The sequence below is a fragment of the Erwinia sp. MMLR14_017 genome, assembly GCF_033657285.1.
GTDB lineage: Bacteria > Pseudomonadota > Gammaproteobacteria > Enterobacterales > Enterobacteriaceae > Erwinia.
The window spans coordinates 1-230,686 of the sequence record NZ_JAWVWP010000003.1 but is presented as its reverse complement, the minus strand read 5'-3'; the positions used below and the strand labels follow the sequence as shown (position 1 = coordinate 230,686).

203 protein-coding genes, 1 tRNA gene, 4 pseudogenes and 1 riboswitch (1 of these 209 cut by a window edge) are annotated in these 230,686 nt (G+C 53.8%); of the genes and pseudogenes, 86 read left to right on the top strand and 122 right to left on the bottom strand.

Going from position 1 to position 230,686, the window contains the following annotated elements:
• Positions 1 to 206, bottom strand: the 5' end (the start) of a protein-coding gene (locus tag SD961_RS06590) for a type IV pilus twitching motility protein PilT (protein ID WP_318789596.1). The gene continues 820 nt to the left of window position 1, outside the view; the window shows 206 of its 1,026 coding nt (coding positions 1-206); the start codon lies at positions 204 to 206; the stop codon falls past the left edge of the window.
• A 14-nt stretch (positions 207 to 220) separates the two neighbouring features.
• Here SD961_RS06590 and SD961_RS06585 point away from each other — a divergent pair, with 14 nt between their 5' ends.
• The 6 genes from SD961_RS06585 (at position 221) to SD961_RS06560 (ending at position 4,336) form a co-directional block, all read left to right on the top strand.
• Positions 221 to 928 (top strand): YggS family pyridoxal phosphate-dependent enzyme, encoded by a 708-nt coding sequence (locus SD961_RS06585; RefSeq protein ID WP_318789595.1) that lies wholly within the window; start codon positions 221 to 223, stop codon positions 926 to 928.
• 8 nt (positions 929 to 936) lie between these two features.
• Positions 937 to 1,491 carry a YggT family protein gene (locus tag SD961_RS06580; protein WP_318789594.1) on the top strand — a complete coding sequence of 185 codons (555 nt, stop codon included), beginning with the start codon at positions 937 to 939 and terminating at the stop codon, positions 1,489 to 1,491.
• 22 nt (positions 1,492 to 1,513) lie between these two features.
• Positions 1,514 to 2,107: an RdgB/HAM1 family non-canonical purine NTP pyrophosphatase gene (gene rdgB / locus SD961_RS06575; RefSeq protein ID WP_318789593.1), complete on the top strand. Its 594-nt coding sequence runs from the start codon at positions 1,514 to 1,516 to the stop codon at positions 2,105 to 2,107.
• Positions 2,100 to 3,239, top strand: coding sequence for a radical SAM family heme chaperone HemW (hemW, locus tag SD961_RS06570; protein WP_318789592.1), 1,140 nt, complete (start codon positions 2,100 to 2,102; stop codon positions 3,237 to 3,239). Before rdgB ends, hemW begins: the two co-directional genes overlap by 8 nt.
• Positions 3,240 to 3,563: 324 nt before the next feature.
• Entirely contained in the window at positions 3,564 to 3,992 is a 429-nt protein-coding gene (locus tag SD961_RS06565) for a hypothetical protein (protein WP_318789591.1), read from the top strand.
• Positions 3,993 to 3,997: 5 nt separating this feature from the next.
• Positions 3,998 to 4,336, top strand: coding sequence for a hypothetical protein (locus SD961_RS06560; protein WP_318789590.1), 339 nt, complete (start codon positions 3,998 to 4,000; stop codon positions 4,334 to 4,336).
• 389 nt (positions 4,337 to 4,725) lie between these two features.
• On the opposite strand, the gene SD961_RS06555 is transcribed toward SD961_RS06560, so the two are convergent.
• From SD961_RS06555 to trmB, 3 genes are all read right to left on the bottom strand, one after another.
• On the bottom strand, positions 4,726 to 5,439 hold the full coding sequence (locus SD961_RS06555; protein ID WP_318789589.1) for a DUF2884 domain-containing protein: 714 nt from the start codon (positions 5,437 to 5,439) through the stop codon (positions 4,726 to 4,728).
• An 87-nt stretch (positions 5,440 to 5,526) separates the two neighbouring features.
• The gene (locus SD961_RS06550; protein WP_318789588.1) at positions 5,527 to 5,853 is read right to left on the bottom strand and encodes a YggL family protein; all 327 of its coding nucleotides are present in this window, start codon (positions 5,851 to 5,853) and stop codon (positions 5,527 to 5,529) included.
• Positions 5,853 to 6,572, bottom strand: coding sequence for a tRNA (guanosine(46)-N7)-methyltransferase TrmB (gene trmB, locus SD961_RS06545; protein WP_318789587.1), 720 nt, complete (start codon positions 6,570 to 6,572; stop codon positions 5,853 to 5,855). The genes SD961_RS06550 and trmB overlap by 1 nt, the downstream gene beginning before the upstream one ends.
• A 151-nt stretch (positions 6,573 to 6,723) precedes the next feature.
• On the opposite strand from trmB, the gene mutY reads away from it, so the two are divergent.
• Genes mutY through mltC form a run of 3 tightly spaced genes read left to right on the top strand, consistent with a single transcriptional unit; the run spans position 6,724 to position 9,215 of the window.
• Positions 6,724 to 7,812, top strand: a complete 1,089-nt coding sequence (gene mutY, locus SD961_RS06540; protein WP_318789586.1) for an A/G-specific adenine glycosylase — start codon at positions 6,724 to 6,726, stop codon at positions 7,810 to 7,812.
• The gene (locus SD961_RS06535; protein WP_306210659.1) at positions 7,812 to 8,084 is read left to right on the top strand and encodes an oxidative damage protection protein; all 273 of its coding nucleotides are present in this window, start codon (positions 7,812 to 7,814) and stop codon (positions 8,082 to 8,084) included. Before mutY ends, SD961_RS06535 begins: the two co-directional genes overlap by 1 nt.
• Before the next feature lie 51 nt (positions 8,085 to 8,135).
• Complete coding sequence (mltC, locus tag SD961_RS06530; RefSeq protein ID WP_318789585.1) at positions 8,136 to 9,215, top strand: membrane-bound lytic murein transglycosylase MltC; 1,080 nt, start codon at positions 8,136 to 8,138, stop codon at positions 9,213 to 9,215.
• Positions 9,216 to 9,387: 172 nt separating this feature from the next.
• On the opposite strand, the gene SD961_RS06525 is transcribed toward mltC, so the two are convergent.
• Together SD961_RS06525 and SD961_RS06520 are read right to left on the bottom strand one after the other, a co-directional pair.
• Positions 9,388 to 10,215, bottom strand: coding sequence for a phosphoenolpyruvate hydrolase family protein (locus tag SD961_RS06525; RefSeq protein WP_318789584.1), 828 nt, complete (start codon positions 10,213 to 10,215; stop codon positions 9,388 to 9,390).
• A 2-nt stretch (positions 10,216 to 10,217) separates the two neighbouring features.
• Positions 10,218 to 11,438, bottom strand: coding sequence for a Tm-1-like ATP-binding domain-containing protein (locus SD961_RS06520; protein ID WP_318789771.1), 1,221 nt, complete (start codon positions 11,436 to 11,438; stop codon positions 10,218 to 10,220).
• A 313-nt stretch (positions 11,439 to 11,751) separates the two neighbouring features.
• Here SD961_RS06520 and SD961_RS06515 point away from each other — a divergent pair, with 313 nt between their 5' ends.
• The gene (locus tag SD961_RS06515; protein ID WP_318789583.1) at positions 11,752 to 12,369 is read left to right on the top strand and encodes a TetR/AcrR family transcriptional regulator; all 618 of its coding nucleotides are present in this window, start codon (positions 11,752 to 11,754) and stop codon (positions 12,367 to 12,369) included.
• A gap of 35 nt (positions 12,370 to 12,404) precedes the next feature.
• Here SD961_RS06515 and SD961_RS06510 read toward each other — a convergent pair whose 3' ends face one another.
• A complete protein-coding gene (locus SD961_RS06510; protein WP_318789582.1) occupies positions 12,405 to 14,555 on the bottom strand; it encodes an ornithine decarboxylase in 2,151 nt (716 codons plus the stop codon).
• Positions 14,556 to 15,160: 605 nt separating this feature from the next.
• On the opposite strand from SD961_RS06510, the gene SD961_RS06505 reads away from it, so the two are divergent.
• A tRNA-Phe gene (locus SD961_RS06505) sits at positions 15,161 to 15,236 on the top strand.
• A 159-nt stretch (positions 15,237 to 15,395) separates the two neighbouring features.
• Positions 15,396 to 15,584: an Arm DNA-binding domain-containing protein gene (locus tag SD961_RS21695; RefSeq protein ID WP_412916660.1), complete on the top strand. Its 189-nt coding sequence runs from the start codon at positions 15,396 to 15,398 to the stop codon at positions 15,582 to 15,584.
• A 459-nt stretch (positions 15,585 to 16,043) separates the two neighbouring features.
• Here SD961_RS21695 and SD961_RS06500 read toward each other — a convergent pair whose 3' ends face one another.
• The 24 genes from SD961_RS06500 to SD961_RS06385 form a co-directional block, all read right to left on the bottom strand.
• Positions 16,044 to 16,514, bottom strand: a complete 471-nt coding sequence (locus SD961_RS06500) for a hypothetical protein (RefSeq protein WP_318789581.1) — start codon at positions 16,512 to 16,514, stop codon at positions 16,044 to 16,046.
• A gap of 38 nt (positions 16,515 to 16,552) precedes the next feature.
• The gene (gene tssE / locus SD961_RS06495) at positions 16,553 to 17,008 is read right to left on the bottom strand and encodes a type VI secretion system baseplate subunit TssE (protein ID WP_318789580.1); all 456 of its coding nucleotides are present in this window, start codon (positions 17,006 to 17,008) and stop codon (positions 16,553 to 16,555) included.
• On the bottom strand, positions 17,008 to 17,553 hold the full coding sequence (gene tssJ, locus SD961_RS06490) for a type VI secretion system lipoprotein TssJ (protein ID WP_318789579.1): 546 nt from the start codon (positions 17,551 to 17,553) through the stop codon (positions 17,008 to 17,010). Before tssJ ends, tssE begins: the two co-directional genes overlap by 1 nt.
• The gene (gene tssG, locus SD961_RS06485; protein ID WP_318789578.1) at positions 17,531 to 18,616 is read right to left on the bottom strand and encodes a type VI secretion system baseplate subunit TssG; all 1,086 of its coding nucleotides are present in this window, start codon (positions 18,614 to 18,616) and stop codon (positions 17,531 to 17,533) included. The genes tssJ and tssG overlap by 23 nt, the downstream gene beginning before the upstream one ends.
• Positions 18,580 to 20,334: a type VI secretion system baseplate subunit TssF gene (gene tssF, locus SD961_RS06480; protein ID WP_318789577.1), complete on the bottom strand. Its 1,755-nt coding sequence runs from the start codon at positions 20,332 to 20,334 to the stop codon at positions 18,580 to 18,582. The genes tssG and tssF overlap by 37 nt, the downstream gene beginning before the upstream one ends.
• 89 nt (positions 20,335 to 20,423) lie before the next feature.
• Positions 20,424 to 20,852, bottom strand: a complete 429-nt coding sequence (locus SD961_RS06475; RefSeq protein WP_318789576.1) for a hypothetical protein — start codon at positions 20,850 to 20,852, stop codon at positions 20,424 to 20,426.
• Positions 20,853 to 20,875: 23 nt separating this feature from the next.
• Positions 20,876 to 21,286, bottom strand: a complete 411-nt coding sequence (locus SD961_RS06470) for a hypothetical protein (protein WP_318789575.1) — start codon at positions 21,284 to 21,286, stop codon at positions 20,876 to 20,878.
• Positions 21,279 to 22,703, bottom strand: a complete 1,425-nt coding sequence (locus tag SD961_RS06465) for a PAAR domain-containing protein (protein ID WP_318789574.1) — start codon at positions 22,701 to 22,703, stop codon at positions 21,279 to 21,281. The genes SD961_RS06470 and SD961_RS06465 overlap by 8 nt, the downstream gene beginning before the upstream one ends.
• A gap of 29 nt (positions 22,704 to 22,732) precedes the next feature.
• Positions 22,733 to 24,334, bottom strand: a complete 1,602-nt coding sequence (gene tssA, locus SD961_RS06460; protein ID WP_318789573.1) for a type VI secretion system protein TssA — start codon at positions 24,332 to 24,334, stop codon at positions 22,733 to 22,735.
• Positions 24,334 to 27,810: an ImcF-related family protein gene (locus SD961_RS06455; protein ID WP_318789572.1), complete on the bottom strand. Its 3,477-nt coding sequence runs from the start codon at positions 27,808 to 27,810 to the stop codon at positions 24,334 to 24,336. The genes tssA and SD961_RS06455 overlap by 1 nt, the downstream gene beginning before the upstream one ends.
• Positions 27,807 to 29,015, bottom strand: coding sequence for a hypothetical protein (locus SD961_RS06450; RefSeq protein WP_318789571.1), 1,209 nt, complete (start codon positions 29,013 to 29,015; stop codon positions 27,807 to 27,809). Before SD961_RS06450 ends, SD961_RS06455 begins: the two co-directional genes overlap by 4 nt.
• A 31-nt stretch (positions 29,016 to 29,046) precedes the next feature.
• On the bottom strand, positions 29,047 to 29,793 hold the full coding sequence (locus SD961_RS06445; RefSeq protein ID WP_318789570.1) for a hypothetical protein: 747 nt from the start codon (positions 29,791 to 29,793) through the stop codon (positions 29,047 to 29,049).
• A 233-nt stretch (positions 29,794 to 30,026) separates the two neighbouring features.
• Positions 30,027 to 30,500 carry a hypothetical protein gene (locus tag SD961_RS06440; RefSeq protein WP_318789569.1) on the bottom strand — a complete coding sequence of 158 codons (474 nt, stop codon included), beginning with the start codon at positions 30,498 to 30,500 and terminating at the stop codon, positions 30,027 to 30,029.
• 3 nt (positions 30,501 to 30,503) lie between these two features.
• Positions 30,504 to 32,579 (bottom strand): kinase, encoded by a 2,076-nt coding sequence (locus SD961_RS06435; protein ID WP_318789568.1) that lies wholly within the window; start codon positions 32,577 to 32,579, stop codon positions 30,504 to 30,506.
• 11 nt (positions 32,580 to 32,590) lie between these two features.
• Positions 32,591 to 34,942 carry a type VI secretion system tip protein VgrG gene (locus tag SD961_RS06430; protein WP_318789567.1) on the bottom strand — a complete coding sequence of 784 codons (2,352 nt, stop codon included), beginning with the start codon at positions 34,940 to 34,942 and terminating at the stop codon, positions 32,591 to 32,593.
• The gene (gene tssH, locus SD961_RS06425) at positions 34,939 to 37,593 is read right to left on the bottom strand and encodes a type VI secretion system ATPase TssH (RefSeq protein WP_318789566.1); all 2,655 of its coding nucleotides are present in this window, start codon (positions 37,591 to 37,593) and stop codon (positions 34,939 to 34,941) included. Before tssH ends, SD961_RS06430 begins: the two co-directional genes overlap by 4 nt.
• A gap of 177 nt (positions 37,594 to 37,770) precedes the next feature.
• The gene (locus SD961_RS06420; protein ID WP_318789565.1) at positions 37,771 to 38,262 is read right to left on the bottom strand and encodes an Hcp family type VI secretion system effector; all 492 of its coding nucleotides are present in this window, start codon (positions 38,260 to 38,262) and stop codon (positions 37,771 to 37,773) included.
• Between the two features lie 3 nt (positions 38,263 to 38,265).
• Positions 38,266 to 39,981, bottom strand: a complete 1,716-nt coding sequence (locus SD961_RS06415; RefSeq protein WP_318789564.1) for an OmpA family protein — start codon at positions 39,979 to 39,981, stop codon at positions 38,266 to 38,268.
• The gene (gene tssL, locus SD961_RS06410) at positions 39,978 to 40,667 is read right to left on the bottom strand and encodes a type VI secretion system protein TssL, short form (protein ID WP_318789563.1); all 690 of its coding nucleotides are present in this window, start codon (positions 40,665 to 40,667) and stop codon (positions 39,978 to 39,980) included. Before tssL ends, SD961_RS06415 begins: the two co-directional genes overlap by 4 nt.
• On the bottom strand, positions 40,664 to 42,004 hold the full coding sequence (gene tssK, locus SD961_RS06405) for a type VI secretion system baseplate subunit TssK (protein WP_318789562.1): 1,341 nt from the start codon (positions 42,002 to 42,004) through the stop codon (positions 40,664 to 40,666). The genes tssL and tssK overlap by 4 nt, the downstream gene beginning before the upstream one ends.
• Positions 42,005 to 42,021: 17 nt before the next feature.
• Positions 42,022 to 43,563: a type VI secretion system contractile sheath large subunit gene (tssC, locus tag SD961_RS06400; protein WP_318789561.1), complete on the bottom strand. Its 1,542-nt coding sequence runs from the start codon at positions 43,561 to 43,563 to the stop codon at positions 42,022 to 42,024.
• Positions 43,564 to 43,601: 38 nt separating this feature from the next.
• Positions 43,602 to 44,099, bottom strand: a complete 498-nt coding sequence (gene tssB, locus SD961_RS06395) for a type VI secretion system contractile sheath small subunit (protein WP_318789560.1) — start codon at positions 44,097 to 44,099, stop codon at positions 43,602 to 43,604.
• 659 nt (positions 44,100 to 44,758) lie between these two features.
• Positions 44,759 to 45,847 (bottom strand): tartrate dehydrogenase, encoded by a 1,089-nt coding sequence (locus tag SD961_RS06390; protein WP_318789559.1) that lies wholly within the window; start codon positions 45,845 to 45,847, stop codon positions 44,759 to 44,761.
• An 18-nt stretch (positions 45,848 to 45,865) separates the two neighbouring features.
• Positions 45,866 to 47,176: an MFS transporter gene (locus SD961_RS06385; protein WP_318789558.1), complete on the bottom strand. Its 1,311-nt coding sequence runs from the start codon at positions 47,174 to 47,176 to the stop codon at positions 45,866 to 45,868.
• Between the two features lie 127 nt (positions 47,177 to 47,303).
• On the opposite strand from SD961_RS06385, the gene SD961_RS06380 reads away from it, so the two are divergent.
• The 4 genes from SD961_RS06380 (at position 47,304) to SD961_RS06365 (ending at position 50,833) form a co-directional block, all read left to right on the top strand.
• On the top strand, positions 47,304 to 48,212 hold the full coding sequence (locus tag SD961_RS06380; RefSeq protein ID WP_318789557.1) for a LysR family transcriptional regulator: 909 nt from the start codon (positions 47,304 to 47,306) through the stop codon (positions 48,210 to 48,212).
• 242 nt (positions 48,213 to 48,454) lie between these two features.
• Entirely contained in the window at positions 48,455 to 48,796 is a 342-nt protein-coding gene (locus tag SD961_RS06375) for a hypothetical protein (RefSeq protein ID WP_318789556.1), read from the top strand.
• 553 nt (positions 48,797 to 49,349) lie between these two features.
• Positions 49,350 to 49,613 (top strand): hypothetical protein, encoded by a 264-nt coding sequence (locus tag SD961_RS06370; protein ID WP_318789555.1) that lies wholly within the window; start codon positions 49,350 to 49,352, stop codon positions 49,611 to 49,613.
• Positions 49,614 to 49,753: 140 nt separating this feature from the next.
• On the top strand, positions 49,754 to 50,833 hold the full coding sequence (locus tag SD961_RS06365; RefSeq protein WP_318789554.1) for a tartrate dehydrogenase: 1,080 nt from the start codon (positions 49,754 to 49,756) through the stop codon (positions 50,831 to 50,833).
• Positions 50,834 to 50,844: 11 nt separating this feature from the next.
• Here SD961_RS06365 and SD961_RS06360 read toward each other — a convergent pair whose 3' ends face one another.
• Positions 50,845 to 51,783: a LysR family transcriptional regulator gene (locus SD961_RS06360; RefSeq protein ID WP_318789553.1), complete on the bottom strand. Its 939-nt coding sequence runs from the start codon at positions 51,781 to 51,783 to the stop codon at positions 50,845 to 50,847.
• Positions 51,784 to 51,925: 142 nt separating this feature from the next.
• Here SD961_RS06360 and dctA point away from each other — a divergent pair, with 142 nt between their 5' ends.
• Positions 51,926 to 53,245, top strand: a complete 1,320-nt coding sequence (dctA, locus tag SD961_RS06355) for a C4-dicarboxylate transporter DctA (protein WP_318789552.1) — start codon at positions 51,926 to 51,928, stop codon at positions 53,243 to 53,245.
• A 29-nt stretch (positions 53,246 to 53,274) separates the two neighbouring features.
• Positions 53,275 to 54,438: a mandelate racemase/muconate lactonizing enzyme family protein gene (locus SD961_RS06350; RefSeq protein WP_318789551.1), complete on the top strand. Its 1,164-nt coding sequence runs from the start codon at positions 53,275 to 53,277 to the stop codon at positions 54,436 to 54,438.
• A 36-nt stretch (positions 54,439 to 54,474) separates the two neighbouring features.
• Here SD961_RS06350 and SD961_RS06345 read toward each other — a convergent pair whose 3' ends face one another.
• Positions 54,475 to 55,575 carry an NADH:flavin oxidoreductase/NADH oxidase gene (locus tag SD961_RS06345; protein WP_318789550.1) on the bottom strand — a complete coding sequence of 367 codons (1,101 nt, stop codon included), beginning with the start codon at positions 55,573 to 55,575 and terminating at the stop codon, positions 54,475 to 54,477.
• 260 nt (positions 55,576 to 55,835) lie between these two features.
• On the opposite strand from SD961_RS06345, the gene mrdA reads away from it, so the two are divergent.
• The 6 genes from mrdA to SD961_RS06315 all read left to right on the top strand — a co-directional run bounded on the left by mrdA (position 55,836) and on the right by SD961_RS06315 (position 65,451).
• Positions 55,836 to 57,731 (top strand): penicillin-binding protein 2, encoded by a 1,896-nt coding sequence (mrdA, locus tag SD961_RS06340; protein ID WP_318789549.1) that lies wholly within the window; start codon positions 55,836 to 55,838, stop codon positions 57,729 to 57,731.
• Between the two features lie 379 nt (positions 57,732 to 58,110).
• Positions 58,111 to 59,382 (top strand): MFS transporter, encoded by a 1,272-nt coding sequence (locus tag SD961_RS06335; protein WP_412916657.1) that lies wholly within the window; start codon positions 58,111 to 58,113, stop codon positions 59,380 to 59,382.
• 48 nt (positions 59,383 to 59,430) lie between these two features.
• Positions 59,431 to 60,141: a GntR family transcriptional regulator gene (locus SD961_RS06330; RefSeq protein WP_318789548.1), complete on the top strand. Its 711-nt coding sequence runs from the start codon at positions 59,431 to 59,433 to the stop codon at positions 60,139 to 60,141.
• A gap of 24 nt (positions 60,142 to 60,165) precedes the next feature.
• Positions 60,166 to 61,965 (top strand): alkaline phosphatase family protein, encoded by a 1,800-nt coding sequence (locus SD961_RS06325; RefSeq protein WP_318789547.1) that lies wholly within the window; start codon positions 60,166 to 60,168, stop codon positions 61,963 to 61,965.
• 11 nt (positions 61,966 to 61,976) lie between these two features.
• Positions 61,977 to 63,110: a mandelate racemase/muconate lactonizing enzyme family protein gene (locus SD961_RS06320; RefSeq protein ID WP_318789546.1), complete on the top strand. Its 1,134-nt coding sequence runs from the start codon at positions 61,977 to 61,979 to the stop codon at positions 63,108 to 63,110.
• Positions 63,111 to 63,309: 199 nt separating this feature from the next.
• Positions 63,310 to 65,451 (top strand): putative bifunctional diguanylate cyclase/phosphodiesterase, encoded by a 2,142-nt coding sequence (locus tag SD961_RS06315; protein WP_318789545.1) that lies wholly within the window; start codon positions 63,310 to 63,312, stop codon positions 65,449 to 65,451.
• Positions 65,452 to 65,564: 113 nt separating this feature from the next.
• Here SD961_RS06315 and SD961_RS06310 read toward each other — a convergent pair whose 3' ends face one another.
• From SD961_RS06310 to SD961_RS06290, 5 genes are all read right to left on the bottom strand, one after another.
• A complete protein-coding gene (locus SD961_RS06310; protein WP_318789544.1) occupies positions 65,565 to 66,344 on the bottom strand; it encodes a heme ABC transporter ATP-binding protein in 780 nt (259 codons plus the stop codon).
• Between the two features lie 87 nt (positions 66,345 to 66,431).
• Complete coding sequence (locus SD961_RS06305) at positions 66,432 to 67,433, bottom strand: iron ABC transporter permease (RefSeq protein WP_318789543.1); 1,002 nt, start codon at positions 67,431 to 67,433, stop codon at positions 66,432 to 66,434.
• A complete protein-coding gene (locus SD961_RS06300; RefSeq protein ID WP_318789542.1) occupies positions 67,430 to 68,248 on the bottom strand; it encodes a hemin ABC transporter substrate-binding protein in 819 nt (272 codons plus the stop codon). Before SD961_RS06300 ends, SD961_RS06305 begins: the two co-directional genes overlap by 4 nt.
• Positions 68,245 to 69,276: a hemin-degrading factor gene (locus SD961_RS06295; RefSeq protein WP_318789769.1), complete on the bottom strand. Its 1,032-nt coding sequence runs from the start codon at positions 69,274 to 69,276 to the stop codon at positions 68,245 to 68,247. Before SD961_RS06295 ends, SD961_RS06300 begins: the two co-directional genes overlap by 4 nt.
• A 62-nt stretch (positions 69,277 to 69,338) precedes the next feature.
• The gene (locus SD961_RS06290) at positions 69,339 to 71,726 is read right to left on the bottom strand and encodes a TonB-dependent receptor domain-containing protein (protein ID WP_318789541.1); all 2,388 of its coding nucleotides are present in this window, start codon (positions 71,724 to 71,726) and stop codon (positions 69,339 to 69,341) included.
• A 265-nt stretch (positions 71,727 to 71,991) separates the two neighbouring features.
• Between SD961_RS06290 and SD961_RS06285 the strand changes: the two genes are divergently transcribed.
• Entirely contained in the window at positions 71,992 to 72,273 is a 282-nt protein-coding gene (locus SD961_RS06285) for a SelT/SelW/SelH family protein (RefSeq protein WP_318789768.1), read from the top strand.
• Positions 72,274 to 72,381: 108 nt separating this feature from the next.
• Here SD961_RS06285 and SD961_RS06280 read toward each other — a convergent pair whose 3' ends face one another.
• A complete protein-coding gene (locus tag SD961_RS06280; protein ID WP_318789540.1) occupies positions 72,382 to 73,569 on the bottom strand; it encodes an MFS transporter in 1,188 nt (395 codons plus the stop codon).
• A 110-nt stretch (positions 73,570 to 73,679) separates the two neighbouring features.
• On the opposite strand from SD961_RS06280, the gene SD961_RS06275 reads away from it, so the two are divergent.
• Entirely contained in the window at positions 73,680 to 74,654 is a 975-nt protein-coding gene (locus SD961_RS06275; protein WP_318789539.1) for an AraC family transcriptional regulator, read from the top strand.
• A 75-nt stretch (positions 74,655 to 74,729) separates the two neighbouring features.
• Here SD961_RS06275 and yghX read toward each other — a convergent pair whose 3' ends face one another.
• From yghX to SD961_RS06260, 3 genes are all read right to left on the bottom strand, one after another.
• Entirely contained in the window at positions 74,730 to 75,617 is an 888-nt protein-coding gene (gene yghX / locus SD961_RS06270; protein WP_318789538.1) for a YghX family hydrolase, read from the bottom strand.
• 141 nt (positions 75,618 to 75,758) lie between these two features.
• A complete protein-coding gene (locus SD961_RS06265) occupies positions 75,759 to 76,088 on the bottom strand; it encodes a helix-turn-helix domain-containing protein (RefSeq protein ID WP_318789537.1) in 330 nt (109 codons plus the stop codon).
• Positions 76,072 to 76,467: a type II toxin-antitoxin system RelE/ParE family toxin gene (locus SD961_RS06260; protein WP_318789536.1), complete on the bottom strand. Its 396-nt coding sequence runs from the start codon at positions 76,465 to 76,467 to the stop codon at positions 76,072 to 76,074. Before SD961_RS06260 ends, SD961_RS06265 begins: the two co-directional genes overlap by 17 nt.
• Before the next feature lie 282 nt (positions 76,468 to 76,749).
• Here SD961_RS06260 and SD961_RS06255 point away from each other — a divergent pair, with 282 nt between their 5' ends.
• The 8 genes from SD961_RS06255 (at position 76,750) to SD961_RS06220 (ending at position 85,630) form a co-directional block, all read left to right on the top strand.
• A complete protein-coding gene (locus tag SD961_RS06255; protein ID WP_318789767.1) occupies positions 76,750 to 77,796 on the top strand; it encodes a dipeptidase in 1,047 nt (348 codons plus the stop codon).
• Between the two features lie 182 nt (positions 77,797 to 77,978).
• Positions 77,979 to 78,050: a pyrroloquinoline quinone precursor peptide PqqA gene (pqqA, locus tag SD961_RS06250; RefSeq protein WP_071822147.1), complete on the top strand. Its 72-nt coding sequence runs from the start codon at positions 77,979 to 77,981 to the stop codon at positions 78,048 to 78,050.
• A 55-nt stretch (positions 78,051 to 78,105) separates the two neighbouring features.
• Entirely contained in the window at positions 78,106 to 79,017 is a 912-nt protein-coding gene (gene pqqB, locus SD961_RS06245) for a pyrroloquinoline quinone biosynthesis protein PqqB (RefSeq protein WP_318789535.1), read from the top strand.
• A 10-nt stretch (positions 79,018 to 79,027) separates the two neighbouring features.
• Positions 79,028 to 79,795, top strand: coding sequence for a pyrroloquinoline-quinone synthase PqqC (pqqC, locus tag SD961_RS06240; RefSeq protein ID WP_318789534.1), 768 nt, complete (start codon positions 79,028 to 79,030; stop codon positions 79,793 to 79,795).
• Positions 79,795 to 80,079 carry a pyrroloquinoline quinone biosynthesis peptide chaperone PqqD gene (pqqD, locus tag SD961_RS06235; protein ID WP_412916659.1) on the top strand — a complete coding sequence of 95 codons (285 nt, stop codon included), beginning with the start codon at positions 79,795 to 79,797 and terminating at the stop codon, positions 80,077 to 80,079. The genes pqqC and pqqD overlap by 1 nt, the downstream gene beginning before the upstream one ends.
• Entirely contained in the window at positions 80,066 to 81,205 is a 1,140-nt protein-coding gene (gene pqqE / locus SD961_RS06230; protein ID WP_318789533.1) for a pyrroloquinoline quinone biosynthesis protein PqqE, read from the top strand. The genes pqqD and pqqE overlap by 14 nt, the downstream gene beginning before the upstream one ends.
• 2 nt (positions 81,206 to 81,207) lie before the next feature.
• Positions 81,208 to 83,808 carry a pyrroloquinoline quinone biosynthesis protein PqqF gene (gene pqqF, locus SD961_RS06225; RefSeq protein ID WP_318789532.1) on the top strand — a complete coding sequence of 867 codons (2,601 nt, stop codon included), beginning with the start codon at positions 81,208 to 81,210 and terminating at the stop codon, positions 83,806 to 83,808.
• Between the two features lie 166 nt (positions 83,809 to 83,974).
• Entirely contained in the window at positions 83,975 to 85,630 is a 1,656-nt protein-coding gene (locus tag SD961_RS06220; RefSeq protein WP_318789531.1) for a methyl-accepting chemotaxis protein, read from the top strand.
• Between the two features lie 98 nt (positions 85,631 to 85,728).
• Here the strand turns inward: SD961_RS06220 and SD961_RS06215 are convergent, their stop codons facing one another.
• Entirely contained in the window at positions 85,729 to 86,664 is a 936-nt protein-coding gene (locus SD961_RS06215) for a LysR family transcriptional regulator (protein WP_318789530.1), read from the bottom strand.
• 95 nt (positions 86,665 to 86,759) lie between these two features.
• Here SD961_RS06215 and SD961_RS06210 point away from each other — a divergent pair, with 95 nt between their 5' ends.
• The gene (locus SD961_RS06210; protein ID WP_318789529.1) at positions 86,760 to 87,965 is read left to right on the top strand and encodes an MFS transporter; all 1,206 of its coding nucleotides are present in this window, start codon (positions 86,760 to 86,762) and stop codon (positions 87,963 to 87,965) included.
• Between the two features lie 82 nt (positions 87,966 to 88,047).
• On the opposite strand, the gene SD961_RS06205 is transcribed toward SD961_RS06210, so the two are convergent.
• Positions 88,048 to 88,263 (bottom strand): helix-turn-helix transcriptional regulator, encoded by a 216-nt coding sequence (locus tag SD961_RS06205; protein ID WP_318789528.1) that lies wholly within the window; start codon positions 88,261 to 88,263, stop codon positions 88,048 to 88,050.
• Positions 88,264 to 88,389: 126 nt separating this feature from the next.
• On the opposite strand from SD961_RS06205, the gene SD961_RS06200 reads away from it, so the two are divergent.
• The gene (locus SD961_RS06200; protein ID WP_318789527.1) at positions 88,390 to 88,608 is read left to right on the top strand and encodes a helix-turn-helix transcriptional regulator; all 219 of its coding nucleotides are present in this window, start codon (positions 88,390 to 88,392) and stop codon (positions 88,606 to 88,608) included.
• 193 nt (positions 88,609 to 88,801) lie between these two features.
• Here the strand turns inward: SD961_RS06200 and SD961_RS06195 are convergent, their stop codons facing one another.
• The 6 genes from SD961_RS06195 to SD961_RS06170 all read right to left on the bottom strand — a co-directional run bounded on the left by SD961_RS06195 (position 88,802) and on the right by SD961_RS06170 (position 93,083).
• Positions 88,802 to 89,107 (bottom strand): hypothetical protein, encoded by a 306-nt coding sequence (locus SD961_RS06195; protein ID WP_318789526.1) that lies wholly within the window; start codon positions 89,105 to 89,107, stop codon positions 88,802 to 88,804.
• Positions 89,108 to 89,117: 10 nt separating this feature from the next.
• Positions 89,118 to 90,383: a PTS sugar transporter subunit IIC gene (locus tag SD961_RS06190; protein WP_318789525.1), complete on the bottom strand. Its 1,266-nt coding sequence runs from the start codon at positions 90,381 to 90,383 to the stop codon at positions 89,118 to 89,120.
• Between the two features lie 48 nt (positions 90,384 to 90,431).
• Positions 90,432 to 90,731 (bottom strand): PTS sugar transporter subunit IIB, encoded by a 300-nt coding sequence (locus SD961_RS06185; protein ID WP_318789524.1) that lies wholly within the window; start codon positions 90,729 to 90,731, stop codon positions 90,432 to 90,434.
• Positions 90,732 to 90,880: 149 nt separating this feature from the next.
• Positions 90,881 to 91,324: a PTS sugar transporter subunit IIA gene (locus SD961_RS06180; RefSeq protein ID WP_318789523.1), complete on the bottom strand. Its 444-nt coding sequence runs from the start codon at positions 91,322 to 91,324 to the stop codon at positions 90,881 to 90,883.
• 231 nt (positions 91,325 to 91,555) lie between these two features.
• Positions 91,556 to 92,149: an AAA family ATPase gene (locus SD961_RS06175; protein ID WP_318789522.1), complete on the bottom strand. Its 594-nt coding sequence runs from the start codon at positions 92,147 to 92,149 to the stop codon at positions 91,556 to 91,558.
• Complete coding sequence (locus SD961_RS06170; protein ID WP_318789521.1) at positions 92,142 to 93,083, bottom strand: tagatose-bisphosphate aldolase; 942 nt, start codon at positions 93,081 to 93,083, stop codon at positions 92,142 to 92,144. The genes SD961_RS06175 and SD961_RS06170 overlap by 8 nt, the downstream gene beginning before the upstream one ends.
• A 265-nt stretch (positions 93,084 to 93,348) precedes the next feature.
• On the opposite strand from SD961_RS06170, the gene SD961_RS06165 reads away from it, so the two are divergent.
• The gene (locus SD961_RS06165; RefSeq protein WP_318789520.1) at positions 93,349 to 94,251 is read left to right on the top strand and encodes a sugar-binding transcriptional regulator; all 903 of its coding nucleotides are present in this window, start codon (positions 93,349 to 93,351) and stop codon (positions 94,249 to 94,251) included.
• Between the two features lie 285 nt (positions 94,252 to 94,536).
• The gene (ftnA, locus tag SD961_RS06160; RefSeq protein WP_318789519.1) at positions 94,537 to 95,046 is read left to right on the top strand and encodes a non-heme ferritin; all 510 of its coding nucleotides are present in this window, start codon (positions 94,537 to 94,539) and stop codon (positions 95,044 to 95,046) included.
• A 162-nt stretch (positions 95,047 to 95,208) separates the two neighbouring features.
• On the opposite strand, the gene SD961_RS06155 is transcribed toward ftnA, so the two are convergent.
• From SD961_RS06155 to SD961_RS06135, 5 genes are all read right to left on the bottom strand, one after another.
• Entirely contained in the window at positions 95,209 to 96,510 is a 1,302-nt protein-coding gene (locus SD961_RS06155) for a c-type cytochrome (RefSeq protein ID WP_318789518.1), read from the bottom strand.
• A gap of 14 nt (positions 96,511 to 96,524) precedes the next feature.
• Positions 96,525 to 98,303 (bottom strand): GMC family oxidoreductase, encoded by a 1,779-nt coding sequence (locus SD961_RS06150; protein WP_318789516.1) that lies wholly within the window; start codon positions 98,301 to 98,303, stop codon positions 96,525 to 96,527.
• Between the two features lie 2 nt (positions 98,304 to 98,305).
• Complete coding sequence (locus SD961_RS06145) at positions 98,306 to 99,034, bottom strand: gluconate 2-dehydrogenase subunit 3 family protein (RefSeq protein ID WP_318789515.1); 729 nt, start codon at positions 99,032 to 99,034, stop codon at positions 98,306 to 98,308.
• 360 nt (positions 99,035 to 99,394) lie between these two features.
• Positions 99,395 to 99,895, bottom strand: a complete 501-nt coding sequence (locus SD961_RS06140) for a GNAT family N-acetyltransferase (protein WP_318789514.1) — start codon at positions 99,893 to 99,895, stop codon at positions 99,395 to 99,397.
• A gap of 65 nt (positions 99,896 to 99,960) precedes the next feature.
• Positions 99,961 to 100,911: a LysR family transcriptional regulator gene (locus SD961_RS06135; protein WP_318789513.1), complete on the bottom strand. Its 951-nt coding sequence runs from the start codon at positions 100,909 to 100,911 to the stop codon at positions 99,961 to 99,963.
• 270 nt (positions 100,912 to 101,181) lie between these two features.
• Between SD961_RS06135 and SD961_RS06130 the strand changes: the two genes are divergently transcribed.
• The 3 genes from SD961_RS06130 to abgT all read left to right on the top strand — a co-directional run bounded on the left by SD961_RS06130 (position 101,182) and on the right by abgT (position 105,563).
• Positions 101,182 to 102,498 carry an amidohydrolase gene (locus SD961_RS06130; protein ID WP_318789512.1) on the top strand — a complete coding sequence of 439 codons (1,317 nt, stop codon included), beginning with the start codon at positions 101,182 to 101,184 and terminating at the stop codon, positions 102,496 to 102,498.
• Positions 102,498 to 103,946 carry a M20 family metallopeptidase gene (locus tag SD961_RS06125; RefSeq protein ID WP_318789511.1) on the top strand — a complete coding sequence of 483 codons (1,449 nt, stop codon included), beginning with the start codon at positions 102,498 to 102,500 and terminating at the stop codon, positions 103,944 to 103,946. The genes SD961_RS06130 and SD961_RS06125 overlap by 1 nt, the downstream gene beginning before the upstream one ends.
• Positions 103,947 to 104,033: 87 nt before the next feature.
• The gene (abgT, locus tag SD961_RS06120) at positions 104,034 to 105,563 is read left to right on the top strand and encodes a p-aminobenzoyl-glutamate transporter (RefSeq protein WP_318789510.1); all 1,530 of its coding nucleotides are present in this window, start codon (positions 104,034 to 104,036) and stop codon (positions 105,561 to 105,563) included.
• A gap of 34 nt (positions 105,564 to 105,597) precedes the next feature.
• Here abgT and SD961_RS06115 read toward each other — a convergent pair whose 3' ends face one another.
• A complete protein-coding gene (locus tag SD961_RS06115; RefSeq protein WP_318789509.1) occupies positions 105,598 to 106,869 on the bottom strand; it encodes a phosphatase PAP2 family protein in 1,272 nt (423 codons plus the stop codon).
• 400 nt (positions 106,870 to 107,269) lie between these two features.
• On the opposite strand from SD961_RS06115, the gene SD961_RS06110 reads away from it, so the two are divergent.
• Positions 107,270 to 108,208: a LysR family transcriptional regulator gene (locus SD961_RS06110; protein ID WP_318789508.1), complete on the top strand. Its 939-nt coding sequence runs from the start codon at positions 107,270 to 107,272 to the stop codon at positions 108,206 to 108,208.
• Here SD961_RS06110 and mdcH read toward each other — a convergent pair.
• From mdcH to mdcA, 8 genes are all read right to left on the bottom strand, one after another.
• On the bottom strand, positions 108,183 to 109,088 hold the full coding sequence (gene mdcH, locus SD961_RS06105; protein WP_318789507.1) for a malonate decarboxylase subunit epsilon: 906 nt from the start codon (positions 109,086 to 109,088) through the stop codon (positions 108,183 to 108,185). The genes SD961_RS06110 and mdcH overlap by 26 nt on opposite strands.
• A 130-nt stretch (positions 109,089 to 109,218) precedes the next feature.
• Positions 109,219 to 109,833 (bottom strand): malonate decarboxylase holo-ACP synthase, encoded by a 615-nt coding sequence (locus SD961_RS06100; RefSeq protein WP_318789506.1) that lies wholly within the window; start codon positions 109,831 to 109,833, stop codon positions 109,219 to 109,221.
• A gap of 1 nt (position 109,834) precedes the next feature.
• A complete protein-coding gene (locus SD961_RS06095; protein WP_318789505.1) occupies positions 109,835 to 110,794 on the bottom strand; it encodes an AEC family transporter in 960 nt (319 codons plus the stop codon).
• A gap of 133 nt (positions 110,795 to 110,927) precedes the next feature.
• Positions 110,928 to 111,728: a biotin-independent malonate decarboxylase subunit gamma gene (gene mdcE / locus SD961_RS06090; RefSeq protein ID WP_318789503.1), complete on the bottom strand. Its 801-nt coding sequence runs from the start codon at positions 111,726 to 111,728 to the stop codon at positions 110,928 to 110,930.
• Positions 111,728 to 112,561 carry a biotin-independent malonate decarboxylase subunit beta gene (locus SD961_RS06085; protein WP_318789502.1) on the bottom strand — a complete coding sequence of 278 codons (834 nt, stop codon included), beginning with the start codon at positions 112,559 to 112,561 and terminating at the stop codon, positions 111,728 to 111,730. Before SD961_RS06085 ends, mdcE begins: the two co-directional genes overlap by 1 nt.
• Positions 112,554 to 112,853: a malonate decarboxylase acyl carrier protein gene (gene mdcC / locus SD961_RS06080; RefSeq protein WP_318789501.1), complete on the bottom strand. Its 300-nt coding sequence runs from the start codon at positions 112,851 to 112,853 to the stop codon at positions 112,554 to 112,556. The genes SD961_RS06085 and mdcC overlap by 8 nt, the downstream gene beginning before the upstream one ends.
• Positions 112,854 to 112,862: 9 nt before the next feature.
• On the bottom strand, positions 112,863 to 113,723 hold the full coding sequence (locus tag SD961_RS06075; protein WP_318789500.1) for a triphosphoribosyl-dephospho-CoA synthase: 861 nt from the start codon (positions 113,721 to 113,723) through the stop codon (positions 112,863 to 112,865).
• Positions 113,723 to 115,378, bottom strand: coding sequence for a malonate decarboxylase subunit alpha (gene mdcA / locus SD961_RS06070; RefSeq protein WP_318789499.1), 1,656 nt, complete (start codon positions 115,376 to 115,378; stop codon positions 113,723 to 113,725). The genes SD961_RS06075 and mdcA overlap by 1 nt, the downstream gene beginning before the upstream one ends.
• Before the next feature lie 389 nt (positions 115,379 to 115,767).
• Between mdcA and SD961_RS06065 the strand changes: the two genes are divergently transcribed.
• Positions 115,768 to 116,013 carry an antitermination protein gene (locus SD961_RS06065; protein ID WP_318789498.1) on the top strand — a complete coding sequence of 82 codons (246 nt, stop codon included), beginning with the start codon at positions 115,768 to 115,770 and terminating at the stop codon, positions 116,011 to 116,013.
• Positions 116,014 to 116,091: 78 nt separating this feature from the next.
• On the opposite strand, the gene SD961_RS06060 is transcribed toward SD961_RS06065, so the two are convergent.
• The 5 genes from SD961_RS06060 to SD961_RS06040 all read right to left on the bottom strand — a co-directional run bounded on the left by SD961_RS06060 (position 116,092) and on the right by SD961_RS06040 (position 118,005).
• Positions 116,092 to 116,487, bottom strand: a complete 396-nt coding sequence (locus tag SD961_RS06060) for a hypothetical protein (protein ID WP_318789784.1) — start codon at positions 116,485 to 116,487, stop codon at positions 116,092 to 116,094.
• Positions 116,465 to 116,617 carry a hypothetical protein gene (locus SD961_RS06055; RefSeq protein ID WP_318789497.1) on the bottom strand — a complete coding sequence of 51 codons (153 nt, stop codon included), beginning with the start codon at positions 116,615 to 116,617 and terminating at the stop codon, positions 116,465 to 116,467. Before SD961_RS06055 ends, SD961_RS06060 begins: the two co-directional genes overlap by 23 nt.
• A 77-nt stretch (positions 116,618 to 116,694) precedes the next feature.
• Positions 116,695 to 117,123, bottom strand: a complete 429-nt coding sequence (locus SD961_RS06050) for a hypothetical protein (RefSeq protein WP_318789496.1) — start codon at positions 117,121 to 117,123, stop codon at positions 116,695 to 116,697.
• Positions 117,101 to 117,517 carry a polymorphic toxin type 44 domain-containing protein gene (locus SD961_RS06045; RefSeq protein ID WP_318789494.1) on the bottom strand — a complete coding sequence of 139 codons (417 nt, stop codon included), beginning with the start codon at positions 117,515 to 117,517 and terminating at the stop codon, positions 117,101 to 117,103. The genes SD961_RS06050 and SD961_RS06045 overlap by 23 nt, the downstream gene beginning before the upstream one ends.
• Positions 117,514 to 118,005, bottom strand: coding sequence for an Hcp family type VI secretion system effector (locus tag SD961_RS06040; RefSeq protein WP_318789493.1), 492 nt, complete (start codon positions 118,003 to 118,005; stop codon positions 117,514 to 117,516). The genes SD961_RS06045 and SD961_RS06040 overlap by 4 nt, the downstream gene beginning before the upstream one ends.
• A 290-nt stretch (positions 118,006 to 118,295) precedes the next feature.
• On the opposite strand from SD961_RS06040, the gene SD961_RS06035 reads away from it, so the two are divergent.
• The 3 genes from SD961_RS06035 (at position 118,296) to SD961_RS06025 (ending at position 120,819) form a co-directional block, all read left to right on the top strand.
• On the top strand, positions 118,296 to 118,604 hold the full coding sequence (locus SD961_RS06035; RefSeq protein ID WP_318789492.1) for a putative holin: 309 nt from the start codon (positions 118,296 to 118,298) through the stop codon (positions 118,602 to 118,604).
• 141 nt (positions 118,605 to 118,745) lie between these two features.
• Positions 118,746 to 119,405 carry a phosphate/phosphite/phosphonate ABC transporter substrate-binding protein gene (locus tag SD961_RS06030; protein WP_318789491.1) on the top strand — a complete coding sequence of 220 codons (660 nt, stop codon included), beginning with the start codon at positions 118,746 to 118,748 and terminating at the stop codon, positions 119,403 to 119,405.
• 217 nt (positions 119,406 to 119,622) lie between these two features.
• The gene (locus SD961_RS06025; RefSeq protein WP_318789490.1) at positions 119,623 to 120,819 is read left to right on the top strand and encodes a serine hydrolase domain-containing protein; all 1,197 of its coding nucleotides are present in this window, start codon (positions 119,623 to 119,625) and stop codon (positions 120,817 to 120,819) included.
• A 110-nt stretch (positions 120,820 to 120,929) separates the two neighbouring features.
• On the opposite strand, the gene SD961_RS06020 is transcribed toward SD961_RS06025, so the two are convergent.
• The 5 genes from SD961_RS06020 to SD961_RS06000 all read right to left on the bottom strand — a co-directional run bounded on the left by SD961_RS06020 (position 120,930) and on the right by SD961_RS06000 (position 125,590).
• Complete coding sequence (locus SD961_RS06020; protein WP_318789489.1) at positions 120,930 to 121,640, bottom strand: proteasome-type protease; 711 nt, start codon at positions 121,638 to 121,640, stop codon at positions 120,930 to 120,932.
• A 19-nt stretch (positions 121,641 to 121,659) separates the two neighbouring features.
• Positions 121,660 to 122,457 (bottom strand): transglutaminase family protein, encoded by a 798-nt coding sequence (locus SD961_RS06015; protein ID WP_318789488.1) that lies wholly within the window; start codon positions 122,455 to 122,457, stop codon positions 121,660 to 121,662.
• Positions 122,454 to 123,383, bottom strand: a complete 930-nt coding sequence (locus SD961_RS06010) for an alpha-E domain-containing protein (RefSeq protein ID WP_318789487.1) — start codon at positions 123,381 to 123,383, stop codon at positions 122,454 to 122,456. Before SD961_RS06010 ends, SD961_RS06015 begins: the two co-directional genes overlap by 4 nt.
• Positions 123,377 to 124,813: a circularly permuted type 2 ATP-grasp protein gene (locus tag SD961_RS06005; RefSeq protein WP_318789486.1), complete on the bottom strand. Its 1,437-nt coding sequence runs from the start codon at positions 124,811 to 124,813 to the stop codon at positions 123,377 to 123,379. The genes SD961_RS06010 and SD961_RS06005 overlap by 7 nt, the downstream gene beginning before the upstream one ends.
• A gap of 189 nt (positions 124,814 to 125,002) precedes the next feature.
• Positions 125,003 to 125,590, bottom strand: a complete 588-nt coding sequence (locus SD961_RS06000) for a hypothetical protein (RefSeq protein ID WP_318789485.1) — start codon at positions 125,588 to 125,590, stop codon at positions 125,003 to 125,005.
• 290 nt (positions 125,591 to 125,880) lie between these two features.
• Here SD961_RS06000 and SD961_RS05995 point away from each other — a divergent pair, with 290 nt between their 5' ends.
• Positions 125,881 to 126,363 carry a YlaC family protein gene (locus tag SD961_RS05995; RefSeq protein WP_318789484.1) on the top strand — a complete coding sequence of 161 codons (483 nt, stop codon included), beginning with the start codon at positions 125,881 to 125,883 and terminating at the stop codon, positions 126,361 to 126,363.
• Between the two features lie 90 nt (positions 126,364 to 126,453).
• Here the strand turns inward: SD961_RS05995 and SD961_RS05990 are convergent, their stop codons facing one another.
• Both SD961_RS05990 and SD961_RS05985 read right to left on the bottom strand, forming a co-directional pair.
• Positions 126,454 to 127,863 carry a PLP-dependent aminotransferase family protein gene (locus SD961_RS05990; RefSeq protein WP_318789483.1) on the bottom strand — a complete coding sequence of 470 codons (1,410 nt, stop codon included), beginning with the start codon at positions 127,861 to 127,863 and terminating at the stop codon, positions 126,454 to 126,456.
• Between the two features lie 57 nt (positions 127,864 to 127,920).
• Positions 127,921 to 130,047 carry a putative bifunctional diguanylate cyclase/phosphodiesterase gene (locus tag SD961_RS05985; RefSeq protein WP_318789482.1) on the bottom strand — a complete coding sequence of 709 codons (2,127 nt, stop codon included), beginning with the start codon at positions 130,045 to 130,047 and terminating at the stop codon, positions 127,921 to 127,923.
• 545 nt (positions 130,048 to 130,592) lie between these two features.
• Here SD961_RS05985 and SD961_RS05980 point away from each other — a divergent pair.
• From SD961_RS05980 to SD961_RS05955, 6 genes are all read left to right on the top strand, one after another.
• Positions 130,593 to 131,159, top strand: coding sequence for a spore coat protein U domain-containing protein (locus tag SD961_RS05980; protein WP_318789481.1), 567 nt, complete (start codon positions 130,593 to 130,595; stop codon positions 131,157 to 131,159).
• Positions 131,160 to 131,196: 37 nt separating this feature from the next.
• Positions 131,197 to 131,712 (top strand): spore coat U domain-containing protein, encoded by a 516-nt coding sequence (locus SD961_RS05975; protein WP_412916656.1) that lies wholly within the window; start codon positions 131,197 to 131,199, stop codon positions 131,710 to 131,712.
• Positions 131,713 to 131,738: 26 nt separating this feature from the next.
• Positions 131,739 to 132,458: a molecular chaperone gene (locus SD961_RS05970; RefSeq protein ID WP_318789480.1), complete on the top strand. Its 720-nt coding sequence runs from the start codon at positions 131,739 to 131,741 to the stop codon at positions 132,456 to 132,458.
• A 3-nt stretch (positions 132,459 to 132,461) separates the two neighbouring features.
• The gene (locus SD961_RS05965; protein ID WP_318789479.1) at positions 132,462 to 134,885 is read left to right on the top strand and encodes a fimbria/pilus outer membrane usher protein; all 2,424 of its coding nucleotides are present in this window, start codon (positions 132,462 to 132,464) and stop codon (positions 134,883 to 134,885) included.
• Positions 134,882 to 135,868 (top strand): spore coat U domain-containing protein, encoded by a 987-nt coding sequence (locus SD961_RS05960; protein ID WP_318789478.1) that lies wholly within the window; start codon positions 134,882 to 134,884, stop codon positions 135,866 to 135,868. Before SD961_RS05965 ends, SD961_RS05960 begins: the two co-directional genes overlap by 4 nt.
• Positions 135,869 to 136,081: 213 nt before the next feature.
• A complete protein-coding gene (locus tag SD961_RS05955; protein ID WP_318789477.1) occupies positions 136,082 to 137,401 on the top strand; it encodes an MFS transporter in 1,320 nt (439 codons plus the stop codon).
• 50 nt (positions 137,402 to 137,451) lie between these two features.
• Here the strand turns inward: SD961_RS05955 and exbD are convergent, their stop codons facing one another.
• Together exbD and exbB are read right to left on the bottom strand one after the other, a co-directional pair.
• A complete protein-coding gene (gene exbD / locus SD961_RS05950; protein ID WP_318789476.1) occupies positions 137,452 to 137,874 on the bottom strand; it encodes a TonB system transport protein ExbD in 423 nt (140 codons plus the stop codon).
• Between the two features lie 5 nt (positions 137,875 to 137,879).
• On the bottom strand, positions 137,880 to 138,608 hold the full coding sequence (exbB, locus tag SD961_RS05945) for a tol-pal system-associated acyl-CoA thioesterase (RefSeq protein ID WP_318789475.1): 729 nt from the start codon (positions 138,606 to 138,608) through the stop codon (positions 137,880 to 137,882).
• Positions 138,609 to 138,855: 247 nt separating this feature from the next.
• Between exbB and metC the strand changes: the two genes are divergently transcribed.
• The gene (metC, locus tag SD961_RS05940) at positions 138,856 to 140,055 is read left to right on the top strand and encodes a cystathionine beta-lyase (protein WP_318789474.1); all 1,200 of its coding nucleotides are present in this window, start codon (positions 138,856 to 138,858) and stop codon (positions 140,053 to 140,055) included.
• A gap of 98 nt (positions 140,056 to 140,153) precedes the next feature.
• Entirely contained in the window at positions 140,154 to 140,810 is a 657-nt protein-coding gene (locus tag SD961_RS05935; RefSeq protein ID WP_318789473.1) for a DedA family protein, read from the top strand.
• A gap of 27 nt (positions 140,811 to 140,837) precedes the next feature.
• Here the strand turns inward: SD961_RS05935 and SD961_RS05930 are convergent, their stop codons facing one another.
• Positions 140,838 to 141,731: an AraC family transcriptional regulator gene (locus SD961_RS05930; RefSeq protein ID WP_318789472.1), complete on the bottom strand. Its 894-nt coding sequence runs from the start codon at positions 141,729 to 141,731 to the stop codon at positions 140,838 to 140,840.
• A 252-nt stretch (positions 141,732 to 141,983) separates the two neighbouring features.
• Between SD961_RS05930 and dkgA the strand changes: the two genes are divergently transcribed.
• Positions 141,984 to 142,808, top strand: coding sequence for a 2,5-didehydrogluconate reductase DkgA (dkgA, locus tag SD961_RS05925; protein ID WP_318789471.1), 825 nt, complete (start codon positions 141,984 to 141,986; stop codon positions 142,806 to 142,808).
• 98 nt (positions 142,809 to 142,906) lie between these two features.
• Here the strand turns inward: dkgA and ftsP are convergent, their stop codons facing one another.
• The 4 genes from ftsP to SD961_RS05905 all read right to left on the bottom strand — a co-directional run bounded on the left by ftsP (position 142,907) and on the right by SD961_RS05905 (position 148,590).
• The gene (gene ftsP, locus SD961_RS05920; protein ID WP_318789470.1) at positions 142,907 to 144,325 is read right to left on the bottom strand and encodes a cell division protein FtsP; all 1,419 of its coding nucleotides are present in this window, start codon (positions 144,323 to 144,325) and stop codon (positions 142,907 to 142,909) included.
• Positions 144,326 to 144,425: 100 nt separating this feature from the next.
• Complete coding sequence (locus tag SD961_RS05915; protein ID WP_318789469.1) at positions 144,426 to 145,163, bottom strand: 1-acylglycerol-3-phosphate O-acyltransferase; 738 nt, start codon at positions 145,161 to 145,163, stop codon at positions 144,426 to 144,428.
• Positions 145,164 to 145,339: 176 nt separating this feature from the next.
• On the bottom strand, positions 145,340 to 147,613 hold the full coding sequence (parC, locus tag SD961_RS05910) for a DNA topoisomerase IV subunit A (protein ID WP_318789468.1): 2,274 nt from the start codon (positions 147,611 to 147,613) through the stop codon (positions 145,340 to 145,342).
• Positions 147,614 to 147,822: 209 nt separating this feature from the next.
• The gene (locus SD961_RS05905; RefSeq protein ID WP_318789467.1) at positions 147,823 to 148,590 is read right to left on the bottom strand and encodes a transporter substrate-binding domain-containing protein; all 768 of its coding nucleotides are present in this window, start codon (positions 148,588 to 148,590) and stop codon (positions 147,823 to 147,825) included.
• A 153-nt stretch (positions 148,591 to 148,743) separates the two neighbouring features.
• On the opposite strand from SD961_RS05905, the gene SD961_RS05900 reads away from it, so the two are divergent.
• Positions 148,744 to 149,325, top strand: a complete 582-nt coding sequence (locus SD961_RS05900; RefSeq protein ID WP_318789466.1) for an NAD(P)H-dependent oxidoreductase — start codon at positions 148,744 to 148,746, stop codon at positions 149,323 to 149,325.
• Between the two features lie 33 nt (positions 149,326 to 149,358).
• On the top strand, positions 149,359 to 149,667 hold the full coding sequence (locus tag SD961_RS05895) for a putative quinol monooxygenase (protein ID WP_318789465.1): 309 nt from the start codon (positions 149,359 to 149,361) through the stop codon (positions 149,665 to 149,667).
• A 93-nt stretch (positions 149,668 to 149,760) separates the two neighbouring features.
• Here SD961_RS05895 and SD961_RS05890 read toward each other — a convergent pair whose 3' ends face one another.
• The 8 genes from SD961_RS05890 to nudF all read right to left on the bottom strand — a co-directional run bounded on the left by SD961_RS05890 (position 149,761) and on the right by nudF (position 156,898).
• Positions 149,761 to 150,660, bottom strand: a complete 900-nt coding sequence (locus SD961_RS05890) for a LysR family transcriptional regulator (protein WP_318789464.1) — start codon at positions 150,658 to 150,660, stop codon at positions 149,761 to 149,763.
• Between the two features lie 203 nt (positions 150,661 to 150,863).
• A complete protein-coding gene (locus SD961_RS05885) occupies positions 150,864 to 151,973 on the bottom strand; it encodes an S-(hydroxymethyl)glutathione dehydrogenase/class III alcohol dehydrogenase (protein ID WP_318789764.1) in 1,110 nt (369 codons plus the stop codon).
• A 101-nt stretch (positions 151,974 to 152,074) separates the two neighbouring features.
• Positions 152,075 to 152,347 carry a metal/formaldehyde-sensitive transcriptional repressor gene (locus SD961_RS05880; RefSeq protein WP_318789463.1) on the bottom strand — a complete coding sequence of 91 codons (273 nt, stop codon included), beginning with the start codon at positions 152,345 to 152,347 and terminating at the stop codon, positions 152,075 to 152,077.
• A 100-nt stretch (positions 152,348 to 152,447) separates the two neighbouring features.
• The gene (gene parE, locus SD961_RS05875; RefSeq protein WP_318789462.1) at positions 152,448 to 154,343 is read right to left on the bottom strand and encodes a DNA topoisomerase IV subunit B; all 1,896 of its coding nucleotides are present in this window, start codon (positions 154,341 to 154,343) and stop codon (positions 152,448 to 152,450) included.
• A 53-nt stretch (positions 154,344 to 154,396) separates the two neighbouring features.
• Positions 154,397 to 154,978, bottom strand: a complete 582-nt coding sequence (gene yqiA, locus SD961_RS05870) for an esterase YqiA (RefSeq protein WP_318789461.1) — start codon at positions 154,976 to 154,978, stop codon at positions 154,397 to 154,399.
• Positions 154,979 to 154,980: 2 nt separating this feature from the next.
• Entirely contained in the window at positions 154,981 to 155,808 is an 828-nt protein-coding gene (gene cpdA / locus SD961_RS05865; RefSeq protein WP_318789460.1) for a 3',5'-cyclic-AMP phosphodiesterase, read from the bottom strand.
• Positions 155,809 to 155,840: 32 nt separating this feature from the next.
• Positions 155,841 to 156,266 carry a DUF1249 family protein gene (locus tag SD961_RS05860; RefSeq protein ID WP_306210441.1) on the bottom strand — a complete coding sequence of 142 codons (426 nt, stop codon included), beginning with the start codon at positions 156,264 to 156,266 and terminating at the stop codon, positions 155,841 to 155,843.
• Positions 156,263 to 156,898: an ADP-ribose diphosphatase gene (gene nudF, locus SD961_RS05855; protein ID WP_318789459.1), complete on the bottom strand. Its 636-nt coding sequence runs from the start codon at positions 156,896 to 156,898 to the stop codon at positions 156,263 to 156,265. Before nudF ends, SD961_RS05860 begins: the two co-directional genes overlap by 4 nt.
• Before the next feature lie 213 nt (positions 156,899 to 157,111).
• On the opposite strand from nudF, the gene tolC reads away from it, so the two are divergent.
• From tolC to SD961_RS05840, 3 genes are all read left to right on the top strand, one after another.
• Positions 157,112 to 158,581, top strand: coding sequence for an outer membrane channel protein TolC (gene tolC / locus SD961_RS05850; protein ID WP_318789458.1), 1,470 nt, complete (start codon positions 157,112 to 157,114; stop codon positions 158,579 to 158,581).
• Between the two features lie 143 nt (positions 158,582 to 158,724).
• Positions 158,725 to 159,390 (top strand): DUF1190 family protein, encoded by a 666-nt coding sequence (locus SD961_RS05845; RefSeq protein ID WP_318789457.1) that lies wholly within the window; start codon positions 158,725 to 158,727, stop codon positions 159,388 to 159,390.
• A gap of 5 nt (positions 159,391 to 159,395) precedes the next feature.
• Positions 159,396 to 160,556, top strand: a complete 1,161-nt coding sequence (locus SD961_RS05840; protein WP_318789456.1) for a glutathionylspermidine synthase family protein — start codon at positions 159,396 to 159,398, stop codon at positions 160,554 to 160,556.
• Positions 160,557 to 160,741: 185 nt separating this feature from the next.
• On the opposite strand, the gene ygiD is transcribed toward SD961_RS05840, so the two are convergent.
• The gene (gene ygiD, locus SD961_RS05835) at positions 160,742 to 161,527 is read right to left on the bottom strand and encodes a 4,5-DOPA dioxygenase extradiol (RefSeq protein ID WP_318789455.1); all 786 of its coding nucleotides are present in this window, start codon (positions 161,525 to 161,527) and stop codon (positions 160,742 to 160,744) included.
• A gap of 196 nt (positions 161,528 to 161,723) precedes the next feature.
• Here ygiD and zupT point away from each other — a divergent pair, with 196 nt between their 5' ends.
• Complete coding sequence (zupT, locus tag SD961_RS05830) at positions 161,724 to 162,491, top strand: zinc transporter ZupT (RefSeq protein WP_318789454.1); 768 nt, start codon at positions 161,724 to 161,726, stop codon at positions 162,489 to 162,491.
• A gap of 50 nt (positions 162,492 to 162,541) precedes the next feature.
• On the opposite strand, the gene ribB is transcribed toward zupT, so the two are convergent.
• Positions 162,542 to 163,198 carry a 3,4-dihydroxy-2-butanone-4-phosphate synthase gene (gene ribB, locus SD961_RS05825; protein WP_318789453.1) on the bottom strand — a complete coding sequence of 219 codons (657 nt, stop codon included), beginning with the start codon at positions 163,196 to 163,198 and terminating at the stop codon, positions 162,542 to 162,544.
• A 108-nt stretch (positions 163,199 to 163,306) separates the two neighbouring features.
• A riboswitch (FMN riboswitch) is annotated at positions 163,307 to 163,457 on the bottom strand.
• 147 nt (positions 163,458 to 163,604) lie between these two features.
• Between ribB and ubiK the strand changes: the two genes are divergently transcribed.
• Positions 163,605 to 164,033: a ubiquinone biosynthesis accessory factor UbiK gene (ubiK, locus tag SD961_RS05820; RefSeq protein ID WP_318789452.1), complete on the top strand. Its 429-nt coding sequence runs from the start codon at positions 163,605 to 163,607 to the stop codon at positions 164,031 to 164,033.
• A gap of 72 nt (positions 164,034 to 164,105) precedes the next feature.
• Here the strand turns inward: ubiK and hldE are convergent, their stop codons facing one another.
• The 3 genes from hldE to SD961_RS05805 form a co-directional block, all read right to left on the bottom strand.
• Positions 164,106 to 165,533: a bifunctional D-glycero-beta-D-manno-heptose-7-phosphate kinase/D-glycero-beta-D-manno-heptose 1-phosphate adenylyltransferase HldE gene (hldE, locus tag SD961_RS05815; protein WP_318789451.1), complete on the bottom strand. Its 1,428-nt coding sequence runs from the start codon at positions 165,531 to 165,533 to the stop codon at positions 164,106 to 164,108.
• 161 nt (positions 165,534 to 165,694) lie between these two features.
• Positions 165,695 to 168,529 (bottom strand): bifunctional [glutamate--ammonia ligase]-adenylyl-L-tyrosine phosphorylase/[glutamate--ammonia-ligase] adenylyltransferase, encoded by a 2,835-nt coding sequence (gene glnE, locus SD961_RS05810; RefSeq protein WP_318789450.1) that lies wholly within the window; start codon positions 168,527 to 168,529, stop codon positions 165,695 to 165,697.
• A gap of 68 nt (positions 168,530 to 168,597) precedes the next feature.
• Positions 168,598 to 169,905, bottom strand: coding sequence for an inorganic triphosphatase (locus SD961_RS05805; protein WP_318789448.1), 1,308 nt, complete (start codon positions 169,903 to 169,905; stop codon positions 168,598 to 168,600).
• 279 nt (positions 169,906 to 170,184) lie between these two features.
• On the opposite strand from SD961_RS05805, the gene SD961_RS05800 reads away from it, so the two are divergent.
• Positions 170,185 to 170,805 (top strand): TIGR04211 family SH3 domain-containing protein, encoded by a 621-nt coding sequence (locus SD961_RS05800; protein WP_318789447.1) that lies wholly within the window; start codon positions 170,185 to 170,187, stop codon positions 170,803 to 170,805.
• A 137-nt stretch (positions 170,806 to 170,942) separates the two neighbouring features.
• A complete protein-coding gene (locus SD961_RS05795) occupies positions 170,943 to 172,169 on the top strand; it encodes a multifunctional CCA addition/repair protein (RefSeq protein ID WP_318789446.1) in 1,227 nt (408 codons plus the stop codon).
• 53 nt (positions 172,170 to 172,222) lie between these two features.
• Here the strand turns inward: SD961_RS05795 and bacA are convergent, their stop codons facing one another.
• Both bacA and folB read right to left on the bottom strand, forming a co-directional pair.
• On the bottom strand, positions 172,223 to 173,041 hold the full coding sequence (gene bacA / locus SD961_RS05790; protein WP_318789763.1) for an undecaprenyl-diphosphate phosphatase: 819 nt from the start codon (positions 173,039 to 173,041) through the stop codon (positions 172,223 to 172,225).
• Between the two features lie 143 nt (positions 173,042 to 173,184).
• Positions 173,185 to 173,544 carry a bifunctional dihydroneopterin aldolase/7,8-dihydroneopterin epimerase gene (folB, locus tag SD961_RS05785; protein ID WP_318789445.1) on the bottom strand — a complete coding sequence of 120 codons (360 nt, stop codon included), beginning with the start codon at positions 173,542 to 173,544 and terminating at the stop codon, positions 173,185 to 173,187.
• Positions 173,545 to 173,651: 107 nt separating this feature from the next.
• Between folB and plsY the strand changes: the two genes are divergently transcribed.
• Positions 173,652 to 174,266, top strand: a complete 615-nt coding sequence (gene plsY / locus SD961_RS05780) for a glycerol-3-phosphate 1-O-acyltransferase PlsY (protein ID WP_318789444.1) — start codon at positions 173,652 to 173,654, stop codon at positions 174,264 to 174,266.
• An 84-nt stretch (positions 174,267 to 174,350) separates the two neighbouring features.
• Here the strand turns inward: plsY and tsaD are convergent, their stop codons facing one another.
• On the bottom strand, positions 174,351 to 175,376 hold the full coding sequence (tsaD, locus tag SD961_RS05775) for a tRNA (adenosine(37)-N6)-threonylcarbamoyltransferase complex transferase subunit TsaD (protein WP_318789443.1): 1,026 nt from the start codon (positions 175,374 to 175,376) through the stop codon (positions 174,351 to 174,353).
• A 303-nt stretch (positions 175,377 to 175,679) separates the two neighbouring features.
• Between tsaD and rpsU the strand changes: the two genes are divergently transcribed.
• The 3 genes from rpsU (at position 175,680) to rpoD (ending at position 179,864) form a co-directional block, all read left to right on the top strand.
• Entirely contained in the window at positions 175,680 to 175,895 is a 216-nt protein-coding gene (rpsU, locus tag SD961_RS05770; RefSeq protein ID WP_001144069.1) for a 30S ribosomal protein S21, read from the top strand.
• A gap of 112 nt (positions 175,896 to 176,007) precedes the next feature.
• Positions 176,008 to 177,768 carry a DNA primase gene (gene dnaG / locus SD961_RS05765; protein ID WP_318789442.1) on the top strand — a complete coding sequence of 587 codons (1,761 nt, stop codon included), beginning with the start codon at positions 176,008 to 176,010 and terminating at the stop codon, positions 177,766 to 177,768.
• Between the two features lie 254 nt (positions 177,769 to 178,022).
• Positions 178,023 to 179,864 carry an RNA polymerase sigma factor RpoD gene (gene rpoD, locus SD961_RS05760; protein ID WP_318789441.1) on the top strand — a complete coding sequence of 614 codons (1,842 nt, stop codon included), beginning with the start codon at positions 178,023 to 178,025 and terminating at the stop codon, positions 179,862 to 179,864.
• A 62-nt stretch (positions 179,865 to 179,926) separates the two neighbouring features.
• On the opposite strand, the pseudogene SD961_RS05755 reads toward rpoD, so the two are convergent.
• Positions 179,927 to 180,235 (bottom strand): annotated as a pseudogene (locus SD961_RS05755) (transposase); the annotation flags it as partial.
• A gap of 195 nt (positions 180,236 to 180,430) precedes the next feature.
• Here SD961_RS05755 and SD961_RS05750 point away from each other — a divergent pair.
• Entirely contained in the window at positions 180,431 to 181,933 is a 1,503-nt protein-coding gene (locus SD961_RS05750) for an 8-oxoguanine deaminase (protein WP_318789440.1), read from the top strand.
• A 928-nt stretch (positions 181,934 to 182,861) separates the two neighbouring features.
• Here SD961_RS05750 and mug read toward each other — a convergent pair.
• Positions 182,862 to 183,389: a G/U mismatch-specific DNA glycosylase gene (gene mug, locus SD961_RS05745; protein ID WP_318789439.1), complete on the bottom strand. Its 528-nt coding sequence runs from the start codon at positions 183,387 to 183,389 to the stop codon at positions 182,862 to 182,864.
• Between the two features lie 156 nt (positions 183,390 to 183,545).
• Positions 183,546 to 184,469: a LysR substrate-binding domain-containing protein gene (locus SD961_RS05740; RefSeq protein ID WP_318789438.1), complete on the bottom strand. Its 924-nt coding sequence runs from the start codon at positions 184,467 to 184,469 to the stop codon at positions 183,546 to 183,548.
• A 138-nt stretch (positions 184,470 to 184,607) separates the two neighbouring features.
• Here SD961_RS05740 and SD961_RS05735 point away from each other — a divergent pair, with 138 nt between their 5' ends.
• A complete protein-coding gene (locus SD961_RS05735) occupies positions 184,608 to 184,997 on the top strand; it encodes a tautomerase family protein (RefSeq protein ID WP_318789437.1) in 390 nt (129 codons plus the stop codon).
• Between the two features lie 163 nt (positions 184,998 to 185,160).
• Here SD961_RS05735 and SD961_RS05730 read toward each other — a convergent pair whose 3' ends face one another.
• On the bottom strand, positions 185,161 to 186,312 hold the full coding sequence (locus SD961_RS05730) for a porin (protein ID WP_318789436.1): 1,152 nt from the start codon (positions 186,310 to 186,312) through the stop codon (positions 185,161 to 185,163).
• 332 nt (positions 186,313 to 186,644) lie between these two features.
• Here SD961_RS05730 and SD961_RS05725 point away from each other — a divergent pair, with 332 nt between their 5' ends.
• From SD961_RS05725 to fucO, 5 genes are all read left to right on the top strand, one after another.
• Entirely contained in the window at positions 186,645 to 188,375 is a 1,731-nt protein-coding gene (locus SD961_RS05725) for a glycerol-3-phosphate dehydrogenase/oxidase (RefSeq protein ID WP_318789435.1), read from the top strand.
• 452 nt (positions 188,376 to 188,827) lie between these two features.
• A complete protein-coding gene (opgB, locus tag SD961_RS05720; RefSeq protein ID WP_318789434.1) occupies positions 188,828 to 191,125 on the top strand; it encodes a phosphatidylglycerol--membrane-oligosaccharide glycerophosphotransferase in 2,298 nt (765 codons plus the stop codon).
• Between the two features lie 107 nt (positions 191,126 to 191,232).
• Entirely contained in the window at positions 191,233 to 192,804 is a 1,572-nt protein-coding gene (locus SD961_RS05715; RefSeq protein WP_318789433.1) for a methyl-accepting chemotaxis protein, read from the top strand.
• A 142-nt stretch (positions 192,805 to 192,946) separates the two neighbouring features.
• On the top strand, positions 192,947 to 194,140 hold the full coding sequence (gene ampH, locus SD961_RS05710) for a D-alanyl-D-alanine-carboxypeptidase/endopeptidase AmpH (RefSeq protein WP_318789432.1): 1,194 nt from the start codon (positions 192,947 to 192,949) through the stop codon (positions 194,138 to 194,140).
• Between the two features lie 267 nt (positions 194,141 to 194,407).
• Entirely contained in the window at positions 194,408 to 195,559 is a 1,152-nt protein-coding gene (fucO, locus tag SD961_RS05705; RefSeq protein WP_318789431.1) for a lactaldehyde reductase, read from the top strand.
• 42 nt (positions 195,560 to 195,601) lie between these two features.
• On the opposite strand, the gene SD961_RS05700 is transcribed toward fucO, so the two are convergent.
• From SD961_RS05700 to aroD, 3 genes are all read right to left on the bottom strand, one after another.
• Complete coding sequence (locus SD961_RS05700; protein WP_318789430.1) at positions 195,602 to 195,742, bottom strand: hypothetical protein; 141 nt, start codon at positions 195,740 to 195,742, stop codon at positions 195,602 to 195,604.
• 35 nt (positions 195,743 to 195,777) lie between these two features.
• Positions 195,778 to 196,539, bottom strand: coding sequence for a gluconate 5-dehydrogenase (gene idnO / locus SD961_RS05695; protein WP_318789429.1), 762 nt, complete (start codon positions 196,537 to 196,539; stop codon positions 195,778 to 195,780).
• 90 nt (positions 196,540 to 196,629) lie between these two features.
• On the bottom strand, positions 196,630 to 197,520 hold the full coding sequence (gene aroD / locus SD961_RS05690) for a type I 3-dehydroquinate dehydratase (RefSeq protein WP_318789762.1): 891 nt from the start codon (positions 197,518 to 197,520) through the stop codon (positions 196,630 to 196,632).
• A gap of 359 nt (positions 197,521 to 197,879) precedes the next feature.
• Here aroD and SD961_RS05685 point away from each other — a divergent pair, with 359 nt between their 5' ends.
• Entirely contained in the window at positions 197,880 to 199,952 is a 2,073-nt protein-coding gene (locus SD961_RS05685) for an FUSC family protein (protein WP_318789428.1), read from the top strand.
• Positions 199,953 to 200,327: 375 nt separating this feature from the next.
• On the opposite strand, the gene SD961_RS05680 is transcribed toward SD961_RS05685, so the two are convergent.
• Positions 200,328 to 201,524 (bottom strand): hypothetical protein, encoded by a 1,197-nt coding sequence (locus SD961_RS05680; RefSeq protein ID WP_318789427.1) that lies wholly within the window; start codon positions 201,522 to 201,524, stop codon positions 200,328 to 200,330.
• Between the two features lie 512 nt (positions 201,525 to 202,036).
• Between SD961_RS05680 and SD961_RS05675 the strand changes: the two genes are divergently transcribed.
• The 3 genes from SD961_RS05675 to symE all read left to right on the top strand — a co-directional run bounded on the left by SD961_RS05675 (position 202,037) and on the right by symE (position 204,203).
• Positions 202,037 to 203,050, top strand: a complete 1,014-nt coding sequence (locus SD961_RS05675; RefSeq protein ID WP_318789426.1) for an HNH endonuclease domain-containing protein — start codon at positions 202,037 to 202,039, stop codon at positions 203,048 to 203,050.
• On the top strand, positions 203,050 to 203,637 hold the full coding sequence (locus tag SD961_RS05670) for a class I SAM-dependent methyltransferase (RefSeq protein ID WP_318789425.1): 588 nt from the start codon (positions 203,050 to 203,052) through the stop codon (positions 203,635 to 203,637). The genes SD961_RS05675 and SD961_RS05670 overlap by 1 nt, the downstream gene beginning before the upstream one ends.
• Positions 203,638 to 203,861: 224 nt before the next feature.
• Positions 203,862 to 204,203 carry an endoribonuclease SymE gene (gene symE / locus SD961_RS05665; RefSeq protein WP_318789424.1) on the top strand — a complete coding sequence of 114 codons (342 nt, stop codon included), beginning with the start codon at positions 203,862 to 203,864 and terminating at the stop codon, positions 204,201 to 204,203.
• A gap of 875 nt (positions 204,204 to 205,078) precedes the next feature.
• Here the strand turns inward: symE and SD961_RS05660 are convergent.
• Together SD961_RS05660 and SD961_RS05655 are read right to left on the bottom strand one after the other, a co-directional pair.
• Positions 205,079 to 205,498 (bottom strand): helix-turn-helix domain-containing protein, encoded by a 420-nt coding sequence (locus SD961_RS05660; protein WP_318789423.1) that lies wholly within the window; start codon positions 205,496 to 205,498, stop codon positions 205,079 to 205,081.
• Entirely contained in the window at positions 205,495 to 205,806 is a 312-nt protein-coding gene (locus SD961_RS05655; RefSeq protein WP_318789422.1) for a type II toxin-antitoxin system HigB family toxin, read from the bottom strand. Before SD961_RS05655 ends, SD961_RS05660 begins: the two co-directional genes overlap by 4 nt.
• A gap of 238 nt (positions 205,807 to 206,044) precedes the next feature.
• Here SD961_RS05655 and SD961_RS05650 point away from each other — a divergent pair.
• A pseudogene (locus SD961_RS05650) lies at positions 206,045 to 206,533 on the top strand (Hcp family type VI secretion system effector).
• 13 nt (positions 206,534 to 206,546) lie between these two features.
• Here the strand turns inward: SD961_RS05650 and SD961_RS05645 are convergent.
• The 5 genes and pseudogenes from SD961_RS05645 to SD961_RS05625 form a co-directional block, all read right to left on the bottom strand.
• Positions 206,547 to 206,804, bottom strand: a complete 258-nt coding sequence (locus SD961_RS05645) for a hypothetical protein (RefSeq protein WP_318789421.1) — start codon at positions 206,802 to 206,804, stop codon at positions 206,547 to 206,549.
• A 181-nt stretch (positions 206,805 to 206,985) separates the two neighbouring features.
• Positions 206,986 to 207,312 carry a tlde1 domain-containing protein gene (locus SD961_RS21690; protein WP_412916655.1) on the bottom strand — a complete coding sequence of 109 codons (327 nt, stop codon included), beginning with the start codon at positions 207,310 to 207,312 and terminating at the stop codon, positions 206,986 to 206,988.
• Positions 207,313 to 207,474: 162 nt separating this feature from the next.
• A pseudogene (locus SD961_RS05635) lies at positions 207,475 to 207,910 on the bottom strand (MBL fold metallo-hydrolase); the annotation flags it as partial.
• A 260-nt stretch (positions 207,911 to 208,170) separates the two neighbouring features.
• The gene (locus SD961_RS05630) at positions 208,171 to 208,524 is read right to left on the bottom strand and encodes a hypothetical protein (RefSeq protein ID WP_318789420.1); all 354 of its coding nucleotides are present in this window, start codon (positions 208,522 to 208,524) and stop codon (positions 208,171 to 208,173) included.
• 1,437 nt (positions 208,525 to 209,961) lie between these two features.
• A complete protein-coding gene (locus SD961_RS05625; protein ID WP_318789419.1) occupies positions 209,962 to 210,213 on the bottom strand; it encodes a TraR/DksA C4-type zinc finger protein in 252 nt (83 codons plus the stop codon).
• 778 nt (positions 210,214 to 210,991) lie between these two features.
• Between SD961_RS05625 and SD961_RS05620 the strand changes: the two genes are divergently transcribed.
• On the top strand, positions 210,992 to 211,255 hold the full coding sequence (locus tag SD961_RS05620) for a hypothetical protein (RefSeq protein WP_318789418.1): 264 nt from the start codon (positions 210,992 to 210,994) through the stop codon (positions 211,253 to 211,255).
• 186 nt (positions 211,256 to 211,441) lie between these two features.
• Here the strand turns inward: SD961_RS05620 and SD961_RS05615 are convergent, their stop codons facing one another.
• Both SD961_RS05615 and SD961_RS05610 read right to left on the bottom strand, forming a co-directional pair.
• Positions 211,442 to 211,918: a fimbria/pilus periplasmic chaperone gene (locus tag SD961_RS05615; RefSeq protein ID WP_318789417.1), complete on the bottom strand. Its 477-nt coding sequence runs from the start codon at positions 211,916 to 211,918 to the stop codon at positions 211,442 to 211,444.
• Positions 211,919 to 211,961: 43 nt separating this feature from the next.
• Positions 211,962 to 212,228 carry a hypothetical protein gene (locus SD961_RS05610; protein WP_318789416.1) on the bottom strand — a complete coding sequence of 89 codons (267 nt, stop codon included), beginning with the start codon at positions 212,226 to 212,228 and terminating at the stop codon, positions 211,962 to 211,964.
• Between the two features lie 332 nt (positions 212,229 to 212,560).
• Between SD961_RS05610 and SD961_RS05605 the strand changes: the two genes are divergently transcribed.
• Positions 212,561 to 212,908: a hypothetical protein gene (locus SD961_RS05605; RefSeq protein ID WP_318789415.1), complete on the top strand. Its 348-nt coding sequence runs from the start codon at positions 212,561 to 212,563 to the stop codon at positions 212,906 to 212,908.
• 1,014 nt (positions 212,909 to 213,922) lie between these two features.
• Positions 213,923 to 214,126: an Hha/YmoA family nucleoid-associated regulatory protein gene (locus SD961_RS05600; protein WP_318789414.1), complete on the top strand. Its 204-nt coding sequence runs from the start codon at positions 213,923 to 213,925 to the stop codon at positions 214,124 to 214,126.
• A gap of 106 nt (positions 214,127 to 214,232) precedes the next feature.
• Here the strand turns inward: SD961_RS05600 and SD961_RS05595 are convergent, their stop codons facing one another.
• Together SD961_RS05595 and SD961_RS05590 are read right to left on the bottom strand one after the other, a co-directional pair.
• Positions 214,233 to 218,354, bottom strand: a complete 4,122-nt coding sequence (locus SD961_RS05595) for a S6 family peptidase (RefSeq protein ID WP_318789761.1) — start codon at positions 218,352 to 218,354, stop codon at positions 214,233 to 214,235.
• 750 nt (positions 218,355 to 219,104) lie between these two features.
• Positions 219,105 to 219,341: a DUF333 domain-containing protein gene (locus tag SD961_RS05590; RefSeq protein ID WP_318789413.1), complete on the bottom strand. Its 237-nt coding sequence runs from the start codon at positions 219,339 to 219,341 to the stop codon at positions 219,105 to 219,107.
• Between the two features lie 613 nt (positions 219,342 to 219,954).
• On the opposite strand from SD961_RS05590, the gene SD961_RS05585 reads away from it, so the two are divergent.
• Both SD961_RS05585 and SD961_RS05580 read left to right on the top strand, forming a co-directional pair.
• Entirely contained in the window at positions 219,955 to 222,858 is a 2,904-nt protein-coding gene (locus SD961_RS05585) for an autotransporter outer membrane beta-barrel domain-containing protein (protein WP_318789412.1), read from the top strand.
• Positions 222,859 to 222,906: 48 nt separating this feature from the next.
• The gene (locus SD961_RS05580) at positions 222,907 to 223,221 is read left to right on the top strand and encodes a NirD/YgiW/YdeI family stress tolerance protein (RefSeq protein WP_318789411.1); all 315 of its coding nucleotides are present in this window, start codon (positions 222,907 to 222,909) and stop codon (positions 223,219 to 223,221) included.
• 108 nt (positions 223,222 to 223,329) lie between these two features.
• Here SD961_RS05580 and SD961_RS05575 read toward each other — a convergent pair whose 3' ends face one another.
• The 4 genes and pseudogenes from SD961_RS05575 to SD961_RS05560 form a co-directional block, all read right to left on the bottom strand.
• A complete protein-coding gene (locus SD961_RS05575) occupies positions 223,330 to 224,574 on the bottom strand; it encodes an HlyD family type I secretion periplasmic adaptor subunit (protein WP_318789410.1) in 1,245 nt (414 codons plus the stop codon).
• A complete protein-coding gene (locus SD961_RS05570; RefSeq protein WP_318789409.1) occupies positions 224,571 to 226,844 on the bottom strand; it encodes a type I secretion system permease/ATPase in 2,274 nt (757 codons plus the stop codon). The genes SD961_RS05575 and SD961_RS05570 overlap by 4 nt, the downstream gene beginning before the upstream one ends.
• 91 nt (positions 226,845 to 226,935) lie before the next feature.
• Entirely contained in the window at positions 226,936 to 228,150 is a 1,215-nt protein-coding gene (locus SD961_RS05565; protein WP_318789408.1) for a TolC family protein, read from the bottom strand.
• 399 nt (positions 228,151 to 228,549) lie between these two features.
• Positions 228,550 to 230,686, bottom strand: a pseudogene (locus SD961_RS05560) (hypothetical protein); the annotation flags it as partial.

The window sequence follows — 230,686 nt, the reverse complement described above, 5'->3', positions numbered from 1 at the left end:
TGGCCCGCCAGGTCAAACTGCCTCATCCGGGAGGCGGTAAGCCACCTTTTTGCCCAGGCTTCCAGCTGTGCGGAAGTCACGGGCGTGGCATCCGGCATCGGCTCCAGCCTGCCGCAACGCCGCCAGAACGGAGAATGACCACTGCAAAGGTGCAGATCCCCCGCGTTATGCTTTACACTAAGGGCCACCATCTCTTCAATATTCATAATATTCCCTGACTATGACCTCGATTCAGCACAACTTACAGCAAGTCCGCGAGCGGATCTCAGCGGCCGCCGCACAGTGCGGGCGCGATCCGGCAGAAATTACCCTGCTTGCAGTCAGCAAGACCAAACCTGCGAGCGCGGTCGAAGAAGCCGTTGCCGCTGGCCAGCGCTGTTTTGGTGAGAACTACGTGCAGGAAGGTGTCGACAAAATTAAAGCGTCAGGAAATTCCGCCCTCGACTGGCACTTTATTGGCCCGCTGCAATCCAACAAGAGTCGCCTGGTTGCTGAACATTTTAGCTGGTGTCACACCGTAGACCGGCTGAAGATTGCCGTCCGTCTTAACGAGCAGCGTCCGGAAGCGTTGCCGCCGCTGAACGTACTGATTCAGATAAACATCAGTGACGAAAACAGTAAATCTGGCATCATGCTGGAGGCGCTGAGCGAGCTGGCAAAGGAGATTTCACTTCTGCCTCGTTTAACGCTGCGTGGTCTGATGGCTATTCCCGCGCCTGAAAGTGACTATGCGCGGCAGTTAGCCGTCTGTAGCCAGATGGCAGAAGCGTTTAACGAACTGAAAAAAAAATATCCCTCTGTCGACACGCTTTCTCTGGGAATGAGTGACGATATGGATGCCGCGATAGCGGCAGGCAGTACAATGGTGCGCATTGGCACCGCAATTTTTGGCGCGCGTGATTACAGCGCCGCTCACAACAATAACTGAGGAACCCCATGCTGACGTTGACTTTTCTGGTCAAGACCCTGATCGACCTCTACGTAATGGTACTGCTGTTACGTATCTGGATGCAGTGGTCGCGCTGTGATTTCTATAATCCACTGTCACAATTTATCGTAAAAATTACTCAGCCGGTGCTCAAACCGCTGCGGCGGATCCTCCCTTCCATTGGCCCGGTCGATACTGCGCCGCTGCTGCTGGCGTTTGTGCTGACTACGTTGAAATACCCGATTTTACTGTTAATCCAGGTGGGCGCCTTCTCCGTGGACCCGATGAACCTGCTGGTTGGCCTGCTCTCGCTGGTCAAATCCGTTGGTTATCTGGTGTTCTGGGTGATCATTATCCGCTCACTGATGAGCTGGATCAGCCAGGGCCGCGGCCCGATAGACCATGTGTTAATCCAGCTGACCGAACCGCTGATGGCCCCCATCCGCCGTATACTGCCCGCTATGGGCGGGATCGATTTCTCCGCGATGGTGGTGATCCTGATCCTCTATATGTTGAACTACCTGGGCATGGATCTGTTCCCTGGCCTCTGGTATCTGCTGTAATTTGAAAAACTTTGGACCTGATATGCAAAAAGTTGTGCTCGCCACCGGGAATCCCGGCAAAGTTCGTGAAATGGCCGATTTGCTGGCCACCTTTGGCCTCGACATTGTGGCGCAAACGGAACTGGGCGTGGAGTCAGCCGAAGAGACCGGCCTGACATTTATTGAAAACGCGATCCTGAAAGCGCGTCACGCTGCGGCGGTAACCGGCTTGCCGGCAATTGCCGATGACTCCGGGCTGGCGGTAGATGCGCTGGGCGGCGCGCCGGGGATCTACTCCGCACGCTACGCGGGCGAAGAGGCCAGCGACCAGCAGAATCTGCTTAAGCTGCTCGCAGCGCTGGAAAACGTGCCGGACGGCGCTCGTCAGGCTGAATTCCACTGCGTGCTGGTCTATCTGCGTCATGCTGAGGACCCCACCCCGTTGGTATTCCATGGCAGCTGGCAGGGTGAAATTACCCGTGCTGCTGCGGGCGTTGGCGGCTTTGGTTACGATCCGATTTTCTTTGTTCCGGCACTGGGCAAAACGGCAGCGGAGCTGACCAAAGCGGAGAAGCATGCCGTTTCCCATCGGGGTAAAGCGATGACGCTGCTGCTGGAAGCGATGCGTAATGCGTAAGCTGCCTCCGTTAAGTCTCTATATTCATATTCCCTGGTGCGTGCAGAAGTGCCCCTACTGCGACTTCAACTCCCACGCGCTGAAAGGCGAAGTGCCGCACGAGGAGTATGTGCGGCATTTGCTGGCGGACCTGGACGCTGACCTGCCGCTGGCCGCAGGACGTGAAGTCAGCACCATTTTCATCGGCGGCGGTACGCCAAGTCTGTTAAGCAGTGAAGCGATGCAGATGTTGCTGGATGGCGTTCGTGCTCGTTTGCCGCTCTCCCCGACCGCTGAAATCACCATGGAAGCCAACCCCGGCACCGTGGAAGCGGACCGCTTCAGCGGCTACCAGCGTGCCGGTATCAACCGTATCTCGATAGGGGTGCAGAGCTTCAGCGAGAAGAAACTGGCGCGTCTGGGACGCATTCACGGGCCGGAAGAAGCCAGGCGTGCAGCCGGGCTTGCCACTGACCTGAACCTGCGCAGCTTTAATCTGGATTTGATGCACGGGCTGCCGGATCAGTCGCTGGAAGAGGCGCTGGATGACCTGCGCCAGGCCATTGCGCTGGATCCGCCGCATCTCTCCTGGTATCAGCTTACTATTGAGCCGAACACGCTGTTTGCCTCTCGTCCGCCGGTTCTGCCGGATGACGATGCGCTGTGGGATATTTTCGAGCAGGGTGACCAGTTGCTGACAGCGGCAGGCTACGTGCAGTACGAAACCTCTGCCTACGCAAAACCCGGCTACCGCTGCGAACATAATCTTAACTACTGGCGCTTCGGAGACTATCTGGGCATTGGCTGCGGTGCGCACGGTAAGCTGACGCAGGCTGACGGGCGGATTATCCGCACCAGCAAAACGCGCCATCCTCGTGGGTTTATGGCAGGAAATTATCTGGATCGCCGCCATGAAGTCAGCGACAGTGAAAAGCCGTTCGAATTCTTTATGAACCGTTTCCGCCTGCTGGAAGCCGCGCCGCGCGAAGAGTTTCAGCTTTATACCGGTCTTACGGAAAGCGTTATCCGGCCGCAGATCGAAGAAGCACTCAGCCAGGGCTATTTGATCGAAACAGCGGAAAGCTGGCAGGTAACAGAGAAAGGCAAACTGTTTTTGAATTCGCTGCTGGAGCTGTTCCTGGCCGAAGAGTGATAAGTTGGGTACAATCTGCCCACGTGAAAGCGCCTTAAAGTTATCTTAAGGCGTTTATTACTTTAAAGCACCAAAACAGCTTTGATGTAATTAGTGCAATAAAGCTTACTCTCATGATTGTCGTCCTTGAAAGCTGTTCACCTTCTTTAGTACATTTTGATATATTTTCCAAACAAACAATCGAGCCAGTACTTACACGCCTGAAGGCATTACTGGGTACGGGAAACAAAGCATGATATAACTGAAACAAAATTTTTTCGCACTGCCATCATAATAGAGTAGAATGCCAGACAGTGTATAACCATTGATAATTGGATTATAATAATGAGTGATGAAGATAAATCCATTAATAATGCTGCTGATAACTATATCAAAAAGCATGCTTTAAAAGTTGAAATTGCCCTCAAAGAGATCACTCCTCAATTATTTTCAGAGTTTTTAATTGAGCGAGGTGCTTCACAAATTTGCCTTTCTTGTGGTTCAGTTGATTTGGTGGTACCAGAGTCCACTGACCTGGTCATGGAAGGAGATAAATTCATTCCTTACGCCTCTCCGGACGAGAATGAAATTGCAGAGTTTGGAGCTGAGAATTTCGTTAACTATGTTACCTATTCGAAAATTGATGCTGATCGCACTCTAACTTATTCTAATATGCAATACTCTGTACATTGTATGAACTGCGGCTTTATTATTCATTACAAAGCTGCTAATGCCATTAAATGGTATGCTGATAAAAAAGCAGTAAAAGGATAAACACAATGGAAGTCAAGGATGAAAAGGTCGTTTCACTATTTCCAGCTTCCGGTAATAGTGACAAAAAAGGCGGAGATGGTGGTGGAACTATGAATGATCTCATTAAAAGAGTAGAGAAGCTCGAAGCAGATACTCATCAGATCAAGCTTGATCTGGCCATTCTTACAACCCGCTCAGAAAATTTCGTCACTAAAGCGGATCTGACACATCAGCTGTCGCTTACTGAAAGTCGCATAAGTGGGAAAATCGATAGTATTAACAACCGAATCATCTGGACGCACCTTGTTCCTGCACTTGTAGGAATTATTTTATGGTTTGTAAAAGTGGCCATCTTAAAGATTTAAGTAAGCGTATGAAATTCATCACCCCTTGCATTTTTAAGTATTTTCTTACTAATACATCACTATTTATCAATATTACTGAATTTTATTAACAAATAAGGTATGTCATTTTATTTAATAATTTTTAGATGTAAGTTATTAAAGAATGATTTTTTGTTGTAATCATATTACTAATACTGGCAAAAAAATAACATAAACTTAAAGACAGATAAATAAAATTACACTATAGCAAAGTTAAATTTACGCGTTAGCATCTTTAAAAAGATGCTCTATATTAGAAAGCCCATCAAAAGTTAATAATTATATCGGTGTTTTATTACTGTAACTCGTTACTTTTTCCTATATATAAAGAGTGAATAACTTATAAAAGGCCGGATATCCGGCCTTTTCACTTATTTCAGTCCGGCAATCATCGCCTTGCGCTGCTCTTCCAGCGTGGTCACGCGGTTACAGACTTCATGTCCAAAATTCTGGAAATCCTGCTCCTGATTTTTCCATTCGGCCTGAATAGATTGCTGCAAGCCGCCCAGATTCCCCATGATTGCCTGCAAAGGATTGCTGCCGTTGCCGGCCTGCTTGCTGCCCATCTCGTTCAGGCTGTCCTGCACCACACCGCCCATCGCGTTCTGCACCAGACGCTCGCCGTCCTGGCGAACCTGGTCGATGGCCTGATGGTGGAACGTCAGTCCGTCGTCGCGATGTTCAATAATGCGGTTCATCTGCTGCTTAAGCTGCGTGTCAAGCGAGGTCAGGCGGTTACGCACGTTACTATCCTGGCCCAGTTTTTCTACGATCACTTTATCCAGCGCCACGCGGCCTTTCTCCAGACGCTGACGCGCGCCCTGATCGATCCAGGGCAAATCACGTCGTAGCGCAGTCTGATAATCAATGGCTTTCTGCCGCGTTGCAGTATCCACCGTCGCGGCTTTTCCGTTGCGCTGCACATCTCCCGTCGGCGTGATAGTCAGATTGCCGCTGGCACCGACAACCTGCACGCTTTGCGGAGAGAGCACGATATCATCCTGAGGTTTCACGCTACATTGATAGTCTGCCTGAGCCTGGCCCGCAGCCAGTAACAACGCACCTACCATCATCGCTTTACGCATTTGCATTCTCCTGAAAGTGAAAAGGCCACGCATGCGTGGCCCCAAAATCGTTTCCCACATCCTTCGGGATGTTAAGCGGGATACTACTTAGTCCCACCAGACATCGAAAAGTTCGGTCACCTGAATGTTATTCAGCTTGCGATCTTCCAGCCACTTGCGCACCAGCTCACGATGCTCGTCAGTGCATTTACCGGTCTGCTGCAGGCAGATCAACCCTTCCCACTGCAGGTAGCCGCTGCCGTCAAACGCCAGGCCGTTAGGATCGATCACTTCTTCAATCAGTGCATCAACGGTTTTGTCGATGGTTTCTTCGTTGGTGCCTTCCGGGAAGCCGAAGCCGATGGAAAAGCCTAATTCCTGAAACTCATCGATATGCATTTTTTTACGCAAACGACGACTGCGTTGGGTAGCCATTATTTAATCCTCTCAAACATCAGATCCCAAACACCGTGACCAAGACGCTGGCCACGCTGTTCAAATTTCGTTAACGGACGCGACTCGGGACGCGGCACGTAATTTTGCGTTTCGGACTGGTTTTTATAGCCCGCGATGCTGCTCATCACTTCCAGCATATGTTCGGCGTAGGCTTCCCAGTCGGTAGCCATATGGAACACGCCGCCCAGCTTCAGCTTGCGCATCACCAGTTCGGCAAAGGGCACCTGAACGATACGGCGCTTGTTGTGACGCGCTTTATGCCACGGGTCCGGGAAGAAGAGCTGCACCATGCGCAGCGAATTATCCGGGATCATCTTATCCAGCACGTCGACGGCATCGTGGCACATCACGCGGAGATTCTCCACACCAGCCTCATGCGCGCTGCTCAGGCAGGCGCCCACGCCCGGCGAGTGTACTTCAATTCCCAGGAAGTTTTGCTGGGGATTGCTTTCAGCCATGGTCACCAGCGAGGCCCCCATGCCGAAGCCGATTTCCAGCACCACAGGGGCTTCACGCCCAAACAGGCCCACCAGGTCCACCGCCTCAGGCTGATATTCCACGCCCATCACTGGCCAGTAATTATCCAGCGCGTGCTGCTGGCCTTTTGTCAGGCGGCCCTGACGACGAACGAAGCTGCGAATACGGCGCATCGGGCGACCGTTTTCATCAAACTCCGGAGAAATGACATCATTCTTCATGTTTCTGCCTGCTGCTCTGGAATCTCTGGAAAGGGGGCATTATGCAAAGTTACAGCGGTTAAGCAAGCTCCGGCAACTTCCGGTTTACAGCATAGTTGGTCTGTGCTGGAATCCCAGCCTGATTTTTTATTCTCCAGGATATTTCTTTACCATGATGCAAGCGCCGCAGTTCTCCCGGCAGGTACTGGACTGGTATCAACGCTTTGGCCGCAAAACGCTGCCCTGGCAGCTGGAAAAAACGCCCTATAAAGTCTGGCTTTCGGAAGTGATGCTGCAACAGACGCAGGTGGCGACCGTGATCCCCTACTTCGAGCGTTTTATGGCGCGTTTCCCCACGGTTACCGATCTGGCAGCTGCTCCGCTGGATGAAGTCCTGCATCTCTGGACCGGGCTGGGGTACTACGCCCGCGCGCGCAATCTGCACAAAGCCGCTAAAATGGTGGCCGATAAGCATAACGGGGTCTTTCCGCAGACTTTTGCCGAAGTAGCCGATTTGCCAGGGGTTGGCCGCTCAACCGCTGGCGCCATTCTCTCTCTTTCGCTGGGACAGCATTACCCTATTCTCGACGGCAACGTTAAGCGTGTGCTGGCTCGCTGTTATGCCGTTGGAGGCTGGCCGGGTAAGAAAGACGTTGAGAAACGTCTCTGGCAGATCAGTGAAGAGGTCACGCCTGCGGAGGGCGTCAGCCAGTTTAATCAGGCCATGATGGATCTGGGCGCCATTGTCTGCACCCGCTCCCGCCCCAAATGCGAGATCTGCCCGTTAAATCTGGCCTGCCTGGCATATGCCAACGGGAGCTGGGAAAACTATCCGGGTAAGAAGCCGAAACAGACGCTGCCAGAGCGTACTGGCTGGCTGCTGATGATGCAGCAGGGTCAGGAAGTGTGGCTGGAGCAGCGTCCGCCAGTAGGCCTCTGGGGTGGGCTGTTTTGCTTCCCGCAGTTTGCTACTCAGCCGGAGCTGGAACAGTGGTTGAGTGAAAAACGCATCGATAGCGCCGCTTTGCAGCAGGGTATCGCGTTTCGCCATACCTTCAGCCATTTCCACCTGGATATTGTTCCGATGTGGCTGGAACTGCCTCCGGCAGGCGCGGCAATGGATGAAGGCGCTGGTCTCTGGTATAACTTAGCGCAACCACAGTCCGTTGGGCTGGCCGCTCCGGTGGAACGCCTGTTACAACAACTGCGTCAGCCACAACAGAAAGCGCTGAACATCCGCGCCACAGAAGAGGAAGAGTAATGAGCCGAATGATTTTTTGCACGTTTCTGCAGCGTGACGCCGAAGGGCAGGATTTCCAGCTCTATCCTGGCGAAACAGGCAAGCGTATTTATAATGAAATCTCTAAAGAAGCCTGGTCGCAATGGATGAGCAAGCAGACCATGCTGATCAATGAGAAGAAACTCAGCATGATGAACCCGGAAGATCGTAAGCAGCTTGAGCAGGAGATGATTAAGTTCCTGTTCGAAGGGCATGACGTCCATATCGAAGGTTACACCCCGCCAGAAGAATAATCGTTGGGCCTCACAGATGAGGCCCTCTCAATGTGGGCGAAGCACGACAAGATGAATAAGAAACTGATAGGTTTGCTGGTAATAGCGCCGCTGCTGATTTCCTGCTCAGGCAATAAAAAACCGGCTTTCCACGAAGAGTGGGTCAAGGACACCAACGGCTTCGATATTCTGATGGGACAGTTTGCCCATAACATCGAGAATATCTGGGGCATTAACGAAGTGCTGATCGCCGGTCCCAAAGATTATGTGAAGTACAGCGATCAATATTACACGCGCAGCCACATTAACTTTGAGTCAGGTTCGATCACCATCGAGACCATCGCCGGAACCGATCCGATGGCCAGCCTGCGTCAGGCCATTATTACCACGCTGCTGATCGGCGAAGACCCGGGTAACGTTGATCTCTATTCCGATGCGAACGATATCAAGCTTGGCACCGAGCCGCTGCTGTATGGTCAGGTTCTGGATAACACCGGACAGCCGATCCGCTGGCAGGGTCGTGCAGCCAGCTTCGCAGATTACCTGATCCAGAATAAACTTCAGCGCCGCAATGTCGGTCTGCACGTGATCTGGTCAGTCACTATCCCGATGGTACCAAACCATCTGGATAAGCGTGCGCATAAATATCTGCCGATGGTACGCGAAGCCGCTGCGAAATATAACGTCGATCAGTCGCTGATCCTGGCGATTATGCAGATTGAATCGAGCTTCAACCCCTATGCAGTGAGTCATGCCGATGCGCTGGGGCTGATGCAGGTGGTGCAGCACACCGCCGGTGTGGACGTATTCCGCATGAAAGGGAAATGGGGCAAACCGAGCCGCAGCTATCTGCTGGATCCGGAGAATAATATAGACGCCGGTACGGCTTATCTGTCGATCCTGCAGAGCAACTATCTGGCCGGTATCAGCAACCCGACTTCACGCCGTTACGCGGTGATTACCGCCTATAACGGGGGAGCTGGCAGTGTACTCAAGGTTTTCTCCAGCGATAAGACTCGGGCGTTCAATACGATTAACAACCTCTCTCCTGCAGAGGTCTATCAGACGCTGACCTCTAACCATCCGTCGGCTGAATCCCGCCGCTATCTCTACAAAGTGAACAGCGCGCAGAAGAGCTATCACCTCTACTAAGTGCTTTATCTACCGGATGAGGTCTTCTTCATCCGGTAACGCTTCATGCCTGCCTCGCATGCCGCACAGCAATAATGTCGGTTGCCATCAAGATAAAATTCTTTGGATTAACTTGCGGTCATCTCTGCTGGCAGCCCGGAACAGGCTGCCATTTTCAGGAAAGGCCAGAGTATCAGCGGGTGATATTTTTGAACTGGCGGGTGGTATCGGTGAGTGCGGTCTCGGTCGGCAGGCGCTCCATTGAGCTGGCGCCGTAGAAACCATCACATTGCGGGCAGTTATCCAGAATATATTGCGCATCCTGCGGGCTGGAGATCGGGCCGCCGTGGCAGAGCACAATCACCTCTTTACGCACCGCTTTTGCCGCCGCCGCCCACTGATTAATCAGCGGCACACAGTCAGATAATTTCAGAGCGGTTTCAGCGCCGATATTGCCACCGGTAGTCAGCCCCATATGTGGCACAATGATATCGGCGCCAGCTTTGGTCATCGCAATGGCATCCGCCTCGTTGAAGACGTAGGGGGTAGTCAGCAGCCCTTTCTGATGCGCCAGGGCGATCATCTCGACTTCCAGACCATATCCCATTCCCGTCTCTTCGAGATTAGCGCGGAAGTTGCCATCAATCAGCCCGACTGTGGGAAAGTTCTGCACTCCCGAAAAGCCCATGGCCTGCAGATCGTCCAGAAATTTGTCGAACTGGCAGAAAGGATCGGTACCGTTCACGCCAGCTAACACAGGCGTATTTTTCACTACCGGCAGCACTTCTTTCGCCATATCTACCACAATCTCATTGGCGTTGCCGTAGGCCAGCAGGCCCGCCAGCGACCCACGCCCTGCCATGCGGTAGCGGCCTGAATTGTAGATCACGATCAGATCGATCCCGCCCGCTTCTTCACATTTTGCGGAGAGCCCTGTTCCGGCGCCTCCTCCGATGATCGGTTCGCGGCGCGCGATCATCGCGTTAAATTTTGTCAGTATCTCCTGACGGGTAAAAGCCATTCTCAGCACTCCTGCTCTGTAAGCTGGCGAAACTGCCTGACCGCAGCCTGCGCAAATTGAGGATCGTTGATATTGTAAGGGAGACGGCGAATGAAGCGGCGCGCCGTCTGATTAAGATGCGCCTCAAGAGTGGTAATGAACGCATTATCCGCTTCCGGTGACCAGAAAACCTGGTCGGGCGCATCGAGTGCCGAGAATCCCCCTTCCGGGATCAGGAAGGCCACTTTCCCTTCACACCGGTTCAGTTTTTCCGCTATCCATTTCGCCATTTTGACGTTCTCCTCCACCGTGGTACGCATCAGCGTTACCTGCGCATTGTGGTGATAAAAGAGTCGGTCGGCATATTTTTGCGGCACGCTCTCAGCATGGCCGAAATTGACCATATCCAGCGCCCCACAGGAGATAACACAAGGTATGCCAGAGGCCGCCATCGCGTCGAAACGCGTCTCATCGCAGGCCAGTACGCCATCAAACAGCAGATCGCACACTTCCGTAGTGGTGAGATCCAGCAGGCCGGCGAGCATTTTGCTGCCAGCGAGTTTTTCCATCGCCATGCCGCCGCTGCCTGTGGCATGAAAAACCAGGCAATCGTAGTCGGTCTCCAGCGCGGCGCTCACCTGCTGGATGCAGGGCGTTGTCACGCCAAACATTGTCAGCCCCAGCGCAGGCTTATCGTCCGCACTGCGTTCCGGCTTCCAGAGCACGGCTCCCGCTATCTGATGCGCAGCATTCCCCAGGACCTGACGGGAGATGCGGTTCAGCCCGGCCACATCCGTGACGGAATAAAGCAGGCTGATATCACTGGCGCCCACGTAACCGGAGACGTCGCCCGAAGCCATGGTGGAGACCATCACTTTGGGGATGCCCACTGGCAGAGCCTGCATTGCTGGTGTGATCAGCGCGGTGCCGCACGATCCCCCCAGGCCGATTACGCCTGCTAAATCGGGACGATTGCTGAGGAAAATCTTAAATGCCAGCGCCATCGCGTCGATAGCTTTACCCCGGTCGCCGCAAAACACGGCCTCACGACCCTCGGGGTGGAAATCAGCGATCAATTCTGGCGGGAAATCTGCGCCTGAAGCACCGCTAACTGGTTGAGTAGACAGGTCAACTGTCAGAACATCCGCGCCCGTTCTGGCCACGCACTCTCTGACGTAAAACAGTTCCCTTCCTTTAGTATCCGCTGTCGCAACAGCGTAGATATACCCTGTACTTGTACCCATAGCCATAACAACACCCTGTTATTAGACGAAATAAAGACTTGATAAATCAGTAGTAAAAACGTAAATAACGTATAAGGACGCGTTTCCTTTAACGTTATTGGATAACAGTATCACCTTCATTATTGATAAATCAATTGAATGGAATACGCGTCTCACTGAGAAATTGACTATGCTTGATGATGGAATTTGGTAACCAGATTCGAACTGGGTTAACAACGGTAACCCTGTTCTTCATCAGACAATCGCTTGTACAACAAGCAGATTTAACCGGACAAATGAGGTTATTGTGGAGCAAAGGGATTCCGCTGGGGTTATGACATTAACCGCTACAAGAGCAAGAACACGTCGTTTACTGATCGAGACCGCCATGAAAATGTTCGACAGCGGCGCGTTTCCATCCATTACCGAAGTGGCTCAGGAGGCACAGCTTTCCAGAGCCACAGCCTATCGCTACTTCCCGACGCAGAGCGCGCTGGTTTCCGCCATTGTGACGGAGACGTTAAGCCCGATCAAAAGCTGGCGCCCTGCTAAAGAAGATGCCAGCGAACGCATTAATGAACTGCTGAGTTTTGCCTTCCCGCGCATGCTGGAGCATGAAGGTACGCTTCGCGCTGCGCTGCATCTCTCGCTGACGCAGTGGGCGCACTCCCGCTCTAATGAACGCCCGGAGAAAGAGAAGCTGGTCAGAGGCAACCGTAAAGCGCTATTACAGCACGTTGTGGAGCCGCTGAATCAGGAGATGTCGCCAGAAAGGGTAGAGCGTGTGGTGCAGTCGCTGTCGCTGGTTTACGGCTCGGAGATTTTTCTGGTGATGAAGGATATCTGGGGCTGTTCCAATGACCAGTTGCAGGATATAGGCAAATGGATTGCTAAAGCGATAGTGCGTCAGGCGCGTGAAGATGAAAAGCTTTCAGCCGCAGACGCCGGGTAGTCTCTGAAAAAGGGGCCGCGTGCGGCCCCCATTGCTTACTCGTTAATCATATAGCCATAGAGCCGTTTAACGCCCTGCTCATCCGCCTCGGCATACACGCCCTGCAACTCAGGCGAGAAGCCCGGCAGCAAATTAAGCCCCTCTTCCAGCGCCAGGAAGTAGCGCTGCACCGCACCGCCCCAGGCTTCGCCAGGCACCACGCACAGCACGCCCGGAGGGTAAGGCAACGCGCCTTCAGCAGCGATGCGTCCTTCCGCCTTAGCAATGGGCACCAGCTCGACGTTGCCGCGTATAAACTCAATGTTAGCATCCTGCGGGTTCATCACTACTTTCGGCAGGCTCTCCTGACGGAACATCGCTTTCTGCAAATCTTTCACGCCGTAGCTGACGTAGAGCTGATGCATCTCCAGACAAAGGCGGCGCAGCCTGTAGCCTGCATAGCGCTTCGCATTTTTGCGGTAAATGGTAGGCAGCACGTCAGACAATAACGCATCCTCTTTCACATGCTGTTCAAACTGCGCCAGCTTGCCGACCAGATACGCCATTTTTTCCACGCTCTCTGCCGGCGTCAGCAAAAACAGAATGGAGTTGAGGTCGCATTTTTCTGGCACCACGCCATTTTCACGCAGGTAGTTAGCCAGAATCGTCGCCGGGATACCAAAAGAGGCGTACTCTCCGCCAGAAGCATCAATACCTGGTGTGGTCAGCAGTAGCTTGCAGGGATCGATCAGGTACTGATCTTTTTCATAGCCCTCGAAACCGTGCCAGTCTGCCCGCGGTGCAAAGCTGAAATAGCGGGGATCCGAAGCGATGGTTTCGGTTTTCGCTTCCTGCCAGGGCTTGCCATCCACCTCATCAGGAATAAAGGGCTTAATCATTTCGCATCGGGCCAGAATGGCTTTGCGGGCATCAATTCCCAGCGTCACGCACTCGTGCCACAAGCGGCGGCCCGCTTCTCCCTGATGCATTTTGGCGTTAACGTCCAGCGCGGCAAACAGCGGATAAAAGGGGCTGGTTGAGGCGTGCAACATAAAGGCATTGTTCAGGCGCTTGTGGCTGCAAAAGCGCTGCTGCCCGCGAATATGGTTATCTTTTTTGTGGATCTGCGAAGTCTGCGAGAAGCCAGCCTGCTGCTTGTGCACCGACTGCGTAACAAAAATGCCCGGGTCGCTCTCCTTCAGCTCCAGAAGCAGTGGAGAACAGGCTTCCATCACCGGAATAAACTGCTCATAGCCAACCCACGCCGAGTCAAACAGGATGTAGTCGCAAAGATGGCCAATGCTGTCAATCACCTTACGGGCGTTATAAACCGTGCCGTCGTAAGTGCCAAGCTGGATCACCGCCAGGCGGAAGGGCCGTGCTTCATCAGCCCGCTCCGGCGCAACTTGTTTAATTTCATTACGCACATACTCTTCATCAAAGCAGCGGGCATCAATGCCGCCGATAAAGCCAAACGGGTTGCGGGCCGTTTCCAGATAAACCGGCGTGGCCCCCGCCTGGATAAGTGCGCCATGATGGTTAGATTTGTGATTATTGCGGTCGAAAAGCACCAGATCGCCGCGCGTCAACAGCGCATTTGTTACCACTTTGTTGGCGCTGGAAGTGCCGTTCAGCACGAAATAGGTTTTATCCGCGTTAAACACTTTGGCGGCAAATTTCTGGGCATGCTTGGCCGAGCCTTCATGGATCAGCAGATCGCCGAGCTTCACGTCAGCATTGCACATATCTGCACGAAAAACGTTTTCACCAAAGAAATCAAAAAACTGTCGCCCGGCAGGGTGCTTTTTGAAAAACGCCCCGCCCTGATGGCCCGGACAGGCAAACGTGCTGTTGTCCATCGCTACATATTTGGTCAGGGTATTGAAAAACGGCGGCAGGAGTTCGCTCTGGTATTCCGCCGCGGCAGCTTCCAGCTTGATAGCATCATCCCCGTTGCCGGTCAGCAGCCCGACATTCTCTGGCAACTCCAGCTCTTGCGCCTGTTCAGGATAATCCAGCGAAATAAAGACCGGCAGATTAAAGCCGGTATGCCGCAGCAGCGCCAGCATACCGGATCTGGAGTCGGCAACCGAGACAACCACCGCTGCCACGTCGGTAAAATCGGTTTTCTCCAGCGTAACGACTTCGCGTCCGGTCTGGAGGTGAATAGCCACAGTGGTGCTGGCTGCAATTTTCAGTGGTGTCATAACACAAATCCTTAAGCGGCAAGGATGAGTGGGTGCCATCAGGCACAGCAATGGGAAACGGCAACAGCCCTCGCCCGGCGAAAGGTGTCTGGAGGATAAAGAGCCAGAGATGCAGGCTTCAACCGATAGACATCAGTAAAATCAGATCGCGTCTGTTTTTACGCATGGCCATGAGTTAAGCGTATGAAAACCTCATCGGACGGTGCGACTCTTTTTTGACAGAATGTGACAGGCGGATCGGCAGACGCGCGGCATCGGGAGATGTCGGGAACAGTTGCTGGAGAGCAGCAGTGAACCTTGCATAGCGGCGGCCTCAAGAAGCAGATGACGGTATTCATCAGTAAGGCCGCAATCATGGCATTTTTTATTTTGCGGTTCAATGGGCTGATGCATCATCCAAAGTGCATCCGATTCCGCCCCCGGTATGTGGCATTATACAGCCGCCCTGCTTGCTTTGCCGTAGAAGGTATCCAGTATAAAATAAGTCCGCCTGCATAAGAACTTGCTACTTTTTCGCCGGGTTGATGGAAAAGAGTGCAACCAGCGCGTTTTTGGCTATAAAGACATTGACGCTCCGCAGCCAGTAAGGTTTAATGCGCCCCGTTGCCCGGATAGCTCAGTCGGTAGAGCAGGGGATTGAAAATCCCCGTGTCCTTGGTTCGATTCCGAGTCCGGGCACCATTTCCACTTCTCTTCACCCCTCCCAAAGCCTGAAAAAATCATTTTCTATCAGAGTCATAGATCTTTTTCCAACATTCCAAACCTCAATGACTTCAATAACTTCAACACTATCTGAATCAGGTTGCATTGTGGGCTTTTCAGAAGGCTTATTGTGTTTAACTGACAGCCCGACAGATCGAAACCACAAAGCCTGCAAAGAAGAATTTTAAACTCCCCACTGAGCGCGCCCTTTTTTACCTGGTTACTACCACCGGCAAACGCTACTGGCGCATAAAATACCGTCTCGCCGGTAAAGAGAAAAAGCTGTCTTTCGGTGTTTATCCGGAGAGTTCTCTGATGAAAGTCTGAGTTAAACGCGACGAGGTGTGGAGGGAGATTGCAGATGAGGATGATCCGGGTGAAAAACTCGCCATAAGATATCCATCGAAAGTACCTTCAGGGCACTGCTTATTGCGTGACATAAGCCCATTGGTAAGCCAGGCAGCGAGCGTTCAGGCAGCCCTGAAAAAGGATATTTTCGCGTATAGGGGAAACGCCCAGAGCGAAAATCATTCCTCTGGGATGCTGGGGGTGTTTGCTGTAACGGATTAATACTGCTGCCCTGAGCAAGGCTGCCTTCCACGAGCAGCATCAGCTTTTATGGTGAAAAGTACGCTGAGCGCCAGAAAAAGAATTATTTTTTTCATATCTGTAGCCGTGATTTACTTTATCCATTAAGAGAGATTTCCCCGCATTTATTGACCGTTTCGCCAGATAAAAATGCATTGGCCAACAGCAAAGATATCAGGATTAATAATCACAAATTTGCTATGGCAGAAGGCTGGTAATCAGGCGAAAGAAAGTATCTTCATCGAAGATGCGTCCGGCCCGGGGCAATGTACTGTGCGGATTAAACGTCCAGTCGCTAACGTTACCTGCACGCATAAACAAGCGGCCCAGTGTGGTAACGCCTCCTCCGGCATGAAGAGTAATCTCAACCCCTCCCGTCACGCCCTGACTATACAAAAATATCGGCAAAAACTTTATGGCCCGGTTTTCGTAACTCAGAACGATGGCGGAAATATTAAAAGCGCCTCCCTCAACCAGCAGGTCCGTAACGGGGACAGTAAGCTTCTCCATATTAAGTCCGGTACCCACCAGCCACTCGTCCATCTGTTCCTGAAGCTGCTCCATGCGCAGGCGAAATGTGGCGATATCAATCTGACTCTTACTACTGAACGAGGCAGGGGCGATTTGTCGGGACTGTAGCTTTTTCAGGAACTGTGATTTTGCTGACATTATCTTATCTGACCTTATACACTGGATAATAAATGGGGTTACATCCTCGTAGTATTTTCCAGGTACTGCTGTTGCTTGAGGTGTCGCAACAGAACCCGCCCTTCGGGCTTAAACTCTGTGCCATAGCGCACCAGGCCAATACCTTTGAGCTCAGCATCAATGGCATAACGCAGCTCGCCAGGCTGAGCTTGCTCAAGCAGAACCACCTTAATACTTTTCAGACGTGGTTCGTACTTGAGCAGGACGGAAGACAGAGTACCCATCAGCTCATGCGCCGTACCCGGCATCCCCTGCAGGATTCTGGTCATATCCGGCAGACCGTAGTCCGGCAGATGCGCCAGCGTGCCTGCGCGACAGTTAAGAACGCGCTGCATATTATCCAGCACTGACAGAATGACCTGGTTTTCTTCACTGACCTGATGGAGATCGAGGCCGCCGGAGAAATTGCCGGTAAGCATTTCATAGAGTGAAGGCGTGTTGTGTCCCTGGGGCATCAGTCATCCTTAAGCGGTTGCAGCGTCAGATGGTTATTACCGACTTCCAGAATGCGCGGCTTATCCGGATCAAGGTCTTCGCGCCCTATCACCAGCTTCCAGGTGTTGTTGACCATCTCCGGGTGACGGAACAGACCCACCACCGCCACAAACTGTGCATCGGCCTCCATCGGCATATTCAGGTTCGCATCACCGCCCGGCTTCAACACAACATCACGGCTGGCTAACAGGTCGGCTTTCAAAATGGTGTCCCCGTCTTTCAGCAACTGCTGGTAGACCATTTTGTCGAAGGTTTTACGGTCTTTCAGTTGATAAACACGAACCACCACCGGCTCAGACAGCGAGTTATTCTCGCGGGAATCGGTGTTCAGCTCTTCACGTGCCGTGAAATCCAGGTGCAGATCTTTTATCTTCTTGTAAAAAATGGCGTTAAACGCCGATTGGGTGCCGTCGGTAACACCCTGCATCGCCCCACAGCCTGCCAGACAAACTGTCAGCAGCGGCAACAGCCAGCGCGCAGCTTTAGTTAAATTTGTACGTAACACGTCGGTTTCCTTGTTGTGGTGTCGCGGGCTCCAGCCCGGTGTAGTAACCCAGTTCTGTCGTAAAGGTCTGAGGGATATCATCCGGGAAGTCATCGCCCTCCACGCCCAGTACGCCGTTCATACCCAGCCAGAAAGGATCTGCTCCCAGTGGAGGAACGGCCAGCAGTCGGGTAGAAGTGGTCAGGGTAATCTTTGCCTTAAAGCGCCAGCCGAGATAGACCCGCAGCATCACCAGAAAGTCCAGATACAGCAGACCATCCGGTTTCCAGCCCTGCGCCTCCTGTTCGTTATCGGTACACAGGGCAATCAGCAGCTGGCTGTTGGCATCCATCGCCTCGTCGCCAAGCACCGTGTTACCGTCCAGCAGAAAATCGTCATCACCGTAGAAGCCCAGCGGCTGACTGACCGCCACGGGCCGCAGACAGTACGGGCTGACCTTTACGGTGGTATCCGGCGCCAGCAGGCTCACCAGCGCCTGTATCCCTTCCTGGGTTTTGCCTGGCTGCTGCAGCACACCCAACAGTGCCAGAAAGCGCGACACCGGCGTGGCAATATGATTTGCCGTACCAGGAATACCCAGCCCCACCAGGCCCAGCAGAGACTGCGAAATACTGTCGGTCCCGCCAGGCTCAAACGTGGCCGGGTAGGAGTATTTACGCCAGATGCGGTAAAACTGCGTCAGGATGCGATGGCTGAAAATATCCAGAAAGCCCTGCAGCGCCTCATGCCCTTCCCGGCACTGGGTGATGTCATCGAGATATGCCGTCGGCAAAGGTGAGTCGACACCGTACATCCCCATAAAGGTGGTGCGGATAACCGGTGGCTTACTGTCATCGTCCTCATCATATTCAACGGCCTTCAGTTCGCTGGCCGGAAATCCCATGCCCGGATGCGGCGCAAACCGCACCGGGTCATCAGCGGGATGGCTGGTTGAACCCATCAGCGGTCTGCCTGGATTACGCTTCTCCAGCAGCTGGCATAAGCGGTAAAAGTTGATGCGGTGAAGGTCGGCCTCCAGCCGCGGGGTCAGCCGGGAATGCGGCGGTTGTGCTTCTCTTCCCATTCCAGGCGCTCTCCGGTCGGTTGCAGAATGATAATCAGGCGGTTAAACAGATAGATGTCAGTGTAGAGCGCGAAAAAGCGGCTCAGCATCTCGCCGAACAGGCAGATGTCGCCACGCCCGGCAAAGCCATGACTGTCCAGCGTCACTTCAATCTGCACGCCACGAACCAGGTAGCCCTGCTCGAAGCGCTCGGTTTCACTGTGCTTTACCTCGATGATGGCTTCCAGGCGACGGCGGTTCATCTCGCTGTCAGTCCATTCGTACAGTGCCAGGGTGCCGCGCAGCACATCGGCGTTATCCATCATCGACAGGAAACCGCTGCCGAGATGGCTCAGCACACGCCAGTGAAAACGGTCCTGCGCTGGGGGATAACAGGGTAGTGTCGGCGCGCACAGGTTACGTACGGCGATACTGGCCGAGGTGGTTTTCATTACCGTATCGAGCACGGTGCTCTGCAGCGCACGGCGAGGTAGCTGTCCGTTGGTACCGGTGAGCGTCAGAGAAAGGCTTTCGTCTTTCGGCACCGTGTGGTTATCAAACGCTTCTCCGCCGAGAATAAGCCAGGTATTGTGCAGCCCGGACGGACCACGGCGCACACGGGTGTGGTAATAATATTCTGGCGCTTCATGGCGCATCATTCCGCCTTTGTGGCGGAAACTCGAAAATGGCACGTAAGTATGCTGGCTTGATGACATCACCGAGTCCACGGCATAAATCTCGGTATGGCCATCCTGCACGCGCATCGGGCGCAGCATGTATTCTGTCTGCAGAGAGTTCAGCGTCAGCGGATCAGATTCCAGCGGAAACAGGTTAATCACCGGCACACAGTTCAGGCGCAGATGCTTTTCGGTAAAGCTGAAGTCATGCTCCCAGCGTTCTGCCAGCACCACGTCAATTTCAAACCATGGAAGCTCAGCCGGAAAGACCACGCTCTCCAGCCCACGCAGGCCCGTGAACATGAATTTCTCTCGGAAGGAGAAGTACTCCAGCAGCAGCTGGTAGCCACTGAAATTGCTCCCTCCTTTCGGCCACAGGCCGTCATCATCGCCAAACCCCAGTGCGGTGAAATATCCGTCCAGCGGTTTTCTGTCCACGTCGCCCGGCATCCGCAGCCATAGGCGCGCAATGTTCATGGTAAAGGCTTCATGCATGGCACATGCCAGTGGCGCGTCAGCATTGAAGTAGAATGGGATCTGGCTGAGTTCGACCCGGCTCCAGTCGGCAAGATGGCTGCAGTTAAAGCGCAGTCTGATAACAGAGCGCCCATCAGGATCGGTCGAAAGTCGGACCTGCTCCAGCGACAGCGGCTGTAGCGTGATCTCTTTGGTGGTGGTGTACCGGCAGCGAGTGCCCTTTTCACCTATCGGCCGCGAGTTTACCTCGAAGCCTTTAACAATACGCATCTGCTCTTTCATCTCGCGCCAATCGGGGGTGAATTCCACCACCGACATCGAAGGAATGGTGCGCAGATAATGTGGCCACAGCAGACTGACCACCCCTTCGGTCAGTTCAGGCAGGTCGTCGTCGAGCTTCTCACGCAGCCGGCCCATCAGAAAGGCAAAGCCCTCGAACAGGCGTTCCACGTACGGGTCGCGCGCGCCCGCTTTATCGAGATTGAGCATTGCCGCCTGCTCCGGGTGAGCACGGGCAAACTCTTCGCCAGCTTCCAGCAGGTAGCGCATTTCGGCGTCGTAATAACGCAGGGTTAAATCATCCATATTTATTCTGCTTAGTAAATTGCTGCGTGTTAAACACTGAAACAGACTCCGGGAGTCTGGCACGGGTAATCATATAAAAAAGAGAACCATCAATGCTGAGTACAAAGGGACGGTTCTATGGCATATTTTTTTGCCATACCAGGCATCCAACCCGAAGGGATACCCTGGCATTCTGTGTAACCTTTATGCATCAAAGAAGTTGTGTATCTTTCTGAAAAGATGAATATTCCCAGGATAGTTAACCCTAAGATGATAAACGTGGTTTTCAGTAATTTTTTACCTGATGTAACGGTTATCCGCTTCCCGGTAAAAACAACAGGAAAAATCATCGCCAATAACGGTGAGAAAAAAAAGAAAAATGCGGCAGCAAAAGCTACCCAAAAAGAGAAGTTAACGACATCGGGGTAAGAAAGATATTCGCGCAACTTAAAAATACCGAGATATGAAATTCCGACGGAAATCGCCAGGAAGAATACAACTCCGAAAAATGCAATTACACGTTGTTTAAGAGGATACATTGCTTGCCAAGTCCGTCAAGATTTCATGGACAAATGCCATGAGAGCTAATTTCAAGATAAATGAAATCCTCGTCTTTATCAGACACGGTTTTCAGCAAAGGATATATGTTGGCTCCAGAGTGTTTTTTTTGATGATCACCATCCCCTGTTGTTAAATTAAATCCACCACCATATTCCTCTGAAAACAACCATTCTAGATTCTGGTCTTTACTGGATCGTTGAAACTGAGCAAATGCTTTCTGTTGTCCGACAGCAAGCGTAAAATGTTCATCAGTATTTCCTCCCAATGAAGAGATATAGCCAGAGAATTTTGAAACCGAGACAGAAAGCGGTGCATCGCAAGGATTTTTTATAAAAATAACGCCGGGGTATGGTTTTTGTGACGAACACGCTGACATACTCAAAAAAAGACAAACAAGAAGTAATTTAGTCATTGAATTTTACCCTACTCAGCCAGATCAAACCTTTTACATCCTCTTCAGCCGCCACTGAATGTTTACCCTGGATGTCCAATGATTGCTGCTTATCTGCATATTTCATTATATCTATTTCTTCACTTGATGGCATAGTGGTGCCGGGCAGAGGTTCCTGGGAAAGACTTGAGCTACTCTTATGTGTCCACGAATAGTCTTTTGTCCAACCAAAAGGTGCATATTTATCGAGCACTATGTGTCCCATTTCGTGGGGCGCTGTCAGCTTAAATAACATATCAGCTTGAGATGATGCATTTTGCGAAGGTAAGGATTGATAGACCTTCGAATAGAATCCAAGATTATGGCAAACTTTTCTGAATCCCTTCAGACTTGTTGAACGTCCAAATTCACTATCCAAAACCTCTATCAAATCAAATGATGGCATGGCCGGAGCTATATTAATACTCACAGAGACCTTTACTTTATAACGCCCATTTTTTGTTGGAATATCCTCACCAATTGTTGGTAGCCGATCACCATTCCGAGACCAATATAGTTCTATCCCTTCTTTTGCCATCTTTTGTAAATCAATATAACTCACGGGTTGGAGCAATTGATTCTTACCGTCAATGCCGCCATCATCAAAAGCGACCCGCCAGAAGACATCAACTGTGGTACTGGTTCTATTGATTTGCACATCCACCCAATCTTGTTCTTTAGGTGAATTATTTAGTAGCAGATCTACCTTTATCATTTGATCACCCCTAAGGGCAATTAATCTGACCGTTAATGACTTACTTTTAAGCTTACGAGTATCCAGTATTCCTGCATTACTGTAACCATCCCAGCACCATTCATGCTCGCCTTGCTCAAAGAAGCTGGAAGTATGCTTTTCACTGTAAATAAGTTCAGCACCATCCACAACCTCAAGGGAAAGCCCTTCAGCCTCATCGCCTTTATTGATGATTCGGAAACCAATTTTCTCAGTGTTGTTGGTACTTCCTCCCTTTATCATCTCATCATAGTCTGGAATTGAAAGAGGCGTAAGGACCTTATTTCCTGACAGCAGGATCTTATAATCCAGTTTTTCATCGCTTTTTTTATTATTCTTATTTGCTGACTGTGCATGTTGTTCAGGTTCGCTCTGGCCTGAGGTTGTCTTCTCGTACGTATCATCCATCATCGACGGAATAAACTTCGCCTTACAGGGGCAGGTACTGTAGCTGTCGAGGGTTCCGGCCATTCGCCTGTCGTGAACGGTATCGTTGTCGATGCCACCGGCTATCTTGAAAAGCCCGGCATGTTTACCGCAGGTCACACTGTCCTGCTCCCGGGCAACAGGTTTATCAAACAGAGTGTGATCCTCTGCGCCCGTGGTGATTTTCCCGCCGCAGGTCGTCTTGTCGCCCTGTACCAGGTAAAAGCCTTCTGCTGCCATATTTTTCCCTTAGCTGAATTCTGTCCGGGTTATCCGCAAAGCACTGCGCTGCTTGCCGGATCGAGCGCAATCAGACCGGACAGAAGCAAATCCATCTCGGGCTGAAGCCGTGATTTATCGGTTTCACTGCGTGTGGCTTTCATGCGCAGCAGTCTGAGGCGACGTGATTTCACTTCAAACAACAGTGCCGGTGTCCACTGAGTGAGGGTGATTGACTGTGCTGCACCATCGAGTTCCCCCAGCAGATGCAGCGCCAGTTCATTCCTGCCCTTCTGCTCGGCCACGCGGGCCATCAGCAGACGCAGCAGCCATTTGTCTTTTGCCGAGTCGGTGCCCGGACGGGTCTGCAGCCAGTGTAGTGTGGCATCCAGACCGTCAGTGTCCGCTTTCTCCAGCGCTTCAGGCTCGAGGGCAAGGATATCGTTATCCGTCTCACTGACAGCACTGATCGGCTCATCCCGCCAGCCGGACATATCGTCCAGCACGCTCTGATTTATCCAGTTGAGCGTGACCTCATCGGCAAACGGCGTCCCGTCATTAAAGGCCAGGGTTTCAAGCCCGGTGAGGCGGCGCAGCAATCCTTTCAGGTCTGCAGCGATGATATCAGCCAGTACATCCTGCCCCGACTTCATCAGGGCCTGGTGGATATACCACTGCAAATCCAGCCAGAGGTGATTGGCGCCACGCGAGAAGGTGCTGTCCGCCTGTTCCAGTATCTCCAGCCAGCTCTGCTGCAGATACAGGCGTTTGAGCATGGCCCGCTGGTCAGCGCGCGGCGGTTCGATGCGCGTTTTCCCGTCGGCATCCGGTGCCGGAATAGCACTCAGCGTGTCATGACGCAGGCTTTTCATCAGCCGGTGTGCTGCAAGCCAGCCATCGGGTTGCTCACGCAGATATCCGGTCAGTGTACGGGCCTGAGCCAGTAAATCCTGGCCGGAGGTAATGCGGTTCAGAACCGGTGCGTCTGACTCGACCGTATGCGTGGCGCTCTGTGACTGTGCTTTATTACCGACGTTCTGTGGCACCACAGCATCCACGCCACCGGCCTTCATCAGGCGAGACTCCAGCGCGCTGTACAGGGCATTCAGTTCTGGCCGTGACGCTTCCGGCTCGGTCTCCAGACTGTCGCGAATAAGCAGCAGCGCACCGGCAGTGCGCAGTGCATCGTCGCGTACCACTTCCGGCCAGAGTGACAGGCTGTCCAGCACACGGGAGCCTGCGAGCCACTCCAGGGCCGGTTTACGGCTCCGCTCACGCTGAGGATGAAGCTGCGTTCCATAGCGCTGTAGCAATCCCGCCAGCAGTTCAAGCCCTTCGGCAAATCCGGTTTCCCCGTCCTGGTGCAGACGCGCCCAGCAGTAATAGGTGGCAATCCGGATATCTTTGGCCGTGGTGGTCAGCAGTTTTTCGGCAAGCGTGCAAATCAGCCCGGTATCAATGCCAGAAAGCTTATTGACCTCCTCCCGGATACGCTGAAAATCATCGTCATAGCCGGGGTCTTCTCCGGTCGGACTGGTGTCAGTTACCGGAGCAAGCCAGGGCTGCCAGTTTTCCGTGTGTGTCTGCGCCTGTTGCCGCAGCTGCGTGTCGTCAGCCTGACAGGCCACGATCAGATTCTGCAGTGTACTCATTATTCGACTCCATCCATGTCACTGTTTCCGGCACTGGCCATCAGCGCCTGAGCCGTGGCTGCGCTGTCGACACTGAATATCTGATCCGGCAGCGTGAACCCGCGCAGATCCAGCAGCGCCAGCGGACCTTTTCCGAGTTGTGAGCGCAATACCCACTGCAGGGTTCGACCGTCCGGGGCGGTGAAGCTCATCATCCACTGGCTGCGGTCAAGCTGCTGGCGCTTGCCCTGGTCCAGCCAGCGAATAAAGCCCCAGGTCCCGCTGTAATCCCCGAACAGGCGCGCGCCGGCGTTGACCGTAGTCCAGGTCAGCATCGCCCCCTGCTTGTAAGTCTCTCCCGGCCAGCGGAAGCTCTGCCAGTCAGCCATCTGATTGAAATAATGCAACGGCTGGCCATCAATGGTCAGCTGTGTTTCGACCACCTGCGGTACAGGGCGCGCCTGCAGCTCAAAGCTGATGCCCTGGCTGCCATCGGTGAACAGAATGTCTGACAGCTGGCTCAGTTGATTAATCGCCCGCAGGAAAGCCGGGTTAAAACTCAGTCCCTGGCTGTTGACCTTATCCGGTACCCACTGGCTGCCCTCTTTGTGCAGTACCCCGCTGAGCTCGGTCGTCAGGAAGCGCTCAATACGACCGCTGTCCTTGCGCAAAAACTCAGCCAGCATCGGCAGGGAGGCATCACTTTTACTCGCCGCAAACGGGAAACGTCCATCAAAGGCGGTGTGCCAGTTCGCCACCACCGAGCGGCTCCATTTGTCATTCAGACTCGCTGCCGACGGCTGAAGCACGGTCTCCCAGGCTTGGGTCAGTGGCTGCACAAACATCGTGCTGCCAAAACCGCTCCACTCTTCGCCAAGGCTTGCCGAAATCAGACTGCCGTAATGCTGGGTGTCGGTCAGATCCACGCTTTTGCCCTGAAATACCGTCTGCGCCAGGGTCTGCATCATCTCCTGCGGGTCGGAAGCGCTCGCCACCTGCTGCAGGCGCAGGCGTACACGAGTGATGCGGGTGAGGTAAGTCTGCAGGCTCAGCGTGTTATCAGCCGACATCAAGTTGCTGCCCTTGTTTTTGCCCAGGAGCTGAAGCAGCGGACCAAAGGTTTCATCGAGCGGCCCCTGCGGCCCTGACGCAGACTGGTCAATCACGGGTTTGTCTTTTCCGCCTACGAGGTCTTTGGCTGACCTGATGATGGAGTCCGAAAGGCCTTCGCTTTGCTGACCGGTCTGCCCCTGCCAGGCGATGGTGTTCATCAGGGCAATCAGTGGCGACTGCCGGACATCACTCATCAGCGTCAGCTGGTCGGTCACATCAGCAATATTGTTTGCCGGATTCCAGTGCAGGCTGTTGAGGAAACTCAGCCAGCTGCCGGCAAAGTCGGTGAAGTAACGTTGCGTCAGACGCGCTTTCAGGGCTTCCGGCGACAGGTCTGAGGAAACCGCTTTCCGGCTGTCACTCAGCACCCAGTCAATTTCATCCCGGCGCGAATTTGCGGCCTTTTCGATAGCCTGCTGGATGCCCCCTTCCCACGCCTGGCGGGTGAACATGCCCGGCACCACCTCCCCGGTGGTGAACAGCCGACGCGCATCGGTACCGCTGGTCATGTCTTCCAGAGACACATCAGCAAAATTACGGCGCACGGATTTGAGCATGTTCTCATACAGGGTACTTTCGGCGTTACGCCGTCCAATTTGCTGCAACAGCACCTGACGGCTCTGGCTCACCAGCTGCGCATCCGGTGTGATTTTCCACTGTGGCTGTTTTGGCAGTTCGGAGATGTAGAACGCCCACAGGTCAGGTGACAGGCTTTGCCACAGGCCGGTTGAAATGCCTATCCGCGTCGGCTGCACGGCTTTCATGGTCTGAGCGTAATACGCGCCATGGGCTTTATCCGGACGGGCCATCATCAGCCAGGCTTTCAGCTGGTCATAGGCCGGTTTCGCCAGCTGCGCCCGCTGGTCGCTGTTGGGAGCGGAGTTTACCAGCGCGCTGAGCTTCTGCGTCAGGGCGGCATTTGCCGGGTCGCGTATCAGGCGGTTGTTCGCCACGCCGTACCAGGGCAGCATCGCGTCGAGCAGCTGCTGATTATGGTCCAGACCGAAGCGCTGGTACCATGGCGCACCTTCCTGAATTCGGTGCTGCAGGCGTCCGGCGTCATTTCGCAGGGTATGCAGGGCCGTCAGCTGGTAATCCGATACGGAAGGATGCTCCACCAGAGCATGCGCCTGCTGCGCCACGGAGACAATCTGCAGGCGGTTGACCGCAAACGACAACAGCGTTCCCGCCCCCCAGACACCGGTAATGGCCATCAGCGTCCAGGCCAGCGTCTGTTCCCACGCCATACCGACACGGCGGCCACGCACTCGGGTACAGTCATCAACGATCCCCTGCCAGGTCACCGGCAGGGTCAGGGCATGACGCTGTGACTCAGGAACATATTTCTCTGCGTCTGCAGATGTAGCGGCTCCCTCTGGCGTATCAGCGGGTTTATTCTCCGGCAGGCTGAACATCAGACCACGCAGCGGAACGCGTTGCTGGGAGACAGCCAGCCACGGCACCAGCTGCTCAGCCCAACGCTCGATAGCGCCTTCACTAAGATGCTGACCCAGACGCAGCAGAAAGTCGTGGCTGTTGTTTTCAACGACCTGACTCACCCCGTGTGTCCGCAGGGCCGGCAACATCAGCTCAAGCTGGCGGGTAATATCATCAGCTTTGGCACGCAGCGGGAAGCTTGCCCCTACCGCCTGTTCAGTGCGTTTTGCCTGCGACCACTTGCTGTCGCACAGTTGCCACAGCCAGACCGGCGCGGAATAACGGAGCAGTTCGCTGATTTTTTCCAGTCCGCGTAAATCGTTGTCGCTTATTTGTGGCGTCAGGATAAGCGATTCAGGTATTACCCGGACAATGCCGTCCAGTGGGCGCCCGCGACGCAGTTTGCGTAGCGCGATGTATTTTTCGCGATCGGGCTCCGATGTCAGACTGCCGCCGTAAATAAGAACGGTACGGTTGCCTTCAAGCCACTGTTGCTGTTGCAGGCCGGGGATCAGTTGCTCAATCGCGGCTTCGTCGCCAGTGATTAACAACAGACGGGTTTTACGACGCCAGTAAAGGCCAATACGGGAGCGGAGATGCCCCCGAATCTTGTTACACATGGCCACCGCAGGGTGAACAGGCGCTTTATCACTTTCCCATTTCTTTTTCTCATCATCACCGCTGGTATTGTCGACAAGCGTATTAAACTCCTGCTTACCGGCACTGCGTACCGCCGCCAGAAGCACCACGGATACGATAAGGGCGCAGCCTGAAATACATCCGCCGGCGATAAGCCAGTAAATTTGCTGCTGACTTCCATCTTCAATCCCTGCTATGTCCGGATGCTTCCAGACCATGAACGTCATAACGGCTAACAGCAAAAAGAAAATCAATGCGACAGCAAGATAGCGGCCTTCCGTAGTCTTCGGTGCTAAAGGTAGCTTCACGGATCCATCTCCTGTCGGGAAGCAATCGGGGTAATGAGCGTGCTCCACAGCACATTCTGTGTGGTATCACCGCAGATAATCATCTGTGGTAACTGAGTTTGTCGGGCGATTTCGGTGGCGGCAGCGATAGCCAGCCACGGAGCTGCGGTTCCGGCATGTCCCATGGATGTATCGAGTGAAATGACGGCGTCGTCCTCTACAGACTGCGCAGGGTGTGCATTCTGGCACCCAATCACTTCTGCGCGCTGCTCACCCGTCAGCCCGGCAAGCCATAAATTTTTCACGATATTTTCTTTGAGCGGGACGTTATAGGCGGCCATGTTCATCCCCTCCCTCAGCTCACCGGTTGGAGCAGCATCTGGCCGGTGCAGCAACGCGAGAGGTTCGAGTGCTTCCTGAGTCAGGCGGTTGCCAAGAAGCAGAGCAACGGCTGCTTCAGCAGTATTGTTTGAAACAACCGGATCAATCTGGAGGCCAACAATCAATAACATCGCATCATCTTTGATGCGGTGATCCAGCCAGTGGTTGACTACCCCCGGCCCATTGCTGTCTGTGTACTCAAGCGCACAGGTTATGCCACTCTCCTGCCAGGCTTCCTGCCAGATATTTCTGACGGCAGGGAATGGCAGAGATGACGAGACATCGAGGATGACAACAAGCGAAGCGTTCTCAGGAAACTGGTGAACTGGAAGATCGGCAATAAGCTCAGAGAACAAACGTGAGATAACCAATCCAGGAGTATCTTCTGGTTCTGCCGTAATACGGCTCAGCCTCCTGCTTTTTTCGCCTTTCCAGTCCGACTGCGAAATGATAATGCTGTGATTATTGAGCATATCATCAGCAACAGAACGCTGTTCGTCTTCCTGATGGGCTGTAATAAATGTCGTATTCAAAACCTGAAGTGCACGACGAGCCCTACGGGTCTCACTCAAGATCCATTGCTTTCGACGCCGGTCAAAACCATTCGCTTTACTGTCCTGTAATGACCAGACCCACATGCGAATAGTGAAACACACAATCCACACAACTAATGGTGTGCCAATGGCCAACATCCAGAAGTGACTGTTATCGATGTATCGTCCGAATATCCGCATACGAATCACACTGATGACCAGCATCGCAACCAATACGGCAAGCCAACGGGATATTTTAGGTGGTACTTGCCGGGAATAACATTCAGGAGGATGTTTCAGGGAATACGGCATTTATACTCTCATACTTCAAAATTTCTAAAAACTAACTAAAATAGAAAGATCGTTTGGTTCTCTCAGGGTATCTATCAAAGAGCACCTTATCTTTTTTATAATCTCTATTTTTAATCTCAATAAATGCAACATCACCATTTTTATCATAAAGAACATGAAGACCTTCCTCGACATAATTCCCTTTTACATAAGCATAATTAACCTCTTCACTAAGACGGCCTTTTTCAATACCGGATTCATAGTATCTTCGGCATTTCATAGTCTTACCATCAAGCGAGCACACTCCAAATTTAGCAAATGTAAAGCCATACTTTTCAAATGTATAAATAGTGGTTACATCTCCTTTATAAAAGAAAAATTTATTTTCTAAACGTGGTGCATTATCATAACCCAAATATAATTTATTGCCTTTATCACTATCTATATTTTCCGGAGGTATACCTTGACCAGTCCTGTCAATTTCTGAAACATAAGTTCTACCTATTTCTTTCTGCCTTGAACACACGTTATCATTTACAAATTCAATTTTTGTTATACCGCGAATGTATTCTTTACTATCAGATTTATAAGACATACATGCACATGAATATTTTTTCGACATTAACCGCTGATCTTTCTTTTTCGTTTCAAATTCTTTGACACCATTCTTATCGTAAAATAAAAATGTATCACCTCCCGAGTTGATCAGAACTCCACATGATTTTTTCAACTTGCTTGCTGCATAAGCTGGCAAAGAAATAATCAAGAACGAAAGTAAGATTAATTTTTTAAAATTCATACCCACCCCTAGGGAGACCATTAAAAACACTCCAACTCAGACAGTTATGGATTGTAAGTGCTAGTTAATCAATCAGGAAATTGTTCAAATATTTATGTTGTACATTGGCTTTTTTTTCAGAGAATAGAAAGAGAATAATATAATAAGGATTAACGATAATAGTTAAAACCTCATGCTAACTCCTTGATAGCACGATCAGCACCATCTTTTCCAATACATTGCCAATATTAATATCAAGGGTATCTATTAAATTCCCACGAGCTATTTTTATTGCAAGTTTCAAAGTTATTATCATCTGTAGGATCAAATTCCGACCCAACTGACTTCAAATTTCCATTTGCAAGATTAAAAAACAAACCCTGATTGGTTCCGATATAAGCGATATCCTTTCCTTTTAAAAAATCAACGCTAAAAACACCTTCGCTCACACTCTTTTCAATCTTTTTATATCTGTGATCCAAATCTACAAGAATCACATTTGTATCCTGGGGATTGCCCTCATTAATTATTTTCGGCTTACCCCAGAGAATTATTTTATCACCACTACATTTAACACTATAGCCATTGATAACAGTATCAAACTTAAGAATCTTTGTATGATTGTTAATGTCAACGGTTATTGAGTCAGTTCCATTTAATGTAACACCTGATGCATATGCATTAAATGAAATAAAAAAACCTGCAATTGTTGAAATAATCAGATTCATTTGTTAGTCCATCAAAATATGAGAGATTCTAGTTGTTTCTTTCCATCGGCGTTCTTCGTCAGTATACGCACCATTAATAGCTTTGGTTACAACCTTGGAGTGTTCATGTGAAACATCCAATTCCACAATTTTTGCATTTATTGGACGAAAACCAGCGGTACGAGCACCGGCAATCCAGTACCAGGCCCCAGCGTCAATACAGTTGTATGGGGAAATGGATAGAAGCTGTGGGTCATCAATGGCAGGAGCTTTGCTCAAATTAACAGGTCTCCACCATCCATTTATAAATCCTTTGTAGTTCATAGGGTATTTTTCTAAGTCAATCCATCCCCTATAACCCCAGTATTTACTGTAGTTTTCGCGGCCTGTAAGCTGTTTCATCCCCCGGCCTCTAAATTTCGGACCATCTCCTGGCTCAATATTTCCAAGTCGTCCATTAAGATAATCAAGATAGCCCCCAGGCGGAGGGTTATAGTACCCATTTATCTCAGAAGCAAAACTTGAATGGGTAGGGTTTCGTGAAAAACTTGCAGCCCCTTCAATCATTAGCGATAACATCCCTGACTCAATTGCACCCTGCCCAAAAAAATGTGATTTTCTTGTTGGCGTAGTAATGAAGTATTTTTCAAGGCAGCGGTTGATAATCTCTCTATATTTTTCTCTAACCTCCTTTGGAGACGTGCCTATCTTTTGCAACGCCTTAAGAGGATAGAGGTTATCTGGATAGACCTTTTCTAATTCTTCTGCTGAAAGCCAATTACATTTCCGAAACAATGTAATAAACGCTCTGGGATCAAAATGCCATACCCTGTTTTCAGGGACATCTCCACTTATGCATAGAGCTCGAGCATGATCTAGTAATTTAGCCCAAGAGTCGTTATCTAACGGAGGATCAACAGTTTCATTTTTCTCCTGCAACCATCCAAGTCGCTGCTCTAGCGTATTTTGATCCCATTCAAAGGGGAATCTACAAATTAATCGGCTTCTGCATTCATTTTTTGAATTTAGTACTATGTTTGAATTGCACTGGCTATCCATATCTGAATCATCTGTTACTAAAATCCAGCCCAACCAATGGGGAAAATCCGCATCGCTATATTTTTTTACTAAATCTGATGCGACATTTATGAAACCGCATCCACCAGGATAATTCACTTTCAGCCAGTAGTTATTGCTTTTATCAGATAAAGGCTTACTTTCAGAATTTAGAACACGGCCAAACCTGAGTAATTCATAACCTGATGAAATGGAATCTGGATGCCCTTTAACGGCATATTCATACATATTATTTTCATTCAAACCACTGATATCATTAATAGGCTCGCCAACGATATCAAACTGCCAATCTTCTTTCCCATTCTGCCTAGTGGTTATTACACGTGCCTCTCCTTTAGTTTCGATGGTTACAAATAGCTCGGAACTATTAGTGTATATTGGTGTACTTTCGTCAACGACAGTGACACCATCTATGCTTTTGCCATTATAAAAAGAGGTACCTGACGGAATGTAGAAATGAATATCACCAAAACATACATCAACTCTTCCATTTTTGGATGTATCAAGGTGCGGTTGTGATCTTCCTGTGATTTTTTCTATATACTGGTCTTCACAGTATATTTGCACGTGTGTAGCATTCACGCCATCGACCATGCCGGTTGTGCCTAATGAATCTTTTCTTCCGACAGCTTCCCCAACAGAAAGTGTATTCGATATGAAATTCAAATGCATATACATTGAAAAAAACGTGATTTTACCGTTTTCTCCAGAACCGATTTCAGTTTCATGTTTTATAACAATACAGCCATTATCCGTATAACCATTATAATTCAAAGGTTCTTTCTTTGTTTTTTCTTTTTCGGCAGGTTCTCTAATGAATACTATAGTCCCATCAGCTATCGCACGTAACATCTCTGGAGGGTGGCTCGAATCATTATGTTTTATATGTACGCCGCCGTGCCATGATTCTTTCCCATTAATCGGAAACCCACGACTAACATCAACGGGCATCATTTTGCCCACCCATCCTTCATCACTTTCATTTTTTGAATGAGGCCTTAAATATGGAGGACTAATAATCATGTTTAAATCCTTTATGAAAATGTAAACTTGCCAGATGGAGTATTTTGCTCTGGAGTTAATGCAGGCACAGCTTCTTTATTATTGGCTTTATCCTTTCGTCCATAATGCCCTGCTTTTGTTCTGTACTCACCCAACGTGGCTAATTCAATAGCATTACCATCTAAAGTGATGTAGCTTCCTCCACCGTTCAGGGTCAGCTTCTTCTTCGCGATGATTTTGATTTCATCTTCAGTACTTACGATACTAATTTCCTTACGAGCAAGCAGAGCCATCAGGTCGTTCTGCGCCTGTACCTTCACCGGTCCCTGGTTCGCGATGAGCTTGATCCCCAGCTTGCACACAAACACGCTCAGGGCATTACCCACCCCGATGAACAAATTTTTCACCACGCTGACGTCTGCATTTTTACCGGCAGTGGCTATCAGGTTCTGCCCGGCAGATACCTGCAGATGTTGTCCGCTGGTCAGCGCCATTCCATCCGGCGCGCTGAGCAGCAGCACTGATTTTTTGAGGTCTGTCAGCTGCTGTTCCAGTAGTTTGATTTGCGCCTGGAGATCGGCCGGGTTCGCGGTCGCCTTCTGCGCGTCATCGGAGATGGATGTCATCTGTTCCCGGGCATCACCCAGATTGCTGACAGCCGCCCCCATCTCCAGCACCTGACCCTGCGCCTTTGCCTGCCCGTCCGCCGAGATAAATATCCCTTTCTGCGCGCGAATGGCCCCCCAGCTGTCAGTCCTGAGTTCAAAGCCCTCGCCGCGCTTCTGCTTTTCGCTGTCAACGAGATGGCCAAGATTCAGCTGACTCTTGCCGCCGTACTCTGTCGAAACCTTGATATGCTCTTTCCCGCGCTCATCGTCGAGGCGGATTTTGTTGTTCGCCGGGGTTCGCAGGACGTTGCGTTTGTAGTTGCGGATGGTGACGGGGTCCGGGTGGGCCGAGTCATGCAGCACGCCGGAAATGTACGGTCTGTCCGGGTTACCGTCTTCAAAGCCAATCGCCACTTCGGTACCCGCCAGCAGCGGCAGGTGCAGGCCGTAAGTATCCCCTGCGTATGGGCGTGACTGGCGCACCCACAGGCTCTCGAACCCGGTTTCCCGGTTCTCACGGTCAAACAGCATGTTGACGCGATAGCGGCCGTCTTTATCAATATGCCCGTAGGTGTCATTTTCGGTGGTACTGGTGACGCGGGCCGGTAATGTGCCGGCCATGACCGGGCGTGAGCCTGGCTCAGGACGGAAGCTAAAATCAGTGCTGTCGGGGATACCGTCAAAGTTAACGCCGAAGTCTTCATCACGCCGCGCGTGACTGTGCATCGCCGTGATGACCACGCCATGAGCAAACACGTCCGCCACTTCGTACCCGCCGGTGACTTTCAGCACCTGCCCCGGAGAGAGGGTCGGACAGCTGGTGATGGCATGAATCTGCGTCTGGCCGTTCAGATAACGCTCATGACGAATGCGGGCATAAAACGCCCCGGACTCCGGGGCCGGATTGCGGTCGTACGCGCTGCCCGCCGTCAGCCAGCTATCTCCCCAGTGGTAAGCCTCCCCGCAGGTGGTCGTATCCCCGCGGGTCACGTCAACCTGCGCGCTCATGTCTTCCGTCGCCTGGCGGTAGTTGTAATCACGGGTGCTGACCTGCTTCTGCACGACGCTGTGATGGCTCTCCATCCCCCACACCGAGTCCGTGCCTTCCGAATGCTGTCCTGACGGCGGCACCGAGGGTAAAGTCAGGCCTTTTTCATAACCCTGCTGGCCGTCGTAAAACTCCACCACGTCGATGTTGAGGCGCGTGTCGGTGGTAAAGCGGAACCAGATACCCACTTCACCCAGCAGACGGGTGATAAAGTGCAGGTCGTCTTCACCGTACTGCATCACCTGCTCACGACGCGGGTACTCTTTTGAAAGCGAGAACAGAAAATCCTGCCCGCGCATGCTGTGACGCTCACGCAGGATTTTTTCCACGATTTGTGGGACCGACATGTCCTGATAAATAGCGTTCTGGTGCGAACGGTCAAGCAGCGCCAGGCGCGGCCGGAGCGTCAGGGCGTAACGGGTTTCATCTTTTGAGGTGCTGAGGCGTTCAAAGCCCGTAACCACACCCTGAATCACCCGCACCGGCTGCTGCACTTTGATGCCGTAACCCTGGTCAACCGGGGCCTGCAGCGTCAGGGAACCGGCCTTCATCAGCATCATTTCTTTGCTGATGGCATGGTCGGCACTGGTGAACTCAATACGGTAGCTGAACGGTTTGCTCAGGGCTTCATCACCTTCAAACGCCAGCACGTCGGGTTCTGCTTCACACCCTTTCACCGCCAGTAAATGGTGGTTATGACTGAATCTTATCGGAAGACGGTTGCTCATGCGTTCACTCCGTGTGTATGGTCAAACTCCAGTCCAATCCCCTCTTCCTCGCTCCAGCTAAGGCGTAACGACTGTGGTTTCTGCTTCGCGGCTATATGGGTGAGCAGTTGCTGACTCAGCACCGGCAGAATTTGCTGATTGAGCAGGCTGTCGACGTTACGCGCGCCGGTATCCGGCAGCAGGCAGGCGGCGGTCAGGGCGTCATACAGGCTTTCATCTGTATGGGTTTTCAGGCCATAGTGGCGTTGCAGGCGCTTGCTTACCTGGCCCAGCTTCATCTGCACGATGGTGCGCATCGCAGGCTCATTCAGTGGCCGGTAAATCACCGTCTGGAAACGGGCCAGCAGTGCGGGCTGAAAATGGTCGCGCAATATCGGGCGCAGCAGTTCCTGCAGGTCGCCTTCGGTGGTTTCCGGCTGTTCATCCAGCAGTTGCATAATCTGGTCGCTGCCGAGGTTGGAGGTCATCAGAATAACGGTGTTACGGAAGTCGATTTCGCGGCCTTCCCCGTCACGCATAAATCCCCGGTCAAATACCTGGTAGAACAGGTTCATCACATCGCGGTGCGCTTTTTCGACTTCATCCAGCAGCACCACGCTGTACGGACGCTTACGCACCGCCTCGGTCAGAATGCCGCCCTGGCCGTAGCCCACGTAACCCGGAGGCGAACCTTTCAACTGGGAAACGGTATGCGGCTCCTGGTACTCCGACAGGTTGATGGTGATAAGGGATTTTTCGCCGCCGTACAGCACATCGGTCAGCGCCAGTGCGGTTTCAGTTTTACCGGTGCCGCTCGGGCCGACCAGCAGGAACACGCCTTGCGGGCCGTTCTCAGACGTCAGGCCAGTTTTGGCCGCGCGCAGACGTTGCGCAATGGCGTTAAGAGCTACATCCTGGCCCACCACACGTTTGCCGATTTCCCCTTCCAGATTAAGCAGTTCAGTCTGTTCGTCCTTCATCAGCGAGGAGACTGGCACCCCGGTCCAGTCGGCAATCACGTTGGCCACGGTGCGGGTATCCACATCCACCTGAACCAGCACATCCCCCTGCTGCGCCTGCTCCAACTGCTGTTGCAGGTCAGAAATTTCAGCCTGCTGGCTGCTATCCTGACGGCTGGTCATCAACTGCTGTGCCAGCACCTTTTCGTTGCTGAAACGGCCTTCCTGCTGCTGAAGACGATCTTCCAGTTCAGTCCGCTGCTGCTCAATGACGCTCAGACGGTCGCCATGACGGTTACAGCCAGCAGCGATATCTTCCAGCAGCGCCTGCTCTTCCAGCTCCAGCGCCGTCAGCTGCGCTTTCAGACGCACAATGGCTTCCGGCACGGTATCAAGGCTCATGCGCACGCGGGCCGCAGCGGTATCCAGCAAATCCACCGCCTTGTCCGGCAGCTGGCGTCCGGTCAGATAACGACGCGACAGAGTAACCGCAGCGCGTACCGCATCGTCAGTGATATGCACACCGTGGTGTCCGGCATAGCGAGATTTCAGGCCGCGCAGCATCAGGCAGGCGGTCTCGTCATCCGGCTCGTCGACTTTAACCATCTGGAAACGGCGCTCCAGCGCGGCGTCACGTTCAAAATACTGCTTGTACTCACTCCAGGTGGTGGCGGCGATGGTGCGCAGTTCGCCACGCGCCAGGGCGGGTTTCAGCAGGTTGGCCGCATCGGCGCCACCGGCCTGATTGCCTGCGCCGATAATAGTGTGGGCTTCGTCGATAAACAGCAGGATGGGCGTGGGTGACTGTTGCACGGCGTCAATAACGTTTTTCAGGCGCTGTTCAAATTCGCCCTTCACGCCTGCGCCTGCCTGCAACAGACCGAGGTCAAGGGTGCGCAGCATCACGGTTTTCAGGCTTTCCGGCACGTTACCTTCCGCGATACGCAGGGCCAGGCCTTCTACCAGTGCAGTTTTACCCACGCCAGGTTCACCCACCAGAATTGGGTTGTTCTTACGGCGCCTTGAGAGAATATCCACCATCTGGCGGATTTCAGTGTCACGGCCAAACACCGGGTCAATTTTGCCCTCTCTGGCTTTGGCGGTGACGTCGAGGGTGAATTTATCCAGCGCGTTTTGCAGCGCCGGGTTGAGTTCACCTTCTTTTATTTCAGCCCCGACCGGCCGACCTATAAATTCCACTTCGCCACCGTGACCTTGCGCCAGCTCCGCTTCGCGCTGAACTTCCGGGCGTTCGTCGGATTGTGCATCCAGCAACGGCCGCAGGCGCTCCAGCTGACTCTGGCCCAGCGTCAGCAGTGGCCACAGACCGTCACAGCGTGCCAGTTTCGGTTTATCCACCAGCGCCATCAGCAGATGTACGCTACGGATCTGCTCTTCACCTGCCAGTGACGCCCGCATCCAGGCATCCTGCATCAGAGTCTGAGTGCTGTCCGCCAGCTGTGGGCGATGGCGTACAGATCGCGGTAACCCATCCAGCCAGCCGAGTAAATCCTGCCACAGGGCATCCATATCCCATTCATAGCGACGTGCCAGCACCGTGAGGTCACCTTCTCCCTGCTCCAGCAGTTTCAGCAGCCAGTGCTCTGGCAGAATTTCCGTATGCGCCCGGGTCTGGCACAGGGAGGCGGCCCCTTCCATGGCACGGGCGCAGTAAGGGTTGAGACGACGCAGGAGAATTGCCGGGTTTTCCATGTTTTTAAACTCGCTGTCTGGGGACCTTCAGGCACGCTACCGCCCATCGCTGCTTCCTTGTTGCATGGAACCTAAAGCGCATCAGGTCAGATTTCTCGGTTAGGGGATGTTTTACTCAGTACCCGCCAGGCAGGTACTCAGGAAAACTGCGGACAGGTTGCCCCATCCGCATCAGGCTTACGCGGTGGCGCGTTCGTTCCAGGAGTCGGAATGAATGATGTTGCCGTCTTTGTAGGTCCAGGTGATTTTTTCGTAACGCAGCTCGATCTGCTCAAGGTGGTTATGCTTTTCGAAGGAAGGATCTTTGATGTCGTGCATTTTCGGCGCGACTTTCACCAGCTTGACGTTTTCCAGTTTGGTGTTGAAGTACTCCACTTCCTGACCTGCGTCGTTAATTTTGTACCACTTGAATTCAGCAGACTTCAGGGTCTGACCGGTAGTCACCGCCTTGTACAGATAGGGGCTGGAGGAGTCGATTTCCTTGGTGAACAGGAACGGGGTGTGGATGCGGGTGCCGGTCAGCTTGCCGGTGTTGTTGTCGGTCGGGATGTACAGGCAGTGATCCTGAGCAATCACTTCAATGCTGCCCTCACGATCCTGAACGTCCACAGACCCTTTGATGTCCGCGCCGCCGTCGTCTTTCAGCCAAAGATAAACAGGAATAGCCATGTGTTATTTCTCCATTTCATAGTCGTGCACGTCATCATCCTGCAATGACGCATTGGTGTTGCCCGGAATTCGACAGGCATCGGCCTGTGGAACCAGACTGATTTCGACACGGCGGTTCCGCGCGCGGCCTTCCGGCGTGTCGTTTGTCGTTACGGGACGGCTTGCGCCATAGCCCTGTACAGCAAAACAGCTCTCCGGCACGTCGCCGGTATCACGCATCCAGTCGCGCACCGCTTCGGCACGCTTCAGGGAGAGTTTCTGATTGAGTTGTGGACTGCCGGTATTGTCCGTGTAGCCTGCCACCACGATGAGCCAGCCTGGTCTGGCTTTGATGCCGACGAGGGAGTTCACCAGCATTTTGGTGGAGCCGCTTTTCAGGACGGATTTGCCAGAATCAAACAGCGACATACTGTCGAGACGAACGATTTTCGGTACCGGTTCTGGCTTCGGCTGCGGTTCAGGTGGTGGCGGCTGCGGCACATACGAGCGGATCGCATCCAGCACCGTAAGGCGCAGACGTTCACCCTGATACAGACCCAGGCCCAGCCGGGCCGGTACGCCGTTACGCGCCCAGTTATCCAGTTGCACTGCATCCTCGCGCAGAACCGCGACGGCATCGGCTTTCGGACCATAATCATCCATCGGGATACGGTCATAGCGGGCAATATCGAAGCTAACGCGATGCAGCAGCTGACGATTGTTCCAGCCACTGCTGAGCAGCGCGGCAATTAAAGCCAGAGTGAAAATCCCGAGTGCACAGCGCCAGGCACGACCCCGCGAGGTTAATCCGCGCCCTTCCGGCAGCAGCGGCAGGATGAAATCCGGGAACGGTGATATCACCGTACTGTCTGTCCCCACCGGCTGCCAGCCAGCCACCTGCTGCATGGCGGTGTGGCGGGATAACCAGGCAGTCCAGGCCGATGATGCCAGGTTTCCGGCAAGGATCGGCCCCATTCCCCACAGCACAGCTGCAGGTGCAATGGCCGGAACATCGGGATTCTCATCCATAAAGACGGCTTTGACGTGCTGATGGAACCAGCTCATCAGGCTGTTCATCAGTACCTGTTGCTGCATCGCAGACGAACCGCCGGTGGTGACCCATGCGGCGACAGAGCCTGGTGCTGAAGACTCACGCCAGACCCTCACCTCTTCTCCCGTGATCGCCGCCTGCCAGAGCATGTCATTCGTTATCGCGCTGCCGACCTGGCCATGCAGAACCAGCGGCACAGCATGTCCGGTTTCTTTACGCAGCTGGCTGATTTGCCAGCGCAGGGCCAGCAGGCGGCTGGTAAGCCGCTCGCCGTCAGCGTGCTTCTGCGGGCAGACACCGACCATCACCGACAACTGTCGCCCCCAGTCAGGACGCTGCCACAGTACCTGGCGGGCTGCCTGATCCAGATCCTGAAGATCCTCCACACGGATCCAGCACCCCTGCGTGACAGTGAGCACCGGTGAATGATGGGGCCAGGCCTGCGAGAGATCGCCACAGACCAGCACCACAGGCTGACGGTAAGGGGCTTCCGGAAGATCTTCCAGGCGCAGGGTGATGTCGGGCTCCCCACGACGACCGGCGACGTACCAGAACGTCATGATAAGCCCCAGCATCGCCAGCAGAACAAGTACAGAAACCAGTCGGGATAGCGGCAGAAACCCCAGGCAGACCACTGCACTCAGCACGGCGGCCCACAGCGCAAGCCCGCGCTGTTGTGCAGGACTCATTTCACGGCTCCCGGCAACAGGATCAGCAGCATCTGATCGAGCCACTGGCTCAGCCCCCACCACAGCGCCGCGACCACAAACACACTCAGGCCAATACGCACGGGCCATGACGCCAGCCATCCGCCCATTCCCCGCCCGGCACGACTTTCCGCCAGTACAGGATGGGTTTGTGGATAGCTGAACGGCGTGACATGTTCATTAAGGGCGTTGACGAGTTTCTGGCGCTCCGGGTCGTTAAGTGAGCGGAAATTGCCCAGGAAACCCAGCATCATGACCCGCTGGAAGCAGGTCACAACAGCGTGGTCAGGAGCCGGTTCACGCAGCACATCGCGCATCCGATCGCACAACGTATCTCCGGCGTCCATGGTGCCAAGGAAATGCCCCTGCAGGGGAATATCATACCACTGCACACAGGCGTCATCCTCCACACCGCGACCTTTGACCGCCTCATCAAGCAGCGCACACTGTGCTGTGAGAATATGCTGACAGCTGGCCTCATCGAGTTCGTTCGCTTTCAGTTCACGCTGCACACGCCCGGCATCGGCGACACAGCGCTCCCACAGCTTGCGTCCCTCCCCGTCCTGGAATTCCGGCCCGTGGCGCAGGCTGATCACCTGCAGCCAGGTGTCCTGCAGCAGCGCATCAATATCAATGGACGCGGCAGCGCCGCGTTTACGCTCACTCATGTTCTCAGTACCGCAAAGAGTTCAAGTTCAGGCTCGCCGAGCATGCCCGGGACGTAAAACATGCATGTTCCACTCTGGAGCATTTCTGTAGCCAGCGGATGGGAGAGATCGAGACTGAAATACTGGTTTTCCAGACGCAGTGGAATGGCGGCCGGCACATGGCGCAGTGGCGTCAGTGGCACACCCACGCGGGAAGAATTGACAATCCCCCGCACATGGTCGGGACTGCCCACTTTGCACTGGCGCGGAAACTGTTCCTGCAGTTGTGCCACCGGCATCGGTGAGCGCACAGACAGGTAGTAATCGGCCCCTTCGCGCAGACGCGGGTCATGCAGGCGGGCCTGCCAGAAGTGCAGTCTTGGGTCATAGTCGAGTTCAAGTGCTACCACCCGCGACGGCAGGCTGGCTTCGAGCAGATCACCCAGCAAATCAAACAGCGGCGGGAATACCGTATTCAGCTGCTCATGCTGCCAGGCCGGAATGGCGCTTATTTGGTGCTCCAGTGAGAATGTCAGCAGGCTCCCCGCGAGGCGGGCCAGCTCCGGGTAGAGGCGTTCCGGCGGGCTTTGCAGGTTACGCTGAAACTGTCCCAGCACGGGTTCGGCGCTGTTCAGGGCGTTCAGCAACCAGAACAGGGACACGTCGGCCACGGCAAAGTCGGCCATGCGCTCATTGCTTTCCCGGCGCATCGCCATCAGGCGGCTCAGGCGGGCACGCAACTGGGTCATCAGCTGTTCCAGTTGGGTCACCAGCCAGCGGCTGCCCTGGATGGTCAGGAGCGGAGGAAGAAACGACTCATCAAGTTGCCACGAACCTTGCGAGTCCTGCTGTAGTCGGGCGACAGAACAGGTCAGGTAATCGCTGTTGTTCTGATGAGCAAACCTCAGCGTCAGCTCCGGCTGCATCACGGCAATCTGACGGGTATCGTCCCCAAAGGTATTGCGGACATCCCGCCAGCGCTGGCGATATCGTACCGGGCGCTCAGCCATCTCCTCGGGTCTCAGGCAGTTGCCGCCGTTCGCCCGCAGCAGCGGAAGTGCCAGCACCACTACCACTTCATGCGATTCACTCTCAAGCGACAGCGCCGATGGCAGGCCGTCAGCATTATCCGTATCGATAAGTGTCCCGTCCGGAAAACGGATATGCAGATGACGGGCCTGCAGGCGGCCCAGCTTCAGCGCATCCGGTTCGAAAGTAGCTTCAATCATCCCCCAGGGCTGGGTAAGACCCAGTCGGGCAATGCATTCCGCAGACCAGGCCGCATACGCGGCCTGTTGCTGGAAGTGCTGGGGAGAGACCATGATGCCCCTGCCCCATAACGGTTGTTCCGTTTTCATCGGCTTCCTGCCTTACGTTACGATTTCGCTTTCGGCATCTGGGAAACCAGTGACAGATTGACATCCATACCTTCCACCTGGAAATGCGGTACGGCATAGAGCTTCACGCGGAAGAAGCCCGGGTTGTCCTCAATATCTTCCACCACCACCTTCGCATCGCGCAGCGGGTGAGATGCCTGTAGCTCATCGCCCGGATCGGTCATTTCAGTTACCAGGCCACGAACCCAGGTATTGAGCTCCAGCTCCAGCAGGCGACGGTCCTTGGTGGTACCGATGTTTTCACGCTGAATAAGCTTCAGATAATGCGCGATACGCGACAGCAGGAAGATGTAGGGCAGACGGGAATTGATACGGCTGTTGGCGGTGGCATCGGGGGTATCATACAGCGCCGGTTTCTGCGTTGAGTTCGCAGAGAAGAAGCAGGCGTAGTCGCGGTTTTTGTAGTATGACAGGGGGATAAAACCGAGACTGGCGAACTCGAATTCGCGCGTTTCCGGGATCATCACCTCAGACGGGATTTTCACCTGATTACCGGTGCCCAGGTCATACAGATGGATCGGCAGATCCTTCACGGCACCACCGGCCTGCGGCCCACGGATCTGCACACACCAGCCGTTATTAATAAAGCTTTTCACCATATTGGCCGCAAAAGCAAACGAGGCGTTGGTCCAGAGGTATTTATCGTGGTCAGGGCCTTTAACCTCTTCAACATAGTTGAAGCTGCGCACCGGCACGGTGTCCGGGCCATATGGCAGGCGACCCAGCACACGCGGCATCACCAGGCCGATATAGCGGGAGTCATCCGTCTCGCGGAAGGATTTCCATTTGATATACTCGGCACGGTCAAAGTAGTTACCGATATCCTTAATCGCCGCCACTTCCTCCATAGAGTCTTTGAGGAAGAATTTTGGACCCGCCGAGCCGATAAACGGCATATGAGCGGCGGCAGATACTTTAGAAATATTGCGCAGCAGAGCGACATCCTGCGCTGAGGCATCAAATTCATATGCAGAAATCAGTGCGGCAACCGGCTCGCCACCCGGGCTGTCATACTCTGCCGTATAGGTGTGATGATATAATCCGCTTTGGATAATCTCCGGTACATCTTCAAAATCCTGACGCAGATCCTCTTTCGACAGATCGAGCAGCTCAATTTTGACGTTCTGACGGAAGTCTGTTTTATCGACCAGCGACTTCAGCCCACGCCAGATACTTTCTGTTTTCTGAAATTCCTCATGATGCATTACCGCATCCAGCTGGCGGCTAATTTGCCAGTCCAGCTCAGCGATATGGCGGTCAATCAGGTTCTTGTCCAGTTTTTCGACTTTTGCACCCGCTTTGGTCAGACACTCCAGAAATACCTGCATGCTTGCGGTCAGACGTTCGTCAGCAGTCGCATCGGACATCGCCTGCGCATCCTGCCAGATATCCAGTGCGCTCAGCCCGGAAACCGGACTTAAGTTAATTTTTTCAAACAGGGAGGCATACACGCCGCCCGCTTCTGACCGCTCCAGCATCACACTCGCGCCACCAGCACCATTCTCATTTTGTACAGACATCAGCACTCCTTAATTAATCCGTTAAATCATCGTGACCGTTATGGCTGTTTCGGTGCCAGAGCAGAGAGCTCGGCTCTGAGTTCGGCACTGAGCGCCGGGTCAATCAGGATTTTTTCCAGCTCTTTACGGAAGGCCTGGTTGTCCAGCAGGTTGGCTTTGAGGTCACGGAGCAGATTACGCATGGCAAGCATCGCCCTGAGCTGCGGGATTTGACGGGCAACCTGTTCAGGCTCGAAGTCTTTCATCTGATGAAAGGCAAGGCTGACGTTTTCTTCGCTGCCGTCACCAGCCAGCGTGTTTTCCACGGAAAGCCTTACGGAGGGAGAGAATTCAGATAACACGTTGTCGAAGTTGTTTTTATTGATGCTGACAGTTTCACGCTCCGACACCGGACATTGCCCGGCGCCATTGCTGTAATCCCCCACGACCATCAGCTTGAGGGGTAATTCGATTTTTTTCTGAGCGCCGCCCGTATGCAGGCTTAACTGGATATTAACGCGAGCTTTGGGGATCTCGGACTGATAGGAGTTAGACATGGCTGTCCCTGTTCTATGGAGTAACAGAAAGGGTCATTGCCAGTGAAAAATTAATAAGAAAGGCTACCTTGCCAGAATACATCCCTGTTCGCATCATCCGACACGAATCCAATAGCGGGGTCAAAAGCGAGCACATTCCATTCACCAGCAAGCTGACACCTGATTTTCAGGGGATTATCTGAAATTGCTTCCTTTTCGGACAAAACCCCACAAACAGGAGTGTAAAAACGTTAACCTCTCTGATGGAAATAAAAAAATGTAACATAATTTTACAGAGACGGTGGTTAGCAAAAATCTTACATCAACCTGATTTGCAAGAATTTTCCTAAACAACCCCTTAAATCAGCATGGGATAAGGCGTGCAAAAAAATTTCAGATTAATTCACAAATATGAATTGTACAAAATACACTCAACGGTGTGAAAAGTCTGAATTTAACTCTTTATAATAAATGGGCGGCAAGCGACTTCAGAGCAAACGCCAGAACAACGGTTAGCCTGGATTGTTACTATTTTTATCCTGCCGTTAAACCTTCAAATGCCAGTAAGCAGGAAATACATAATTGTGCGCGTAAGAACTTAAACGCAGCAGGTAATGATGCTTGCGCTACAGATCAATGGGCCTGTCCAGGCCCATTCTCCTTTGTAAACCAACAAAGAATTAAACTGTCTCTTCCACCCGGACTTTAGACTCAATAAATTCAACCACTGCCCGGGTCACCTCTGCTGTGGTGGCTTTACCCCCGACGTCTGGAGTCAGGATCCCTCTGGCGCAGACATCTTCGATACCAGCCAGGATTAGCGCGGCAGCGTAGCGTTCTCCCAAATGCTCCAGCATCTGGGCGGCAGTCCAGAAGGTCGCAATGGGGTTAGCGATCCCTTTGCCGGTAATATCAAACGCCGAGCCGTGAATAGGTTCAAACATTGACGGGAAGCGCCGCTCCGGGTCGATATTCGCTGTCGGCGCGACCCCCAGGCTCCCGGCCAGTGCGCCGGCCAGGTCAGACAAAATATCCGCGTGCAGATTGGTAGCAACAATGGTGTCCAGGCTCTGCGGATGTAACGTCATCCGGTGCGTCATCGCATCCACCAGCATTTTGTCCCACTTCACATCCGGAAATTCCTGCGCCACTTCCGCCGCAATTTCATCCCACATCACCATGCCGTGACGCTGAGCGTTGGACTTGGTGACTACAGTCAGCAATTTACGGGGACGGGACTGCGCCAGCCTGAAGGCATAACGCATAATACGGGTAACGCCTACGCGAGTGAAAATTGCCACTTCCGTGCCCACTTCTTCCGGCAACCCACGATGCGCACGCCCACCGTTACCCGAATATTCTCCTTCGGAATTTTCACGTACGATCACCCAGTCCAGATCGCCCGGCCCACAGTTACGCAAAGGCGGGATAATGCCCGGCAGAATTTTAGTCGGGCGTACGTTGGCATACTGATCGAAGCCCTGGCAAATCGGCAGACGCAAACCCCACAGCGTGATATGGTCCGGCACGTCAGGTGCGCCTACTGCGCCAAAAAAGATAGCGTCGAACTTCTTCAGGGTTTGCAGCCCCTCTTCCGGCATCATCACACCATGTTTTTTATAATAGTCAGAACCCCAGTCAAAATTCTCAATATCAAATTTCAGCAATCTGTCCTGTTTTTCCAGCGAACGTAATACCTGAATCCCGGCAGAAATAACTTCAGGGCCGATACCGTCAGCAGGAATGGCAGCAATAGAATAGTGGCGCATAATAATCTCCATAAAGAATTAATGTATTTCGGGTTGAGAAAGCTCGTCCGTTCTTGCCTTTTTATTGCCAGCCGAAAGCAACAGCACAATAAAGGCCGATAAGATCAGGAGTCCGGCAACAAAATAGAGTCCCCAGGTGTAAGATCCTGTTTGCTGCCGAATAATGCCGATAACCACAGGTCCGGCAAAACCGCCCAGGTTGCCAATGGAATTAATTACCGCAATACCCGCAGCTGCGGCCGGACCGGAAAGAAACAGCGTTGGCATACTCCACAGCGGCGGTTTGGCAGCACTGATGCCGATATTGACCAGTGCCAGAGCCATAATGACGCCCAGCAGCGTGGTAATATTGCCCGCATACACCAGCCCGGCGGCCGCTAACAGACAGGCAGTGATCACATGCCAGCTGCGTTCACCTTTGCGGTCGGAATGGCGCGCCCACAGGATCATCGCCACTACGCCGAGGATCGCCGGGAGAGCATTAAGGAAGCCGGTCGCCAGCGAGGAAGCGCCAAGAGAGTGGATGATCTGTGGTGACCAGATGCTCAGGGTATAGAGTCCTGCCGAGGTGCCGAAATAGACCAGCGCCAGCGCCAGTACCCGGCGGTCTGCCAGCCCGCGCCAGATGCTGCTGTGGCTGCCGGTTGCCGAACGGGACTGCTCCTCTGCCTGCAGCGTCCCCTGCAGCCAGTCACGTTCTTCATCGGTGAGCCACTTCGCCTTTGCCGGACGGTCAGTGAGGAAAAAGAGCACCACTACCCCCAACAGAACGGCGGGGATCGCTTCCAGCATAAACATCCACTGCCAGCCCGCAAAGCCCATCATGCCGTGCATCTGCAGCAAAGCGGCGGACAAGGGCGACCCCAGCGCGGTTGACAGGGGCGCGGCAGCCATAAAGATGGCGGTTACCTGCGCCCTTTTTGCTGCCGGAAACCAGTAGCTGAGATAGAGAATAATGCCGGGGAAGAAGCCCGCCTCTGCTACGCCCAGCAGAAAGCGCAGCAGATAAAAGCTGTTGGCGCTGTTCACCAGAGCCATACAGCCGGAAACCACTCCCCAGGTGATCATCACGCGGGCAATCCAGATGCGTGCGCCAACCTTGTGCAAAATAAGGTTAGAGGGCACTTCAAATAAAAAATAACCCAGGAAAAATATCCCCGCCCCCACGCCAAATACGGTGGGAGAAAAACCGAGATCTTTATTCATGGTTAGTGCAGCAAAACCGAGATTCACTCGATCGATAAAGGCGATGAAATAGAGCAACATAATAAAGGGCACAATGCGCAGGGTAACTTTACGCATCACCCGTTTTTCGAGGTGAGTGTTCATTTTGAGGTGCTCCGCAGGTTGTGTAGGGTTTTGTTTTTTTAATAAGGCTCAGTATGCAGTTCGGGCTGGACTTATCATCAGGCGTGGATTATATAATTTATTTAAATAATCACAGGGCGGGGAAATTATGGATATAAATCAGTTACGTTGCTTTATGACCGTGGCCGAAGAGCTGCATTTTGGGCGGGCAGCGCAAAGGTTGGAAATGATGCCTGCGTCACTAAGTCGCTTTATTCGCCTGCTGGAAGATGACCTGGGCGTACGTCTGCTTAACCGCTCAACCCGCAACGTGTCACTGACAGTTGAGGGGGCAGAGTTTTTTGAAGAGGCTGGTTTGGTGATTGCCCGGTTTGATGCTCTGGCGGTGCGCTTCAAAGCTGGTAAAAAAATTGGTCGCCGCACGGTACGCATCGGTGCTATCGACAGCGCTGCCCGTGGTCTGCTTCCCCAACTGCTCAATATGTTTGTACAGGCGCATCCCGAGGCAGATATTCATCTGACGGAAGATAAAACCATCAATCTGATCCCACGGCTAAAGTCCGGCTGGCTGGACATAATTTTTATCCGACCGCCGGAGAACCTGGACAGTAAGCTGGCAGTAAAGTTTATTACCCGCGAAACCTGTGTCCTGGCCGTTCCGGCGGGTCATCCGCTGGCGGTAAGAACTTCGGTAAGCGTGGCCGATTTCAGGGAAGAAGCGATGATTGTGCCAGAGAGAAGGACGCGGCCGCACAGTCACGATCTGACGATGAACGTCTTCAGAAACGCCGGGCTGACTCCGCAAATCGCACAATTCGCTGAGGAAAAGCAAACCATTCTGAGTTTTGTCGCGGCGGGGTTGGGTCTTGCCATCGTCCCGGCCTCTTTCCGTAATATGAACAGCGAGGGGGTTACCTATATTCAGCTGATTATGGATGAAAAAATCAAAGGCCTGCCGCTGAGTATGGCATGGCATAAGGGCAGTAACGATCCCAATGTTGTTGCCCTGCTGACGATTTTTTCCCGGCGAAGAGAGGAGTTGGTAGCCGGCCTTTGATAAGCGGGATAACAAGAAAAGATAACAGGTGAATGCATTAATCCGCTCTTTTTACCCCAGGGATTACCCCGCTAAAAGAAGAGCTGAAACGGCGAAATTATCATTCTGATGATGGACTTCTCTTAAATTGCCGCAACGACAACAAAGAGTTAATGAAGTGTGAGCCAGCCGAGATTTTTCTGGCAGCCTCAGGCGCCCCACGCTAAGCTCTGCGCAAATTTCTCCAGCCCGAAGCGACAGATATGAAGACTAAACTGCTGGCCATACTGATTCTGGTCATTATCGCCACTGCCCTTTTTCTGGCCCTGAAACCTCATAAGCAAAATCCGCATTATTTTGCTGCGGCCTGCGTGATGATCAATGACATTGGGCAACCCACCAGTCAGAAGCAGTTTATGACGAAACTTCAGCAGGTGATTGTGAATGAAAATGCCTCCTATGCCTTTGATAAAGTAGAGTTCGACAGCGATTCTGCACGTGGTGCCAGCGAACGCTATTATGCTCTGACACCAGAACAGCAGGCTCTGACCCGCCAGGGGCTGACTACCTGCCTGAAGATCATGCTGCCTGCAGATAAATCCTGAGCGCCTGGCGGCCCGGTGAAAATTGGGCTGCCGATCGGCTGTACGAAAGGTATTTATTATAAAAATTTATTAGTTTGATAATTCTTCTTTTTTCCTGCGTTTAGTCCTTACTATGATCCCAAATGATAAAATTTTTGATTATTTAAAAATGAGAAAAATCCCCGCACTTTAATCCTCAGCATAAAGTTTTTATTATTTATGACTGGGTATAGTAGAACGCGTACATCAGGAAAAATTATCATTAGCATTCAATTAAAAAGGAGGGAGTGACACGAATAAACGCCAGAAATTAAGCCAGAATTAACCTTTCCCGCCACGCCTTTACCGCTGTTTTTTCTCAAAATCCCCACATTCTTACCGCCACATAAAAGATGAGTTATTAGTAACGTAAATCTGATTGCCCCGCATCCATTACTCACGCTTAACTACCGGGTCAGGGCTTATTCTGTAAAAAGCCAGGCGGGGCGCCAACGGATATATAATCCCTGATTAATATACTTTACAAAATAATAACATCATGTTCTTCAGACCTTTTTACAGCGGGAGTGATAAAATGACTGCCGAATATTACTACGTTACACAGCGCCCCGATCAGATGGATTTTTACATGCTTCACCGCGCAGGCTGCCCGGCAATGCCGGCGAAAGAGACGCTGCTGTTTATCGGCAGCCTGTACGATGTATCTCAGGCATTAACAGTGGCGCAAATGCGCGCAGGTAAAAAGGTGAAAGCCTGTTATCACTGCTGCCGCCCCAGACAGGAAGGGGAGCCGCCTTTGCCAGACAAAATCCAGTCCCGCCGCCATTCGAACAACTAACCGGGCGGCTTCTTGCCTTTCTTTTTCTCTGAGCAGGAAGTCTGCTGAACTGGGATTTTAGGATCTCAGGCCATATGACTCCCCCACTTTTATGCTGTAATAGACCCAGCATAAATGGTGCTCTCTGAAGGAGTTTTCACATGGCTTTAGCAACATACAGAATTGCTGTGATCCCCGGCGACGGTATTGGTAAAGAGGTGATGCCGGAAGGCGTGAAGGTGATGGATGCCGCCGCCCGCCAGTTTGGTTTTGCCTTTGAGTGGGAATGGTTTGATTTTGCCAGTGCGGAATATTACCAGCAGCATGGCAAAATGCTGCCGGATGAGTGGTTTGAAACGCTGAAATCATTTGATGCGATCTACTTCGGTGCCGTGGGCTGGCCCGAGGTGGTGCCGGATCACGTCTCCCTCTGGGGTTCGCTGTTGCAGTTCCGTCGTCAGTTTGACCAGTATGTGAATCTTCGTCCGGTCCGGCTGTTAGCTGGCGTCAAAGCCCCGCTCGCCGACCGGAAACCGGGGGATATCGACTTCTATGTGGTGCGGGAAAATACCGAAGGCGAATACTCCAGCGTGGGCGGCACCATGTTCCCCGGCACCGACCGCGAGATCGTGATACAGGAAACCGTGATGACCCGTACCGGCACCGATCGCATCCTGAAATTTGCTTATGACCTTGCGCAAAAGCGGCCGAAAAAGCATCTGACCTCAGCGACCAAGTCCAACGGCATTGCCATTACCATGCCGTGGTGGGACAGCCGTGTGGAAGAGATGAGCCGTCACTATCCTGATGTGCGCGTCGATAAATACCATATTGATATTCTGACCGCGCATTTTGTGCTGCACCCCGAACGCTTCGACGTGGTCGTGGCCAGCAACCTGTTCGGCGATATTCTTTCGGATTTGGGGCCAGCCTGTACCGGCACCATCGGCATCGCCCCTTCTGCCAATATCAATCCGGAAAGGACCTTTCCTAGCTTGTTTGAGCCTGTGCATGGCTCCGCACCGGATATTGCCGGAAAAAACATTGCCAACCCGGTAGGGCAGATTTGGTGTGGTGCGATGATGCTGGAGCATCTTGGGCATCCTGAGGCGGCGGAAGCGGTAGTGAAAGCCATTGAGCAGGTGCTGGCAGCGAGTGAGAATAAAGCGTCGCTGACGCCCGATATGGGCGGAAAGGGTAATACACAACATCTCGGCTCCGCTATCGCCGCTATCCTTTAAGCAACGACAGGTTACAGCCGATCCTCAACAAAAATTGTCCAGAGTTCCTCAGCCGCCCGCGACAGCTTGCCTGCCGGGCGGTAAAGACGGATCTCCACCGGAATACAGAGGTCGCTCTGCTCGCTGGCGGCCGGGCACAAGGTGCCATTACTGACCTCCAGCGCCGCCAGAGACTCTGGCAGCCACGCCACACCATCTCCCGACCGCGCCATTACCTGTAGCGTAGCAGCAAGATCGGAGGTAAAAACTACCTCCATTCCCCTTTTTCTGCGGTTTACAGACGCCGTATTAGCGACGATCCTCCCCAGCCCAGACTCCTTACTGTAGGAGAGCAGAGGAAACGGCTTTTTATTCTCCACCGACCAGCGGGGTTTTGCCGCTTCGCCTTCATTGCCCGGCACTGCACTGGCATAAGGCCTGAGCCAGTCCGTGCCTACCCGAACGCTGAAATAACGCGCCATGTCGAGGTTAAGCTGCATTTGCGGATGATAATGGCAAAGCAGAAACTGCGTCTCGCCCTGGTTCAGCATGCGCTCGCAGGCGCGCATAGTGTCAGACAGCAGTTGGAACGCACCAAAGCGGGCAATCTTTTCATTTTTCCGCAGCCAGGCAGGGAAAAAGGTAAATGAAAGGGCATGTGTGGCGGAGAAAACCACCTCTGGCACCCCCTGCCCGGCCAAATCAAGCGTCTCGCTGCGTAATGCATACAGCGCACGGATCAGATCCGGAACCTGTTTACAGAAGAGTTCACCCGCGCGGGTCAGGTGAACACCACGCCGGGTTCGTTCAAAAAGCGGCGTGCCTGCCCACTCTTCAAGCGACTGGATACGGCGGCTGAATGCGGGCTGGGTCACATATCGACCTGCTGCGGCTTTAGAGAAATTCAGCGATTCGGACAACGCAACGCAGTCTTCAAGCCAGGTCAGATCCAGGTGATGCCGGTTTTGCATAACAGCTTTCCTATCAGGCATTAGATCGCCGCCACACTCATCGCTACTCTCAAGGGTAACAAGGCATATACGGCGCCTCAGGTTGTGCCACTACCCTACCCTATTTTAACAAAACGGCATAACAGCCGTGGGAGTGAGCGTGATGCAAAACCCCTCACGTTTCAGCTGGCTGAAACAACTATACGTCCAGGTCCTGATAGCCATTGTGATTGGTGGTCTGTTTGGCTATTTCTTTCCCGCCATGGGCACCCAGCTTCAGCCCGTTGCAGAAGCATTTATCAAACTGATCAAAATGATGCTGGCACCGATCATCTTTTGCACCGTAGTGGTGGGTATCGCCAAAATGGGCAGTATCAGGAAGGTGGGCAAAACCGGTGCCAAAGCGCTGCTCTACTTTGAAGTGGTTTCTACTCTGGCGCTGGTAATTGGTCTGGTCGTGGTCAACATTCTTAAACCCGGAGCGGGAATGAATATTGATGCCAGCCATATCGACGCCAGCGCCATCTCTTCTTATGTGCATAAAGCGGAAAGCGGCGGCGGCATCGTTGACTTCATTATGGGCATCATTCCTTCCACGCTGGGCGATGCCTTCGTCAAAGGCAATATGCTGCAGGTGATCCTGATCTCCGTACTGTTCGGCATTGCAATGCTGCAAACCGGCGAACGCGGCAAACCAGTGATCGACTTTATCGATCGTGGGTTGCAGGGCCTGTTCAAAATGATCAATCTGATCATGTGGCTTGCTCCGCTGGGGGCTGGCGCAGGCATCGCCTTTACTATCGGCAAGTACGGGATTGCCACGCTGCTCTCCTTTGGCTATCTGATGCTGGCCGTCTACGTCACCTCCCTGATCTTTGTGGTGGTAGTGCTGGGGTCGATAGCCTCCTGGGCAGGCTTTCCCCTGATCCCCCTGCTGCGTTACATCAAGGATGAAATTTTTGTCACGCTGGGCACCTGCTCAACCGAAGCGGTGCTGCCCCGCATCATGATGAAGCTGGAAGAGGCGGGCGTGGAGAAAGCCACGGTAGGCATGGTGCTGCCGACGGGCTACACCTTTAATGCTGACGGCACCAGCATCTATCTCACGATGGCGGCGCTGTTTGTCGCTCAGGCCACCAATACCGATCTCTCCTGGATGCAACAAATTGTGCTGCTCGGCGTGCTGCTGCTGACCTCAAAAGGTTCGGCGGGGGTGGCGGGCGCGGGATTTGTCGCGCTTGCCGCTACGCTCTCTTCCATTGGTACCGTACCGGTTGCCGGACTGGTGCTGCTACTTGGCGTAGACCGCTTTATGAACGAAGCGCGTGCCGTAGTGAATTTGATTGGCAACACGGTGGCCACGCTGGCGATCGCTAAATGGGACAACACCTTTGACGTAACAAAAGCCCGAGCCATCATTTTGCACCAGAAATCCCCCAGGTCTGCTGTAACAGAGAGACCGGTATCCAAATCATCCCATTAATGACTTATTCCTGAAGCCTGGAGAAGCCCATGCGCATTACCGACGTAGTAGAAATTACTCAGCCGATTGCCTCCCCCATTCGCAACGCCTATATCGATTTTTCAAAAATGACCACCAGCCTGGTAGCGGTAGTTACCGATGTGGTCCGTGATGGACGTCGGGTGGTGGGATACGGTTTTAATTCCAATGGTCGTTACGGCCAGGGCGGCCTGATCCGCGAACGGTTTCGTAGCCGCCTGCTGGAAGCGGACCCGGACAGCTATCTGAACGACGCCGGCAGCAATTTCGACCCGGACAAGCTCTGGAACCTGATGATGGCGAACGAGAAGCCCGGCGGGCACGGCGAACGGTCGGTGGCGGTCGGCACGCTGGATATGGCGATATGGGACGCCGTGGCCAAAATTGAAGAGGTACCACTGTTTCACCTGCTGGCCGAAAAGAAAGGCGTGAAAGCTAACCCCCGCGTTTTTGTCTATGCCGCAGGCGGCTATTACTATCCGGGAAAAGACCTCAGCGCGTTACGCAAAGAGATGCGCAGCTACCTGGACCGTGGTTACAACGTGGTGAAAATGAAAATTGGCGGCGCTTCTCTGGCAGAGGATCAACGCCGTATTGAAGCGGTGCTACAGGAAATTGGTCCGCAGGCCCAGCTGGCGGTAGACGCCAACGGGCGCTTCGATCTCGAAACCGCTATCGCCTATGCCAAAATGCTGCGGCAATATCCGCTGTTCTGGTACGAAGAGATTGGCGATCCACTCGATTACGCGCTTCAGGCCGCCATAAGCGAATTCTATCCCGGCGCAATGGCGACAGGGGAAAATCTGTTTTCTCACCAGGATGCCCGCAACCTGCTACGTTATGGCGGCTTGCGCCCGGACAGGGATTATTTGCAGTTCGACTGCGCCCTTTCCTACGGCCTGTGTGAATACCTGCGCACGCTGGACGTCCTGCACCAGTTTGGCTGGTCGCCATCGCGCTGTATTCCACATGGTGGGCACCAGATGTCGCTGAACATCGCGGCGGGCCTGGGGTTGGGAGGTAATGAAAGCTATCCGGATCTGTTCCAGCCCTATGGCGGCTTCCCCGATTCGGTAAGCGTTGAGGAGGGACACATCGTGATGCCTGAACTGCCGGGCATTGGTTTTGAAGGGAAGTCAGATTTGATTAGCGTGATGCGGCAACTGGCAGAGTAATAAAAAACGGGCAGGCCAGAAGCCTGCCCGACAGCGTTACTCGCTGACGCGATAACGGTTCAGCCAGTGCGCATAAGGCGCTGGCAGCACCCAGGAAGGCTGCTCTTTTGCCACAGCCAGCGCCGCCTGATAGGTCCAGTTCGGGTTAGCCAGATGCGCCTTGCCCACCATCACCAGATCCAGCTCGCCGTTTTCAATGGTGCGGTTCGCGATCTGCGGCGCATCAATTCCCCAGGCGGACGCCACCGGAATGTTGGCCTCGCGGCGGACGCGTTCTGCAATGGGTGCCAGGAATGCCGGTCCCCACGGAATGTTGGAATCTGGCGTTGAGAAACCGATACTGACGCTGAGCAGATCCAGACCGTTGGCGCGGAACTTTTTGGTCAGATCGATCGCTTCGCTCAGAGTTTCTTCATCGCGGCCATCATATTCAATCACGCCAAAACGGGCGGTCAGCGGCAGGTTTTCCGGCCACTCACGGCGTACCGCATCCAGCGTTTCCAGCAGGAAGCGACCGCGTCCTTCCGCACTGCCGCCATACTGATCCTGACGCTGGTTAGCGTGCACAGAGAAGAAGCTCTGTGCCAGATAACCATGCGCGAAGTGCAGTTCCAGCCATTCAAAACCGGCATCACGGGCGCGACGGGCCGCCAGAGCGAAATCATTACGCACGCGGGCAATATCTTCCAGCGTCATTTCATGAGGAACCTGCGGCAGGTTGCTGCCGAAAGCGATGGCTGATGGCGAGAGGGTTTCCCAGCTGCGCGGATCGGTTTTGACGATATGGTCGTCCCCTTCCCACGGCTTGTTGGCGCTGGCTTTGCGGCCGGCATGTCCAATCTGAATACCCGGCACCGCACCGGCCGCTTTGATCTCACGGGCGATCTGCGCCAGTTTTTCAGCCTGCTCGTCGTTCCAGATCCCAAGGCAGCCAGGGGTGATGCGGCCTTCTGGCGAAACGGCTGTAGCTTCAACAATAACCAGTCCCGCGCCGCCGCGAGCCAGGCTGTTGTAATGCACGCGATGCCAGTCGTTGCTCACGCCCTCTTCGGCGCTGTACTGACACATAGGTGGCACCGCAATGCGGTTGCGTAAAGTAACGTCTTTCAGTTCAAAGGGGGAAAATAACCCTGGCATAATATCCTCAGTAGTAAAATCGCAAAAAGCGTGCGTCTATTTTACCCGCTCTTATGCACTCCTCCTGTAGCACCAAATGCCCTGCACAAAATAAGCCTGCTGACAGCAAGGCCTGAGAAGAGAGTCAGGTGTCATCTCTGAAACATCTTCAATAAATGTCACACTTTAGCGCCCGCATATGCATCTTTCGGGTCGTGATTTGCCCTGATATCTCTATCATGTGGCGGCAAAACGACGAAAAATAATGCGATTGTCCGTTAATGAAATTCAGAGATTTTGCAGAAGAAGAAAAGCTGTTTGTTCGCAGGGCACTGGTCGCCTTTGGGGTCGTTCTGGCAGGATTTGTCACGCTGGTTGTTAATCTCTACCACTTACAGATAGAGCAGAACCACTATTATCAGACCCGCTCCAATCAAAATGACATCAAAATGATCCCTGTCGCGCCAACGCGTGGGATTATTTATGACCGTAACGGCATTCCACTGGTAAAAAATGTCACCTGGTATGACATTGAAATTGTCCCTTACAAAGTCAAAGATATGCATGCGCTGCTGCAAGAACTGACGCCGATTGTTAACCTCTCTGCCGACGATATCGATACCTTCACCCGCGCGTTACATGCCGCCAGCCGCTACAAACCTGTGGTGTTAAAAACCGAACTCTCCGATGAGGAAGTCGCCCGCTTTTCCGTGAATCAGTACCGCTTTACCGGTGTGGATGTCAGCAGCTATGAAGATCGTCAGTATCCCTATGGCCCCGACCTCGCACATGTGATTGGCTACGTCTCTAAGATCAACGATAACGACTATAAACGGCTGGAGAAACAGGGTGTCAGCGAGAATTACGCAGCTGATCATAATATTGGTAAGCAGGGAATTGAGGGCTATTACGAGTCGGTTCTGCATGGCAAAACCGGCTATCAGGAAGTCGAAGTGGATAACCATGGTCGGGTTATCCGTGTGCTGAAAGAAGTCCCTCCCGTGGCGGGAAAAAACCTCTATTTAACGCTGGATCTGCATCTTCAGCAGTATGTTGAAACCCAGCTTGCCGGTCAGCGTGCCGCCATGCTTATCGAAAATCCAAAAGATGGTCAGGTGCTGGCGATGGTTTCCAGCCCCAGTTACGACCCTAATCCGTTTGTAAAAGGGATCAGTTATAAAGCCTATAAAGAACTGTTAGCCAATAAAGACCTGCCGCTGATTAACCGCGTGACTCAGGGGCTTTATCCTCCCGCGTCAACCGTGAAACCCTATATGGCGATGTCGGCTCTGCTGACGCACGTCATTACCCCGCAGACCACCTTCTTTGGTGCGCCAACCTGGACGCTGCCCGGCACACAGCGTAAGTATCGCGACTGGAAAAAATCGGGCCACGGCATGCTGGACGTGACGCGGGCGATTGAGGAGTCGGCGGATACCTTTTTCTATCAGGTCGCTTTTATGATGGGTATCGATCGGATCCACACCATGCTCAGCCAGTTTGGCTACGGTAAGTCCACCGGCATCGACCTGAATGAAGAGTACAACGGACTGCTGCCCAGCCGCGAATGGAAGCAGAAGGTGCATAAAAAAGGGTGGTACCAGGGCGATACTGTCTCTGTGGGCATTGGTCAGGGTTACTGGATTGCCACGCCGATTCAGATGGTGAAGGCGATGGATACGCTGATTAACAACGGCAAAGTGATCCAGCCCCATCTGCTTTATGAGCAGAAGCAGGGGAAAAACGTCAGGCTGTGGCAACCGACATTGCCCCGCGAACAGATTGGTGACGCGAACTCACCTTACTGGAGCCTGATCCGCCACGCGATGTTTGGTATGGCGAATGCGCCAAACGGCACGGGATATAAATATTTCCACACCGCGCCCTATGGCATTGCCGCCAAGAGCGGAACTTCACAGGTGTTTGGCCTGAAGCAAAACCAGGTCTATAACGCCAAAATGATCCCTATCCGCCTGCGTGACCATATTTTCTACACCGCGTTTGCGCCGTTTAATAATCCCAAAGTCGCCATGGCGCTGATCCTTGAGAACGGAGGGATCAACGGGGTGACCGCTGCGCCAGTGGTCAGGAATATCATGGACCATATTTTCCTGCCGCCAGAGGTTGCCCCCATGCCGGTTACGGCCGACCCATCCAGTAATGTGACTGCGCAATAACATTATCTTTCTTACCCGCAATTGAGCGGGCAAGAAAGGTTGCGAAAACAAATCTGAACTTAATTATCCTGGGCAGATCTTTTCTCGCTTATTTCTTACAGAGTGACTTTATTCGTTGAGTAAATTTCACTCAGCATTACGTGTCCGTAATCACAAATTAGTTAAGCTTCTCCGGGCTTATCTTGACTGAAAATCCCCCCACCACTAGGTTGTATACAATTAATATACAAAGAGAGTGCAATAAGCTTACAAAAAAATCCACAAACATAACAATTACCTGAGGTTTCGCTATGCACCAGAGTGACCAGAAGTTCTGTCCTACAGTCAGAGCGCGGTAACCGCAAAACGGAGCAATACCCGCTGGATCGTGGTTTTTGTATTGTTTTTTATCACACTGATTAACTATGCCGACCGCGCCTCTATCTCGCTGGCGGGCCCGACAATGTCAAAAGAACTCGGCCTTAGTCCCGTTGATATGGGCTTTATCTTCTCAGCATTTGGTTGGGCTTATGTACTTTTTCAGTTGCCTGGCGGCTGGCTGCTGGACCGCTTTGGCTCCAAGAAAATTTATGCCTGCAGCATCTTTTTTTGGTCGCTTTTTACCCTGATGACCGGACTGGCGGGCTTTGTCACCGGTACTGCCGCCGTGCTGGTACTCTTCGCGCTGCGTTTTCTGGTAGGCGGTTCAGAAGCGCCTTCTTTCCCTGCCAACAGCCGTATTGTGGCCGCCTGGTTCCCCGCCTCAGAGCGCGGCACGGCGGCAGCTATCTTTAACTCGGCGCAATATGGTTCCACCGTATTTTTCGCGCCGCTGATGGGCTGGCTGATCCACAGCTACGGCTGGCATGCTGCGTTCACTGTAATGGGACTGCTCGGTATGCTGTTTTTACCTGTATGGAAAATCTGGATCCACAATCCTAAAGATCATCCCAGGGTGAATGAAGCTGAGCTGGCTTATATGGCAGAAGGCGGTGCGCTGGTGGATATGGATGCCAAAGGTAAAGATCAGAAGAGAAAAGGCCCCGATCTCAGCTACCTCAAGCAGCTGTTATCCAGCCGAATGATGCTCGGTATTTATTTGGCGCAGTACTGCCTGAACGCGATTGGCTTTTTCTTTATCACCTGGTTTCCCGTCTATCTGGTACAAGAAAAACATATGAACATTATGAAGGCTGGGATGGTGGCTGCTATTCCGGCAATCTGCGGTTTTCTTGGCGGCCTGTTGGGCGGGTTTGTTTCCGACCAGCTCATCAGGCGCGGTACCTCCGTTTCCGTTGCCAGAAAGATCCCTATTATCAGCGGCATGATCCTTTGTACGGTAATGGTGATGTGTAATTACGTCACCTCAGAGGCGGCGGTGGTATTCATTATGGCGCTATCCTTCCTGGGAAAAGGAATTGGCGGCATGGGCTGGACCATTAATGCCGATACCGCGCCTTCGCAAATTTCGGGCCTTTCTGGCAGCGTGCTAAATACTTTCAGCAACGCTTCCAGCATTACCACTCCCATCGCTATCGGCTTTATTTTACAGGCTACTAATTCGTTTAATGGCGTACTGATTTTCGTCGTAGCGCACGCGGTAGTGGTGATCCTTTGCTACCTGTTTATGGTCGGCAAGATCCACCGGTTTGAACTGAAAGAGAAAGCGTAACGTATGCCCGGTTCGTCGGGAGTAATAAGCAAATCGCGGAGAAGCATTATGTCTGCTGTTGACGCTGGCAATATCAAAAAATCGTTGAGTTTTATCGCTTACGAGAAGATTAAAGATCGCATCCTTAATATGGAGATTTCACCGGGAAGTTCCCTCACTGAAATGTGGCTGATTGAACAGTTGGGGATGAGCCGGACGCCTATCCGTGAAGCGCTGTACCGGCTGCAGCAGGAGAGCTTCGTCGAGCTTGCGCCCCGAAAAGGCTGGTTCGTTGCGGAGATAAAACTACGCGATATTCAGGAGTTATTCATGATCCGGGAAGCGCTTGAGGGCATTTCTACCCGCAATGCTACCCATCGCCTGAGCGATGAACAACTCCATCACATGCAGCACTATCTGGCATCGCTTGAAGCCAGTCTGCTCAAAGATGAAGCAGCAGTCAGCGATCCGGGAGACTCGCTTCACGAGATGATATTTGCCTGCATCGACAATCATTACGTCAACAACATCATGGCCAACTATATCGACCGGCTACGCCAGTTTCATATTATCGCCAGCCGCCTGCCGGGCCGCAAACTGCAATCTTATTATGAACATTGTGACATTTTTCAGGCCTTGTTGGCACGCGATGAAAACCGTGCCGAACAGGCGATGCGACAACATATTCAAAGCAGTATGAACAGCATACTCGACTGCATCATCAATAAAACACCGTTATACGGTCAGTCGGTATCTGTTTCTTTGTCCGGTACGCTTTAACCGGCGCTTATCTGAGGAGATAGCATGCACAAAGTCATCGTTTTTGGCGTGGATGGGCTAACCATGCCGCTGCTGAAAAGATATGCTGAAGAGGGTGCGTTGCCTCATATTCAGCAGATGTTTCACCAAGGGGCGGCCTGTGAGCTGCTGCCGTTTATCTCTGCCTGGGGCGACGTAAACTGGGTTACATTTCTCAGCGGTCAGTGTCCCGGAACCTCCTGGATAGGCCAGGGCCAGCCAGCCGATAATCTGCAAACGGGAAATTTACTCTCGCTGATGACGAATAAAGGATTACGCGCCTCACTGGTCCACTTTCCAGAAACAGTAGCAGCCACAGCACCTCACTTCAGTTTTGCTCCTTACTGGGGACGGGCAGCCACCTGGCCTTCGGAACAGTGTAAGCCGATGGGGCACACAACACGTTTCGGGCAGCGCGCCGGTAATAAAACTGTCCGGCAGCAAAAGCTGGGCTGGCCGCCCTCTTCTTCACTGGCCTATCACGAAAAAGGCGCATGGCAACCGCTAACGCAAGAGCAGGGAAAAACGGTGCTGATGATGAACGTTCAGCAGGGTACGGCGCTGAAGTTCACCGTAGAAGAAAATGACGCCCACCAGCCTCAACTAAGGTTGAATGACATGCTCTTCCCGCTGAAAAAAGGTCAATGGAGCGAATGGCTAAAGCTGGACGGATACGGTGTAGCGGGCAGCGTCCGTTTCTTTGTTGGGCGCTTCGACCCGGCAAATAATGATATTGAAATTCTGCAGAGTCAGGTCATTTTGCAGGCTGGCATTGCCAGTGATGCCACGCTGGGCAACGAACTGCTGGAAGCATACGGGCCTTTCTATAGCAAATGGGTGGTTAAAGCTTCACCCAATGAAGATTACCTGCAAGCCACGTTGCAGGAGGGGCATGAGCAGTCGGTATGGCTGAGCGAAACCGCCCTGCGGCTGACGCAGAAACATGATTTTTCGTTATGGGCGACCGTTCATCGTCTTGCGGATGAGTCCCACCACAATTGTCTGGGTTTTGTCGATCCGGTCTCGCCTTTTTACCAGGCTGAAAAAGCAACCACCTTTGATGATGTTATGCGCGACTGCTACAAAGTGCTGGATAGCAGCATTGGCAAGCTGATGCAGGAAATGGACAGCGAGACCACGCTGATGCTGGCTTCCGATCATGGTGCCGTGCCGAATGAATATCTGTGCGATATCTACCGCTATCTGCAAAAGCATGGGCTGGTGACGCTGGACGAGCGCGGCGATTTGCTGCCCGCTCAGAGTAAAGTTTTCCTGAAAGATGAACGCGGAGGCCTGGAAATTTTCGTTAATCTCAAAGGACGGGAACCTCAGGGATGGGTGATGGCAGACGATTTCGATTCTGTCTGTGCGGAAGTGCTGTTGGCGCTGGGTAGCTGGCAGATCCTGCACAAAGGTAGAGCGCGTAATGCCGTCAGCCTGGCATTACTGAAAAATGATGCAGTCGGCATCGGCTTCTGGGGGCAATGCGCGGGGGATATTGTGTTTGCCTATAACGCCGGATTTGTCTGGGGGACCAGCCGGACAGGGGAAGATATCTGTGCCGTGGAAACGCCCGGAGCCAATCACGGCCCTCAAAAACCCACTGCAGAAACCAGCATGGCCTCTAACTACGGCGTGCTGCTGGCCTGTGGAGCAGGGATCCGTCAGGGCTATTACCGCGATCGTCAGCTGAAAGGCCCTTATCGCATGGTAGATCCGGCTGCCACCATTGCCCATTTGCTTGGTCTTGATCACGCCACGCTTGATGGCAAGGTGATGTATGACCTGCTCGCCCCGACCCGCTAAAGGAAATGTCGATGAAAATCACCCGTATTACTGCGCATTTGCTCGCTGCAAAACTGCAGGAACCCTTTGCCTATTCCCGCGCCTGGTATGATACCCGAACCGCCATGTTGGTAGAGATCGAAACCGATGAAGGCCATACCGGCTGGGGCGAATGCTATGGTCCAGCGCGTATGACGCAGGCTGTGGTAAAGGAAATTGCCACCTCGCTGATTGGCTGTGACCCGCTGCGAACAGAATTTCTCTGGCAGGAGATTTATGCCCGCTACCGTGACCACGGTCAGAAAGGGCTGCTAATCCAGGGGCTCAGCGGCATTGATATCGCTCTTTGGGATATCCGCGGCAAACACTTTAATGCACCGGCTTACCAATTGATGGGCGGTGCACTGCGTGATGATGTTCAGGCGTATGCCACCGGGTTGTACCGACGTAAAAACGGCGATCCGCTGACCTATCTGGCAGAAGAAGCGGCAGGCTACGTTAAAGAGGGTTTCCGCGCCATAAAGTTGAAGGTAGGCTTTGGCGTGGCGGAAGATGTCGCAGTAACGCGTGCCGTGCGGGAAGCCATTGGCCCGGATGTCGCCCTAATGATTGATGCTAACCATGCTTATGATGCAGTCTCCGCTATTAAGCTGGGGCGGCTGGTAGAGGAGTCAGATATCAGTTGGTTTGAAGAACCCGTTCCTCCTGAAGATTTGTCTGGTTATCAAGCGGTAAAAGCCGCGCTTACCATTCCGATAGCGGGCGGAGAGTGTGAATTCACCCGGCAGGGCTTCCGGGAAATACTGACCCGGCGAGCAATGGATATCCTGCAGCCGGATATCTGTTCCGCAGGAGGGCTGTCTGAATGCAAAAAAATTGCCGATATGGCGATGGCCTTTGGCATCAGGGTCAATCCGCACGTTTGGGGAACCGGGATCGGCATTGCCGCCTCGCTGCAATGGATGGCATCGGTACCTTCTCATACCCCACTGTCACTGGCTTGCACCGAGCCGCTTTTAGAATTTGACCGCACGGAGCACCCCATTCGCCAGGCCATTTTGAGCGTTCCTGTCGTTCACCATCATGGACGTGTGACTATCCCAACGGGGCCAGGATTGGGCATTGCAATCAACCGCGATGCACTGCATGATTTCAAAATAACCTGACCCTTTTTCCTCCCGGCGGCCTTCTCAGGCCGCCAACGCTTATCTCGCGCCCACTTTCAACGATAAAACAAAATTCGCCCGATAAAAAATCTCCACTAAAGAAGGCGTTATCGCTTGCCGATAAACGACAATGAGGTAATGTCTTACCTTCGTGAGGCCAGTCTCAGATGGCGACTGAATCGATTTTGCTGGAAAGTAAATGATTAACGAACACGGCCAGGCGCTAAGGCGCCACTTCCTGAGCAACGTGCTGACGCCGATGATCCTGGTGATCCTGTTTACGTTTCTCGCCTGTGCTTTTACTGCATGGTGGGTGACCACACAAAGCAATGCCAGGGCGCTGGAGAAGCAGCAGCAGGTGATTGAGAACATTTTTGCCCAGCACCTGGATGACTATCTGCATCAGCATCAGAACCTGCTTGCCTGGCCTGAACTCACCGCTCAGTTACGGGAAGGCAGCAAGCGATTTGGTTACTGGCTTAATACCCTTGCAGGTGATGATGAAGTCTATCTGCTGAATGCAGAAAACCAGCCGCTGGTGGCCTGGCTGGCGGGCAAGCAGGTCGCTTCAGATCACTACCTCGACGTTAAGCAGCAACTTTCTCCCTGGCTCGCAACGCTTTATCGCCGCTCTTCCCTTTCCTCTCCTGCTTTTACCGCTGATTATATACGCCTTAACGGACGTGTAGCGGAAATCGCCCTGGGCGAAGTGCCGGTGAGCGGCGGTCAGAAACTCATTTTTATCCGTTATCTGCATTACAGCTTTGTCGATTTTCTGCAACACCGTGGCGTAGTCACCGATTTCCGCTTTATTCCCAGCGATGAAAACCAGTTAAACAGCGCCGGTTTTTTACTGCAATCCCACCTTAAGATCCCGGTCAGCTACGTTTCCTGGCAACCCATGCGGCCTGGCAGCCAGATGCTGATGGTGACCGGGCCGCTGGTGTTACTGGCGATGATGGCGATAACGCTGATGGGCATCAAAATGACGCGCCGCCTGTGGTTCTCTTCGCTCAGGCTGTCAGAGTCAGTGATAAAACTGGAAGCCAGCGAAGCCCATGCCCAACGGCTGGCGATGCAGGATGTCCTGACAGGTTTGCCTAATCGCGCAGCAATGAGAGAACAGATCAACAGACGGTTAAGCACGCTGGCTGCAGACGGCGACAGCGTGGCCTTGCTGCTGCTGGATCTGGATCGCTTCAAGATGATCAACGATACCTACGGGCATCATATCGGCGATGAGTTAATTATTGAGGTGAGTAAACGACTTACCGCATTGCTTCATCCTGAAGATGCGGTTGGCAGGCTGGGAGGGGATGAATTTGTGGTGATGGTGAATCGCCCGGAAAATGAGCAGCAGCTCGTCCGGCTCTGTCAGCAAATCATTGAACAACTCACGACGCCGGTGATGCTGGAAGGCAATCGCCTGTGGGTGGGGGTCAGTATCGGTATTGCCGTGGCGCCAGAACAGGGTACCGAGCGGCAGGAACTGATGCGTAAAGCTGATATCGCGCTTTATGCGGCCAAATCGGAAGGGCGTGGGCGCTGCCATATGTTTACGCCGGTGCTGGGCGAAACGCTGATGAAACGTCAGCAGCTGGCGGAGGCGCTGCGTCTGGCGCTGGACACCACTCAGGGACTGGCGCTCTGGTATCAGCCTATTATGGATATCACGGGCGAGACGATGCTGGGGATTGAAGCCCTGCTGCGCTGGCAACACCCCACGCTGGGGCCGATCTCACCGACAGACTTTATTCCGATAGCTGAAGAGACAGGTCTGATTATTCAACTGGGTGACTGGGTATTGCAGCAGGCTCTCAGCCGCGCCAAAAGCTGCCCGCATCTGCGTATGTCGGTGAACGTCTCTCCCCTGCAATTTCTGGCAGGCAATTTTATTGAACGCCTGCAGGAGATTGTGCAGCAGCAGGGCGTGGACCCCAGGCAGATAGAGCTGGAAGTGACGGAAGGGGTGATGCTGGAAGATCACCAGCAGGCGTTGCAAACCATTCAGACTTTAAGAGCGGCAGGCTTCCGGATTGCGCTCGACGACTTTGGCACGGGCTATTCCAGCCTGAGCTACCTCACCCAGTTCCCGGTCGACACGCTTAAAATCGATCGCTGCTTTATCCGGCTGCTGGGCATTCAGGAGCAGGCTGACACCATTGTTTCCTCCGTGATCAAGCTGGGCCACTCGCTGGGAGTGTCGGTGACCGCAGAAGGCGTCGAGACTGAGCAGCAGCGCCTGACGCTGGCGGAAGCGGGCTGCGACAAGCTGCAGGGCTTCCTGCTCAGCCGCCCGCAGCCTGCCGAGGTGCTGTTTGCGACCTCTGCCGCTATCTAAAAAGGTCTTGCCTCAGCTCTGAAGGGAATCTACAGGATGACCAGGCATCCGCCCGCAAGCTGGCCGCCCACCTTAAAAGGCTGATGGCGCTCTGATTTCACAGGATCAGAAGGCTAGCGCCGCAGCACGATTTGCGGCACCGCGTCACGGCTGTGATGATGCACGTTAAGATCGGCCTGATACCAGCGCCTCAGCGTCTCTTCACTCATCACTTCTTCCGGCGTGCCGTTTGCCACCAGTTTACCCTCATGCAGCAACAGCAGCCTGTCTGACCACAACGCCGCCAGGTTCAGGTCGTGCAGCACGCAGCAGACGGTGAGGTTGCCGCGGCGCGTAAGCTGATGCAGCAGCCGCAGCACATGCTGCTGGTGATATAAATCGAGCGCCGATGTCGGTTCATCAAGAAACAGCCAGCCGCGGGGGCCGTCGTCATGCCAGAGCTGGGCCAGCGCCCTGGCAAGCTGCACACGCTGCTGCTCGCCACCTGAAAGATAGCGATAATCTCTCTCTGCCAGCACGTCGCTGCCGGTTAACGCCATTACCTGGTTAACAATCGCCTGCGCATCCCTTGTGGTCCAGGGCGCTCGCGCCATCGCCACCACATCCCGGACGGGGAGTGGAAACTCAACGTGGCTTTGCTGGCGCATCACCGCCCGGCTACGGGCAAGCTGCTCACGCGACCAGCTTGTCAGCGGCTTGCCCTCCAGCAGGCAAACGCCAGTATCGGGCGAGAGATAGCCCGTCAGCAGCCGCAGCAGCGTGGACTTGCCCGCCCCGTTGGGGCCAATCAGTGAAACCATCTCCCCGGCGCGCAGGGTCAGGGAAACATCATCAATCAGCAGCCGCTCGCCAGCGCGCCATGAAAGGCGCTGCGCCTGTAACCGATCGCTCATGGCTTCTCTCCTGCTTGCCAGAAAGGTCGTGCAGCTGAGGTGGCCAGGCTTTCTCTCCCCTTCTGCCGCCGCCCAACTCGCAGTAGTTCACTCATTGCCTGCCCCCGTCCGGCGCATTATCAGCCAGAGAAACCAGGGCGCGCCAAGCAGGCTGGTCAGCAGCCCCACCGGCATTTCAGCAGGGGAAACCAGCGTACGGGCCAGCGTATCGGCAATCAGCATCAGTATGGCACCAGCCAGTGCCGCTCCCGGCAGCAGCCAGCGGTGATCGCTGCCAATGCACATTCTCATCAGGTGCGGCACTACCAGCCCGACAAACCCGATAACGCCGCTGACAGCAACGGATGCAGCCACCACCAGCGCACTTAACACCAGCAGAGTGCGCTGGGTAAGCTTCACGTCCACGCCCAGATAGTGCGCTTCTTCGTCACCCAGCTGTAGCAGATTCAGCCGCCTGGCATAAACCTGAACCGCCAGCGTGGCGGGCAGGATAATCAGCGCGCTGACCAGCACCGTGGACCACTGCGCCTGGCCCAGCGAACCCATTCCCCATAAGGAGAGCTGACGCAGCTGCTGATCGTTACTGATCCAGGAGAGAACGCCCACCGCCGCGCCGCAAACCGCGTTAATGGCAATGCCGACCAGCAGCAGGCGTGAAAGTGAACTGCGGCCATAGCGGCTCAGGGTAAAGATGATCGCCGTGACCGCCAGACTTCCCATAAACGCCGCCAGCATCGGCCACCACAGCGACAGCACTGCGGGTAATGCCAGCGGCATAACCAGCGAAAAGGCGACCATCAGAGCCGCACCGCTGCTGATCCCTAATAATCCGGGGTCGGCAAGCGGGTTACGAAACAGCCCCTGCATCACCGTGCCAGAGAGGGCCAGCGCCGATCCCACCAGCACGGCCAGCAGCACGCGCGGCAGACGGATTGTCCACCAGATTTGCCATACCATGCTTTCTGCCGGGGCCTGCCACACCATCGGCAGCGTCAGCCGCATCGGGCCGATGTTGGCGGCAAACAGCACCATCACCCCCATAAGGACGGCCATCAGCAGCAGGCTTCGCTGGACGTTAACCGCTTTCATTGCGCCAGCGCTTCCGCCGCTTTCCGCAGTTTAGCGATGGCACCCGGCGTTTGCAGGCCAAAGCCCAGCAGCGCCATTTCATTAACCACCAGCACGCGGCGCTGCTTACCGGCAGGCGTCAGCGCCAGCCCCGGCAGCTTCCACAAGTTTTCTTCATCACCCAGAGCGTGCAGGCCCTCCGCGCCAATCACAATCAGCTGTGGCGCGCTGGCGACAATGCCTTCCTGCGTCAGCGGCTGGTAATGGGGAATATTCCCCAGAGCATTTTGCAGCCCGGCGCTACGGATTGCGCCGTCAGCCGCCGTGTCGCTCCCTGCGCCCATCGCCTTCATGCCACCATGATTAAGAATGTAGAGTACCTTCACCGGCAGCGGTTTCTCCGCTATGCCAGCCAGCTGTCTCTCCAGCTTAGCCTCCAGCACCTTGCCCTGCTCTTCGCGGTGCAACGCTGCGGCGATGGTCACGACCTTGCTGTGAATGGCGCCCAGCTCAGGTTTGCCGGTAACGGTGACGACTTTCACTCCCGCCTGCTCAATCTGTTGCAATGCAAGGGAGGGTTTGGAGAGCTCGCTGGCGATCACCAGCGTGGGCTTCATCGCCAGGATACCCTCGGCGTTAAGCTGACGCATATAGCCAACGTTTGGCAGTCTGGTCGCCACGGCGGGCTGCAGGCTGGTGGTATCACGGGCGACCAGATTTTGCTGAGCATCCAGTGCATAGATAATCTCTGTGACATCGCCGCCTATCGACACCACACGCTCTTCGGCCAGTAGCGAAAAGGGCAGCGCCAGCAGGGCAATCAGCCAGGCTCTCATGCCGCCTCTCCTGCACCGGTCAATGCGGCCAGTTGCTCCCGCCAGCGGGTCTGCTCTGCTTCACCTTCTGTTCGCTGACCATAGAGCTGGGCGATCTGCGTACCGTCGGCGGCAAACAGCTCCAGACTGGTCACCATGCCGTTTGCCGTCGGCTTGCGAGTGATCCAGCTCTCGTTGATGCTGTGCTCCATCAGATGCAGGGTAAAGGTCGGGTTGAAGATATTGATCCAGCTTTCCATCGGCATCAATTTTTCCACCACACCGGTGAAGATCTGCACACAGCCCCGGTTGCCGATGAAAATCATGATCTCATTGCCGTCGGCCTGCGCCAGCTTGAGCAGCTCGCTGAGCGTGCTGTTATCCACTTTCAGCGCCAGGTCGCTGGCTACCGAGCGGAACGCCTGCTGGCGGGAGATGTTATGCCGCTTCAGCAGCCCGAAAAACTGATGCACATCGGTCATTGCCCGCCACTCCCGCTCAATGGCAGCCGCGTCCGGCTGGCTGGCATAGCTCAGCGGAACTGCAGGCGTGACGTTAAGTTCAGGTGTTTCAGCCAGCGTAAAGAGGGCAACCAGCGAGTGCCAGGCTGCCATATTCGTGTTCGCCGTGGCGTAAATTTTCAGCACCGCGTCGCCATGCGCATCAAAAATCTGCATGCTGTGGCGGTCGCCGCGTTCGCTTTTCTCTGTCAACGCAAAGGCACTTTTCCATTGTGAAGGAAACAGCCGCTGGTCGAGCGCGCGCGGGTTGAGGATCAGCCCAGCGTGGCCACCAAGATGCAGATTTTCATAGCGGCCTACCTGCTCATGTACCGCATAAGCGTTGCGGGTGATGGATTTGGTCTCACCCACCGCTTCCAGTGATTTAAGCAGCTCGCTGAAGTCAGGACGCAGCGCCACGGCATCGTCAAGCGTTCGTGCATGCGTCAGTTCAGCTTCGCTGATCCCCAGCAAACCGGCCAGATCGCGGGCATATTTTTTGGGCTGTTCTGCTTTTAACGCCTGATATCGCTGGTATTGGGTAGTCATGTCCATTTGCTCTCCTTTTGGCCCTGCGGGGGCAGGGCAAGCTGATAATGAGTAAGGCGGTTTTAGAAATCGATATTTACACCAAGCTGATAAGTACGGCCAGGCATCACTGCCAGCGCCTTATCATAAGCATCCTGATTAGTGCTTTCGGTCAGCTCACGGCTGCTGAGATAGTCCCAGTATTTGCGGTCAGTCAGGTTGTAGATCCCGCCGCTGACTTTGACATTTTTTGCCACCTGCCAGTATGCCGTCATGTCCACCATACCGTAGCCAGGTACGCGCATGTACTCTTCGCTGGAATCACTCAGCGAACTGCCGGCATTGTTGTTAAAACTTTCGCGATTGGTAGCGGTGGCTTGTTTGCCCTTCACAAAGGTGGCGGTAACCGAAGCGCCATAGCGTTTTGCCGGGTCATCCCACGCTATGCCCAGGATCGCTTTCATCGGCGCTACGCTGTCGAGATCCACATAGCTGTCGCCGGAGTAGCTCGATTTCGATTTCCCTTCGCTGTACCCCAGGGCAAAAGTGGCGCTCAGTCCGTTAACCTGCTCAAACCAGGTGCCGAAGTTAAGTTTCGTTGAGATTTCGCCGCCATAGATATACGCCTTATCACGATTTTCTGCCTGATAAACCGTGTAGATATTTGACGGAATATTGGTGAAGCGTGACGGGCTGCCTGCACGGGTATAGCGGGTATAAGCAATGAAGTTTTTATAGGTGTTATAGAACAGTGCAGTCTTCAGCGATATCCCCTCTGCCACCTGGCCTTTCATACCCCATTCCAGATTGTTACTGGTTTCGGTCTTGAGATCGCTGCTGCCAATCAGCGCATACTGTGCCGTGCCGGCATAGCTGGAGCCCAGGTTCCAGGAACCATACAGCTGGCTGGCATTAGGGAACTGCGCGCCACGCTTATACTGCAGATAAGTCATCAGCGAAGGCGTGATGGCGTAGTCAAAGCTCAGCGATGGCAGAACCTGCGTATCTGAATTCTCTTTGCCGTAGAGCCTGTTCAGTTGAGATTCATCCAGCACGCTGCTGCCGGAGGCCAGGCTGGAGAGATTCTCGGGTTTGGTAGTCTGGTGAGCCACGCGCACGCCGGGCACAATATCAAAACCATGACCACCCAGATCGAACTGGATTTTATCCTGCACAAAGCCTCCAAGCGCATAGCTGCGGCTATCCGATTCCGGCTGCATTATTACGCTATAAACGCTCGGCGCAGGCTCTTGACGGAACGGACGCTGCGTCTCCGTGATGCGCCCGTTAAGTCCGCCGCTCAACTCATGCCTTCCCAGGCTTTTCATCACCTGCGTTTCGAAACCGTAAGTATCGACATCATAATTGGAGTAAACACGCTCCATGCTGCCAGCACTGGTTGGCATCCGGGTATTGTCATGCGCCTGAGTCTGCTGGTAGTAAACTTTACTGGTCAGGCTGTCGATAGAGGCGTTAGCTGGCGTCCATTCATCCTTCAGGCTGACGCCCCAGCGGCGGGTGTTACTTTGTTGCTGAGAGGTGCCCAGAATCGAACTTCCGCCTGAATCCCACGTATCGTAATGGGTGTGGTTGGTTTTATCGTAGTAATCAACCGTGCCGGTCAGCTTGTGCTCATCGTTGGGCTGCCAGATGCCGGAAGCCATCAGCGCGTTGGAGTGCCAGTTAGCCGGGTAGGCATCCAGGGTGCCGCTGTTATTACGCGTTTCCTGCCCGTCACGGCGGCTGTAGACAAAAATGCCCCGCAGCGTTTCATCACCAGCGGCGGCGGTAAGGCCGTTGTGCCAGCCGCGATTAGCGGAATCGTAATCCGTCTGGTAACCGAAGTAAGTTGGTTTATAAGGCGACAAATAGTCATCGGGCGATTTTGCCATAAAGGAGACCGCCCCGCCGATAGCCGTATTAGCCTTAGCGGTGGAGGTTGCACCAGACTCAATATCCACCTGCCCGTACATATAAGGGTCCAGATAATCACGCCCAATGCCAAAAGTGTTGAGTCCGGCGCGGCTGACGTAGCTGCGGCCAGTGGCGTCCGGCTGAGGAATGCCGTCAACCTCCAGCCCCACTCTGTTGCTTTCCAGGCCGCGAATGTTATAGCCGGTGTAACCGCTGCGATCGAAACCGCTTTTACCTGAGGAAGATCCTCCGCTGACGCCCGTGGCGCTGATTAACGGCTCGTAGCGCATCACGGAGCCGAAGTCAGTGGTGCCCTTTCTCTGCATGTCGGCAGCGGTAATGGTCGTGCTGCTGCCCGCCTTTTTTTCCGGCTCTGGCGCAGTGACCGTCATGACAGCTTCTGCCTGACTGCTTTTACTGGCTGAAATGGCCAGCGGCGTGGCCGTGGCTTCAGGCAGGAGTGCAGAGGAGGAAGATTCAGCAGCGATGCTGAAACCAGTGGTAACCAGCGTGCCAAACAGCACGCTATTTTTAATAAAGCCCTGAGAAGTTCGCATTTAAGTAAGCCTTTATTCTTTATTAGTATCGACTCATACATTGCGGCCGCAGTCCAAAGTGGCTGCGAAAAAAAAGTGCGCCTTCCGCGCCCGAGTTATCATTCCATAGACAGTTTATAATGCGAATGATAATGAGATCGATTCTCTATATCAATAACCTCCATAATTTATTCACATTTCAACCAGCGTAACGCCTGGGGTTATCTTGACACCAGTAGGCTACCCGCCGGAAAATAGCGATCCTTTCCCGCGTCAGGGCATTGCTATGAAAACCGCACCCGCCATCACTATTCACTACTGTGCTCAATGTAACTGGCTGCTGCGTGCAGGCTGGATGGCACAAGAGCTGCTACACACCTTCAGCACGGATTTGGGTTCCGTCAGCCTGGTGCCCGGTACCGGCGGCATCTATCAGATTAAAATTGATGAGCAGATCATCTGGGATCGCAAAACCGATGGCGGCTTCCCGGAAGCCAAAGAGCTGAAGCAGCGCGTGCGGAATTATTGTTTTCCGGAGCGGGATTTGGGGCATATTGACAAGAAATAGCGCCGCTGTTCCGGTGACCCGAGACGCAGTAGCGGTTGCAGAGGGATTTTGTTGCCTGAGATAAGTAGTGCGGCAGCGGGAACTTTCCTCACTGCCGCATAGCGCTCTTTATGCCATCACCGGTTTGGCTCTTAAGGCGGCGTAAATGGTCAGCGTGGCAATCAACAAAGCCACTGCGCTCCCCATAAATACCCCTTTCGCCCCGGTAACGTTAAAGATCACCCCGCCCGCTGCCGCGCCAATGGTAATGGCCAGCTGAATGGAAGCGACCAGCAGACCGCCGCCGCTCTCCGCTTCATCCGGCATGGTACGGGTAATCCAGGTTGACCAGCCAACCGGCACCGCGCCAAACGCCATTCCCCAAAGCGCTACCAGCACCGCATCCACCAGCGGCGCGGAACCCATGACGACCAGGCCGACGCCCAAAATGCCCATTGCCAGCGGCATGGCAATCAGGGTGCGGTGCAGATTGCGTTCAAGCAGCACGCCCGCAATCAGCGTTCCGGCAAAGTTCGCCACGCCAAAGCCCAGCAGGATGGCGGAAAGCCCGTTGACGCCTACGCCGGTCACGCTCTCCAGGAAGGGACGCAGATAGGTGAAGAAGGCAAAGTGCCCGGAAAACACCAGAATAATAGCCAGCAGCGCGGTTTGCATACCCGGACGGCGCATCAGCGAGAAGAGCGAGCTGCCATTGCCAGAGAGATGCGGCGGCATTTTTGGCAGCGCGACAATCTGCCAGAGCAGCCCCACCACGCCAATAAGTGAAGCGGCAACAAACACGTTACGCCAGCCGAGCAGGTGACCAAAATAGCTGCCCATAGGTGCCGCCACAATAGTCGCCACCGACACGCCGCTGAACACAATTGAGAGCGCACGCGGGATCATCGCTTCCGGCACCAGCCGCATGGTGGTGGCCGCCGCCAGCGTCCAGAAGCCACCCAGCGCAATGCCCAGCAGCACCCGACCCACCAGAATAAAGGTCAGGTTAGGGGCAAAAGCCACCAGCAAATTAGAGACAATCAGCATCAGCGAAAACAGCAGCATCACGCCACGGCGATCCAGCTTGCGGGTGGCGGAGGCGCTAAAGAAGCTGGTGAGCAGCGCGAAGATGGCCGTTACGGTGACCGCCTGCCCGGTCACGCCTTCCGTCACGCCAAGGCTGGCGGCCATCGGCGTTAACAGACTGGCCGGCAGAAATTCTGCCGTCACCAGCCCAAACACGCCAAGCGCCATCGAAAATACTGCGCCCCATTGGGGCTTTTTCTGTGCCGTACTGGCCTGTTGTACTGCGTTCATGGTTTGCTTCCATTGGAGGTGAAGAGTATACAGCCTATAAGGCTCGCCCCGGATGGTCTATGATGTATAATCCGTAATTATTGATTAATCGTCCGGAACGGGAAGAAACCATGTCAGCGGAAACGCACGATCTTGCCAGTGAACTGCTCTCAGGTATGCGCCTGCTGGGCGTACAGTACCGACGAATTGAGCTGGCGGCCCCGTTCGGCGTAGGATTTGACAGCGCGCCGGGTCGGGCGCAGTTTCATTTTGTCAGCCGTGGGCCGGTGATGCTGCGCACCCACAGCGGCAGACTCTATGTACTGAATACGGGCGATGCGTTACTGCTGCCCCACGGCATTGACCACGTGTTGCTCTCCTCCCCTGATGTCCCCTGCCAGGATGTTCATGCCTTCAGCAGCACGCCGGTCTGCGGCAACGTTTGCTGCGTAAAGGCGTGTACGCAGGAGTCGCCGGATGAACCCGCTGCCCTGGTTTTCAGCGGCTGCATGGAGTTTGATTTGGGCGGCATGCAGATGCTGGTCAGCGCAATGCCAGAGGTGCTGCTGGCCGATACGCTGATGCATAAATACCCTGAAGTGCAGCCGATGCTGGAAGCGATGGAGCGCGAGTCGTTGAGCCGACGGGCGGGATACGCAAGTATCCTCTCCCGGCTGGCAGACGTAGTGGCTTCGTTTATCGTTCGGGGCTGGGTGGAGGCTGGCTGTGGCGATGCCGGAGGCTGGCTTCAGGCGTTGCGCGACCCGCGTCTGGGTAAAGCGCTGGTTGCTCTGCACCGGGAACCCGGCAAAAACTGGACTGTGGCAAAGTTGGCAGCGGAAATGGGCAGCTCCAGATCGGTGTTTGCCGAGCGTTTTCTGGCGGTGACAGGGATGACCCCGGTGCGTTATCTGACGGAATTGCGGATGCAGCTGGCGGTGCAGTGGATTGGACGGGATGGCGAAGCGATTGAAACGGTCGCCTGGCGTCTGGGTTACGGCTCTCTGGCCGCCTTCAGCCGCGCCTTTAAGCGCACCGTAGGCAAAACGCCCGGCGCGCTTCGTGCAGAACAGAGCCAGCGGCATACTGCTCAGATGGCTGTTTAGCGTGCTACAGCGCCAGTAAACCAGGAATTAGCCAGTCGGGCGGGCTTTCCTGCCTGCCCGTATCCTGAGCCACCGTCAGGCCAGATATTGAGTAAACCAGCCCAGCGTTCTCTCCCAGGCCAGCTCAGCCGCTTTTTTATCATAGCGTGGCGTAGAGTCGTTATGGAAGCCGTGGTTCACTTGCGGATAGATATGCGCCTCGTAAACTTTGTTATCCGCTTTCAGCGCCGCCTCGTAAGCTGGCCAGCCTTCATTGATGCGCGTATCGAGCCCGGCGTAATGGATCAGCAGCGGTGCCTTAATGCGGGCTACCTCTTTCGCCTGCGGCTGACGGCCATAGAATGGCACGGCAGCTGCCAGTTCGGGATAAGCCACGGCCGCCGCATTCGCCACGCCGCCACCATAGCAAAAGCCGGTGATCCCCACTTTGCCGGTGGTTCGCTCATCCTGCATCATGAACTCGATCGCCGCGAAGAAATCGTTCATCAATCTGGTGGGGTCGATCTGCGCCTGCATCTCCCGGCCCTTCTCATCGTTGCCGGGATAGCCGCCCATCACGCTCAGTCCGTCCGGGGCCAGCGCAATAAAGCCAGCTTTGGCCAGGCGTCGCGCCACATCTTCAATATAGGGATTCAGGCCACGGTTCTCATGCGCTACCACCACCGCGGGCAGCTTACCGGTGGCTCTGGCAGGCCGGACCAGATAGCCGCGCACGCTCTGATTACCGTTCGGCGAAGGATAATGGATGTACTCAGGCAGGATATCAGGGTCGGTAAACTCTACCTGTTCAGCCAGCGCATAGTTGGGACTGAGCGAAGTCAACAGCGTGGCGGCCGTCAGCCCTCCGACGGCAAACTTACCCGCCAGCGAGAGAAACTCGCGCTTATTTATTTTGCCGTGAACGTAATAGTCGTAAATTTCGAGCAGCTCAGGGGAGAAATCTTTCGCGGTCAGCCGGGCCATAACGGTGCTCCTTTCACGTAAGAACAAGGGAAGTAAGGCTCATTAGCGGCCTGACGGCGCGTCAGCCCTGAACCCAGCATGCCGCATCCCGCTATGCCAGGGGGAAATTTACCTTTAATTTACGTTCTGGCTGGCTCAGGACTACTCCGTAAAGAGTTCCAGCCCGTTACGGTCAAGCGTATTGAGCGTCCGCAAGGCTGCGCCGTTAGGTTTTTTCTCTCCACGCTCCCATTTGGAAACGCTCTCGACAGACATATTCACCACCTCAGCCAGAAAGGACTGACTGATGCCCAGACGATCGCGCATATGCCGGATATCTGCGCCCGTCATCACATGCACTTTCCAAATCTTTGCGCGTAATTCCTGTGCTTTTACCCGGGCATCCGCACGCTGGACGGCTTCGTCCGGGAAGGCGCCAATTTCATTAAAGCTGTGTGCTATTGCCTGTAAATCTTTAAGATGGTTCACCATCGCATTTTACCTCTCGTAATAAACCTTTTTGAATGGCGTCTTTTATGTTCTGTGCCGTAAAGGCAAGAAACTGCGCGGCAGCGTCACGATAACCCGCCAGAGCAGCGTCAGATATCTCTTTGTGACCGCCGCCAGCGACCGATTTTTTAGTCCAGCCGTTGACGAAAAAGAGGTTATTACCGGCTTTAAAAGCGACCACAGAACGCGCGCCACCACTTTTTCCGGATGCCAGCGGGATACGTTTTTTAAATACATTCCCACCCAAATCAGCCTCGAAAAGCCCACGGACGATCTCGCCTGCGGCCTTACAAAGCTTGCTGTCCTCGATCCCTGCCTTCCTGAGATTTCTTTCAAAAACGCGGGTAACAAAAATATCCATCCTGCTTCCTTACAGAGGCCACTCTCTTCCCTGAAACATTAAAATCCGTACTCAGTACTATAGTGATATGTTGACGTCGTATCAATATCACTGCTCAGCATGCAGTGACCTGACTGGCGAATTACCTGAAACTGGCGAAATCCTTTACGAGTAATGGCCTGAAAGGGCAACAATCCAGTTTACTGAGACCGCACTTTTTAACGACGCAGGCCGGTGAAAAATGCGTATGATCGCTGGCAGATTATTGTCAATCACCGCAAGTTACCGAGCTGCCCATTAGCCATGATCCAACTTTCCTCTGCCCCACGCCTGCCGGTTTTTGACGGTCACAACGATCTGTTGCTACGCCTCTGGCTGCCGGCTGAACAGGACCCTGTGGCGCGTTTTCTGCACGGTTCTCTTCCGGGGCATCTGGATATGGCCCGTATTCGTCAGGGCGGCTTTGCGGGTGGACTCTTTGCCGTGTTTGTCCCGCCCGCGCAATTCGTTAAGCAAGGCAGCGAAGCTTATGACGAGGCGCGACACGATCCCTTAGCTATCACTGAAGCCCAAATCGCCTTGCTGCACAGAATTGCAGCGGAAAGCGCAGGCGGTGCGAAAATTTGCCGCACGGCGGCGGAGATTGAGCAGTGCATCCAGCAGGGCGTGCTGGCGATGGTGCTGCATATTGAAGGGGCGGAGGCGCTGGATGAAGAGCTCAGCCAGCTGGAGAGCTGGATAGCGGCCGGGCTGCGCAGCGCAGGCCCGCTGTGGAACCTGGCGAACCGCTTTGGCACAGGCGTTACCGGCAATTTTCCCGGCTCGCCCGACAGCGGCGAAGGGCTGACCCCTTTGGGGCTGAAGCTGCTGCGCACCTGCAACCAGAAAAAGCTGTTGATTGATCTTTCCCACATGAATGAAAAAGCCTTCTGGCAAACCGCTGAGCAGAGTAATGCACCGCTGGTTGCCACCCATTCAAACGTCCATACAATTTGTCCCCAGCCGCGTAATCTTACTGACGCCCAGCTGCGGGCCATTGCGGAAAGCGACGGGTTTGTTGGCGTCAATTTTGGCAACGCTTTCCTGCGCGCCGACGGTAAACGCGACGGCGATACGCCGCTGGGGCAGATACTTCGTCACCTCGAAGGGTTGATGGCTATTCTTGGGGAGGATCGCGTCGGCTTTGGCTCAGACTTTGATGGCATCAGCGTGCCGGATGCCCTACAAGATGTAGCCGGTTTGCCGCGCCTGATCGAAGCCATGGAATCGGCAGGCTATTCCGCGAAGCTGATTGAAAAAATCTGCTGGCGCAACTGGGTAGCCGTACTCAGAAAAACCTGGGGTGAATGAACCATATGGAACATTTAGTGCTCATTTATCCGGTAACCCTGCTGCTTACAGGGTTGATATCGTATAAGCTTAGGCGCAACATTTGTGCGCCAAATTTTCGATATTTGACAACAAGCGCATTACCTGCCGAACTTAACAGGGCAGAACGTTTGATTTTTCATTAACACTGAGAGGATCCCGCCATGTGGACTAAACCTAAATTTGTTGATTTACGCTTAGGTCTGGAAGTGACGCTGTACATCTCCAACCGTTAATCCCTTATGCCCACGGCCTGCTGTGGGCATCTTCTTCTCTTTTCCTGGTCTACACATGCAGATTAACGTTCTCGGCTCTGCGGCGGGTGGCGGCTTCCCACAGTGGAACTGCAACTGCCGAAACTGTCAGGGCGTGCGTAATGGCACCCTGAAAACCTCGGCGCGGACACAGTCTTCGATAGCTCTTAGCGATGACGGCATCAACTTTGTGCTGTGCAACGCCTCACCCGATATTGCCCATCAGCTGGCCGCCACGCCTGCGTTGATTAAAAAAGATGTGCTGCGCGGCACGGCGATTGGCTCGATTATTCTCACCGACAGCCAGATTGACCATACCGCCGGACTGCTGAGCCTGCGTGAAGGCTGTCCGCACCAGGTCTGGTGCACGCCAGAAGTGCATGATGACCTGACCACCGGTTTCCCGGTGTTTACCATGCTGACGCACTGGAACGGCGGCCTGATCCATCATGGTATTACGCCGGGTGAAGCCTTCTCTGTGGCCGTCTGTCCGGCGCTGAAATTTACCGCTATTCCTTTACTCAGCAACGCCCCGCCCTACTCTGCATGGCGCGGTAAGCCGCTGCCTGGCCACAATATCGCGCTGTTTATTGAAGATACCCGCACCGGTAAGGCGCTGATGTATGCGCCCGGTCTGGGTGAGCCGGACAGCGAGCTAATGGGCTGGCTGCAAAAAGCGGACTGCCTGCTGATTGACGGCACGCTGTGGCAGGATAATGAGTTAGCCACCACCGGCGTGGGCCGCAACACCGGCCGGGATATGGGGCACCTGGCGCTGGCAGAGGAGCAGGGGCTGATCGCCCTGCTGGCCTCTCTGCCGGCGGAGCGTAAAATTCTTATTCATATCAATAATACCAACCCGATCCTGGATGAAGAGTCCGCTGAACGTCAGATGCTGACGCAGCTGGGCATTGAAGTCAGCTGGGACGGCATGGTAATTGACCTTTAACGAGATGAAGATGATGTCAGATAATTTTCCCGCAGAGCCGATGACGCCCGAAGCGTTTGAACAGGCTTTGCGCGCCAAAGGCGCTTATTACCATATCCATCACCCGTATCATATTGCGATGCACAACGGCAAGGCCACGCGTGAACAGATCCAGGGCTGGGTAGCGAACCGCTTCTACTACCAGACCAGCATTCCGCTGAAGGATGCGGCGATTATGGCGAACTGCCCGGATCCGAAAACCCGCCGCAAGTGGGTGCAGCGTATTCTGGATCACGATGGTCAGGAAGGCAGTGAAGGAGGTATTGAAGCCTGGCTGCGCCTTGGCGAAGCGGTGGGCCTGGAACGTGATGTCTTGCTCTCTGAGCGGATGGTGCTGCCCGGCGTGCGTTTCGCCGTGGATGCTTACGTCAACTTTGCCCGCCGGGCAGTCTGGCAGGAAGCGGCCTGTAGCTCCCTTACCGAGCTGTTTGCGCCGCAGATCCACCAGTCGCGCCTGGATAGCTGGCCGCAGCACTACAAGTGGATAGAAGCTGAAGGTTACGGCTATTTCCGTGGCCGCCTGAGCCAGGCTAACCGCGACGTTGAGCACGGCCTGCAGCTGGCGCTGACCTACTGCACCACCGTGGAAAAACAGCAGCGAATGCTGTCGATCCTGCAGTTCAAGCTGGATATTCTCTGGAGCATGCTGGATGCGATGAGCATGGCCTATGAGCTGCATCGTCCGCCTTATCACACCGTGACCGACAAGATGTCCTGGCATAAAGAGAGATTAGTGTGATGGTGATTAACGAGCAGCAGATCCCCGCCTTCCGTCGCGGCTACCGTCTGCAATGGGAACAGGCGCAGGATTGCCACGTCATCCTTTACCCGGAAGGTATGGCAAAACTGAATGAGAGCGCCACCGCTATTTTACAGCTGGTGGATGGCAAGCGTTCAGTTGCCGACCTGATTGCCGGACTGAACGCCCAGTTTCCTGACGCTGGCGGCGTGGATGAGGATGTAAAAGAGTTTTTCGGTCAGGCTTACGAACAAAAGTGGATAATCTTCCGTGACCCAGCTTAATCCTCAGGTCAATCCGCCGCTCTGGCTGCTGGCAGAACTGACTTATCGTTGCCCGTTGCAGTGTCCTTACTGCTCTAATCCGCTGGATTTTGCCCAGCAGGAGAAGGAGCTGACCACAGAGCAATGGATTGAAGTGTTCAGACAGGCTCGTCAGATGGGTGCCGTGCAGCTGGGCTTTTCCGGCGGCGAGCCTCTGGTGCGTAAGGATCTGCCGGAATTGATCCGTGCAGCGCGCGATCTCGGTTTTTACACCAACCTGATCACTTCCGGCATCGGCCTGACGGAGAAGAAGATCGATGCCTTTGCCGAAGCCGGACTGGATCATATTCAGATCAGTTTCCAGGCCAGCGATGAGACGCTGAATGCGGCGCTGGCTGGCTCGCAAAAGGCGTTCCAGACCAAGCTGGCGATGGCCAAAGCGGTGAAGGCGCATGGCTATCCGATGGTGCTCAACTTTGTGCTGCACCGCCATAATATCGATCAGATCGATCGCATTATTGAGCTGTGCATTGAGCTGGAAGCGGACGATGTGGAGCTGGCGACCTGTCAGTTTTATGGCTGGGCGCAGCTTAACCGGGAAGGCCTGCTGCCCACGCGGGAGCAGATTGCCCGCGCCGAAGAGGTGGTGCACCGCTACCGCGAGAAAATGACCGCCAGCGGCAACCTCGCTAACCTGCTGTTTGTCACGCCCGATTACTATGAAGAGCGGCCCAAAGGCTGCATGGGCGGCTGGGGAGCCATCTTCCTGAGCGTTACGCCGGAAGGCACCGCCCTGCCGTGCCACAGTGCCCGCCAGCTTCCCGTACAGTTCCCCTCGGTGCTGGAAAGCTCGCTGCAGGAGATCTGGTATGAGTCGTTCGGCTTCAACAAATACCGCGGCTTCGACTGGATGCCGGAACCGTGCCGCTCCTGCTCAGAAAAAGAGAAAGATTTCGGCGGCTGCCGCTGCCAGGCCTTTATGCTGACCGGTAACGCCGACAACACCGATCCGGTCTGCTCTAAGTCTCCGCATCACGGCAAGATCCTGGAGGCCCGCGAACAGGCGAACTGCACCAATATGCAGATAAGCCACCTTCAGTTCCGCAACCGCACAAACTCCCAGCTGATCTTCAAAACGGGCGCCTGAAGATGCAGGCAGTGCGGCGCATCACTCTGGCAAACGGCCTGCGGGTCAATCTGATCCATGATCCTGACGCCAGCCGTGCCGCCGCGCTGATCCAGCTTGCTGCCGGCAGCCATGGCGGCCCGCGCGAGTGGCCTGGCCTGGCGCATCTGCTGGAGCACGTTCTGTTTGCCGGTAGCGAAGGGTATCAGGATCAGCAGCGACTGATGGCCTGGGGGCCAGCAAACGGCGCCAGGCTTAACGCCACTACACAGGCTCACTACACCGCCTGGTTTTTTGACATAGCTCCGGAAAAATTCAGGCCGGGCTTGCGGCGGCTGACAGATATGCTCGCCAGCCCCTTACTGACACAGGAGTCGGTACGTCAGGAAGTAGCGATCATTGATGCAGAGTTCCAGCTCTTATCCCGCCATACGGGGACGCTGTGTGAAGCCGCGCTGAGCCAGGCCTTTGCCACGCCTCAGCGTCTTTATGCGTTTCATGTCGGCAATCGCGCTGCCTTCGGTGAAGACGACGCGGCGTTGCAACAGGCCTTACAGGCTTATCACCAGCGCTTTTTCCGGGCTGAAAAGCTGGAGCTGTGGCTTCAGGGGCCGCAGTCCGTTGCAGCGCTGGCTGAACTTGCTGAAGAGATGGGCGCGATCTTCTCCTCTTTCCCTGCCCTCAGCGAACCTGAAATTCAACCGCTCACTCTGAATTCGCCCCGCCATTATGGTCTGCATCTCGCCAGCGCAGAACGCCTTCAGCTCAGCGCTGCGGTCTCTGGCACGCCAGAAATGCTTGCTGTGCTGCGCGAACTGCTGACGGACAGCGCTGAACGCAGCCTGCTGGCTACGCTGCGTGAGTTGGGGCTGGCCGATGACGTAACGCTGCTTGAACCCTACCGCGCTCCACACCAGTCGTTAATAAGCGTGCAGTTTGAACTCTGTGACGCCGTCGATCCGGCTATCGGTGAAGCCCTGCTCAGCCTGTCTGCCTTAAAACCTGCATCCGGCAAGGGTGGCATCTCGATCTCAGAAGCCGTTTTCACGCCTTCAGTCGTGGAGGCGCTGTTCAGCCGCTGGGTGCAGCAGTTGACCATGCTGAATGAAGATCTGCTCAGCCATTACGCTGCTCTGGCGCGTCGTCGCTTTACGCAGCTTTCTGCGCTGGACCAGCTGCGGGCGCGCGCCTTTGGTTTCGTTCCCCCCACGGCGGATGTCCCACTGACAGAGCGGTGGCAGGCACTGTTGTCAGAGCTTGAGCCGGAAAAGCTGACGGCACTCTGGACCTCATCCCGCGTTGATGCCAGCCCTGTGCAGTTGCAGGGTTTCACGCTGCATAGCGGTGCTGTTGACTGGCAATCAAGCCCTCTCGGCAACGGGCCGGAAATGACGTTTTATGCCGCCGGAGAAACCGACACGCTGCCTTCTCTGCCCGATGAACAGGCGCCGCTGAGGCATTTCCCCGCCTTCTGCCAGCCTGTGCTGCTGCTTAATCCTGCGGCTGACTCCTTATCGCGCCAGGCCGCAGCGCTGGTAGAGGCGGCGTTGCAACCGGTTATCGGCCACTCTCTGCACCAGGGCGGCGAGCTGAGTTTTGCGCAACAGCAGGGTATCTGGCTGCTTCAGCTCAGCGCAACGCCGGATCTGTTGCTGACCATGCTTGCAGCGGCCATCGACGCGCTTGCTACTCTCTCCCCCGCGACGATTTCACAGGGCAAGCGACGTTATCACCAGGCGATGCAGTCGCAGTCGGCGGATATTGCTATCCGCGCGATGCTGGCCCGCCTGCCTGAGCTGATAAGTTCACCTGCGAAAGCGATGCCCAGAACAAGAGCAAAGGGTACCGTGGGCGATCCTCAGCCTGTTGCTGCAAGCCAGGCAGAGATATCCCCGTTAGCCTGTTACGGTGCGTCCAGCCTGTCGGCAGTGCCGTGGCAAGCCACACTTTACGGCGGCGATGCAGCATTGCAGACGGCAATTTCAAGGCTGCTTTCCCGCTGGCCGGTTGGGCCTCTGCCGGGAGCCTCCTACTCATCGCCACAGCAAACCCGGCCAGCCTCAGTAAAGAGAGAGGGCGAAGGCGCTGCTTTGTTGGCAAACATTTCCCCGCCAGCGGCAACAACTGGCGACGAGGCGGCCCTGCTGCTGTTCTGTCCGCTGATCGACCACACAGCAGAGTGTCTGGCCGCATGGCAACTGCTGGCGGCGCTCTACGAGCCGGAATTTTTCCAGCGGCTGCGGGTTGAGCTGAATATCGGCTACGTGGTGAGCTGCCGGTATCATCACTCTGCCGGTGAGGCGGGCCTGCTGTTTGCGCTTCAGTCGCCCACGCTGACCAGCAGAGAGCTTAAGGAACATATCGTGAATTTTATCCGCGCTATGCCCGACGTTATTGCTGATGTCACTGAAGAAGAGCTGCAAAAAAAATCCGCTATTTTGATCGCTGCCCTTCCCGGCCAGGCAATCAAAACCCCAGCGCAATGCCTGGCGCACTGGCAGCAACAGCAGCTGAACTTACCCGGCCTCTCCCCCTCCCTTTTGGCGTCTTTTTCCCGCGAAAAACTCCACAGTTATTCCCGGCGGTTAGCCACAGAAAATTCGGGCTGGATTTGGGCTGATTAACTCAGCAATGCCTGCCGTGAAGGGAAATAATACTGTGCAGAGCGCCGGTGAGCAGGTTTGTGAGTAATAACAACGGACTTCACTCTGCTCCTGAGAGTGCTTAAAGTTAAGCCACTTTGTACCGATAACCTTTTTACCAGGTTATCTCCCCTACAGAGTAAGCACCATGCTTAAAAATATTAAAGTCGTTACCAGCATTCTCATTATGTTGATCGTCTTCAGTGCGTTGCTGCTGCTCTCCAGCGGCCTCTCCTTTAACGCCATCAATCAGGATAAAAATAACTTCGTGCGTGCCAGCGTGCTGACCCAGCAGCAGGGGCAGCTCAGTGACGCCTTACAGACGTTGCTTAAAACCCGCATTACCATTAACCGTGCCGCCATCCGTATCCTCAAGAAGCAGACCGATCCCGCTTCACTGGCCGGGATCACCAAACTGCTCGCCACTGCCAGCACCACGCTGGACGACGCTGCCCTCCACTTTTCCAGCTATAAGCAGGCGCCTCAGCAGAGCGGCCAGAATGGTGAGTTAGCAACTGCGGTGAGCGATCGCTACCAGCAGATGTTCGATACGATGAAGATGTCGATTCAGTATCTGAGCGCCAATAACTACGAGGCCTACGGTAATCTGGATGCGCAGAAAGCTCAGGACGACCTCGAAAACAGCTACAATCGCTGGCGGGAACAGAACAACCAGCTGCTGGCCGTGGGGATGACAGAGAATCAGACAGGGTTCACCCATATGATGTGGACACTGGCTACCGTTGTGCTGGTGTTGTTGCTGTTGGTTATCTCCGTTTGGGTAGTGATTAAACGTGTGCTTCTGACGCCACTGAAACAGCTTCTGGCCCATATTCAGCGCATCGCCGCGGGTGATCTCTCCGATACGCTGGTGGTGGAAGGCCGCAGCGAGATGGGGCTGCTCGCCAGCAATCTTACCGCCATGCAGCAGTCGCTGATTGTCACCGTGGGTCATGTACGCGAAAGCTCTGATGCCATCTTTACCGGTGCCAGCGAAATCTCCCTCGGCAATAACGATCTCTCTGCCCGTACCGAGCAGCAGGCTGCCTCACTGGAGCAAACCGCCGCCAGTATGGAAGAGCTGACTGCCACCGTGAAGCAGAATGCCGAAAACGCCCGCCAGGCATCGCAGCTGGCGAAAAGCGCCTCCGATACCGCAGAGAAAGGCGGCAAAGTCGTGGATGGCGTGGTGAAAACCATGAGCGAAATTGCCGGCAGCTCGAAGAAAATTGCCGATATCACCAGCGTGATCGACGGCATTGCCTTCCAGACCAATATCCTGGCACTGAACGCGGCGGTGGAGGCAGCACGCGCGGGTGAACAGGGGCGTGGTTTTGCCGTCGTCGCCGGTGAAGTGCGTAATTTAGCGCAGCGCAGCGCGCAGGCTGCGAAAGAGATCAAAACCCTGATTGAGGCCTCGGTCAGCCGTGTGGACGCAGGATCGCTGCAGGTCGCCACCGCTGGCGAAACCATGCACGATATCGTCAATGCCGTGGTGCGTGTGACAGACATTATGGGCGAAATCGCCTCAGCTTCGGATGAGCAGAGCCGCGGTATCGATCAGATTGGGCTGGCGGTGACAGAGATGGATCGTGTCACCCAGCAGAACGCCTCGCTGGTACAGGAATCTGCGGCGGCCTCCGCTTCGCTGGAGGAGCAGGCAAGCCTGCTTTCACAAGCCGTTGCGGTATTTAAAATCGGTCAGCCGATGCCCGTCAGCAAGCCGGTAAAAACGCTGAAAGCTGCCGCGCCACGTAAAGCACTGGCCGTGAGTGCTGAAGAGGGAAACTGGGAAACGTTTTAATTGCTCTCTCTGGCCCTGTTGTCAGCTGATGGGGCCGGATTAGCTTGAGATCTCCCGAGTGATTTTTACGTTGTCTGTCGGGCGCAGTGGGAAGCGAGCTATTTTACCGGCGCCTGCGTGCCCCCGATGATCGGCAACACTTCGCGCATCATCTCCAGAAAACGGCGCAGCTTGGCGGGATAGAAGCGGGCGTAAGGATAAACCAGATAAATGGGCAACGGCGCCGCGTGCCACGCCGGGCAGAGATGCTGTAATCGCCCTTGCTCAATATCCTCTTTCACCGCCCAGGATGAGGCGATGCCCACCCCCATGCCTGCCAGCATCGCATTGCGCAGGGCATAGAGACTGTCTGTCAGCAGCTGAGGGCGAATAGCAATATGCTGCGTCTCTTGCTGCTCGCTGGTAAGGGTAACCTGCTGACGATAGAAAGTGCTCAGTGCCACCCAGGGTAATTCTGCCAGCCCGGCAGGATGCTCAATAACGAGACCGGAAGCGAGAAGTTGTGGAGCGGCGACCACAATACGCGGGATCTCCGCCACCAGCAGCGCCACCACAGAAGGATCGGTCACCGTACCGACGTGCACGGCACAGTCAACGCCTTCGGCAATAAAGTCCGGCCGCCTGTCGCTGAGCATCCATTCCACCCGCATTTTGGGATAGCGTTGCAGATACTCCTGCAATGGCCCGATCATCTGATCCTGACCAAACGCATGGGGCACCAGCACCCGAAGCAGACCTTTCGGCTCTTCAGCGGCCCCTTGCAGATCGTCCTCTATTGCCTGCCACTGTTCCACCAGTGCTTTGGCGTGGGCAAAACAGCGCTCGCCATCATCGGTCAGCTTCATCACGTGCGTGGTGCGTTGCAACAGCTTAACCCCCAGCAGTCGCTCCAGTGACTGCAACCTCCGGCTGACCGTAGGCTGAGAGGTTTCCAGACGCAGAGCCGCCGCAGAGAGCGTGCCTGCTTCGACAATAAGGACAAATGTTTGCATCAACGCTATACGGTCAATGCCTGACAAGGCCGTTTCTTTCATGCATCCAGCGTATAACAGTTTTACCCGGCAGGGGACTACCCATTGCCGGAGAATAGGGTAAAAATGTGATCATTATCACTCAATGAGTCTACATTATGTCCTTAGCTGAAACCGCTACCCCGCAGGAAAACGGCCTGACAGGCCGTACCGTCTTTATGCTTGCTACCGGCGCAGGCTTTGCCGTCGCCGCTATCTATTACAGCCAGCCGATGCTGGGCATCCTGGTAAATGAACTGCATGCGGGCGTCAGTACGGTTGGACTGGTTCCCACCCTCACTCAAATTGGTTACGCGCTGGGTATCTTGCTGCTGGCCCCGCTGGGCGATCGTCACGATCGCCGTCAGATCATCATCCTGAAAGGCGTTCTGCTGACGCTGGCTTTACTGCTGAGCGCCTTTAGCGGCGGCATTATTATGTTGCTGGTAGCGAGTCTGGCGGTCGGCATCACGGCAACAATGGCTCAGGATATTGTTCCCGCTGCGGCAACCCTCTCCCCTGCCGCAAGCCGGGGTAAAACGGTAGGCACAGTGATGACCGGCCTTCTGCTGGGCATTCTGCTTTCCAGGGTGCTGAGCGGCTTTGTGGCAGAGTTTTTTGGCTGGCGGAGCATGTTTGGTGCCGCAGCTATCATGGTGCTGGCCATTACCCTGATCATCTGGCGAAGCCTGCCCGCTATTCCTGCCAGCACCACCATGAGTTATCCGGCACTGCTCGCCTCAATGCGCCATTTGTGGCGAGATTATAAACCGCTGCGCAGAGCCACACTGGCGCAGGCGCTGCTTTCGGTAGGATTCAGCGCTTTCTGGTCAACCCTGGCCGTTATGCTGCATGAGGTCTACCAGCTGGGCAGCGCCACCGCAGGCCTGTTTGGGCTGGCGGGCGCGGCAGGAGCATTGGCCGCACCGCTCGCAGGTTCACTGGCCGACCGTCGCGGCCCGGAACTGGTGACCCGCATCGGCACTACGCTTGCGACCCTCTCCTTTGCGTTGATGTTTCTGCTGCCGCTGTTGCCCGTGCCTTACCAGCTTGCTTTGATAGTGGTTTCTGCCGTGGGGTTTGATTTCGGCGTCCAGTCGACGCTGGTGTCACACCAGTCGATTATTTTCAGCCTGGAGCCAGCAGCACGCAGTCGGTTGAATGCGCTGATGTTCACCGGTGTGTTTATCGGTATGGCTGTAGGATCGGCACTGGGCAGCGTGATCCTTGAATTTGCGGGTTGGCAGGGCGTGGTCGTGATGCTGACGCTGGCCGGACTCGGCAGTATGGTGGTGCGCTGGATGAGTAAAAACTTACATCCTTAACGCAGAGAGCAGGAATTCAGAACGAGTGTGGGACGCAGAGCGGAGCCTGCTACACGGATAAAGATAATAACGTGGCACGAAGTTATTTTTTTCTTTTGTACCGGGTTGGCCAGATCTCTTCCGGTAGTTTGCCCAGCGCAGCCGCGATCAGCTGCTCGCCTTTAGGCCAGGGACGGCGCAGAGCGTTTGATAATGTTGAAGAAGCTAGTCCGGACTCTCTGGACAATGCTGATAAAGTCGTCCCCTTTTTCTTTAATGCAGCAATAATATCGGCAGGGTGCCAGTCCTCATTATTCATAATGACTCTCTTTTAACCTGGTTAAAGTCATGCATGTAGACTATGAGTCACAATGATATCACGTTATTTTCCAATTGTGACTAATAGTCCGTGGACTTATAGGCTGCAAAGCGCAATGCTGAGCAGATGGAAAAGCTAAACACCACTAAAATTCTTTTTGGAAAAAGAGTTAAACAACTCAGACTGCAGGCAGGCTTGTCGCAAGAAGCATTCGCACTAAAATGCGGGCTGGATCGGACCTATGTTTCTGGAATTGAACGAGGTTTGCGTAATCCCACTCTGGAAGTTATTGCGGTTCTGGCCACCGGTCTTGGCACTGAAATGAAAACGCTAATTGAATTTTAATCGCAAAAGTTCAATATTTTTTATGTTTTATATTAAGCTAATTCATTCTCTTGCCCATTAATTAAAATAATTACTCCCCTAAGCTTTCATAAAAAACATTTTCCCTTTTTAATCAGGAAAAATAATATTTTTCGGATTTTATCGCAGGTGTTTAGGGAAATGAGCGGCGTTTCACGCCGCTCCATGCTTATCGCTAAAATCCATAGCGAATAGCATCTTTGCTTTGTTGCATAAGTTCATCGATTTTGATGGAGTAGTGTTCTACCCCAACCCCATCCCGCGCCTGTGAACATTCCCGGCGTTTCGCGTTATAGGCTTTCATCAACTGAGCCTGCGCAAAACCAGGTTTGCCATAGCACGCCATGCTCTGCTCCCAGCAGGCAATCGCCAGCTCCATCTCTTGCTGTTCCTGGTAGCGTTTTCCCAGCTCGTTTAGCGCCGTGGCACACTCTTTCGCCGGTAAGCCTTGTTGCATGATCGCGGTAATTGCTGGATCCATAGAGCCTCCGTTAATGGAAGAAGTTAAGAATGTGGCCAAAGAGTAACCCTACCCCTATCACGTCTGAATCACTGAAAGTGACGTTGGCCATACCGTATTGCCCTAACAGCGGCAACAATAATGCAGGCAGCAGCGTGATAAACAGGCCATGGAAGATCCCGCCAATCATCGCACCGCGACGACCGCCCACAGCATTGGCAAAGATGCCTGCGGTCCCGCCTGCAAAGAAGTTGGTCAGCATACCGGGCAGGATCATCGCCAGCCCTACCCAGGGGAACAGAAACATGCCCAGCACCGAACCAATCGTAGTGGAAATAAATCCGATAATGACCGCATTAGGGGCATAGGGGAACAGCACCGGGCAGTCCAGAGCCGGGATAGCATTAGGGACGATACGTAAGGCAATTCCCCGGAACGCTGGCACAATCTCCGCCAGCAGCAACCGGACACCGGAGAGCAGAACATAAACCCCAACCACAAATTGAATCGCCTGCAGGAAAGCGTAAACCAGATAGTTCACCCCATTTGACGAGGCGGCGACCACCTCGGGTCCGGCAGCGATAGCCGGAATCAGGTAAACAGGTATCATAACTACCATCATCGACAGGTAAGTATCCTGCAGAAAGGACAACGCCTGCGGCAGTTCAAGATCTTCAGTGCTTTTACTGGCATCCCCGGTAACCTTTGCCACGCCAGCCTGCACGATATAGCCCAGGGTACAGAAGTGCCCCAGCGCAATATCGTCGCCGCCGGTAATTTTACGCACAATGGGCTGAGCCAGTGCGGGCATAAATACGGCCATCATGCCCGCGATAATGCCGCCCGGCACAATCAGTTCGACGCCACGCAAACCGCCCATATAACCAATGACGGAGCAGACCGTTGCCATCCATAAAGATGCCTGCCCGGTCAAAAAGATATATTTATAACGAGTAAAACGGGCAATGGCGATATTCACACTAAAAGCGATGACCATAATAAGTGCCGTTTCACGACCCAGCGTTTGCTGTGCAATCCCGGCTATTGAACCGACATCCGTCACCACGCCACGCATATTAAATCCCTTCTGGAATATTTCTCCCAGAAAGGTCAAGGTCGCGACAATAATATTCGCCCCAGCCAGGAGCACTAAAAAACCCAGCAGCGTTTTTAATGTTCCGGTGATGACCTGACCCGGACTTTTTTTCAGGGCAATCAGTCCAATCATGGCGATAAGCGCGATTAATATTGACGCCTGCCCCAGCACGTCATGCACAATAAAGGTAAGGAAAGACATAGTAGTCCCCTGTTCTTTTTCACAGTAAACGGAAAAGTGTAAAGTCGATCAGTTCATGAAACCTTTTTCTTTTAAAACCGGTTCCAGCTTTATTTTTATTTCGTTTTTATCCACCAGCCGCTTAAGATAAATAATAGTTGCGTTGATGGTGTAGTGTTGAAACTGCGAGCGAAAATTCTCGCCAGTCATAATAATATCGGCTCTGGATGAGGTAGCACTGGAAATATCGCAATGTGATAAATCTGCCTCCACGCCAAGATCCTTAAGTGCAGCTTCAATACTCATTTCACACGCAAAGCTGCTGCCCAGCCCTGCGCCGCACACTGCAAGAATAGATAACTTTTTCATCGGGTATTCCTTAGTTGATCATCTGTAGGTTTCTTGCCGCTACCACTTAATGCGGATCGGGGTGCCGTTGTTCTGCTGCCTCATCCCGCAGCCTGAAATCTCCTGCTTACAGCCGCTCTCTGCCGGAGAGAAATGTTTATAGCGCCCGGTCAGAACTGCTTAAGGATCGCCAGTACCTCCTGCTTACTGCAGGCATTTTTTAATTTCTCCACCGCGTTTTCTTCACAAAAAAGCTGTGAAAGGCTGGCGATCATTTCAATATGTGAATGACTGTCGGTGGCTGCCAGAGCAAATACAACATACACAGGATCATTATCCGGACTATTAAAACTCACTCCTTCAGAGATAATAATTAATGAGAGCGCTGTAGTGATTACGCCCTCCTCGGGCCTGGCATGGGGCATTGCAATGCCCTCACCAAGAACGTAATAAGGCCCTATCTCCCGATGCATATCATAAATGGCATTGAGATAACGTGGCTCTACTGCACCGGCATCGATCATTGGCTGAACGGCAAACGCAACGGCTTGTTGCCAGTCTTTTACCTCAGAATAAATATTCAGGTTAGATTCATTAATCCAGTCAGTCAGCATAATTTTCCTTATTTATAAAATAAGCGTTTATTCAATATACTTTCCTGTCAGTATTAAAAACGTGATCCAGCCACCTGTTTGAAAATTGCTTCAAAAATAGTTTGATATCGATGGGGAATTAAAAATTAAAAACCACAGGCTTTCGCTGGTTATATAATAAAAAACCAGTCACTCCAGATTAAATTAAATAAATCAGAAATACTCCCGCTGTTAATGAAGGCGGGAAATACATCAGCCGTAATTGACGTTCATTAATACCTCTTTTATCCAGTTAACTATTTTTTCATTATCTGCAGGCTGCATCTGGTCAGCCACATAGAGCGGACTTAAACGCATGGGTTCAGCTTTTTCTGCCAGTGCGATCAGCTCCGGAATGTACTCCGCTCCCGGATGGCCGGGTAAGCGATCCGCCAGTCTTGAGGCATAACGCTCTGCTGCCAGCTCTCCACTAATCTGACACCATACTTCAGCCAGTGACCTGACCCCGGCCCGATGTAACCCAGCGATTAACGTTTGTTTGGGCTGAAAACCAAACCAGGCATCGACGATAAAAGTACATCCCTGCGGAGCGGCGGCAATCACCGACCAGATAGCCTGATAGCTGGCGATACCCAACCGGCGGTTTAACGGGCGATCCACCTCTGCAAACTGCTGCATAAAAGGCTCTTTAATGCCGTCAACCGACAGTAAAGGCCAGCCGGTTGCGCCGGAAAGCGCATTGGCTATGCTGCTTTTTCCCGAAGCGGGAATACCGTTAACCATCACCACGCGTTTTCCTGCGTTAGCTGGCATTGCGTGGCTGGCATCAGCCCTTCTCTCAGACATGGTTGGCCTGCTCCTCACTTTTTATTTGAGCCCTGGGAGCTGAAAAATATTTCCCGATTACCGCCTGAATTTCCCGTAGTCTTGGCACTGCCAGCGTTTCCAGCTTCTCGCGGGTCACCGTTCTGTCCAGAGAAATACAATCTTTCCATAATGCCCTGCCGGCAATCACGCCGGAAGCACCATTGCTCATGGCATCGGCCACCTGGCCCAGGAAAGTGGTGTGATCAACACCGGCAGAAAGCACGGCCCACGGCACATCGCCCGCCAGTTCAGTGATAGCGGCACAAGCTTGTGGAGAACCCGGATAGGGGATTTTAAGCACTTTCGCACCGCATTCCAGCGACAGTCTGGTGCCGGCATAAATCAGAGAGGGAACGGCGTTTTTGTAATCCGCATCGCTTTCCCCTTCCAGTTGATAGGTCAGGAACTCCACCACCAGCAGCAAATCTTCCCGCGCGAAATCGTCGATACAGTGACGAAGGATCGCCAGATTGTGGTCGTTGGCCTCGGGTCGGTCGGCGCGCAGATAAACCATAATTTTCCCGCCGTTACCACCCAGTTCCCGCACCTTGCGAGCGTTTATACCTTCAACCAGCCGGGAGTTGCGATAGCCCGCTTCGGTGGTATCCCAACCGGAGGCATCCAACCCAATCAGCAGGGCGGTATCGCGGGCAATAATCCCTTCATCAACCAGATCGGGGACGGCACAGACGGGATCGACCAGTACGCATGAAGCCTGGCTGGCAAGATATTGCGTGATATCGGCTTTAATGCGGCCGAGCTGCTGCTCGGAAATGCGCTTTTGCTGCTCTGGATCGGCAGAGAGCAGGCTGCGCATGGCGCCGCGTTGGTCGCAGGCGATCACCAGCATGGCGCCATTGCTGCCACAAATTTGTTGATACCCGCGCAGTTCGGAAGTGGACATGTGTGACATTTGATTCTCCTAGACAGGTTTACAGGATTTACTTCACGGTTAAAGCCTCTTTTTTCAGTGTGCGACCTCATACCCTTTCCCCTGGAGCATCAGTGCTGATGCGGCGTCCTGTCAGGGTTTTTGCCGGGTATACGCATTGCAATTTAACGGGTGGTGCGCAATAATTCCCCAATCGATGAAGTGAGTGTAATACATTGCAGAAAGGAATTTCAAGCTGAAAGAACCTCTTTTACAAGACGCCGCGACCACGCGGGCGATGATGCATATGGTGGCAAAGTTGCACTATCAGTCAGATATGGCTCAGGTGGACATTGCTAAAAAGCTGGGCGTCTCCACCGCCACCATTTCGCGACTGCTCAATAAAGCCCGAGCCGCCGGGATTGTGCGGATTGAAGTCGTTGAGCTGACCTCTCCTGAAGAGATCACTGCCGATCTTATCCAGCGTCTGGGGCTGAAAAATGCTGCCGTGGTAGAGCCGCCGCCCACCAACGTACTTGGTTCATTAGCCACGCCGCTGGCGGGTTTACTGCAACAGGCAGGACTGACGGCGGGTTCCGTGGTGGGCATAGGATGGGGCCGGGCCGTGCGGGAAGTGACCATGAACGGTTTACCAAAAATTCCCGGCGTGCTTACGGTAGCCCTGAATGGCGGAATGCAGCAGGCGGCGGCTCATTTTCAAATCAACGAATTCGTCCGTCAGGCCGCAGAACAGCTGGCGGGAACCCCGCATTTCCTGCATGCGCCCTATATCTCTTCGCCGATGCTGCGCGAAGCCTTTCTGGCCGATCCAGGCGTGCAGCAAATTATTTCACTGTGGGATAATCTGGATGTAGCGATTGTCGGGGTTGGGTTAACCCACCATATTCCTGCGCCAACCGAAACCACCACCGCCACGGCGGATGAACAGGCACTGAGTCAGGCGGCTGGCGATGTATTGCGCCATTACGTGACGGAAAGTGGTGAGATCCTGCACTGGGAAGGCGAGGAGCGGATGATTGCCGCCTCACCGGCGCAGTTACGCCATGCCAAACTCACTATCGGTGTGGCGGCCACGCCGGAAAAAGCGGCAGGTATTATCGGCGCCGTGCGCTCAGGGATGATCAATTCTCTTGTTACCGATGTGAAAACTGCGCAGGCTATTCTCGATCGTCTGATGATGGAATCGTGATATTTTCCCTTACTGAGTAAGGGAATAACTATTTTTACTCTTTTTACAGAGCGAGTCTCATTTATTTTCCCGCAGCAAATAACAATAAGAATGGTTATCAAAACCATTTGGCTAATGGAATAAGTAACATTCATCATGAAATAATTATCACTTAAGTTTCATAATGTTATGAGCTTAAAATAATAAGATAATAATTCCAACAAACGGTTTTTATTTCCGCAACAGACGTGCATAATGCGCACAATTACTCTGTTAAATTTATTACCCTTGCCTGATGGAGCCACTATGCTGACTGCCGATATGATCGCTAAACTGAATGACCAGTTAAACCTTGAGTTTTATTCTGCCAATCTTTATTTACAGATGAGCGCCTGGTGTGCGGATAAAGGGTTTGAAGGGGCTGCGGCCTTCATGCATGAGCACTCTGTGGAAGAGATGCAGCATATGCAGCGTCTGTTCAACTACCTGAGCGACACCGGTGCCATGCCGGTGCTGGGCAGCATTGCTGCACCGCCAGTGACGTTTAACTCGCTGAATGAAGTGCTGGAACAGGCTTATGAGCATGAGAAGCTGATCACCGGCAAAATCAACGAACTGGCTCACGCGGCGATGACCACGCAGGACTACTCTACCTTCAACTTCCTGCAGTGGTATGTTTCCGAGCAGCATGAAGAAGAGAAGCTGTTTAAATCGGTGCTGGATAAACTGGCGCTGGTTGGCTCCGGTGGCCAGGGCATGTTCTTTGTGGATAAAGATCTGATGAAGATGAGCAACACCAGCAACCCAGAGGCTTAAGGATTTCGCTTGCTTCCCTGCCTGACAGAGTCAGGCAGGAAACACAGCCAAAGCTGAACAGAAAAAAGGAGGCTTGCGCCTCCTTTTTACATGGTCATTATCATGATATTTAAAGCATATTCCCGCGCTTTCCCCGCCGCTGTTCTCTGACCTTTTTACCGCCTACTTCTGAGGCTTACGCTGCTTATCAGGATCTTTACGCTCAACGGTCGAGACGTTTTTACGCAGTTCCTTCACCTGTTCGGCTTTTACCGCCGATGCGTTATTTCCCCAACTGCCGCGCACGAAAGTGGCTAAATCCGCAACCTGCTGGTCGTCCAGACGCCATGCAAAGTCAGGCATGGTTAAGCCTGTGACGGCCCCGTGCGTCACGGCCGCTTTCCCACCGCGCAGCACGATGCTGATCAGCGAGGAGGGATCATCGCTCAGCAGAGCCGGGTTTTGTGCCAGCGAAGGAAACGCATTGCTGTAGCCTTTACCATCGGTGCGGTGACAGGCGGCGCAGTTATCCATATAGAGCTGCGCGCCCGGCCTGCTCATCTCCCCCTTAACCAGCGCGGTCCGGGTACTGTTATCCTGTTGAGGGGCAGCAGCCTGAGGATCGGAAGGCTTTATGCTTTTCAGATAGAGCGCCATCGCATTGAGATCCTCCTCGCTGAGATGCTGGGTACTGTGCTCAATCACGTCGGTCATGGAGCCAAAGGCCGCTGTGTCAGCCGTCCAGCCAGTTTTCAGGAAGCTGACGATATCCTTCTGCGACCAGCTTCCAATTCCCTCTTTCTGATTACCGGTGAGATCTGGCGCATGCCATCCTTCCAGCGTACCGCCAGTCAGATAAGCGGCGTCGTGCTGATCCAGCGCTTTTTCCTGGAAGCCAATACCGCGCGGCGTGTGGCAGGTTCCGCAGTGCTCCAGCCCCTGAATCAGATAGGCGCCACGATTCCATTGCGCACTCTGCCCCTTATCCGGTTTGAATCGCTCCTCGTCATGAAACGCCCAGTTCCAGACAATCAGCGGCCAGCGCATGCTTAACGGCCAGGGAATATCGCTGTCACGATCGGCCTGCTTAACGGCGGGGACTTCCTGCATAAAATAGTCATACAGCGCGTGCATATCCTCATCACTGATTTTAGAAAATGAGGTATACGGCATCGCGGGATAGAGTTGATGCCCATCTTTCGCCACGCCGCCCCGCACCGCTTCAGCGAAATCGTCATAGCTGTAGTCTCCTATGCCGGTCTGCTTATCTGGCGTGATGTTGGTAGAGTAGATGGCACCTACTGGCGTCAGCATTTTCAACCCACCTGCAAAATCTGCGCCCCCCGCTGCGGTATGACAAGCGGCGCAGTCGCCAGCCATAGCAAGATAATGCCCTTTGCTTATCGGCGCTTCTGCCGCTGAAGCCGCCGCAGAGGCCAGGCCCGCTAACAGTAAAGAGGTTAACCATCCGGTTTGTTTGATCATGTTTCTCTTCCCTGTTATGCCTGAACCAGCGGTCCGGGGTTAGCCAGATACTGGGTACGAATGGCGTTAGCGGCAAACAGCGCCGTCGCGCCGACAATCCCGGTCGGGTTATAGGCCAGATTTTGTGGGAAACAGCACGCTCCCAGTACAAAGACATTTGGCACATCCCAACTCTGCAGGTATTTATTCACCACGCTGTTTTTCGGGTTATCACCCATGATCGCCCCGCCGGTGGTATGCGTGGACTGATAGGGCCGCACGTCATAATGCGCATCCATTCCCTTGAAGCCGAGCTGATAACGATCGGGCGCCATCGCTTTGACGATCCCTTCCGCCTTTCCTTTGATAAAGTTGGTCATCTTGAGTTCATTCTGTTGCCAGTCAAAGGTCATCCGCAGCAGAGGCTGGCCGTGTACGTCCCGATAGGTGGGGTCCAGATCGAGGTAGCACTGTTTGTAAGGCATCACCGAGCCGGACGATCCCACGCCCATGGTATGCAGATAGTGATCTTTTATGGACTGCTTCCAGCCCGATCCCCAGCGAGGCGCCTCTTTTGGCGTACTCATCTGCTGAACAGGACGGCCACCGGTTGTCGTCGCGGATATGGTGGCACCACCGACAAAACCCAGGCTGCCATGGTCAAAGTTTTCCGCGTTGAAATCGTCCATAAACACGCCCGTTGCGCCCGAGGCGGCAAACGGATTGAAGACCTTGTCCTTGTTATAAAACAGTGTGATACCGCCGTTCATTTGATAAGCGTAATTTTTCCCTACCACGCCTTCTCCGGTCATCGGATCGTAAGGTTTGCCAATTTTAGAGAGCAGAAGCAGACGGACGTTATTCAGCTGGAAGGTGCTCAGTACAACAATCGATGCGGGCTGCTCGATCTCCTGGCCCTGTGCGTCAATATAGGTCACGCCGGTCGCCTTCTTCCCGTCAGAGTCAGTATTGACCCGAATAACCTGCGCCTGAGTGCGTAACTCAAAATTGTTAAACTGGCCCAGCGCCGGAAGCACTGTGGTTTGCGGTGAAGCTTTCGAATAGTTAAAGCAGCCGAAGCGCTCACAGAAACCGCAATAATTACAAACCCCTAACGCCACACCGTAGGGGTTGGTATAGGACTCGGTACAGATGGCCGCAGGCATGGTAAAAGGGTGGTATCCCAGCGTTTCGGCAGCCTGCGCGAAGAGTTCGCCACCGTACTGGCGCTTCTGCACCTTGGTGGGATAAGGATTCTGGCGCGGTGCTTCAAAGGGATTACCGCCCGCCACTTTTTCACCCTGGAGGTTTCCGGCATTGCCGGAGGTGCCGCAGATCTTCTCAAACTTATCGAAGAAAGGCTCCATCTCTGCGTAGGTAAAGGGATAATCCTGCACGGTCATATCCTGTGGGATAAAACTTTCCCCGTAGCGCTCAATAACCGTGCTGCGCATTTTCAGATCCGCTTCAAGCGGTCGCCACAGCATACCGTTCCAGTGCACGCCCGCTCCGCCCACGCCATCGCCAGGCAGGAAGGAACCAAAGCGGCGGTAAGGCATGGCTGTATCTGCCGTGGCATGACGAACCGTTACCGTCTCCCGGGCTGCATTCTGAAATAGCTTCAGCCGGATGCCGTAAGTCAGCTCATCTGCGTTACGCGGATAGGCAAAATCGGGGTAGGTATCACGCTGTTCGCCACGTTCAAGCGCGAGGATCTTCAGTCCGCTGTTCGCCAGCTCCATCGCCATCAGGGAGCCGGTCCAGCCGAAACCGACGATCACCATATCGACGGGATCTTTTTTTATTGCTGCCATGATTAAACGCTCCGTTTGCCTGAAATACTTACCGGTCCCAGCGGATAAGGCTGGTTGGGTCGATCCATTTGATCCTGGAAGTCGGCGCGCGCGCCGGGGAAGCCGATCATTTTCCAGGAGGCCAGCGTTTGATTACCGCCATGCATCGGGTCGGCAAGGTAGCCTTCTTTGGTATTTTCCAGCAGCTGTTCAAAGAACAGCTTGCCCGGCACGTTTTCAAAGGTTAGTTTGCCGCCCTCCAGATCATGCAGGATCGTTTCCTGCTGCTCACTGCTCAGGTCGGCAAAGATCTTCTGAAACTGCTGCTGGCAGTGCTGATTAATCGCCCTGATCCCCTGACGATATGTTTCCCGTGGCACAAGGCTGGACTGATAGCCCAGTTCCGCAACGGCACTGGCAAACGGTGGGTGCATATACCACAGATGGCCATAGCCATAGGGCAATTCCATCTGCTTATCGATATAGACCGGAACGCCTTCACTGACCGCGCCGGGGCCATTGCTGTCGGTGGGGATCAACCGATCGCAGGCGGCAAGAATAAAGCGCCATTCATCATTGTTGAAAAAGGTGGGAACATACTGGCTTGAGACACCCTGCGAGGTAGCTTCGGCAGCAGGTGTGGTAAAAGCGATTACGCTGCTGCCCCCGGCGGCGGCGAGCGGGATCAGCGACAGGGTTTTCTGCAGGAAACGCCTGCGTGCAGGCACCTGCTGGTCTGACTTTTTTTCCATGACGACATTTCCACTGAAAGCGCACCAGAAGTGGCCTGGCACAATAGTTACATTAGTAATAGTTTTAAGGCTAACGATTAGCCGCTTATAAAATATACGTTAATAGTTTTTCGTAAAAGTTATAATGAGGTTAATAATGTTAACAAATATTTCTTGTATGGTAGTTTACCCATTTTTGTTTTAATACTTAATCGATTCAACACAATGAAATTTAAGTCTATTTCAAAAATGGGCTATTTATGCATTTCTGCTATATCAGTTTTTTTAAATTACAAGGCGGTAACATGCTGAAGAAGAGCCGGGAAGGAAAAGTGGGGAGAAAGTGGGCGACGTCAGGCCACCCGCAGGCGGCCTGCACAACTATTTTGGCATAGCGAGGCGGTAAAATTTACTGTCTACCGCCATCAGCGGAAAGGCTTCTGGCAGGCTGGTTATGCTGACTTCCCGGAAGCCGTTTTTCTCGTAAAAACGGTGCGCGGCGAGAAACTTATCGGTGGTGCCCAGCCAGATGGACGCCAGTTTGCGCTGGCTGGCATGGCCCAGCAGCGTGTTAAGTAACGCATTCGCCACCCCCTGGGATTTACCCCGGAAATCGCCTGCCACAAACATTTTGCGCAGAGCGGCCTGCTGCTGCCCGATATCTTTTAGCCCAATGCAGCCCACTACTCTGTCGCCCGCCAGAGCCAGCCAGAAATCGCCCATGCCGCGCTGGTAAAACGCTTCTATCTCATTAAGATCTGGCTGCTGTTGGGCGGTGATAGCGATGCCGAACTCCTGGGTCTGGATCGGCAGGATCAGATCCACGACTCCCTGATGAAAACGGGGTTGATAGCGATGAAGTGACACGGTTTGCGTCATCATGCCTGCTCTCTTGCTGAGGGGGTGATAAAAAATACTGTATCACGTAATTACGCAAAATTTACGCCTCATTTTGCCAATCTCCTCTCCACCGGTAACGGCTCCTCCAGCGGGAATTTTACGCCCTGGCAATGCATACGAAACAGTCTGGCAAGATGCGCGCCCATTGGGGTCAATGTCGTATCCTTGCGCTGAATCAGATAAAAGGTGGCCCTGGGTAATTTCTCCTTGATCGCCAGCGGGACCAGCTGATTCCCGAGAACAGGATCTGAGATAACATCCAGCGACAGGATGCTGACAAAGTCGCTTTGCGCCACCAGGCTGGTGCAAGCCATAAAGGTTTCACAGGTGACGCTGATAGAGGGAGCCATTCCCATCTCGGTGAACAGCTCGTGTAATAAGCGGTAGTAACTCCCTTTAGGCGTCGGCATGGTCCAGTCGCAGTGCTGCAAATCTGCCAGCGACGTAGCGTGTTCGCAGGGATGCCCTTTGCGCACCACTACCCGGTATTCACGATCCATCAGCCGTTCGTAGCTCAGCTCATTATCCAGATGGCTTTGGTAATAGGTATTGATGGTGAAGTCCAGTTCGCCCTGGCGCAGTTCCGGGATCATCGACACCAGCTGCCCTTCCACTATTCTGACCTTTACTTTAGGGTACTGGCGATGAAACTGAGTTATCACCTGCGGCATAATCGTGCGTGCAATACTGCCGCCCACGCCGATATTTACCGTTCCGCCAGCCTGGCCCAGGCGCTGCTGAATATCCTCCTGAGCGACCCGTAACTCCTCCAGAATCAGGCTGGCGTGCTGGAAGAAGTTATCCCCTACATCCGTCAGCACGACGCCCTGCCTGCGGCGGATAAACAGCCGCGCACCAAGGACTTCCTCCAGTTCCTGAATCGATTTTGTTAAGGCGGGCTGCGATAAACTGGACGCCCGGGCAGCAGCGCGAATACTGCCTTCCCGGGTGACATCAACAAAAGCACGAAGCTGATGGAGCTTTATGGAAGCAGGCATAAATCCTCTGGCTGAGTGATAACCACTGTTTATCAGTGAAAAGATATTGGCATCTTCTTACCCTTGCCGTCACTGTGTAGAGTCAAAAAAAAGAGAGTTTTTTATCCGGCTTTTCGTCAGGCCATTTGTTCCCCAAAGCAGCATCGTACTGACTGATTACGGCGCGCCAGTTGCCGTATTACAACCCAGAACACGTTTTTACATCCCTGATAAATTTCGGGCCTGTTTCGCTGCCTGCGAAATTTATCCTGTCATTCCGAGGAAGAGAAAATGGATCAAGCTGTTGCCGATTTTGTCCGTGAAATCACCCCTGCTCTGCAAGAGCGACGCCGTGACTTGCATAAATTTGCCGAATCGGGCTGGCTGGAATTCCGCACCGCTACGCTGGTGGCAGAAGAACTTCACCGGCTGGGCTATCCCCTGAAGCTGGGCCGCGAGGTGATTGATGCAAAAAGCCGTATGGGTTTGCCCTCTGCGGAAGTGCTGGCACAACAGGAACAGCGTGCGCTGAGCCAGGGTGCGTTACCGCAATGGCTGTCACATTTTTCCGGCGGATTTTGTGGCGTCGTCGCCACGCTGGAAACGGGCCGTCCCGGTCCGGTCATGGCATTTCGTGTGGATATGGATGCTCTTGATGTGGTCGAGTTGCAGGCACCGGAGCACCGCCCTTTTGCCGAAGGGTTCGCTTCCTGCAACGAAGGTATGATGCATGCCTGCGGTCATGACGGGCATACCACGATTGGCCTGGGCCTGGCGCAGGTCCTCAAGCAGTTTGAGTCACGCCTGACAGGGACGATCAAACTGATCTTCCAGCCTGCCGAAGAGGGCACGCGCGGCGCTAAATCGATGGTGGCAGCAGGCGTGCTTGATGACGTCGATTTCTTTACTGCTATCCACATTGGCACCGGCGTTCCGCCGGGGGAACTGGTCTGTGGAAACGACAGCTTTATGGCGACCACCAAGCTGGATGTCACCTTTCGCGGCGTGGCCTCGCATGCGGGAGCCCGTCCCGAAGAGGGCAGCAACGCTCTTCTTGCCGCCGCCCAGGCTACGCTGGCGCTGCACACGCTGCCACAGCACAGCGCCGGCAGTTCACGCATTAACGTAGGCGTTTTGCAGGCGGGAACAGGGCGGAATGTCGTTGCCGATCGCGCTTTTATGAAGGTCGAGACCCGGGGTGCGACCAACGAAATCAACGACTTTATCTACCAGAAAGCCCTTCAGGCGCTGGCTGGCGCCGCTGCGATGTATGGCGTTCAGCACGAGATCGCGCTAATGGGCGCAGCCCGCAGCAGCCAGCCCACGCAGCCCTGGGTCAACTTTATTCGTCAGCAGGCCGGTAGTATTCCAGAACTTACTTCTCTGGTAGATAAGCGGGAGCAGGCCGCCGGTTCGGAAGATGCCACCTACATGATGGAACGGGTTAAAGAGCTGGGCGGACAAGCTTCCTACATCATTTTTGGCACGGAATTAAGTGCTGGCCACCACAACGAGAAGTTTGATTTCAATGAGCAGGTAATGGCAACAGCGATAAAAACGCTGGCGGCGCTCGCCTTTAACATTCAGGACTACCGGGAGGAGGGATAATGTCTGCCGGGTTCAGCGCCTTTGTGGCGCACTACATTGAGCAGCACCAGGCCCACTTCACTGCCCTGAGCGATGCTATCTGGGATCATCCCGAAACGCGGTTCACTGAAACCTTTGCTGCCAACCTGCTGGCAAACGCGATGGAAGAAGAGGGCTTCACGGTTGAGCGCGGCGTTGCTGATATACAAACGGCGTTTATTGCCAGCTTCGGCAACGGCAAGCCGGTGATTGCCCTGCTGGGTGAATATGATGCCTTAGCGGGGTTAAGCCAGCAGGCAGGATGCGCCGCCCCTGAACCGCTGGTTGAGAATGGCAACGGTCACGGCTGCGGCCACAACCTGCTTGGTACTGCCGCGCTGGCCGCAGCCTTTGCCGTAAAAGCCTGGATGCAGCAGCAGGCGCTGCCGGGCACCGTGCGCTTTTATGGTTGCCCTGGCGAGGAAGGCGGCTCCGGCAAAACCTTTATGGTACGCGAAGGGCTGTTTGATGAGGCCGATGCTGCCCTGACCTGGCATCCGGAAGCCTTCAGCGGCATGTTCAATACCAGCACGCTGGCGAATATTCAGGCTGCGTTTCACTTTAAAGGCGTTGCCGCCCACGCCGCAAATTCCCCGCACCTTGGCCGCAGCGCGCTGGATGCGGTGACGTTGATGAACACTGGTGCCAACTTCCTGCGGGAACATATCGTGCAGGAAGCACGGTTGCACTATGCGGTGACCAATGCCGGAGGAAGCTCACCCAATGTGGTGCAGGCGGATGCCGAAGTGCTCTATCTGATCCGTGCGCCTCAGCTCGATCAGGCGCAGGAGATTTACCAGCGGACGATCAATATTGCCAAAGGCGCGGCGCTGATGACCGACACCACGATGAGCGTGCGCTTTGATAAAGCCTGCTCCAACTATGTGCCTAACCGGGCGCTGGAAAAGGTGATGTATGGCTATCTCTGCGAATACGGTATTCCCGAGTACACCTCCCGCGAACGCCAGTATGCCTGCGAAATACGCCAGACGCTGAGTAAGGAGGATCTTGAAAACGCCGGACTCAATATTGCCCGCACCGGCGGCCAGGCGGGAAAAGCCTGGGTCGCGGCGCTGGGTGAAAGTGTGCTGATGGAGGAAGTCGCCCCCTATTGTGAATCCGGTGAGGTGATGTATGGCTCTACCGACGTGGGCGATGTCAGTTGGGTAACTCCCACCGCACAATGCTTCACACCTTGCTTTGCCCTGGGTACGCCGTTGCATACCTGGCAACTGGTGGCGCAGGGTCGTACCTCTGTTGCCCATAAAGGCATGTCTCTTGCAGGAAAAATTCTGGCCGCAACCGCGATTGCGCTTTTAAGCGATCGCACCTTGTTAGATCAGGCTCAACAGGAGTTTCGCCTGGTTCGTGAAAAACAACCGTATCACTGCCCGATCCCGGCAGGGGTAACCCCTTCGCCGCTGGCTTAGCACCGTCGTCAGACCCGGAGGCTGGGCAAGATCCCAGCCCTAAAATTATAAGCATAAGCAAACACAACCAAGAGCAGAGGGTAATGCATGAGTGAAGCAACCAGTCCGGGAAAAAGCCCGGGCAAGATTTTTTACTGGATTGAGCGCGTCGGCAATAAAATTCCCAATCCGTTTCTGCTGTTCGTTTATCTGATCGTTGTGCTGATGGTAGCAACCGCCCTGCTCTCCTGGCTGAATGTCTCGGTAAAGAATCCGGCCAATGGCGAGTTGATCCAGGTAAAGAATCTCCTCAGCGTGGCGGGGATCCAGTGGATCCTGCCGAATATCATCAAAAACTTCAGCGGGTTTGCGCCGCTGGGATCGATCCTCGCGCTGATGATCGGTGCCGGGCTGGCGGAGAAGGTAGGCCTGCTGCAGGCGCTGATGCATAAAATGGCGTCTTTTGTCAGCGCCCGTTATGCCAGCTACATGGTGCTGTTCATCGCCTTCTTCAGCCATATCTCCTCGGATGCGGCGTTGGTGGTGATGCCGCCGTTGGGCGCGCTGATGTTTATTGCCGTTAATCGCCACCCGGTTGCTGGCCTGCTGGCCGCTATCGCCGGGGTAGCTTCCGGTTTTACGGCCAACCTGCTGATTGTCACTACCGACGTACTGCTCTCCGGCATCAGTAGCGAGGCGGCGAAAGCGGTCAGCGACACGGTGCATGTCAGCGTGGTAGATAACTGGTTCTTTATGGCCTCTTCCGTGGTGGTGCTGACGATAGCGGGCGGCCTGTTAACCGACAAATTTGTTGAGCCGCGCCTGCCGGCCTGGCGAGGCAACGGTGAAGAGAAGCTGGCAAAGCTAACGCCGTTACAAAACCGTGGGCTGCTGATGAGCGGCCTGGCAGGGCTGATTTTTGTCGGCCTGGTGGCGCTGCTGGTGATACCTGAAGGTGCTCCGCTGCGCCAGCCTGGCACCGGCTCGATCATTCCCTCGCCGTTTATTCAGGGCATTGTGCCGCTGATCATTCTGTTCTTTTTTGCGGTAGCCATTACCTACGGCATAGTGACAAAACAGATCCAGCGTCCGGATGACGTTCCGCATCAGCTGATTGAGCCAATGAAGAGCATGGCGGGCTTTATTGTAATGGTCTTCCCGCTGTCGCAATTTGTGGCGTTCTTCAACTGGAGCAATATGGGGAAATTTATGGCGGTGGGCCTGACGGATATTCTTGAATCCGCAGGGATGACCGGCGCACCTGCGTTTATCGGGCTGATGTTCCTCTCGGCGTTTCTCTGTATGTTTATCGCCAGCGGGTCTGCTATCTGGTCGATTCTGGCCCCGATATTTGTGCCGATGTTTATGCTGCTGGGCTTCCATCCCGCTTTCGCCCAGATGATCTTCCGTATTGCAGACTCCTCGGTGCTGCCGCTGGCCCCGATGTCCCCTTTCCTGCCGCTGTTCCTCGGTTTCCTGCAGCGTTACCGTAAAGATGCCCAACTGGGCACCTATTACATGCTGATCATGCCCTATCCGCTGGTGTTCTTCAGCGTCTGGATCCTGCTGCTGCTGGCTTGGTATGCACTGGGCCTGCCGATTGGCCCCGGCGTCTGGCCGGGGATGCCTGCGCAATAATGACTCAAAGGGCGACGAAAATCGCCCTGAAAACTTATCGCTGTGCCGCCGTTACCGCATCGTGCAGGTTCAGGCGCTGCCAGAAGTTTTGCTCTGGCGTGGTGCCGGAGAGCGGGTAACCACCCGCAAGCGCAGTAGATACCATCAGCTGACGGCGCTGTGCATCGGTCAGTTCAGGCAGAGGCCCCTTCAGCAACACTTCTGCCCCTTCCGGCACGACTAGCGGCGAATAACCCGCTTTCTGCTGCGGCAAAGTATAGGTCAGGGTAAAGCGGTAGAAAGTTTTCATCTCTGGCGAGGTGTAAGGATCGGCAGCACCGGCAGGTTCGGCACAAACTTCCAGTGAAGTCCCACACTCTTTCGCCAGCGCCTGACGCAGCTGATCGCGGGCTTCAATAAACAAGCCTCGGTATTTCGCGTCGTTGAGATAGTGCGCCACGTTACGCTGCGCCACCATCCGCGAGCCGATCAGATCGATGGGGTAATGCACTCCCAGCACCATCCGCGAATAGCCATAGCGAGCCGCACGGTCGATTAAAGGAACAAATCGCTCTGGCACCATTTCCCCCAGCAGCAGCGCATCGGTATAGGCCGTGTTAGTGTGACCGCTTGGATAAGAGCCTTCGCTTGCCCGGTAAGGCTGGCTGTCTTTGACAATGGCCGTATCCGGCACGAAGTGGATTGTGTTGCCGTCGATCAGGAAAGGACGTGGATTATTGAAATGCTTTTTTGCGGCGCTGGTGCTGACTTCACTGGCTTTAATCAGCGCGGCAGCCTTACCTATTTCCCCCTTGTTATAAGCATTCAGGAACGCCCGGCCCAGCTTTGGACCCAGCGCGTCGGCAAGAAAAAAGAGATGGTCCTGACCTTCAGCGTCAATCAGGGCCTGCGTGCGCTGCCCTTGAGTCGCGTTCAGGTTGATGTTTTCCACCGTTTTCAGGCTGGCCTCAATCGTGCTTTTCGGCAGCGCCGGGAAAGCTCTTAATAGCGCTATGCCAGCCTGCTGATTCTCTTTCTTCCTAAAGTCATAGCCGCTCTCTTTCAGCCACTTCTTATCCGCCAGCTTTTTGCTCTGCCTGCTCTCTTCCAGCTGGTCACGCGTCAGGGTTGCCGCATCGCCTTTCAGGGCGTCGATCAACGACTGCTGGATCGCCGCGTCAAAGGTTACAAAGTCTGCGCTGTCGCTGGCAGGCGTGGTGCTGTCAGCAAGCGCGCGGATGCTTTCGAAACCAGGCGTCGCAGGTTTAGCCTGGGCCAGCTGGCTTAACATCAGGGCGGCAGCCAGCAGGGAGTAACGATAACGCATTGTCGTTCCTTATAAAATTGAGGGAGATGAAGCGAGCTGAAGCTATGCTGGAAGAGAAGTATGACAGAAATGTGGCAAAGCATACTTTGTTACCAAATGCAGGCCAAAGAGAACTAAAAAGTGATTTCCCGATGCCCGATAAGCGGCGCCGAAGAGTGGTCAGTGAGTTGGCGGACTTCATGCTCCGCAAGCAATAAATTTGCGCGTGTAGTCTCCCGTCCGGGCAGTTGGTCACGGTAATGACCTTACCCTGTGCAGATGACAATGCGCGGCGGGCGACGCGAGTTGATCTGGGTTACACATTCGTGAGGTTTGCCTCCCTTCCGCATCAATGCGTTATCCCCAGACGGGCTAACGGGCTACTATTCTTGCTGGTTCAGGTAACGCACAGGTCAGAACGATGAAAATTGACGCGGATATTACTTTTCGCAAGCTGGATATTTTTATGGCCTTTATGCAGCGTGGCAACATTGCCCGCACCGCCGAGGCGCTGGGGATCAGCAGCGTGAGCGTGCATCGCGCCCTGCACACGCTGGAAGAGAACGTACGCTGTCCGCTGTTTATCCATCAGGGGCGCAACCTGGTTCCGCTACCCGCCGCGCATACGCTGTGTGAATACAGTCAGGAAGTCACGGGTTTGATGGTGCGGGGAATAGAAGAGACGCGCAAAACGGCAGGAGTGGGCCAGGGCCGGTTACGGCTGGGTACCCTCTATTCGCTGACGCTGGAAACCATTCCTCAACTGATTATGGGGATGAAAATACGCCGCCCCGATCTGGAGCTGGATTTAATGATGGGTTCCAACCAGGCGCTGCTGGGTAAACTTGAGGAGGGCTTTCTGGACGCCATTTTGATTTCACAGACTGACAGTGAAATTGACCTTAACCGTTTCGTTGCTCTGCCGCTGTTTGAAGATGATATTTTCCTGGCTGCACCTGCCTCGTCGGGTTTTGATACCTCTCATCCCGCCGATCTGCGGGACTTTCGTCAGCAGAAGTTCGTTGCGCTGGCTGAGGGGTTTGCCACCTATCACGGCTTTAAAGAGGCATTTAATATCGCCGGATTCGAGCCGGATATTGTGATGCGGGTAAACGATATTTTTTCCATGTTGAGTCTGGTGCAGGCGGGCGTGGGGCTGACGTTAATCCCCGGCAGGATGAAACGGGTGTATGAGAATTCGGTACAGTTGCTGAACCTTGCGCCGCCCTATCAGATGCGGCAAACGCTGGCGATTGTATTTGAACGTAACCGCGAGCGCGATCCGAATCTGCTGGCCCTGGCGGCAGAGGGCAGAATGTACAGCCGCCAGCGGACTAGCGCTGGTTTCGGAGTCGCTTAGCCAGCGCCAGCGCCAGGTCACTTCCGCCCTGTTCCAGCGACAGGGCTTCTCCCTCGCTGAAGGCCTGCCGGGTCAATCCGGTCAGCACCGCGCCGGGCGGCATTTCTATTGCCAGACGAACTTCACGTTCATTGGCCGCAATCATCGCTTCGTGCCAGCGTACGGTGCGTGACATATTAAAGGCGAGATCGTCGGCTATCTGTTCCGGCTGCCACACTACCCTGCCGCTGCTGCCGCTCAGATAAGCCGTACGTGGGCGGGAGAGCGTGATGCTTTGAAACGCTTCTGCCAGCTTCTCCGCAGGCCTGGCAAGCAGCGCACAATGGGAAGGCACGCTTACCGCCAGGCGGTGTGCTTTCTGCGCACCGGCACTCAGCGCTTTTTCGGCCACCCGCTGCATAGCGGCATCGCTACCGGCAATCACCAGCTGCTGTTCGGCATTGATGTTGGCGATCCAGCTTTGCTCATCCAGCAGCGGCTCCAGCTGGCTCAACGTCAGGCCGATAATCGCCGTCAGGCCGTAGCCGTGAGGGTAAGCCTGCTCCATCAGCTCACCGCGTAAAGAGACCAGCCGCAACGCATCCTCAAACTTCAACGCCCCGGCAATCACCGCCGCAGGATAAGCGCCAATCGACAGGCCACAGGTCATGTCCGGAAACAATCCCCGATCCTGTAATGCACGTGCATATGCCACGCCCGCAATCAGCAGGCACAGCTGCACGGCGCGGGTATGACGCAGGGCTTCGACGCTGTCCAGCGCTGCCGCCTGTTCGCCCAGTACCTCACTGGCGTGGCGTAAAATTTCATCCCCTGCCGGAAGCTGTTGCAGCATTCCTGCGCGCTGCGGTCCCTGGCCGGGAAAAGTGAGCAAAATTTTCATCCGCAGTTTCTCCGTGGTTGAGCCTTTAGCGGCATCTTCAGGCTGTTCACGCGGCGCTTAAATAAGCACCGGCTTGTTCATGCTGCTTATTCAACGCTGCGCAGCAGTTCCGGCTTCACCGACAGCCGGGTTATCCGGCGCTCCAGGGCTGTGCCGTCAGACGAGGCCCAAGGTTCGTTTTCAGCATCACCCTTTCCTCACGCAGCCATTCCGCCAGCGCAAAAGCGCCCTGCGGCGTCTCTACCTGGGTATCTACCCGACAGGATAATTGCTGGGTGAACTGTTGCCAGCGCATCAACTCCTGCTCCGCAACGGGTAGATCGCAACGCAGAACCAGATCGAGATCGCTTGCGGCGTGCATCACCGGCACCTCGGTCGCCAGCGCATAGCCCACGCTGCCGGTAATGCCCCACGGCCAGCCCCAGCGCTGCTGCGCAAGCTGGATAGCGGCCTGTACCGGCGGCAGGGAGACAAAGGGCGAACGTAGCAGAAGCTCACTCTCGCTAAGTGACTCCGGCGTTACGCAGCGGCGCACCGCATCCGCTGAAACCCAGGCTGCCGCGCGCTGGTCGCGGCGTAACCCCCGGATACCCACCGGAATTCTCCCTCCAGCATCCCAGTCCCGACGCACCACCAGCGGCAAGGCTGAACGCCACTGGCTGCTGACCCATTCAGGCAGCTCGCCCTGCAGGTCATTAGCGCTGGCAAGCCAGACCAGATCGTGCGCACGGAGGGAGAAAACCATCTTACATTCCTGAAGTTAACGAGATAAACAGCGGTAAAGTAATGATACACAATACTGAACTGATCAGCAGAGCCGCTTCCGCATCTGGCGACGAGACGCCAAAACGGTTGCCAAACACCACCCCAAAGAAACCGGCTGACAGCGCAATCATCAGAATGGCGGTAATCGCTATCTGACCATGCAGGCCAAGTACCAGCACCAGCCCCCAGGCGATTAACGGCTGAATCAGCAGTTTGGTCAGGCTGGCTACCACTACCGCTCTGTTCATTTTCAACTGACGCGCCGACAGAATAAGCCCGGTCAGGAACAGCGCCGCCGCGGTGGCAGCCAGACCCAGAGGTTTGATGGTAGAGAGCAGCAGTTCAGGCATACGAATACCCAGCGCTGAAAGCACCACGCCCAGCAGCGGTCCCCAGACAATAGGCTTGGTCACCGAACGCCACATCAGCACCGGCAGCATCGCCAGGCTCGATTTGTGTTCACCACCCGCCGCCAGCGCCTTTTCACGCTCCAGAATCAGCAAACAGAACGGCGTCATCAGTACCGATCCGCAGGCGATAGAGACCGCTACGGAGAGTGACGTCCCGGAGCTTTCCCCCAGAACGCTACCCAGGATCGGCAGGCCCAGTGCAGCATAGTTCGGCAGGGCAACCGTCAGCGTCAGCACTGCGGCATCCTGCGGTGACTTGTGGAACACTTTAATGCATAAAAAATAAAACGCGGCATACGCCACCCACATCGACAGCACCAGCACCACAATCAGCGGTGACTGGCCGACAATCCCGGCCCAGGGCGTCTGGACGGTAGCGGTAAACAGCGCCGCCGGTAGCGCAAAATCCATGACAAAAATATTGAGTAGAGACACATTTTTATTGTCCACCATCTTCGCTTTACCGGCATAAAAGCCCAGCAGCATAATGACGAAGATTGGTGCCAGAGCATGTACTATTACGTATGTCATAACATCACCTGTAAAAGTTGGGAGAAGCACAGGCGCGATGATTATTATTTTTTCAGGCTGGTGTTGCAGAGCACGCAACGGCGTGCTCAAAACGCGGCCTTGCAGGTTTGTCTTGTCAGTGTTTGAACACGCGCTACCAGGCGGCGCGCATTTTCTCGCGTACCAGCGCAGAGCTGTGACGATTTTGCGCTTTTAACCGATCTTTCAGACCCGGCTCCTGGCGGGCAGTGCTGACAGCTTCCGCCAGCGTCTGTTCAACGGTGGCAAGGTCGTCGACGGAAGGCGCATCCGGATTGCTGATCTCCAGCAGACTTTCCAGCAGCCCCAGCGAATGATAATTCGCAATGTCGTAGGCCATAGGTGGAATGGTTTCTGCCAGTTTTTCCAGCGACTCGACGCTGCGCAGCGTGATACGTGCCGCCGCCTCTTTGCCCATCGCATGGATCATCACGCCGGGATCGTTAAAGGCGATCAGTCGGTTTGCCTGATAGCCGTGAGCCAAAAACGCCCCCGACATCGCTTTACCCACAATCAGCCCAATCACCGGATGGCCTGCCAGGCGAGCGTTGGCATAAGCCGCTGCCGCTGCCGCCAGCGCCTGGTGGATGCCGAACGCTTCCTCGCGGCGGCCATAGGCCTGGCTTGGGACGTCGATAACCGCCACGATTGCGCGTTTCCGGGGCTGGTCTGCATCTTCCGCCACGGTTTCACTGACCACTTTTCCCAGCGTCCAGCCTTCCAGCAGGCCCACCTCGCCTCTGGCGGCTCGTGGGTAGTGGTTCTGCGCGTCGGGGATAACTGCCACAAAGCGCGCTGGCTGGCCGTTAATTTCACCGTCGGCCACCTGAACTGAAGGACAAAGTCCGCTCAGGCGAGGTGCATTGTGGGTAAGCAGGGCGAGCCACTGCTCACCACGGCTGATTTTCTGGCTCATTACTGATCCTCCCGGGCAAATAGCGCCCTGATTTGTTCGCTGTCGGCCTGTTTTAAAGTGTCGAACTGGCTCAGGCGTGACAAAAAGTCCTCATATTTGTCCGTGCGATGCTGTGCCGGAACGCCTCTGGCGATGGCTGCATTCATCGCCTGCTTCACCGCCTGCTGCCCATCGTCCACCAGCGCGTCAACCAGCCCGCTTTGATAACGGACTTCACCGCCGGTCATGCTCCAGATAAATGGCCGGTCGCGGGAGTCATACTCTTCAATGCCCGCTTCCTGCTCAATCACCTGCGGGCCATTCAGCCCCAGCCGCGCTTCACGTGTGACGATCAGATAGCTGCAAAGCGCGGCTGCAATCGACATACCGCCAAAGCAGCCCACGGTGCCCGCCACAATGCCAATAACTGGGGTATAGCGACGAAGATCGACAATCGCAGCATGAATGTCGGCAATCGCGGCCAGACCAAGATTGGCTTCCTGCAGACGAACGCCGCCGGTTTCCAGACAGAGCACAGCCTGAGTGGGGATGCCATTACGGTTATCTTCTGCCGCCAGCTCCAGCGCGGCGGCCATTTTGGCCCCGGAGACTTCGCCCATGCTGCCGCCCTGAAACGCCCCTTCAATCGCCACAACCACGGCGGGTTGTCCGTTAATGGTGCCTTTCGCCACCACCATGCCGTCATCGGACTGCGGCACGATGCCCTGCGGGCCGAGCCACGGAGAGATAATCCCGGCAAAGGGGTCCAGCAGTTCGCGGTAGCTGCCCTCATCAAGCAATAATTTCGCGCGCTGGCGGGCTTTCAGTTCAATAAAGCTGCTGTCGTTACGCATCAGCCACCTCCTCAAATACCTGCTCAATGCGGATACGGGCCACGCCCGGCGTGGCGCCAAAATCGTGAATGGTCATCTGCCCGGCCGGCAGCTCACCAAATTCAGCCAGACGGTTGAAAAGAGCCTGCCAGCGTGCCTGACTGTTATCGACGGAAGTGGTCAGCGTGACGGTCAGCTGCTGGCTGCCATCGGCAACAAACAGCACTTCCATATCCCCGGAGCCAACCACGCCCGCCAGCGCTTTACCGCTGAGCTGGCGCGAAGCCGGGAGGGAAATTGTGATCTGTTCCATAACGTCCTCTTAAAAAGTGAGATCGCCTAAACGGTCTGTAAATAGGGTAGCGGCCAGCAGGTCGGCTGCGCCGCCGGGTGAAGCGTTGCGCGCCAGCATCTCTGCATCCAGCCAGCGGAGCGCCTGCTCTCCGGCAGGAGACTTTGTGCCTCCGGCGGCCAGTACGGCTCTTGCGCCCTGCTGCATCGTGCGCAGACCCGCTTCACCCGCGCGGGAAAGCACGCAGGTATCGCTGAGCGAGCTCATGATCGCCATCAGCGCATCCAGTTGGGCCTGCGTCTCGCTGGCGCCTTCCCGGCGGCTCTGCTGCAACTGCGGCAAGGCAAGCTGCATAACATGCGGAAAGCCCTGCTGCGCCTCTTCACGCGCGCCCGGCACCCGATAGCGCTGGGTAGCCCGTAAGCCTTTGCTGAACATTTTTGGCGCGGCGGCATCGGGAAGGCTGGCAAGCTGCGCCGCCTTTTCTGCTACTCGTGCCGGCTCGCGCTCGCCTGCCAGCATCGCGCAAGCGCTGACCAGCAGCCCCATCGCCCAAATCGCGCCACGGTGCGTGTTTACGCCGCCGGTCGCCTGCATCATCGCCTGCTCGCCTTCACGTCCAAGCCTGCCGACCAGCTGCCGCAGCGCAACATCCGCCGGACGGTTCCAGCAGTGCAGCGCCAGCGCGTAAAAGGTATGGGTCAGGCTGTGGGCAGAACGCTCCATCAGCGCCAGCGACAGGTCCAGATGCGCCCCGTTGCCGCGGCTGTCGACCAGCCCTGGTTTTGGACTGAGGCGCGCCTCGTCAATCAGGCAGCGGGTAGCCAGAGCCGCCAGTTTTTCAGCTTTCAGCTCGATGCCAGCCTGCGAAAACTGCGGTTGTCTGCTCATTACCAGCTCCGGAATTTCGCTGGCGGGTTATAGAGACCGCCAGACCATTCGACCAGATCAGCCACGCTGCCTGCTGCCAGCAGGGAACGGCTGGCTTCGGTGCGGCGGATACCCAGGTCTTCCGGGAAGGCGACTTTGCCTTCACGACGCAGCTGCGCCACGCGCTTAGCATCCACGCCCAGTCCGATATCGGTGATCCCGGCCACGGCGGCGACCATTGCCCGACGCTCTTCCAGCGTTTTCGCCCGGTAGAGATAGGCAATGCCCTCCTCCGTCAGCACATGGGTGACGTCATCGCCATAAATCATCACCGGCGCCAGCGGCATACCGGAGGCTTTCGCCACGTCCACGGCTTCGAGTTTCTCTACAAAGGTCGGTTTAGCCCCTGCCTGGAAGGTTTCTACCATCTGCACCACCAGCTTGCGACCACGCGCCAGCGGATCCGGCTCGTTGATCATCGCCAGCCATGCAGGCGTTGCATGACGGCGACCGTGCGGATCGTGGCCCATATTTGGCGCACCGCCGAAGCCAGATAAACGGCCACGGGTAACGGTTGAGGAGTTCGCCGATCCATCTACCTGCAAGGTGGAACCAATAAACATATCTACCGCGTACTGGCCTGCCATCTGGCAGAAGGCGCGGTTGGAACGCATGGAGCCATCAGCACCGGTAAAGAAGATATCAGGGCGGGCGGAAACATATTTCTCCATTCCCAGTTCGCCGCCGAAGCAGTGCACGCTCTCGACCCAGCCGCTTTCAATGGCAGGGATCAGCGTCGGGTGCGGATTCAGCGTCCAGTGTTTACAGATTTTGCCTTTCAGCCCTAACTGTTCGCCGTAAGTTGGCAGCAGCAGCTCAATGGCGGCGGTGTTAAAACCGATACCATGATTCAGTGACTGCACCTGATGCTCGGCGTAGATGCCTTTGATTGCCAGCATCGCCATCAGCACATGCTCTTGTTTGATCAGGCGGGGATCGCGGGTAAACAGCGGTTCGATAAAGAAGGGTTTATCCGCCACCACCACAAAGTCGATCCAGGAGCCGGGAATATCCACACGGGGAAGATCGCACTCCTCGTCTACCAGTTCATTCACCTGAGCAATAACGATGCCGTCATGAAACGCAGCGGCTTCAACCAGCGCTGGCGTATCTTCGGTGCTTGCGCCGGTATAGAGGTTGCCTTTGCGGTCAGCTTTGAAACCGGCAATCAGCGCCACGTTAGGGGCCAGATCCACATACAGGCGAGAGTAGAGTTCGATGTAGGTATGGATCGCACCGATCTCCAGCAGGCCATCTTCCAGTAGCTGCGAGATACGCAGGCTTTGCGTGCCGGAGAAGGAGAAGTCGAGCTTGCGGGCGATGCCCTTTTCAAAAATATCCAGGTGTTCGCTGCGGCCCACGCTTGGCATGATCATATGCAGATCGTGGATAACAGCCGGGCTGACCTCAGCCAGCGAGCGCGAAAGGAAATCGGCCTGCTTCTGATTGTTGCCTTCCATTACCACGCGGTCGCCAGGGGCGATCAGTTTTTCGAGCATAGCCACCAGATCGTCAGTCGGCAGCACTTTGCCGCTGAGGCCCAGGGAGTCGATACGACGCCGTTTTTCGCTGCGGCGGCTGTCCCAGGCTCGGGTGGACGAGTGTCCAGATAACATAGTTGCCTCCAGTAAGGTCCCTGATTTGTCATAAGGGTCTGGTTAGTGAGTCTGAGCTTCAGGCGGGTTTGCATCAATAAAGCGGGGGATGAGAACGTTAGCCTTAGAGTAATGAAATAAATAAGAACTTATTTTTCAGTGATTTAAATTATTGTCAGGCGGAACAGGATCGCAAAAGCCGTCAGCTATCTATGCTTTCCTGTATCAGATAAGCGGGTAAAGAAGTACGCGTTGTCACAAGGCGACCGCTCTAAAGCTCCCCTTAAGCGAGGCAACCTGATGATAGCGTCCCTGCCGATGTACCCCTTCACGCCGCAGGATAGTGAAGCTTTCTGGCAGAAGGTGCGGGCTGCTCTGCCCGCTCGGGCAATACCTGACAAACCGGGCAAGTGCGTAATCTGGCGGAATCAGCACGGCAGGGCGCATCGGTAGATAAAGAATGTGCTCGGTGTTCTGGTAGGGGATTCAGGCGCATATCAACTACACGCGCATTCAGGGCGGTAAAATTGCTGGTGCCGGATCTGCATGAGCGCACCTGGAATCGCAACTGGAAACCGTTTTTCGAGAAACTGGTGACTAAGTGCGAGATAGAGGAGAACCATGCTGATGCTGAGTTCAGGAGGGTTACGTGTTGACATGAATGAATTAGATTTCCGGGGCTACATTCGCTGAAAACCAGCAAAATCTGGTGTCAGGATTATAGCCCCGAATATCTAAAATGGTGATGCATTCAGGTATATCGTAGTTGAGTAGCTCGCCCCATTATTAAAACGGTATACAGCCCCGTGCACGGTCAGGTGAATAGCCCCGTCATTTATTTCAACATTAGTGCATGCATCGGATGTTGATAAAAATGGTTGATATTTATCACCTATATTATTCAGGAAATCACTTCTGGTGATTTCTGGTGGTACCAGGTAAAACTGGTAAACAAAATTTGTCGTAGCACCTGCGCTCCCCTCAGTGATATATAACGTTATCCGCGAATTGACTTTCTCAACTTTGTAAACGGTTTGCTCGATAGGAGAAGTAATCACTTTCCACGCACCGTAAAAAGAAATTATGAGCAGAGCCAGCACTACCCACTTAAAAACCCGAACGTTTCGCATAATCTATTCCAGCTCTTATCCATGTCTGGTCCTGAGGATCATCACCGTAAGAGTTAGGGCCCTGATAATCAGCAAACTCGGGCAGGCTCGTACCTGCAATAATTTGCGCAGCGCCTGCAGCACGAAGCAAAATCAGATCGGGGATACCCGCAGCCTCCTCAACAGCTCCAGACTTGAAGTTTTAAAGTCAGCGTATATGGCCCATTATCAAAACGGTGTGACTGTGAGATAGACGGGAACTGAATAAATTAGTCCATTTTTCATGATCCCGGGCGAACTGTAAAAAGAATAAACTTCACCCTTTACAGAAACATATATAGCCTGATTCTCGACTTTTTTCAGAGCATGGCGGTCGGATGTGATTAAAAAAGGATGGGATTTTCCGTTCAGGCTTTGATTAAACGCTGCATCACTCTTACTGGCGTCAAATAGATAAAGTCGATATGAGAAAGCTGTAGTGGCGCCGGCATTCACTTCCGTGACATAAAGGTTTATCAGATTATTGACTTTTACTTTGTTAATAACAGACTGTCCAACCGGCGAAAACTGAGTGATCCGGTAAGTCACGAAACTAACGATAAAAAAAAGCATTGCCAACAGAACATACCGCTTTTTAAAAACCAGCACGTTTCGCATATTCAATCCCTGCTCTTATCCAGTATTGGTCGTTTGGATCATCACCAAATGGACTGGAACCATACCAAAAACCATACTCCAGTTTGGAATTACCAGCACTGCGCTGAGCCCACCCGGCAGCTCTCAGTAAAACAGGCTCTGAAATTTGAGCAGCATGACCGACTGCACCGTAATGGAAATTACCGAAATTTTCATATTTTTTGCCGCAATGAAATTTATAATCCCAAGGTCCATGCAATCTGACCTGATTATAGAACCAGTAATAAGTCAGCGCTGATGGGCCACTGTGGAATCTTGCTATCATCATGTTATTAACCAGGGAAACCCCTGGCGGTGTAAACGAGGCGATATCATAGGGTGGATGCGGAGAAGCCGCTAAAGTAGGGTATCTCATGCCTGGGCTCTCTCATTCCAGCTATCGGAAAATAAGATATTGCCGTCGCAATATTTCCAGGAGATCTTTTCGTACGCCAGTTCAACGCATTCCAGATGATTATGCTTTTCTTTTTCCGGGTCTTTGGTGTCGTGCATTATCGGTGAAACGCCAACGATTTTGACGCCCTCGAGCAGGATATTAAAATATTCCTCCTCCTGGCCTGCGTTGTTGATGTTATACCACTTGAATTCCGCTGAAGTCAGCGTCTGTCCCGTTGCCACTGCCTTATAAAGGTAAGGGGAGGATGAATCGAATTCTTTCTGAATTATTGCCGGGCCATGTTTTCGGGTGCCTGTTGGTTTGCCGGTCATGGGATCTGTAGGGAGCCTTAGATTATGAGAGAAACCAGTCACTTCTATGCTGCCCTCCCTGTTCTCCACGTCTACGGAGCCTCTGATATGCGCACCGCCATCACCCTTAAGCCACAGATACGCTGGAATAGCCATGTTATTTCCTTATTGTGTTTGCTGGTTAAAAATTCCTTTTAGTTTGATAAATAACAAGAGCACGTGACGTTTTACCAGTACGAGAATACAAAGTTAAATAAAACTTAACACACATCAATCAGAGATTGATTTTGTCCGATAGCGGCGTATTATTTGTCCAGAGTGGGAATTCTATGCATGTTCCACTTAAAGATTATGAACCTCGCCCCTGGCGGTTTATTTTATTTCTTTACGACTACAGCCCAATATTTATGTTGGGCTTTTTATTCACTTTTTTATAGGAGTTTGTGATGGCTGAGCCATTGAGCACCAGCGCTACTGTGGGAACGGTAGCTGGCTGGGGCATTGTCACGTCTGCGCTGGTGGGATTTATTACATCGGTAGATTATACAATTGTATTTGGAGCATTTACCGGCAGCGTGTTTTTCATCGTCACAACAACAAACCTCGCCAGAAAACAGATCGTTGGTTATTTCATCTTCACGTATGCATGCGGGCTATTCGGAGCGGGTTCCGCTGCAAACTGGATAGAAAACAAACTCGACTACAAAGAGAAACCACTGGATTCCCTGGCGGCAGTGATTATCTCCGCAGGGTGATACACGCCTATTTCTGGATTAAAAATGGCGGGCTGGCTCTGTGTGCTGAAAATGAATGGCCGCTCGGGTATCAAAATGGCCAGCCAGTAGGACGGCATGCGCCGGAGCCGGCAACGACTAACATGCTGGCCGGTACAAAATTTGAGGATATCGGCCTCGCTGGCAATGAGCTGGCCCGATCCGCTGTTAACACACTGGCAGCGTAACGATCTGCTGCTCAGCCAGACCTGCGGCTATCCGCTGATGACGCGGCTGCCGGAAGTCCAGGTCGTGGGCGCGTTTCATTACTCGGCGCCGGGCTGTGAAGGGCCGAATTATCGCAGCTGGATAGCGGTGCGGGAGCAGGAGAGCGGCCAGACGCTGGCGGATTTTCAGGGACGAAGGCTGGGGTTCAACAGCGAAGATTCATACTCGGGCTATCACAGCCTGATGAAAATGTCCGGAGGTACGGCCTTTTTTTCCGCAACCGTTGCTTCCGGCGGCCACCGCCGTTCTCTGCAACTGCTACAAAGCTGCGAAGCGGATATCGCCGCTATCGACTGTGTCAGCTGGGCGCTGCTGAAACGAGATGTCCCTGATGAGCTTAACGGGTTAAAGATTATTGGCCAGACGGCCAGCGTGCCGGGTTTGCCGCTGATTACCGCCGCCATGACCTCGCCTGAATATTTACAGGATCTGCGTGACGCGCTGACTCGGGTGGTGCGCGATCCAGCAAATCGTGCGCTGGCTGCCGCGCTGCTGATCCAGGATTTTGCACCACTCCCGCGTTCCGCCTGGGCGCAGATTTTTACGCAGAAGTAAGAATTTCCGCACGGATTGCGCCTTGTCCTTGCCGTACACAATGTCGCCAGGGTAAGATACCTGGCAATATAAATCATTATTTTTACTAATAATTTTAGTCACCTGCAGACGTTTATCTTTGGCATTAAGGGCAATCTGGCGTAGAAAATCGCGCTGATGTCATATTGATGAAGCTAAAAAGTACGCGGCAGCCGAAATCATCAGTACGGCATAGATTATGACTTCCCTTAAACCTCTGTTGTTGTGCTGGTCTCTGCTACTGGGCGGCTGTGCATCCTTGTCCAGTAACAGTATCGACACTTCCCCACAGGCAAGCCTGGTGGCAACCTGCCACGTAGCGGTTAAACAGCAGATTGATGCGCTGGCTTTGCCGCTGATCAACAGTCACCGCACGCCCGGCGTGGTGGTCGCGTTACTGCATAATGGCCAGCGTCAGGTATTCAGCTATGGCTTTACTGATACCGATCGCCTGATCCCGGTGAGCGGCGACACGCTGTTTGCCGTCGGCTCGGTGACCAAAGGGTTTACGGCGGAAAGCGCCGCGCTACTGGTGGAGCAAGGTAAGCTGAAGTGGAGCAGCACGCTGCGTGAGACAATCGGCAAAGAGGTGCCGTTAAGTGGGGATGCCGGGCAGATTACTCTGCTACAGCTCGCGACCCATACCTCCGGCCTGCCGCGACAGATGACCACGCTGCATATGTTGAGCAGGCTCAGTGATTATCTGTTTACCGGCCATCCCTTCTATGACGAGCTGGATCGCGGCGAGTTTCTGGATTATCTGCAGGATTTCCACCGCCCTGCTTATCGCGAAGTGGTTTATTCCAATCTTGGTTACTCCATCCTGGATTACGTTATTACCCGTCAAAGCGGAGAGACGCCGCAGGCGATCGCCAGCCAGCAAATTATTGCCCCGCTGGGCATGACTCATACCGGCTACCAGCCTGAAATCTTGCCGGGCTACGCGTTACGCGCACGGGGACATGCAGGGGATCAGCCTAAATTTGTACGTCGGGGAGAGCGGGTGCCGGACTGGCATTTTACCGGTTATATGGTGGGCGCCGCTTCGCTGTGGTCCAGCGCGAACGATCTGCTGAGTTATCTTGCGGCTCATATAAACGGCAGCGGCAATGCCAGCCTGGATAGCGCCTTTAAAGATGCCACCACTGTGCGCTTTAAACAGCCGGACTATGATTCCTCCGCGCTGGCCTGGCTGAGCAATAATTTTAACGGGCAGAGCATCCTCTATCAGTCCGGCTTTATTGGCGGCTTTGCCAGCTATATCGGCATGGATATCAGGCATAAAACCGCTATTGTGGTGTTGCAGAACAGCTTTAACTGGGACAACGATATCGGCCACCGTATGCTCTTGCGGCTGGCCAGCAGTGATGACCGGCAGGATGCCTGTAAGCCCTGAAGGGGCTGAGCCAGAAACGCTGACGGCCATAGCAGCAGCAAAGCAGGCTTGTTGATTGCCTGAGGTAATCAGCGTGACCGCAACAGAGAGCCTGTCGCTCTTGCGGAGAATCAGTCGTCCAGCTGTAAAGGCGGAAGCTGGGCAAACACGCTGAGTAAGCCCGCGCTCCAGAGCTGGCGGATCTGGGAATAGTAGGGGTGCTTATCGGTGAGATGGTACTGCTGAGCGCTGCTGAAGCTGTCCGCCGGGTAGATCATCACATCTAACGGCAGCCCCACTGAGATATTACTCGCAAGCGTGGAATCCATGGAAATCAGCGCGCACTGCATCGCCTGGTCCAGCGGCGTATCAAAACGCAGGACGCGGTCGATGATTGGTTTGCCATATTTGCTCTCACCAATCTGGAAATAGGGGGTGTCGATACTGGATTCAATAAAGTTGCCCTGGGGATAGATCTGGAACAGGCGCGGCTCTTCCCCTTTGATTTGGCCGCCCAGCATCAGCGTTCCGCCAAACTCTTCGCCATCGCGCTTAATCACTCCACGCAGCGTCTCCCCTACCAGCAGAGCCACGTCATACATCGTGTTGCAGCTCATCAGGTTGGTTCTTTTGGCATCTTCACACCCGCGCCGTAGCAGGCTGAGGGCGCTTTGCGTGGTGGCGAGGTTGCCAGCGCTTTGCAGGACCAGCGTGCGCTCACCATCTTGTTGAAAAACATGAAGTTTGCGGAAGGAGGAAATATGGTCAACGCCCGCATTGGTACGGGAGTCGGAAACAAAAATCATCCCTGACGATAAACGCATTGCCACACAGTAAGTCATAGTTTGCCCGATAAAATAATCACTGCTGCGAATTCACCAGGTGCACCGCAGCCACCGCTGACATCTCCTCACTGCCTCCGCCCAGCCGCATACCCCGCACCGGGCAGGCATCCATATAATCCACGCCCACCGCCAGCTTGAGATGCTGGCGCGTGCTGCGGGTATTATTGGTGATGTCAAAACTGTGCCAGCTGCCCTCCACCCAGGCTTCAACCCAGGCATGCGTGGCCACATGTTCAACCGTATCAGTATAAAGGTATCCGCTCACATAGCGAGCAGGGATATGCAGGCTGCGGCAGCAGGCCAGAAACACGTGGCTGTGATCCTGACAAACGCCGGTGCCTGCGGCAAAAACCTTAGCGGCGTTGTCAGTAACCGTGGTGCTGCCGGGCTGATAAGGCATTTTAACCAGCAGTTCTCCCATTAACCTTTCCAGCGTTGCCAGCGGCGCTTCAGGCCGGAAATAGCGCAGAGCAAAATCGTGAATGGCGACGTCGGGCTGGGTCAGCGGCGTGATACGCAGAAAGACCAGCGGTGAGAGGCAACTGTCGGGATCTGTCGAGCTGTCACCCTCCATAATTTCCACCACCCCGCGCGCCTCAATTTCAATCGACTGGTGCGGCGTATCAAGGGTCAGCACATGCAGCACGTTGCCGTAGGTGTCCGTGGTACAGATCGCCTGCTCCGGCAGAACCAGATCCCAGGAGAGGATCTGCTGGTGCACAGAGTTCTGTGGCGTCAGCCGCAGGTACTGCGTGCTTTGCTTTACCAGCGTCTGATAGCTGAAGCAGGTTTTATGCGCGATATCGAGTTTCATTTCGCCTCCAGGTAGGTCTGTTGAATGCTCTCGGCAATGGTGCCCAGATCGCCCAGAAAATGACGCAGCCAGCTGTGCAACCCTTCAGCGATCAGCGATTCATAAGAAGTAAAGCGCAGCCCGGCATCCAGTACGGTAACCAGCCGCCGGGGACGATTTTCACCGTTTCCGCCAATCAGGTTAAGCTGGTTGGCGATCTCGTCGATACAGGATCGCAGGGATCGTGGACTTTCTTCACGCAGGATCAGCATTTCGTTAACGCTGTCGCTGACCAGTTCCTGTTTATAGATGGTGTGATAAGCCTCGCGGGCCGATACGGATCGCAGCAGCGTGTCCAGCCGGTAATATTCCCGCACCGAGTCGTCATCCTGTTCGGTAAGGGCGTGCGTGACGTCGAGCAGGCGCGCGGTACAGTCCGCCCGTTCCAGCAGCGTGCCCAGCCGGATAAAACTCATGGCATCGCCGCGCATCAGCGTGCCAAACATTGCGCCGCGAAACAGGTGCGAACGCTCTTTTACCCAGTCAAAAAACGCATCGGCACCGATGCTGCTGACGCCCTGCCGCCGCAGTTTGCGCATCTCTATCCAGCTTGAGTTAATGCTTTCCCAGACCTCGGAGGAGAGGCTGCCGCGCACCGCATGGGCGTTATTCCACGCCGCTTCCCAGCAGCAAAAAATACTGCCAGGGTTGCGCTCATCAAGGACAAAAAAGTTGAACAGCTGCGGCATCGCCAACCGGTCATTCAGCGTCCAGAACAGCTCGCCGGTACTGGTGAGAGTGAGCGGAACGCGCAGTTCGTCGTCATGGGTGCTGCGAACCGGCATCAGCGACAGCCGGTTGGTCACGTCGAGCACGCGCGCAATATTTTCGGCACGCTCTAAATAGCGCGCCATCCAGTAGAGGCCACTGGCTGTGCGACTCAGCATGCGTCATCCTCCAGAACCCAGGTATCTTTAGTGCCACCGCCCTGCGATGAATTTACCACCAGCGATCCTTGCATCAGCGCCACGCGGGTCAGCCCGCCCGGTACCAGGCGGATCTCCGCGCCGCTGAGCGCAAAAGGCCTCAGGTCGATATGGCGCGGTGCCAGCCCCTGTTCCACAAAAGTGGGACAGGTGGAGAGCGCCAGGGTATGTTGCGCAATATAGTTTTGCGGCCTGGCAATCAGCAACGACCGAAATGCCTCAAGCTGCTTCTGGCTGGCGACCGGGCCAATCAGCATGCCGTAACCCCCGGCGCCGTGAACCTCCTTTACCACCAGTTTTGGCAAATTTGCCAGCACCCAGGAGAGTTCGTCAGGCCGGCGGCACTGCCAGGTTGGCACGTTATTGAGGATCGGTTCCTCCGCAAGGTAAAACCTCACCATATCTGGCACGTAAGGATAGATCGATTTGTCATCAGCCACGCCGGTACCAATGGCATTTGCCAGCACCACGTTTCCGGCGCGATAAACGGAAAGCAGTCCCGGCACGCCCAGCATCGAATCGGCCCGGAAGGCGAGCGGGTCGAGAAAAGCATCGTCCACGCGGCGATAGATCACGTCTACTTTGCAGGGGCCTGCCGTGGTACGCATCATCACTGCCCCATCCTTCACGAACAGATCGGCACTCTCTACCAGCTCAACGCCCATCTGCTGCGCCAGAAAACTGTGCTCGAAATAAGCGCTGTTGAAGCGACCCGGCGTCAGTACCACCACCACCGGATCGTTTACTGGCGAGCTTTCACGCAAGGTTTGCAGCAGATGCGAGGGGTATCGTTCAACGGGCGCAATGCGCTGTTGTGCAAACAGCTCCGGATAGAGCCGCATCATCATTTTGCGGTTTTCCAGCATGTAGGAGACGCCGGACGGCGTGCGAAGATTATCCTCCAGCACGTAGTATTCACCGTCGCTGTTGCGAACCATATCCACGCCACAGATATGCGCATAGATATCACGGTGCAGGTTAATGCCCTGCATACAGGGCTGATACTGATCGTTTACCAGCACCTGCTCCGCCGGAACGATCCCCGCTTTGAGGATCTGCTGGTCATGATAGATGTCGTGCAGAAAGGCGTTCAGCGCCTGAACGCGCTGGCGGATGCCTCTGTCCAGCATCGCCCATTCGCTGGCAGGGATGATCCTCGGCACGCTGTCAAACGGGATCAGCCGCTCGGCGCCGCCATCCTGACCATAGACATTGAAGGTGATGCCTACCCGGTGAAACAGCAGTTCCGCCTCTTCCCGCTTGCGGGCGATAGCTTCCCGATCGGCTTTTTGCAGCCAGTGCCAGTAGTCGCGATAGTGCGGGCGATGCTGACCGTTTCCCAGCAGCATTTCATCATAAAAGGGGGATGCTGCCTGATAGCCTTGATTCATGATTTCCCTTCCACTGTCGGTGAACTCATGACTGAGCTGCACAAACCGTGCCAGTTGCCCTATGGAGAGCGACTCTGCTACGGCTTCAATATCTTCCTGAGCTGTATTGCTGTCATGAGGCGTAATGTAAGAGAGGGAACCGGGCGAGGAAGCTGAAACGCACCAAAACAGTGCGTTTCAGTGAGGCGATTAATGGCTTTCCAACGGGTGCCAGATTTCGGTGACGGCACCTTCGCCGCCGGTAATGGGATCGTGCTGCGGCATAGGGACGCGACTGATCTCTGCTACAGAGTGGTTCAGTTGTTCCTGCTCTTCACGGCGGGTTTCTGGTTGCATCCCGCGAGGGTAAGCGCCTACGGCAAAGAAGTCCTCGCTGGCGGCAAGCTGCTGATGGCCTACGCCTGCCGGGATCAGCACCGCATCGCCCGCGTAGACGGTCACTGCCCTGCCCGTTTCGCCGCCAAACAGGATCTGCGCCCATCCTGCGGCAATGCCCAGCAGTTCATGGGTATTGGGATGATAGTGGGTATAGGGGAAAACCGGATAACGCCAGCGTGGCAGCCACTGATGGCTGGCGAAAAGGTCTTCAAAAAAGCGAGCCATATCTTCCACTTCCTCAGAGGCGACCTGAGGATAGATGATCAACGGCAGGGGATTATTGGGTACGCCGCTGGCAGGCTGAAACGTCATATATTGTGGATTGGTAGAGGTTCCGGCCGCGAAGGTTCCGGCGGCAAACGACATCAGAGTAAGCATACAACCAGATTGCGACAACATACGCCATCTCCAGCAGGGTGAAAGTGTTAATCAATTGTGGCAAATAATAGAGAATTTGCAACGTCGCCCGCAGAGGAACGATCACATAACTCACTAATTTAATGGTACTTAACTCAAATTAAGCCGAATGGCTCTCGCCTGATGCTCCCGCTCTGTTTCAGGAACATTTTTCCGCAGCTGGCTCAGCACAGAAAGCGGCAAACTGTTATAGCCAGATGGTGAATAACTGTGACTGCTCAAGGTTTGCGTTTTGTGGTCTACTGGTGAAAGTCACGAATGAGGTGAAAAAGATGGAAGATGTAAAACAGATATTACTGCGCGAGATCGACACGTTAAACCGCGAAGAGAAGCGTGATAACAAGCCGCGCTTTAGCTTTACTTTTCTTAAAAATCATCCCGGATTGTGGGCATCCATGTATGTCTGCTATGCGCTTACCGTGGCGCTGATCTTTACTACGGAATTCCTGGGCTGGCCTGCCTTCTGGGGCGCGACGATTTTTGTTCTGCTGATGAGCGTCCTGATGCTGCTGGATGTTAATCCGCGCTACCGGTTTGAGGATATCGACACGCTTGATCTGCGCGTCTGTTACAACGGCGAATGGTATTATGACCGTACGCTTTCCGAGCAGGCGGTGCAGGAGATCCTCACCAGCAGCAAAGTGACCGACTCCGTCAAACAGGGTATTAAAAAGCTGCTTTCACTGAAGGGCAAAGTCGATTTTTATGACGTCTACCACCTCACCTGGGGTCAGAGACGCGCTTCTACCGTCTGATTTTGCCAGGGCCAGCTCGCTGGCCCTGACCTACTCTCTTGCCTGAAAGCCTTCTTAAAGTAAGAGCAACGTCGTAGCTGAGGGCCGCCCTCACAGCATCTCCGCTATTAACCCCCCTAAAATAGCCACTGCCGCTTCCTGCACTTCTCCCCACTCCCAGGAGGCGTTAAAGCGGAAGTAGTTGGCGTACTGCTCGCCAGAAGAGAACATCTTACCGGGCGCAATACTGATATTAAGATCCAGCGCGCGGTAATAGAGTTCAGTGGTGTTGACTTGCCGTGGCAGTTCAATCCACAAAAAATAGCCGCCCTGGGAATCATTGATTCTGGCTTCACCCGGCAGATGGCGCTTCAGCGACTGCCGCGCCTGATTTTTCCGCTGCTCCAGCACCAGCCGCAGCCTGCGCAGATGGCTGTCATAGCTGCGGGTCAGCAGATAATTTGCCAGCGCCAGCTGCATCGGCGCGCTGGTAGAGAGGGTGCTCATCAGCTGCAGGCGTTGGATGCGCTGCGCGTGCTGCCCGGCCGCCACCCAGCCAACGCGAAAGCCCGCTACCAGATTTTTCGAAAATGAGGAGCAGTGCAACACGCTTTGCTGCTGTTCAAACGCTTTCGCTGGCAGCGGCTTTTCACTGCCAAACCACAGCTCGCTGTAGACGTCATCTTCAATCAGCGTCACCTGATGCTGCGACAGGATCGAGACCAGCCGCTGTTTCTTCTCTTTGCTGAGCGTATGCCCCACAGGATTCTGCTGGTTGGTCATCATCCAGCACGCTTTAACGGGCCAGCGTTCAAGCGCCCGCTCCAGCTCATCCAGATCCATGCCGTGCTGCGGGTCAGTGGCAATAGCGACAGCCTTCAGCTTCAGCCGTTCTATGACCTGCAGCGCGCCATAAAAGCAGGGATTCTCAATGGCTACCCAGTCGCCAGGTTCCGTGACCGCCTGCATGCTCAGATTCAGGGCTTCCATTGCGCCGTTAGTGATAACGATCTCCTCCGGAGAAACCTGAATACCCTGCAGGGCATAGCGCTGCGCCAGCGTTTTGCGCAAGGCTTCGTTACCGGGCGGCAGGTTATTCAGCGCATCGGCTGGTTTGAGCGTGTGGGAAACCGCAGAGAGCGATCGCATAAGCTGGCGCTGGGGGAAGAGTTCGGGGTCGGGAAAGGCGGAGCCAAACGGCAGGATATGCGGGTCACGACAGGCTTGCAGCACATCAAAGATAAATTCGTTGATATCGACCGATTCCGCCAGCTGCACCTTCTGGTGGCTGGCGGGCTGGCTGAGAAACTCCGCACGCGGAGCAACGTAGTAGCCCGACTGCGGACGGGACTGGATCCAGCCCTGGCTCTCCAGCACCTGATAGGCGTGCATCACCGTCATCAGGCTCATGCCGCTCAGGGCCACCTGCTCACGCAGGGAGGGCAATTTTTCCCCAGGCAGCCAGATTTCCTGAGAAATCTGCTGCTGGAGCCGATCAATAAGCTGCTGGTATTTAGCCAAAACTGTTACACATCCAGGTTGGGTATCCAGCGACTATTATAGGTGCGATGCGGCAGATTAAACAGCGTCCGGCACCGACGCTACCTGCTCTTTTTTAAGCGAAGGCAGTACCTCCCTCTCCATTCCACCGACGTAGTGCTTCAGGCCAGGAACCTGATCAGGCGGGATCGGCTTCCCCAGCAGATAACCCTGTAGCGAATTACAGCCCAGGCTGGTCAGGAAAGCCTGCTGCTCCGGCGTTTCCACCCCTTCGGCAACCACTTTCAGATTCAGCGTCTGCGCCAGAGCGACAATGGCGGTGACAATGGTGGCATCTTCACTCTGCGCCTGCAGTTCGTTCACAAAAGCCCGGTCAATCTTCAGCTCGCTTGCCGGCAGACGTTTCAGGTACAACAGGCTTGAGTAGCCGGTGCCGAAATCATCAATCGAAGCCTTCACGCCCAGGTCGGTGAGCTGGGTAAGAATACGAATGCTCTCATCCGGATCGCGCATGGCGGTGGTCTCGGTCACCTCCAGCGTCAGCAATTCCGCAGGAATATGGTGAGTCTTCAGCGCTTTCAGCACCGTCTCTACCAGCCCTTGTTGCTCAAACTGTAGCGCTGAGAGGTTAACCGCAATCGACCAGTGGGGGTTGCCCTGCAGATGCCAGACACGCAGCTGACGGCAAGCTTCATTGATCACCCAGTTACCAATGCTGACAATCAGCCCGGTTTTCTCAGCAATCGGCAGGAACACGTCCGGGGTCAGCAGGCCGCGCTGCGGATGCTCCCAGCGGATGAGCGCTTCAAAGCCGACAATTGGTCCCTGGGGTGCACAGAATTTTGGTTGGTAGAACAGACGCAGTTCGTTATGCTCCTGCGCCGACCAGAGATCGTTAATCAGTTGAAGCTGGTTCTGCGCAAGGGTGTTCATCGAGGGCTGGAAAAAGCTGTAGCCGTTACGGCCATTGTTTTTAGTGTGGTACATCGCCGCATCGGCATTGAACATCAGCTCGCGTTCATCTTCGCCATCACCGGGGAAAACGGCGATGCCAATACTCAGCGACACCACCAGTTCATAGCGGGAGATATCAAACGGTCGGTCAATAGCTTTCACCAGCATGTCCGCTGCGCTGGCTGCATCGTTGGGGTCGTCGATCTCCACCAGCAGCACAAACTCATCACCACCAAGCCTTGCCAGCGTATGATGCCCTGTCAGCAGATTTTTCATCCTGTCGGTGACGGCGATCAGCAGATTGTCCCCAATATGGTGACCAAAAGCGTCATTGACCGCCTTAAAGCCGTCAAGATCCATAAACATCAGGGCAAAGGAGGTGCCTTCCCGCACGGCTTTATTCATCGCCTGGTCAAGCCGGTCTTCCAGCAGGATCCGGTTTGGCAGACGGGTAAGGTTATCGTGGAGCGCCAGCTGAGCCAGCTCACGGTTAGCATCAGCCAGTGAGGAAGCCAGCACCGATGTCCGTGCCTGTAACCGCGCATCCAGAGTGGAGACAACCAGCGTAATACCCAGAATCGACAGCGTGACTACCACCACTACTACCGCCAGCCAGTTACTGTTAACGCCCATTTCCGTTGCCTGGCTCCCCATGGGGAATGATGCCGCAGCCATGCCGGTGTAATGCATCCCTGCAATCGCCGCGCCCATCACCATCGCCGCGCCAACGCGCAGCAGGGCCAGCCTGCTGCCACCCTGACGAAGCTTAAACGCCAGCCATAAGGCCGCCGTGGAGGCGGCCAGCGCAATCACCACCGAAAGGATGATCCAGTTCCAGTTCCAGAGGATACCCGGCTCAAACATTAGTGCAGCCATGCCGGTATAGTGCATGGCGACAACGCCACTACCCAGAACCAGTGCCCCAATCATCAGACGGTGAAGCGGTAGCTCGGCATAACAGACAATCCACAGCGCGAAGATAGAGGCCGCCACGGCAATCACCATTGAGACAATGGTTAAGGTGGGATCGTAACTCATCACCATCGCCATATTCATCGCCAGCATGCCGATAAAATGCATCGACCAGATGCCAACACCCATAGCGAATCCGCCGCCGATAAGCCAGATTTGAGCAACTTTGCCCGTAGAGGTGGCTACCCTGCCCGCCATATCCAGCGCGGTGTAGGAAGCCAGAAAGGCAACAAAAATGGACACAATGACCAGCAGCTGGTCGTAGGAGCTCATAAGCATAGGAAAATCTCGGGTGCTGATGCCATCTCTGGCGCCGTGTAGTTAAACAAAATTGCTGAAAAAATCCGCTTTCAACGATCACGGTATCGGCTAAAGAACAGCCAACTTTATGCTCGCAAAAATAAAGTCAGCAGGCCGTGATAATAAACCCGGTTAACAAAATGATATACCTGTCATTTATATCGTTTACCACTCACAGACACCTGCGCACGAACATAGCACCGCCTCTTTTTTTTTAAGAAGTCTTAAATAAGATAACTCTCAATTTAACCGTCATAGCCGATGAATGCAGGCTTGCCGGCCAATTTTCTTTTTTTCAGTAATCCATAAGCTTTATTTTTGCGTTTCGCTTCTCTGTGAGGTCCATGCTGATCTATAGTAAAGAAAAATAAGACTAAACTGTTAATTCAAATGTCTGAAGCCCCGGCCAGGCCATTTATTGTGATAGAGATCGATTATTTTAGCTGTTTAATTTAGCCTCACTTATATTAATTTCACACCAGGCGAAAAAGCACGTTCATCTGTCTAATCAGTAAGGAATGGTTATGAAAATGAAGCTTTTTCTGCTGGGCTGTGGCCTGAGCCTCGGCGTGGCCTCTTCTGGCTTTGCCGCCACCACAACGGGAACCATTAACGCCCGGCTGGTGCTCACTACCGGTTGCCTGGTTAATGGCCAGTCTGCTACCACCGGCGTCAACTTCGGTACCTTAGACTTTGGCAGCAGCGCCGCGACCTTTGATACCCTGAATGCCACTCTTGTCGGTTCGCTGGGTAACGGCATTTTTGTCCGCTGTACTACCGGGCAGACCTATAATGTTCAGCTTACCAGCAGCAACGCCGCACCGGCCACGGTGTTTGGCGCCGTCACCGCTCAGCCTCGTTATCTGGTATTAGGCAGCGATGCCACGCAAGGTATTGCCTATACCCTGTACGGCACAACCTCTTACACCACGCCTATTGCTAATAATACCAACCTGGCCAACACCGGCACGACAGATCCGGTGAATGGCGATAACTACCCCATCTATGGCCGTATCACTGGCGGGGGCTTCAATGCCGCTATTCCGGCTGGAACCTACACGGATACCATTAACGTCGCCGTAAATTACTGACTGAAAAGGCAGGGAATATAACGTGCCGGAGTGGGGAATGCGACCAGGGAGGGTGAGTGGCGCGCTGGGCCTGATGATGCTCTGCATCAGTTATCCGGGCTGGTCGCTGCCCACGCAAACCTTTCAGGTGAGCGCTACCGTTGTCAATGGCTGTCTGGTCTCTGGCACAAATACCGGGGTTTTTGGCTCGCTGGATTTCGGCACCCAACCCGGCGTAGGCAGCCGTTCAGTCAGTGCCAGTTATGTTCAAAGTTCCACCATTAACCTGGCCTGTACTCCCGGCACGACGCTGAACATGAGCATCAACGGCGGCGGCAATTACGGTACCAGCCGCAACCTGAAAGTAGCGAATAACACTGACCTGGTCGCCTATACGCTCTACACCAGCGCCACGCACAGCGCGGCAAGTGCTATTCCGGTCAACCAGAACGTGGCGCTCACCTACAGCAATGCGAATAACATTACCCTGCCCATTTACGGTCTCCTGCAGCTAAGCGGAGTTAACCGGGCCGGGACTTACAGCGACACGCTAACCGTGACGTTGAGTTGGTAAAACAGGGATTTGAAAAGGATTGAATCATGAAGACGCGACTTCTTACTGGCCTGCTTTCCGGGTTGCTCGCCTGGGCAATTCTCACCCCGGCCCGGGCGGGGAACTCCGTGCTAATCTGGCCCATTGACCCGAAAATCCACAGCGGCGATAAAGCCACTGAGCTTTGGCTGGAAAACCGCGGTGAAGCCACCACGCTGATGCAGGTAAGGATATTTACCTGGCAACAGGTGAACGGGCAGGAGCAGTATCAGACTCAGCAAACCGTGGTAGCCAGCCCGCCGCTGGTCAGGATTGAGCCGGGCCAGAAGCAGCTGGTTCGTCTGATTAATCAAACGCCGCCGCCGCCGGGCCGGGAAATGGCCTACCGGGTGTTGCTGGATGAGATCCCTACGCCGCAGACGCCGGGCAAAGACCAGGCTGGTCTCAACTTCCAGATGCGGTATTCGGTTCCGCTTTTTACTTATGGTCAGGGGCTGAACGCCGATTCAGCCAGCCCCAAACTCAGTTGGCAAGTGGTTAATCAGGGCGGCCGATCGGCCATTAAAATCACTAACAGCGGCTCCGGCCATGCCCGGCTGAGCAAGGTCTCGTTAGGAGGAAGGCAGCTCTCTGACAGCCTGTTTGGCTACGTACTGTCAAACTCCAGCAATACTTTCCCTCTTAATTTCCCGGCTTCCAACCGCTCTGAACTGAGCGCGCAGCTGGAAAATAATAAAAGCTGGCATAGCACCGGTTCTTCACAGTAAGCCATGAGCAGGCGATGCTTTACGTCTGTTGGACGCTGCTCCCTGGCCGTTACCGGCATAATAAGCTGCCTGCTCCCTCTGACAGGCAGCGCGGAAACCTATTCCTCTTTACCGCCGCCACCGCAACAGAATACGCCGGGACAACAGCAGCAGCAGTATATGCTGGGGCTGGTGGTGAACGACCAGGATAGCGGGCAGGTGGTGCCGGTTGAATTTCGGGACAATCACTATCTGCTGCGGGCGGGCGATCTGCAGCGCGCCGGGATCCCCACCGCCAGAATCACCTCATCAATAATGGATGTCTCCACTATGGCGGAGGTGAAGGCCGTGTATGACCAGAGCCGGCAACGTATTTTGCTGACTGTACCGCCAGGCTGGCTGCCGACACAGACGCTGACCAGCAAAGAGAGTAATGGCCCACGCTATCCCGGCAGAACCACGCCTGGCGCGCTGTTCAATTACGATCTCTATACCAGCCATACCTCCGCCAGCGGCACGCGGCTTTCCGCCTGGAACGAATTTCGCCTGTTTGGCAACCAGGGACAATTTGCTACTAACGGGGTTTATCAGCAGCAGCTTTCCGGCACGCCCGGCGCTCAGGATGAGGGGTATCTGCGTTATGACACCTGGTGGAGCAATCAGAACGAGAACCACTCCCTGAGCTGGCGGGTGGGAGACCTGACCACCGACTCGCTCTCCTGGAGCAACAGCGTCAGGCTGGGCGGGGTCCGGATTGGGCGGGACTTTTCAATACGTCCCGATCTGATCACCTATCCCCTTCCCTCATTTTCCGGGCAGGCGGCGGTGCCTTCCACCGTAGACCTGTTCGTCAATGGGTACAAAAACAGCACCAACAGCGTTCAGCCTGGCCCCTGGTCGCTGACCAATATGCCTTTTGTTAACGGTGCGGGCAATGCGGTGGTGGTCACGACGGATGCCGTAGGCCGTCGTGTTTCCACCACTTTGCCGTTTTACGTTTCCAGTGAACTCCTCAAGCCAGGCCTCTCTGACTTCTCTTTTTCGGCGGGCGCCCTGCGTGAAAATTATGGCATAAAGAATTTTGATTATGGCGCGGGGGCGGTCAGCGGCTCTTATCGTTATGGCCTGAATGACTGGCTGACGCTGGAGAGTCATGCCGAGGGGGCAGAGTCACTGGCGCTGGGGGGAGCCGGAGGCCAGTTACGCATCGGCTCGCTGGGGGTCATTAACGCAGCTTTGACGCAAAGCCAGATGCAGGGCGAGCATGGCAACCAGTACAGCTGGGGCTATCAGTACAACAACAGCCGCTTCAGCGTCGGCACGCAGCATATCGTGCGCTCCGCAGGGTTCGGTAATCTGGCGCTGTATGGCGACAGGAACAGCGGCGTGGCCGGGACGGAATATACGCTGAGCCGTCGCAGCGCCCAGTACAGCGCCAGCCTCTCACTGAATCAGTACGGCAGCCTCGGCGCGGCTTTTATCGATATTACCAGCGGCACCGGCGACCGCACGCAGCTGTGGAACCTCTCCTGGAGCAAAAACCTGTGGGGCAACAGCAGCCTCTATGTCTCCGCCAGCCGCGACCAGCAGCAGGGCGAATGGTCTGGCGCTATTTCGTTACTGGTCCCCTTCAGCGATCTGGGCACCGCCAGCGTCAGCGTGGAGCGGGATCAGCAGGGCGGCACGTCTCAACGTATCACGGCTTCACGCGCGATGCCTTCTCAGGGCGGGCTGGCCTGGGATGCCTCCTGGGCGAATCAGAGCAGTGGCAGCGATTATCGTCAGGGCAGCCTGAGCTGGCGGAATAACAATATCGAAACCTCGGCGGGCTTTTATGGCGACGATGAATACAGCACCGAATGGGCCGATATTACCGGCTCGGTGGTGCTGATGGATGGCAGCCTGTTTGCGGCTAATCAGGTCACCGACGCCTTCGTGCTGGTGAAAACGGATTACCCCAATATAAAAGTTCGCTATGAAAATCAGCTGATGGGCCATACGGATGATAAGGGCTATCTGCTGGTGCCGGGCATCAGCTCCTGGTATCCGGCCAAATATGATATCGATACGCTGGATCTGCCTGCCGATATGACCACCTCCCACGTTGAGCAGCGCTTTGCGGTTAAACGCGACAGCGGCTATCTGCTGCACTTCCCGGTTGAGCCTCTGCGTGCCGCCAGCGTGATCCTGCACGATCAGAACGGTCAGCCGCTGCCGGTCTCCACGCAGTTAATCCGCGAGGGGCAGGCGACCGAATATGTCGGCTGGGATGGTCTGGTCTGGATGGAAAATCTCTCCAGCCAGAATCCGTTCAGAGCTGAAACGCCGGATGGCCGCCACTGTGAGGCGGCGCTGGCCGTGCCTGGTGGACGCCCGAAATCGCTGGAAACTTACGGTCCCCTGACCTGTTCACTCTCTCCCGATCCCTCTTCAGGAACGCCACCATGAAAAAATTGCTCTCCGGCCTGCTGTTGCTGCTGTTAATGGCTTTCACCTTGCCGGGTCGGGCGGCCTGTACGCTTCCCTCCGCGACGGCAAGTTTTGGCACCGCAAGCTCCTTTGCCGTTAACACCATCGCCAGCGCCACTACCGCCAACGTGCTGGTGAACTGCGGCGCGGGTAGCGTGCTTTCACTGCTCTCGACAGATTATGTCAGGCTTCAGCTGGCAAGCGCCACGTTCTTTAGCGGAACGCGTGGCACGCTGAAAATTATCAGTACCGGCACGGACGCGATTCCGGTGCAGGTTTGTACTAATACTGCATGCAGCAACGAGCTGTCGATTGGCGGCACGGCCACAACCTACAGCCAGGCGCAATTACTCAATCTTTTAGGGGTGGGAGGCGGGCAAAACTTCTCTATTCCTCTCTATCTCAGAACGGTTCCCGGTCAGGTCGTGGCCGCCGGAACCTATACCGTCACGCTGAATATTCTGGTGAACTACAACATCTGTACGGGCATCGGCGCGTTAGGTTTATGTTTGTTGGGGAGTCAGCAGACAGGGTCTGGCACGGTTCCCATCACCACCACGCTTATCATTACTAACGACTGCACCACTATCACCGCCCCCAATATCAGCTTCGGCAGCGCACCGCTGGTCAGTAGCTTTAACACCGTTTCGCAATCCATCAATGTTATCTGCACCAAAGGCAGCACCTACACCGTAGGGATAAGCAACGGCAGCCACGCGGTGGGCGCGCAGCGCTATATGGCCAGCGGCAGCACCCTGCTGGCCTATGAGATCTATAAAAGCGCCACCACCTCCCGCTGGGGACCCACCGGCACGGAGAGAGTCTCCAGTAGCGGCGCTAACAGCATCAGTACGGATGGCCTGACGCGCACATTTAACTACACGGCGCGAATACTCACCACGCAGAGCACGCCAGTGGCAGGCAGCTACAGCGACAGCGTGGTTGTGGATCTCTCGTTTTAACCAGCCCGGCAGAAAGAGGCCTGGCCTCTTTCTGCTCAGCACCGCGCTGCGAAAGCCCGTTTATTGCTGGCAACTGAGAGCAGGCATTCAACTTTATTGTTAATTATTTGTTACGAAAAGGTATCCTCATCTCAGGCTTAACAGTGATCGGCATCACATTAAACCCCCTGGCAGCAGGCTAAAACGGAAGAAAACCCTAAAGGATGAACTGCCGTGACTTTTCCCTCCACGCCTCAAAAAAAACCACAAGGCTCTGCCAGAACCATCTTCAACGTAACCAGCGGTAACTTTCTGGAAATGTTCGATTTCATGGTGTTTGGCTACTACGCTACCGCCATCGCCAAAACTTTCTTCCCCGGCGATGATCCTTTTGCCTCGCTGATGCTGACGCTGATGACGTTTGGTGCCGGTTTCCTGATGCGGCCGCTCGGCGCCATCGTGCTCGGCGCTTACATTGACCACCACGGCCGCCGTAAAGGATTGCTGTTGACGCTGGGTTTGATGGCTATGGGTACGCTAACTATTGCGCTGGTGCCGGGTTATGCCACGCTGGGGGCCGCTGCGCCCATTCTGATCCTGCTGGGCCGTCTGCTGCAGGGCTTCTCTGCTGGCGTCGAACTCGGCGGCGTGTCGGTCTATCTCGCTGAGATCGCGCCAGAGAACCGCAAAGGCTTTTTTGTCAGCTGGCAGTCCGGCAGCCAGCAAGTTGCGGTAATTTTTGCCGCCCTGCTGGGGCTGGCGCTGAACCAACTGCTGGCAAAAGATCAGGTAACCGAATGGGGCTGGCGTATTCCGTTTGTGATCGGCTGTCTGATCGTGCCCTTCCTGTTCTGGATCCGCAGCATGCTGGAAGAAACGGAAGCCTTCAGCCAGCGCAAAGTCCATCCTTCCATGAGAGAGATTGTCCGTTCTGTCGCCAGCAACTGGGCGCTGGTGCTGGCAGGTATGCTGATGGTCGTCACCACCACAGTGATGTTCTATATGATCACCGCGTTCACGCCTACCTTCGGTAAAACCGTACTGATGATGAGCGACAAGCAGAGTTTCTTCGTCACGCTATGCGTAGGGATATCTAACCTGATCTGGCTGCCGGTTATGGGCGCAATGTCAGATCGCTTTGGTCGCCGTCCGCTTCTGATCCTCTTCACTTTGCTGATGATTGCCACTGCCTGGCCGGTACTGCACTGGCTGGTGGGTTCCCCAACCTTTTCGCACCTGCTGGAAGCTGAGCTGTGGCTCTCCTTCCTTTACGCCAGCTACAACGGCGCGATGGTGGTCTATCTGGCGGAGGTGATGCCAGCTGAAGTCCGTGCTACCGGTTTTTCACTGGCTTACAGTCTGGCGACGGCGCTGTTCGGCGGCTTTACGCCAGCGATTTCCAGCTATCTGATCCACGCCACAGGGGATAAAGCGATGCCCGGTGTCTGGCTGACCTTTGCCGCCGTATGCGGTCTGATTGGCACGATGATCATCAAACGCCTGATCCAGCAGTATCAGACAAAACAGAGCGGTGCTACGGCGGTGCAACTGTAATAAAAAAGGGCCGGTATCTGCATACCGGCCCCTTCTTCAACAGACGAGAATTACTTCCCGGTGGTTTCCATTCCCATCAGTCCAATCTTCAGATAGCCCGCCTGACGCAGCTTATCCATCACGTCCATCAGCGTTTCGTAATCCACTGACTTATCGGCCTGGAAGAAAATGGTGGTCTCCTTTTTCCCTTCCGTCTGCCCATTCAGCGCCTCTACCAGCGTTTCTGGCGTCACCGCATTGTTACCAATGAAGAGCTGCTTGTCCGCTTTGATAGAGAGATAGACCGGCTTTTCAGGGCGCGGCTGAGGGGCACTGGAAGAGGCAGGCAGGTTAACGCGAACGTCAACGGTAGCCAGCGGCGCGGCGACCATAAAGATAATCAGCAGCACCAGCATCACGTCAATAAACGGCGTGACGTTGATCTCATGCATTTCGCCGTTGCTTTCAAGATCTTCATTAAATCGCATAGCCATGGTGCTTATCCTACCCGCAGTTTCTGTGCTGGCGCACGTTGCGCGCCGCCGGCAGCCAGGTCCAGATCGCGGCTCTGCAGCAACATAATCTGAGCCGCGACATCTCCCATGGAAGCTTTGTAGTTGCCGATCATACGGGCAAAGATATTGTAGATAACTACCGCAGGGATAGCCGCAACCAGGCCTATAGCCGTCGCGAGAAGCGCCTCGGCAATGCCCGGCGCCACAACGGCCAGGTTAGTCGTCTGCGTCTGGGCAATACCGATAAAGCTGTTCATGATGCCCCAGACCGTACCAAACAGCCCGACAAACGGCGCGATGGCGCCAATGGTCGCCAGGAATCCGTTACCGCGGCCAGCATGACGGCTGAAGAAGGCGACACGACGCTCAAGACGGAAAGAGGTACGCTCTTTGATGCCGTCATTGTCATCTGACCCGGCAGAGAGCTCCAGCTCATTTTCCGCTTCCTGCAACAGCCGGGTAGTCAGGCTGTTAGTTTTAAAGGTGGCGCAGGTTTCAGCCGCTTCTTTCAGCGAACGAGCACCAGCCAGCGCCTGTTGCTCACGTTTGAGGCGGCGCTTAGCCGCGCTCAGTTCAGCGCTTTTGCTGAAGAAGATTGCCCAGGTCACGACCGACGCCAGCAGCAAACCGATCATCACCACTTTTACTACGATGTCCGCATGCTGGTACATGCCCCAGACGGAGAGATCCGTCTGCATCAAATTATTGGTCACGCTCTGTCTCCAACGTCATTAACGGGTAAAAAAAACCAGAGCGGATCATACCAAATCAGTGCTGAATTGATAGTGGTTATCATTACTATTTACTTTCCGGGTAACATTTTTTGCACATTTACTGATTTATCGCATTCCAGGGCGCTTTTTACTGAATCTTTCTCACTCTCTCTTTCCCGCAATGTCCCGCTGGCGCCTGGCGTGTTAACGTTAAGAAAATCCCGCTATTTGCACACAGAGCTTTCCGATGACCAGTAAAAAAATTGAAACGGCGCTGATTGCCGCCGGGCGCAGTAAACGTTACACCCAGGGGTCCGTTAACAGCGTGATCCAGCGTGCCTCTTCGCTGGTGTTTGACAGCGTGGCAGAGAAAAAACGCTGCACGGCTGGCCGTGCCGATGGCGAGCTTTTTTATGGCCGCCGGGGCACCCTGACGCACTTTTCCCTGCAGGAAGCGATGACTGAACTGGAAGGCGGCGCAGGCTGTGCACTTTATCCCTGCGGCGCGGCGGCGGTAGCCAATGCGATCCTGGCTTTCGTCTCGGCGGGCGACAACGTGCTGATGGCTGGCTCTGTCTATGAGCCAACTCAGGATTTTTGTACTAAAATTCTCAGCAAAATGAACGTCTCTACCACCTGGTTTGATCACTGCCTGGGGGCGGAGATTGCCGAACTGGTGCAGCCAACTACTCGCGTCGTGTTCCTTGAGTCCCCCGCCTCCATCACAATGGAAGTGCAGGATATCCCGGCGATCGTGGCCGCCGTTCGCAGCAAAGCCCCTGATGCCGTGATCATGATCGATAACACCTGGGCGGCGGGGATCCTGTTTCGTGCACTGGACTTCGGCATCGACATCTCCATTCAGGCTGGCACCAAATATCTGATTGGTCATTCAGACGCGATGATCGGTACAGCGGTCGCCAACGAGCGCTGCTGGCCGCAACTGCGTGAAAATTCCTATCTGATGGGGCAGATGGTCGATGCGGATACTGCCTATATGGCCAGCAGAGGGCTGAGAACGCTGGCCGTCCGTCTTCGTCAGCATGAAGAGAGCAGCATTAAAGTGGCAAACTGGCTGGCCGAGCGCCCGGAAGTTGCCGTAGTTAACCACCCTGCTCTGCCGCAATGTAAAGGGCATGCTTTCTGGCAACGGGATTTTACCGGCAGCAGCGGCCTGTTCTCTTTTGTGCTGAAAGCGCGGCTGACCGATCGGCAGCTGGCTGACTATCTCGACCATTTTGAGCATTTCAGCATGGCCTACTCCTGGGGCGGCTATGAGTCATTAATTCTGGCCAATCAGCCAGAAGAACTGGCGGCAATCCGGCCAGCAACGGGGGTGGCGTTCACCGGTACGCTGGTGCGCTTGCATATGGGCCTGGAAAACGTCGACGATTTACTTGAGGACCTGGCCGCAGGCTTTGACCGCCTTGCCGGCCAGATAAGCTAAACAGAAGTTCAACGGCGCGGCATCCGCGCCTGCGATCAAGGTGTGACGGAATTTTTGCGCGTACAATCGACAGATAAACGCAGTAAACAGGAAATGAAATGGGTGTATTGCACGAGATTGTTCAGGCGCTGTGGCATCAGGATTTTGCGGCGCTGGCCAATCCGGATGTCATTTGGATTGTCTATGGGATCATGTTCACTACTCTGCTGCTGGAAAATGGCCTGCTGCCAGCCTCGTTTCTGCCCGGCGACAGCCTGTTGCTGCTGGCGGGGGCGATGATTGCGAAAGGGGTGATGGAGTTTATTCCTACTCTGCTCATTCTGACGCTGGCAGCAAGCCTGGGCTGCTGGCTGAGCTATCTGCAGGGCCGCTGGCTGGGCAATACCCGCCTGGTAAAAAGCTGGCTGATGCACCTTCCCGCGCAGTACCACCAGCGCGCCTGGAATCTGTTCCACCGCCACGGGTTAATGGCGCTGCTTGTTGGTCGTTTTCTCGCTTTCGTCCGCACTATTCTGCCTACCATGGCAGGAATTTCTGGCCTGAAGAATGGCCGTTTTCAGCTGTTCAACTGGCTGAGTGGCACCCTGTGGGTCGGCATTCTGGTCTCGCTGGGCTATGCCATCAGCCAGGTGCCCTTTATTAAACGCCATGAAGATCAGGTGATGGCCATTCTGATGATCCTGCCGCTGGTGCTGCTCTGTGCCGGACTCTTTGGCAGCCTGCTGCTGGTTTTCAAGCGCAAAAAGTCGGCATAAAACAGGCCGGGCTGTCCGGCCTGATAACTATCCCGACTGACGCATCCGCATCGCCTCTTCACCCGGCGTTACGCCAAAATAGCGCTTAAATTCCCGCGAGAACTGAGAAGCGCTCTCATAGCCTACCCGCATCGCCGCCGCGCTGGCTTTTAACCCCTCGTGCAGCATCAGCATGCGTGCCTGGTGCAGACGGTAACTTTTCAGGTACTGCAACGGCGAGGTGCTGGTGACAGCCTTAAAGTTATGGTGGAACGCGGAGACACTCATATTGACCTCAGCGGCCAGCAGGTCAACGCTCAGGTTATCCGTATAGTGATGCTCAATACGCCGCAGCGCACGGGCTATCTGGCTGAACTGCGTATGCCGACTGACTAACGCCATCAGCGCGCCGCCGCAAGGCCCCATCAGCACGTGGTAAAGCATCTCCCGTACAATTTGCGGCCCCAGCACGCGCGCGTCTCGCGGGTTCGCCAGTACATCCAGCAGGCGCTCCGCCGCGCAGAGCATCTCTTCCGTCAGCGGCGAGGAGTGAATCCCCCGCGTTTGCGGCTCCGGATGAAAGCTCTCATCGTCACCGATATCAATCAGTAAATCCTGTAGCTTTACCGGATCGACACTGAGCAGGATCCCCGCCAGCGGCGCTTCCGGCGTGGCAAAGGTTTCACACTCCACGGAGAGCGGCACGGTGAGCATCAGATATTCCGTGGCATCGTAGTTGAACACATGGTTTCCCAGGTAGCCGGTTTTGTGGCCCTGAAAAAGGATCACAATGCCGGACGAGTAGAGAACGGGCGTGCGTCCGCTGGGCCGATCGGCATAAATCAGACGAACGTCCGGCAGAGAGGCAAGCGGCGAAGCCCCAGAGGTCACCAGATGCACTACCTTCCTGGCCAGCTGCGTACAAAGTGCGTTGCGATCCATTTTCCCTTCTCCCATTCAGAAGTTTCTGAATATTATCCTGGCGAATCAGGCCACTATTCTCCAGTGTTCTGGAGGTTTGGGCAAGCACGTAGCGGGCGGGCGTCCGAAGCTTAGCGATGGCGAAAGCCAGAATGGAAGCGCCGATCCGCTCCTCTGCTGACAAGATTTTTCAGGCTGTACGGCAATCTCAACTAGACTTAGTTTCACTAACCGGTACAGAGGTGCCGGTTCATTCGTTGCAAAGGAGATATCATGGCAGATCAACCAATAATTAAACTCCACGATGGCAACATGATGCCGCAGCTTGGGCTTGGCGTCTGGCAGGCCACTATTGACGACGCGCGTAAAGCCGCAGTGAAAGCGCTGGAGGTAGGCTATCGCTCTATTGATACCGCCGCGATTTATAAAAACGAAGAGGGGATCGGCCAGGCGCTGCAGGAAACGGATGTCGCCCGTGATGACATTTTTGTGACCACTAAGCTGTGGAATGACGATCAGCTTAATGCAGAGCAGGCAATGGAGACCAGCCTGCAAAAATTGCAGCTGGAGAGTGTGGATCTTTACCTGATGCACTGGCCATGTCCGGCAAAAAATAACTTTGTTGAAGCCTGGAAAGGGATGATTGAACTGCAAAAACAGGGGCTGACCAAAAGCATCGGCGTCTGTAATTTCCAGGAAACCCATCTTAAGCGTCTGCTGGATGAGACGGGCGTCAGTCCGGTTATCAATCAGATTGAGCTTCATCCCATGCTCCAGCAGCGTACGCTGCATGCATGGAATGCCATGCATCAGATCCAGACCGAATCCTGGAGCCCGCTGGCGCAGGGCGGGAAAGGGGTATTTGATCAGGAGATTATTAAAAACCTGGCCAAAAAATATGGCAAAACCCCGGCCCAGATCGTCATTCGCTGGCATCTGGATAGTGGACTGGTGGTGATCCCGAAATCGGTCACGCCATCACGTATTGAAGAGAACTTTAAGGTGTTCGACTTCCGTCTGGAAAAACCGGAAATCAGCGATATTGCCTCGCTGGACAAAGGTAACCGTCTGGGGCCGAATCCGGAAGAACTGAACTGATACCTCTTTCAGGGGCAGGCTATCTGCCCCTTCTCTCTCAGCTTCTCATCAGCAGAAGCTGAATCTCTTTCTCGCGTATCGTCATACCCGGCATCCTCTCAGAGAGCAGGCTGAACCAGTAGCTGACCCACAGAGCCACGATCGGCCATTTCCAGCGTCTGACTGTAATAGATAAAGGGGAAATGCTCGGCAGAAGATTGCGTAAAGGAGACGAACAGCTCCACCGTGCCATCCACCCAGACGGTATCTTTCCAGCCACGATCTTCCGCCATCGGCTGTGCGCCGTTAACATTCTTGATCAGGAACATTACCCCCTGAATATGGAAGGATTGCGGCAGATCGGCATGAATTATCCAGCGTTCATAAGTGCCCTGCTGCGCCTGCATGTCGATGCGCTCCATGTCCCACAACGCGCCATTGATCCCCGGCAGCGAGTCGCCCAAACTGAATTCACGCGTCCGGCTGATGCTGCCATCAATGACCTGATCTGCCAGCAAACGCATCGGCAGATTATCGGTCACCAGCGGCAGCAGCCCGGTGGGACGCAGCGTCAGGATCAGGGTAGAAGTAAGAATGCTGGAAGGCTCAAACAGGCCGCGCAGACGATCGACAATCCCCGCCGCCATTCCTGCGCTGATAGAGACTTCATCGCCCTGGCTCATATCTACCAGAATTTCCCGCCGTTCGCCCGGCGCCAGCGAGAGCTGATTAACCGCGACCGGGGCGGGTAAAAAGCCCTGATCGCTGGCGATAACGTTAAAGGGACGGTTGTCGCTCATTTGCAGCTGATAACGGCGCGAGTTGGAGGCATTAAGCAAACGCAGGCGCACCCAGCCACGCGAAACTTCAACAAACGGGTTTTGCACACCGTTCACCAACAGCGTATCCCCTACAAAGCCACCGCTGCCTGGCGGGTCATACTGTGGCGCGCCAAAATTATCGAGGCGTTTGTCCTGAATAATCAGCGGGAAGTCATCCACCCCGTAGTGATTAGGCACCGGCAGCGCCTTGCTGACTTCATCTTCCACCATCCACATCCCCGCCAGGCCATTATAGACATGCGGCCCCATGCGGTTTGGCGTGTTGGCATGATACCAGCAGGTCGCCGCCGCCTGACGGATGGGCAGCACGGGCGCCCAGTCCACCCCTGGCGACATCATTCTTGGTGCGCCGCCGGAGAGCGCCCCCGGAACCTGAAGGCCGCTGATGGTCATCGCCACGGGTTCGTTCAGCCGGTTGCTGTAAATCAGCTTCACGTCATCGCCGCTCCAGACCCGCACCGTAGGCCCTAAATAGAGGCCGTTGATGCCCCAGACCTGCGCTTTATTGCCTTCGCCGGTGAAGGACCAGTGGCTGCGCTGCAACGTCAGAAAAATAGGCTGTCCACGACGTGACTCCACCAGCGGCGGAACCGGCAAAGGGGTACCCGGCCCGGCGGCAAATGCATCAATCGGCAATGACCCCGCGCAAAGCGCGATCCCCGAAGCCTGAAGAAACTGACGTCGACTGAATGACATAAAAACTCCGTAAGGTAAATGCAGCCCGGTTGCCGGACTGCTATCCATTTTTTTATGATTGTAAGGAGTGCTGTTTTGCCGGTCAGACCACCGGCGAATACTATTTTTTATCTGCCGCTTCGCGTTCGGCCACTTCCGCGTTGAGCGCTTCCAGCTTCGCCATCATTAATTCGCGACAATGGGTAGCCAGCTTACGTACCGACTGATCGGCAAACGGAGCCGTATCGATCGGCGGCAGCATTTCAATAATCACATGACCATTGTTAAGACGGTTAAGTTTTATCTTGTCATGCGTATTCGAGACTACGATAGGAATGATCGGCACGCCAGCTGCCATAGCGGCATGAAAAGCGCCAGTTTTGAACGGCAACAGACCCCGGCCCCGGCTGCGTGTCCCTTCAGGAAACATCCAGAACGAGATCTTCTTCTTTTTGAACTGTTCAATCAGTTCGCCAATGGTGCCGTGTGCTTTTGCGCGGTTATCCCGGTCTATCAGTAAGTTGCCGGTCAGCCAGTAGAGCAAACCAAAAAAGGGTACCCACAGCAGAGTTTTCTTGCCCACGGTTACCGTCGTGGGCTGAACAATTTTGGCTGCGGTAATCATGTCGTAATTATTCTGGTGATTGGCGATGTAGATAGCGTTGGGGTAGTTATCTGCCCCTTCAGGCCGACGCAGCTCTACCTTCAAACCAAACACGGTCGACAACTTGCCAAAGAGATGGCCAAAAGTGGCCACATGGCGGGGATTACGTGGGCTGAACAGGCAATAAATGCAGCCGAACACACACACCAATATGGAATAAATCACCACGATAAAAAAACGTATAATTGCGAGCATCACTTCCTCGTTATGGCTTTCAGACTTTCTGCAGGCCGTCGTTTGCTGAGCAGACGGCAACCTGACCGGCGGCAGGGCTGCGGCCCTGTCCCCGGATAACCGTTAAAGTATACCTGAATTAGCGAAACAACTGCCTGTCACAGGGTTAGCCAGCCTCTGTAGCGGCTGGCCTGTCGTTACGCTTCGCTCTCACCCACTGAAGGCCTGGCCGGGCCGTCAACCTCAACCCGATCGATACGCTGCAGGCCACGTGGCAACAGCGTACCGCGGCGTCCCCGCTCGGCACGGAATTTCTGCAACTCTTCCGGCTTCAGCGTCAGCTTACGTTTGCCAACGTGCAGCGTGACGGAAGTCTGAGGAGAGAGCAGCAGCAGCCAGGTCAGCGCATCCTCGCCGGAGGCCGCCTGGGCAGAAGGGATCGAGATAATCTTGTTGCCTTTGCCTTTGGAGAGCTGCGGCAAATCCCCCACCGGGAACATTAGCATCCGGCCCGCAGCCGTTATCGCCAGCAGCATATCGTCATCATGATAGATCGCCATCGGCGTCAGCACTTTGGCGTTCTGCGGCAGGGTGAGCAGCGCTTTACCTGCGCGGTTACGGGAGACCAGGTCGCTAAAGGTACAGACGAATCCGTAACCCGCATCGGACGCCATCAACAATTTCTGGTCGTCCGCTTCCATCAGCACCTGCTCCATGACGGCACCCGGCGGCGGCGTCAGCTTGCCGGTCAGCGGCTCGCCCTGCCCTCTTGCCGAAGGCAGCGTCAGCGGATCCAGCGTATAGCTGCGTCCGGTGGAGTCGATAAACGCCACCGGCTGATTGCTTTTGCCTCTGGCCGCCGCACGGAAGCTGTCGCCCGCTTTGTAACTCAGACCATTGGGGTCAATGTCGTGCCCTTTGGCGCTGCGCACCCAGCCCATTTGCGACAGCACAATAGTCACCGGCTCAGAAGGCACCAGCTCGCTCTCGCTGATCGCTTTCGCCTCTTCACGTTCGCGCAGCGGTGAACGACGGTCATCGCCATAGGTGTCGCTGTCTGCCTGTAGCTCTTTCTTCAGCAACGTATTCATTTTGCGTTCTGAAGCCAGAATGCCCTGCAGATTGTCACGCTCTTTTGCCAGCTCATCCTGCTCGCCGCGAATTTTCATCTCTTCCAGTTTGGCGAGGTGGCGTAATTTCAGTTCAAGGATCGCTTCTGCCTGGGTTTCGCTAAGCTCAAAACGCGACATCAGTACCGGCTTCGGCTCATCCTCGGTGCGAATGATATGGATCACATCGTCGATGTTCAGAAACGCGACCAGCAAACCTTCAAGAATATGCAGGCGACGCAGCACCTTATCCAGACGATGCTGCAAACGGCGGCGTACCGTATCACGGCGATAGACTAACCACTCGCTGAGGATTTCCAGCAGGTTTTTCACTGCCGGTCGGTTATCCAGGCCGATCATATTAAGGTTGATGCGGTAGCTTTTTTCCAGATCGGTGGTGGCGAACAGGTGGTTCATGACCTGGTCCATATCCACGCGGCTGGAGCGCGGCACAATCACCAGCCGCGTTGGGTTTTCGTGGTTTGACTCATCGCGCAGATCTTCCACCATCGGCAGCTTTTTGTTGCGCATCTGCGCGGCAATCTGCTCCAGCACCCGGGCGCCAGAAACCTGATGCGGCAGCGCGGTGATCACCACATCGCCATCTTCCCGCTTCCACACCGCACGCATCCGCACGGAGCCGCGTCCGCTCTGGTAAATTTTACGAATTTCGTTGCGCGGCGTGATGATCTCCGCTTCGGTGGGATAATCTGGCCCCTGAACGATATCCAGCAGCTCATCCAGCGTGGTCTTGGGCGAATCAATCAGTTTGATAGCGGCTTTTGCCACTTCGCGCAGGTTGTGCGGCGGAATGTCCGTTGCCATCCCTACCGCAATGCCGGTGGTGCCATTCAGCAGAATGTTCGGCAAGCGCGCAGGCAGCATCTTCGGCTCCTGCATCGTGCCGTCGAAGTTGGGAATATAGTCAACGGTGCCCTGACCCAGTTCGCCCAGCAGCACTTCCGCATATTTAGAGAGGCGGGATTCCGTATAACGCATCGCCGCAAACGATTTAGGATCGTCCGGTGCGCCCCAGTTCCCCTGGCCATCCACCAGCGGGTAACGATAGGAGAAAGGCTGAGCCATCAGCACCATCGCTTCGTAGCAGGCACTGTCGCCGTGAGGATGGTATTTACCCAGCACGTCACCCACGGTACGGGCAGATTTCTTGAATTTAGCGCTGTTGTTCAGTCCCAGTTCCGACATGGCATAGACAATACGGCGCTGCACCGGTTTTAAGCCGTCGCCGATATAGGGCAGCGCGCGGTCCATGATAACGTACATGGAATAGTTGAGGTAGGCCTCTTCCGTAAACTTATGCAGGGCACGACGCTCTGCACCATCCTGCGTCAGGTCACTCATTACTCTTTATTCCTCACATCGCGGCGCATTCACCGCGCCACATCGGGGTGGTTTGGCGAGGATAGTACCTTATCAGGGCGGGTGCTGTCACAGGGTAGTGTGGCGGGAAAGGCGATTCAGGCGGAGCAGAAAGATCCTCTGCCCGCGCGGACTATTTACCTGATGCCCGCTTCCGGCAGAAAGCGGTTCAGTCTCGCCTCTGCTGCTGCTTATCTGGTGACGGCCAGCCACTGACTGACAACCTGTTGATACTCGCCGGTGGCGTTGCTCAGATGCAGCCACTGGTCAACATAGAGCTTCCAGCTCAGGTCGTCACGCGGCAGCATGTAGGCTTTCTCGCCGTACTGCATCGGCTGCTCTGGGTTCACCGCGCACAGCTTCGGGTAATGCTTCTGCTGGAACAGCGCTTCAGAGGCGTCGGTGATCATCACGTCAGCTTTGTTATCCACTAATTGCTGGAAGATAGTGACATTATCCTGAAACAGCGTCAGGTTAGCCTGCGGCAGATGGCTGTGGACAAACGCCTCGTTGGTGCCGCCCGCCGGTTCAATCAGCCGCACCGAAGGTTTGTTGAGCTGCTCAAGGGTGCGATATTTCGCCTTATCGGCGCAGCGAACCAGCGGTATTTTTCCATCTGTGCCGAGCGGCGTGGCGAACCAGGCGGTTTGCTGACGCTTCAGCGTGACCGAAACGCCGCCGAGGGCGATATCGCACTGCTTGGCCAGGAAATCTGGCGTTAGCGTTTTCCACGTGGTCGGTACCCACTTCACCTCAGCCCCCAGCGTTTTCGCTAACGACTGCGCCATTGCCACGTCGATGCCTTCGTACTGCCCGTCCGCGCGCAGAAAGGTGTAAGGCTTGTAGTCGCCCGTGGTGCATACCGTCAGCACTTTGCTTTGCAGCACCCGGTCCAGATGTGACTGAGCGCTGGCACCACCCGCCACCAGCAGTAAGGCTGCTATCCCTGTTTTGATCATTGTTGTTGGTCTCATGGTTAAAGAGGACAAATCCTACCCTCTGCAGCCCTATTATTGCGCAGAAAGCAAAAGTGTTGTGATCAATAGCACATTTTAATGCCCGGCTCTCGCGCGTAAACTGGCATTAATTTCATGAACTGGAGAGTACAGAATATGAGCAAGATTTTTATCATTGATGCCGGAAAAACGTTTGCCCACTCCAAAGGTGAACTGAACCATACGTTAACAGAAGTCGCCGCCTCTTTTTTACGTGATGCAGGCCACCAGGTTGATATTACCGTCGTTGACGAAGGGTATGTTGTGGCAGATGAAGTGCAGAAGTATCTTGACGCGGATACCGTGATTTATCAGATGCCGGGCTGGTGGATGGGCGAGCCATGGATCCTGAAAAAATACATTGATGAAGTGTTTACCGAAGGACATGGATCTCTGTACGCCAGCGATGGACGTACCCGTTCGGATGCCGCCAAAAAATATGGTTCCGGCGGCCTGCTTCAGGGCAAAAAATATATGCTTTCCCTGACCTGGAACGCGCCATTACAGGCCTTTACCGATCCGGAACAGTTTTTCGAAGGCGTAGGCGTGGATGGTCTCTATCTGCACTTCCATAAGGCCAACCAGTTTCTGGGGATGGAAGGTTTACCGACCTTTATCTGTAACGACGTGATCAAGCAGCCTGATATTCCTGCCGATATTGCACGTTATCGGACACATCTGAGCGAAATCTTTGCTTAACTGATCAGACGACACCCCTGTTAAGGAACCAGTATGCTCACCGTGATCGCTGAAATTTGCGTTAAGCCCGGCCGCCGTTCGGCCGTTATGCAGGCAATTGAGAGAGTGACACCAACAGTGTTGCAGGAAGAGGGTTGCGGCAGCTACCAGGCGCTGTTTGATCATCAGGCTCAGGTGCCGTGGAAACAAAACTCACCCGACTCTATCTTTATGGTCGAGCACTGGGATTCTCTGCGCCATCTGGAGCAGCATCAGCAGGCTGCACATATGGAAACGCATCGCACCAACATCAAAGAGGATGTGGTGGAGGTGAAGATTTTTGTGCTGGAACCAGCTAAATAAGCCAGACAGGGCGGCAGCGATGCCGCCCTGTCTGCGTTTAAAACAATACGTTGGATTATCGGGTGATCCCGCCGCCATCTGTCGTGCGTCGGGTTAAAGTATCTCTTTGCTGGCGATCTGCTCGCTAAGAAAATCCAGAAAACAGCTGATGCGTAGTGACAGCGTGGTATTGCGGTAATAGACGGCGTGGATGGGATGAAGCATCTCGCGGGTTATCTCTTCTAACACCGGCACCAGCCTTCCACAGGCGCGATCTTCCCTGCTGACAAAATCAGAAATCCGCACGATCCCCTGACCATATACCGCCATTTGCCGCAGCGTTTCGCCGCTGGAGGCGGAGAGCGTGGGCGTGATTTGCAGCAGCTCGCCTTCGCTCTGCCATACCGGCCAGATATTATGGCGATCCAGCTTGCTGAACCCCAGCAGACGATGATTAGCTAATTCCGCCACGCTGGCTGGCGTACCATATTTCGCCAGATAATCGGGACTAGCCAACAATCTCAGCTTGCTGCTGCCCAGCGCTCGCGCATGAATACCTGAATCCCTCAGCTCGCCAATGCGGATAGCAATATCGGTCTGCTGTTCAAGCAGATCGATGATCACATCATCGCTATTAAGCTCAAGCTGGATAAGCGGATAGCGGCTGGTGAAGGCGCCCAGCAGCGGCACAATCACATGGAGCATAAAGGGCGTTGCGGCATTGACCCGCAAACGGCCTGACGGCACCTCTCGCCGGTGCGCTATCTGCTCTTCAGCCATTTCAACCGAGCGAAGGATTTCCCGGGCATGTTTAAGAAAAACATGCCCCTCTTCCGTTAACGCAATCCGCCTGGTGGTGCGATGCAACAGGGTGGTTTGCAGCTTTTTCTCCAGCCGGCTTAATGCGCGGCTGATGCCGGATGTTGTCTGGCTTAGCTGCTCTGCCGCAGCCGTTATCGAGCCGGTATCTACCACCACAACCCAGGCACGCAACTCTTCAAGCGTAATTTTCAAGGATAGCCTTAGCAGTAAGGAAGGTCGCGGCATTATATCTCAGTTTCTGCCGGGCTTTTTTACCTGAATGCGTCGGCAAGACTTGTGGCAAGGCGCGGTTGTGGCAGGATCGATTTTGCGCAAGGGAAGTTCAGGCAGACAGAGATGATAAGAACAGGGCAGGAGAAATGGCGCCACCCAGGCAGCGCCAGAAAAGGAAGGAATTAATAACGAATCACGGTACGAATGGATTTGCCTTCGTGCATCAGATCAAATGCGTCGTTGATGTCGTCCAGCCCCATGGTGTGCGTGACAAACGGCTCTAATTCAATATTCCCTTTCATCGCCTCTTCAACCATGCCCGGCAGTTGGGAACGCCCTTTAACGCCGCCAAAAGCAGAGCCTTTCCACTGCCGTCCTGTCACAAGCTGGAAGGGACGTGTTGAAATTTCCTGACCTGCTCCAGCCACGCCGATGATGATCGACTGGCCCCAGCCACGGTGAGCACTCTCCAGCGCTGCACGCATCACGTTGACGTTGCCGATACATTCAAACGAGTGATCCACGCCCCAGCCGGTCATTTCGATAATGACTTCCTGAATTGGCCGATCGAACTCTTTCGGGTTGATGCAGTCGGTGGCACCAAATTTCCGCGCCAGCTCAAATTTTGCAGGATTGGTATCAATGGCGATGATCCGGCCAGCTTTGGCCTGGCGAGCGCCCTGAATAGCGGCCAGGCCAATTCCGCCCAGACCAAAGATTGCCACCGAATCGCCTGGCTGAACTTTTGCTGTGTTATGTACGGCGCCAATTCCCGTGGTGACGCCACAGCCCAGCAGACAGACGTGCTCGTGGTTCGCTTCCGGGTTGATTTTAGCCAGCGACACTTCAGCCACGACGGTGTATTCGCTGAAGGTTGAGCAGCCCATGTAATGATAGATCGGCTGACCATTATAAGAGAAACGGGTCGTTCCATCCGGCATCACGCCTTTCCCCTGCGTGGCGCGTACGGCAGTGCAGAGGTTAGTTTTGCCAGATTTGCAGAACAGGCACTCTCCACACTCTGCTGTATAGAGCGGAATTACGTGGTCACCGGGCTGAACGCTGGTCACGCCCTCTCCCACTTCTACCACGACGCCAGCCCCTTCATGGCCCAGCACCACCGGGAACAACCCTTCCGGATCTTCCCCGGAAAGGGTAAAGGCATCAGTATGGCAGACGCCGGTATGGCTGATTTTGATCAGCACTTCACCCGCGCGAGGCGGTTCGACATCCAGCTCAACAATTTCAAGCGGTTTTCCGGGACCAAAAGCGACAGCAGCACGGGATTTCATCATGTTCTCCAGGATAATTCAGTCAGACAATATAATGGGGGGGACTATACATGATATAGGGGTGGGGGGTATACAACTCAGGAGGAAAAATCCCGCAGGGATTACTTTGTATATGACCTGACCAGGCTGAGCAGCACAGCGATCTCTTCATCACCCGGCCCCTGTTCGCCCGGTTTCACAAATTCATCGCGGATATAGCTTTCCAGAATTTCGGTCATCAGCCCCGTCATCGCCCCACGCGCTGAGGCAATCTGTTGCAAAACAGGCGTGCAGTCGGCTCCCGCTTCAAGCGAGCGCTGGATACCTTCACACTGTCCCTGAATGCGTTTGATTCTGTTCAGGGCGCGTTTTTTATCTTCTGGTGAGTGTGGCATAGGTCCTCGTGGAAACTTTTACTTCGTCTGGCGGTATTGTCAGCCCGTTTAAGCTTCCCTGCTTAAACGTATGCGGCCCGATCATACTACAGGCCGTTTGTTACACTTCAATCTCTGCCGTATGGCCATTTTCCTGCAGCCAGTTGCGGCGATCTTCCGAGCGTTTTTTCGCCAGCAGCATATCCATTACCGCCATCGTCTTCTCCACCTCATCATCTTCGATGGTCAGTTGGACCAGGCGACGGGTGTTGGGATCAAGCGTGGTTTCACGCAGCTGAAGCGGGTTCATCTCGCCCAGCCCTTTGAAGCGCTGCACGCCAGGCTTGCCCTTTTTGCGCTTGAGCTGGTCAAGGATGCCCGCTTTTTCCTCTTCATCCAGCGCGTAGTAAACCTCTTTGCCCAGATCGATACGGTAGAGAGGCGGCATCGCCACGTAGACGTGACCATTTTTCACCAGCGTACGGAAATGCCGGACAAACAGCGCGCAGAGAAGCGTGGCGATATGCAGACCATCAGAGTCCGCATCCGCAAGGATGCAGATTTTGCCGTAACGCAGCTGGCTCATATCCTCGCTGTCAGGATCGATGCCGATCGCCACCGAAATATCGTGCACTTCCTGCGAGGCCAGAACCTCATCCGAAGAGACTTCCCAAGTGTTGAGGATCTTACCCTTCAGCGGCATGATCGCCTGATATTCACGATCGCGCGCCTGCTTGGCCGATCCGCCTGCGGAATCCCCTTCCACCAGGAAGAGTTCGGTGCGGTTAAGATCCTGAGCGCTACAGTCAGCCAGCTTGCCGGGCAAAGCCGGGCCGCTGGTTAACTTTTTACGCACCACTTTTTTCGCCGCACGCATACGGCGCTGGGCGCTGGAAATAGCCAGCTCCGCCAGCATTTCAGCCGCCTGCACGTTCTGGTTCAGCCACAGGCTGAAAGCATCCTTCACCACGCCGGAGACAAACGCGGCGCACTGACGGGAAGAGAGACGCTCTTTGGTCTGACCGGCAAACTGCGGGTCCTGCATTTTTACCGACAGCACATAGGCACAGCGGTCCCAGATATCCTCAGCAGAGAGCTTGACGCCGCGCGGCAGAATATTGCGATATTCACAGAACTCGCGCATTGCATCCAGCAGCCCCTGACGCAGGCCGTTAACATGCGTGCCGCCCTGCATGGTTGGGATCAGGTTAACGTAGCTTTCTGTCAGCAGCTCGCCTCCTTCCGGCAGCCACAGCAGCGCCCAGTCTACCGCTTCCACATCACCGGCGAAGGTACCCACGAACGGCTTTTCTGGCAGTGTGGGTAAGCCGTTTACCGCTTCACAGAGGTAATCGGTCAGGCCATCGGCATAACACCAGGTCTGCTCGGTATTATTAACGCGATCTTTGAAGACGATTTCAACGCCCGGACAGAGCACAGCTTTGGCCTTCAGCAGATGGCTGAGACGGGAGACTGAGAAGCGTGGACTGTCGAAGAAATTAACGTCCGGCCAGAAGCGCACGCGGGTGCCGGTATTGCGTTTGCCAACCGTGCCGGTGACGTGCAGATCCTCTACCTTGTCGCCGTTTTCAAAAGCCATTTCATAGACTTCAGCATTACGCCGGACGGTGACTTCCACGCGCGTGGAAAGGGCATTCACTACCGAGATCCCCACGCCATGCAGGCCGCCGGAGAACTGATAGTTTTTATTGGAGAATTTACCGCCCGCATGCAGGCGACAGAAGATTAGCTCAACGGCAGGCACGCCCTCTTCGGGGTGAATATCCACAGGCATCCCGCGCCCGTCGTCTGTCACTTCTAACGACTGATCGGCATGGAGGATCACCTCAACACGTCTGGCATGGCCCGCCAGCGCCTCATCGATGCTGTTATCGATCACTTCCTGGCCTAAATGGTTTGGACGTGACGTATCGGTGTACATTCCCGGACGACGGCGAACGGGTTCAAGGCCGCTGAGAACCTCAATGGAGTCAGCGTTATAGCTGGATTGAGTCATCGTAAGAATCTGATTGGTGGCTAAAAATGAGTGGTCACTCTCCGCGGCCTGCTTCAGACGCCGGAGAGGCCCAGGAAGTCGAGGATCGGGGAGAAATGGCGTTCGAATCCGATAAAAGCATGATTGCCGCCCTCTTCGACCGTCTGACGGCAGGCTTCGTAATACGCCAGGGCCTGTCGGTAGTCGAGCACTTCGTCGCCCGTTTGTTGCAATAACCAGAGCAAATCGGGTGACGGTAACGGGTCAATCTGCATCACTTTCAGATCGTAAATATGGCGTGACTCTAACACATATTGCTGGCCGGTGTATGGGTTCTCGTTGTGGCCCAGATAATCGGTTAACAGCTCAAAAGGCCGCACTGCAGGGTTAACCACTACCGCAGGTAAGGCAAAACATTGTGAGAGCCAGGTGGCGTAATAGCCGCCAAGGGATGATCCGACAATCCCAATCTCTTCGCCTGCGGAAGACATGATCCAGTTTTCCAGCTCGATCGCCGCCTCCCCCGGAAAGGCGGGCAACTGAGGCACAAACAGGGTAAGCGCCGGGTGGTGCACCGCCAGCCATTCACCAAACTGCGTCGCTTTCGCCGATTGCGGAGAGCTGTTGAAGCCATGCAGATAGAGTAGCGTCGCCACGATCAATAACCTTCTGAATCGAGATCGGGACTGAACGCCCGTGTTATCAACCGCTCGACCTCAGTCTCCACCCTGCCATCCTGTAACAGATCCAGCCAGCGCCAGCCTGGCGCTTCAGAATCGATGGTAAAGCTGGTGCAGTGAGGTTTAAATTGCACGCAGGTGGATGGCGTGGCCAGCAGGCGTCGCCCGTTCCAGTTCAGATCAAGATCCTGATGAATGTGGCCGCAAATCAGCGTGGTCGCCAGCGGATAGTTTTGCAACACGGCTTCAAGCATATGTGAATTGCGCAGGCTGTGCTGGTCAAGCCAGGTACAGCCGGAAGGCGAAGGGTGATGGTGCAACAAAACCAGCGTATGCCGGTGTGGCTCAATCGCCAGCGTGGTTTCCAGCCATTCGAGCTGATAGTCGCTCAGCATACCGTGCGGGACGCCAAAGACCTGGCTGTCCAGCAGCACGATTTGCCAGTTGTCGCCAATCAGCACATGCTTTTCATCCGCAATCTGCGCTTCTGCCAGCGTACTGAACATTGCCGGCTGGAAATCATGATTTCCCGGCAGCCAGACGCAAGGGGCAGGCAGGCGTGCAATACCCTCAGCGAAATGCTGATAGGCCTCGACCGTATGATCCTGAGCCAGATCGCCCGTTGCGACAATCAGGTCGTAGTGACGCGGACTGGCGGAGATCGCCTGAAGCACCGCGTCAAAACTGGCCCAGGTATTTACACCCAGCAGCGTTTCGTTTTTACCGGCAAAGAGATGGGTATCCGTGATCTGTAAAATCCTGACCCTGGACCCACTCGCCGCAGGAAGTTTTAGCAGGCTTTCCAATCAAAATCCTTAGGGTTAACGCCAGCTCAGCCTTAACAAACCGGTACGGCCATCGCGCCATGTGCTAAACAGTAGCGCAACCAGTCAGCCAGGAACTGATTTATCTGATGCTTTTCATCACGCTGATGAAGCTTTTTATTAGGATAATCATAGCGTGCTTTGAAGCGATAGATCTGTTGCGTTGAACACACTTCGGCCACCATAGCATCATGATAGAGCCGGACGGACATGGCAGGCAGGCTCCAGTAGCTGACGGCGGGGGCAGTTTGCTTGATTTCGACCAGCGTGGTGTAACGCGTCGACTCCTGGATGGTGACCGAATAGTTGGCACCGTTAACCTGATAGGTCACTGACTCTTCCGCCCGGTCTTCTTTGGGCAGCAGGCGACGCAGCTGAGCGAAATTGGTTTCGCAGACGCGCATCATTTCAGGAAAGTCAGGGACGTAACGCTTTATCATTCGGGTTTCCACTCGCTTCGTAATTTTTTATGGTGCAGCTCAAGCCATTGCAATGCGATGACAGAGGCTGCGTTATCTATTTTCCCCTCTTCCACCCACTGGTAAGCCTGTTCGCGGCTGACCACATGGACAAGAATATCCTCATTCTCTTCCTCCAGACCGTGGTTTCCCTGCGCCACGCTGGCATCCACTTCTCCCACCAGAATATGCAACCGCTCGCTGGTGCCGCCGGGGCTGGCCAGATAGCTCAGCACCGGATTCACGCGCGCCGGATGAATTCCAGCTTCTTCATACGCTTCACGCCGGACCACATCCTCAGGCGTTTCGCCTGGCTCCACAATACCGGCGACTAATTCTAACAGCCAGGGTGTCTGACTGCTGTCAAAGGCAGGAATTCGGATTTGTTCGATCAGGACCACTTTATCCCGCACGGGGTCATAGGGTAGCAGCACGGCGGCTTCTCCGCGCTCAAAGACTTCTCTTTTCACTTCTCCACTCCAGCCGCCCCTGAAGAGTCGGTGGCGAAAACAGTAGCGGGTAAGCGAAAAAAAACCGTTATACAGTGACTCTCGTGCAATAATTTCTACATCGTTTTTAGTGAAAGTCACTGGGTATTTTTTACTGTTTTCCATTGGGACCGCTCCTTTCCGGATAAGAGCAAAGTCGAGAAATGCAATCCCGAATCCGCTGAGAATGTGGTTCTTAATGAATTATTTGAGTAAATTAGGGCAACATGGCACTTTCAGCCAACTTCACTGTTCCGTTTACTCTGCTAGAATCGGCGATAATTTTTTGGCTTACGTCAGTGCTACCATAGCAATTTTGCTGCACTACAAGGAATGCAAATGAACAAACTGCTCCCTTTACTTATTGGTCTGAGCCTGGGCAGCTTTAGCGTCGCCAGTCAGGCTGAAAACCTGTTGCAGGTTTATCAACAGGCTCGTCTGTCTAACCCCGATCTGCGCAGCTCTGCGGCCGATCGTGATGCGGCATTTGAGAAAATTAACGAATCCCGCAGCCCGTTGCTGCCGCAGTTAGGCCTGGGTGCTGATTATACCTATAACAATGGTTATCGCGACAGTAGCGGCCTGCATTCCAACACCACCAGCGGTTCTCTTCAACTGACCCAGACCATTTTTGATATGTCAAAATGGCGCGCGCTGACGCTTCAGGAGAAAACGGCTGGTATACAGGACGTCTCCTATCAGAGCGCGCAGCAGACGTTGATCCTTAACACTGCTACCGCCTATTTCAATGTGCTGAACGCCATTGATACGCTCTCTTACACTGAAGCGCAGAAACAGTCGATCTATCGCCAGTTAGACCAGACAACGCAACGTTTCAATGTGGGCCTGGTCGCCATCACCGACGTGCAGAACGCCCGCGCACAGTATGACAGCGTGCTGGCTAACGAAGTGACTGCCCGTAATAACCTGGATAATAACGTAGAGACTCTGCGCCAGGTCACCGGTAATTATTACCCAAGTCTCGCCTCGCTGAACGTTGAACGTTTCAAAACGGAAAAACCTCAGCCGGTTAACGCCTTGCTGAAAGAGGCAGAGAGCCGCAACCTCAACGTCTTGTCTGCGCGTTTATCGCAGGATTTAGCTCGTGAGCAGATCCGCTATGCGGAAACCGGCCATATGCCAACGCTGGACCTGACCGCCTCTACCGGTCTCTCAAACAGCAAATATGGCGGTAGCCGGGCAAACCAGACGTCATCTACCGCAGACAGCATTACCGGGTCTAACCAGGTTGGTCTGAGCTTCACCCTGCCGCTGTACAACGGCGGCGCGGTCACTTCTCAGGTCAAACAGGCGCAATATTCTTACGTTTCTGCCAGCGAGCAGTTAGAGAGCGCGCACCGTTCAGCCGTACAGACCGTACGCTCCTCGTTCAATAACGTGAATGCCTCTATCAGCAGCATCGAAGCTTACCGTCAGGCCGTGGTCTCTGCACAGAGCTCACTGGATGCGATGGAGGCTGGCTATCAGGTTGGTACCCGCACGATTGTTGATGTGCTGGATGCTACCTCTACCCTGTACAGCGCCAAGCAGCAGCTTTCTGATGCGCGTTACAGCTACATGATCAATGAGCTGAACATCAAGTCTGCGCTGGGTACGCTCAATGAACAGGATCTGCTGGCGTTGAATGCGCGTTTGGGCAAAGATATTTCTACCTCGCCTGAAGCAGTAGCGCCGGAAACGCCTGAGCAAAACGCCTCTGCTAATAATGGTGATGCTGCTCCACGTACTACCCCTGCGGCACAAAACACCGCACCGGCCAATAGCAACCGTAATCCTTTCGCTAAGTAATGTCTGAGGGGCAGCATCAGCTGCCCCTACACAATCAAACGTATAGCTAAGTAAAGATCCCCCTCCCAACTGCCCCCGTCGCTTCATTTTCCACCGCTATTACCCTATTCTGTCCATTACCTTTGGGCACAGGACAGAACGTGATGAAACGGACTAAACAAATTAATCATGCCTCCTTTCGCAAAAGCTGGAGCGCACGACACTTAACCCCGGTCGCCTTAGCGGTTACTGCGGTATTTATGCTTGCCGGTTGTGAACAATCGGATGAAACCGTCACCATGTATCAAAATGCGGACGACTGCTCCAGCGCCAACCCGGGCAAGAGCGAACAGTGTACGACCGCTTTTAATAACGCCAAAAAAGAAGCAGAGAAAACCGCACCGAAATACGCAACCCGCGAGGATTGCGTGGCAGAATTCGGAGAAGGCCAGTGCCAGCAGGCACCAGCTCAGGCGGGTGTCGGGACGACTAACGCAGAATCTCAGCAAAGCGGCAGCTTCTGGATGCCATTAATGGCTGGCTATATGATGGGCCGCATGATGGGTGGCGGCATGGGTGCTCAGCAACCGCTGTTTACTTCACGCGCGCCAAACAGCCCGGCTAACGGTAAGTTTGTTGATGCCAGCGGCAAAAGCTTTGGCACGGCCACACCTGGCCGTACCATGACGGTTCCGAAAACCGCACTGGCGCCAAAACCAGCGACGACCAGCACCGTTACCCGTGGTGGCTTTGGCGAAAGCGTAGCAAAACAGACCTCTATGCAGCGTAGCAGCGCCGCTTCCGGCTCCAGCCGCTCTTACGGGGGCTAAGGGTTATGAAGCGTATTGCCATTGCTGAGCGCCCCAACTGGCGTGAGAAAGCCACTGAGTACGGTTTTCGTTTTCATACCATGCACGGCGAGCCCTACTGGTGTGAAGACGCTTATTACCAGTTTACGCTTCAGCAGGTTGAGAAGCTGGAAGAGGTGACCAGCGAGCTGCACCAGATGTGTTTACAGGTGGTCGACAAAGTGGTGAACAGCGAAGAGCTGCTCGCCAAATTTCGCATTCCTAAACACACCTGGGATTTTGTTCGCGCCTCATGGAAGACCACTCAGCCGTCGCTTTATTCCCGCCTCGATCTCGCCTGGGATGGTCAGACCGACGCCAAGCTGCTGGAGAATAATGCGGACACGCCAACTTCCCTGTATGAAGCCGCTTTTTTCCAGTGGATTTGGCTGGAAGATCAGCTCGCCGCAGGTAACCTTGCGCCAGGCAGCGATCAGTTCAACAGCTTGCAGGAGAAGCTGATTGAGCGCTTTGCGGCGTTGCATCAGCAGCATGGCTTTGGCCTGCTGCACTTTGCCTGCTGTCGCGATACTGATGAAGATCGCGGTACGGTGCAATATCTGCAGGATTGTGCGACGGAAGCCGGATTGCCGGGCGAATTTCTCTTTATTGATGAGATTGGTTTAGGCGAAAAAGGCGAGTTTACCGACGTACAGGATCAGGTTATCAGCAATCTGTTCAAGCTCTATCCGTGGGAATTCATGCTGCGAGAGGTCTTCTCAACCAAGCTGGAAGACGCAGGCGTTCGCTGGCTGGAACCGGCATGGAAAAGTATTATCTCGAATAAAGCGCTGCTGCCGATGTTATGGAAAATGTTCCCTGGCCACCCTAATCTTCTGCCCGCTTATTTTGCTGAAGATGAAGTCCCGCATATGGAGAGCTATGTGGTTAAGCCTCTGTTTTCACGGGAAGGCGCCAATATCCGCATCATGGATAAGGGGCAGGAAATTGCCCGCGCAGATGGACCTTATGGTGAGGAAGGGATGATTGTACAGCAGTTCCATCCGCTGCCTAAATTTGGCGACAGCTATACGCTGATTGGCAGCTGGCTGATTGACGATCAACCTGCTGGTATTGGTCTGCGCGAAGATCGCGCGTTGATCACTCAGGATCTTTCCCGCTTCTATCCGCATGCGTTTATTGAATAGGAACGGGCCTGGGCGGCTGAAAGAAGCAGAGCCTGTCTGAACCCGGAGAATATGATTCTCTGCCTTATCTGAGTCCGGCCCACAACCGGACTCAGCCTGCTTAAACGCAGCGCTATTTTCACCCGTTTCGCCTCACAGCCCGACTCTAAATTCTCCAGGCCTGCCTTATCCGCCTGACCCGAACACTATCCTACCTGCACAGAGAGCATACTCAGTGAGGCCATCACCAGCCCGTCGATGGGAACAGAAACGGATTCACCAGGCAGCCGCGCGCCCAGCACGTAGAGCAACGGCAGGTAGTGTTCTGGTGTCGGGTTAGATAGCCCGGCGCCCTCATGACGCATAAAATTCACCAGCGGATGCTGCTCAGCCTCCCCTTCCCAGGTCAGATTTTCGCGCACATAGTCATTAAATGAGGTCGCCCAGGCATAAGGTTCTGCCTCGCCCTGCCAGCGCACCATCCGCAGGTTATGCACCACATTGCCGCTCGCCACAATCATAATGCCCTGCTCACGCAAAGCGGCCAGCTTACGGCCCAGTTCAAAATGATAAGCGGGCGGTTTGGTGCCGTCGATGCTGAGCTGTACGACGGGTATATCCGCCTCAGGATACATTTTGATCAGCACGCCCCAGGAACCGTGATCGAAACCCCACTCCCGATCCAGACGTACCTCACAGGGAGCCAGAGCTTCTGCTACCGCGTTGGCTAAATCTGGTGAGCCGGGGGCTGGATAGTGCGTATCAAACAGCGCCTGGGGAAAATTGCCAAAATCGTGGATCGTGCGGGGCTTTTCCATCGCGGTGACCGCAGTACCACGGGTATACCAGTGAGCGGATACCGCCACAATCGCTTTCGGCCGCGGTAATGTTTTACCCAGCTCGCGCCAGGCTTCGGTATAAACATTCTCTTCCAGCACATTCATGGGGCTGCCATGACCCAGAAAAAGTGCGGGCATACGTGACTGACTCATAATATTTCCCCTGAATGTGTCGGCTTAATGAGCGCTACACTACGCGATTTTATCGGGCGATGAACCCGGATAAGCGTGACGAAGATCGTCAGTAAATTTGAATGATCTTCCCAGACAATTCCTGACGTTCCTGCTGATTATTTTTTGCTAAGGTATAGCAAAGGCTATACTTTATTTATTCTTTCAGGAGGTCACCATGTCCGTGCCTTTGTTACTGACTTTACTCGCCGGTGGCGCAACTTTTATCGGCGCCTTTCTGGGTGTAGTAGGACAAAAACCGTCAAACCGGGTACTGGCCTTTGCACTGGGTTTTGCGGCTGGGATCATGTTGCTGATCTCGCTGATGGAGATGTTACCTGCGGCACTGCACGCCAAAGGGATGTCGCCGGTCCTGGGCTACGGCATGTTTGTGGCGGGTCTGCTTGGCTATTTTGCGCTGGACCGGCTGCTGCCTCATCAGCATCCACAGGATCTGTTGAAAGGGAATCAGCCGCCAGCCAACCTGCGCCGTACTGCTATTCTGCTTACGCTTGGGATCAGCCTGCATAATTTTCCGGAAGGTGTCGCCACCTTTGTTACCGCCAGCAGTGACCTTGAAATGGGACTGGGCATCGCTTTAGCCGTTGCTATCCACAATATTCCTGAAGGAGTTGCCGTGGCCGGACCGATGTATGCCGCTACGGGTTCAAAGAGCAAAGCGATCTTCTGGGCTGGGGTTTCCGGCATGGCTGAGATCGTCGGAGGGTTGCTGGCATTCTGGCTGCTTGGGCCGTTGGTTTCACCGGTGATCATGGGCGCTATCATGGCTGCCGTTGCCGGGATCATGGTGGCGCTCTCTGTAGATGAACTTATGCCGCTGGCTAAAGAGATCGATCCACACAGCAACCCCAGTTATGGCGTCCTGTGTGGAATGTCGGTGATGGGATTAAGCCTGACGCTGCTCCAAAGCAGTGGCCTGAGCTGAGACGAAAAAAAACCGGGCAAACAGCGCCCGGTTTTTTTATGCTCTGTGGGTTAACCTGCCCGACGCGCCTCGTCATTTTGACGGTAAGCGACCAGATCCTCGATAGTTACTACCGGCATATCATGCTGTTTAGCAAATACGATAGCTTCCGGCGCGTGTGCCATCGAACCATCATCATTGGTCAGCTCACACAGCACACCAGCAGGCTTGAAACCGGCCAGCGTAACCAGATCGATCGTGGCTTCGGTATGGCCACCACGGGTCAGAACGCCGCCTTCGCGGGCGCGAAGCGGGAACACATGACCCGGACGGTTCAGATCGGAAGGTTTAGCATTGTCAGCGATAGCTGCGCGGATAGTGGTAAGACGATCCCTGGCAGAAACGCCTGTGGTCACGCCTTCAGCCGCTTCAATGGTTACGGTAAAGCCGGTACCATAAGAGCTGGTATTGTTTTCAACCATCATCGGCAGCTCAAGCTGACGACGACGTTCTTCAGTCAGGCAAAGGCAAACGATGCCGCTGCCGTGGCGAATGGTCAGTGCCATCTGCTCAACGGTCATGGTCTCTGCGGCGAAGATCATATCGCCTTCGTTTTCGCGATCTTCATCGTCTAACACCATCACGCCGCGCCCTTCGCGTAATGCTGCGAGAGCCCGTTCCACACGCTGCTGCGGCGTGCCAAATTCAGAAAGTAGCGTCTGATTCATGGTAATAAAACCTTATAAAATGTATGAGTTACCAGAATCAGGGCGTGCTTAGGAGTGTCATGCAGTGACAAAAAATAACGGCGAGGCGGGCGCAGGCCCGGCCAGATACGTTACTCTCTCCCATCCGGACTCTAACCGTCGGCCCCGGAGTCACACCGGGTCTGCTGACCTTCAGACCGGCAGGTCTGAAGCGCTCGCGGGCTTTCAGCAAAGCTGATTTACCGCCGGTGGGGAATTTCGCCCCGCCCTGAGAATAAGCCTGATTACTATAACGCCGATAAAAAATCTGGGCAACGAACAAAATGTGCGATTCGTTTGCCCTGTTTCCGCTTTACGGATTTCTGGTTTATCCTTTTGGATTATCGCATTACACTTAGAGAAACTTTGCCGCTATCAGGATGCCGCTATGATTGACCCGAAAAAAATTGAACAACTCGCCCGCCAGGTGCACGAGTCTATGCCTAAAGGCATCCGTGAGTTCGGCGGCGACGTTGAGAAAAAAATTCGTCAGACGCTGCAGTCACAGCTGACTCGTCTGGATTTAGTGAATCGTGAAGAGTTTGATGTGCAGACGCAGGTGTTATTGCGCACCCGTGAAAAACTTGCCGCGCTGGAACAGCGTATTGCTGAACTGGAAAGCCGGGGTGCTGCGGCAACAGACTCATCCGCCGCTGCTCCCCTCTCTTCAGCTGCCCCGGTTTCTACCTCTTCAGTTGCCCCGGCTTCAACACACGCTTCTGCGGCTCCGGCTTCTCCCGCAGCCGCAACGGATTCAGCCACACCAGCTTCACCGGTCACCCCAACAGACGCGATCGATACGCAGGATAAGCAGTAATACGTTGCTTCAGAGGTGTAAAAAAGGGCGATCTCAGATCGCCCTTTTTTTATCGGTCACTGAAGTCAGAATCTACTTCTTCGACTTAATCGCTTTAATGATATTGCTGGTTGAAATGCCATCTTCGAAGTTCAGTACCCGAACCTCGCCGCCGTTAGCCCACACCTCTTTGCTGCCAGCAATCTCTTCCGGCTTATAGTCTCCGCCTTTGACCAGCAGATCTGGCAGGATATCGGCAATCACCCGTTGTGGCGTATCCTCTTCAAAAGGCACCACCCAGTCAACCGCTTCCAGCGCACCCAGCACAATCATTCTGTTCACCAACGGATTGATCGGACGGCTTTCTCCTTTAAGGCGTTTGGTGGAAGCATCGCTGTTTACCGCCACAATCAGCCTGTCGCCCAGCTTGCGGGCGTTAGCCAGATAGGAGACGTGTCCGGCATGGAGAATGTCGAAACAGCCATTGGTCATCACTACTTTTTCGCCGCGACGACGCGCAAGGGCTACGGCCTCTTTAAGCTGCGCCTCATCCATCACGCCAAAGCCAGATTCCGGGCGGGCGCGAATGGCGTTTTCCAGTTCAACTGGAGAAACTGTTGATGTCCCGAGTTTACCCACCACGACACCCGCAGCAGCGTTAGCAAGGAAACAGCTCTCTTCCAGCGTATTTCCCGCCGCCAGAGCGGCCGCCAGCACGCCAATTACCGTGTCGCCCGCACCGGTCACATCGTAAACTTCCTGCGCCTGAGTGGGCAGATGGAACGGCTTTTTGCCCGGTTGCAGCAGCGTCATGCCATTCTCAGAACGGGTGACCAGCAGCGCCGAAAGATCGTATTGCGCCATCAGCGCCATACCACGTTCAACAATTTCCGCTTCGTCCCTGCACTTGCCCACCACCGCTTCAAACTCAGAGAGATTGGGCGTCAGGATGGTGGCACCGCGATAGCGTTCAAAATCGGTGCCCTTCGGGTCAACCAGCACCGGTACCTTCGCTTCACGGGCAATCTGGATAATGCGTTCAACGGTTGCCAGCGCACCTTTGGCATAATCGGAGAGCACCAGCGCGCCCGAGGTGGGCAGCGCCTGACGAATGCGCTCATGCAGAGGCTCCGGATCCACGCCCTCGAAACCCTCTTCAAAATCCAGGCGGATCAGCTGCTGATTACGCGACAGGATACGCAGCTTGGTAATGGTAGGATGCGTCGCCACCGCCACAAAGTCGCACTGAACCTTGACGCCGCTCAGGGTCGCATCCAGCGCACGCGCAGCATCATCCATCCCTGTTAACCCCACCAGGCGGGAACCCGCGCCCAGTGAAGCGATATTCATAGCTACGTTAGCCGCGCCGCCGGGACGTTCCTCAACGTTATCCACTTTCACAACGGGCACCGGGGCTTCAGGGGAGATGCGGCTGGTTGGGCCGTACCAGTAGCGATCCAGCATCACGTCGCCAACAACCAGAACACCTGCACGGTTAAAATCGGGCAGCGTAATTTTCATTCCAGACACTCCAGGCTGAAGTCAAAAATAGTGCGCGCGATGATAGCATAAGCTGGCTATCCCGCACATTTACCTGCATCTTTCCGGTGCAGAGACAGATTAAGCGCTTCAGCCAGCTGGCTGAGGCGCGCACTTATTCACGGGTTCTTACTTGTAAGCGCTCACTCACCGAACCAGCGTTGCCAGCTGCTGTTTACCACCGCTTTTTCTTCACTGAAGGCTTCCGGGGAGACGTGACCCGGCAGCGCCTGTAAAGCCAGATGATGTAGCGCATCACGTAGCGTGGTGTAGGCGTTGGTTAATGCCTCTGCTTCCTGCTCACTGATACGGCCATCGCTGGCCAGCAGCGCCAGGATACGAACGTTATCGGACCAGCGCGTGAGTTTTGCTTCGCTGGCAGCAAAGCGTAAGACCAGATATTGCGTAATGAATTCAATATCCGTAATACCGCCCTGGTCAGCTTTGATATCCCAGCGCCCTTTATGCTTATTACCTGTATGCGTGCGCATTTTTTCACGCATTTCCCGCACCTCAGTTTTCAGCTTCTCTGCTTCCCGCGGCAGGCAAAGAATGCCGCGTCGGATCTCGTCGAAGCGCTGGCTCAGCGCCGTTTCACCAAAGACGATCCGCGCCCGCACCAGCGCCTGATGCTCCCAGGTCCAGGCTTCATTTCTCTGATAATCATCGAAGGCGTCAAAGGTGCTGACCAGCATCCCGGCGGCACCGGAAGGGCGTAACCGGGCGTCAACCTCGTATAAAATGCCTGAGGAGGTTCGCGTACTGAACAGGTGCATAACGCGCTGTGCCAGACGGAGATAGAACTGCCGCCCGTCAATGCTGCGCTCGCCGTCGGTGACCGCCTCCGCCGGGCAGTCATGCAGAAAGACCAGATCCAGATCGGAGCTGTAGCCCAACTCCCAGCCGCCAAGCTTACCGTAACCCACCACGGCAAAACCGCGCTCCTGCTGGTGAGTCAGGTGAGAAGGCCGTCCATAGCGTAGCACCATCATCTGCCAGGCCTGCTGTACCACCTGCTCAATCATCGCTTCTGCCAGCCAGGTCAGGTGATCGCTCACTTTCATCACCGGCAACGTTTCAGCTATATCCGCAGCGGCAATGCGCAGATGCTGCGCCTGTTTAAACTGGCGTAGCGCTTCAAGCTGCTGCTCCTCATCCTCTTCCGGGATACGCAGCAGATATTGCCGCAGCTCATCACGATAGGCATCGGTTGCCGTGGGTTGATAAAGCGTGGCCGGGTCCAGCAGTTCATCAAGCAGCAAGGGGTAGCGTGCCAGCTGGCTGGCTATCATCGGCGACGCGGCGCACAGGCGGATCAGATGCTTCAGCGCGCCGTGGTATTCAGTGAGCAGTTCGAGATAGGTGGTGCGGGTAACGACGCCCAGCAGCAGCGGCGTCAGCCTGCTGAGTGTCACTGCCGCATCTTCTCGCAGACAGACTTCACTCAGCAGGCGGGGCATCAGCTGATCCAGCGCCTGCCTGCCCCGTGGACCGATGGTGCGCTTGTCCACATCCTGACGAAAATCCTGAATGACCTGAAGCAGGCGCTGCCTGGCGCTGGTTTCAAGGTGAGGAACCAGCGGGACGAGATCGGCCTCTTCCAGCCGGTCCTGCCAGAGCACGCCATACTCATCCGCCTCAACGCTGCCGCCCGTCTCTGGCGTATCATCACCAATAAGATCGTCAAAAATAGCGCGTACTGCCGCCATATGATTTTCCAGCTTCGCTGTCAGCGTTATCCAGCTCTCCTCCCCCATCGCCCACGCAAGCCGGGCGCGGTTCAGATCGTCAGCAGGCAGCGTCTGCGTCTGTTCATCGCTGATGCTCTGCAGCAAATTTTCCAGACGGCGCAGGAAAAGGTACGTCTCTTCCAGCTGGACCACCTGTACTTTCGGCAGCAGGTTGAGGTCGCCAATCGCCTGGAGCGTGGGGAGCAGTGAACGCAGCTGCAGCGAGCGTTCACGACCACCACGAATAAGCTGAAAGACCTGGACGATAAATTCTGTTTCGCGGATGCCGCCCGCGCCCAGCTTGATATTATCTGTCAGGCCACGCCGCCGTACTTCACGGGCAATCATACTCTTCATGTTGCGCAGGGACTGAATAACGCTGAAATCGATGTAGCGGCGATAGATAAAAGGCCGCAGCATCTGCTCCAGCTCCTGGCTCCAGCGATCGTCAGTGCCGCCCATCAGCCGTGCTTTGACCATGGCATAACGTTCCCAGTCGCGTCCCTGCTCCTGGTAGTAATCCTCCAGCGCAGCGAAGCTCAGCACCAGCGGCCCGCTCTCGCCAAATGGCCGGAGACGCATATCCACGCGATAAACAAAACCCTCTGCGGTGGGTTGATCCAGCACCTTAATTAAGCGTTGCCCAAGGCGGGTGAAAAACTGGGCATTATCCAGCTCACGCCGGCCACCAGAGGTGGTGCCGTTTTCCGGCCAGGTAAAGATCAGATCGATATCCGAGGAGAAGTTCAGCTCTCTGCCACCCAGCTTGCCCATACCCAGGATCAGCAGAGGCTGCGGCTCCCCGACGGCATTCATCGGCGTACCCAATTCCCGACAGCAGGCCAGCCACAGCCAGTCACGCGCGGCGACAATCAGCGTTTCCGCCAGTTCGCTAAGCTGTTTCAGGGACTCTTCTGTGCTGCTGAGAGCAAGCGTTTGCATCCAGGCTATGCGGGTAAGCATATGGCGGCGGAACAGCCGCAGCGTTCGCATCAACCCATTCTCATCCGTCACCTCTGCCAGCTTTTCCGTCAGCCATGTCGGATAATGTTGCCACTCCGCAGGTTGCGGGGGTTGTTGTTGCAGGTGCTGCCACCACTCAGGCTGCCGCGTCAGGTTTTCCAGCATAAAATCACTGAAAACCAGAGCGCCCTGTTCTGCCTGACTCAGCGCGCTCATTTCCGGGCTGAGCTGTTGGGTCAGTTGGGCCAGTGAAGAGGGCAAAGCGGGTAAAGGTGGTGGCAACATAAAAAATCCCTGTTAACGCGTTGATTAACGCTTTATCTGCGGTTATTCGGCATAACCCGTGCGAACGATCAGACAGTCGTGCCGTTTTTCCAGAAAGCCGCCTGTTTCAGCGCCTGTCGGCTGTGGCTCTCCAGCCAGACTTCCTGCCCCGATGCAATCGCCTGCGCCAGCTGTTCCCAGCTTTGCATCCAGGCTTCCACGGCAGCAGGGTCGTAAGCGCCTGCCAGCAAGCGTGCCGCCAGCAGTTGGCGATGCAGGCGCGTCAGTTTGTCCTGATACTCATTCATCTGCCGTACCGAGGCAAAGGTCTCTTTTAAATCGGCGGCAATCCTGCCCAGCATAATGTCAGAGAAGCGCTTGAACGATCCCTGCAGTTTGGCATCAGCTTTAGCGTCGATAAACCCACGCCAGCGCTCGGTCACTATCCAGTTAGTAAGTGCCAACTGGGTACGTAAGGAGAGCGGACTGAAGCAGAGCGATTCCGCCTGCACCTGCTCTTCAAACAGCGCCTCTTCCAGGCCCGTCAGAGAGTGACGTAGCTCGTTGCTCGCTTTGCGGGGAACCAGCGAACCAAACAGCGAAAATGTCTGACGAAGCGTTTCAAGCGCCTGGCGAACTTCATGCTGTGCAGCGCTGTTGCCGCGCAGCCACAGCTCTTCATGATACTGCCACTGGCTCAGCGCCAGAGTAAAGGCAGCCAGCATCCCCTCTTCAACCGTGGCTTTGGGTTTGACTTTCATTACCCTGAGCGGCCGCAGTTCGCGGGTTGGATTGCCTTTGGCCAGCGCATACCCTCTGGCGGCCTTACTCAGGCTGCCCAACCGTAATCCGCCCAGATCCGTAAGCTCCGACGCGAAGGCCAGCAGGTCATCTCTCTCTCCGCTTAAGAGCTCCAGCTCCAGCTCACACAGCGGCTCGCTTAACGCACCAGCACAAACTTCACCCTGATCGAGAGCAACCTCTATCTCGCTTTGCTTGTAAGTAACCACCCACTTTTCACGAACAAAGTTAGTGCTGAACAGCGGGTTAAGCTGCTGCTGAAGCGCCGCAAGATCGCACCCTTCAGGCCAGATTTCGGCAGGAAGGCGCTCAAGCGCCAGTTCTGGCTTTGCAATATCCACATTATATTCTGGCCGCTGGTGCAGGCCGCCCAGAGTTTGCCCCGCCGCTTTCAGCGTCATTTCGTAGCGGTCATCAAACCCCCGGATACGCAGCCCCATATCCCAACGGCGTAGCTGGCTGTCTGCCGTTTCAAAATAGATGTTGGTCAGCTTCAGCGGCGCCGTATGCTGATGATGCCAGCCCGCCAGGCGGGCTGGCAGATTTTTGGCGGCTTCCGGTGTGGCAATGAACTTTACTTCGATTTCGATGGTCATATTTTCTTGATCAGATGATTAGCGGTACGGTAAATGGAGTGTTGGCCTGATTTCCCTGCCTGTTTCATTGCGCCTGAGCAGCAGGAAACGGCGAGCCAAATCGGTCAGATATGACGTGAAGAGTAATGCAGAATCGCCATCTCTGTCTCGGCTTTATTATGCTTTCGCGCCACGTCTCGCACGGGCCTGAGACCAGGAAAGTTCTCATTCAGCTTTATGCGAGCCAGCTCCAGACTGTGCCATTACTTTTGTCCAGGATTCACGTAAACAAGACATCGAATGAAAAAAATACATTTTATTGGCCTCACTTTACTGACTTTTAGCGTTGCAGCATCCGTACATGCCGAAGAGAAGCGCTATATTTCCGACGAGCTTTCTACCTGGGTGCGTAGTGGCCCCAGCGACAGTTTCCGCCTGGTTGGCACCCTGAATGCCGGCGAGCAGGTTGACCTGCTGCAAACCAACGACAGCACGCATTATGCGCAGATCCGCGATGCCAATGGCCGCACGACCTGGATCCCGGAAGCGCAGCTCAGCCAGCAGCCAAGCCTGCGGACTCGCGTGCCGCAACTTGAGCAGCAGGTAAAAGATCTCACTGACAAACTGGCTAATATTGATGGCAGCTGGAACCAACGCACTGCCGAGATGCAGAAGAAAGTAGCGGGCAGCGATGGGGCGATTAACAGCCTGAAAGAGGAAAACCAAAAGCTGAAAAATCAGCTGGTGGTAGCGCAGAAAAAAGTGAGTGCCGCCAACGTTCAGCTGGATGACAAACAGCGTACCATCATTATGCAATGGTTTATGTATGGCGGCGGCGTGGCCGGTGTTGGCCTGCTGTTGGGCCTGTTACTGCCGCACATGATCCCAAGCCGTAAAAAGAAAGATCGCTGGATGAACTGACCCGGACTGGCAACGTTTTCAGGGCATCCATTGATGCCCTTTTTGGCATGCCTTCAGGAAAGCGATGGCCGCACAACGTTGGGATGGTTCTACACTTCAAGTATGATGCATGAAACAAACAGATCAGGAGCGCGGTAGTGAAGACTTACCTTGTCGGTGGCGCGGTACGCGATGCACTGTTAAATCTGCCGGTCAAAGACAAAGATTGGGTAGTTGTGGGTGCCTCGCCCGAAGAGATGCAGAGACTGGGCTACGAACAGGTGGGCCGTGATTTTCCGGTCTTCCTGCATCCAGAAACACACGAAGAATATGCTCTCGCCCGGACGGAGCGGAAAAGCGGCAGCGGTTATACCGGCTTTGTCTGCTACTCTGCGCCAGATGTCACTCTTGAGCAGGATTTACAGCGCCGCGACCTGACCATTAACGCTATCGCCCAGGACGAACAGGGCCATTTTTACGATCCCTATCAGGGCCGTGCCGATCTCCAGCAACGCCAGTTGCGGCATGTCTCTCAGGCCTTTCAGGAAGATCCTCTGCGGGTGCTACGCGTGGCAAGGTTTGCGGCGCGTTTTGCCCACCTCAACTTTGTGGTCGCCGAAGAAACCCAGGCGTTAATGCGCTGGATGGCAGAGAGCGGTGAGCTGAACACGCTGACGCCGGAACGCGTGTGGAAAGAGACTGAAAAAGCGCTGGAAACCCGCAATCCTCAGATCTATTTTCAGGTGCTGCGGGACTGCGGCGCGCTGGCCGTGCTTTTCCCGGAACTGGATAATCTTTACGGCATTCCTGCCCCGGCGAAATGGCATCCTGAAATCGATACCGGCATCCATACGCTGATGACGCTGGCGATTGCCGCCCAGCTCAGCCCGGAGGTAGATGTCCGCTTTGCCACGCTGTTTCATGATGTCGGCAAGGCGCTGACGCCGCCCGAAAAATGGCCCAGCCATCATGGTCACGGCCCGGCGGGCGTGCCTTTAGTGGCAGCCCTGTGCCAGCGTCTTCGCGTCCCCAACGCCATCCGTGATTTGGCACTGCTGGTGACCGAGTTTCACGATGTGGTGCACACCATTGAACGTCAAAGCCCGGAAACGCTGATCGCGCTCTTTGATCGCATTGATGCCTGGCGAAAGCCGCACCGCGTGGAGCAAATCGCGTTGACCAGTGAAGCAGACGCCCGGGGACGCACAGGATTTGAAAGTAATGCCTATCCTCAGGGCGATATTTTGCGTAAAGCGTTTGAAATCGCCTTGGGCGTAGCCACAAAAGAGGTGGTTGCGGGCGGATTTAAAGGGGTGGGGGTCAGAGAAGAGTTAACCAGAAGAAGAATTGCCGCCTTGTCGCACTGGAAGCAACAGCAGCTTTAAGGCATTTCCGAAGCCGGACCTGAGAGAAGCCGGCTTCGGAAAGAAGCGTTTAATCAGACAAAAATCATGTAAACCACTGCCGCCACAATAAAGCGATAGATAGCGAAAGGCACAAAGGAGATGCGCTGGATCAGCTTCAGGAAGACTTTAATCGCGATCAGCGCCACGATAAAGGCCACCAGGAAACCTGTAGCAAACATCGGGAAATCGGCCATGGTCAGGAAGCCGTAGCTTTTATAGAGATCCAGTACCGTTGCGCCCATCATCATTGGCACCGCCAGCACGAAGGAGAACTCAGCCGCCGCATAGCGGCTTACACCCATCAGCATACCGCCAGAAATAGTGGCGCCAGAGCGGGAGAAGCCCGGCCACAGCGCCAGACACTGGAAGCAACCGATGATAAATGCCTGACGATAAGTCATGTCATCAATGCCTACCGCTTTCGGCTGTTTTGGCTTCAGGTACTCTGCCGCCAGCAGCAGTACACCGCCGACAACCAGCGCATACATTACGTTGATGGGATTGAATAATTGTTTGATTTGGTCGTGAAAAATCAGACCAACCACCACAGCCGGTACCATACCCAGCAGAATATGGATCAGTGAAAGGTGGCCTTTACCCGTGCCTTCGTGCGGGACTTTGCCAAAATGGATGCCAATCAGACCGAACAGGCGACGCCAGAACATCACTACCACAGCTAAGATCGAGCCCAGCTGGATAACCACTTCAAACGTTTCTGCCTTATCGCCGTCAAATCCCAACAGATGACCGACAATGATCATGTGCCCGGTGGAAGAAACAGGGAGAAACTCTGTTAACCCTTCAACAATGCCAAGTATTGCTGCCACCCATAGCTGATGAATATCTGCCATCAAATCTACCCCTATCCGTTTTAAATCCAGTAAAAAGGCGGCTGCTTTACGCACCCGCCAAATTGTGCCTGACAAACATCAGGCCAACCTTAAGACAGAGCATAATGTGGTTTGGTTTCGTCGTGATGGCAATCACATTGAATTTATTTCGGATTAGTCCCGCGTTCGATAATAACGCCAACCTGAGCCGCCTGCGCCACTGCGCCTGGCTTGCTGAGCTTTATACGCACCCAGGGTGAGTTGAAACGCGCCAGCAGAAGCGAGGCGACCTCTTCAGCCACCCGTTCGACCAGGGCAAACTTGCCCCCCGCTACGTGATTAATGATGGCCTCAGCCACATCGGCATAGCTCAGGCAGTCACTGACATCATCACTGGCTGCCGCCTGGCGATTGTCCCAGGCCATTTCGACATCGAACACCAGCTTCTGCTGAATCGTTTGTTCCCATTCGTAAACACCAATGGTAGTGATCACCGACAGTTGTTCTATAAATACGATATCCATGATGCTGGTCTCTGTTTTTGTGGTTGCCGGATACCACTTCCGGCGGATTATGCGTATTATCCACAGATGATGAGAACAAAACGACCCCTAAGGGATGGAACGGTGTTATGAGTGTATTCGCGCTTGGTATGATTCTTTTCGCGTATCTGTGCGGCTCCATTTCCAGCGCGATCCTGGTTTGCCGTCTGTTCAGATTGCCCGATCCTCGCCTGAATGGCTCAGGAAACCCTGGCGCCACCAACGTATTGCGCATTGGCGGAAAAATCCCTGCGGTTCTGGTGCTGGTATTTGACGTTCTTAAAGGCATGCTGCCGGTCTGGCTGGCTTACCACTATGGCGTTTCTCCGCTCTACCTTGGCCTGATCGCCATTGCCGCCTGCCTGGGCCACATCTATCCTCTCTTTTTCCATTTCAAGGGAGGCAAAGGCGTGGCGACCGCTTTTGGTGCCATTGCGCCTATCGGCTGGGATTTAACCGGGTTAATGACCGGGACATGGCTTCTCACCGTGCTGCTGAGCGGCTACTCCTCGCTGGGTGCCATTATCAGCGCCCTGATTGCGCCTTTCTACGTCTGGTGGTTTAAACCCCAGTTCACCTTCCCGGTTGCGATGCTCTCTTGCCTGGTCTTACTGCGCCACCATGACAATATTCAACGTTTATGGCGTGGGCAGGAAACAAAAATCTGGAAGAAGAAGAAGAAAGAAAAACGGCCGGTTGAGTAATCCGACGCAGGCAGAAACAAGCGGATGATGCCGTAAAAAAAACGCCCGATGAGGATTCATCAGGCGCTTAGTATGAAGCTCTGTTTACAGGCTAAGCAAAATCGCTGGCAATTCAGCCAGTGGCCAGCGTGGGCGCACCGTGACGCTCAGTTCAGCATGAGCACCGCCCCGCAGGCGAACCAACCCGGCATAGGCGATCATCGCACCGTTGTCGGTGCAAAACTCAGGTCGCGCATAAAAGACTTCGCCGCCGCGCGCTTTCATTACCTCAGCCATTTTACTGCGTAACGTCCGGTTAGCACTGACGCCGCCAGCAATCACCAGTCGTTTAAAACCAGTCTGCTCCAACGCTCGTTTGCATTTGATCGCCAGCGTATCAACCACCGCATCTTCAAACGCGCGGGCAATATCGGCGCGGGTCTGAGCATCATCGCTGTTTTCACGGATGGTATTAGCTGCAAATGTCTTTAAGCCGGAAAAGCTGAAATCGAGTCCCGGACGGTCGGTCATCGGACGCGGGAAGACGAAACGCTTTTCTGTTCCAGCCTGCGCCATCTTAGAGAGCAGCGGGCCACCTGGATAATCCAGCCCCAGCAGCTTCGCCGTTTTGTCGAACGCCTCTCCAGCCGCGTCATCAACAGACTCGCCCAGCAGGCTGTATTCACCGATACCCGTTACGCTGATAAGCTGGGTGTGGCCGCCAGAAACCAGCAGCGCCACAAAAGGAAAGTCCGGCGGGTTCTCTTCCAGCATCGGTGCCAGCAGGTGCCCTTCCATATGGTGTACCGGGATGGCAGGCACATTCCAGGCAAACGCCAGCGAGCGACCGATAGTGGCGCCTACCAGTAATGCACCGACCAGGCCCGGCCCTGCGGTATAGGCCACCGCATCAATATCCTGCGCCTGTAATCCCGCTTCCTGCAGAGCAGCCTGAATAAGCGGCACCGTTTTGCGCACGTGATCGCGCGACGCCAGTTCCGGTACTACGCCGCCGTAATCGGCGTGCAGTTTAACCTGGCTGTAAAGTTGATTGGCGAGTAAACCGGCCGCCTCATCGTAAATGGCGATCCCCGTTTCATCGCAGGATGTTTCAATTCCGAGTACACGCATGACTTTTTTACCTCATTCTTGCGGCGCGCAGTGTAGCATGAAGGCCAGACCGGAGCCGCCAATTTTGCACCATAAAGCGTGACTACCTGATAATACAGGGGAAAATATTTTCGCGCCGGCACCTGCATTGATGTATACTCCTTCGCCTGAAAAAAACCGGCAGTGGCACAGGCGCATCTGTTGGTGACATTATGCTATGGTGCTTTACAACGCGGCCTGTGTTGGAGTAAAATTCCGCACCATTTTGAAACAAGCTGGCACCGACGTCAGCAACAAAACCGAATTTATCGAGGTGAGAGTTACATGCCGGTAATTAAAGTACGTGAAAACGAGCCCTTTGACGTAGCACTGCGTCGTTTCAAGCGTTCTTGCGAGAAAGCAGGCGTTCTGGCTGAAGTTCGTCGTCGTGAGTTTTATGAAAAACCGACTACCGAACGTAAGCGCGCTAAAGCGTCTGCTGTTAAACGCCACGCGAAGAAATTGGCTCGCGAAAACGCACGCCGTACTCGTCTGTACTAATCTTTGAGGGTTCGCCCTCACGCAATACAGATAAGTAAGTAGTTAAGAAGGCCGTGCTTTCCGGAAGGAATGCGCGGCTTGTTCTCGTTTATGAGCTGATAAACCGGGGCTTATGGCTGGACGAATTCCACGTGTATTTATCAATGACTTGCTGGCACGCACGGACATCGTGGATCTTATCGATGCGCGCGTAAAGTTAAAAAAGCAGGGCAAGAATTATCACGCGTGCTGTCCTTTCCATAACGAAAAAACCCCCTCTTTCACCGTAAACGGTGAAAAACAGTTTTACCACTGCTTCGGCTGTGGCGCTCACGGCAATGCTGTCGACTTCCTGATGAATTACGATCGTCTGGAATTTGTGGAGAGCATTGAGGAGCTGGCTACGCTTTACGGCCTTGAAGTGCCCTATGAAAGCGGCACTGGTCCCAGCCAGCTTGAGCGCCATCAGCGCCAGAGTCTCTATCAATTGATGGGCGGCCTGAACGAGTTTTATCAGCAGTCGCTTTCTCAGAGTCAGGCATCAGGCGCGCGCGAATACCTCGCTAATCGTGGTCTGAGTGACGATGTTATCAGGCATTTCTCTATTGGCTTCGCGCCCGCAGGCTGGGATAACGCCCTGAAGCGATTTGGTCGCAATCAGGACGATCGCCAGGCATTGATCGATGCGGGTATGCTGGTCACCAATGACCAGGGCCGCAGTTACGACCGCTTCCGCGAACGGGTGATGTTCCCGATCCACGACAAGCGCGGGCGGGTGATAGGATTTGGCGGTCGCGTGCTTGGCGATGGCGTGCCGAAATACCTTAACTCGCCGGAAACGGATATTTTTCATAAGGGCCGGCAGTTATATGGCCTGTATGAAGCGCAAAAAAAGCATCCTGAACCGGCAAAGCTGCTGGTGGTAGAAGGCTATATGGACGTGGTGGCGCTGGCGCAGTTTGGCATCGATTATGCCGTTGCGTCGTTGGGAACCTCTACCACGCCTGAACATATTCAACTTCTGTTCCGCACGACCGATAACGTTATATGTTGCTACGACGGCGACAGAGCGGGCCGGGAAGCCGCATGGCGGGCGCTGGAAACCGCATTGCCTTACATGAATGACGGTCGTCAACTACGCTTTATGTTCCTGCCGGATGGCGAAGATCCGGATACGCTGGTGCGTAAAGAGGGGAAAGAGGCTTTTGAAGCCAGGATGGAGCAGGCTATGCCGCTCTCCGCTTTCCTGTTTGATACGCTGCTGCCGCAGGTGGACTTGCGTTCACCGGATGGTCGCGCTCAGCTCAGTACGCTGGCATTGCCGCTGATCAGTCAGGTTCCCGGCGAAACGTTACGCATCTATTTGCGGCAGACGCTGGGCAGCAAGTTGGGCATTCTGGATGATACTCAGCTGGACAAGCTGATGCCTAAGCAGAGCGAGAACGCGAAACCGCCGCAGCAGCCGCAGCTTAAACGCACCACCATGCGTATACTGATTGGGTTACTGATACAGAATCCGTCGCTGGCGGCAATGGTTCCGCCACTTGAAGGGCTGCAGGCGTCAGAGCTGCCTGGTTTTCCGCTATTTGTTGAGTTAGTGAGCACTTGCGTTGCTCATCCTGGCCTGACTACCGGACAGCTACTAGAGTTATACCGTGGAACAAAATTTAGCCAGAGCCTTGAAACTCTGGCCACATGGAACCACATGATTGTAGAAGATGAAGTGGAAACCATGTTTAAGGATTCGCTGGGCAGCATGTATGACGCGGCGCTGGAACGGCGCTTAGAATTCTTAATTGCCAGAGAAAGGACGCATGGGCTGGATGCAAATGAGCGCCGTGAATACTGGTATTTAAACCAGGAATTCGCTAAAAAACCAGGCTCAACCAGCTGATATCAATATCCTTTAATAAATTTAAGCAGCGTATATCGCCGTAGTCATTTTGGGCGCTGCCAGCGTTCAAAATGGCATGCAAGATAGCGTCGAACAAAAATTCTAGCGGCTTAAGTGCCGAATATGCGCCAGGTCGAGCCTGGCAGCCGCTTCGATGGGCAGCGGCAAAAATCCAACGCCCTCACTGTTATTGTTGGCATCATGCATAGCTGACCGACACCAATCTAATTTAACAGAAGTGTGGATACCGTCTTATGGAGCAAAACCCGCAGTCACAGCTTAAGCTTCTTGTCACCCGTGGTAAAGAGCAAGGCTATCTGACCTATGCCGAGGTCAATGACCATCTGCCGGAAGATATCGTCGACTCCGATCAGATCGAAGACATCATTCAGATGATCAACGATATGGGCATACAGGTTGTGGAAGAAGCGCCTGATGCCGACGATCTGATGCTGAACGAAAACAGCAGCGACACGGACGAAGATGCTGCCGAAGCGGCTGCTCAAGTGTTATCCAGCGTTGAATCTGAAATCGGCCGTACCACTGACCCGGTTCGCATGTATATGCGTGAAATGGGTACCGTTGAACTGCTGACGCGCGAAGGCGAAATCGACATCGCTAAACGCATCGAAGACGGTATCAACCAGGTACAGTGTTCCGTTGCTGAATATCCGGAAGCGATCACCTATTTGCTGGAGCAGTACGATCGCGTTGAAGCGGGCGAAGCACGCCTGTCTGATATGATCACCGGCTTTGTCGATCCTAACGCTGAAGCAGATATCGCCCCTACTGCAACACACGTAGGGTCTGAGCTTTCTGAAGAAGAGCGCGATGACGACGAAGATGAAGATGAAGAAGATGACGACACTGCTGACGATGACAACAGCATTGATCCGGAACTGGCGCGCGAGAAGTTTAACGACCTTCGTGTTCAGTACGAGAAAGCGCGTACCGTTATCAAAGCGAAAGGCCGCAGTCACGCCGATGCCGTTACCGAAATTCAGAATCTTTCTGACGTATTCAAACAGTTCCGCCTGGTGCCGAAGCAATTCGACTTCCTGGTAAACAACATGCGCACCATGATGGACCGCGTTCGTACGCAAGAACGCCTGATCATGAAGCTCTGTGTTGAAATCTGTAAGATGCCGAAGAAGAACTTCATCACCCTGTTCACCGGCAATGAAACCAGTGAAACCTGGTTTAAAGCGGCTCTGGCGATGAACAAGCCCTGGTCTGAAAAGCTGAAAGATGTTGCTGAAGATGTGCAGCGTAGTCTGATGAAGCTCGGTCAGATTGAAGAAGAGACCGGCCTGACGATTGAGCAGGTTAAGGACATCAACCGTCGTATGTCTATCGGTGAAGCCAAGGCTCGCCGTGCGAAGAAAGAGATGGTTGAAGCAAACTTGCGTCTGGTTATCTCCATCGCCAAAAAGTATACCAACCGTGGCCTGCAGTTCCTGGACTTGATTCAGGAAGGTAACATTGGTCTGATGAAAGCGGTTGATAAGTTTGAATATCGCCGTGGTTATAAGTTCTCAACTTATGCCACCTGGTGGATCCGTCAGGCTATTACCCGTTCCATTGCTGACCAGGCGCGCACCATTCGTATTCCGGTGCATATGATTGAGACCATTAACAAGCTCAACCGTATCTCTCGTCAGATGCTGCAGGAAATGGGCCGTGAGCCGACACCGGAAGAGCTGGCCGAGCGCATGCTGATGCCGGAAGATAAGATCCGTAAGGTGCTGAAAATCGCTAAAGAGCCAATCTCCATGGAGACGCCGATTGGTGATGATGAAGATTCGCATCTGGGTGATTTTATCGAAGACACCACGCTGGAGCTGCCGCTGGACTCTGCTACCTCTGAGAGCCTGCGTTCTGCCACACACGACGTGCTTGCTGGCCTGACCGCTCGTGAAGCGAAAGTGCTGCGCATGCGCTTTGGTATTGATATGAATACCGACCATACGCTGGAAGAAGTAGGCAAACAGTTTGACGTGACGCGTGAGCGTATCCGTCAGATTGAAGCGAAGGCGCTGCGTAAACTTCGCCATCCAAGCCGCTCTGAAGTGCTGCGTAGCTTCCTGGACGATTAATTCGTTCTGAGCAGGTAAAAAAGCCCCGCCTGGGTTGCCTCCCAGAAGTTGGGCAATTCAGGTTAAGCGACTTTAAAGGCCTGGGTTCGGTATTCTACCGGACTCAGGCCTTTTAATTTCAGACCGATCCGTTCGTTGTTGTAGTTATGGATATATTCCTCTATCGCCTTCTTCATTTCGTTGATACTGCTGAACTGACTCAGGTAAAAACATTCCAATTTCTGCGTACTAAATAAGTTCTCCATCACCGCATTATCCAGACCGTTTCCTTTGCGCGACATACTTTGTGTCACTCCCTGTACCTTTAACTTTGCCTGATAGTTTGCCATCCGGTACTGCCAGACCTGATTCAAGTGCAACAATGGGGTATCTTCTGGCCCAGCCTTTCGCAGGTCTGTCGCATCCAGGCACTGTACCGACAATCAGAAATAAACGTTTTGGCTCACGACTAACTGCCGTCGTTAATATTTCAGACAGACAATTTCGATTATTAGGTATACTCAGACCTGCATCTGATATGTATGATTAAAAATCAGTTGGTCAGTTTATTTAAACAAGGAGCAGTTATGATGGATAAACAACCGGATCAGCTACGTCGCTTATTAGTTAAGACACCTTTCCTGGCCCCGTTATTAACGACATTACCGACAACAGCAAAAGAGAAACTGTTATATTCCCTTAATGGAGATAAGGCGGCAGGTTCTGTCCCGTCTCAGAGTCAGACGCTGCTGCTGAAAAACGCAAATATGGTCGTGACCATGGATAAAGACAAGCGCGAAATAAAAAACGGCTGCGTCTTTATCAAAGGCAATACGATAGTTGCCGTAGGTTCCGAAAGCGAAATGCCGCAAACGGTAGACAGAGTTATCGATCTGAAAGGTCATATCGTTATTCCAGGCCTGATTAACACTCACCACCATATGTATCAGAGCCTGACTCGCGTAGTACCTGCGGCTCAGGACGGAGAACTTTTTACCTGGCTGACTGCACTGTATCCTGTCTGGGAAAAACTGACCCCGGAAATGATGAAAATCGCGACCAAAACCGCCATGGCAGAGCTGATGCTTTCAGGCTGTACCACTTCCAGCGATCACCAGTATGTGTACCCGAACGGCATCAAGCTCGATCACAGTATCGAAGCGGCGCAGGAGATGGGGATGCGTTTTCATGCCTGTCGCGGCAGTATGAGCGTGGGCAAAAAGCAGGGAGGCCTGCCGCCGGACTCTATCGTTGAAGATGAGAAGTTCATCCTCAAAGATACTCAGCGCGTGATTGAGCAGTTCCACGACGCTGAACGCGGCGCGATGATCCGCATCGTGGTTGCGCCTTGCTCGCCGTTCTCGGTCAGCGAAGGGCTGATGCGCGATTCCGCGAAACTCGCCCGTGCGCACGGTGTTTCCCTGCATACGCACCTGGCGGAAAACGTCAGCGATATCGAATACAGCAAAAAGACTTTTAACAAAACGCCTGCACAGTATGTGGAAGATCTGGAGTGGGTCGGTCACGACGTATGGCATGCGCACTGCGTGAAGCTTGATGATTACGGTATGAAGCTGTTTGCCCGCACCGGTACTGGCGTTGCTCACTGCCCTTGCTCCAACATGCGTCTGGGTTCTGGTATCGCGCCAGTGCGCCATATGCTGGATGCTGGCATGCACGTGGGCCTGGGTGTGGACGGCTCTGCCTCTAATGACAGCTCCGATATGATTGGCGAAGTGCGTCAGGCTCTGCTGCTGCAACGTGTTGGTTTCGGCCCGGAAGCGTTGACCGCACGTGAAGCGCTGGAAATCGCCACCCTTGGCGGTGCGAAAAACCTCAATCGAGACGACATTGGTGCGCTGGCACCGGGCATGATGGCGGATATTGCGGTGTTTAACCTGGAAGGCGTTGGCCTTGCTGGCGCGCAACACGATCCGGTTTCCGCATTGGTGTTCTGTAACCCAGGTAAGGTTGCTTACAACATCATCAATGGTCGCGTGGTAGTGGATAACGGTAAGGTGACTACCGTAGATGTGCCTGTGATCGTTGAGAAACACAATCGCCTGGCTCATCAGCTGGTGGAAGGCTAATCCCTCTGAAGCTGCGCACCGCAGCTAAAGACGCGAAGGAAACTCATGCTCCAGCAGACTGCTTCACTAAGGCCATTGCTGCGAGTTGCATCAACGCAAGGGACTAAAGTTTAACGAGCAGTTGCTGTCGCATTGGTTCCGATCAGGCTGGGAGCATATCAATCTGACTGGCAATTATATCTGGAAAAGCAACCGGCTGGCTTTTGGTAAGGTTAGTAGCCTGAGGCCAGCTAAAGTCGAAAGGACAAAAAGTACCTTAACTTACAATAATTTTCTCTATTTAAACTGCCCCCTTAAACCGTGCGCCAGCTTCACGCATCGAAAGTTTTTCACTGAGAGCAGTCCGGACAACCGCAAGCCGGAACCCGGCTTAATGGCAGTCATTTTTCCAGGTAATACATCAATGTCATATAATTACCAGGCTGTGATCCAGCGACGAACCAATATTCTTTTAAGCCTAAAAACGCTGTTGTACGCCTTGTGCCATTTTTTCCTGACAACGAGTGACTGACTACAGCAAGTCTGGTTCAGGCGAATACTTTGGCTTCGCCATAACTGCCCCTTACACAGGTGGATGCCCAACTTTTGGGATGCAGTCCACTGCGCCGGGGCTTTTTATATGGGCCAGGATGACAGAGAGTGTGAAGAGTTGTTGTGGCCTCTCTGGCCTCCTTCTGCACTGCTTTTCCACTGCTTTTCAGCGGGTAACAGACTACCTTTACATTGTCGCAGGTAAGAGCGTCCTCACGCTGATTAACGCAAGTGCGGCTTTTCTTGTTCTCTCCCGGCGGCTCAGCACAGAAAGATCCTGAACACCTGTCGCGCAGTGTGGCGTACTCGCCTCGCTTACTTCACCCCGCTTTTAAAGTACGATTTGCCACAGGTTTTATGCAGCGTAGCTGAAACATGGCTGCCGGATAGCACCGAATTAGCGGCCTCGCGCGGCCAGCGCCACATCCAGCTCACGATATGCAGAGGTCAGCTTATCCTGAGAAGCGCGGTTCAGCCCGCTTGGGTTGGGCAATACCCAAACTTCCGTTTCGCCGATGGTATGCGGCTGTCTGCCCCACTCCACCTTGCTGACCCTGGCCGCCTGCTTCCATGCCTGTTTACCCAGCACCGCTAAAGCATATGGCTGGTAGATCTGAATTTTCTCAATCAACGCCCTGCCCCCTTCACGCAATTCGTCACGCGACAGCTCAGTGGCTTCCCTGGTCGGACGCTCCACCAGCATGGTAATACCGCAGCCGGTATCCAGCAGTTGCTGTTCCTGTTCCGGCTTCAGCTGGCGGGTCGTAAAGCCCGCCAGCCAGATCGTTTTCCAGAAGCGGTTCCCTTTATGAGCAAAATGGAACCCGGTATGGGCAGAGGATTTACCGGGATTGATGCCACAAAAAACCACGCGCAATCCCGGTGCCAGGATATCCGTTATCGTATGTTCATCGGTCTCGCTCACGTTTGATCCTCTTTAAGTTACGGCTGCTCAGCCAGTATGAAATAGCCTGTCTCAACTCCCCACTGCGCCGACGCGTAGCGGGGAGCCATCCGTGATGTTGAGGCATGACTGGGTGATCATTATGGAAAATAAATCCCGTTACGCAAAGAAGGCCGCTCAGTTCTCCTGAAAAGCCTGGCGTAGCCAGTGGATAAAAGTACTGACGGCTCGGGGCACCTGAGCAGACCACGGGCGCACCACATACAAAGTAGTGGCAAAGGCCCCTGCTGTTTGCCATTCAGGCAATATTTCCACCAGTCGCCCCTCACGCAGCGCAGACCGCGCGCTGAAATCGGGCAAAAGCGCGATCCCTAACCCTTCTAACGCGGCATCCCGAATAGATTCGCTGTTATTGGTCGCAAAGGGGCCGGAAACGTTAACCGTTACCGCTGCCTGCCCCTCTTGCAACGCAGTAAATGTCCAGCGGGGCGTTTCAGTACCGCGAGGATAATAAAGGCATTGATGAGCACTGAGTTCTTCCGGCGTCTGCGGAAAACCGTGTTCAGCCAGATAAGCGGGCGATGCCACAACCTGAGCGCGGGTGGCGCAAAGCGGAAGGGCAACGTGCGTTTCCGGGAAACTGTCGCTGTGGCGAATAGCCAGGTCGAAACCTTCACTGGCCAGAGAAACCAGCCGGTCAGAGACTTCTAACTGCACGCGAACCTGCGGGTACTCACGCAGAAACGCGGTGATATGGGGAACCAGCTGTTGACGGGCAAAAGCTACGGGTGCCGTAACCCGTATTAAGCCGCGCAGCGGGCCTGCGGAATCACGCACGCTAAAAAAGCTCTGTTCGATTTGGGCGAAAGGCAGCCGTAGCTCCTCTACCAGCTTCTCCCCCGCGCTGGTGAGCCGCACGCTGCGCGTGGTTCGCGTCACCAGAGGCACGCCGGCAAACTGCTCCAGCTCCTTAATTTTCTGACTCATGGCCGCTTTGCTGACTTCAAGCCTTTCTGCCGCCCGGGTAAAACTCCCCTGCTCAGCCAGCATCGTCAGCCAGTGCAGGTGTACCCACAGGGCGTCACTCTTTGCCTCTTTCATCTATTGTTCACTATAGTAAATAATCAATTCAAGTATAGCGCTTTTTCCCACCGCTTATTCGCCGTAAAGTGGCTTCCAACATAGCCGCAGATAGCCTGTTGTTCTCGCTGTGGTTTTAACTGAAATCAGGGGGAAGATATGCCGTTACTGCAATTTGATGTGATTCAGGGTCGTTCAGAATCAGAGATGAGAACGTTGCTGGATGCCGCTCACCGTGCGGTGCTGACTGCTTTTAAGGTTCCGCAACGCGATCGTTACCAGATTGTTCATGAAAACAAAGCTTATCAGATGGTTTTTGAAGATACTGGCCTGGGGCTGACGCGTAGCGATAACCTGGTTATGGTTCGGGTATTTACCAGCCCACGCAGCGACGAGCAGAAACAGTTCTTTATGGCGGAGCTCTGCCGGGAGCTGAAAGAGAGCTGCGGTATTTCAGGTAGCGACGTAATGATCAGTTTTATCACTAACAGCAAAGGTGACTGGAGCTTTGGCAACGGCGTGGCGCAATATATGACTGGCGATCTGTAACAGAGGTGCCTCAGCACGCTTATGTGCATGAAGATGACGCAGCGTTTTTTTCAGGGCAGGAAGCAGGCGCACTGGCTGAATAAAAACGCTCCGGCGCAGGCCGGAGCGTTGCTGGTTTCGTTCAACCGTGAGGAGAAAATGGCTCCCTGCGGCGTTCAGGAAATCAGAAGTCGTAACGCAGACGAACCAGGTTCATGTCACCCAGATTGTCGGTGCTGGAGGTGAATACGTGCTCGTAATCGACGCGGAAGCCGTAATCCAGCTGGAAGGTCACGCCTACACCATTATCGATGCGCTGGTAATCACGACCGCTGATGTACTCCAGACGATCACCCATAACGTATGGCATAAAGGTTTTCAGGCCATACTGACCAACCGGGATGGTGTAACCGGCCAGATATTCGATTCCCCACGCATCTCCAGCGAAATAGTTATCCACGTCTACACGTTTGGTGGTCAGGAAGTTCTCGTAGTAACCGCCGCCGACGGAGAAGGTCCAGTTGTCTGGTTTCCAGCTCAGGGAGGTGCCATAGATGTTCTGGTCGTAGGCTTTTGCATCATCGTTACCCGGGTTGCGCATCTCTGCACGAGTATAGTTCCAGGCCGCGCCCCAGGTGAGGTCTTTGGTCAGGTGATAATCCATGCCCAGCGAGCCGCCGCCGTTACGCTTGTAGCGCAGGCCGTTACCCGGCAGATATTCGTTGTCTTCAAACAGGTAAGAAGCATAGACGTCGGCATCGCCAAAGGTGTTTTTATACTTCAGCATTTTACGGGAACGATAGGAACCATCGTAATCACCGTTGATGCCGTTACCCGGTGCCTGCGCCAACATATCGTAGTCCCAGATATCGGTTTTTGCGCCAACAACATCGTAATAAACGCTGTTTTGCTGACCAAACGTCAGCTTACCCCAGGTTTTACTCTGAAAGCCGGTGTAGAGCATACGGCGGCTGGTATTGTTCGCGCCGTCAGCATGATGATTGTCCCAGCCGAGCACGGCCGGAATATTCACGCCCAGCTCGTAGTAACCTACCCAGCTTACATCATCAAACAGGTAGTAATCGGCCAGGAAACGGAAGCGGGTGCCGCCATCAAAACCGTTACGCTTATAGGAACCTTTATCCCCATCGCCTGTCAGATTGTTGAATTGTGGACGAATACTGCCACCGACGGTGAAGTTCAGGCGGCTAAGCGGGTCGCCAGCCTGAGGATCGGCTTTCAGAACGGTAATTTCAGCATGAGCGGCAAACGACGCACTGCCCACCAGCAGCCCCAGACCAATGGCCCGAGTTAAAACGCGCATTGTTGTTAACATTATAGTTCCCTGATGAGAATAGTCTTAGATTTTCCGGGTGAGATAGTAGCCTGAGAAGCATGTCAAAACGTAAATTTATATGGCCCTTTTGTGCGGTTTTTCTTACATAATCTTTAAGAAAATATGTCTTTTGACGTAAATGTACACAAACATGGTCATTTTGTGCTGTATTTGATTTATGTCATGCCTCTTGCCTGCCTCTGGCTCCGCTGGTTTTACTTTTTTATCTCCGCAGGCCCCTGCCGTTCCAGTTAACACTTTTGCAACGCGAGAGTGGTGTTCTCCCCTTGCCTGGCTATACCTCACAGAGGCGCGTTGATCGGGAGGAAGGCATGATATCAGAGAGCAGAAAGCCAGAAGGACGTAGTGCGCGCCTGGCGCGGCTCCGCCAGCTTACCCGCGTGCCCGTGCTGATTGTTGGCGGAGGGATCAACGGTATCAGCACCTTTCGTGAGCTGGCTCTGCAAGGGGTCCCGGTGGTGATGGTGGAGAAAGGCGACTGGTGCCAGGCAGCCAGCGGCGCACTTTCACGTATGATCCATGGCGGATTGCGCTATCTGGAAACCGGTGAGTTTGGGCTGGTTAAAGAAGCCGTTCAGGAGCGGGATCGGCTGCTGAAAAATGCTCCGCACTACGTTGCGCCTTTACGTACTACCCTGCCCATCGGCAGCCGCACTGGCGGGCTGATGAATGCCGGCAAACGCTTTTTGCAGCTTTCAGAGCAGCCCAGCCGACGCGGCGCCCTGGTGGTTAAAACGGGTCTGACGCTTTACGACGCCTGGTCCCGCCAGTTTGGCACCATGCCCAGGCATCAGATGCATAATCAACAGCAAACGCATCAGCGCTGGCCAGGGTTTGCCAGGTGGGTGAAATACAGCGCGGCCTATTATGATGCATGGATCGCCGCACCGGAACGCCTGGGTTTTGAGTTGATTGAGGATGCTGAACGCGCGGCGCCCGCTGCGCTGGCGCTGAATTATCTCAGCCTTGAGCAGTGTGACGGCGAAAAACTCACCTTGCGCGATCGCCAAAGCGGCGAGATTTTCACGCTGGCGGCCCATGTTGTGGTGAACGCTACCGGCGCATGGATTGACCAGCTTAACGGCACGTTAAGCCCCACCCTGCCGCCCAACAAACTGATTGGCGGTACCAAAGGCTCGCATCTGATCATTCATAGTCCGGCGCTGTTGCAGATGCTGGATGGCGAAATGGTCTATTACGAAAACCAGGAGGGCCGGGTCTGTATTATGTTCCCGTGGTACGGCAATGTGCTGGTTGGTTCAACCGATATACGGGTAGATAACCCGGAGGTGGTGTGTGAAGAAGAGGAGCAGAACTATATTCTGGACTCCCTGCGCTTTATTTTCCCCGCTCTGCAGGTGGGTAAAGAAGAAGTGCTTTATACCTTCAGCGGCGTGCGCCCGTTGCCTGCCAGTGAAGCTACTGTCAACGGCACTATTTCCCGTAACCACTCGCTGATTCTGCTACCGCCTCTTGCCGGGCGAGACTTCACCACGCTCTGTCTGGTAGGAGGCAAATGGACTACATTCCGCAGCTTCGGTGAAGAAGCCGCTGACCGGGTACTGAAGCTGCTGGGCGAAAAACGCAAAGTGAGCACCGTGGGGCTGGCAATTGGCGGCGGCAGCCATTTCCCTGGAGCCGCAGGCAGGCAGGCGTGGATAAAGCAGCAGAGCAGCCTCTATGCATTGTCACCGATGCGCACTGCTCAGTTACTCTCCCGCTACGGTACGCGTGCTCAGGCAGCAATGGCTTTTATGCAGCAGCAACCCGACACGCTGTTGCAGGCCCACCCGGAGTGGAGCCAGAACGAGCTGCGCTTCCTTATCAGGTATGAGCAGGTAGAGACGCTGGAGGATTTGCTGATCAGGCGCACGCATCTTGCTGTCAGCGGCCAGCTCACACTGCCGCTGGTTGAAGAGGTGGCAGCGCTGCTGGCGCAGGAACGTAGCTGGTCTTCTCAATATGCTAAACAGCATGTTTCGGAGACTCTTGCGCGTCTGGCTGCACGGCACGGGCTGGGCAGGCTTTTATCGCCATCCTGACTTCGCCTCGCTTTCACTCTCCCTCGGACGACCTGCAAAAACCGCACCTGGCTGGCGGTGAGATAAAAGACTCAACGCTCCTCGCCTGTATAATGTGACTTAAATCTGAATTTCTGCATCTGACCAGCTGTTAAGCCAGCGAAATACCACATTAATTTTATTTAACAATAATAATAATTTCCCGATCACCAGGGCACGATTTCCCCTCTATCACGGCCCTTTCTGGCGATAAAACCCTTGTAATACGTTAATCTCTTCGATGTGCAATGCATACAAAGTTAAACAAAGTGTAAACAGACTGCAATAAAATGGTCAAGCGGGGACATTCTTCTGTGCTGCCTCAATATTGCCAGGGATAATTTGCTGCGCTAAATTGGCTTATTCCGCGCAGATCTTCCCCCTTTCACCGGCACAGGACGGGGATCGCGCCAGGTTGAGGATAAAAATAACTTATGGGTTCAGAATTACTTTCGCTGGTACTGTTTATTGCTTCGGTAACGCTTTACACCTGGAAAGCGGGAAGGAACAAACTTTGGTTTACCGCGATTTTGTTGTTTTTAGGCATCTATATCATTCTTAATGCCTCTTTGCTGGCGAGCAATTATTTTACCGGTGAAGGAATTAACGACGCGGTTATTTACACCATTACCAGCAGTCTGAGCGGTGCAGGGGTCAGTAAATATATTCTGCCTGCGGCCGGACTTATTGTGATTCTGGTGCTGCTGTTTATATTTTTATCCTGGGTTTTGCGCCTGCGTAAAGGGCATCGCACCAGCCAGTTCTACAGTCTGCTGGCGGTAATTCTGGCGCTGGGATCTGTTAATACCACCCCCGCCTATCAGCAGGTTGCCAGCCTGATTAAATCGCAGGTAGGAAAAGGCAACTCCGACTTCTACACCCATTATAAAGTGCCGGGGAAGCAGATTCAGGGTGATAAACCCAATCTGGTCTATATCTATGCGGAGAGCCTGGAACGCACCTATTTTGATGAAAAAGCGTTTCCGGGTCTGGCCCCCGAGCTGAGCCAGATTAAAAACAATTCCTTAGATTTCAGTAATACGGAGCAGCTGCCCGGCACGGAATACACCATCGCCGGGATGGTGGCTTCGCAATGTGGTATTCCACTGTTTGCCCCCTTTGATGGCAATGCCTCCAGCTCGCTCTCCACCTTTTACCCGCAAAACGTCTGTCTGGGCGATATTCTGAAGTCGTCTGGTTATCAGAACTACTTTTATCAGGGCGCCAGCCTGAGCTTTGCCGGTAAGGATCTGTTTCTCTCTTCCCACGGTTTTGATCATCTTTATGGCCTGAACGAACTGAAAAGCGTGGTGAAAGATCAGAGTTACCGCAACGACTGGGGTTGGTACGACGATACGCTGCTGGATGTGGTGTTTGATAAATATCTTGAGCTTGCCCGCAATAACCGCCCTTTCTCGCTGTTTGCGCTAACTGTCGATACCCATCATCCGGATGGCTTCATCTCGCGCAGCTGCCAGCGCAAAGCTTATCCATATGAAGGTCAGGCCAATAAATCGTTTGCCGCCGTGGCCTGTAGCCAGGAGCATATTGCGCGCTTGATCCAGCGCATTCAGGCTACCCCTTACTTCAAAAATACGATTATTGTGGTCAGCTCCGACCATCTGGCGATGAATAATACCGCTTACAAATATCTCAATCAGCATGACCGCAGCGACCTGTTCTTTATGGTGCGCGGGGATAATGTCAGCAGCAAAGTGATCCCGGTTAAACGCAGCACGCTGGATAATGGCGCAACCGTACTGGATGCGATGGGCGGCGACAACTTTATTGGGCTGGGGCGCAGCAGCCTCTCTTCCACTTCAATGGTTGCCACCTATCTCAATATTAAAGAGAAAATAAACGAGTGGAAACCTGACGTCATCAAACTGTGGAATTTCCCGAAGGTCATTTCAGATTACAAAATTGATACCGACAAAAATACCTTCAGCTTCTCTGGCGTGCACTTCAAGCTGCCGCTCCTGCTCTCTGTGATGCCCAATAAAATTGAGCCAAAGTTTGATGTATATCTGGCGGCTCCGCTGAAACAGCAGCTGGCAAAATTTGCGCCCGACGAGAAATTTGTCTGGATCGATCGCTGCTTTAAGATGGGCGACGTCTGGGATAAGAAGCTGGAGCTGAACCCGAACCTGTGCATAGCGGAAGGAACGCTGAATTCTCTGCCGCAGATCCAGCAGGTTAAACCGGGCCTTACGCTGGGCAGAGTAACCTTCAGCCAGACCGGCAAGCAGAGCGACGATCGCTATCAGCAGGCGGTCACGCGGCTGCGAATCAGCGATGACGACCTGCGCTATACCGCAGACCGCATTATGTTTGGTCTGCCGGGCCTGCCTGAACAGGTGCAAAAAGTGACCGGCTTATCCTTTATCGAACCCTGGGGCGGCCGCTGGTCCGATGCCAATCTGCTTCCTGAGGTCACCGTGCAGTATCTGGAACCTCTGCCAGCCAGCTTTGATCTGACGCTGACCGCGCGGGCGTTCGGCAAAAACAGCCAGCAGCCGTTCAGCATAAAAGTGGGGGATATGACCCAGAAGATCACCTTCAGCAACGGTGACAGCACGGTCAAAGTGCATTTCACTAACCCAGGCCAGGCCAGAACCATTGCGATCCAGCCACCCGCACCGGAAGAGACCGCTGAAGGCGCGGTGGACGGTTTTGCTGCCCGCAGGCTCGGGATTGGCCTGGTGAGCCTGCAAGTCACCGCCACCGAATAAATTGCGACCTGCTTCACAGATTTTCATCAAGTTTTCGCCCCCGCTGCCGATTTACTGGGCTTCGAGGGGCGTAAACAGCAAGCCCTATTTTCAGAGGGAAACATGTGATGGCATCTGTGAAAAATATGAAGGTCGGGGTTCGCCTCGGCGCAGCGTTCAGTTTGGTGATCCTGCTTTTGATCATCGTAAGCGCTACCGCAGTATTGAAAATCAACAACATAAACAGCGCAGTAGACAGTATCGTCAGCGACCGTTACGTTAAAGTTCGCCTTGCCTTTGACGTCCGTGACGGCGTGAATGAACAGATTAAGTATCTTCGCGGGATGGTGATCGATACCACGCGCCCACAATATAACGTCAAGCGTTACGGCCAGCTTGAAGACGCAACGAAAAAAACCACTCTGGCCATTGATAAAATTGCTCAGTTGCAGACAACCGCCGTAGGGAAAAAGAAAATCCAGGCCGTTATCGAAGCCGCTCAGGTTTTTGAAAATGCCAAAACGGAGCTGATCGCGATGATCCGTGCGGGCAACGCAGATGACGCTGCGGCATTTGCACTGCAAAAAATGACGCCTTCGCAAAATGCTTTTCTTAATCTGGCGACCAATTTTGCTGACTCCCAGTCCAGCCAGCTGGTGGCGGAAGGCGCGGTTGCCAACGCTGAAGGCGATACCGCCATCCAGATCACCTTAATCTTCTCTGGACTTGCCGTTGTCGCCGCAATCCTGCTGGGCTTCTTCCTGACCCGCTCTATTGTGCAGCCACTGCGTGAAGCCGTGACCATTGCCGAAAACGTGGCGGCGGGCGATCTGCGCACTGTGATCCAGGTCAGATCTACCGATGAAACCGGTCAGCTGATGCAGGCACTGCAAAACATGAATGAGAACCTGCTGCGTATCGTTACTGAAGTGCGTTCCGGTACCGACCTGATCCACACCGCTTCCAGCGAGATCTCTGCCGGTAACATGGACCTCTCTTCCCGTACTGAGCAACAGGCCAGCTCTCTGGAAGAGACCGCCTCCGCAATGGAACAGATGACTTCCACCGTGAAGCAAAATGCGGATAACGCCCGCCAGGCTAACGAACTGGCCGCGCTTGCCTCTAAAGTCGCGATCCAGAGCGGTGACGCGGTGAAACAGGTGGTCAGCACGATGGATATGATCAACGGCTCCTCCCGGAAGATTGTCGATATTATCAGCGTGATTGACGGCATCGCCTTCCAGACCAATATTCTGGCATTGAACGCAGCGGTGGAAGCGGCGCGTGCTGGTGAACAGGGCCGTGGTTTTGCGGTGGTGGCCTCTGAGGTGCGCAGCCTGGCACAACGCTCCGCTTCAGCGGCGAAAGAGATCGCACAGCTGATTCAGGACTCCGTTGCCAAGGTGGATGAAGGCGGCAGGCAGGTTGCTAAAGCGGGCACCACCATGGAAGAAGTGCTGACCAGCGTGAAAAGCGTGACCTCTATTATGGGCGAGATTTCAATTGCCAGCTCGGAACAGAGCACCGGTATTGATGAAATCAGCATGGCTATCACTCAGATGGACCAGGTTACGCAGCAGAACGCCTCGCTGGTAAATCAGTCTGCAGCAGCAGCCCAGTCGCTACAGGAGCAGGCTGAACAGCTCTCTCAGGCGATCAGCGTCTTCAAGGTAAACGACACGCACTACTCAGCAGCCTGAGTCAGTCAGATATAAAAGCGTTAACAAACGGCCGAAACGGCCGTTTGTGCATCCCATGCTTAAGCGCAAAAAAACCGTGCCGATGCCTTTGGAAGCCGGTATAAAACAGATTACTATACGAATTATCTTAAGCCTGATTCAGATGGATGTACGCACGTTGAAACCCTTTCTTCACCGTTTGCTGGCCCTGCTCGTTGTTGTGACTCCGCTCAGTGGACTGGCCGCACGAACCGCACCCGATCCGCTGCTTGCGTCCCAGATTGTTGACCGCTACGCGCAGAACATCTTCTATAACACCAAGGCGACCGGCATGGCGATGGTGGCCATTGATGCCAACCAGCGTGTATTTGCCAGCCAGGGCGCTATCCGTCCAGGCAGTAAGGTTCGCCCGCAAAAAGATTCCGTTATCCGTATCGCCAGCCTGACGAAATTGCTGACCAGCGAACTGTTAGTCAAACTCACTGAGCAGGGCGTGGTGAGGCTTGACGATCCGCTGAGTAAATATGCGCCCTCAGGCAGCAGCGTTCCCGGCTATGCCGGGCAGACTATTCGCCTGATTAATCTTGCCACCCACACCAGCGGACTTCCCCGCGAACAGCCCGGTGGCAAGCCGCATCGCCCGGTGTTTGTCTGGCCGACATACAGCCAGCGCTGGAACTGGCTGAAGAGCGCACAACTGAAAGCCGCGCCGGGCAGCCAGGCCGCTTACTCGAACCTGGCATTTGACCTGCTGGGCGATGCGCTCTCTAAAGCCGCTGGCGTACCTTATCCCACGCTTTTGCAACGAGAGATTACTCGCCCGCTGGGGATGAAAGATACCACCTTTACCCCCTCACCCGATCAGTGTGGTCGCCTGATGGTGGCCGAAAAAGGCGCAAGCCCGTGCATGAACACGCTGGCTGCCATCGGCAGCGGCGGCGTCTACTCCACCCCGGACGATATGGGCCGCTGGATGCAGCAGTTCCTCTCTTCTGATGTGCACCCCCGCACTGCACAGGCAGACCGTATTCAGACCATGATTTATCAGCGTGACCAACTGACCAGAGTTGTCGGTATGGATGTGCCAGGCAAAGCTTCTGCACTGGGTATGGGATGGGTTTATATGGCCCCGCAGGGCGGCAGGCCGGGAATTATTCAGAAAACCGGCGGCGGCGGCGGCTTTATCACCTATATGGCGATGGTGCCGCAGTACAGCGTGGGCGTATTTATAGTGGTGACCCGCTCGGCGCAGACGCACTTCACTCCCATGAGCGATGGGGTGAATAATCTGCTGACGGAACTGATTGGCAATACGCCGGACAGCGCGCAGCTTGCGGCAAGTATTATGGCTAATTAACTGAGCGGAATAAGCCTTAACCGCTCCGGAAACAGCGCTGTAAAGCCTTATGCAGATACCAGTGATAAGCACGCAAGACGCCGGGATAATGGCGGATGGTGCAAAATCATCCGACCCAGGCTCTTGATTAATTCCGCAGATTGACCTCTTCGGGACGGAAAATCTCGTCCCGAAGTGATCTTTATCAATACTCCCTTCGCTTGATCCTGCGCATATTTCCCTGCGACCTCTCTTAAAAAAATATAAAAACTTTATGCAGGAGCAGATATGCAACACAGAATGGTACTGAACGAAACCGCCTGGTTTGGCGCCGGATCTCTTTCGCAAATCGTGAATGAAGTGACGAAACGAAACTTTAAAAAAGCGCTGCTGGTAACAGATAAAACCCTCATCAAAGCGGGCGTGGTAGAGAACGTCACGGCCCTGCTGGCGAAGCACCAGCTGCCTTTTATGATTTATGACGAGGTGGTGCCAAATCCCACTATCGCCACCGTGCAGCAAGGCGTTGAGTTGTTCAAAAGGTCAGGTGCGGACTACCTGATTGCGGTCGGCGGCGGCTCGCCGCAGGATACCGCCAAAGCGATTGGCATCATTATCAATAACCCGGAGTTCGCTGACGTACGCAGCCTGGAAGGGGTTGCGCCAACACGCAACGCCAGCGTGCCGCTTATTGCCATCCCCACCACTGCCGGAACGGCCGCAGAAGTCACCATCAATTATGTGATCACCGACGAAGAGAACCGGCGCAAATTTGTCTGCGTTGATCCGCACGCTATCCCAATCCTGGCGATTATTGATGCTGAGATGATGGCGAGCATGCCGCCCGTCCTGAAAGCCGCCACCGGCATTGATGCGCTGACGCATGCCATTGAAGGGTATATCACCAAAGGCGCGTGGGAACTTAGCGATGCGCTGCATCTGAAAGCGATTCAGATCATTACCCGCTCACTGCGGGCTTCTGTTGCCGGGGAGGCAAAAGGGGTGGAAGAGATGGCGCTGGGCCAGTATATCGCGGGCATGGGCTTCTCGAACGTCGGGCTGGGGCTGGTGCACGGCATGGCGCACCCGCTGGGCGCGTTTTACAACGTTCCTCATGGCGTTGCTAACGCCATTATTCTGCCGCACGTTATGGCGTGGAATGCGGAGTTCACCGGCGAAAAATACCGGGATATTGCCCGCGCAATGGGCGTAGCAAGAGTCTGCGGCATGGATCTGAACGAAGTGCGTGCCGCTGCCGTGCAGGCGGTGAAACAGCTCTCTGCGGATGTGGGCATTCCAGCCAGGCTGCGTGATGTGGGAATGAAAGAGGAAGATATCGCCGCCCTGGCACAGGCCGCGCTGGACGATGTCTGCACCGGTGGCAATCCTCGTGAAGCAACTCTGGCGGAAATTACCGAACTTTATCGTCAGCTTTACTGAGACTAAATGGAGGGCCTGATTTCTGACGGGATCAGGCCTTTATTATTGCAGAGAGAATAGTCTTCGGGCAGAAGCCATTGCATGGCGAAAAAACCACGCCAGCACGCCGGGATAGCGCAAACCAGCAACTTTCCACAGAGACTGTGGCGGCGCTTCTGCCCCTTTAAGAGTAACGGTCACCATGATGCAGTGACCTGCCCTGTGCCACCCCTCTCAAGTTATACCGCGGCCAGCATACCGCCATCGACAAACAGCAGATGCCCGTTCACAAAGTCAGAGGCTTTAGAAGAGAGAAACACCGCCGCGCCAACCAGCTCTTCCGGGTTGCCCCAGCGGGCAGCGGGCGTGCGTTTGCAGAGCCAGTCGCTGAACTCCTGGTTATCCACCAGCGGTTTGGTCATCGGGGTGTCGAAATAGCCTGGCGCGATGCCATTCACCTGGATGTTGTAGCGGGCCAGCTCCACGCACATGCCGCGCGTCAGCATTTTCACTGCGCCCTTTGCTGCCGCATAAGGCGTGATGGTGTCGCGCCCCAGCTCGCTCTGCATGGAGCAGATATTGACGATTTTGCCCGCGTTACGGGCGATCATCCGCTTCGCCACGGTCTGGGAAACCAGAAACACGCCGGTCTGATTGGTGGCAATAATTTCATTCCACTCATTTAGCGGAAACTCGGTAAAGGGGTGACGGCGCTGAATGCCGGCATTATTAAACAGCACGTCAATCGGCCCGACAGTAGTCTCAATTTTCTCAATCGCGGCCTCCACTGCCTGCGGATCGGCAACGTTAAACACTGCCGTATGCGCGGTAAAGCCTTCATCACGCAGCGTTGCCGCCGCCCTTTCCGCCCGCTCTTCTGACGTGCCGTTAATGATGATTTCAGCGCCGTGCTGCGCCAGGCCGCGCGCCATGGTAAAGCCGATGCCCTGTGCCGCGCCGGTCACCAGAATTCTTTTATTCTCTAAGCTGAAAAGCGTCATGGGTTTTCTCCAGAGTCAGACGATGGATGGGGCTAAACGCCCGGCCGCATTGCTGCACCTGATCCAGCGGTCAGCAAAGTGCAGCGAAAGTTATTCGCCTTTGATAGCGGTGTTAACAGTCTCCAGTGCCTGCCGCAGTGACTTCGCCTCAATCTGGCCTGGCGCAGATGACTCGCCGGTCATACCAAAGGTGAGATCGGAGCCAAACACCTCGCCAGAAAGCCGCGTGATTGCGCCCAGCCCGCCCATCGACATCGTCAGCAACGGCTTGCTGGAGTAGTTTTCGCGCACCTGGTTCGTGGCATCCAACAGCCTGAGCACATCCCTGGCATCATGCGGCATCACCGCAATTTTGAGGATGTCTGCCCCCATCCGATCCTGCTTACGGAGTCGCGCTACCATCTCTGCCGTTTCCGGGGTTTTCTCGGTGTCATGGCTGGACATCACCACTTTGATCCCGGCCTGATGGGCAACCTCAAGGATCTGCTGCACCACTTCCGGCTGGCGGAACATTTCCAGATCAAGGACATCGATAAAGTGCTCGCTAATCAGCGCTTTGTACAGCGCCCCGTACTCTTGATCGCTGATTTTACGCTTGCCGCCTTCAGGCTGGGTGCGGAACGTCAGGATTAGCGGCTTGCCGTTTGCCACTGCCACAATCTGTTTTCCCAGAGCAGCGACCCGGCCTGCATCGGTGGCGAAATCCAGGTAGTCAATGCGGTATTCGATCAGATCTGCGTCGGGGTTTTCACCAATGGTTTTAGCCTGAGCCAGTACCTGCTCCGCCGTGCTGCCCGTAGTGGGAACGATAATTTTCGGCGCGCCCTGGCCGATTACGGTATTTTTTATCTTCACCGGTGTTGCCTCCCTTAACGTTGCTGCCACTGCTGGCTCGCTGCCTGCTGCCCATACTGATGAGGAGAGCAGCGCCCCGCTTTCTCCCCCAAGCAGCAATGCCATCACAATAACAGAATGTCGCATAGTCACTCTTTACTCCTTCAGCCATGCGGGAACCGCTACGAATATTTTTTATGGTTCCCGGCTATTTGCTGCTCGCTAACTGACGCGTGGTTGATATTTATCATAGACAAGCTTAATAGTTCAGATGTTATCCGCAAGCTGCATCCTGCTGTTTTGTCTGGCACAAACTCAACAGGCAGCACTATTGATCATTACCGCCTCTGTTGCGGATAAAGATTGCCTGTACAGTTTCCACCATCATTAATCACGCCTCGGGAATATTTATTTTTATGACGAAACAATTTGTCGTAGTAATCACCGTGAATTGAGCGCCTGTTCTGGCAGGATGCTGCGCACTTAGCGCGTCTCTGGTAGTTGTCATGCAGTGGTTTTCGAAGAATGCCGTTCTTTTTTCATTAAAGACCTGTCTTGCCGCTTTTCTTGCTCTTTATCTCTCGCTTGAACTTAATCTGGATAAACCTGCCTGGGCGCTGACCACCGTCTACGTCTCTTCCCAGCTCTATTCCGCCTCTACCTTTTCCAAATCGCTCTTTCGCCTGCTGGGCACCCTGCTGGGCGGATTTTTTATCTTCCTGATTTACCCTGAAACCGTGCAGTCTCCCATGCTGTTCAGTCTGTGCGTTTCGCTGTGGGTGAGCTTTTGCCTCTATCTGTCGCTGCATGACCGCACGCCCAAAAGCTATGTGTTTATGCTGGCGGGTTACAGCGCGGCTATCATGGGTTTTCCCTCGGTTACCCAACCGCTCTCTATTACCGGGACGGTGATTTCGCGTATTGAAGAGATTGCGCTTGGCGTCACCTGTAGCAGCATGATCCATGGACTGCTGCTGCCCGTTTCGATGCGCAGTCTGCTGGAGCAGAGCGTCACCGTCTGGTATCAGAACGGACGCAAGCTGTGCAGCGATCTTCTGAACGGCATTACTAAAGAGTCGGCACCGGAGCGGGAAGAGATCCTGATCCGTATGGCGCAGTATCCGCAGCAGGTCGAGACGCTGATCACGCACTGCGTGTATGAGGGCGACGCCGCGCGCAGGCTGATCCGCCTGGTCAGCGTACAGTACCGGCATCTCTCTTACCTGATCCCGACACTGATCGCGATTGAAGGCCGCCTGCACCAGATGGCGCAGTTGAATATTCGCTTTCCCGAAGCGGTAGCGCTGCTCTTTCAGCAATTTTTGCTGTGGCTGAACGCTGATGAGCGCGTCAGGGAAAGCCTGGATATTCAGGCTTCTCTTGCCGCCAGTCAACGAGATCTCAGAAACGCCTGGCGGCAGGGAACGCTGCCCGTAAGCGAATGCCTGATGTTAACGGGACTGCTGGAACGCCTTGCTGATTTTGTGCGCATCGCCGGGGCTTATCACAGCGTGAGCCATCTGGTCAGCGATTTATCGGGCGATACCAGCCTCGCCCGTAAGGAACGATCGCGCCCTCATACTGACACCGGCCTTGTGCTGCTCTCCGCCACGACCTCTTTCCTGGCAACCTTTTCTGCCTGTCTGCTCTGGATGGGCACCGCCTGGCGGGAAGGCGCCTCCGCACCGATGATGGCCGCGATCCTCAGCTCCTTTTTCGCCAGTGCAGATACGCCGGGCAACCCGATGAAGCTGTTTATTAAAGGTACGGTGCTCTCTATTGTTATCAGCGTGCTCTACGTGGCGGTGCTGATCCCGCAGGCCCTCACTTTTGAAGGTCTGATGCTCTGCCTGGTTCCGGGGCTTTTCGCACTTGGGTTGGTGATTGCGAACCCCGCTACAAATATGATCGGCCTGAGCGCCGCCATTCAGATCCCAGGGTTGCTTGGTATGAGTCATCACCTCAGGCCCGACCTGCCTGGCGCCATTAACACGGCGATTGCTTCCATGACCGGCATCCTTATTGCGGTGGTCATCACCGCTCTGATCCGCAACAAGCGCCCCTCCTGGATTGCCCAACGGGCGGTGCGTTCGGGTGTGCGTGAGCTGCTGCGCTTTGTAAAGGAGATAGAGCGAAACGGCTCTTCCCTGCTGGCGCGTCAGCACTTTATTACCGACATGCTGGAGCGAGTGAACATCATTCTGCCGCGTATGCGCCTTGATCCGCATCCCGACCTGCTTCTGGCAGGTAACCTGGTTTCCGAGGTGTGGCTGGGGGTGAATTGCTATGACTATTACGCCCGCAGCCGGGAGCTTCTGGGTCAGCATCACCTCGACAGCGGCCAGATGTTCCACGAGCTGGCGCTGTTTTTGAAACGCCGGATGAAGTCGCTCAAGGCTAACCCGCATACCGGCCTGCTGGATGAGCTTGATCTGTTGTTGCTGGAGCTGGAAGTCTTAGCGGTAAAAGATGAGCAACTGTTTACGCCGCTGTTCCATCTGTACGGTATCCGCCTTTCGATTTTTCCTGAACAGGGCTGGCCTGCGAGAGAGTTGGGGTACTTGCGGGGACGGCGGTGATTTTTGGGGGGAACTCTTTTCTCATGCCGCTCGCGCGGCATCTGATAATAAGCTGCATACTCCCCGCCCAAAAGTATTGAAATGGGTCAGGCTGACAGAGACGCTGCGTCAGCCCCTTAATAAGATTTGGCTTTCCGCTACGATTTAAGGGGGCGTATCATTTCACCCACTCGTCTGCTGCTTGATCCTGAGCGGGCTTCGTTTAAGTCGGCACCCCTTTGATTTCACGGAAAGAACCCTCCGGATGCGTCAAATGTTCTCTGTTTTGATCATCCGATGCCGAGGGATTTAGCCTGAGTCAAACGCCACAATGAGGAAGGGATCATGAAGTCTCCTTTATGCCAATTTTGTAAAAATAACAGCGTGACTGGCGCTTTATGACGCGCCAGAATCTTTCAGTTGCTGATTTAATTTTTCAATAAACTGGTTATCAAAAACTTGCGCGTCGCGGCGGGAGCCTGGTGTTGAATTAGTCGAAGAAGATGAAGCGTTATCGTTTAACTGTTGCAACAAATCGCTTCTCATCTGATCGCTGATAACCTGGCCGAACCGACGTCCGGATAATTGTGGGCTGGCTGCTTCAGACGAGCTTCCACTGGGATGGTTGCTCTGTGCCTCTGTGAGCGATCCCGTACCCTCTTGGGTTAATTCAGGATTATTCGCCGGATTTTGCATCCAGTGATCGTCATGAAAATCGCTGAACTCTTCTTTAGTGAACTGGAATTGCGGACCACGAGGTACGACTGCAGAGGCCGCGGAGGAAAGCACAGGCTCTGGCGCTTTGCTTTTCCCTGAGTTGCTCTGAAAAGGTGACATGATCAGCTTACGCGCTTTGGCACCAAGAACAGCGGCGTGTGCGGCGGGCAGCGCTGTCGCCCGGCTTTTGTAATCCCCCTTGTTAACGTAAGAATCAGCGAGCTTACTTGCCATTTGTCTGTGCATGGTCTGGTTCTGAAAACGTTTAATATCTTTATCGAGTGCTTTTGCTTCCGCTTCGGGATTCTGGCCAGTGGTGTGCTGCAACTTCAGGGAATCGGAAGCAGTAGCGGTGGGATCATTTCCCGGCTGATGCGCCTTTACCTCCGGCAGATGTCGCGCATTCTGCATTACCACCAGTTGAATGTTGCCCACCTCACTCTCAAAGAAGCGCTCTTCGCGGAAAGCCAGCGCTTCCAGCTCAAGCTTATCGTTATGCGGCATGAAGTTTGCCAGCAGTATGCCTTTACGGCCATCCAGAATCGTGGCGACGCCAAATTGAGATACCGGTTTCTCACTGACTGGGTTTTCCATAAAGCTACCTTTATCGAGTGCCCTGGAGACTGAAGAAGCCAGGGACTTTTCAGTCAAAGAGCCATGCGCTTGCAGGCGCGAAAGATAGTCATGACTGCGCGGTGTAAGCTGATTTTTCAGGTTGTCTGCTGAGGAAAGGGCTGAACCTTTTATCTCTGGAGTCGTGATTTTATCTGTAGTCGTAGTCTGCGATTGCTGAACAGAGGCAGAAGACGGAGGACGATTAATCTGCATAGTTTTACCCGTGCAAAATGGATAGTTAGCACCGTTAGTGGCAAACATCTACAGCGGGTTTCATTGCAAATTGCTCTGGCTGTACAAAACAATCGAGGCATGCTTTCCAGGCGGCTCCCAAATTATGCGTCTGTGAAACCCTACTCCCCTGTTCCCTGATAAGGAGATGTTCATCAGAAATGAGGAGCGACCAGTAGCACAGCCGCTCGTTAGTAAGGAAAAACACTTTCCATTCCCTGCCAGCGGATTACCCGACGAAAGTCTCTGACATGTTTAGTATGTCTCTGGTTTAAGGATGCCTGCCCGATACAGGCAAATGTATTAAGAGCCTGCAGATCTTCCTTTCCGGTATTGATGGCCTTCAACATTCACTGGGAGCGTTACAGAAGCTTCAGCATGCCAATCTGGTGCTATCGGCACAATAAATCCTGATATTTATAGAGGCTGCTTTTTATGCTGCTCTGGTGAGGCATTTTTTTCTGAGGTTTACATTTAATGCATTCTGTTATGTGATCGCGTAATTCCGATTCTTTCGAGCCGCCTCACAAAACAGGACCTTTATGCGTTTCTATCAGGCCGATCCCAAGCTGGAGCATTACTGGCGTGGGGTGATCCTTTTTGGCAGGAATGTCGCATCTTACAAATTCGCTCTAGCTCATGCGCTGTATGACCTGAAGCAGCCAGACAATGATCTGATCCCCCTTGAAACGCTGGCGGTTCCTTTTGCGCGCCATATTTGCGCACATCTTAAGCTGGCACCTAAACAGATCACCAGCCAGCGAAGCCAGTTCCTGGATGCCTGCTTACAATTCAACAACGGTGATATCACAGAAGACCAGTTGACCGGGATTACCGTTAAACTCGGTTTTGCCGCAGTGATTAATGCTTTTCATAACGTTAATCAGGCTGAGATCGACAAGCGCTTCTTTCTGGATGAACGCAAAATGTCAAAAGGCATACGCCTGACCGACAACTATTATTACCTGACAGAAAACAATCAATTCCCGAACCTGATACAGGAAACCGATGCGCGCTGGCGGCTGGTTGAGGAAGCCTGGGCAATGGGTGTTTCACGTAACCTGATAGCGGTGGAATATGACAATGACAGCAAGATGCTGTTCAGCCGCCGCAGCAATCAACGCATCAATATTACCAGTTGCCGTGACAGCCTGAACGGTTACCAGAAAGGCTACTGCTTCTACTGTTTCCGCCCTGTCAGCGTAGTAATGGCAGAAGAAAATCTTGCCGATGTCGATCACTTTCTGCCCTTCACGCTTAATGACGCTATCAGTAATCTGGATGGCGTCTGGAACCTGGTTCTGGCCTGTCAAAGCTGCAACCGTGGTGCTAAGGGAAAGTTTGCCAGGATACCATCGACAAAACTGCTTCAGCGCCTGCATGACCGTAACGAGTATTTCATTAATAGCCACCTTCCTCTGCGTGAAACCTTGATCCGACAGACTGGCAACACACCAGCACTACGGCATAATTTCCTGCAGCAGCGCTGGCAGAGAGCGAAGAATACGCTACTGCATGAATGGGAACCTACCGCACAGGGAGACGGGATTTTCTGATGAACGACGACTACTACCAGCAGAACGCACAGCGTTTTTACGACGACACGGTGAACGTGAATATGTCCGTCCTGTACGAACCTTTTCTGGCGCACCTGAAGCCCGGTGCGCAGATCCTTGATGCCGGTTGCGGTTCGGGCCGCGATACCAGAGCCTTCAGCGATCTGGGCTTTGAAGTGGAGGCTTTTGATGCTTCTGCGGAGCTGGTTGAACGCGCCAGGCAGTTAACCAGCAGACAGATTGAAGTGATGCGTTTTCAGGAGATGACAGCGGTTGAGAAGTACGACGGCATCTGGTGTTGCGCTTCGCTGCTGCATGTACCTGAAACAGAGTTGCCTGAAGTGATGGCGCTGCTGGCACGGGCATTGAAACCGGGTGGCGTCTGGTATTTGTCGTTTAAGTACGGCCGTGGAGAACGGGAAAAGGATGGCCGGGTGTTTACTGATATGGATGAGGCTGCGTTACAAGGATTAGCTGCCGGTTCAGGGATAAAAGTAGATCTTATCGATATCTGGAAAACCGAAGATTTGCGCGCAGGACGTGATTCGGAGATATGGCTGAATATATTACTGGCGAGGCGAGCATAATAAAAACATCAAATATGACGCCTGTCATTCAAACTAATACGATAATTAAATTTTCATGGCTTTCATTAATTTTGCGAGCAATATTTAATTTCACGCACAAAAATTAAATCGTCTATGGATCGTTTTTATCAGCTGGATATAATTACAGCGTAATTCAATCGCGATGCGAATGTGCGGAAACACATTCACACCGCTGACCACAACAACTATCAGGAGTAGTTATCATGGCTGAGCAAGATTGTAATGCAAAAGTAGAAGCGAAAGAAGTCACAGGTTCCGCAGTACGTCGGATAAAAGTGAGCTATGCGAGGACCTTTCCAGATTATGAACAAATCCCCTCGCTGGCGATGAAGGGAAAATGGCTGGCTGAGGCTGGCTTTGATACCGGAACGGTGGTTGATATGCGGGTGATGAAAGGATGTCTGGTGCTGACCGTCCGTCCGCCGGAACCTGAAGAACCGGAGCTGATGAAGTCATTACGGCAGGTTTGTAAGTTCTCTGCCCGCAAGCAACGGCAGGTGCAGGCGTTTATAAATATTGTCGGTGCCAGGCGGGTTCGTGGATAATCTGGGCTTCTTTTCCCGGTCTGATGACCGGGATAATATGTTCGGCTTCAGGCTGTTCTTTATCGTAAGTTTTGCGGAAACAATAAGTCTGACTGGAAATGCCCGGCCTTATGAATAACAGGCCCGGTTTGCTTCTTAAATGGAGCTGTATCATTTCAAAATATCTGTTTAAATTTCATAAAAAAAGTATAAATTTATGAAATTATTTAAGACGAAAAAGGGATTTTTTACGTTCCATGCATAAGGATATGACGTAACTTTAAATGCTGACCTACTACGCCGCAGCGCATATTCTGCCCTACTGGCACTATTATCACCCCCTTTACTTCCCGCCCAGGTTGCCCTTACCCTTTTTATTTACTTGCCTGCATCATGCCATAGGAGTAATAATTCGGCGCAGGCATGAAATATTATGACTACTGGCGTTAACCTCCGATAAAAACCACATAATAAAACATTTAGCGCCTTGCAATTTATACATTAAACATATCAGATAAAGCTGTGATAAATAAAACGAGGTTTTCGCGGACAACCCCCGGCAATATAAAGCGTTTTTTCAGCGTGATGTGTGAAGACCAGCCCGCATGAGGCGGCGGTAATCATGGCAGGCTTGCCCACTGTCAGGCATACGGCACAGATCTTCTTATCCATCGGAACCTCTGAAAAGAAAAAGCCGCAGGTGGGCGGCTTGTTATACAGAAACTTAAATCTATGGTGGCAACCCGTTGCGCTGGCTTGTGCCGTCCGTGGAAGTTTGAAAAGAGTCCCATCAGCACCGGGCTATGTGTTGATTGTGCAGAAAGTCACTTGTAGCGTGTCAATGCTTTTTTGCGAGGGAATAAAAAACCCGCTGTTACGCGGGCTCGTGTCGGAGATTAGAGGAACCATTGCGGCTTGACGCCGAACCGGTCCGAAAGTGCCTTGATATGTGAGATCGTCAGGGAACGCTGGCCAGAAAGGATTTGGCTCACCAAAGATTTTGAGCCGATCTCACCCTTCAGGTCAGAGTAGGATAATTTATGCTGGTCAATCAACGTACGCAGCAGCGCGACGCCCACCGGCATTTCGGCGACCTGTTTGTTGAACTCCGCAAAACGTTCGCTGTTGTCTTCGTAGTCGGCGATTTTAGCCGCCAGAAAGTCAATCAGTGGGTTTTCGTCGTCATTGTCAATCAGGTAGTCCACCAGCTCCAGGGCGTCACGGTAGTCCTTCTCAGCAGTGCTGCCCCCCAGCAGGGGGACAGCAGCTATTAGTTGTTTCGTTGCTTCGATAGCTTTTGTGGTGTCAGCGATCATTCTTTGTTCTCCCGATAGTAGCGAGTCAGCCTACCGTATTCTGCGTGGGTGGCGATGTGCTTCACGTAGAAGCGCTTGTTCACAAAGTTGATGTAGGCGATTACTCGCAGATTATTACCACCAACATCTAAAACCCACCATTTGTTACGGTACTTAAAATTGTCGAAACTTGGCACGGCGGCGCGAAGTTCATCAGGCGATTTAAAATCCGTTTCGCGTACCAGGCGATACAGCGCCTTTATGGCTGTTGCATCGTTTGGAAAGAGCCTTGCCGCTTGCTCAAATGGCTCTTTGGAAATGACGTGCATTGAGAGATTCCCTTCAGGCGTTTACATTATGTAAACACTATAGCCCACAATAACCACTGTGGCAATACGGCTCTATATGGGGGCAGTTTGGATACCGAAAATTATTGTACGGTTAACGCATTATTTAACCAGCCTGGATGTAGGCCGTTTTGGAAACGAAAATTTGATCGTTTACTCGTCAACCCATAAAGCCTACAATTTTTGCAGGGATTTAATAACAACATGAGTAAAAAGGAAAATGCCAATTCCCGCGAATATGTGGCTGAAGGACGACGGCGACGCAGACATCAAAGGCTCTGTCGATGTATAAGACCGTGAGAGTAGTATTGAGATTATCGGCCTGTCGCATGGATTAACGTTACCAGTCGATACAGCGAGTGGTAAAATTACAGGTACCCGCCAGCATTCATCTATGATGCTGTAGAAAGAAATTGACAGTTCATCGCCATACCTTAACCGTGCAGCAGTGACTGGACAGGCATTGAAAAGCGCAGAGATCCGTTTCTTTAAAATCAACGATGCGGGCCAAGAGGTCTGTTACTACAAAATCATACTGGAAAACGTGAAGGTAACGAGCGTTAATACGTCGATTCCGAACACGAAGCTCTACAGCTCGCAGATTAACCACGTCGAACACATCAGCCTGAACTACGAAAAAATCATTTGGCACTATGTTGATGGTAACGTGCAGTTTGCCGATGCATGGAACGAGCGCAAAACGACTTAGTGATAGTGCGCCATCACCGGCGCACTTTTCGAATCCCCCACATTGATGTCAGGTATCCCACCACGGCGAACACTAGCGAACACACCACCCACGTCAGCACCCACAGATCATCAAAATTTTCCTGGCTTGAGTATCCATGTACCCATTGCGCAAATCGCTCAGAAGTGTAAAGGCTAATAAACTTCACCGGGTAAATAAAGCGCGTGCCAATATAGAACAACACGGCAAACCAGGCGATTTTATCCAGCCTACGGGCAAATGTTATAGCCATTATTGACTACCTCGATCATACCGTAGGCTTTCAGGTCTTTCATACAAGGCACCTGTATTTGCGTCGTAGCTAACAATGCATTACGCAGCGTGCAAAAATCGGCGTTGCTCACAAGGGTAATGCAGGCGTCAGACAGTACGCCCGGATGCAGTCGAAAATGCTCACGTTTAACACCTTCAATTCAGAGAGTGTCGTCTATATTCCAGTCGTTCGGATAGAGTGCAAACCATTCTGAATGGGAAAATTCAGCGCCATTTGCTTGTTTGTTGTACTCGTCTTTCACGAAAGCGATAATCTTTGAAATAGTGCCACCGCTGCCACGACTGACAATCCAGTAACACCCTTCGGGGATTGGCCCATCGCCTGCGGGCTTACCTGAATATTTGCCGCATCCGCCGCGATTTTTGTACGCCCCGTTGCCCGTAAATGCCATAAACGTTTCCACGCCGGGGAACTCAAGCGGCGCAATATCCGCACCATTTAAAAGCATTTTTCCATTAAGAGCCATTCGCTAATCCCTTATAAATTTGTGGGTTTAGTTTACAGCAAGTGAGACCATTTTTTAACAAACAAAACGTAATTGATTAAGAAGGGGCTGTTTAGGATAGTGAAATTAATGTTCGCCGTAATCTATGTTTAATCAGAGGGGGCAGATTGTTCCAGCGTTGCCATCCCCCAGTAGTTCACCCCATTGCGCATCTGCATACAGTTCGTTACTGCCGTGCTGCCCGTCGGTTTTATAAATAGTCAGGCCATCAACAAAGTGATTTTCATCTTTGATGAACGCGGATGTTAAGAAAACCCTGAGAACGGATCAGCGCCGCGTCACTCTCATTCTGCGTATAGATAAGCATATCTTTGGGAACAGCCTGCTGCGCCGCTTCATCCCAGTGATCGGTATGAGTATGGGTCAGGATAACGGCATCAACAGCCAGTAAATCTTCTACAGCCACAGGCAGGGAAACCATGGGATTACGCAAATGCGGGCGGGCATTCCCGGCAAAGCCCTTCCAGGCTTCCTTTTCTGCCAGTATCGGGTCGATAAAAAATTTTTTACCGGCATACTCCAGCAGAAGCGTGGCGTTGCGGATTTGCGTTAATTTCATTGATAGCTCCAGTCATTCATCAGATTTTAGGGCTAATCCACCGCGTTTGCCGTTGTCTGGCAGGATGGATGCGAGTGGGTTCACTATAAGATGAAGAGGGAACAGGCCGTGATATGCTCTCAGGTCATTAGTCGATGGAATCAGGTCAATCGAAATGGTGCAGGTTTAACTAGCCTTTCGCCGCCAGAAAGCCTGCCCAAAGGTAACAGAAGAAAGGGTTGATAAAGGAAACGGCCAGCGTCGGGCTGTAGGGATCAGCATCACTTTTTGCAATAGGTAATCATTGCCGATATCGCTGAATGAAGTTCAGGTATATGCCGGGCATAAAAGAAGTCTACGCTGGTCTGATTATTACCAAAATCAGACACATCAAGTGAGGCGACGTTTTCCATGCGGCTGTTTTGTAAATAGAAACGATCGCTCCCACCCGGCAAAGGATCGCTGGGGATCAGTGAAAGGTGCTGGCTAATTGCTGAATCATAAAGGCAATTTTCCACTAACTGCTTATGACCATCGAAATAAGCCACTTTCAACTCTGGATGCAGGCCACCAGGCACAGGGTCGATACAACCGCTGAGCAAAAAAGTCAGCAGAAGCAGGCACGTTTTCTTCATATTGTCGTTTACCTTTATTATTAACCTTTTGATAGTTATCAATTTACCCCATCAAACATCAATGCGGCTTAAACTTTATTCTTTAGCAAACGATAACTTTTTTATTACATTTACCGACGTTACCGTTGGCAGCGGGTTTAATGTCGAAGTGATAAATTTACTGCCGTTGTGATGATGCTTATCTGAAGATAAGGCGTAACTAGCATTCCGGCATAGTCATGGATAGTAGCTTAAAAGAACGCGGGGAAGGGTTAGCCAGCCAAACCTCACCAGCATCCGCTGGCATCACAACCGCTGATTTTTGACCTGCGATGACGGGGATGCCCTGAGTGGTCAAAAGTTCAGTTTCTGACGGAGTGTTAAGGCTGATACCTGCCGATGTTTAATCATAAGCCAGGGTAAATTTAGCGGCTGTATGGGTACTTTTATACTCCCCCAAAGTGTTGCCGCTCCCGTCAACACCATGATTCCCCCAGTTCTGCTACACACTGTAATGAAGAATTTTCTTCGCAAGTGCTCTGCTCCTGGCCCGGCCTGCCGGGCGCTATCCCCTTTTTAGTGCTTTTGAATTTTTAAGTCTCCCATCTCTTCGACAGCCCTTTATTCAAAGACGCCTGCACACTGAAAATTCACCACAGGTGATTGTCAGCAAAAACTATTAATGGGAGTAAAGTGATCATTTTATGTAAAGCATTCAGGGTAAATGTATTGTCAAGGTTAAATTACTTTAAGCCTCTGCCTTTGATATACACCAAGTTATTTATTCAAGATCACCATTATTACTTCATCAACTCAACTAATTAACCTGCATCCTCTATTAAGAAAATTAAAATGGATGAAATCCTATAACTAAGTGACACAGACACTGCATTAAATGGTAATATTTTTGTTACCACTTCAGCTATGCCTACTCTGCCCCTACCAATGCTTATAGAATGGATAGATATTTTTGCCCCGCTGAAAAAATCAAACCTCCTGATGCTTATCTGGATTGTACTGGGCATTACGTTTTTGATTCTCGCTTTGCATAAGATACATGTGATGGCACTTATCGATACGGCGCAATGTCTTATTGATAAGGAGACGGCGAGCGAACCAGATTTTTTCACTCACCTGGCGCAGCTTATCTATCGTATTTTATTTGAAAATTGCGATCACGAGTATCGTTAATTTTATGTTGTATGAAATGGAAAAATCGCAATACTGAGAGCCATTTTGCTAAAAACAGCCTGAACTGAACCCAGCCAGCCTGTAAATACCCAGAAAGATTCCGTCTCTGTCAATCTGCCAGACAGCATCCAGACTTTAATGGTAATAAAAAACCCCGCCAGAATGACAGAACAGCTATGTTCTCTGTGGAGTAAAACGCCTGCCACGCTATCTCTGCGACAGTGTGTCTCCTGAGCGGGGCCGTTCAATTAGCAACGACTATAGCGTCTAATTATCTACTGCCCATTGCCTGCTGGCGTGGCCCACCTGTCCGGTTCGTTCCCGAAGCTCCTGAATTTCCTGGCAGGTAATGCAGGTCGTTACCGAAGGCAGCAGCTGGCGCCGCGCCACAGGAATTTCCTCACCACAATGTTCACAAATGTCACGACCGGGGCGGCTTAACCGACTGCGAATAACCTCCACCTCTAAACCTTCTATCAGGGCAATTGCTTCCATCGCCTCATCAATGATGTCTGCCATATTTTCATTCTCCCAATTGCTGGCATGGGGTGTTTCTTAACACCTGACGCTGCTCTGGTATCTGGTAAATCTTTATCCGCCATGCCTGTACATAATCATGTGCGCTTTACATTTTCTGGCAGATTGTTATTAGGTCCACCGTTGAGTGCTGCAAAGTTCAACTTCTGTCGTTGCTTATTTATAAAAGAAATTCTTTCCCGATAATGATCACACATACTACTGCAACGCTTTTTCAATAGAGTGGTAATTTTCTCAGGCGATACAGAAAAAAATCAGCAACAACAGTTCATAACTTTCATTTTGTTGCTGATTCACTTTAATTTTGTAAAAGAAGAAATAAATTTAAATTTGCTCAGCATTTTGAAAATGATGTAATTGATTTTTTCGTTGGCAGGAAAGTAAAATTTTTACGCGGCACAGCACCCTTGCCGGAAAAATCTGATAAATTGCTGCTGGTTTTACAGCAAGAACAGCAAGTAAACAAAGCTGATATTATCAATTTGCACGGCTGGGATGCTTAACCGGGTGTGTCACTTAGAAAGGGAACCACAATATTGTTTACAGTGCCGTATACTTTGCGTCGCGAGGGATCAGTGAAATATTTTAATTATAATCTAAATTACAGATAAAAAATCTATTTTACAGGTTTGTTGCAATTTAATATTTCATTTAAGGCGTTATCCATTAGCATACACTCTCTGTTGAGCATTGCCCTTTTGGCTCCTTTTATACGCCAGCACAGGTATTTTCCGAAAGAAAATTTTCGCAGGAGAGAATCATGATCCTTCCCAGCCCTGATACGTTGAACCGCGAATATTTGATTAAAATAATTGAGTTTTATGGCTTTATAGAGTGCAGTTGTATTCTGGCTTTTTTACAAACTGTTTGTAGTAAAAATCTGGACGCGGCATCCTATCGTTTTATCCATGAAAAACTCAAAGAGTGTCTGCACAACCATTATAGTGATTCCTGCAAACACTATTTTGATGAGTTAAAAAAACTGCAAACGGAAATTGAATATATTCTTTCAGTGTTTTTCTGAGGAGAGGCATGGCGCTGGTTTTACAAACGGAGCCGAACCCAGAGAGAGTAAAAGACTCAGAAGCCGCAGACTCTTCCCTGAAAAGTTCATGGTAATGGTTGTTGTCACTTTATCCCTTTCTGGTTGCGCATCAGGTTTTCCTCCATCACCACTACCTGCGGCGTAACCGTTTTACCTCGCTGTGATTCATCTCGCCAGGCTCATATTCAGATATCCCGTCCGCCATCCATTCATTTCCTGAATCATCATCAAAAAGTATTGTTTGATTCGATTAGCCATAGCAATTTTAAAAGTGTCCTGACCAGTAGTTTTATTAATCGATGATATTGTTTTAGAAACGAAGTAACTGAGCGACTTTTGGTCGCTGGGAAAACTTCCCTGGACAGGCATAATCCGTAGCTTGTTTTCATTTCCGGGGCCATTTACATATATGATCGGCGTCATGACAATTTCGTTCGCTTTTTCCCCTGATGCATTTTTCACCCCCAATTGTCTCAGAAAACTCTTACTGTTGGAGGCGTGCATTATTGACGCGCTTTCCTGCTGAGAAGCAGTTGGATAAATTATCCGTACAGAGTGCACAGTCATTCCACCAGAAGCGAAAAAGGACGTGGCGAAAACCATGATCAATGCAGCAAAAACGGTCATTCTGGAAAAACGCATAAATATTTTACCGTTATTTTAAATTAGCTTTTATGAAGTAACGTTAATTCAGGATGCAGTCCAGCTCGCAAAGTAATTCACGTACTGAAGAATAATCCTGCTTCAGATCGTCATAAATAAATAAAAAGCGTTTTATTCCTGCGCGAACAGAGTAATAATCGGCAGCAGTCAGTGAATTCCCCGGTTTAAGTTTAAGGGAATTAACCAGATCTTCAAAGTGTGGTGATGCATTTTTTAATTTTACTATCAGACGGTCTTTTGAGAGATCGAAGTTTCCAGGCACATAATGTAACTCTCTATTGGTTTTCATTTCAGTAAGATTCTCCTGGCATATACTGGATGAACTGAATTCTAAAAATTGTGATATCGATCGTCAACTCCAAAAAAAAACGCAATGTTAAGTGAATTAACACGCTTTTTTTTTGCCCCTGAAGGGCCATTATCTTTGATTGTTTAAACTGCTGTTAAACAAGCGATTAAAATAAATTACCGCCAGGATTTTACTATGTTATTAACAAGTAAAAATTGTGCTTAACATTAAAGAAACAGATCGGGATAATTCAGTTTAGGATAAGTTTAAAAAGCATTTCCGAATAACAGCGAACCTGGCAGGCTAAGTAGCCATGTAACGGGAGTAAGGGCATGGCGGCGAAGCGGTCATTATCAGAAAAAATGGGGCCGTCAACAGCTGGTCATAGATTCAGGGCCAGGAATAAAAGCAATAAGACCGGTAAGGTAAACGCTACATCGGCGCAAGCGCATTTGGCCTGTTGTACCGCCAGCAACATTTTATCCTTACAAGCCTCAGGAAAGGCGGGGCTTATTTTGAATTATATAAAAATACTCTGGCATTATCTGGTCAGTAAAAAAAATACGATACCGACACCGCTCCAGAACAGGATGCAAAAAATCAGTATTAACCGCCATGTGTTGCTTCGCACATCATTTCTGTTTGGGCATTTCATTTTTTACTCCGTTATTTCCGGGTAAACGGCTTGCTGGCTACGCTACAGGCAGTAACCTGTTCAGACAGAACGTTTATTGTTAAAATAATTTTTCCCGATCAATTTTAGCGCCACGCTATTAAATCAACGATAAACAAACATGGCAGGAGCCAGCAACATCTTATTTACATTACTACGCTTTGGCTGCCTCTTTTATTTTCGCACTCTCAGCGGCGCTGTAAAATATTTTGCATAAATGCTGTTTTCTGCTATACCCTGCGGTTTAATCTGGCATGAGATAGTGTCAGTTCGCCTGTCGCCAAATATATCCACTGAACTTGTTAGCTCTGCTCCATGCCGCTTACTAACAGCGCTAATCCTGAATAACGGGTAAAATTTTCTGCGTCGCTTATATCAACCATAAATCAACAGAGAATTTTTTATCTGATCATCATGGCGACCATAGTTACAGACTTGCTGCCACTTTGTTAGTGTCAGAGAAATAACAGCCTGCATTCTGTTTCAGAATAAGCATTAAATTTCAGCGCATTAGAACAATAAAGAGGTGATCGTAATAACCCATTTTGACCTGAATGTTATTTCTGAAAACCTTTAGCGGTTAAAACGCTATCATCAGATTAGTCTTTTCATGCTTGATCTTGATGAAGCTAATAACTATAAAGGCCTGACAACGACGTCTAATTAATATTTTAGCGTCAGCTAATTTGGTGTCGGGCTTATTGGAATTTTGCCGATCTTTGAAATTTCCACAGAGAGATCCGGTTTGAAACTACAGGTTGTCTGGCAGGGATCTGATCATTTTCACCATCAGGCCATATGCCTTGTTTTAGCGTCTGGAAGTCATAATTCCAACAGGGGGGCATCATCAATGGTTTACGCGATGGCTTCAGAACAACGAAACAGAAGCGGTAAATATCGGCATCTGCGGAGGCGATGCCGTACGCGTTAAAGATGAGCAGCCCTCACCGAAAGACACAAATTCAAAGAGTTGATAACATCTATAGTATGTAAATTTCACTAATAAATTTGCGAGAAGATCATGAATAAAACTGATTACCTGAGTGAGTTAAGACATTGTCCCTCCAAAGATATCCTCGATATTGTCACCAGCTATATGCGTAAAAAAATCCCTTCGCGCGACATCTGCACTTTTGAAGGGGCTTGCGATCATCGCAAGGCTGAACTGTTAATGAATAAAACCTATAAAGACATTCCAGCAGAAGTATGGCGGCAGGTTAATTAAGAAAGCTTCTGATCATTAACCCGCTGTTGAAAACTCATCCATAAATTCGCTATTCTTTGCTGATATAAAAGAGCATCACTCTGCCTGACGTGATGCTCTTTTTAGATCAGAAGTGATAAGAGAAACCGACTACTCCGCTATAGTCCGTTTTGAAGACGCCACCAAAACTGCTCTCAACACCAGCACTTAACGAAACATTCTGGGTTGCAGCCCCTTCAACGCCCACTTTTGCACGGTAGCGATTGTCGGACCAGGCCTGGTACTGACGGTTTGACTGGCGATCTGAAAGCGTCGTCTTTGAACCGTTTTTGCCTGGAGAGTATTGCCAGGCAATGCTGGCCGTCAGATTGACATTTTTCAGCTCTTCCCCAAGCCCGCGTTTTTGCACCATTATTCCGCCGGTACCGTAGTATGGAGTAGCTGAACTGAGTGCTACCCGGGCGTCCTGCCCCTGCAGGGAATAGCCGGAAAGCACGCCAGCGCTGACCCCGACAAAAGGTGAGATCAGCAGGGTGTCATCTGCAAAACTGAACTGGTAACCACTTCGCAGGCTTCCCGCTAACATAGTGCTGGAACGCTTTTTACCGTTAATATCCAGCGCAGGATCCAGCGTTATTTCCTGGTTCAGATACATAAAGCGGCTGGCGGCATCAACAAACCATCCTCTCTCCGATTGCCATGAGTAATACGCGCCGACAGTGGCCAGACGGTGGTTTTCCTTGCCATTGCCTTTGATTTCGCCCTGTGTGTAGCTGGCGCTGACACCCAGAGTTTGCGCCTCATTCTGCTTATCCCAACCCACATTCAACGTCTGCTGACTGGCATTCAGGCCGAGAAAACTCCCTTTCCTTTGCTCCAGCGTCGCCCACGCTCCGCTATTTTCCGGCGAAGCGCGCAGCCTGTCGGTTCGGTTATAGAGCTGACTGATGGCTTCGCTAAAGATGTACTGGCGCGATGCCATCATTGCACGCGTATTCTGAATCAGTGGCTGGTTATCATAAATCGTAAACCACTCATCCGGATTGAACGCCGGCTGATTAACCGCCTCATCGGGCTGCGCTTCAGCATCGGGTTTCGCCTCACTCCCCTCACCCGCAGCCGGAGTATCAGCGCCTGTTTCCGGCGGGGTGTCGCCCTGAGCGGGCGTATCAGTGCCCGTTTCCGGCGTAGTATCGCCCTGCGCTGGCGTATCAGCGCCTGCTTCCGGCGTGGTATCGCCCTGCGCTGGCGTATCAGTGCCCGTTTCCGGCGTGGTGTCGCCCTGAGCTGGCGTATCAGTGCCCGTTTCCGGCGTGGTGTCGCCCTGCGCTGGCGTATCAGCGCCTGTTTCCGGCGGGGTGCCGCCCTGCGCTGGCGTATCAGTGCCCGTTTCCGGCGTGGTGCCGCCCTGCGCTGGCGTATCAGCGCCCGTTTCCGGCGTGGTATCGCCCTGAGCGGGCGTATCAGCGCCCGTTTCCGGAGCTGTTGGCTCTACCGGCGTCTCGGGCTGCGTCTGATTATGTTCAAGCACCCATAAAACGCGATCGTTCTGATCTTTTACCTGGTAGTTCGGAGTGTAGACGCTGAAGCCGCTGTGACCGCTGGCGAAGGAAAAATAATCATGCGCAGTGCCTGCTGGCGCATCGATCATCACTATATCCTGTTTCAGCGAAACCTGTTCCCCGGCCTCCACCAGCAGATTCACATCCAGCAGATTATTGCCGCCGCTGACTGAGGTTTGAATAGTGAGTTTGTCACTTTCCAGCGTGGCAGGTTTCACTCCTGATACGATCCTGAGGTCGGAAGCCTCCAGCGAATCGACCTCAAGGTTTTTTGCACGCCAGCTTCCCGCTGGCACCATAGAAATCTTCGCCCCCTTCTGCGCATACAGCGTGCCGACATGACTGTTGTCCGTCATAACCCAGTTAGCATTTGCATCCAGCGTCATGCGAGTGCTGCCGGATGATGTTACAGCGCCCTGGTAATTCACCTTACCGAGATAGAGTGAAGCGTCATTCGCCAACTGCACATCGCCTGTAACTTCACTGGCTGGCAGCAGCGCCAGCGCATCGGCGTCACGCACCGGCTGGCTGCAGGACGATGCGTCCTGATAGATAACGGAATAGCAACGCCAGCTCTTTTCATCCACCGTTTCACTATTGTTATAGCCAAAAGCGAGACGCGCAGAGTCATCCGCCACAAAACGAGCCTGGACCCCGGCATACTCGCCAACCTGCAATGCCGCATTTTTACCAACATTGATTTCGCTGGCTTTAAACAGCGAGGTTGACCAGTCATCCTCAATGACGGTGCCGCCCGCGTGCGCAACTGGCTGGCCTGAGAGTATCGCTGTACCCTTTTCGACGGTGAGCGTGCCATTCAGATTCATGCCGCCAGTCAGCGCCATTATTGCCGTCGCGTTCTCAGGCTTCAGCGTGACGTCCATGCCGCCATTCACCGCGCTCTGATTCGTTTCGCCCAAAAAGCCGCGGAAAACCTGTTGGTTTAACTGCGTTAAACGGTAATTAACCGCCGCATCACTGTTTGTTCCCAGATAGGTCCAGGTTGAGGTTGAACTTTTATCCGTCGGAAAATACCAGTAAGAAGAGGTGTTTAGCTGGAAATACTCGGTCTCTTTGGTATAAGGATTGTTGTAAACATAAATTGAACCCGGCGTCCCCTTCGGATTACTGCCGGAGAATGTATTTAAAGCGACATCCGCAGAGGTATACCCCGTGATGTTAAGCGTAGCGTTCTGGTCGGCGCGATGGTTAACCAGCACTGCGCCGCTGTCGGTATGGTTAATTTTTTTAGCGGTCAGCGTGTTACCGTTTAAATCCAGCTTACCGCCGCGATAGCCAAAATAGATGTCGCTGGCCGCCACCTGATCACCATCCTGCAGCACCACGGTAGGACGGCCGCTTACCAGTGTTACCGATGAGAAAGCCTGCTTATTTCCTGCACTATCCGCCTGCTGGTCAAGGATAACCGTGCCGTCTCCCACGTTAAGACTGCCTTCGTTAACGCCCGCGGCATTGATATGCAGCGTTCCGGCACCGATTTTATGCAGCGCGTCATTTGCTAAACCATTAACCTGCCACAGCACCTCTTTGCCGGCATCCACCTCCATGCCTCCGCCAACCCAGGTGGCGTTTATCCCTTCTGCAGAACTTACGGTGTAATTATTCGAAAAGCGGAGTTTTCCGGCCCCCATATTAATGGGGTCGTTAAGCGTGATCGCACCGCCTGCTCCGTTGAAGCGTAAATCTTTGGTCGCATCCAGCTCTGCATTGCTGGCTGTTGCTGGCGCAACACTCGCATAAGCCTTATCAAGGCCTGTCCATGACCAGGCGGCTCCCTGCTGCGTTATCGCTTTATCGCTCCAGTAAAGCGTGCCGTTTGCGGCGCTATCCACGACATCTGGCGAACTGTTGGCTTCAGAGATGTTCTGGATATAATCATCAGGGATGTACTCCCATATACTGGTTGTGCCATAGCCGGTGCCATCATCCACATATGCGCCATGCAGTACGCCAGCAATTTTCCATGCTTTATCCAGCTCGTCATACACCATCATCGGGCTGCCGCTGTCCCCTGCCATAGTGCCGATAGAGAGCGGAGAGGTCAGCGGGTTATCAGGGCCGTAGTTGGTGGCCTGTAGCGATCCGGAGGTAAAGGCAACCGTACCGGCATTGACGGTACCACCGCTTACCCAGTTATAGGCGTCGCTCAGTATAATGCGTTCTGTTTGCTCTTCACTGAGCTGGCTTTGCGTGCCGCCGCCAATACGAGTAAACCAGCTATACCGCGACGTATCGCCTTTTATCATTTCTGATTTTTCCACTGTGCCGATGGGTGCTGCATCGGTAACCACCTTATTCAGGCGTGGCAAATGAAAATCGACATTAGATAAAAGCGATTCGTTTCGGTTAATCAACTTGTAGGTCGCACCATATTGCGCACCGTTGCCAAAGCCGACCGTATTATAACCGGTGTTATGGCGGGCGCTGGCGACATAAGAGGGAGCAACCAGGGTACTGTAACCATAATTCGCTACCATGCCGAAATCCGGCATGGCGAAATCCAGAGAGCCAGACAGTAAACCCTCTTTTGTATATACCGCTATGTTTTTTTCTCCGACAGAATACTTTCCAAGGTTTTCTGCAAAATCACGATACTCCTGAACGTCAATATCGTGACGCATAATACCAGCATAGGATTTGGTACAGATAAAAACAGTGCAGCACAAAGCCGCGCCGCCTAAATGTTTCAATGGACTACCCTCATAAGTTTATCATTTATTAAAATAACAACAGTAATTAAAAGGAGAATACCATTACAGGCATGCTTACCAGAAACCAACCTTTACTTACTTTGTTGATCATAATCAATAAACGCCAACACTTTGCAGATAAATAACTGGTAACTAGCTGTTATTACTGGTCATTTAAAATCCCCCTTAAAAGGAAATGGATATTATAAATATGTTAACAAATTATTGGGAGTAAAATATCATGACATCTGACCCTTGAAATTTTTCGTAAATAAACAATATTAAAAAATACAGTGAGTTTTAAAAAACACCCTTGCGTCAACTTATGTATAATAAAGTAAAATCCAGGATGAAATAATTATAAACTAACAGACTTATTTTATATTTACTGACAAACAGATTTGGGGAGGAAATTATAATCAACTATCTGCTGAGAGAGTGACCGCAAACTCAGGCGGTTCCTGAACACTCTGTGCTGACAGGTTCGTTGCCCATAACCGAAAGCGCGCTCACGCCTGGGGACGCTCAGGGGCTGTTTTAAGAGCCTGATCCCGGCGCATTACCGGACGGTATCATCCATTTGCGCGTTTCAGGAGAGGTGCTTAGCGAAAAAATGCGGGGCTAAAGTTCTCCCCGCGATGAGCTTGTTGAAGGAGTGGAACGGGTTGGTTGCATCCGGTGGGAGAGGCTAAGGATGGCGGGATCAGCGTCAGAGCGAAGCGGAATTTACTTTGGATGAGCTCGATGATAAAGCGCCCATTGCTCAATTAACTCTCCTGAAGGAAGAGTGCAATAGCCCTCTGCGCCCGCCTCCGTTTTAATCTGCGAAGGCTTGCCCCCCACATGCAGACACCATTCGGTAGCGGGGTTACGCATATTTAAAACTTTTGCTGCCGATGGGTGCTGTGCGCAAGCGGAGAGTTGCAGACCCGTCAGCAGCAGCATGGCAGTTGTTTTCGTCATTCTCATCAGTAACACTCCTGAATTTGTTTTTTCCAGCACAGCTTAAGTGCTTTGAGCAGGCACAGACATCGGCCTGCCAGCCTCACTCCCACCCTGACATTATCCAGGCAAAATTATCGGTGCCAGAGCGTTGATGTTTATTAATAACCGGCCGATGTTTAAAACGAAGGGAGAGGAGCGCCTTACTTTATAGCGAAGTGAATTAACCTTCCTTCAACGCCCCTCTGTTTTTATCCTTTACCGTTCACCGCTGAGAGACCTGGCCCAAATAAATACTCCAAAAAAAGAATGCATGTTAATAAATTTAACAAGAATTCCTCGTTTGCAATGGCTGCATTCTCTTAATTTTTAATGAAAATCATCTTAACCTGATGCTTTCTCTTCAGAATGGCTAGCCAGACAAAACATTTGCAACATCTTTACATAATTGAATCCCCCCCTGCATAATCCTGCTGCTTTCCAGGCCCCCAGATAATTACTGGAAACATTACAAATTTACTGGCTCGCATTCGCCAGAGCGGCCGATGCGCTGCATTTAATAGCCATGACTATTAATAGCTTCTATTCGGACAGCTTTGGCTCATCACTAAAATCTTACGGAAGAGTTACTGGTATGAACAATAAATTTGAGTTGAGTAGAATTGCAAAAGCGTTATTACTTGCCAGCGGCATGGGAATGGTGCCGGGGATGGCCTGTGCGGCTATGGTAGGAAGCCAGTCAGGCAGCGAGATTATCTTAGGGGATGGTACGACGCTAATTGGCGATACTTCAGATGGCGGCCTTTACGGTATTATTGTTCCTAAAGGGACCGCAGGCACGGTCGCAGCGGGTAGCGGTACGACTATTAGCGTTAAAGACGCCGACCGTTATGCCAAAGGTGTTTTGTTAAGGGCGGATAACAGTAGTTTTACAGCAAACAAATTAATTCTCAACGTTTCCGGCGTGACAGCGGTCGGGCTTGATTTGAGCGGCCATAAAGTCAGCGCCGATTTAGGATCGGATTCGTCAGTCAACATCGTTGCCTCCGGCCTTTCTGAAGGCGTAGCAATCCGCAACGCCTCCACGCTGCTGGCCGATACGCTGCAAATCACTACTCAGGGTAATGACGGCACGGCGCTGCATATTAACGGCTATGGCAGCAGCGCCGATATCGGCGGTGACGGTAATATTCAAACGAATGGCACTAACAGTCACGGTATTCAGGTCGATACATTGATTGGCGATGCGGCTGACGGTGTCGCCAGCCTGAAGGCTAATGCGTTAACCATTAATACCCTCGGCAGCAGCTCGAATGGTATCAATATACAGCTCAACAGTACGGTCGATCTGGGCAGTAATTCCACCATTATTACCACTGGGGATACTTCAGCTGGCATCTGGAGCCTGGGCGATTTAACCGCCGACCATCTGACTATCAGCACTTCAGGAGCCACCTCCGCTGGCCTGTCAGTCAGAGGGGATGGCGTAGCGAATATCGGCGCTGGTAGCGTGATCGCCTCCCAGCAGACAGGCGGTATTGTGGCGATGGGCAATAGCGCCACCGTTAATTTTTTCGGCAGTGCTGAGGAGCGCAACAGGGTACAGGCAGCCCAGGGTTATGGGGTATCGGCGCAGTCTGCTGGCGCGGTGGTAAACCTACAAAACAGTGATATCGCCATGACTAACGGGGACGCTGTAAGCCTGGGGCTATGGGCTGTTAACGGGGGCGTAATTAACGGCGACGCGCTGACCATTACCGGCTCCGGGAGTTCCGTTGGCGTTTACTCCATGACCGACAGCCAGGTCAATCTGACCGGCGATCTGACTATAGATATGGGTTCTCCGGATGGCCTGGCGATGGCTACCCAACACAATGACGGTTATGCACCCAGCGTTATCAGCGCCGACGGAAAAATGGATATCACCGGCAGCATAGAATCTCTGGGCGGCTTAATCGATCTTAGCTTCGCTAGCGGATCAATCTGGTCCGGCAGCGCCGTCAGCGATAATGTCAACGGCGGCCATTTAAACGTTAACCTCACCGATAGCACCTGGAATGTTGCGCAAAGTTCCAACGTCGATGACCTGCAAATGAGCAACTCGCTGGTTGATCTCTCTGCGGCGACCGACAACGATACCTATTCCACGTTGACCGTCGCCAGGCTGAGCGGCAGCGGGGACTTTTCATTACGTACCGATCTGGTGGGCGATGGCGTCAACAACATTGGCGACAAAATCGTGGTGACAGACAGCAGCGCCGGTGATTATGGTCTGACTATTCAGAACCGCGGCAGTGCGGTCACAACGGGCGACGAAGTGCTGACCCTGGTCGAAACGCCCGATGGCATTGCTACGTTTAAGGGTAATTCAGATGTTGAACTGGGCGGTTATGTTTATACCGTTAATAAACAGGGTACCAACTGGGTGCTCTCGTCGCCGAAACCCGAAGAGGTTCCAGCCCAAGCAGCACCTGCGGATAATGCCGATGCTGCGCCAACAGATAATGCCAGCTTCGTGCCGGCTGATATTAACGACATCACGCCGACAGATAATAGTGGCGCTGTTGTTCCTGAAGCACCAGCTAACGCTGCAACCACCCCATCTACAGAGCCGGACGGCGGCAGGGTGATCACCAGCACTGCTAATGCGGGCGCTAATTTCCTCAACATCGGCTATCTGATGAACTATGCCGAAACCCAGACGCTGATGCAGCGTATGGGCGATGTCCGTCAGGGTAAAACCGATGGAAATGTCTGGCTGCGCGGCATTGATGGCCGGTTCAGCGGCTTTGCCAGCGGCAAAATGAGTAATTTCAGCATGAATTACACCGGCTATCAGTTCGGGGTTGATAAACGTTTGTCTGAAGAATTGCCGGTTTATCTGGGTCTGTTTATGGGCGCGACGGAAGGCTCGCCACACTATAAAAATGGCGACGGCAATACAAAATCTGAGAGTTTTGGTCTCTACAGTACCTGGCTGAATGATGCTGGTTACTATCTGGATGGTGTGGTGAAAATCAACCGCCTGCGCAATCAGTTTAGCGTTAGCGATACCCAGAATAACCGCGTAACCGGCAACGGCGTTTCATCCGGCGTCAGCGCGTCACTGGAAGCGGGCAAAAAATTCAGCTTCTCTGACGACGCGGCGGGGTTTTATCTGGAACCTCAGTTACAACTCACCGCAGGTCATCAGGATGGCTCCTCGTTGCGCGCCTCTAACGGCCTGAATATCGACCTCTCCAGCTACAAATCTCTGCTGGGCCGCGCCAGCGTGCTGGCAGGTTATGAGATCAACCAGAGCGATTACAAACTTAACACCTATATCAAAACCGGCGCAATGCGCGAATACAGCGGCGATGCCACTTACAAGCTGAATGGCTCTAAAGAGCGTCTTTCCTTCCGGGGTAACGGCTGGAATAACGGCATCGGCGTCAGCGCGCGGATGAGTAATCATACCCTCTTCCTGGAAGCGGATATGGTGGACGGCGAACGCTTCAATCAGCGTCAGGTTAATGCAGGCTATCGTTTTAGCTTCTGATTTCATCGCAAAAACAGAAGTTGTTTCTCTTAACAAAAGGAGTAGTTAATGAAAAAAACCTTATGGATTATGCTGGCCTTGCTCTGCTCATCATCGGCTTTTGCCCGTCAGGAGGTTACCGTAGCGGAGGCAAAGGAGATGCATGACGATCGTCACGTTGCGATTACCGGCACTATCAGCGGCCGGGCTGATGATGATAACTACTGGTTGCAGGACTCTACCGGGCGTATTCGCATTGACGTCGACGATGATGATGACGATGACAACTACCTGGTGGGCAAAAAGGTGCGGATCAGCGGCGAAATCGACCATAACAACGGCCGGACTGAAATTGACGTCGATCGTGTCTATATTCTGAAGTAATCCCGCCCTTTTCCGCAATAAAGCCAGCGCTGTCTGGCTTATTTACCGGCATCTGAAACGGGCATAAAAAAGCACGCTTTACAGCGTGCTTTTTCTCCCCGGTCACAGTTACTTTTCGCGGAACGCTTCCTGTACGCGGAGTAAAGGTCGTAGCAGATACTGCAGTAAACTCTTCTCGCCGGTACGGATATCGACCGTGGCGGTCATCCCCGGGATCACCCGTAATTCCTGACTGCCGCTTTTGGTGAGCGTATTATTTTCCGTCAGCACCATTACGCGATAGTAGGTGTCATCTGCGCCAGGCCGCCTTGCGGTTTTGCTCTCCTCATCTTTCAGGGCGCCGGGGCTGATACTCTGTACATGCCCTTTCAGTCCGCCATAAATGGAGTAGTCATAGGCAGAAATTTTCACTACGGCTTCCTGGCCCGGTGCCAGAAAAGCGACATCTGAGGGGCGAATACGGGTTTCAACCAGCAACTGATCGTCCAGCGGCGTCACTTCCATAATGGCCGCGCCAGGCTGAATCACCCCGCCAAGCGTGTTGATCTTGATGCTGTTAACGATCCCGCGTACTGGCGTTCGCACCTCCGTGCGTTCCAGGGTGTCATGACGACCCAGCGCGGTCTCCTGCAGGCTGGTCATTTCAACATCGACCTTCGATAGCTCATCGTTGGCTTCATTACGGTAGCGGTTCTGACGCTCTGTAATCTGTAATTCAGCATCATTGGCTTGTCGCTCAAGCTTCAGCACCTCGGTCTTTGAGAGTAACGATTTGGCTGAGAGTTCGCGCGCCATCGTCAGCTCTTTTTGTAGCAGCGCTTTTGATTTCAGATAGCCTGCGACAGATTCATCCAGCGCGCGTTTACGCAGCTTCCAGGCGTCGGTTTCACGCGCCACTAATTCCGGCGCCTCCATGACCTCGCGCGGGAACACCAGCTCACTGCCGGTCGCCTCAGCTTCCAGACGCGCAGCCTGGGCCTTAAGCGCCAGCAGGCGATTAGCGCTTTCACGAAACGAAGCTTCGGCCCGCGTCGGATCTATTTTCGCTACCACCTGCCCCTTGTCGACAGTGTCGCCTTCATGCACCATCAGCTCCTGCAGAATGCCGCCTTCCAGACTTTGCAGCACCTGCTCACGAGAGCTGGGCACGATCTTCGCCGAACCGGTAGTCACCTCTTCAATATTGAAATTGGCCGCCCAGAGCACGACCAGCACCATAAGCGCCACGCCGCCCCAGGCGATATAGAGCCAGCCTTCCCAACGGTCCTGACGCGCCGCGAGCACCATTTCGCTGGCGGTGTATTCCGTCACGCGTTGCTCTTTACGTTTGTTGCCTTTCGATAAAATGCTCATGCTGTCACCTCGCCAGAGTGGCGCGGAGCCTCTGTACTGATCTCGACACCTGCGGGTTTGGCTGCGGCGCGCAGCACTGAGGCAGCCGGGATCTTCCCGCTATTCAACAGGCTGATAATCTCTTCTCGCGGACCATCAGCGACCTTGACGCCCTCATCCATAACAATGACCCGATCGACATACTTCAGAACCGCCGGACGATGCGTCACAATAATCACGGTCCGGCCTTCCATCGCCGGGATTAGCGCATTCAGGATCATGCGTTCCGACCTCATATCCATACCTGAGGTAGGCTCGTCCAGCAGCAGCACGTCCGGGCGCGACAGGATGGCGCGAGCCAGCGCTATCGCCTGCTTCTGACCGCCGGAGAAGTTCTCTCCGCGTTCGCTGACCGGCATGCCGAAGCCCATTGGATGCGCCGCGATAATCTCGCTGACGCCGGTCATTTTCGCCGCCGCTATCAGTTCCTCATCGCTGGCGTAAGGCGCGCCCATGACCAGGTTGTCGCGCAGGGAACCGAACATAAAGCGCGGCTCCTGATTAACCAGCGCGATACGACTGCGCAACTCCACCGGCTCTACCTGACCGATATCCACTCCGGCGATAGTGATAGTGCCTGCGGTGGGCGGATAGAGACCCACCAGCAGACGCAGCAGGGAGGATTTCCCACTGCCCATTTTGCCGAGAATAGCGACACGTTCGCCCTGGCGGAAACGGAGATCCAACTGCTCAACCACCGCAGGCAGATCGTCTTTGTAGCGCAGGGTCACTCCTTCACAGACGATTTCGGTCTGGCTGCCCTGCGGGAGTTGCACATAGACTTTCTCTTTTTCACGTTCGGTCGGGGCCTGCATGACTTTGTTGAGGATCGCCAGCGAGGTTTTCGCCTGCTGAATACGCAGTCCCAACGCTGCCAGCGTCGCAATCGGCATAATGGCGCGCCCCATCAGCGTCATGGTGGCGATAATGCCCCCCATGGAAATGTCACCATCCCCTACCAGATAAGCGCCCCAGACCAGCAGGATGACGGTGCCGAACTGCTGGATCGTCTGAATGACGCTGGAGCCCATGGTGGCGAGAAAGCGTGATTTCATGTTCACGGAGGAGAGCTTAACGCTGGCGACATCGTGTTTGGACGCCACCAGATTTTCAGCGCGCAGCACTTTGATGGTTTCGAGATTATCCAGCGATTCGATCACCAGACCATAACGGTTGCTGCCGATTTTCATCGACTCTTCGGCATGACGCTTCAACGGGATCTGCATCAGCAGCACCATCGTGACGATAATCAGCAATATCAGGATCACGCACCAGACCAGCGGCCCGGCCACCAGATGGATCACCACCAGAAACAGTAAAACAAAGGGTAAGTCTGCGACGGTGGTAAGCGCCGCCGAGGTGGTCAGCTCGCGAACGCTGTCGAAACTTTGCATAACGTTGCCGAAAGCACCGCTGGACTGCGCGCGGTTGGTCATTTTGCCTTTCAGCACATGGCGAAACAGCTGCGCGCCCAGCACCAGGTCAATCTTTTTCCCGGCGCGATCGGTGATCCATGCGCGGCCCAGCCGGGCGGCCAGTTCAAATAGCAACGCCAGACTTACGCCGATAGCCATAGTCCAGAGCGTGACGTAGGTTTGATTGGGCAGTACCCGGTTATAGACCGTCATGGTAAACACTGACATCGCCAGTACCAACAGGTTGATCACTACCGACAGCGCGGCAGCTTCATAGATGTAGCGTTTAAAGCTCCATAAGGTATGCCAGAACCAGTGCCCTTCCCCGACGCGCACGATGTCATCGGCACGATGGTCGAGGTAAGATTTTGGCCGTAGCAGCAACAGCTCGCCGCTATAGTGCTGGGCAAGACGCGCAAAATCGACCTCGACCGGCTGACTGCCCAATGCAGGATCGATAATGGCACAGCGCTTTTCACTGCACTGCGTTAATACGCAGTACCCGGTTTCCAGCCGCATAATGGCTGGCAGCACAAAGCTTTTCACATCAACCAGGTCAATCTGCTGCCAGGCTGCACTAATGCCACGGCTCTGGAGCGCGCGCAGCGCCCACTGGTTTTGCGCCGCAATATCCTCATGCGGTGGAAAAGCGGGCATATCCGCGCGTAGGGCGTTCAGCGTCAGTCGAACATCAAACAGCCGCAGCGCGCTTTGCAGGGCGACCAGCAGGGTCTCCTGCATCTCAGGCGGCGGCCTTGGGATAGTTCTTTTTTCATCATCTGCTACAGAGCCAGCAGGCTCAAGAATATCAGTCACGGTATTTGTCCTCTGGACGGCTTATTCGTCCTGGCCCGGCGGTAAAAATATCCCTTCCGCCAGGCACGCTGTTCGTTTTTTCCGGGCCGAATTAGCGCACGGCCTGAATGGTGTTGGCGGGAAGCGTATTAACCTTCTGCGCCAGCTCGCTGGTTTTTCCCAGCGCAGCGACGATCTGCCATTGGGCCGCCAGGTATTGCATTTGCTGCTCCTGATAGCTCGCCAGGCTGGTGTAGTAATCTGTGGCGAAAGAGATCAAATCGGTTAACGGCCGCTGACCGGCGAAGAACTGGACTTCGCCCGCTTTCCAGGTTTTCAGCGCTGTTTCCGACTGTCTCTGCAGGGCGTTAATCTGCCGCTCGCGCAGCGGTAATGAGACCCAAAGCTGATCCAGTTGCTGTTTTAAGGTACGGAGTGTGGCGTCCTGCTCCGCCTCGGCGGCGATCAGCCGTTGCGTTTCAGCTTTGGCGTTCGCTCTGCCAGCGCCGCCGTCCCACAGGTTAATGTCGCTGTTTACCTGTAACGTGACGGCTTTAAACGGCTCCATTTCACCGTTGCGCTTCGGGCTGTCCAGGCTTAACTGCACGCTCCATTTCGGCCGGTTCCACTTTGATGCCAGTTCCACTGCGGCTTTCGCCTCTTCTTTACGTTCCCGTGAAACGGCCCAGTTGGGATTCTCCTTTAACACCTGCTGTGCCTGCGCCAGCGAGGCGGGCAACAGACCCGCTTTTTTCAGATCGGGCAGATCGCGTGTCAGGACAATCTCATTGTTGAGGAGTGCGCTGAGCTGTTGCAGCGCCTGCTGGTAGGTGGTATTGCTCATTTCGCGGCTGGCGATCACCGCATTGAGACGAGTCGCGACCTGGTTAATTTCCGAGGCGCGGCCGCTGTCGATAGTGGCGATTGCCTGAACCCGGTTTAACAGGTCCTGCAACGCGGCGATCTCTTTATCCAGCACGCCAACCACTTTGGCGTTAGTCGCTGCCGTGGTGAACAGTGAAAGCACCTGCTGATTAAGGTTTTCGCGTGTGACGTTAATTTGCGCTTGCTGCATTGAATAAGCAGCCTGTTTACCGGCAACGCTGGCATCGGTGCGCCCATGGTCGTAAAGTAATTTACTGACAGAAACGTGAGGCGATAGCGGATTATTTTCATAACCTGGCTGCCCGGAATATCCTGCCGCGCTGACGCCGGTACTCACCTGAAAACCATTCGCTGCTTTCGCCTGTTCAATATCATAATATGCACCGGCGCTGGTCGATAATGCCGACCGTACCGAAGGGTGATCCGCAGTCATGCGTATCATTTCAATAAAGTCCGTTGCGTGGGCATTTAATAAAGGATTCAAAAATAGCAGTGCCACTATTAACCGGCGCAACGGGTATTTTGATTCTGCTGCAAAAAGGATTTTCTTCATAATTAACTCAAAAATAACAAGTGAAGTGGGCTGGCTATTTATCCTGTCGCCTCATAAATCCTGCGACGGGGCTGTTGTAACCGCCCGAAGTGTCATTTGACAACGTTAATTCTGCAAAAATGGCATATATAGATTTTTAATCCTAAATGGATGGATTTATTTATCACTTTCATCTGTAGATTCGGGGCCGCCGCCAGCGTCAGAAAGCGGGCGAAAGCGGATGCAGAAAGGTAATTTCTGCTTTCATGCTAAAAAAGGAGGCGGTAGCCGAAGCCACCGCCTGAGGGATCAGATAACATTTAATCCATGCTGGATTAACAGCTTGACGGTAGTGTCATCATTATTGGTGTAGACATCGTAATTAACACCATTTTCGGTTTGCGACGTTGAGACCGTCCATTCCGCTTTATTGATATTAACGGTATCACTTGCGCCATTACTGTCAGAGTCAGCCACATCACCGGTAATATGTAATGTATTCGCTTCATCACCATTATCTTTAGTGATTTCGAGTACATCGCTGGCGCTGATAAACAGAGTTTGCGCCGTGTTATTACCCATATGAATAGCTTCTATGCCACTAATTTTGCCTGATACCGTGCCGAGCTCTAAATCGTTATTAGAATCCCAGACCAGCATATCGTGACCTTCCCCGCCTTTAACGCTGCTGAAGTCAGTGCTGTTGATCACAATAGTGTCATCGCCTTCATTCGCATCAACGGAGTGAGCGCCACGTGCATCCAGCACATCATTGCCAGCGGTGCCATTGAGATCGTACTGCGCAGGTTGATACTCAATATGCGTTGCCCCGCGATCCGGCGTCAGTCCCAGCGTCTCATTCAGGTCGATTAAACGACCTTTAATGGCCGAACCGTCGCCGTCGCCCACGCCCTGATCGGTCCAGGTCACGTAGAGCTGACCGCCCGCCAGGAAGGTGGCGTCCACCTCCACCTGCTCGCCGTAGGTCAGCTGGTTGATCTGCATCTGCTGACCCACCTTGTTGCCCGCCGCGTCAAAGTACTGCGCGTAAATGCCGCTGGTGCCCGCGCCCGGCGCAGTGTCGGTTGAAGAGAGGAACACCGCCACAAAGCTGCCGTCTGCCTGACTCACTACCCTCGCCATATGCTGATCGCTGGCGGTTGCGGTGTTGATCAGGAACTCGCTGGTCAGCGCGGTGCCGTCCGCCGCATAGATGCGGCCCCAGACCCCTAAGCCGCTCTGGTCCGGTCCGCTGGTATCCTTCGAGTCCCAGGTCACCACGTAGTTGCCGTTGTCCAGCGCGCTGACGGCTGATGAGGCCTGATCGCTGGTCAGGGTCTGGTTGGCGACGAAGCTGGTCACCACCGCATGGCTCGACGGATCGTAAACCGATACGCCCACATCGTAGCCGGTGGCTTTAATCGCATAGGTAATCGCCACCTGACCATTTTCCAGCGTCGTGACCGACGGCAGCGGCTCCCATTCTGCAATGAGGGCGTTAGCGTTCAGGCTGGTGGTCGCCAGTACTATTTCAGACGTCACCGGCGTGCCGCTGGCGTCGTACTGACGACCGTAGACCACCCATGTACCGTCCAGACTCGCTTCCCACACCACCATATAGCCGCCGTCATCCAGGCCGGTAATGACCGGAACGCGCATTTTGCTGGCCGCCGTACTGGAATCGACATTGTACTCGGCGCCGTCAGCCACCACGCCGTTGACGTTGCCCGCGCTGTCGTAGCTGTAGCTGTAGCCCTGGCCCTTGATATGACCGCCAGAGTCGGTGCTCCAGACCACCTGGAAGCTGCCGTCCGCCAGCGCCGCCACCTGCGGCGTCAGCTGATCGCCCGCCGTGGTGGTGTTCACCGTGAACTCCGCGCCCACCGGCTGGCCCTTGGCATCCAGCAGCTGACCCATAATGCAGCTGCCGGAGCCGTCCCCGCTCGCCGACTGCCACACCACGATCGCCCCGCCGTCCGGCAGGCTGGCCACCGACGAGACCGTCTGCGCCCCGGTGGTGGTGGTGTTCACCGTGTACTCGGAGTAGAACGCCGCGTCCACGTCGATCACGATACCCTCGATGCCGGTGCCCGCGCCGTCCACGTTATCCGACTGCCAGGTGACGTAAACGCTGCCGTCCGCCGTCAGCACCGCGTCGAAGATGTGGGTGGCGTCCACCGAGTCGCCGCCGTTGCCCTGGTTGCCCGCCGTGGTGGTGTTCACCAGGAATTCGCGGCCGACCTTCTGGTCGTTGGCGTCAAAGCGCTGCGCGTAGATGGCGGAGCCGTCCCCGTCGCCGCCCTCCGAGCCCCAGATAAGCAGGTAGCCGCCATCGTCCAGCGCCACCCCGACCGGCTTGTACTGCTTGCCGGTGGTATAGCCGTTGACGATGAAGTCACCGCTGCCCACCAGGGTCAGCGCGCCGGTCTCCGCGTCCACGCGGTAG

Coding starts and splice junctions, on each gene's coding strand:
- SD961_RS06585 (WP_318789595.1), top strand. CDS start 221: ATGACCTCGATTCAGCACAACTTACAGCAAGTCCGCGAGCGGATCTCA.
- SD961_RS06580 (WP_318789594.1), top strand. CDS start 937: ATGCTGACGTTGACTTTTCTGGTCAAGACCCTGATCGACCTCTACGTA.
- rdgB (WP_318789593.1), top strand. CDS start 1,514: ATGCAAAAAGTTGTGCTCGCCACCGGGAATCCCGGCAAAGTTCGTGAA.
- hemW (WP_318789592.1), top strand. CDS start 2,100: ATGCGTAAGCTGCCTCCGTTAAGTCTCTATATTCATATTCCCTGGTGC.
- SD961_RS06565 (WP_318789591.1), top strand. CDS start 3,564: ATGAGTGATGAAGATAAATCCATTAATAATGCTGCTGATAACTATATC.
- SD961_RS06560 (WP_318789590.1), top strand. CDS start 3,998: ATGGAAGTCAAGGATGAAAAGGTCGTTTCACTATTTCCAGCTTCCGGT.
- SD961_RS06555 (WP_318789589.1), bottom strand. CDS start 5,439: ATGCGTAAAGCGATGATGGTAGGTGCGTTGTTACTGGCTGCGGGCCAG.
- SD961_RS06550 (WP_318789588.1), bottom strand. CDS start 5,853: ATGGCTACCCAACGCAGTCGTCGTTTGCGTAAAAAAATGCATATCGAT.
- trmB (WP_318789587.1), bottom strand. CDS start 6,572: ATGAAGAATGATGTCATTTCTCCGGAGTTTGATGAAAACGGTCGCCCG.
- mutY (WP_318789586.1), top strand. CDS start 6,724: ATGATGCAAGCGCCGCAGTTCTCCCGGCAGGTACTGGACTGGTATCAA.
- SD961_RS06535 (WP_306210659.1), top strand. CDS start 7,812: ATGAGCCGAATGATTTTTTGCACGTTTCTGCAGCGTGACGCCGAAGGG.
- mltC (WP_318789585.1), top strand. CDS start 8,136: ATGAATAAGAAACTGATAGGTTTGCTGGTAATAGCGCCGCTGCTGATT.
- SD961_RS06525 (WP_318789584.1), bottom strand. CDS start 10,215: ATGGCTTTTACCCGTCAGGAGATACTGACAAAATTTAACGCGATGATC.
- SD961_RS06520 (WP_318789771.1), bottom strand. CDS start 11,438: ATGGGTACAAGTACAGGGTATATCTACGCTGTTGCGACAGCGGATACT.
- SD961_RS06515 (WP_318789583.1), top strand. CDS start 11,752: ATGACATTAACCGCTACAAGAGCAAGAACACGTCGTTTACTGATCGAG.
- SD961_RS06510 (WP_318789582.1), bottom strand. CDS start 14,555: ATGACACCACTGAAAATTGCAGCCAGCACCACTGTGGCTATTCACCTC.
- SD961_RS06500 (WP_318789581.1), bottom strand. CDS start 16,514: ATGTCAGCAAAATCACAGTTCCTGAAAAAGCTACAGTCCCGACAAATC.
- tssE (WP_318789580.1), bottom strand. CDS start 17,008: ATGCCCCAGGGACACAACACGCCTTCACTCTATGAAATGCTTACCGGC.
- tssG (WP_318789578.1), bottom strand. CDS start 18,616: ATGGGAAGAGAAGCACAACCGCCGCATTCCCGGCTGACCCCGCGGCTG.
- tssF (WP_318789577.1), bottom strand. CDS start 20,334: ATGGATGATTTAACCCTGCGTTATTACGACGCCGAAATGCGCTACCTG.
- SD961_RS06475 (WP_318789576.1), bottom strand. CDS start 20,852: ATGTATCCTCTTAAACAACGTGTAATTGCATTTTTCGGAGTTGTATTC.
- SD961_RS06470 (WP_318789575.1), bottom strand. CDS start 21,286: ATGACTAAATTACTTCTTGTTTGTCTTTTTTTGAGTATGTCAGCGTGT.
- SD961_RS06465 (WP_318789574.1), bottom strand. CDS start 22,703: ATGGCAGCAGAAGGCTTTTACCTGGTACAGGGCGACAAGACGACCTGC.
- tssA (WP_318789573.1), bottom strand. CDS start 24,334: ATGAGTACACTGCAGAATCTGATCGTGGCCTGTCAGGCTGACGACACG.
- SD961_RS06450 (WP_318789571.1), bottom strand. CDS start 29,015: ATGCCGTATTCCCTGAAACATCCTCCTGAATGTTATTCCCGGCAAGTA.
- SD961_RS06445 (WP_318789570.1), bottom strand. CDS start 29,793: ATGAATTTTAAAAAATTAATCTTACTTTCGTTCTTGATTATTTCTTTG.
- SD961_RS06440 (WP_318789569.1), bottom strand. CDS start 30,500: ATGAATCTGATTATTTCAACAATTGCAGGTTTTTTTATTTCATTTAAT.
- SD961_RS06435 (WP_318789568.1), bottom strand. CDS start 32,579: ATGATTATTAGTCCTCCATATTTAAGGCCTCATTCAAAAAATGAAAGT.
- SD961_RS06430 (WP_318789567.1), bottom strand. CDS start 34,942: ATGAGCAACCGTCTTCCGATAAGATTCAGTCATAACCACCATTTACTG.
- tssH (WP_318789566.1), bottom strand. CDS start 37,593: ATGGAAAACCCGGCAATTCTCCTGCGTCGTCTCAACCCTTACTGCGCC.
- SD961_RS06420 (WP_318789565.1), bottom strand. CDS start 38,262: ATGGCTATTCCTGTTTATCTTTGGCTGAAAGACGACGGCGGCGCGGAC.
- SD961_RS06415 (WP_318789564.1), bottom strand. CDS start 39,981: ATGAGTCCTGCACAACAGCGCGGGCTTGCGCTGTGGGCCGCCGTGCTG.
- tssL (WP_318789563.1), bottom strand. CDS start 40,667: ATGAGTGAGCGTAAACGCGGCGCTGCCGCGTCCATTGATATTGATGCG.
- tssK (WP_318789562.1), bottom strand. CDS start 42,004: ATGAAAACGGAACAACCGTTATGGGGCAGGGGCATCATGGTCTCTCCC.
- tssC (WP_318789561.1), bottom strand. CDS start 43,563: ATGTCTGTACAAAATGAGAATGGTGCTGGTGGCGCGAGTGTGATGCTG.
- tssB (WP_318789560.1), bottom strand. CDS start 44,099: ATGTCTAACTCCTATCAGTCCGAGATCCCCAAAGCTCGCGTTAATATC.
- SD961_RS06390 (WP_318789559.1), bottom strand. CDS start 45,847: ATGCGCCACTATTCTATTGCTGCCATTCCTGCTGACGGTATCGGCCCT.
- SD961_RS06385 (WP_318789558.1), bottom strand. CDS start 47,176: ATGAACACTCACCTCGAAAAACGGGTGATGCGTAAAGTTACCCTGCGC.
- SD961_RS06380 (WP_318789557.1), top strand. CDS start 47,304: ATGGATATAAATCAGTTACGTTGCTTTATGACCGTGGCCGAAGAGCTG.
- SD961_RS06375 (WP_318789556.1), top strand. CDS start 48,455: ATGAAGACTAAACTGCTGGCCATACTGATTCTGGTCATTATCGCCACT.
- SD961_RS06370 (WP_318789555.1), top strand. CDS start 49,350: ATGACTGCCGAATATTACTACGTTACACAGCGCCCCGATCAGATGGAT.
- SD961_RS06365 (WP_318789554.1), top strand. CDS start 49,754: ATGGCTTTAGCAACATACAGAATTGCTGTGATCCCCGGCGACGGTATT.
- SD961_RS06360 (WP_318789553.1), bottom strand. CDS start 51,783: ATGCAAAACCGGCATCACCTGGATCTGACCTGGCTTGAAGACTGCGTT.
- dctA (WP_318789552.1), top strand. CDS start 51,926: ATGCAAAACCCCTCACGTTTCAGCTGGCTGAAACAACTATACGTCCAG.
- SD961_RS06350 (WP_318789551.1), top strand. CDS start 53,275: ATGCGCATTACCGACGTAGTAGAAATTACTCAGCCGATTGCCTCCCCC.
- SD961_RS06345 (WP_318789550.1), bottom strand. CDS start 55,575: ATGCCAGGGTTATTTTCCCCCTTTGAACTGAAAGACGTTACTTTACGC.
- mrdA (WP_318789549.1), top strand. CDS start 55,836: ATGAAATTCAGAGATTTTGCAGAAGAAGAAAAGCTGTTTGTTCGCAGG.
- SD961_RS06330 (WP_318789548.1), top strand. CDS start 59,431: ATGTCTGCTGTTGACGCTGGCAATATCAAAAAATCGTTGAGTTTTATC.
- SD961_RS06325 (WP_318789547.1), top strand. CDS start 60,166: ATGCACAAAGTCATCGTTTTTGGCGTGGATGGGCTAACCATGCCGCTG.
- SD961_RS06320 (WP_318789546.1), top strand. CDS start 61,977: ATGAAAATCACCCGTATTACTGCGCATTTGCTCGCTGCAAAACTGCAG.
- SD961_RS06315 (WP_318789545.1), top strand. CDS start 63,310: ATGATTAACGAACACGGCCAGGCGCTAAGGCGCCACTTCCTGAGCAAC.
- SD961_RS06310 (WP_318789544.1), bottom strand. CDS start 66,344: ATGAGCGATCGGTTACAGGCGCAGCGCCTTTCATGGCGCGCTGGCGAG.
- SD961_RS06305 (WP_318789543.1), bottom strand. CDS start 67,433: ATGAAAGCGGTTAACGTCCAGCGAAGCCTGCTGCTGATGGCCGTCCTT.
- SD961_RS06300 (WP_318789542.1), bottom strand. CDS start 68,248: ATGAGAGCCTGGCTGATTGCCCTGCTGGCGCTGCCCTTTTCGCTACTG.
- SD961_RS06295 (WP_318789769.1), bottom strand. CDS start 69,276: ATGACTACCCAATACCAGCGATATCAGGCGTTAAAAGCAGAACAGCCC.
- SD961_RS06290 (WP_318789541.1), bottom strand. CDS start 71,726: ATGCGAACTTCTCAGGGCTTTATTAAAAATAGCGTGCTGTTTGGCACG.
- SD961_RS06285 (WP_318789768.1), top strand. CDS start 71,992: ATGAAAACCGCACCCGCCATCACTATTCACTACTGTGCTCAATGTAAC.
- SD961_RS06280 (WP_318789540.1), bottom strand. CDS start 73,569: ATGAACGCAGTACAACAGGCCAGTACGGCACAGAAAAAGCCCCAATGG.
- SD961_RS06275 (WP_318789539.1), top strand. CDS start 73,680: ATGTCAGCGGAAACGCACGATCTTGCCAGTGAACTGCTCTCAGGTATG.
- yghX (WP_318789538.1), bottom strand. CDS start 75,617: ATGGCCCGGCTGACCGCGAAAGATTTCTCCCCTGAGCTGCTCGAAATT.
- SD961_RS06265 (WP_318789537.1), bottom strand. CDS start 76,088: ATGGTGAACCATCTTAAAGATTTACAGGCAATAGCACACAGCTTTAAT.
- SD961_RS06260 (WP_318789536.1), bottom strand. CDS start 76,467: ATGGATATTTTTGTTACCCGCGTTTTTGAAAGAAATCTCAGGAAGGCA.
- SD961_RS06255 (WP_318789767.1), top strand. CDS start 76,750: ATGATCCAACTTTCCTCTGCCCCACGCCTGCCGGTTTTTGACGGTCAC.
- pqqB (WP_318789535.1), top strand. CDS start 78,106: ATGCAGATTAACGTTCTCGGCTCTGCGGCGGGTGGCGGCTTCCCACAG.
- pqqC (WP_318789534.1), top strand. CDS start 79,028: ATGATGTCAGATAATTTTCCCGCAGAGCCGATGACGCCCGAAGCGTTT.
- pqqD (WP_412916659.1), top strand. CDS start 79,795: ATGGTGATTAACGAGCAGCAGATCCCCGCCTTCCGTCGCGGCTACCGT.
- pqqF (WP_318789532.1), top strand. CDS start 81,208: ATGCAGGCAGTGCGGCGCATCACTCTGGCAAACGGCCTGCGGGTCAAT.
- SD961_RS06220 (WP_318789531.1), top strand. CDS start 83,975: ATGCTTAAAAATATTAAAGTCGTTACCAGCATTCTCATTATGTTGATC.
- SD961_RS06215 (WP_318789530.1), bottom strand. CDS start 86,664: ATGAAAGAAACGGCCTTGTCAGGCATTGACCGTATAGCGTTGATGCAA.
- SD961_RS06210 (WP_318789529.1), top strand. CDS start 86,760: ATGTCCTTAGCTGAAACCGCTACCCCGCAGGAAAACGGCCTGACAGGC.
- SD961_RS06205 (WP_318789528.1), bottom strand. CDS start 88,263: ATGAATAATGAGGACTGGCACCCTGCCGATATTATTGCTGCATTAAAG.
- SD961_RS06200 (WP_318789527.1), top strand. CDS start 88,390: ATGGAAAAGCTAAACACCACTAAAATTCTTTTTGGAAAAAGAGTTAAA.
- SD961_RS06195 (WP_318789526.1), bottom strand. CDS start 89,107: ATGGATCCAGCAATTACCGCGATCATGCAACAAGGCTTACCGGCGAAA.
- SD961_RS06190 (WP_318789525.1), bottom strand. CDS start 90,383: ATGTCTTTCCTTACCTTTATTGTGCATGACGTGCTGGGGCAGGCGTCA.
- SD961_RS06185 (WP_318789524.1), bottom strand. CDS start 90,731: ATGAAAAAGTTATCTATTCTTGCAGTGTGCGGCGCAGGGCTGGGCAGC.
- SD961_RS06180 (WP_318789523.1), bottom strand. CDS start 91,324: ATGCTGACTGACTGGATTAATGAATCTAACCTGAATATTTATTCTGAG.
- SD961_RS06175 (WP_318789522.1), bottom strand. CDS start 92,149: ATGTCTGAGAGAAGGGCTGATGCCAGCCACGCAATGCCAGCTAACGCA.
- SD961_RS06170 (WP_318789521.1), bottom strand. CDS start 93,083: ATGTCACACATGTCCACTTCCGAACTGCGCGGGTATCAACAAATTTGT.
- SD961_RS06165 (WP_318789520.1), top strand. CDS start 93,349: ATGGTGGCAAAGTTGCACTATCAGTCAGATATGGCTCAGGTGGACATT.
- ftnA (WP_318789519.1), top strand. CDS start 94,537: ATGCTGACTGCCGATATGATCGCTAAACTGAATGACCAGTTAAACCTT.
- SD961_RS06155 (WP_318789518.1), bottom strand. CDS start 96,510: ATGATCAAACAAACCGGATGGTTAACCTCTTTACTGTTAGCGGGCCTG.
- SD961_RS06150 (WP_318789516.1), bottom strand. CDS start 98,303: ATGGCAGCAATAAAAAAAGATCCCGTCGATATGGTGATCGTCGGTTTC.
- SD961_RS06145 (WP_318789515.1), bottom strand. CDS start 99,034: ATGGAAAAAAAGTCAGACCAGCAGGTGCCTGCACGCAGGCGTTTCCTG.
- SD961_RS06140 (WP_318789514.1), bottom strand. CDS start 99,895: ATGATGACGCAAACCGTGTCACTTCATCGCTATCAACCCCGTTTTCAT.
- SD961_RS06135 (WP_318789513.1), bottom strand. CDS start 100,911: ATGCCTGCTTCCATAAAGCTCCATCAGCTTCGTGCTTTTGTTGATGTC.
- SD961_RS06130 (WP_318789512.1), top strand. CDS start 101,182: ATGGATCAAGCTGTTGCCGATTTTGTCCGTGAAATCACCCCTGCTCTG.
- SD961_RS06125 (WP_318789511.1), top strand. CDS start 102,498: ATGTCTGCCGGGTTCAGCGCCTTTGTGGCGCACTACATTGAGCAGCAC.
- abgT (WP_318789510.1), top strand. CDS start 104,034: ATGAGTGAAGCAACCAGTCCGGGAAAAAGCCCGGGCAAGATTTTTTAC.
- SD961_RS06115 (WP_318789509.1), bottom strand. CDS start 106,869: ATGCGTTATCGTTACTCCCTGCTGGCTGCCGCCCTGATGTTAAGCCAG.
- SD961_RS06110 (WP_318789508.1), top strand. CDS start 107,270: ATGAAAATTGACGCGGATATTACTTTTCGCAAGCTGGATATTTTTATG.
- mdcH (WP_318789507.1), bottom strand. CDS start 109,088: ATGAAAATTTTGCTCACTTTTCCCGGCCAGGGACCGCAGCGCGCAGGA.
- SD961_RS06100 (WP_318789506.1), bottom strand. CDS start 109,833: ATGGTTTTCTCCCTCCGTGCGCACGATCTGGTCTGGCTTGCCAGCGCT.
- SD961_RS06095 (WP_318789505.1), bottom strand. CDS start 110,794: ATGACATACGTAATAGTACATGCTCTGGCACCAATCTTCGTCATTATG.
- mdcE (WP_318789503.1), bottom strand. CDS start 111,728: ATGAGCCAGAAAATCAGCCGTGGTGAGCAGTGGCTCGCCCTGCTTACC.
- SD961_RS06085 (WP_318789502.1), bottom strand. CDS start 112,561: ATGCGTAACGACAGCAGCTTTATTGAACTGAAAGCCCGCCAGCGCGCG.
- mdcC (WP_318789501.1), bottom strand. CDS start 112,853: ATGGAACAGATCACAATTTCCCTCCCGGCTTCGCGCCAGCTCAGCGGT.
- SD961_RS06075 (WP_318789500.1), bottom strand. CDS start 113,723: ATGAGCAGACAACCGCAGTTTTCGCAGGCTGGCATCGAGCTGAAAGCT.
- mdcA (WP_318789499.1), bottom strand. CDS start 115,378: ATGTTATCTGGACACTCGTCCACCCGAGCCTGGGACAGCCGCCGCAGC.
- SD961_RS06060 (WP_318789784.1), bottom strand. CDS start 116,487: ATGCGAAACGTTCGGGTTTTTAAGTGGGTAGTGCTGGCTCTGCTCATA.
- SD961_RS06050 (WP_318789496.1), bottom strand. CDS start 117,123: ATGCGAAACGTGCTGGTTTTTAAAAAGCGGTATGTTCTGTTGGCAATG.
- SD961_RS06045 (WP_318789494.1), bottom strand. CDS start 117,517: ATGAGATACCCTACTTTAGCGGCTTCTCCGCATCCACCCTATGATATC.
- SD961_RS06040 (WP_318789493.1), bottom strand. CDS start 118,005: ATGGCTATTCCAGCGTATCTGTGGCTTAAGGGTGATGGCGGTGCGCAT.
- SD961_RS06035 (WP_318789492.1), top strand. CDS start 118,296: ATGGCTGAGCCATTGAGCACCAGCGCTACTGTGGGAACGGTAGCTGGC.
- SD961_RS06025 (WP_318789490.1), top strand. CDS start 119,623: ATGACTTCCCTTAAACCTCTGTTGTTGTGCTGGTCTCTGCTACTGGGC.
- SD961_RS06020 (WP_318789489.1), bottom strand. CDS start 121,640: ATGACTTACTGTGTGGCAATGCGTTTATCGTCAGGGATGATTTTTGTT.
- SD961_RS06015 (WP_318789488.1), bottom strand. CDS start 122,457: ATGAAACTCGATATCGCGCATAAAACCTGCTTCAGCTATCAGACGCTG.
- SD961_RS06010 (WP_318789487.1), bottom strand. CDS start 123,383: ATGCTGAGTCGCACAGCCAGTGGCCTCTACTGGATGGCGCGCTATTTA.
- SD961_RS06005 (WP_318789486.1), bottom strand. CDS start 124,813: ATGAATCAAGGCTATCAGGCAGCATCCCCCTTTTATGATGAAATGCTG.
- SD961_RS06000 (WP_318789485.1), bottom strand. CDS start 125,590: ATGTTGTCGCAATCTGGTTGTATGCTTACTCTGATGTCGTTTGCCGCC.
- SD961_RS05995 (WP_318789484.1), top strand. CDS start 125,881: ATGGAAGATGTAAAACAGATATTACTGCGCGAGATCGACACGTTAAAC.
- SD961_RS05985 (WP_318789482.1), bottom strand. CDS start 130,047: ATGCTTATGAGCTCCTACGACCAGCTGCTGGTCATTGTGTCCATTTTT.
- SD961_RS05980 (WP_318789481.1), top strand. CDS start 130,593: ATGAAAATGAAGCTTTTTCTGCTGGGCTGTGGCCTGAGCCTCGGCGTG.
- SD961_RS05975 (WP_412916656.1), top strand. CDS start 131,197: ATGCGACCAGGGAGGGTGAGTGGCGCGCTGGGCCTGATGATGCTCTGC.
- SD961_RS05970 (WP_318789480.1), top strand. CDS start 131,739: ATGAAGACGCGACTTCTTACTGGCCTGCTTTCCGGGTTGCTCGCCTGG.
- SD961_RS05965 (WP_318789479.1), top strand. CDS start 132,462: ATGAGCAGGCGATGCTTTACGTCTGTTGGACGCTGCTCCCTGGCCGTT.
- SD961_RS05960 (WP_318789478.1), top strand. CDS start 134,882: ATGAAAAAATTGCTCTCCGGCCTGCTGTTGCTGCTGTTAATGGCTTTC.
- exbD (WP_318789476.1), bottom strand. CDS start 137,874: ATGGCTATGCGATTTAATGAAGATCTTGAAAGCAACGGCGAAATGCAT.
- metC (WP_318789474.1), top strand. CDS start 138,856: ATGACCAGTAAAAAAATTGAAACGGCGCTGATTGCCGCCGGGCGCAGT.
- SD961_RS05935 (WP_318789473.1), top strand. CDS start 140,154: ATGGGTGTATTGCACGAGATTGTTCAGGCGCTGTGGCATCAGGATTTT.
- SD961_RS05930 (WP_318789472.1), bottom strand. CDS start 141,731: ATGGATCGCAACGCACTTTGTACGCAGCTGGCCAGGAAGGTAGTGCAT.
- dkgA (WP_318789471.1), top strand. CDS start 141,984: ATGGCAGATCAACCAATAATTAAACTCCACGATGGCAACATGATGCCG.
- ftsP (WP_318789470.1), bottom strand. CDS start 144,325: ATGTCATTCAGTCGACGTCAGTTTCTTCAGGCTTCGGGGATCGCGCTT.
- SD961_RS05915 (WP_318789469.1), bottom strand. CDS start 145,163: ATGCTCGCAATTATACGTTTTTTTATCGTGGTGATTTATTCCATATTG.
- parC (WP_318789468.1), bottom strand. CDS start 147,613: ATGAGTGACCTGACGCAGGATGGTGCAGAGCGTCGTGCCCTGCATAAG.
- SD961_RS05905 (WP_318789467.1), bottom strand. CDS start 148,590: ATGATCAAAACAGGGATAGCAGCCTTACTGCTGGTGGCGGGTGGTGCC.
- SD961_RS05900 (WP_318789466.1), top strand. CDS start 148,744: ATGAGCAAGATTTTTATCATTGATGCCGGAAAAACGTTTGCCCACTCC.
- SD961_RS05895 (WP_318789465.1), top strand. CDS start 149,359: ATGCTCACCGTGATCGCTGAAATTTGCGTTAAGCCCGGCCGCCGTTCG.
- SD961_RS05885 (WP_318789764.1), bottom strand. CDS start 151,973: ATGAAATCCCGTGCTGCTGTCGCTTTTGGTCCCGGAAAACCGCTTGAA.
- SD961_RS05880 (WP_318789463.1), bottom strand. CDS start 152,347: ATGCCACACTCACCAGAAGATAAAAAACGCGCCCTGAACAGAATCAAA.
- parE (WP_318789462.1), bottom strand. CDS start 154,343: ATGACTCAATCCAGCTATAACGCTGACTCCATTGAGGTTCTCAGCGGC.
- SD961_RS05860 (WP_306210441.1), bottom strand. CDS start 156,266: ATGATAAAGCGTTACGTCCCTGACTTTCCTGAAATGATGCGCGTCTGC.
- nudF (WP_318789459.1), bottom strand. CDS start 156,898: ATGGAAAACAGTAAAAAATACCCAGTGACTTTCACTAAAAACGATGTA.
- tolC (WP_318789458.1), top strand. CDS start 157,112: ATGAACAAACTGCTCCCTTTACTTATTGGTCTGAGCCTGGGCAGCTTT.
- SD961_RS05845 (WP_318789457.1), top strand. CDS start 158,725: ATGAAACGGACTAAACAAATTAATCATGCCTCCTTTCGCAAAAGCTGG.
- SD961_RS05840 (WP_318789456.1), top strand. CDS start 159,396: ATGAAGCGTATTGCCATTGCTGAGCGCCCCAACTGGCGTGAGAAAGCC.
- ygiD (WP_318789455.1), bottom strand. CDS start 161,527: ATGAGTCAGTCACGTATGCCCGCACTTTTTCTGGGTCATGGCAGCCCC.
- zupT (WP_318789454.1), top strand. CDS start 161,724: ATGTCCGTGCCTTTGTTACTGACTTTACTCGCCGGTGGCGCAACTTTT.
- ribB (WP_318789453.1), bottom strand. CDS start 163,198: ATGAATCAGACGCTACTTTCTGAATTTGGCACGCCGCAGCAGCGTGTG.
- ubiK (WP_318789452.1), top strand. CDS start 163,605: ATGATTGACCCGAAAAAAATTGAACAACTCGCCCGCCAGGTGCACGAG.
- hldE (WP_318789451.1), bottom strand. CDS start 165,533: ATGAAAATTACGCTGCCCGATTTTAACCGTGCAGGTGTTCTGGTTGTT.
- glnE (WP_318789450.1), bottom strand. CDS start 168,529: ATGTTGCCACCACCTTTACCCGCTTTGCCCTCTTCACTGGCCCAACTG.
- SD961_RS05805 (WP_318789448.1), bottom strand. CDS start 169,905: ATGACCATCGAAATCGAAGTAAAGTTCATTGCCACACCGGAAGCCGCC.
- SD961_RS05800 (WP_318789447.1), top strand. CDS start 170,185: ATGAAAAAAATACATTTTATTGGCCTCACTTTACTGACTTTTAGCGTT.
- bacA (WP_318789763.1), bottom strand. CDS start 173,041: ATGGCAGATATTCATCAGCTATGGGTGGCAGCAATACTTGGCATTGTT.
- folB (WP_318789445.1), bottom strand. CDS start 173,544: ATGGATATCGTATTTATAGAACAACTGTCGGTGATCACTACCATTGGT.
- plsY (WP_318789444.1), top strand. CDS start 173,652: ATGAGTGTATTCGCGCTTGGTATGATTCTTTTCGCGTATCTGTGCGGC.
- tsaD (WP_318789443.1), bottom strand. CDS start 175,376: ATGCGTGTACTCGGAATTGAAACATCCTGCGATGAAACGGGGATCGCC.
- rpsU (WP_001144069.1), top strand. CDS start 175,680: ATGCCGGTAATTAAAGTACGTGAAAACGAGCCCTTTGACGTAGCACTG.
- dnaG (WP_318789442.1), top strand. CDS start 176,008: ATGGCTGGACGAATTCCACGTGTATTTATCAATGACTTGCTGGCACGC.
- rpoD (WP_318789441.1), top strand. CDS start 178,023: ATGGAGCAAAACCCGCAGTCACAGCTTAAGCTTCTTGTCACCCGTGGT.
- SD961_RS05750 (WP_318789440.1), top strand. CDS start 180,431: ATGATGGATAAACAACCGGATCAGCTACGTCGCTTATTAGTTAAGACA.
- SD961_RS05740 (WP_318789438.1), bottom strand. CDS start 184,469: ATGAAAGAGGCAAAGAGTGACGCCCTGTGGGTACACCTGCACTGGCTG.
- SD961_RS05735 (WP_318789437.1), top strand. CDS start 184,608: ATGCCGTTACTGCAATTTGATGTGATTCAGGGTCGTTCAGAATCAGAG.
- SD961_RS05730 (WP_318789436.1), bottom strand. CDS start 186,312: ATGTTAACAACAATGCGCGTTTTAACTCGGGCCATTGGTCTGGGGCTG.
- SD961_RS05725 (WP_318789435.1), top strand. CDS start 186,645: ATGATATCAGAGAGCAGAAAGCCAGAAGGACGTAGTGCGCGCCTGGCG.
- opgB (WP_318789434.1), top strand. CDS start 188,828: ATGGGTTCAGAATTACTTTCGCTGGTACTGTTTATTGCTTCGGTAACG.
- SD961_RS05715 (WP_318789433.1), top strand. CDS start 191,233: ATGGCATCTGTGAAAAATATGAAGGTCGGGGTTCGCCTCGGCGCAGCG.
- ampH (WP_318789432.1), top strand. CDS start 192,947: ATGGATGTACGCACGTTGAAACCCTTTCTTCACCGTTTGCTGGCCCTG.
- fucO (WP_318789431.1), top strand. CDS start 194,408: ATGCAACACAGAATGGTACTGAACGAAACCGCCTGGTTTGGCGCCGGA.
- SD961_RS05700 (WP_318789430.1), bottom strand. CDS start 195,742: ATGGTGACCGTTACTCTTAAAGGGGCAGAAGCGCCGCCACAGTCTCTG.
- idnO (WP_318789429.1), bottom strand. CDS start 196,539: ATGACGCTTTTCAGCTTAGAGAATAAAAGAATTCTGGTGACCGGCGCG.
- aroD (WP_318789762.1), bottom strand. CDS start 197,520: ATGCGACATTCTGTTATTGTGATGGCATTGCTGCTTGGGGGAGAAAGC.
- SD961_RS05685 (WP_318789428.1), top strand. CDS start 197,880: ATGCAGTGGTTTTCGAAGAATGCCGTTCTTTTTTCATTAAAGACCTGT.
- SD961_RS05680 (WP_318789427.1), bottom strand. CDS start 201,524: ATGTTTGCCACTAACGGTGCTAACTATCCATTTTGCACGGGTAAAACT.
- SD961_RS05675 (WP_318789426.1), top strand. CDS start 202,037: ATGCGTTTCTATCAGGCCGATCCCAAGCTGGAGCATTACTGGCGTGGG.
- SD961_RS05670 (WP_318789425.1), top strand. CDS start 203,050: ATGAACGACGACTACTACCAGCAGAACGCACAGCGTTTTTACGACGAC.
- symE (WP_318789424.1), top strand. CDS start 203,862: ATGGCTGAGCAAGATTGTAATGCAAAAGTAGAAGCGAAAGAAGTCACA.
- SD961_RS05660 (WP_318789423.1), bottom strand. CDS start 205,498: ATGATCGCTGACACCACAAAAGCTATCGAAGCAACGAAACAACTAATA.
- SD961_RS05655 (WP_318789422.1), bottom strand. CDS start 205,806: ATGCACGTCATTTCCAAAGAGCCATTTGAGCAAGCGGCAAGGCTCTTT.
- SD961_RS05645 (WP_318789421.1), bottom strand. CDS start 206,804: ATGGCTATAACATTTGCCCGTAGGCTGGATAAAATCGCCTGGTTTGCC.
- SD961_RS21690 (WP_412916655.1), bottom strand. CDS start 207,312: ATGGCTCTTAATGGAAAAATGCTTTTAAATGGTGCGGATATTGCGCCG.
- SD961_RS05630 (WP_318789420.1), bottom strand. CDS start 208,524: ATGAAGAAAACGTGCCTGCTTCTGCTGACTTTTTTGCTCAGCGGTTGT.
- SD961_RS05625 (WP_318789419.1), bottom strand. CDS start 210,213: ATGGCAGACATCATTGATGAGGCGATGGAAGCAATTGCCCTGATAGAA.
- SD961_RS05620 (WP_318789418.1), top strand. CDS start 210,992: ATGATCCTTCCCAGCCCTGATACGTTGAACCGCGAATATTTGATTAAA.
- SD961_RS05615 (WP_318789417.1), bottom strand. CDS start 211,918: ATGCGTTTTTCCAGAATGACCGTTTTTGCTGCATTGATCATGGTTTTC.
- SD961_RS05610 (WP_318789416.1), bottom strand. CDS start 212,228: ATGAAAACCAATAGAGAGTTACATTATGTGCCTGGAAACTTCGATCTC.
- SD961_RS05605 (WP_318789415.1), top strand. CDS start 212,561: ATGGCGGCGAAGCGGTCATTATCAGAAAAAATGGGGCCGTCAACAGCT.
- SD961_RS05600 (WP_318789414.1), top strand. CDS start 213,923: ATGAATAAAACTGATTACCTGAGTGAGTTAAGACATTGTCCCTCCAAA.
- SD961_RS05590 (WP_318789413.1), bottom strand. CDS start 219,341: ATGACGAAAACAACTGCCATGCTGCTGCTGACGGGTCTGCAACTCTCC.
- SD961_RS05585 (WP_318789412.1), top strand. CDS start 219,955: ATGAACAATAAATTTGAGTTGAGTAGAATTGCAAAAGCGTTATTACTT.
- SD961_RS05580 (WP_318789411.1), top strand. CDS start 222,907: ATGAAAAAAACCTTATGGATTATGCTGGCCTTGCTCTGCTCATCATCG.
- SD961_RS05575 (WP_318789410.1), bottom strand. CDS start 224,574: ATGAGCATTTTATCGAAAGGCAACAAACGTAAAGAGCAACGCGTGACG.
- SD961_RS05565 (WP_318789408.1), bottom strand. CDS start 228,150: ATGATACGCATGACTGCGGATCACCCTTCGGTACGGTCGGCATTATCG.